The sequence below is a fragment of the Thermococcus nautili genome (assembly GCF_000585495.1).
Classification (GTDB): domain Archaea; phylum Methanobacteriota_B; class Thermococci; order Thermococcales; family Thermococcaceae; genus Thermococcus; species Thermococcus nautili.
Map to the genome: position 1 here is coordinate 1,795,978 of NZ_CP007264.1, position 180,379 is coordinate 1,976,356.

Consider the following 180,379-nt stretch of genomic DNA (forward strand, 5'->3'; position numbering starts at 1 on the left):
ACGCCCTCAGGAAGAACCCCGACGTCCACGCGGTCACGATAACCTACAACGAGACCTCGACCGGTGTCCTCAACCCGCTCCCCGAGTTGGCTAAGGTCGTTCACGAGCACGACAAGCTTCTCTTCGTTGACGCCGTCTCGGCAATGGGCGGAGCTGACATAAAGTTCGACGAGTGGGGCATCGACCTCGTCTTCGCGAGCAGTCAGAAAGCCTTCGGCGTTCCGCCGGGGCTCGCGGTTGCGGCCGTGAGCGAGCGCGTTTTCGAGATAGCCGAGAAGATGCCCGAGCGTGGTTGGTACTTCGACCTACCGCTCTACAAGAAGTTCAACGAGAAGAAGAAGGGAACGCCCTCAACGCCACCGCTCCCGCAGATATTCGGCCTCAACGTCGTTCTCAGGATAATCGAGAAGATGGGCGGAAAGAAAGAGTGGCTCGACATGTACAGGAAGAGGAGCGAGATGATACGCGAAGGCGTCAAGGAGATGGGTCTCGGAATCCTAGCCGAGCCCGGCTACGAGAGCCCGACCATCACTGCCGTCGTCGTTCCCGAGGGAATGAAGGGAGTTGACGTTTACAACGCCATGCGCGAGAGGGGCTTTGAGCTGGCCAAGGGCTACGGAAGCGTGGCGGAGAAGACCTTCAGGATTGGAAATATGGGCTACATGACCTTCGACGACATTCGCGAGATGCTCGACAACCTCAGGGAGGTCATAGAAAAGCTTAAGGCCTGATTCTCCCTTCTTTTTAACCATGCGGAGGAGAACTGTTCTACTGGTTCTGTGGCTCGTCGGAAACGTCCTCGTCTTCTGGGCAGTTGCCTTAACAGCGAGCGGTTACTCCCTGGAGGGCTATCTCCCCTGGGAGAGCTCCAAGGTCTTCGCCTACTCCCCGGTTCTCCACTCCAAGCCCGGCGACGAGCCGACCGAAATCCTCTACATGGTCGGGCGGAACGGCGAGCTGTACTACTACATCGTCTGGCGCGACGAGTACTTCAGCAACGCCCTCCTCGACAGGCTCTACCGCGTCATGAGGGGCCTAATCTACGGCACCACTGAGGACATAGAGGTCTTCGAGATAGACCCTGAAAACGGCTCCTTCTACTTCCAGACCTACGACCACTCGCCCGTTCACGGGGAAATATTTCCGGACGGCTCGTGCCTGTGGCTCGAACGCGGGCTGAGCGTTCCCAACTGCACCGTCAACGGGACTCACGTGAAGCTCTACGTGGTCACGTGGAACCACATGCTCTCACTCCTCCCAGAGAACGACACGGTTCGGGTCTCGCCCGAGATGAGACACATGACCCCCGAGGACTACGTGGCCCTCGGTATGGTGAAGCGGACGAAGTACAGCATCGCGGGCATAACCTTCGGCTCGCTAACGGCTTCCCTTGTCGTTACGGTTCTCCTGAACCTCATACTCTTCGCCCTCTGGAAGAGAAAGCTTCTCCTGAGGGGAGGAAGAAGAAACGTGAGAAACCGCTGGTGACTAAACTATCGGTTCGAGCTCCCCGTTCTTAATTCTGTAAATCCTGTTTATCTTCTTCATCCCGGTTCTCCAGTCCCTGCTCAGCTCGACGAGAATGTCAAAGCGGTCGAAGGTCTTCTCGCCTATTCCGAGCCAGTGCATGACTTCGGCCTTCAGGTCGTCGCTCATCGCCAGCGAGGTGACGATGAAGGCGTAGTCGTCGATTAACCTGTCCAGAATCCTCGGGACGCTGACGGTGTGGAGGGTGTCTATCACGACGTAGTCTGGATTGAGCCTTCTGAGTTTCTCGATGACCTCGTCGGTCCTCTCCTCCGTCGAGCGCTGGTCGAAGGCGGTATCAATGACCTCGATGTTCGGTTTGAAGGGCTTGAACTCGCCGTATGCAGTTACGACCGCTATCTTCCAGTCGTCGGGGACGTAGTGGAGTAGCGCTTCCACGAGCTTCGTCTTTCCGCTCCTGCTCGTTCCGACGATTAGTATGTCCTTCTTTCCAAGGACCTCTTCCTTCAGGAGCTCCATCTGCTCCGGCCGTGCCGAGCCGTAGCGTATCAAATCCTCGGGCTTGAAGATGTAGACGCCCATTCGGTTCACCGTAAGTATTTCTCGCCGGGGGTTATAACGGTATCCTTTGCTGGGTCTCAACATGGCGAGGGGAGAAAAAAACCTACTCTCAGTTTTCGACCGGTGAGCATTATCTTCTCCAAGATAATCTTTGGTGGGATACTAATCTCGGCGTCATCCCTTTAAAGTTAGTCGATGTTCTGCCAATAAATTTGACAAAACCTGTCTAATCTCCAAAATATCTCAAAAATTCATGTCAAAATTTGACTTTCGTCCCAAAATTTCTGCACAAAGGCAATAAACCCGAAGGCACTCTGACGAAAATTGGGTGATTGATATGAACGCTCTCCAAATCGTAAGCAGGAAAATTGACCCAATTGCCGAGGTTCAGACGAGAACTATAGCGTACCTCACGGGCGAGCTGTCCAAGAAGGGCTTCCGCTGGTTGCTCCCGATAGTGCTCAGCTCGATAACCGACCCCCTCTGGCCTGACCCAGCGGCGGAAGAGGCATTAAGGCCACCGGAGGTCGAGGTCTATGGAGAAAGGCTCAGGCTGACGCACAGCATGATACTCCACAAGCAGATGGCCGTTGCGATGGGAATAGATAAGCTCTTCGTCCTCTCGCCCAACGTAAGGCTCGAAGGTAAAGAGGCGGACGACGGAAGGCACGCCTACGAGTTCACCCAGCTCGACATGGAGATTGCCGGCGCGAGCATGGACGACGTTATGGGGCTGATAGAAGAGCTCATCGTTGGCCTGTTCCGCGAGTTGAGACCAGTAGTCTGGGAGTCCTTTGAGAGGGAGCTTCCAAAGCCGAGGAGGCCCTTCAAGCGGTTTACCATTGAGGAAATCCGCGAGGAGTTCGGGAGCGAGGAGGAAGCCAGCAGAGCCCTCGAGGAGCCCTTCTGGATAACGGGAATCCCGAGGGAGTTCTACGACAGGGAAGTTGACGGAACATGGAGGAACTACGACCTCTATCTCCCTGAGGGCTACGGCGAGGTCTCGAGCGGTGGGGAAAGGGAGTGGGAGTACGAGAAGATACTCGCTAAGATGCGCTCGGCCGGTCTGAGTGAGGAAGCCTTCAGGCCCTACCTTGAGGTGGCGAAAGCCGGCCTCCTGCGTCCGAGTGCAGGAGCTGGAATAGGAATCGAGAGGCTAATCCGCTACATCGTCGGGGCGGAGCACATAGCAGAGGTCCAGCCCTTCCCGAGGATTCCGGGCGTTCCGGCTGTTATCTGAACACTTCGAAATTAATTTAAGCTCTTTTCATATTATCCCTCCGGCGATGCCCATGATGCGGAACCTCTTTCCGGCCCTTGAGAAGTTCAAGGCCTACCTCAACACCGCGAGCACCGGGTTGATGCCCTCGACGGCCCTTCTTGAGGCCACGAAGCTCCTGAGCGACGTGATAGAGTTTAACGGGGAAGTGAACTCCGTTGACTACATGGACGAGCTTGTCTTAAAGCCCCTCCAGAGGGAAGCTGGAAGACTAATGAAGGTCAGGCCCGAGAACGTCGGCCTCTCGATTCAGACCACCGAGGGGCTGAGGAGAATCCTGCTGGCCCTCGAGCCGAAGAGGGGGCAGAACGTGGTTTCCCTCGACACCGAGTTCCCCACGATTCCAGCGCTTCTCAAGAGCTATGCCAAGCGCTTCGGCCTCGAGCTCCGCGTTGTTGAGAACAGGAACGGCCTCCACAGCCTTGAAGATATTGAAAGGGCCATAGACGACAACACCTTCGCGGTCGTCCTCAGCTCGGTGAACTGGGTCATCGGCGAGCGGATTGACCTGGGCGAGCTTTCAAGAATCGCCCACGAGCACGGCGCGTGGCTGATAGTTGATGCCGTCCAGCACCTCGGCTCGCTGAGGCTCTTTCCTGAGAAGGAAGGCGTGGATGCCCTCTCTGCCGGCTCGGAGAAGTGGCTCATCAGCCCTGACACCGGGGCGGGTCTAATCTACGCCTCAGACGAACTCCTTGAGGAGGCCAAGCCGATAGCGGGGTTGCTCAACAACGAACCGCCAACCGGAGACTGGGGCAGCTGGTGGGGACTGCCGGAGAAGGACCCCTGGAGCGGGCTGAGGCCGGCAAAGGGGATTAGGAAGCTCGACTTCGGTGGAGGGCCTCCGTACCTAATCGCCTCGGCACTTCTCGCGTCGCTCAGGCTGATTAACGGGCTGGGCATCGAGAGGATAGAGCGCCACAACATGAAGCTCGCAAAGATTGTTGTCGATGAGGTTAGGGCCCTTGGCCTCGACGTCTTCTCAGCGGACTCGCCGATAGTGACGATAAAGACAGGACTTGACTACAACACGGAAGAGGAGCTCTACCAGAGGCTCGTTGCCGAGGGAATTTCCGTCAGCCACCGCGGCGTTCTCGGCCACTACGGGATAAGGGTTTCCCCGCACCTCTACAACGAGAAGGAAGATGTGGAGCTGTTCCTCGAAGTTCTGACTTCTCACCTTTGACTCTCTTTTTGGAGCAGAAAAGTATTTTACCTCCGGGGTCGCAGATTCCGTAAGGGGGTCACAATGGAGGTTACAATCCCTGAACTCCTGGAACTGGTGAGGCCTGGGGAAACCGTTGTCGTCGAGTACGAGACGTCGTACGTCCCCGAGTTCGCCCTCAAGCTTCTCGCCGATTACACGAGGGAAAACAACGTTCCCTTCGTGATAGACGATAACTTTGATAGTCTCTATACCGTGCTCGTTCACTGTGATATGCTCGGTCTCAAGGTTGATATCGGTCACTCTCATGTCTTTAAGACCGGTGGCAGAAAGGATGTCGGTGGCACAATCAGGCGCGTTGAGTTCCATCCGGACCCGAGGGTTCTCCTCAGGAACTATGATGTGGCGTTCGCCGACACTGTTGGAACCCCTGAAAATCCTGCCATAAATCTCACCTTAGGAATCGAGAACCTCTTATACTTCGTCCGTGACGTCCGCGATTTCTACCGGTTCCTTCTTGGAATTCAGCGCTACGTTGGCGACAAACGCAGAAAGGCCTTTTACCTCGTTCACACTGGTCTGATACGGAGCCTTCCTCCCTACGTCCATCCCGAGCTCAGAAGAATAGCCACGAGCGTTTGGGTCTTCCACAGCTATCCGACTGGGGTTAAGCTGTCCATTCTTCGCAGTCCCGACCTCGACCTCGTCGGCAGGGAGTTCACCATAGACGTCGGGGGTGTTTTCCTTGGTGGGAGTTGAGCTTAGGGGACTCGCCTCAAAGGACGACGTAATCTCGATGTTTAACTCCGTTCGCTTTGGCGGTCTCACACTGATGGAAAACTACTCTACGATAGGCGCTGAGCTTGCCCTCTATGCCCTCCTTAACTATGCCTACGAGCGCGGTCTTCCTGTTCTCGTTGAGGACATCTTTGACGCGTTCGCTGGCTACGTTCGACACTTTGATGTCATGGGCCTCACCCCGCCGATGGAGCACGTTGGTGTCCTGAAAATCGGTGGCGTTGACGAGGTCGGCCACGTCGTGGACAAGATTCAGTTCGAGGCAGACCCCGCGCTTTACCTCCAGAAGAAGGAGAGGGCAATAGCAAAGGCGATGGGAGACGACCGATACGTTTACATCGTCACGGGTTTTGAGAGGCTCCTCGGCTTCCAGCGCGACGTCAAGGGGGTTTACGTCATCGTCAACCACCTGCGGGAGAACCTTGGGAACGACAGGAGGATGAGCTTCAACATAATCGAGGGCAACGTCATCAGGGGCTTCCCAACGAACCCGCTCCCGCTCCTTGAGGGCGTCGCCACTTCGGTCATCGAGCTTCACGACCATGGAGACATGCTCCGCCTCAGGTTCAGAAAATCAATATTCACCTTCCTGGAAGGAAGGAACGAGGTCTTTCTACAGCCCGCCGACGTCGTGGGATGGTGGTAAAAATCAGGAGAAAAGCCCCAGCGGGGAGTAGCCTTCCCCCACTTTCTCAACCTTCAGCTCCATTCCGAGGGCGTTGGTGACCGTTCCTCTTTTCTCGGCCCACCTTCCTGCCGGAATAACGAGGGTCTCGCCGGGCAACTCAACTGGTTCGTTCGAAACGACCACGTAGCGCTCGGCCTTCGGTATTCCTGTCACCCCTGCCCTTATCAGCCCCTCCGAGTTCGCTCCCTTCCTGAGTATCAGCGTCGGGGCGTTCAAGGCTTCGCCGTCCTCAATCACGGCCAGCTCGTAGTTCTCCTCAACGACTTCCTTGCCCCTCAGCAGTATCTTGAGGAGCGGAAACTTCTCGGAGTTGGCTCTGAACAGGACGCGTTTGGCTTTCTTGACGTCGTCGAGGGTCGCCGTCGATGGGCTTCCGCTCACGGTCGAGCCTATTGGAACGCCCTTACGCTCGGCGAAGGCCTTGAGGGCTTCTATCTCCTCGTTGGTCAGGTCTGGCGTTAGGATAAGGGCATAACTTCTGCTCTCGATGAACTTCTTCGCCTCTTCCCAGCTTACCGGCTTTCCGTTGAGGAGCGGTCCGCTGAGGGTCTTCTCCCAGGGCCTCTCGAAGCGACAGACGTCGCAGAGGTATCCGTTCCACGAGTCCTCGACGCTCGAAGCCCTCACGAGAGTTCCCGCGTAGACCTCAACCGCCATCTCGCAGGCGAGGGAACAGCCGTTGCAGACGGTTTTGATTTTCTCGGTCTTCCACGGGCCGGGCTTTGTGAGCGGTGGCCTCTCCACTATCGCGCCGACGGGACAGACGTCGGCCAGCTCGCCGATGAACTTCCCCTCAACGTCGGCTATGGTGTCGCCGAGCGGTGGCCCAATCCTCGTGTCGTAGCCCCTGAAGAGGTAGTCTATCACGCCCTCTCCGGCAATCTCGTGGGTGAAGCGGACGCACAGACCGCAGAGGACGCACTTGTTAGGGTCGAGCGTAATTCTCGGGTGGCTCTCGTCAATCTCAAAGCGCTTTTCGCCCCTTCCGAGTTCGGGCTTTACGCCGTACAGCGTCGCGTACTCCCTCAGCTTGCAGTCGAAGACAGCCAGACAGCCACAGCTCATGCACCGCGAAGCCTCGCTCCTCGCTTCGCCCTCGCTCAGCGTCTTCTCGACCTCCACAAAGCCCTTCGCCCTCTCCTTCGGGTCGAGGAGCTTCGGCCTGACCCTCGGCCTTCTCGGCGTCTCGCGGTAGTCCTCCTCCGTAACGTCCCTCCAGTGGTTGTAGGGTCTCAGGTCGAGCAGGAGTTCGTACAGCTCCCTATCTTCGGTCAGCTCCCTGATGTGCTTCTCGGGGTTTGCGAGAACCTCTCTGGCCTTTTCAAGCTTGCCCCTGAGGTAGAGGTCTATCATCACAGCGGCTCTCCTTCCGGTGGCTATGCTCTCTATTACCGTTGACGGCCCGAGAACGAGGTCTCCGCCCGCGAACACTCCCGGGAGGTTCGTCTGAAGTGTAATCTCGTCAACAACCGCCCTTCCACGCTTTGCCTCTATTCCAAGGCTCTTCAGGAACTCCTCGTCGCAGTACTGGCCTATAGCCAGAATCACGTTGTCGGCCTTAACCCTGAACTCCGAGCCTTCAACTGGCACAGGCCTCCTCCTTCCGCTTGAATCCGGCTCGCCGAGGCGCATTCTGACGAGTTTCACCTCCTCTACCCTGCCGTCGCCGATAATCCTGACCGGGTTGGCCAGGAAGAGGAACTCAACGCCTTCCTCGATTGCTTCTTCCACTTCGCGCTCGTTGGCGGGCATCTCGGCCTTCGAACGGCGGTAAACGACGGTGACCTTCGCGCCGAGCCTTAGAGCAGTCCTCGCGACGTCCATCGCCGTGTTCCCACCGCCGACAACTATAACGCGCTCGCCGAGCTTCACTTCCTCGCCAGTGTTCACCTTCCTCAGGAACTCTATGCCGTGCATCACTCCCTCCAAATCCTCCCCAGGAATCCCCATCTTCCTGCTCTTCCAGGCTCCAACTGCCAGGAAAACGGCGTCGTACTTCTCGCGCAGTTCCTCCAGAGTAATGTCCCTGCCGAGGGCCGTGTTGGTTCTCACCTCGATGCCCGTGTTTATCACGGTCGCTATGTCCTTATCCAAGACGTCCCTCGGAAGCCTGTATCCCGGAATGCCGTAGCGGGTCATTCCGCCGAGTTCGGGCATCGCCTCGAAGATGGTAACCTCGTGGCCCTTCAGCCTCAGGTAGTAGGCGCACGCCAGTCCTGCAGGCCCTCCTCCGACGACGGCAACGCGCTTCCCGGTCGACGGCGGTATCTCGGGCATCCACGGGCCGTTTTCGAGGTCGTAATCGGCAGCGAAGCGCTTCGCGAGCCTTATGCCGACGGGTTCATCAACGAGGTTTCTCCGGCAGGCCTCCTCACAGAAGGCCGGACAGACCCTTCCGAGAACCGCCGGCAGGATGTACTTCTCCTTCATCAGCTTGACGGCCTCGTGGTACTTGCCCATCGCTATCAGCGCGAGGTAGCCCTGTACGTCGGCGTGGGCGGGACAGGCGTCCTGGCACGGACCGATGCAGTCACCGTAGTGGCTCGAAAGGAGAAGCTCGAGGGCCGTTTTGCGCATCTCTATGACTCTATCGCTCAGGGTCTCGACTTTGAGGCCCTCCCTGGGCTTCAGCGTACAGGCCGTCGTTACTCCCCTCTCGGTCTCGACGAGGCAGAGCCTGCACGAGCCGTAGGGTTCGAGCTCTTCGGTATAGCAGAAGCCGGGAACGTGGCCAATCTCGCGCAGGAACTCTATGAGGGGCTTATCCGCCGGAGCATCAACTTCCTTTCCGTCAACGATGAGCCTGACCATCTCACTCACCCCCGGTAACGATTTCTATAGCGTTGAACCGGCACACCTCGTAGCAGGTTCCGCACTTGATGCACTTGTCTTGGTCAATCTCGTGGGGCTTGAGCTTCTCGCCGGTTATCGCGTTGGCCGGGCAGAAGATTGCGCATGCCGTACAGCCGGTGCACCTCTCTGGGATTATGACGTACCTTATGAGGGGCTTGCAGACCTTGGCCGGGCACTTCCCCTCGATATGGGCGAGGTATTCGTCCCTGAAGTAGCGGAGCGTTGTTAGGACGGGGTTCGGGGCGGTCTGCCCGAGACCGCAGAGCGAACCGCTCTTGACCTGGTGGGCGAGCTTCTCGAGCCTCTCAAGGTCTTCCTTCGTGGCCTTGCCCTCTGTGAACCGCTCGAGGATTTCGAGCATCCTCTTCGTTCCGACCCTGCAGAAGGTGCACTTACCGCAGGACTCCTTGACGGTGAAGTCGAGGAAGAACTTGGCGACATCGACCATACAGGTGTCCTCGTCCATGACGACCATTCCACCGCTCCCCATTATCGCGCCCGTCGCGTTCACGCTCTCGTAGTCAACGGGTGTGTCGAAAAGGTACTCCGGAATGCAACCTCCCGAGGGCCCGCCGAGCTGAACTGCTTTAATCCTCTTCCCGGTCTTCGTTCCACCGCCTATCTCGTAGAGTATCTCCCTCAGCGTCGTTCCCATCGGAACCTCGACGTTTCCGCCGTGCTTTATCTTGCCTGACAGCGCGAAAACCTTGGTGCCCTTGCTCTTCTCGGTTCCGAGCGAGGCAAAGGCCTTCCAGCCGTGCCTTATTATCCACGGCACGTTCGCCCACGTTTCGACGTTGTTTATGTTGGTCGGCTTTCCGAAGAGGCCCTTCTGGGCCGGGTAAGGCGGTCTCGGCCTCGGCATTCCGCGCTTGCCTTCAATTGAGGCTATCAAAGCGGTTTCCTCACCGCAGACGAACGCTCCTGCACCTTCCTTAATCTCGATGTCGAAGGAGAACCCGCTTCCAAGGATGTTCTCACCGAGGAAGCCCCTCTCCTTAGCTTGCTTCAGCGCTATCCTCAGCCTCCTTATGGCGAGCGGATACTCCGCCCTCACGTAGATGAAGCCCTTCGTCGCCCCAATCGCGTAAGCCCCTATTATCATGCCCTCGATGACGCGGTGGGGGTCGCCCTCGAGGACGTTCCTGTCCATAAACGCTCCGGGGTCGCCTTCGTCGGCGTTGCAGATGATGTACTTCTCGTCGCCCTCCGCTTCCCTCGTGAACTTCCACTTCAGGCCGGTCGGGAAGCCTGCCCCACCCCTTCCGCGAAGCCCGGATTTCATAATGATATCTATGATTTCCTCGGGCTCCATTCTGAGGGCCTTCCTTAGAGCCTCGTAACCACCGACGGCGATGTACTCGTCTATGTTCTCGGGGTCTATGTAGCCGGAATTTTCGAGGACTATCTTCACCTGCTTGGCGAAGTAGCCGTCAACGTCCCACGTCTTCCTCTCGCCGTTCTCCCACCAGTCGCGCTTGACTATCCACTCCTCTATGGGCTTCCCGTTTACCACGTGCTCCTCTATAATCCTCGGGACCTTCTTCGGGTCGACGTGGCCGTAGGTGATAATCTCGTCCTCGGTGATTATGTCAACGAGGGGTTCGCGGTAGCACATGCCGACGCAACCGACTATCTTGAGCTTCACGTCGAGGTTTCTCCTCTCAAGCTCGGCCTTTATTGCCTCGTAGGTTTCCCTCGCGCCTGCGGCAATCCCGCAGGAGTTCATGCCGACCGCTATGGCCTTTATCTCAGACATCGAGCTTCCCCTCCCTGAGCTTCTTCATGAGCTTCCTAACCTTGTCCGGCGTGAGCTTTCCAAACACCTTGTCGTTTATCATGACCACCGGTGCCAAACTGCAACAGCCGAGGCAGGCCACCCTTTCGAGGGTTATCAGCCCGTCCTCCGTCGTCTGGCCCTCCTCTATACCGAGCTCCTCCGTTATCGCCTGGGCAATGGTTACCGCTCCGTTCACGTGGCAGGCCGTCCCGTGGCAGATTTTGACGACGTACTTTCCGAGGGGCTCGAACCTGAACTGTGCGTAGAAGGTCGCGACGCCATAGACCCTGCTCAGGGGAATTCCGAGGTATTCCGCGATTCTCTCAAGGACTTCCCTTGGAAGATAGCCGAAGCGCTCTTGGGTTCTCTGCAGAAGGGGGATTAGCGAGCTCGGCTCGGGGGGATACGAGGTCAGGTAATCGACTTCCGCCTCCATGAGCACCACCACTTATGGGCGATAGTTGGTTTGCCGTGCTTATAAATGTGCATTGAAGCACAAGTTTGTAACAAAAGGTTCCCAACCTCCGGTTTGAAAAATCCTTAAGGGAATCTTTACAAACTTAAAATTATAGCCCGATAGGGGCGTGGTCGAGTTGAGATATGTAAAGCTACCCTCCGGAAACTTTGAGGACTTCTTCAATTCCCTCAGAGGGATAGGCCAAATCTACGGGCCGGTTAAAGAGGGGAAGACCCACCACTTCCGAAGGGTCGAGGAAGCCGGTGAAATGGACCTGAAATACACCAGAACGATGCTCCCGCCCAAGAAGTTCTTCGTCCGGCCGAGGGAGAGGCTCTTCAGCCTTGAGGACGGCTGGTGGAGGAAGGAAGGGGACGAGAATCCCTTCGTGCTCTTCGGCGTCCACTCATGCGACGTTCACGCCCTCAAAATCCTCGACAGGGTTTATCTCTCCGAGCCGGTTGACCCATACTACGCAGAAAGAAGGAAGAGCGCTTTCATCGTCGGCATAAGCTGTCTCCCCGATGAGCTGTGCTTCTGCAAGAGCCTCGGAACGCACTTCGCGATGGACGGTTTTGACCTATTCCTCCACGAGCTTCCAGATGGATGGCTCGTCAGGATAGGGAGCGTGAGGGGACACGAGGTGGTCTGGGAGAACGCGAGGCTATTCGACGAGGTGAGCGACGAGGACATAGCCAACTTCAAGGCCTTCGAGGAGAGGCGCGCTGAAGCCTTCAAGAGGGAGCTACGCTCGGAGGGTCTGGCAGACACGCTCGATTTGGCCTACAACAGCCCGGTCTGGAAGGAGTACGCCGAGAAGTGCCTCGCCTGCGGGAACTGCAACCTCGTCTGTCCGACGTGCCGTTGCTATGAAGTCTGCGACCGCTGGGTCGATGCCTACAGGGCCGTTCGCGAGAGGCGCTACGATTCCTGCTTCATGGAAAGCCACGGCCTCGTCGCGGGCGGTCATAACTTCAGGCCCACGAGGCTCGACCGCTTCAGGCACCGCTACTACTGCAAGAGCTACTTCGACCCCTCGGCGGGTTTCAATTGCGTCGGCTGTGGCCGGTGCGACGAGTTTTGTCCTGCAGGTATAGAGCACGTTAAGGTTCTCGACGAGATAAGGGGGTCGCTGGAATGAATCCCTACGAGAGCCATCCGGCGAGAATCCTTGAGGTTAAGGACCTGACCCCGAGGGAGAAGCTCTTTACGCTCCGCTTCCTCGACGAGAAGCTCAACGAGGAGTTCACCTTCAGGCCGGGGCAGTTCGTCATAGTGGACGTTCCCGGCTTCGGCGAGTTCCCGATAAGCCTCTGCTCGTCCCCGACGAGGAGTCCAATCCAGCTCTGCATAAGAAAGGCCGGCAGGATGACGAAGTTCATACACGGAATGAAGGAAGGCTCGGTCGTTGGAATCCGCGGGCCGTACGGCAACGGCTTCCCGATGGAGGACATGGAGGGCTCGAACCTAATCCTCGTGGCTGGCGGTCTTGGAATGGCGCCCCTGCGCTCGGTTCTCTGGTACGCCCTTGACACCGGCAGGTACGAGCACGTCTGGCTCTTCTACGGCACGAAGGCCTACGAGGATATACTCTTCCGCGACGAGGTTCTCCATCTCCTCAAGCACGGGAGTGCGATGAACTGCACCGTCAAGCTCGCCTACGAAATCGAGAGCCCCTCGTGCATCTACCTTGAGCAGGGCTTCTCCGACAGGGTCTGCAGGGGAGTGGTTACCGACCTCTTCAGGGGCGAGAACTTCGACATCGAGAACTCCTACGCCCTAATCTGTGGCCCGCCAATCATGTACCGCTTCGTCATAAGGGAGCTCCTCAACAGGAAGCTCTCACCGGGGAGAATCTACATGACCCTCGAGAGGCGCATGCGCTGTGGAGTCGGCAAGTGCGGTCACTGCGTCGTCGGAACGAGCGTCTCGATGAAGTACATCTGCCAGGACGGTCCGGTTTTCACTTACTGGGACGCCCTCTCGACGAGGGGGTTGATATGATGAAGCTCGGCGTGTTTGAGCTTACCGACTGCGGTGGTTGCGCCCTCAACTTCCTGTTCCTCTACGAGAGGCTCTTCGACGTTCTGGAGTTCTACGAGATAGAGGAGTTCCACATGACGACAAGTCTTGAGGGGAGGCACTTCGACGTCGGCCTCGTCACTGGAACGGTCTCAAGCCACCGCGACCTTGAGGTTCTTAGAGAGGCCAGAAACCGCTCCGACTACCTCATAGCCCTCGGAACCTGTGCCACCCACGGTTGCCTTCAGGCGAGCGTCGAGCTTCCGCTTAAGGAGAAGTTGAAGGCCGTTTACGGCGACGAGGGGAACCCGATGAGGGCGCTCGACCCAAAGCCCATCGTCGAGTACGTTACCGTTGACCTTGCCATACCCGGCTGTCCCTACGACAAGAACGAGCTCTTCCAGGCGCTTATTGACATAGCAAAGGGCATCGAGCCTGTAAGACCTGATTATCCAGTCTGCCTCGAGTGCAAGCTGAACGAGTACGAGTGCGTTCTGGTCAAGAAGGGCCTCCCCTGCCTCGGCCCGATAACGCTCGGAGGCTGTAACGCTGCCTGCCCGCGCTCCGGACTCGGCTGTATCGGCTGTCGCGGGCCCCTGCCAGGTGAGGTGAACCCGGCTGGAGAGTTCGAGGTTCTCAAGGGGCTCGGCTACGACGAGGAGTACATCATGAGGAAGTTCAAGACCTTCGCGAGGTGGGAGCCATGATAATCGAGACGAGGGAGTTCACCCGCGTCGAGGGGAACGGGAAGGCCGAGATAGTCATCGAGGGGAACGAGGTCAAGGACGTCAGGGTCAAAATCGTCGAGGGGCCGAGGTTCTTTGAGCTCCTCACCCTCGGAAGGGACTTCTGGGATGTTCCTGACCTCGAGGCAAGGATATGCGCCATCTGCTACCTCTCTCACAGCGTCGCTTCAGTTCTGGCCATAGAGCGGGCCCTCGGCGTTGAGGTTCCGGAGGAGACGAGGCTCCTAAGGGAGCTCGGCCTCATAGGGGAGCTCATCGAGAGCCACGCGCTCCACCTGTATCTCCTCGTCGCGCCAGACCTCTTCGGCTATCCCGACGCGATAAGGCTCGCGACGAAGCACGGCGAGCTCGTCAAGGAGGGCATAGCTCTCAAGGCCTTCGGGAACAGGATTAGAGACCTCATCGGCGGGAGGGAAATCCACGGCATAAACGTTAAACCCGGTGGCTTCGGAAGGTGGCCGGGGCGGGAAGAGCTTGAGGCGATAGAGCGGGAGGCAAAGGCCCTTCTAACGGTGGCGAAGCGTGCGGTGAGGCTCTTCTCGGGAATCGGGGAGTACGGCGGAAGGGCCGAGCTGTTCGTCGCCACCGACGGCTACCTCACCGGCGACTCGCTCGTGTCGAACGTCGAGCGGAACTTCCATTACTTCGAGCGCATCGAGGAGCGCCCCCTCGTCTACAGCTTCGCGAAGCAGAGCCTCTACAACGGAAAGCCCTTCCTCGTCGGCTCGCTGGCGAGGCTCCTGCTCAAGGCTGAATCGCTGACCCCCACGGCTAAGAGACTCTTCGAGGAGAACCGGGGGAGGCTTGAAGCCGGATGGGTGAGCTACAACAACCTCGCCCAGGCGATAGAGCTGGTTTACGCCCTCGAACGGGCGGGGGAAATAGCGAAAACCCTTCTCGACAAAGGCTTTGAGCCCGAGAACGTTCCGGTCGAGGCCGGGGACGGCGAGGGGATAGGCTACGTGGAGGCCCCGAGGGGAGTCCTCGTGCACCACTACAGAATAGCCGGCGGAAAAATCGAGTACTCCAACATAATAACGCCCACAGCCTTCAACCACGCCATGATGGAGGGCGCCCTCCTGTGGGAAGCGAGAAACCTCTACGGAAACGCGCCGGAGGATGAGCTCCTCAGAAGGCTTGAGGAAACCGTCCGGGCCTTCGACCCCTGCATCTCCTGCTCAGTGCACTTCGTCAGGGGATAAGCTTTTCTCCCCCTCTTTCCCACTCCCTTCGGTGGGAGCATGGGGCCCTTCGACTTTCTGAAAAGACGGAAGGGAGAAACCGGAGAGTTCATAGCGTCGAGGAAACCGGTCGCGAAGTTCAGGGTGGAACAGGTCCTTAACGTCCTCGGCAGGGAGACGCTGATTGGAACCGTTGAGGGGATAATCTACCCCGGCTACAAGGTCAAGGGAAAAAACATCGCCCTAATCCGGGAAATCCAGAGGGAGCGAAAGAGGGTTGACTTCGCGGTTGACGGCGACAGGGTCGCGCTCATCCTCGAGGGGAAGACAAACGCTAAAAAAGGCGACGTTCTCGAAATCTACCAGTCGTGAGGTGGGAGCAATGATAATCCTCGATAATCATTTCCACGTTGACCCCTTCAAGGGCCTCTTCCTCGAGGCGGTGAAGCAGTTCCACAGAGCGGGCGGAACGCACCTGATGGTCGTCTACAAGACGGCCCACGACTACGGCTTCCCGGGCCTGAAGGCTGAGGACTTCATAAAGGCCATGGACTTCCACATCGAGCTCGTCGAGAGGATAAACCGCGAGACGCCGGTTAAAGCCTTTGCTGTCGTTGGCGTCCACCCGGCGGAGTTCGTCTATTTAGCGGAGCAGAAGGGCCTTGAATACGCCAAAAACGAGGTCATGAAGGCCCTGGAATACGCGCAGAAGCTCTGCCTTGAGGGCAAGGCCGTTGCGATAGGCGAGATAGGCAGGCCACACTACGAGGTGAGCGAGGAGATATGGGAGGTGAGCATAGAGCTTATGAAGTACGGGATGAGCCTCGCCAAAGATGCCGACTGCGCGGTTCAGCTCCACACCGAGAGCTTCGACGAGGAGAAGTTCAGGGAGCTCGGGGAGTACGTGAAGGAAGTCGGTATAAAGCCCTACCGCGTTGTCAAGCACTTCTCGCCGCCGCTGGTGAAGGTTGCTGAAGAGGTCGGCGTCTTTCCGAGCATAATAGCGAGCAGGAAGAACATAGAGGAGGCAATAAAGCAGGGCAACCGCTTCATGATGGAGACCGACTACATAGACGACAAAAGACGGCCGGGGGCAGTTCTCGGTCCGAAAACAGTTCCCAGGAGAACGAAGGCCTTTCTCCAGAACGGCCTGTTCACGGAGGAGGACGTCTACAAAATCCACGTCGAGAACCCGGGGAAGGTCTACGGGGTGGAGATGGAGGAGTAGAGCACCTTTCCCTCGCTCAGGACGGTCCTTATGAAGCTGTCCCTCCTTTTTCTAAACTCTTCAGGCTTCAGAACTATCGGGCTTATCAGTTCCCCGTATTCGAGGAGGATATTTGTTACAACTTCCATCAGCCCGTCAAAATCCACGTCCCCAACGATGAGAAGGTCTATATCGCTCTCCTCGTCGTGGTTTCCCCTCGCGCGGGAGCCGAAGAGGATTATCTCTTCCACCGAATCTCCGAACCTCGCCTCAACCCTTCTGATGAACTCGTCAAGGGCCTGCGCTTTATTCCCCGTTGATTCCAGCGTGGTGGATTTGGGAGGACTCACGGAGTCGGCCTCCTCAAGACCCAGTAGCGCTCTTTCCGCAATTCCCTTCAAGCTCTTCCGGAATCACCACCCGTTTCACCTGCCTCCTCCAAAATTCCTCTGTAAAGCCCTTCGCTCAGCCAGAAACCGGTTTCCTTCAGCTTCTCAAGCTCTTCTTTGACACTCGGAATTATCCCCTGGAACTTTGCCCTCAGCAGAACGCCAATCGTTCCAGCAACCTTCAGCCCCAGTGCCCTCGCGACTTCCCTGCCGTCGTAGTCATCAATGAGCAGAAGCCCGGCGTTAGTTTCAAGCGCAAGAACAATCGCCTCGCTCTCCCCCTCGTCAAGCTCAAGCATAAGCGACTTCTTGAGGGTCTCGTCCTTTATTCCCACAACCTTTATCCAGTTGGCCTTTTCAATGAGCTCCGCGTCCTCTGAACCTCTCCCCTCAAGGACGCACTCCCTGTAAACAGCCTTTGGAATGATGACTTCACCAAAGAATTTCCTCAAAAGGTCGAGCCTGCCGATTTTGGCGAGATGAATGAGGGGAGTGGAGTTGCTAACCACGGGCAAAGTTCAAGTCCTCCTCCAGCTCTCTCTCCGTATAGTGCCTCGGGATTCTCCGCCTTGCAAGCTCCTCTAGGAATTCCCTCTTCGTAAGCCCGGCGAGTTTGGCGGCTTTTCCCAAGGATAATGCACCTCTGGAGTAGAGAATAAGGGCTAACTCAAGCTTCAGCTCCCTCTCAACTTCGCTCTTCGGGAGCTTGAGGGACACGAGAACGTCATCAGGAATGACTATCTCCATCTTTTCACCAGCGGGAGTTGGGTGCAATGCTATTTAACGCCTTCGCTCAGGGCGCGTTGAGCGATGAATAACAATACACTTAAACCTCCGCTTTCCTCACCACCCTCACAACCCCGGGCTCTCCGATTTCTCCCTCGACCTCGAAGGTTCTGCCAAGGAACTGCTCCACGACCCAGACGTTGGTGACGAGGTGGTTCGTGATTTCTGCAACGCCTATCTCTCCTCCCGTGAAGGCCATGAACGGTATCAGCTGGTCGCCTAGGAACCTGTCAACGGCCTTCCTTGGCGTTAGTTGCTCAATCAGCTCTTCGGCGGCTTCCCTGCCGACCACCTCAGCCGGCTTTCCGCGCTTTCCGAGGGCGTCTCCGGCTAACCTAAGCGAGTCCGTCTCGGCCCAAACCACTATCCCGCTTCCCGGCCCGAGGGAGCGCGAGACTTCCCTCTCAATCTCGACAGGGACGCTGTAGAGGCTCCTCAGCTTCTCTTCAGCTGACTTCGCCTGCCTTTCCGCGACGTGGGCGGGTAAATTCGTTGCGTGGCTTATTCCCGCGAAGCGCTCTATCTTACGCCACTCGAGGGCAACGAGGGGCTTTCTCTCCTCCCACCGCTCGACCCTTCCGAGGACGAGCCCACCGCCCTTTGGATAGTGGCCCCTCCTCCTGAGCTCAATCTCCGCCCTCAGCCCCATCTTTTCGAGCGCGAAGAGCGTAACGTGCCTCAGGTAGTCCACGGACGGGCTCCAGGGCACGTCGGTTCCGCCGGTTACCTCGAAGCTTCCTCCCACGAAGGCCATCGCTGGCAATAACGCCTGGAGGACGAGCGTTATGCTCCCAGCCGTTTTTATCGGGACTTTGATGTGCTTAGGCTCGGCCCTTCCGGGGACGAACTCAAGAACCGTAGAGCCGACTTTTGCTCCTTTAACCCTCGCGTTGCTCAGCTTCTTCAAAGCGAGAATACCGTGCAGGTGCTGGGGTCTTAGTCCGGGGTTCGGACGGTTTGCCCTTATCCTGTGAATCCTCACCGGCTTCCCGGTTATTACTGACAGGGCAACGGCCGTTCTGAGTATCTGCCCCCCTCCCTCGCCGTATGAGCCGTCTATCTCGACCCACTCCATTCTCCCACCGTAGTGGGATTCCCCGCGAAGCCTAAAAACCTGACGAAAGGCTTTTAGGCGGGCCGAACAAGGTGGCATGGTGAGAACATGGACGAGCTTGAGTTCTGCGTGAAGAGCCTTAGTTACCCCCTTGGAACTCTCCTCGAAACGCTGAAGCGAAAACCCGGTGAGAGGGTCGAGATTGATGGTGTGTATTTAACTCTCCCCGAGCTTCCCTTTGCTGTTAAGTGCTACCTGACCGCTAGGGCGCTCTTCGAGAGCCTCGACCTCGTTGACAGGAAGAGGCTCGGCGACGACATGGCGTACGTGGAGGAGTTCATTGCGAGGGTTCTATCTTCCCCGCTCGGAGAGAAAATCCGGCCGTACCTTGAGAAAGCGGGCGAGATTTCCATAATGGGCAGGCTCAACGTGAATTGGCTTGAGTTCGAGAGGCGGAGCGAGAAGCTGAGGCCCCTCTTGGAGCGGATTTTAGCGGGAGAAGAGCCTCCAGAAGTCTCTAACCTCTCGGTTGACGAGTGCCTTCTCCTGAGCTACCTCGCCGGCGAGCGGAAGAAGCGCGAGAGAGTCAACGCCGTCCTTGGGAAGCTCAACCCTGCCTTCAGGGAAGCTGTCAAGGCCTACTTTAAGGCCCTGAAGAGTTGAGCTCGACCGCTATTTTCAGGGCCTCTTCCCTTTCAAATCCTTTCCTCACGAGCGCCTCGACGAGTTTGGCCAGTTTTTCGACGTTGCGCAGGTTCAGCCTGTTCTCTGGAAGGGAAATCAGGCTCACCGGAACGTTGAAGCCGAGCCTCGCCGAGAGTTCGACCGCAAACTCCTCCCTGCTCAGAGGGGGAATCCTCACGAAGGCTGAGAAATCGAGGTTCCGATACCTGCCCGCGTCCTTCGTCTCGACGATTATCGGCCCGTCCCGCTCCCCGTTCAGGAGCTCCGCAACGGTCTCAACGCTCGGCTCGCGAAGGATTAGCGCGTTCGCAGGAACGAGCTCCGACAAGTCAACCCCCCTCAGGTTCTCAACGAGCGTATCGACGCCGAGCGAGAGAACTTCCCGCCAGTCGAGGGTTTTTTCCTCTTTTTCCCGCCTTTCCGAGGTAACCCTTTCGTAGAGGACCTCGCTGACGAGGGTTATCTGGTAGACCTCCTCGATGTCCTCGAGGGTCAGGATTCCGTTGGAGAGTAACTTAAGGCCGAGCCTCGCGAGGGAAGAGCTGAGCTCCTCCTCGCTCCTCGTCGTTATGGCCTTCTTTCCGGAAACGTCTTCCAGACCACGGCTCACGAGCCTGTAATCGGTGGGGAAGAGCCCCTTGGCGTTGAAGAACTCCTCCAGCGTTTCCTTGGCTTTTTCCTCGCTGACGGCGTAGACCTTCACGAACTCGACGTTTCCAGCCCTATCAACGCCGATGAAGACCACCGCGTCCCTCCTCTCGGCCGGCGTCAATATGTCCATCGGCTCACCTCATACGCTCATGGCCCCCAACAGCTCACCTGTCTCGATGTTGAAAATCTCCACAACCCTCTTCCTCGTGTCGAGTAAAGCGACGCTCTTGACGCCGGTTAAATAGCCGCAGACCTCGCCGGGGTTGACGAGTATCGTCCTGCCCACTTCCCTAATCTCGTAGCGGTGGGTGTGGCCGACTATAACCACGTCGTAGAGCTTGCTGTAGGCCAAAGCCTTAACGAGAACCTCGTTCGTCCCGTGAGTGACCGCTATCTTCATTCCGTCCGCCTCGACCTCGATGAGCTCGTCCTCTATCCCTAACGCTTTCCTCAGGCCGTCCCTCTCGCCGTCGTTGTTGCCGAAGACGCCTCTCAGCGGGGCCTTGAGCTTTCCGAGCTCCCTCGCGACGAAGGGGGCGATGTAGTCACCCGCGTGGATTACGAGGTCAACGTTCCTCTCGTTGAAGAACTCGACTGCCTTCCTTATGGCCGGGAGGTTATCGTGGGTGTCGCTCATTATTCCAATCAGCATTACGGCTCACCTTAAGGGGACTGCTCGTCCAAGTTTAAAGGGTTATCGAGGCTAAAAGCGTTCCCCTGCTCATCTGTGCTCATGAATGCATTCGAGTGGAAATCGAACTGGCATAATCCCGCGCAACACCGTTCTAAGCTGTTCCGACAAGGTTTATTAGCCGAAGACCTTAGGTCGTTCAAGGTGGTGGTATGTTCACCGGCAGGGCGCTCATCGCTGTGAAGGTGTTAAAACCCTTCTCGGACTGGAATCAGGGCGACATAGTCCTAATCGAGGACTGGAAGGCGAGGGAACTCTGGGAGGCCGGGGTAGTTGAGATTGTGGACGAGACCGACAAGGTAATCGGCGAGATAGACAAGGCCATAGCCGGGGAGCGCGAGAGCGAGCCGTTAACGGCACTCCCGGCCGGGCTCTACGAGAGGGCCGAGTTCTACCTGTATTACCTTGAAAACTACGTCCGCCTCAACCCGGGCGAGAGCGTCGAGACCATAAACGTCAAGCTCACCAAGCTTGCCAACCTCAAGAAAAAACTCCGCGATTTGAAGATGATACGCTTCAACAAAATCCTCAAAGCGGTCATGCTGAGGCCCAACAGCCTCGAACTGCTCTCGCGCCTCTCGCCGGAGGAAAGACGGCTCTACCTCCAGATGTCCAAGATAAGGAACGAGTGGCTCGGTGATGCCTGATGGACAGGGAGGAGATGATTTCGCGCTTCGCAAAGTTCCTCCGCGAGTACGTTGACGACGACGGCAACGAGGTCTACATCAACCGCCTCAAGGACCTCTTAACCGTAACGCCGAAGCGCTCCTTAGCTATAGACTGGGCGCACCTCAACTCCTTCGACCCCGAATTAGCGGAAGAGCTCCTCAACAACCCGGAAGAGGCGATAGCGAGCTGTGAGGACGCGATTCAGATTATCCTCCGCGAGCCCCCGCTCCTCGTTGAGAGGGAGCTGAAGGTTCACGCGCGCTTTTACAACCTGCCCCACACCTTACTCGTCAAGGAACTCGGGAGCGAGCACATAAACAGGCTTATCCAGGTCGAGGGAATAATCACGCGCGTCAGCGAGGTCAAACCGTTTGTTCAGAGGGCCGTTTTCGTCTGCAAGGACTGCGGAAACGAGATGATTCGCCTCCAGAGGCCCTACGAGAACCTCGTCAAGCCGGCCAAGTGCGACGCCTGTGGTTCAAGAAACGTCGAGCTCGACGTGGAAAAAAGTAGGTTCATCAACTTCCAGAGCTTCCGCCTTCAGGACAGGCCCGAGAGCCTCAAAGGCGGCCAGATGCCCCGCTTCGTTGACGCTATTCTACTTGACGATCTCGTAGATACCGCTCTGCCCGGCGACCGTGTTCTCGTGACCGGAATCCTGCGCGTCATCCTCGAGCAGAGGGACAAGAGGCCGATTTTCAAAAAGGTTCTGGAGGTCAACCACATCGAACAGCTCAGCAAGGAGATTGAGGAGCTTGAGATTTCGCCGGAGGACGAGCAGAAGATTCGCGAGCTGGCGAAGAGGAAGGACATCGTTGACGCGATAGTGGACTCGATAGCTCCGGCCATCTGGGGGCACAGGATAGTCAAGAAGGGAATCGCTTTGGCTCTCTTCGGCGGTGTGCAGAGGGTTTTGCCCGATGGAACGAAGCTGAGGGGAGAAAGCCACGTTTTATTGGTTGGTGACCCGGGTGTTGCTAAGTGCGTTGATTACCACACGAAGGTTCTCTTAGCCGATGGAAGCCTGAAGGAGATTGGCGAGATAGTTGACGAGGCCATCGAGAAGGCAAAAGCCGAAGGAAACCTCGGAAGGGTCGACGATGGCTTCTACGCGCCGATTGACCTCGAGCTATATGCTCTCGACGCGAAAACGCTGAGGGTCAGGAGAGTTAAGGCGAACATCGCCTGGAAGAGAACTGCTCCGGAAAAGATGTTCAGAATAAAGACAGCGAGCGGAAGGGAGATTCGCGTTACCCCAACCCACCCGTTCTTCACCTTCGAAAACGGCCAGTTCAGAACGAGGAAAGCCGAGGAGCTGAGGGTTGGGGACTTTATTGCAACTCCAAGGCGCGACAACGAGCCAAAGATAGTTCCTGAAACGGAAGATGAAGGACTTAGGAAGCTCCTCGAAGAGTCTGACATCTTCTGGGACAGGGTTGTCGAAATTGAAGAGTACAAGCCCGAGCATGCATGGGTCTACGACCTCCAGATTCCGGGGCACCACAACTTCATAGCCAACGACATCTTCGTCCACAACAGCCAGCTCCTCCGCTACGTTGCTAATTTAGCCCCAAGGGCAATTTATACGAGTGGTAAGAGTTCAAGCGCCGCCGGTTTGACCGCTGCAGCCGTGCGCGACGAGTTCACGGGCTCGTGGGTTCTGGAAGCGGGTGTTCTCGTGCTGGCAGATGGAGGGTTCGCGTTAATCGACGAGTTCGACAAGATGAGTGACCGTGACAGAAGCGCGATTCACGAAGCGCTGGAACAGCAGAGCTACCACCACGACTTTGAGCTTCTCTTAGCGGACGGCAGGAAGGTGAAGATAGGCGAGCTGGTGGATTCCCTAATCGAGGCCAACCGCGATAAGGTGATACTCGGCAGGGACACCGAGATACTGCCCGTTGATGACATAGAGCTTCTCGCGTACGACCTCGAGCGGAAGGAAATCGTGAAGGTCAAAGCGGACCGCGTGAGCAGGCACAAAGCACCTGACAGGTTCATACGGCTGAGGTTCTCGAACGGCAGGGAGATAACGGTAACCCCAGAGCACCCGATTATGGTGTGGGAGGACGGTGAAATAAGGGAGAAGCCGGCGGAGGAAATAAAACCCGATAATCTCGTCCTCGCGGTCAGGCGCTACCTTTCCCCCGAAGGGAACCACCTTGATGAGACCACGGCCAAACTCCTCGGCTTCCTCCTGTCGGAAGGCTTCAGCTACGCTAACCCCGGCAACGGCTACTATGAGGTAGGCTTCACGAATACCGACGAGAAGCTCGTTGAGGAGTTTAAAGGACTCCTTGAGGAGCTCGGCGTTAAGTACGGCGTTCAGATTCGCGAGAGGCCTGGCGAGAAGAGGCTTTACACGGTCCGCGTCATCTCTAAGGACTTCTATACCAAGCTTCTAAGCGAGTTCCCGGAGGCGTTTCCCGAGAAGGGTGACGAAAGACCCGCCCGCCGGAAGAGGGTTCCCGCCAGGGTTCTCGGTGCCGACGAAACCGCGAGAAGGGCCTTCCTCAACGCGTTCTTCAAGGGAGACGGCTTCGTGGACAAGTACCGCGTTGGATTCACAACGTCGTCGAGGGGCATGGCGGAAGACCTCCAGGACCTACTGCTGAGCCTTGGGATATACTCCTACATCTTCGAGGAGAAGCGGGGGGAGACGACCTACTACAAGGTCATCGTGAGCGGTACGGCCGACATGGAGCGCTTCGCTGAAATTGTCCGGGACGACCCGCGGATAGGGAAGATAGAGAAGCTCATCGAGGTCTCCAAGAGAAAGCGCAATTACCGCGACATCGTTCCGACTGAGGTGCTCGAATCCCTGAGGGAGGTTTTAAACGTCCTTCACGTGAACGACGGCGGTCTTACCAACAACATAACCGCCCGCCAGAACGCCAACAGAGAGCGCGTAATGGACTACCTTGCGAAGGCCGAAGGGAGAATCGCCGAACTTAAGAGCGCCCTTGAGAGGGGAGACGTTGAGGCGCTGAGGACCTTCGTTACTGTTAGAGAGCTATCGGAGAAGCTGGGCACTCCCTATTCGACGACCCTTTACCGGCTCAGGAGAGGACATAAAGAAACAACAAACGCTCTTCTCGAAATTGCAAGGGAAAGGCTTAGGGATGTTGAGAAAAAGCTCGATGACATAAAGGGACTTGTCGAGGGCAATCTCCGCTTCCTCAGGGTTACGAATGTTGAGGAAATCTCCAACGACCGCTGGGAGTGGGTCTACGACGTGACCGTTGAGCCGTACCACCTCTTCGTTTCCCACGGACTGGTTCTCCACAACACGATAAGCATCTCCAAGGCAGGAATTACAGCCACCCTCAACGCGAGGACGACCGTTATAGCCGCCGCCAACCCGAAGTTCGGTCGCTTTAACAGGCACAAGTCCCTCCCCGAACAGCTCGACCTTCCGCCGACCCTGTTGAGCCGTTTCGACCTGATATTCCTCCTCCTCGACGAGCCGGACGAGAAGGTCGACGCGAGCATCGCCGAGCACATACTCAAGGTCCGTAGGGGAGAGGCGGAAGTTGTTACGCCGAAGATACCCTACGACCTGCTTAAGAAGTACATAGCCTACGCGAGGAAGAACGTCCACCCGGTCCTGAGCAGGGAAGCGATGGAAGAGATAAAGCGCTACTACGTCAAGATGAGGAAGGGCCTTAAGAGGGGCGACGAGGAAGGCGTCCAGCCGATTCCGATAACCGCGAGACAGCTTGAGGCCCTCATACGTCTCAGCGAGGCCCACGCGAGGATGAGACTGAGTGAGACGGTGACGCGCGAAGATGCGAGAGCTGCCATAGAGCTCATCGAGGCCATGATGAGGACGATAGCCGTCGATGAGGAGGGCAACATAGACGTCTCAATCCTTGAGATAGGCAAGAGCTCCAAGAAGCTCAACAAGATAGAGAAACTGGTCGATATAATCAAGAACCTCGAAGGGGAAGGCGACTACGGAGCGCCGGCAGAGAAGGTAATCGAGGCCGCGAAGCAGGCCGGGGTCGGCAGTAAACGCGAGGTTGAGAAGCTCATCGAGGAGCTCAAGGCAGACGGCAGAATCTACGAGCCGAGGGCGGGCTTTTACAGGGTGCTCTAACAAAGGTTATAAAGCGAAGGGGAAACCTATGAGGGGGTGAGAAGATGAGCGAGAGCATTGACTTTTACGACTTTGAGAAGCTCCTCGATAAGGCTTACGAGGAGTTGCCCGAGAACGTGAAGTCCCACAAGTCCCGTTTCGAGGTCCCGCCGGCGGTCGTCACAATAGCCGGTAACAGGACGATAATCGAGAACTTCGTTGACATAGCAGAAGCGATGAACCGCGACCCGAACCATCTCCTGAAGTTCATCCTGCGCGAGGTAGCAACCGCTGGAACGCTCGAGGGCAGGCGCGTAATCCTGCAGGGACGCTTCACGCCGTACCTGATAGCCAACAAGATGAAGAAGTACCTCAAGGAGTACGTCATCTGTCCGGTCTGTGGAAGCCCCGATACCAAGATTATCAAGCGCGGACGCTTCCACTTCCTCAAGTGTGAGGCCTGTGGTGCCGAAACGCCAATCCAGCACCTCTGAGGTCTTCCTTCTTTTTTCCATGTCATTGGACAAATTATCCACTCTTGGATGAATTTCGCTCCTCAAAAACCCTTTTAAACTTTACAAACTACAAGCCCAAAGAAATCAAGGGGGTTACTCTTATGGGCATGGAGGAGAAGCTCAACGAGCTTTACGAGAGGAGGGAAAAGATTCTCGCCATGGGCGGGGAGAAGGCCGTCGAGAAACAACACGCCAAGGGCAAACTCACCGCCCGCGAGAGGATAGAAAAGCTCCTCGACCCCGGAAGCTTCGTGGAAATCGGCATGTTCGTCAAGCACAGGGGAACTGAGTTCGGCCTCGACAAGAAGGAACTGCCCGCTGACGGTGTCATCACCGGCTACGGAACCATCGACGGCAGGCTGGTCTTCGTCTACGCGCAGGACTTTACCGTCATGGGCGGTTCGCTCGGCGAGATGCACGCGATGAAGATAAAGCGCGTCATGGAGCTGGCTTTGGAGGCAGGTGCTCCGGTCATAGGCCTCAACGACTCAGGAGGAGCGAGGATTCAGGAGGGTGTTGACGCGCTCAAGGGCTACGGCGAGATTTTCAAGATGAACACGATTCTCAGCGGTGTCGTCCCGCAGATTACCGCGATAATGGGTCCCTGTGCCGGCGGAGCCGTTTACAGTCCTGCCATCGGAGACTTCATCCTCATGGTGGACAACCCCGCGAGCTTCATGTTCATCACCGGGCCTCAGGTCGTCAAAGCGGTTACCGGCGTTGAGGTTACTCCAGTTCAGCTCGGTGGAGCGATGGTTCACGCGCAGAGGGCCGGTCAGGCCCACCTCATAGGCAAGAGCGACGAGGAGGTTCTGGCTTTAATAAGGCGCCTCGTGAGCTACCTGCCGTCCAACAACATGGAGAAGCCACCTCGCGTCAAGACGAGCGATTTGCCCTTCAGGAAGAGCGAGAGGCTTTATGAGATTGTCCCGGACGACCCGAACAAGCCCTACGACGTCAGGGAGGTCATCTACGAGATAGTTGACCGCGACGAGAACGGCAACCCGGACTTCCTTGAAATCCTCCCCTACTTCGCCCCGAACGCCGTGGTTGGCTTCGGAAGGATGAACGGCCAGACCGTTGGTATAGTCGCCAACAACCCCAAGTACTTCGCTGGAGTTCTCGACATAGACAGCTCGGACAAGATTGCCAGGTTTGTTAGAACCTGCGACGCCTTCAACATACCGATAGTCACGCTCGTGGACGTCCCCGGTTACCTGCCCGGTGTTGACCAGGAGAGCAGGGGAATAATCAGGCACGGCGCGAAGGTCCTCTACGCCTACGCCGAGGCGACGGTTCCAATGGTGACCGTTATCCTCAGGAAGGCCTACGGTGGAGCCTACCTCGCGATGGGAAGCAAGCACCTTGGAGCCGACTTCGTCTTTGCTTGGCCGACAGCGGAGATAGCGGTCATGGGTCCGGAGGGAGCGGCGAACATCATATTCCGCAAGGAAATCGCCCAGGCTGAGAACCCGGAGGAAGTTAGACAGCAGAAGATAGCCGAGTACCGCGAGAAGTTCGCCAACCCGTACGTCGCCGCCGCGAGGGGCTACATAGACGACGTCATCGACCCGGCGGAGACGAGGGCGAAGGTGATTATGGCGCTCGAGGCCCTCGAGAGCAAGCGCGTCAAGCTCCCGCCGAAGAAGCACGGCAACATACCGCTGTGAGGTGAAAGCATGAGCCAGTTTGCCGAGGGAGGATGGATTACCGTCATAGGAATCACCGTCGTCTTCGCCATACTCACCATTTTGGCCATAGTGATGTACGCCATAGGTGCCTTCGAGCGCGGAATGACCGGAAGGGCCAAGAAGGCCGAGGAAAAGACCGTCGAGGAGACGAAGGAAGAGGTCGAGGCCCCGGAGGAAGGAATTCCCCCGAGGGATTTGGCAATCATCACCGCCTCAATCCTCGCCTACCTCGCGAAGAAGGCCGAGGTTGCCAGGCCGTTGCCCTTTAAGAGGAAGGTTTCCGACGCCTGGCGCCTCTACGGTTTACAGAGCGGTATGAATGAGGTTGAGAACTTCAACTACGAGATGAGGAAGTGGTGAAGATGAAGGTTAAGGTCATCATCGATGGAAGGGAGTACGAGGTTGAGGTTGAAGAGCTCGCCGGTGGAAAGTTCAGGGTCAGCTTCGAGGGCAAGAGCTACGAGGTCAAGGCTGAAGGCCTTGGAATGGCGCTTCCGAGCGTTCCCGAAACTGCCAGCACTCCGGTTCCTGCTCCAGCGCCCGCACAAGTTCCGGCCCCTGCCCCCGCTCCGGCGCCGGCTCCTTCGTCTGCTCCCGCGAGTGCTTCGCCCAACACAGTCACTGCCCCAATGCCTGGAAAAATCCTGAGGGTTCTCGTGAGCGAGGGTCAGGAGGTCAAAACCGGCCAAGGTTTGGTTGTGCTTGAGGCCATGAAGATGGAGAACGAAATCCCCGCTCCGAAAGACGGCGTTGTGAAGAAAATCTACGTGAAAGAAGGCGACACCGTCAACACCGGAGACCCACTGGTTGAGCTCGGGTGATGGAGCATGACGAGCTTCGTGGACTTCCTGAGCACAATGGGCCTGCTCCACCTCACGGTAGGGAACATCATCATGATTGCAGTGGGCCTGACGCTGGTCTACCTCGCGATACGCTACGAGATGGAACCGCTGTTGCTTTTGCCCATAGGCATCACGGCGGTTCTCGTTAACCTTCCCCTCAACGGAATCGCGAACTGTCCGACCGTCGGTGGGCTGTGCTCTCACCCCGGTCTTCTTGACATAGTCTACCACTACCTCATCAAGACGGAGATAGTGCCGCTCCTCATATTCTTCGGCCTCGGAGCGATGACGGACTTCGGACCGCTCATAGCTGACCCCAAGACGGCGCTCCTCGGTGCCGCGGCCCAGATAGGCGTCTTCGTGGCGATGCTTACGGCCCTCGCGCTGGGCTTCAACATACACGAGGCCGCTTCGATAGGAATAATCGGCGGTGCAGACGGCCCGACGACGATATACCTCACCACCAAGCTCGCGCCCCAGATACTCGCTGCAACGGCCGTTGCCGCCTACAGTTACATGAGCCTCGTCCCATTGATTCAGCCGCCCATCATAAAGGCGCTAACAACGCCGGAGGAAAGGCGCATAAGGATGGAGCAGTTGAGGCCGGTCTCAAAGCGCGAGAAAATCCTCTTCCCGATAGTCACGATGATAGTCATCGGCCTGCTCGTCCCCAGCGCGGCACCACTGATAGGAATGCTCATGATGGGCAACCTCTTCCGCGAGAGCGGCGTCGTTCCAAGGCTCACCAAGGCGGCACAGGAGGAGCTCATGAACATCGTGACGATATTCCTCGGCCTCGGCGTCGGCTCAACCATGCGCGCTGAGAGCTTCCTCACGCCCCAGACCCTCATGATTCTCGGTCTCGGAATAGTGGCCTTCGCCAGCGCAACTGCTGGGGGAGTGCTCTTCGGAAAGCTCATGATGAAGCTCTCGGGCGGAAGGATAAACCCGATGATAGGCGCCGCGGGAGTTTCGGCGGTGCCGATGAGCGCGCGCGTTGTGCAGAGACTGGCCAGCGAGGAGGACCCCGGCAACTTCATCCTCATGCACGCAATGGGTCCGAACGTCGCGGGAGTCATCGGAACGGCCGTCGTTGCCGGTGTTTTCCTCGCCCTCCTGGGCTGACGTTTCGCCCATTTCCTTTTCTAAAACCTTAAATAGGGGGACACCGTCTTAGGTTAAGCGGTGGTAGAACATGAGGGTAAAGACCCTGATGACAAAGGACCCAGTGGTAATACAGTTGCCGGCGACGAGGGATTACGCACTTGAGCTGTTCAAGAAGCACAACGTTCGTTCCTTCCCGGTCGTTAACAAGGAGGGAAAGCTCGTCGGGATAATAAGCATAAAAAACGTCCTCATACATCCTGACGAAGACCAGCTCGCCATGCTCGTCAGACGGGATGTTCCGACGGTCAAGGCGAACGACGACCTCAAGAAGGCCGTTAGGAGGATGCTCGAGACCGACTACCGGCGCGTTGTAGTTGTTGATGACGAGGACAGGCCGATAGGAATACTTACCGTTGGCGACATCGTTAGGCGCTACCTGGCCAAGAACGAGAAGCTCAAGGACATAACGATTGAGCCCTACTACCAGAGGAACGTTGGCGTCGTCTGGCGCGGAACTCCCCTCAAGGCCGCGCTCAAGGCCCTCCTCCTCTGCAACGCAATGGCGATTCCGGTCATAGACGACGACGGCAACCTCGTCGGTATGGTCGACGAAACCGACCTCCTTAAGGACGGGGAAGTAGTTAGAGTCATGAAGCAGACTGCGCTGGCCGCTTCAAGTGAGGAGGACTGGATTCTTGAGAGCAACCCGACGCTCCTCTTCGAGAAGGCCGAGCTCCAGCTCCCCAAGAAGCCGGTCGAGGAGATAATGAATCCGAACCTGGTCGTTGCCACGCCCCACATGAGCGTCTACGAGGTTGCGCAGAAGATGGTCCAGCACCACATCGAGCAGCTGCCCGTCATCAAGGGTGAGGGCGAGCTCGTCGGCATAGTCAGGGACATGGACATAATCAAGGTAATCCTCAACAAGTGATTTAAGCCCCTCCTCCTTTTCTATTCCGGTGGTTGGATGGAGGTAAAGGTTGGGCTCTTCGGCTTCGGCAACGTTGGCAAAGCCGTTGCTCGCGTTTTGATTGAGAAGGAGCGCTTCTTCCGAGAGAAATACGGCTTATCCTTCAGGGTCGTCAACATCTCCGACACGAGAGGAACCGTGTGGCTTCCCGAGGGCATCGATTTGAGCGAGGCTTTATTGGTCAAGGAGAACTTTGGAAAGCTCTCCGCGTGGACGAACGACTACGAGGTCTACAGCTTCTCGCCGGCTGAGGCGGTTAAGGAGATTGAGGCCGACGTGGTTATTGACGTGACCAACGATGGAAACGCCCACGAGTGGCATTTGGAGGCGCTGAGGGACGGGAAGGCTGTCGTTACGAGCAACAAGCCACCACTGGCGTTCCACTACGCGGAGCTTACTGGTGAAGCCGAGCGGAGAGGCCTGCCCTACCTCTTCGAGGCGACTGTTATGGCAGGGACGCCAATCATCGGGCTCCTCCGCGAGAACCTGCTCGGCGACACGGTAAGGAGAATAAAGGCCGTCCTGAACGCGACGACGACGTTCATACTCTCAAGGATGGAGCAAGGGATTGACTTCGAGAAGGCGGTAAAGCAGGCCCAGGAGCTTGGTATAGCCGAGAGGGACCCGAGCGGAGACGTCCTCGGAATTGACGCCGGCTACAAGGCGACTATACTCCACTGCGTTGCCTTCGGGCCGATTACCTTCGACGAGATTGCCGTCAAGGGCATCGCGGAGGTTACGGTTGACGAGGTTAAGAGGACCCTCGCAAAGGGAAAGAGGATTAGGCTCGTCGCGACAATCGAGGAGAAGAGCGTTAAAGTCGCTCCAGAAGAGGTCTCCGGTCCGCTCGCGGTTTCAAGCAACGAGAACGTTGCCCTAATCGAGACCGACCTTCTGGGAGAGCTTCTTGTTAAGGGGGCCGGCGCCGGATTGAAGGAGACGGCAAGCGGGGTAGTGAGCGACCTCGTGAAGGCATCGCTGAAACTCAGGGCAAGGTGATTTCTTTTCCTTCGGCCTTTATTCTGAGCTCCACTTTGCCAAAGCGATGTCTAATCGCGCGGATTTCCAGCGTTCCACAGGGAGTTTCGAGGGTTTTCTCCTCGAAGAGGGGGAAGAAGTCCCTTGCGAGAACCTTCCCCTCCGTGTCCTTGAGGGTTATGGTGGACGTCGCGTAATCAGGAACGATGAGGAGCGTTTTTCCGTTGCAATCCACTCTGAGGGCACGAAAGCGGTTTGCCAGGGCGAGGAAACCGAGGGCTATAAAAACGTTCATCAGCGGTAGGACTGGCCATTTCTCAATTAATCCAACCGCGAGGAGAAGGAGTGAGAGGGCAAGGTATGACAGACCAAACTTCCAGAGGCGCTGGTTTTTGACACGGGTCTTTTTCACGTTCACTTCACTGCCCCCTTAGGGCAGACGGTACCTCCTACCTTCCACCTCAACAATCAGGACGGTTCCGAACCAAGCGGGATTGTGGTAGAACTTAACAGGGACTCCGCACACGGTGGTCTCAACGGGTTCTTCCACCCAAATCTCCCGTGAGGTGTACTTATCCTCCAGAATTATGACCTTCTTCAGGCCATCGTGGGCCGAAATCTCGCAGACCCTTCCGTCATTCTCTATCCTTAAAACCGGTGTTCCCCATATTGCCCGCCCCAGGAGTGGTCCTATTACAAAGCTTCCTACGAGGATGTAGAAAGCAGTGGAAGGAATTTCGAGAAAGAGAAGGAATACTAAGAGTACAAGCCCTACCACGACTCCAAGGACTGACGCCCTAAGCTCCTTCCGCCGGGTCTTTTTAACGGTTACCATCCTAATCCCTACTAAAATTCAACCTTGGGAAGTTAAAAGCTTTGCCCAAACCTTTTTATTCCCTCCTTCGAGGGTTCGCCAGGTGAAAGCATGGAGCACGTCATAGCGCTCCACCAGGTTTACGCCGAGCTGATATTCAGGGGCCTCAAAACGGTCGAGGTCAGGAAGAGGAAGGCCTTCGACGAGGGTGACCTGGTGTTCCTCTACATAGCGCGCGGAAACCCCTACGAGCTGAGGGACACGCTGAGGAGGCTCAACCTTCACGAGGAGCAGACGCTAACCCGGAGGGGGACAATCGCTGGAGGCTTCGAGGTCGGCGAGGTGATAAAGGCTGACCTCGAGACCCTCTGGGAGATGGCGAAGGACACGAGCGGTTTAACCCTCGTTCACGGCGAGAACGGGAAGAACTGGCTGGCCAACTACATCAAGGACTACGGCTACGTTTTCACAATCGAAAGGCCGTTCCTCTTCAAGGAACCGATGAGCAGGGAGGAGATGAAGGAGCGCTACGGAATCCACGTCGAGGGCATAATTCACCTCTCAAGGAAGACGAGGAAGCCTTGGGTAAGGGCTTTAATCGAGGATTTGCTCGCGAGGGACTACTTCTACCCCTGATGATTTTAGGGCTTCCTAACGCGCCTGCAAACCTTTTTAAGCTCCTCTTCCCCAGTTCTCGACTACCAGCAAAGTGGATGTGTTCTGAATGAAGTTTGGGATTAGATACGTTCTGGCGTTTCTTCTCGTGGGACTTGTTCTCGCGGGAAGCGGGTGTATGAGCTCCGGGACGAGCAGTTCAACGCCGTCCGCGACCGATACCTTCTCCGAGAAAAGTTCCGAGAAAACTCCGACCGAGACAACCAAAGACGTCAAGCTCAACGCCGACCTGCCCGTCACGCTCAAGTTCGACACGATGAGGGCCGTTGTATCGGACGTTGACGAGCCCCTCATCGAGGTCATAACGAGCGAAACCGGGAGCACCGACGCGGTCGTGGTCGTCCCGGAGGACTCCTATAAGGTTCTTGAAACCGACGACGGCTACGTCGTTAAAATAGACTACTCAGACGGCTACTACGTCAACATTGACTACTCCTACAGCGACGATGAACCCCTCAAGACGTTCTATTACCTTGAAACCGACGATGACTACCTCGTCGTCAAATCGCGCGACTATTTTGGCGCGGTTGACGACACCGACCTGGGTGGCGACATCGAAAATGCGGTGGAGCTGGCCAAGAGCGCGGACAACCTTGGCGAGTACACCCTCATGGTGGCCGAGCCCAACGGTAAGCACATGACCTTCAACCCGAACAGCGATGACGTTGACATCCTCACGGGCAACATTTACATGGCCGATGAGGACGTTGCGAAGGTTGACAAGCCCTACGTTTTCATTCAAATCGTTGACAACGGCGATTCACTCGACGTGAGCGACGTCACCAAGGGCGTCGCCGGCGACATGGCCTTTGGAATACCCTTCATACTTGAATACTCCAACTACGTGAACGGCGACGACATCTTCAGCGTCATCGCGGTAAGCATGGACGACTATAAGAAACTTGCGAACGGGGAAGCTGAACTCAACTTCGACGGAAGAAACGTGGAGGTAAATGGAATCGAGGACAAGGTCTTCGTCCTCATTTCTCACTGAGCTCTTTCCCCTCTTTTTTGGTTTCTTCTGAGTTTTTACCGCCTTCCCCGGCTTCTTGCCCCTCAAGCTCCTCCGGGTTAACTATCTGGTACGGTCCGAGGCTCAGCTTCTGGATTTCCTCCTCGGTTAGGAGCCTGCTCCTGACCTTCTCGCCTATGAGCGCGCTGTTGCCAAGGGGGTCAGCTATCTTTACCGTCAGCGGCTTCTTCCCTTCCTTGACGTCCTCGATGTACTGCAGTATCTCGTCGGCCTTCTTTACCGCTTCCTCGTCACCTTCCTGCCTCCTGAACTCCCTCGCCATTAGCAGGGTTTCGCGAACGCGCTCAAGAACGCCCTCGACGTTCGTGATGAAGCCTTCTGCGGCCGGTCCCGGTTCAATCTTGACGCCTATCTCCTCCAGCTCTATCGTCCCGCTCTTGCTCCTGACGACGCGGGTGAAGAGGTCCTTCTCGTTCTCGACCTTAACCGTGTAGAGCTTCGGTGGCCTGTCCTCGAGTATCATGACGTCAGCGTTTCTGTAACCACACTTCTCGCAGATTATCGTGCTCTCCATGACCTTGCCGAAGTAGGGAATCTCGTGGATGTGCTGAATGGCCTTGAGCGTTCCCTTTCCACCGCAGATGGGGCAGTCACCGAGGCTTATGACCTGAACCTCGCCGAGTTCGGGATTAACCTCAACCTTCTCGCCTTTCTTCTCGCCCATGAGCATCACCGAGAAGAGAACCAGGGATGCCTTTATAAAGTCATGGTTTCGGTTGAAGTTTGAAAAAGGAAAACCTCATTTGGCAATCTTTATGTCCTCGGGAAGGAGGATGAGCTTAACCTCGGTCTTGCATATCTTCGCCGCCTGCCCGCCGAAGGCGTTGACCATGCCCTTAATCTGCTCGGCGACCTTTTCAAGGACGTCGGGCCTCTTCTCGAGCGGGGTCAGGTCAACTATGACTATGTTGCCCTCCTGAAGCTCGCTGGAAATCCTCTCAAGGTCGGAGTAGCTGGTCACGGTTATCTTCTTCAGGTAGCGAAGCTGGGGCTTAACGAGCTCCTTAGCAAGAACATCCTCCTCAATCGGTACGACATCGATGTCATGCCTGGGAGCGACTTCCTTCTTAACGCTCGCGGGAGGTTTCATTTTAGGCTTGTTCTCCTTCTTTTTGAGGCTGTCAAACAATCCCATGAGGGTTCCCCCCGGTTAATCGTAAAGCCGTTTAGTTTTATGCCTTTTCCTTTATAGCTCTTTCCCAAACTCCTTGGGGCTCTCCTCGCGAAGCTTGAAGAGCCCAAAGAAGGACAGGGAGAAAGCCACAACGCCCGAGAGCATCACAAGGGCGCTTGGAATGCCCCATCCCTTCTTTCCGGCGATGTAGAGACCCCACACGAAAAGTGCCAGGCCCCAGAGAGCCGTCGTGAGGAGCAGGTCTTTCTTCCTATCCTCCCGCAGAAGGAGGTAGACGGTTCTCACCGCGAAACCGGCGAAAATCACTGACGCAACGATGCTCATGAAGTCCATCGCCACCACCGGAAAAGAGGGAAAGGGTCAGGCCTTTCCAACGGCCTCAAGGACGATTTTCCTGAGTTCCTCGGCCTTCTTGAAGGCGGTATCCACTGCGTACATGACTTCCTCGAGCTTGAAGCTTCCGCCCTCGCCCTTCTGAACCGCTGAAATGTGGCCGTTCTCGTCGGTGGTTATCGTAATCCTGCCGTCCATGACGCGCTCCTCGTCTATGTTGGGGTCAACGACCATCGTGTTGCCGATTTTCGCGAAGGTGACCGGTATCGGGACGCTCTTAACCGGCAGGGGCTCGTACTCGTCGAGTATCTTTACCTCCCCGCTCTCTTCGTCGTACTCAATCTTCGGAATCTTGGTGCTCATCAGGGCCGCTATTGCACCTATTCCGCTCGCGTCGAGCAGGTTGCCGTCGTGGTCGAGAACGTGGACGTCGATGAAGATAACCCTGACGAGCTTGCCGGGGACGATGACGAGCTTCTCGAGCTCAACGGCCCCGCTCTCCCTTATTCCCCTGTCCACAACACGGGCGAGCTCGATGGCGTTCTCGTCCGGCGGACCGGGCTCGAAGGTCGGCGAGGCAAGGGGAACGAGCTCGACGTTGGTCGTCATGACGCCCTTCTCCGGCAAATCCGGAAACGGCTCGCCGAGGTCAACCTTTATTCCGACGAGGACCTGCGTGTTGCCGAGCCTGACCCAGGCAGAGCCCTCGGCCTTCTCTATGACGTTGACCTTGACCTCGAGGTCGCGGTAGTCCTCGAAGCCCCTTCCGTCAATCCTCTTGCCCTCCCTGAGGAGGTTTATGATGTGGTCGCGCATTATGCTGGCCATGACTTCCATCTCACTCATTGCCCGCCACCTCCTGGGCTATGCGGAGGTATTTTTCTTTGAGCGCTTCCCTCTGCTTCTGGTAAACTGCCTTGGCTCCCTTTATGGCGAGCTTCACTGCCTCAATGAACTCCTCCCTCGTCAGGTAGCCGTCCATCTGAAGGAGCGTTATGTCGTTCTTGAGGGGCATTATTGCAACGGGAACGTCTGCTTCACCGTAGTTGTCCTCGTCCTTGTTGAGGTCGAGGACTATCTCTCCGTCAATCTTTCCGGCGGCGCACGCTGCCACGAGGTCTTTCATCGGTATTCCAGCGTCCGCGAGGGCAAGCGAGGCCGCGGTTATTCCGGCAACCCTTGTCCCTGCGTCGGCCTGGAGAACCTCTATGAAAACGTCTATCGCCGTTCTCGGAAACATCTCGAGGATTAGGGCCGGCTCAAGCGCGCCCCTTATGACCTTGCTTATCTCGACGCTTCTCCTGTCCGGTCCGGGCTTTTTCCTTTCCTCAACGCTGAAGGGAGCCATGTTGTAACGGACGCGCAGAATTGCCCTGTCCGGCCTCTGGAGGTGCTTGGGATGAATCTCCCTTGGGCCGTAGACGGCGGCCATTATCTTGTTCTTGCCCCACTCGACGTAGGCCGAGCCGTCGGCGTTTTTGAGGACGCCAACCTCCATTTTAATGGGCCTAAGCTCGTACTTCTTTCTGCCGTCGATTCTCCTACCGTTCTCGTCGATGAGCTTTAAACCCTCAGGCCTGCCCATCATCATTCTCACCTTCCTTCTCCTCAAGCTGGGGGATTTCCTCAATAACTCCCTGCTCCTTGAGCTCCCTGAGCCTCGAAAGCAGGTACTCCTTGACCCTGTCGGTCAGCCCCTGCGTGTGGCTCTCGCGGTCAACCTTGAGTATCGCCTCTATCGCGAGCTTCTCGAGCTCGTCGTTCTTTCCGCTCACCCAGACCCAGCCGTTCTGGCCCACTATGATTCTCGTCCCGGTGAGCTTCTTAATCATGTTAATCATCGAACCGCCCTTGCCGATGAGCCTCGGCACCTTGGAAGGCGTTATCGTGACGAGCTGTCCGCCCCTGAGCGGGCCGCCCTTGAAGGGCATCCCCTTCGTTGTGAGGTCAATCTGGTTTATCTCGTTGAAGGCCTTCACCTTGGCGTAGATTATGTCGCCTATGTCGTAAATCTTCCTCAGGTCGGTCTTGAGCAGGTCTATGCGCTCCTCAACAGCGTCCTGAACGCGTAAATTGGCCTGGTACGGTGCCCCTATGTCAACGGTCCAGTTGGAGAACTTGACGTCCACTATCTTTCCGAGGACGTTGTCCCCGACCTCTGGGATGTAGGGCCCCTCGAGCGGAATGACCCTTATGAGGTCTCCCCTTATCTCGACGAGTCCTATCACCGTTGAGTAAATCCTGTTGCCTTCCCTGAAGGTTCCCCTTCCGTTCTTAAACGGCCCCTGGGCGAGCAACGTCCCAGGGACCACCAGTTCCCTTGGTTTTACAAAAATCCGCCTCATAGTCCCTTCCTCTCTACAAGTTTAGTAAGAGCGGTGCCCTTCGTCAGGGCGTTAAGCTTCTCATAAAACTCCTCCTCGATTCCTCCGGGAATCTCGATGAGGAACATCCACGAGCCGTCGCTGGCCCACTCCTCGCGCTTTATCGTTCCGAACTTTCTAACCTCGCCGTAGGCTTTCCCAACGTAGTCGCTCGGTATCTTCACCGCTATGACCTTGACCTCGAGCTTTATCGGGAGCAACGGTCTAATCGCCTTGATAACCTTCGGAACCTGAGCTTCGGCGTCCTTGAAGAGGTCAATGTGAACCCCTGCCTCTTCCATTGCCCTCAGGATTCTGTCCACCGGGTGCGGATAGCCGGTCCTCGGGTCAACCGCGTGCCTGTGGATTATCGTCGCTATGTAGCGCTTCTTCTCCTCGAGCATCTGCCTCCTCTGCTCCGCGGTGAGCTGAACCTCGCCCTTTTGGAGGATTATTTTTGCAACCTCGTAGGGGTCGCTGGTTCCGAAGATTTTCTCCATCTCGTGCTCGCTGGCCTTGTCGCCCTTGTGGGCATCTTTGAAAACGTAAGGAGTTGCGAGGATTTCTTCTATGGGAACCTCCTTGCCCTCCTTGAAGTCCCTCGCGAGGTAGGGGTCAACGAGTATCTCGAAGGTCTCGCCGTGCGTCTTCAGACGGGCGATTACCGCTTTGTCAACGCTAATCGGCATCGCCCGCCACCTCAGTAGTTCTGGTCGAGCTCGGAGTAGTCCTCGGCCTTCTCCTCAACCTCTTCCTCTTTAATCTCCTCAAGGACCTCGTTGAGGTACTTCTCAAGCTCCTCCCTCGGGAGCTTCTTCCAGCGCTTGTCCTCGGTGGTTATGTAGGCCACCTCTATCGAGTCGGCGGTTGGCTCCTCAAGCGTCTTAGACAGGGCGAGTATGGCGAGCTTTATGGCCCCGTCCCTGTCGAGGTTCTCGTCGTAGTGCTCCTCGAAGATGGCCATCGCCACGTTCCTTCCGCTTCCTATCGCTACCGCCTTCCACTCGAAGTAGGCACCGCTCGGGTCGGTCTCGTAGAGCTCGGGCTTGTCGTTAACGCCCGCCATGAGCAAAGCGGCACCGAAGGGCCTCACACCGCCGTACTGGGTGTGGGCCTGCTTGAGGTCGCAGATTTTCTTCACCAGAACGGTGAGCGGAACGGGTTCGCCGTAGGTGAGGCGGTAAATCTGGGCCTCCAGCCTGGCCCTGTCAACGAGAACCCTTGCATCAGCGATGATACCGCTCGGAGCGGCCGCTATGTGGTCGTCAATCTGGAAAATCTTCTCGTAGCTCCTCGGCTCAATGAGCCTGCTCGTGATTCTCTTCTCAACGGCCAAAACGACTCCGTCCTTCCACTTAACTCCTACAGCCGTTGCGCCTCTTTTTACAGCTTCCCTCGCATAGTTTACCTGAAACAGCCTTCCGTCCGGGCTGAAAACGGTTATCGCCCGGTCGTAGCCGGCCTGCGGTGGTACAAACGCCATTCTACATCACCCCTGTTTCTCACTCCTTTTCGATAGTTGCCGGGTTTTCTATTAAGCTTTTCTATCCTCCCCTGAAGGCTATAACCGCCATCCTCCTCGCGGTTCTCTTGGCGAGCTCAAGCGGTATGAAAGCCAGCGCGAAGACGACGAGACCGATGTAGAGGGACGCCTTTCCCAGAGGCTTGAATATCAACAGTGCAAAGCCGAGCAGGAGGGTGAGCAGTCCAGCCGAGAGCAACTTCTTATAGGTTCGCTCCATCTCCTTGAGCTCCTCCATGCCACCACCGGGAGCTTTTTTAGGCGGGAGGATTTTAAGCCTTTGGTGTTGCCGATGGAGTGCCCCTTCTGCAGACCGCCGAAGGAACAACTCCTCTACGAGGATAGCCTAATAAGAATCCTGCTCGACGCTTATCCGGCCAGCAGGGGACACCTCCTCGTCGTCCCGAGGAGGCACGTCGAGCGCTGGGAAGACCTTAGAGACGATGAGAAGCTCGCCCTGATAAGGGGCATGGAGCTGGCGATGGAAGTCCTGAGGGAGACTCTGAAGCCGGACGCCTTCAACGTCGGCATGAACCTCGGAAAGGAGGCAGGTCAAACGGTCCCGCACCTGCATCTCCACGTCATTCCACGCTGGAGGGGCGACAGCAGAAACCCGAGGGGAGGCGTCAGAAAGGCCGTCCTCGATTTGGAGGACGAAAACTTAAGTTTGAAGGAGCGGTGGGTGCGGAACCGACTCAAACCCGAAGAGGTTTCACGGTTGAGGGAGGCTTTTAACGGGATCTTGGGTAGTGGTTAGTCTGTTCCGCAATATTTTTAATTTTTGGAATATCAGTTTCACACCGGAACAACATTTGGTGGTGATAAAAGTGAGAAAGGCGGTTGTGGTGTTTCTCATTGTGCTAGTGGTTTTGAGCGGGATGGTGCATCCAACTGTGAAAGCACTGTCAAAAACCCAAACTGGGGAGAAGGGCGTAATTAACCCCTTCTTCGAGGGATACCTAAAATCCCTTCAGAACGCCACTCCTGATGAGCGGAAGGCGATTCTTGCCCTGATTGAGGTCCTCTTAAACGGGACTCTGAGCGGTGATGTCGTGGTTTCGGACTACATGAAAATCAAAAACGCCCACTGGAACGGGACTGACCTGATATTCCAATCTGGTGGTACAACGGAACCGAGCCGGCTTTAATCAAAACGTATCTGTGGCAGAACTCCTATTCTGCCCTCAGTGCAGTTGCAACGTCGGCCCGAGGGACCCTGACAAAGACCTCAAGGTTTACGTCAAATACGAAAGCATACTTGAAAAGGCCGGAATTGGGGGTGAAATCATCGGCATGAAAACGATTGAAGGCGTTAGCGACGTCACGGTGAAAGATGGAACTACAGCATTCTCAATAGCAAAACCGAAAAGCCTGAAGGTTGCACAGGTCAGGCTGGAGAACGGAACGGTAATCAACGTAACCCTCGTAAACACCTACGGGGCTAAGCTGACTTCTCCAGGAAATGACGTTGTCGCGATGGCAAGCTCTCCAAGTTCCGCTGAGATTTTGAGCAATGAGATTATAGGCAACGATGTAACGACACTTAAAGGTGATGTCAGAGTTGTAACTTCTTCCGGAGAAATGCCTCTGGAGTCAGGCCTTGTCGTCTCGTACTCTTCAGCTGACGACACTCCGGACGGCGAAATCTGGTTCGTTGTAACCACCAACGACGCCGACGGAATACCCTTCTACCGCGAAATCGAGCTGAACAGGGAGCTTGAGGCGAACGGATTTACCGTGCGCTTTGACCCAACGGACAAAAATAACGCCGACCTGAACGGTGACTACGACGGCGACGGCGTTCCCAACGCGGTGGAGCTTTTGATTGGGAAGGACCCGGCGAAGAGAGATATACTCGGCATTGAGCTGAACGTTTCCGTCGAGTGGAAGATGAGCGAGGAGGACAAGAAGAATCTGATTTACAGCATCAGGAAGGCGAGTGACTTCATCTACGACTACACGGATGGCTACGCGATGATAACCAGGGTTACAATCTGGGATGACAAGAGGAACTGGGACATGGCAGATGTTAGGGTTCACTACACTCACCCGTTACTACCCCAAACCCCCGCTCAGGTCTTTTACGATGGATGGCCACAGGCAATAGTGGGGGGATATTGGATGAAAAGAAGCAAGAATGTAACTCTCAAAGAAAAAGGATACATCCACATCATGATGTCAAAGGAGTTTGAGAGGTTCAGCTATCCTGGAGGCACTGCAAGCATTGGCAGTGTAAGGTGGGGTAGAACTTTAGCTCATGAGCTTGGGCACTATGTCTTCTGGTTTGGGGACGAGTATGAGGACTGGAAACACAATACATACCTCTGGGGTTACATGACGTGCGATGATTTTGCGTGTTATCCCAACTGGGAATTGTACAACATGGCCCCACATTCGGTCATGAAGCACGAGTGGAGCTGGAGCGAGTTGAGCACGCCAAAGGATTATGAAAGATTCCATGAATACCTCTCAGAGAAGTTTGGGGACTGGAAAGACCACACGACAGACCAGTGGGGAGATTCAAAAGATTCAGATGGGTGGCATTCCTCCGCCTGGGAAACACTGTACAAAATTCTCACAAGCAAGAATTTGAGAATAAAAGCATGCGTACCCCTTGAGGATCCTAGCACTAGCAAGGGAAGTTATTCGTGTAAAAAGGTGCCTATAATCATCTCTAACAAGATAGAAGTCCTCTTTGCTCCAAACTATAGTTTCATCCCCAAAACAGGCCCGTACACGGGTGTCAGCTATTTCATGGAGGTGATCTGGGGATGAGGTCTTTACTTGCTTTCCTCTTGATTCTGCTCCTCTTCTTTTTCGCCTACAACTTTTACACTTACCACAAGCTCTCCTCGGCAGAGGGAGCTTATAAATTGGCGGGGATTCCAAGCAGTGAAAGGCTCATTGCGGTCTACCATGATAGCAATTTCTGGCAGTTCGCAACGTACAACCCTAAAACTCAGGAACTCAAAGTTTATTACATTAACCAGAATTCTCCGCTATTCTTCAGAACCAAGAAGACAAAAACTGTAAGAACGCCCTTAAACTATTCTCCACTTGCCCTTCATCTAAAACTTCTTGAAAAAGCACCAAAAGAAACTCCAGCGTTACTCTTCGCTGGAAAATGGTACACCAAAGAAAACCCGCCAAAATTCCCAACGGTTGAGCAAATTCTCAAACAGTACGACAACAAAACAATTCGAAGGATTGCCGTTCTATATGCCAAAAAAGAACTCTGGATAGAAACATACCTCCAAGTGAACACAAGAGCCTATGAGGTAGGAACGAAGGATGTACTAGTAATTCCAAGTTTTGGAAATACTTCCGAGGGAATCTGGGTTGTTGAGACTCCACAAGGAATGAACTCTACCAAAACTGTGTACTATCCAGGCACTAAAATAGTAGGAAATGCTACGCCAGTGTACTTAGGTTCATTTGTTTTGAACAGAAAATCTATTGAGAGTGCATTTTATGAAGCACTCTCAAACCTCAGCGAAATTATCAGCTTCGCAAAGATCGAGGTTTACTGCCTCTCTCCAAGAGCCGATGTTGATACAGTGGCTATCAAAAGATATTACTGGGGAATCTCCATGAAAAAATACTTTCAATTCCACTACCTTCACAGAGACACAATTAAAGTTTTGCAGGGATGCAAGACTACTCGCTAATTCGGGTGGCTAATATTGAGATTTTAGAAATTAAACGGAGGATAACAAGAAGTAGTCACATGCTACTGTTGACGGTTAATAAATTGGGGATTATCCACCCCCGCAGAAGGTACTCCTCTCAATACCCCTTGACTTGGACAATAAATTCACACCCAAAACGGGCCCATACACTGGCGTTGGTTACTTCATGGAGGTGGTTTGGGGATGAGGGTTAAGGTTTTGCTTGTTTTTCTCATTATTTTCCTCCTGCTTGGCGGATTAGCTTATACAGAGCACGCAAGGAACGAAGAGTTAAAGGATCCGAAATTCGTTTGTGAGCATTATCTAAAAACCTATGAGGTGGAAAACTACACTCTCCCAGAGTTTACTTTGGAGCTTGATAGCGTCCTTAAATCAGTAGGCGTAGCTCTCGCTCTTCCTGAGGAGTTCGAGGGTCTTCAAGAGTCTCTCAACTTCTTCCCTCGGGTAATGCTCCTCGACGTCGCTCTCCGGGTCGAGCCTCCCAAGTTCTGCCCTGAGCTTTTCTAAATCTTCTAAATCCTCCTGAATCTCGACGGCCCTCTGGGCGAACTCGTAGCTTGTCATCGGGCTCTCAAAAATCCTCTGCTGATTGACGACGAGCGCTATTCTGAGGTGGCCTATCGTTTCCTCCAAAAGCTCAAGGAGTTCTTTGACCTTCATAAAACTTCCTCTACGTCACGGTATATAAGCCTTGGTTCGAAAATCTTTCGAAATCCGTGCGGAGCGGTTGAAGGCAGAGTTTTAACCTCCTGCGCCAATCCACTACGGTGGTGACATGGAGGCGGTTAAGGCTTACCCTTCTGATTCGGCCGAGGTGAAAGGTGAGAGGCGAGAGAAGAAGCTTCTCATGGGAAACGAGGCGATAGCCTACGGCGCCCTTGAGAGCGGCGTTGTTTTTGCCACCGGCTACCCCGGAACGCCTTCAACTGAAGTGATAGAGACGATAGCGAGGCTCAAGCCAGAGGTCTTCGCCGAGTGGGCGCCCAACGAGAAGGTTGCCCTTGAGGAAGCCGCAGGAGTTGCCTACACCGGCCTCAGGGCGCTCGTTACTATGAAGTGCGTCGGTTTGAACGTGGCAGCGGACCCGCTTATGAGCCTCGCTTATTCAGGTGTTGAAGGCGGTCTCGTAATCCTCGTGGCGGACGACCCTGGACCCCACACCTCCCAGACGGAGCAGGACGACCGCTATTATGGAAAGCTCTCCCTCCTGCCCGTTCTCGAGCCGGCCGACCCGCAGGAAGCTCACGACCTGATTAAGTACGCCTACGAGCTGAGCGAGAAGTACAAGGTCCCGGTCATCTTCAGGACAACGACCAGGGTTAACCACACAACCGCCGACGTGGAGGTCGGCGAGTTCATCGAACTCGACAGGAAGCCCGTCTTCAAGAAGGACATCGAGCGCTACGTGCGCGCGAGCATGGAGGGCAACAGGAAGAGGCACAGGTGGCTCAACGAGACCCTCGCCAAGATAGAGGAGGAGTTCAACTCGATGCCCTTTAACTGGGTCGAAGGGGATGGTAGAATCGGAATAATCGTCGAGGGCGCGCCCTACAACTACGTTAAGGAGGTTCTTCCGAAAATCGGGGAGGACTTCAAGGTCCTCAAGCTCTCAACGCCCCACCCGCTCCCGCGGAAGCTCGTCGTTGATTTCCTCAAAACCGTTGATTTCGCGATTGTAATCGAGGACGGCGCGCCGTTCCTCGAGGAGGAGGTCAAGATAGCCGCTTACGAGGCCGGCTTGAACGTTCCAATCTACGGCAAGAGAACCGGTCATCTACCCCTTGAGGGCGAACTAACCCCGAGCCTCGTCAGAAACGCCCTCCTCAGGCTAATCGGCGAGAGCGAGGAAACCTACGAGAAGCCGGAGGAGGTAAAGCTCGCCGAAAGCCTCGCCCCGAAGAGACCGCCGGTAATGTGCCCCGGCTGTCCGCACAGGGGAAGCTATAGGGCCGCTTTGGATGCCCTCCGCGACCTCAAGCTCGGCCGTTACTCCGTCCCCATTCATGGAGATATCGGCTGTTACGCCCTCTCGCTCCTGCCCCCGCTCGAGGCAATCTGGACCGAATACGTCATGGGCGCGAGCATCAGCTTAGCGAACGGCCAGAGCGTCGTTATGAACAAGAAGATAATCGCGACAATCGGTGACTCGACGTTCTTCCACAACGGAATTCAGCCCCTCGTTGATGCTGTCTACAAGAATCTGAACGTTCTGGTGATGATACTCGACAACAGAACCACCGCGATGACCGGCCATCAACCGCACCCGGGAACCGGCGGCAGCGAAACCGGCAGGAAGTTCAACGAGATTGACATCGAGGCCTTGGTCAAGGCCCTCGGAGTGAAGTACGTCAAGACCGTCGACCCATACGACCTCAAGGCCACGAGGGAGGCTATAAAGGAGGCCATGCAGGTGGAGGGGCCGGCTGTGATAATAGCGAAGCGCGAGTGCGTCATTCCAGTGATAAGGCGCGGTGAGATAGGCGAGATTCCGCTCGTCGTCGAGGACAAGTGTACTGGCTGTAAGGCGTGCATACTCCTGACCGGCTGTCCGGCGCTCGTTTACGACCCCGAGACGAACAAGGTGCGCATAGACAGCCTGCTCTGTACGGGCTGTGGCGTCTGCAACCAGACGTGCCCGTTCGACGCCATAAAGTTCCCGAGCGAGCTGGAGAAGGGGGCTTAGCCCCCTTACTCCCCCCAAACCTCCAGAACCATGAAGCGCCTCACGAGCGGATTCGGGTAGAGCTCCCAGCCGATTCCCTCTGTTTCGGCCTCGATTTCCCCGAAGAGACCGCCCTCGCGCGGGTCGAGGCTCTCACCGTAGATTTTTCCGGGCCTTATCTCGACCTTCATGTAGCGCGGGAGGCCGACTATAGCTTTCCCTTCCTTCCTCGCGTACTCGATGGCCCACTTCGCCGTGTACAGGCCAGCGTAGATTTCCGCTATCCTAACCGGGACACTCGACTTGCCGATGGCGATTATCTCTATCCCGGTCTCCTCCCAGAACTTCTTGGCTAGGGGCTGGAGGTCCTTCGCGAGGTCTTTCCATACCTCCTTTCCGCGGTCGGTTATCGTTAAGGCGTCAATGGTCGGCTCGTCGAGCTTTCTCACCTCTATCCCGCCGATGGTTGAGTCGAGGTGGACAACGTCCGGTTTGACCTCCCTCGCAAGCTCAACCGCGAGGAACGCCTCGTCCCTGATGGCCTGCCTTCCGCTCATGTCGTAGTCGAAGGGGTTGGCGTACTTCACCCTGCTGAGCGTCGCCGTTCTGTAGGGCTTCTCAACCAGTACTGCAGCAGTTGCAATGAGTCCTATCGGCTCGTAGTCCTCGGTTAGTAGGGCCCCACCAGTGTCGGCTGAAACAATCCTCATGGCAACCACCGTTAACGACCAATTACCGATATACTCTCAAGTTCAAATACGTATGGTGAGACCGATGGATAGGACAGTTTATGAAGCTTTGGGGAAGTACGTTGACAGCTTATCAAACTCCCTGTACCTGGGCACGAGCCGGGGGACGGTTTACCTCGAGGACGAGCCTGTAACCCCGGAGGATGTAAGGCTCTCGCTCTTCTTCTCGGGAAAATCAATAGAGATAAGCTCCCTGTGGGGCAGGGAAAATCATGGGGCGCTCTATTTAAGGGGCTCTCCCAAGGTTCGCTTCCGCTCCGGAAGGATTGAGTTGCTCTTCCTCACGAGAAAGGGTCATGTCCTCGTCCGGCTCAGGGCAGGCAGGGGCTTTGCCAAAGTCCTCGCGAACACTGCCTCCCAGTGTAGTGGGGGCGTTGGTTCGCTCTGGGTCAGAGGCTGAGTCTCGTCACCGCTCGGAACTCGGCAAACTCATCATCCCCTTCAGTTCTTCCAGCTCCTCCCTTAAAGCTCTTGCCGTTTCCTCGCTTCCCGTGAGGGATGAATACTTTCTCAGGGCTTCCTCGAGCTCAGGCCATTTTCCGAGGAAACCGCTGAGCCTCTGTGCCGGAACGAGCATTCCGGTTTCCCTGTAAACCACCAGCGCGCCGAGGGTTTTCAGGGCGTCGAGGAAGGCCTCAAAGGCCTCGCCGTATCGGCCCTCGTCCATCAGCCTCTCGCCTCTCTCAAGGTACGAGATGAACCTCTCAACCAGCGCCTCCTCCATACGACCACCGGCGGGTTTTTATAGTCGGGGCTAATAAACCCTTGGGATGAAGGCCGAGGAACTCGTCTGGGGCGCGGTCATAGCAATCATCCTCTACGTAACCTGGAGGGTAGTGCATCCCCTCGTGACTCCCATATTCTTCGGCCTTGTCTTGGCCTACGCTTCCTACCCGATTCAGCGCAGGCTCTCCGTGAGGCTCGGAAGGAAGCGCTCCGCCCTCGTGATAAGCCTTTCAATGCTCGTCTTTGGCGGAGCACTGACGCTGGAACTCCTCCTCGTCTCTGTTCAGGTTCTCATGTCCTTTTACGACAGCGTCGTGGACGTCTTCAACTGGCTTCTGACCCTTCCGCTACCCTCGGACGTCCTCAACTTCCTCCAGCACTTTCAGGACCAGGTTGTTCCCAGGATAGCTGATTACCTCTCAAGGCAGGCGTTCTCCCTGCCCTCCTACCTCCTCCAGCTCTTTGTGTTCTTCTTCACCTACTACTACGCCCTCGCCTACGGGGAGGAAATCCGGGCCCAGATATACGCCCTCCTGCCCGAGAAAAACCGCGAGCTCGGCGAGGAAATCTTATGGAGCGTGAACAAAACTCTCTCCGCCCTCGTTAGGGCATGGCTCCTCCTCAACGTGGCCAAGGGAATCCTGATGACAATCGGCTTCATAATCTTCCGCGTCTCAGACCTCTACACGGCCATAGTCGCCGGTTTCCTGACGTTCGCCTTTTCCTTCGTCCCCCTCTTCGAGGGCTGGATGATTTGGCTCGCGGCGGCGATATACTTTGCAGTCGAGGGCGCTTATCTCCATGCCCTTGGAATAGCGCTCTACGGCTTCTTCCTCGTCTCCCCGATGCCCGACTACACGATAAGGCCAATGCTCGTGGCGAGAGACACGGAGCTCGACGAGACCCTCGTGTTCATAGGAATGATTGGAGGAACCTGGGCGATGGGGCTGAAGGGCCTTATAATAGGACCAATCGTGTTAAACCTGCTCCTCGTCCTCCTAAAAGAATGGAAAAGGCTCACAGAATCTTCACGCCGGCCTTCTCAAGCTCCTCAAGAGCTTTCTTCTCGTCCTCCGGGTTGATGCCCTTTACCGCGTCGCTCAGGAGATAGACCTCGAAGCCGTGCTTCACGGCGTCTAAGGCCGTCGCCCTGACGCAGTACTCCGTCGCGACACCGCAGACGTAAACCCTCTTAACGCCCTTCTCCCTGAGTATTTCTGCCAAGTTCGTCCCCTCGAAGCCGGAGTAGGCTTCCTTATCCGGCTCGGTGGCCTTGGAGATTATCACCGCGTCCTCTGGCAACTCGACGACGAACTCCGCCCCCTCAGTTCCCTGAACGCAGTGCTTCGGCCAGGGGCCTCCCTGCTCTTTAAAGCTTATGTGGTTTTCCGGGTGCCAGTCGCGCGTCGCCACTATCAGCGCTCCCTTCTCCTTGAACTTCCTGATGTACTCGTTGACCTTCGGAATTATCTTGTCGCCGTCGGGAACCGGCAACGCTCCGCCGGGCATGAAATCCCTCTGCATGTCCACGACGATGAGAGCCTCCTCGGGCATGGGGGGGTCACCAATTACAGAATCGGGGTGGAGGTTAATAAGGGTTAATCAGACGTCAATCCTGTCCCTGAACTTCGACATATCAACGCCCTTCTCAAGGCCGAAGAGGTAAGCTAAAATCCGCTCGTCCAGGTCGCCGTAGCGCTCGCGCAGTGCCTTTATCCCCTCCATTACCTCAAGCTCCGTCCAGCCAAGGGCCCTCGCTATATGAACAACCATCTCCCCGAGCAGGTTTTCGGGCTTCTCGGCCTCTTCAAGGGCCTCAATCCTCGCGTGGAGCTTTCCCTCGCGCTCCTCCAGGAGACCTTCCTTAATCCACTCCTCTATCAGCTCCTTTGCCTTACTAACCGAGAAGCGCCGCAGGCGAAAGCTCAGGATTCCGACCAGCTCGCTCCTCGTGAACTCGGTTGAGCCCTTGACCCGGACTGCTTCCTCCAGCGGGTGCATAGGCATCAAGCTTTTTAGGGCTCTCGGATAGATAAACTTTTGGTGTGGGAAATGGAGCAGAGGACGCACAGGCTTACCTCTGAGAGGCTCGTCGGAAGGCCGCTGAAAATCGAGCCCGGGAAAGCTGAGGTCGAGCTTTTAACTACTGAGGAGATGGCGGTTGACGAGTACGGCCTCGTTCACGGCGGCTTTACCTTTGGACTGGCAGACTACGCGGCTATGCTCGCCGTGAACGAGCCCACCGTTGTCCTCGGAAAGGCCGAGGTTAAGTTCCTCAAGCCAGTTAAGGCCGGTGAGAGGCTGATGGCCAAGGCCAAGGTAATCGAAGACCTTGGACGTAAAAAGCTGGTCAAAGCAGAGGTCTCCAACGAGAAAAATGAGAAGGTCTTTGAGGGAACGTTCCACTGCTACGTCCTTGAAAGGCACGTGCTCGAATAGCCGTCCAGCTTCCTGAGGTAGTACTCCACGACCTCCCTCTGGATTACGGGGATGAAGGGTATCTTCACTAGGATGCCCCTGATTCCGCCTTCCTCGTAGACGAGGAGAGACTCCCGGGAGTCCCTGACGAAGAGGCCCTTCACGACGTAGCGCTCCCCTGTGGAGAAGAGGGCCCTCGCAACCGCCTCCATGAAGTCCCTCGGCTCACCTTCGAGGACCTTTGAAAGGGGGAGGTAGTAAACATCTCCCAGTTCCTCAAGTCTGCTCTCGCGGAAGGCCTTCCTCGTGAGTATGAGGATTTTTGGAGTTATTCCTTTCTCCTTCGCCCTCTCAAAGGCCCTCCTGAACTTCAGGACGAGAGCAGGTTCCATAAACGTCGCCACGAACTCTTCTCCGGTTTCTTCAGCGAGCTCTTCGGCGCGGCTCCTAACGCTCCACTCACCTTGGAGGTACCACACGGGGAGCCACTCCTCCTGCCTGTCCCTCTGGCGGCTCTTGAGCATTATTATCGCCTCCTCCGCTGAGCGAATGTAGTCGTCCCTGAGCGACGCTATCACCTTCTCGGGCTCAACCGCCCTGAAGTACGCCGGACTGCCCTCGCTGACCTCAACGAAGCCCCTCTCGTGGAGCCTCTTCAGGACGTCGTAGACCCTGGGCCTCGGGACGCCGCTCTCTCTGGCTATCTCGCTCGCCTTCGCGGGTCCGGTGATGACGAGGGCCGCGTAGACCCTCGCCTCGTACTCCTTCAGGCCAAGCCTCATCAGCCTCTCAACGAGCTCCTCCATGGGACCACCCTTTAAAATTTGTAACTCTTTCAGTTACAACATCCTTATATCCCTTTTCCCGGAGGTGAACCCGGTGGTGGTGATGCCCGCCCTCGTTGTTAAGGAGCTCAGAAAGAGCTACGGGGACTTTGAAGCCGTCAGGGGGCTCTCCTTCGAGGTTGAAAGGGGAGAGATATTCGGTCTCATCGGGCCGAACGGGGCAGGGAAGACGACAACGATAAAGACAATAGTCGGACTTCTGAAGCCGGATTCCGGCGAAATCGAACTTTTAGGCAGGAAAATGCCGGACAAGGGAGTTTTAGCCAGGGTCGGCTACATGCCGCAGGAGCTGGCCCTCTACCTGAACCTCACCGTCGAGGAGAACCTGTGGTTCTACTCCCGCCTCTACGGCCTCCCCCGAGAGGAGTTCGAGAGGAGGAAGGAGGAGGTGCTGAGGTTCGTGGGGCTTGAGAAGTTCCGGGACAGGCTTGTTGCTGAACTCAGCGGCGGGATGCAGAGGAGGGCCTCCCTCGCCTGCGCGCTGGTGCACGAACCCGAGTTTCTAATCCTCGATGAACCCACCGTGGGGGTTGACCCGGGGCTGAGGGCAAGCTTCTGGAGGTACTTCCGCGAGCTGACAGACGAGGGTGCTTCAATCCTTATAACGACGCACTACATGGACGAGGCCGTGAACTGCGACCGCGTTGCGATTGTGATTGCCGGAAGGGTCCTCGTCACGGCGACTCCTGAGGAGATTATGGCTGAGACCGGCTCGGCAACGCTCGAAGAGGCCGTTCTAAAGCTCACGGGGGTGAAAGGATGAACTCAGGAAGGGTTTTGGCCGTGGCGAGGAGGAGCCTGCTGGAGCTGAGGCACGATAAGAGGCTCCTGAGCTACGCCCTAATCACGCCGATTGTCCTCATGGTGCTCTTCGGCCTGGCCTTCGGCGGCCACGTCCACGACGTTAAGGTGGTCGTCGTCAACGACGACGGAAGCTTCGGCTCCGGGTTTATTGGGAACCTCAACGCGAGCACGTTCTCTGTTTCGAGGGCGGAAACCCTGGGGGATGCCTTGAAAGAGCTGAGGGACGGGAGGTGCTGGGCCGTCATCTACTTTCCGGAGAATCCCGGGGAAATCAGGGTCTACCTCGACAGGAGCAACACCTACATAGCCGACGCCGTCGTTTCGGGCATCAACGCTGCGCTCATGAGAACCCTCGAGGAGAACGGCCTCAGACTGCCGGTCAGGGTCAGCTACAACGCCGTGTACGGAAGGAACACCAAGTTCATGGACACGTTCCTGCCGGGCGTCATGTCGCTCGCGGTGTTCCTAATCTCGACGGTGCTCTCAATCCTGTCCTTCATAGGCGAGAGGAACCTCGGAACGCTCGACAGGGCCCTGGCGAGCCCATTGAGTGAGGGGGAGGTGGTCCTCGGCTACTCGATAGCTTCGGGTGTGATAGGGACAATCCAGGCGGCGATAATGCTCGCCATAGCGGTCTTCGGCTTCGGGGTGAACGTTGAGGGGAGCCTCCTCTTGGCATTCGCCCTCGTGGCGCTCCTGGCAATCGTCGGCGTCAACCTCGGGATACTCCTCTCCAACCTCGCCCGGAACGAGGCGCAGGCGGTCCAGTTCGTCCCGATGATAGTCGTCCCCACGTTTTTGCTGTCGGGCATCTTCTGGCCGGTGGAGGCCATACCAAAGTATCTCCGGCCGTTCTCCTATCTGCTCCCCCCGACGTACGCGGTGGATTCCCTCAGGTCGGTCATGATTCGCGGCTGGGGGCTTGATAAGATATGGGGTGACGTGGCCGTTCTTCTCGGCTTTGGGGTCCTCTTCCTCGGCCTGGCGGTGCTCAACATGAAGCGCCGCCGCTGAGCCAAAATTTTTATACCCAAATATCGCATTTCGATATCGGTGTTCGATATGAAGTACCGGGACTTCCTAACGCTCCACGTCCTCCACCACGCGAGGGACGGTGTCACAGGCAGTTTCATGATGGAAGAACTTAGGAGGCACGGCTACAAACTCAGTCCCGGCACGATTTACCCCCTCCTCCACGAGCTCGAGCGGAAGGGCCTTCTCACGAGCCGGGAAGAGGTTCGGAACGGGAGGAGGGTTAGGGTTTACACGATAACGAAAAGGGGCATTAAGGCCCTTGAAGAGGGAAAAGAGAAGCTGAGGGAGCTCTGTGAGGAACTCCTGGAGGAATGAAGGATGGACGAGAAAGAAAAGAGGGTCTTCGGAATCAGCTGGAACGTCTTTCTCCTCGGCATCGTCAGCTTCCTCAACGATATGAGCAGTGAGATGATAGCGCCGATAGTTCCTGCTTACCTGACCGAGGTTCTCAAAGTCGGGAAGCTCGCGGGCGGTTCGATAATGGGCCTCATCGAGAGCGCGAGTTCGCTCTTCAAGGTCCTCTTCGGCTACTTCAGTGACCGTTTCAGGAAGCGCAAGGCCTTCGTGTTCACAGGTTATGCTCTCTCGACGCTCTCCAAGGGTCTGCTTGCCTTTTCGCGCGGTCCGCTCGACTTCCTCGCGCTCAGGCTGCTCGATAGAACTGGGAAGGGAATACGAACGGCCCCTCGCGACGCTCTAATAGCTGAATCGAGCAACGGAAAAACCGGAAAGTCCTTCGGCTTCCACAGGATGATGGACACCCTTGGCGCGGTTGCTGGTCCCCTCGTGGTGGTTCTGCTAATCGGGCTCCTCTCATACCTGCCGAGGGAAACCCTCTACCGGAGGATTTTCCTTCTCTCCGCCGTTCCTGGACTGCTGTCGCTCCTCATAATAGCGCTCTTCGTTAGGGACAGGGGCGGGGAAGTTAAGAAAAAGATAGCGGGCGTCTCGTCGCTGAAGAGCCGTTCCCTTCAGCTCTTCCTTGCGGTTGTCGCCGTAGGAACCCTCGGCAGGTACAGCTACGCATTCACCCTCTGGAAGGCCGAGGAGCTCGGCTACACGGTTCTTCAGGGCTCTGCCTTCTACGCGCTCTTCAACCTCATCTACGCCCTCTCGGCATACCCGATAGGAGTTTACTCGGACAGGGTGAGCAAGAAGGCCTTAATCGGCGTTGGCTTCCTTCTCTCGGCCCTCGCAAGCCTGTGCTTTGCCTTCGCGAGGGACTTGACGGTTCTTCTCCTCGCCTTCGTCTTCTACGGCCTCCACATGGCGGTGATTGACACGGTTCCGAGGGCGTACATGGCTGAGCTGGCAGGGGAGGGCGAGAAGGGGACGGTTATAGGTGCCTATCACACTGTGGTTGGAGTGTTCGCCTTTCCTGCCTCGCTGATTGCCGGCTACCTCTGGAGCGCCTACTCATTAACCTACAGCTTCCTCTTAGCTTCCGCCATGGCCTTCCTGGCCTTCGTCCTGCTCCAGTTTGATTGACGTTCTGCCAATTTTTTCTGTTCTTTTTTGTTCATTCCCCGTCAAAAAGACTAAAAACTGTGGGGCATACTCGGCACGGTGGTGGGAGTGAGGATTCTAATAATCGGCACCGGCGGGACGATAGCGAGTGCGAAGACCGAGAAGGGTTACAAAGCCACGCTGAGCGTCGGCGAGATACTGGAGATGGCCGGAATAAAGGGCGACGGCGTTGAGATAGAGGCGAAGGACATACTCAACCTCGACAGCACGCTGATTCAGCCCGAGGACTGGATAACGATTGGAAAGGCCGTTTTTGAGAGCCTGAACGACTACGATGGAATCGTCATAACCCACGGAACGGATACCCTTGCATACACTTCTTCGGCCCTGAGCTTCATGCTGAGGAACGTTCCGATTCCGGTAGTTCTGACCGGCTCGATGCTCCCCATAACGGAACCCAACAGCGACGCACCGAGGAACCTGAAAACGGCCTTAACCTTCGCGATGAAGGGCTTTCCTGGGATATACGTCGCCTTCATGGACAAGATAATGCTCGGCACGCGCGTTTCAAAGGTGCACTCCCTCGGCCTCAACGCCTTCCAGAGCATAAACTATCCCGACATTGCTTACATCAAGGGTGAGGAGGTCGTTATACGGCACAGGCCCGAGCTTCCCGCTGGAGAGCCGTCCTTCGACCCGAGGATAGACCCGAACGTTGCTTACCTTCGCTTAACTCCAGGCCTTTCCCCGGAGGTCTTTCTCGCGGTTGCGGAGAGGGTTCACGGCATAGTTCTCGAAGGCTACGGCGCCGGGGGAATTCCCTACCGCGGGCGGAACCTCCTCGAGGCCGTCTCAAAGGTTGCGAGGGAGAAGCCGGTTGTTATGACGACGCAGGCCCTCTACGGTGGCGTTGACCTGACGCGCTACGAAGTTGGCAGGAGGGCCCTCGAGGCCGGCGTTATTCCCGCCGGAGACATGACGAAAGAAGCAACGCTCGTCAAGCTCATGTACGCCCTCGGCAGGACGGGGGAGGTTGAAGAAGTGAGAAGGATAATGGAGAAAAACCTTGCCGGGGAGCTCAGCTCAGCTTTTTGAGCTCCTCGTCGCCTATTATGAGGGGCCTCTCGGCCTCTATGACGTAGCTCAGCTTCCACTCAACCTCTCCCCTGTTCATGAGCTCGGCGTAGCGCTTTGCCTTCTCCTCAGCCTCCTCAAGTGAGGAAGCCTCAACGATTCTCCTCACGTACCACTTTCTGTCTCCAAATCTGAGCTTGAACTCGGCCATGAACATGGGCATCACCGTATGGATTTGGGAAAATGCCTTTTAAAACGTTGACCAAAGCAATTCGGTGGTGGGATGGGGCTTGGGACTGGCGTTGCCAAGGTGTTCGCGATTTTCCTCGTTACATTCCTTCTGCTGGCAAACTTGGTTGCCCCTCCAGAGGTTAAGCTGAACTCTCCCTCCGGCCCCGAACGCTTTCTCGTCGTTCCAATCAAGTTCATCCAGTACCGACTTGGTCACGGTGAGAACTACAGCGTGGAAAGTCCCTACTCCCCGTTCGACTTTAAGCTCGGCGAGCCCCGCGATAAAGTTCCGGTTTGGACGTTCAACGCGAGAGCCCTCCTCAGTGATGTTGATGGAGAGTACGTTGAAAACTACGTTGACGAAACTGTCGAAACTGCCAGGGGATGGGTTACACACGCGGGATATGCGCCAACACCGGAGCTCCTCAGGGGAACGGCCTTCATGGTGATGTGGTCCAGGGGCAGGCTCTATGAGAACATTGGGGGAACGCATCTCCCCTCCCGCACGATTTCCTCTGGTGGTGACTGTGACGACTGGACGATGGTTCGCTGGGCGATAATACGAAGGATAAACGAGGAAGCCGGTATAAGGGCGCTCTACTTCTTTGTGGAGGTTACCGGAGAAGTTTCATCCCACGCCTTTTTGGCCGTTTATTACCCCTCTACAGGGGATTGGGAGCTCTACGACTGGTTTGCCGTCAGAAAGCTCTTTGTGGTTCTTTATGGCTCATGTCCTCACTGCGTTGCCAGGCCAATCAAGTTCCCGGATTTGAAGACGGCCCTGACCGCCTACTATCTCGGTGCGAGGGGCACGATTTACTGGGGCGACGTTCTGGCGAAGTACGGCCGTGTGAACGCTTATCTCCTCCCCACCGAGCACGACCCCCACGTTTACCCCCTTGAGTTTGAGACCCTTTCGGGAATCCGGTACTTCTCCCCCACGAAAAGCGATTTGGAAAGGGCGAGGAGGATTGTTGAGCTCGCTTGGGCCAACGTTACTGCCGGTGGCTCCGGTGAAAACGGGACTTATGTGGTTAGCGTTCTCTTCAATGGTAGGGAAGTTTCATCACTTCGGCTCTCCCCACACAATGGCGGTCTCTGGGTTTCCCTGAACGTCGAGGGGCTCTCCGGTGAGGTCACGATAACGGCTTACGGCGGCTACTTCAGCTTGGTTAACTCAACGGAGGTCGTGCTCAGGGAGTGGGAGAAACCGGGAATGATAGGAGACTTCCTGGCCTTTGGAAGGGCAGGTGTTCTTCTAAAGTCCCCTAAGTTGACCCTTCTCGTTTCACCCAAGGACTTTTTGAGAATCGTGCTCGAAGATAAAAGGGGAAACCGGCTCTCAGTGTTCGTTTCCCGGGTTTAAGGCTCGGCCGCGAGGTATCTCCCGTCCCTCTCAAAGGCCTCGAAGACCTTTCCCCCTTCCTTCGTTTTCAGCTCGACGAGGACCTTCTTCGGGGGTTCCTCAACCTCGGCCTCAACCTTCTGATTGCTGAGAACCTGAATGAACGCATCGCCAAGCCTCTCGAACTCAAAAACGAGGTTTCCGTCCTCCCATCTCGTACCGCGGAAGTTCACTCCGCCCATCCTGAAAGTTACCTCAAGAACTACCTTCAAAGCTTTCACCGGGATAATTAGGAGGGGGAGGTTAAAAAGGTTGGCCTCAGACCCTCTTCAGCTTCACGACTTCCTTGGCGAACTCCTCAAGCACTTCCTTGCGCATGCCCTCAAAGAATTTGATTGACCCCGCGTAGCTGTGGCCTCCTCCTTCAATTCCAGCTGAAGGCAGCTTCTCCTGGAGCCTTGGGATTATGGCGTTGAGGTCGAAGTTGTAAGCCGCCATCCCGTCGCTCGCTCTAACCACGGCGAAGTCCGGTCCGTAGGCGAGGGTTAAGATTGGAGAATCCTCGCCGTACTTCTCCTTGAAGTGGTCGTGGATTAAACCGCTCAGCTTGCCCGGTGAAGGATAGCTGAACTTCGGTGCGAAGAGCTCGACATCGATGGTGTTGAACCTTATGCCGTTGGGCAGAACGACGCTCTTGACGTGGGGCAGGGAGGCCCTTAAAGCCTTCTCCTGCTTCTCCTTGACCTCTGGATAAATCGCGTTTATCAGCTCGCGGTGCCTCTGCAGGTTCCCGGTCAGGAGGAGAATCTCGTCTATTATCCCGTGCCCGTCCATGAACTTCCAGTAGAAGGCCTCGTGGTCTATGACCTCGGCAATCTTCTTCAGGTCTTCCTCGGTGAGGCCCTTCGCCTTCTTGGCAATCTCAAGGTACTGGTAGAACTCCGGCGCCTTGCTCCTGTCGCCGGTTCCAGCTATCGCTGGCAGGTGCTTTATCTTGTCCTCAACGTCGGGGTTGACGAAGCGGGCCACCTCGGTGGCAAGCATTCCGGCAGTTAGTTCGTAGTAACCGCGCTTGACGTGGTGCGGATTGACGTGAACATCGACGTACTCGTCAACCTTCGCCTTGTCCTCGCTTATCCACTCGCGCGGGTCGTGGTGGTCTATGACGACGATGGGAACCCCGTAGGCCTTTATCCTCTTGTAAGCTGGAATGTCCTCGCTCGTTCCGCCGTTGTCCACTATGACAACGAGCGGAAGCGGGTCGCCGAACTTCTCGTGGTCCTCGACCATGAAGATTATGTCCTTGAGCACATCTTCCAGCTCGTAGAAGGGAGCCCTGCTCGGTCTGCGCTTGAAGAGCTTCCACCTCGCCTGCGGGTCCGGCGAGATGCTCTCTATCAGCGGGACTATCGCGTATTCAAGGGCCAGGCCTGAGGTGTAGCCGTCGGTATCCGAATGGTGCCTCAGGAGAATCGGCCTGCCCTCGAAGATGGCCCTGCGTATCATAAAGGCAGCTTTCATAATCTTCGGTTTGAGCTTCTCCAAGACCTCGCTCTGGACGAGGAATCCCACGTCCTTCGGCTGGGCGCGCTTGTCGAGCTCGGCCTCTATCTGCTGCTTCACCCTCGCTGCATCGGGTCCCCAGAGCCTCGCCATGTCGCTGACTTCAATCTGAATCTCGCCCGAGTGGAAGGCTATCTTGCCTATGACCTCGACGATGTCGCCGACGTTTATGTTCGGGTAGGCCCTCACTCCCGGCGCCTCAAAGGCGGCCGCCCAGGTTATTCCCGTTCCGTCGGTTATCGTGAAGACCGTCGGCCCCCCGGTGACCTGTATCTGGGTGACCCTTCCCTGTATCCTCACGGTCTTTCCGGCCATGTCCTTGCTGAGCTCGGCTATCGGCGTTACGGGGAGTTCCTTCTTGACGACGACGGTCTTGTAGTGCCTCTGGGGTGACTCGATGAGGTCTATCTCCCTCTTGTCTGGCCTGACGTCGAGAACCTGAACTATTATCTCCTGTCCCGGCAGGTACTCCCTTCCGCCGAGGAGGTCCTTCCTCTTGATTAGACCAACGACGTGCGGGTTGAGCTTGACGAAAACTCCGAAGCGCTCGACCCTGTCGATTGTCCCCTTGTAGAGACTGCCGATTTCAACGTCCTCGTAGTCGCAGGTCTTGTCGAGTATGAAGACGACCTTGTACTTTCTGAGGCAGTCCGGGCAGACCCACGTCGTTTCCATTCCCGGCTCCCAGGGCTCCTTTATCTTGCCGCAGATGTCGCAGACAAGGACTTTGCCCGTTCCGCCACAGGTTGGGCAGGTGTCGTAAACCGGAACCGTTCCCTTGCCGTGACACTCTGGACAGGGGATTTCATCAACCTCGTCCTCGACGCCGAGGTGGTCAAGGTTCCGGTAACCTTTCAGCTTGTCGCCTATCTTGAAATCAGCCGGAACGTAGCCCCAGCCCTCGCAAACGGGGCACTCCTTCTCGCCTACCTTGACCTTTCCCGTTCCGTGACACTCGGGACAGTCCTTAACCGCCATCCTCTCACCCCGCTTAGGTTACGGCTTTGGCTTAAAAACGTTAGCAGGTTCTCGCTTCTCCTGCCTTCATTTCGTGGTTCGAACCTACATGATGTCCTACACAAATCGCTTAAAAGGGCCCAAGTGGAAGATTTTTCATGGTAGTAATGACGGAATGAACAAACGGAGGGAAGAGCTTTGAGATTCAGGCAGAAGCTTTACCTCGTCCTCGTTGGGACCGTCATCACAATAATGCTCATTATGGCCCTGGCTCAGGTCAGGGGTATCGAGCGAATGGGAAACTCTATGGAAAAGACTATGGGGCCCACGATAACGGACCAGGCGAAGAGAATTGCCCTCCTTGAAAGTGAGAAGTATGCGCTCATGATTGACGAGCGGCTTCATCCTCTCCAGCTTGTTGCCGATTCCTACGCCAAGTCCATAGCCAGTGAGTACGCTGTCAACGAATACCTGCCGGGATACACCCAGAGCCCGACTTTCTGGAACACCGTTGAGAAAAAGCTGACTGAACTGAAAAACTCTGAAGGAGACATAATCAACGCCTACTACGCCGACAGCACTGGGAAATTGAAGATAGTCCCTCCCGCCCAGCTTCCGCCCGATTTCAACGCCACTAAGTCCATCTGGTACCGCAGGGCCGCGGAAAACGGTTCGTTCTGGATGGAACCCTACACCGACATAATCACGAACAAGACCGTGATAAGCTACATAACCCCCGTCGTATACAACGGCGTCGTTGAGGGTGTCCTTGGTATAGACGTTGACTTCTCCGCCCTTTCGGAGGAGATAACATCCACCAGAATTGGGGAGACAGGTTACCTCTTCGTCCTCAGCCCAAACGGCACGATTGTAATCCACCCCAGAGGAGAGCTCATTGGCAGGGTGAACGTCTTCACGAACGAAAGCTACGTTCCCCTAGCCAGCGCTATGAAGGGGGAGGAGAAGGGCGTCGTCGAGGTCGAGCTCGATGGTAAAGTAATGGTAATGGCCTTCGCTAGGAGCCGCGTCACGAACTGGACGATAGTTGCTGTTGCCCCAAAGGACGAGCTTATCGGCGCACTCGTGAAGTCCCTCGACAGCGCGAAGTCAGAGGCCTCCAAAAACCTCATCTTCAGCCTTGGTCTTGCCTCGCTGATAGCATTGGGTCTCGTGCTCGCTGGCGTTCAGTACCTGAGAAAAGCGTTGAAGCCGATAGAGGAACTCACGAACGCGGCGGAGCTGATAGCCGAGGGCAGGCTTGAGGAGGCAAAGGAACTCGTTGGCTCAATAGACTACCCCTACCGCGACGACGAGATTGGAAAGCTCCTTACCGCCTTTGAGGCAATCTCGCGCGACGTTATTGGAACCCTCAACGGCGTCATCCAGAAGCTCGAGCGCCTCGCCGAGGGCGACCTGAGCAACGGTTTGAGCGTCGAGGCAAGGGGAGACCTGAAGAACATAATAAAGGCCCTCCGCGAAACGTCGGCCAAGATGAGGACGCTGATAGGCAACATCCGCCACATTGGTCTACTGCTCGACCAGCAGGCAAGCGAACTGGCGCAGATTGCTGAAAACGTTCGCGGTTCGATGGAGCAGGTCGGTGAAGCCATAGAGCAGGTCAGCGTCGAAGCCCAGAGACAGCAGGAGAGCATCAACGAGATTACCGAGGGAATGCGCCTCGTTGCCCAGGTCACCGAAGAAACCTCAAGCATAATGGAGGAGTTTGAGAGGGCCGTCGAGGAGGTTACGAGGACGGCATCCGAGGGCGGACGGAAGGGCGATGAGGCAATACGGGACGTTGAGAGCATCAAGCGCTCGATGGACTTCATTGACGAGGCGGTGAGGGCCGTAAGTGAGATGAGCAAGAGGATAGGTGAGATAACCCAAACGATAGGGAACATCGCCGAGCAGACGAATCTCCTGGCTTTGAACGCCGCGATAGAGGCGGCACGTGCCGGAGACGCAGGAAAGGGCTTCGCGGTGGTTGCCCAGGAAATCCGCGGTCTGGCCGAGGAGAGCAAGGAGGCCGCGGAAAAGATACGCGAAATCATAGCCGAGATGGACGAGAAGGTCAGGAGGGCCGTTGAGGAAACGAAGAAGGGCGTTGACACGGTTTCAAACTCGACCGAGACCCTCAAGGAGAGCCTTGGCTACCTCGGATATATAGCTGAGATGATTGGCTCGATAGGCGAAAGGGTATCCGAGGTGAAGGAGCAGGCCGAGAGGACGAAGGAAGAAGTTGAGAAGGCCCTTAGAGCCCTTGAGAACCTCGCCACGAGCGCCGAAGAGACAACCGCCTCTGCCGAGGAAGTCAGCTCGGCGATGCAGGAGCAGAGGGCTGAGATAGAGGCCCTAAGCGAAGAGGCCAGGAAGCTCAAAGAGATAGCGCGGGAGCTCCGCGAGAACGTGGAGCAGTTCCGCCTCTAATCCTCTTTTTTGAAGGTTTCCCAGAAGACCGCCATCGAGAGCGAGTAGAGTAGAGCCGTTATGAAGAAGGGCCATGTTAGTGAGACGTCGAAGATGAAACCTCCGATGAACTGGCCCACTCCAAAGGTGGCCGTCCAGGAGAGGTTGTTGAGCGCCATCGCGGTTGAGCGCTCTTCCTTGCTGAAGAAGCCCATCATGAAGGAGCTCCATATCGGGTTGACGATGTTCATCAGGATTGTCCTGACGGTGTACAGGAGCGCCGCGACCGGAAAGCTTGGGGAGAGGGGCATGAGGGCTATCAAAGCGCTCGCGCTCCCGTTGAAGGCCACGATGGTCTTCACACTGCCCATCCTGTCCGCGACGATTGGGAGGAGGAACGTGCCGAGACCCATTATGAACTGCTGAACCGCGAAGAGCCAGCCGATGCTCTCAAGGCTCGTCCCAAAGCGCTGATTGAACCACAGCCCAACGTAGGGTATCGCTATTCCGGCTCCAAGGCCTATTAACGCCTGTGGAACCGCGAACTTCGCGATTCTCCGGAGGATTTCTCCCCGGAGCTTTATCCTCCTTCCGCCGTTGAGTACTGGTCTCGTGGGAAGGATTACCAGAAAGCGGAGGGGAATGACAAGCAGGACAAGGGCGAACGTTTCCCTGTACGTCAGCCACCGGGGGAGAACTCCAGCGATGATTAGTCCAACCGCCGAGCCGATGGTTCCAAGTGCAGAGGACAGGCTGAACAGGTAGTGCCTCTTCTCGTCGCTCACCTCTCCGCTTAGGAGGGAAGTGAAGGACGGGCTCTCGAAGGCGAGACCGATTCCAACGAGGGCACCGCCGAGAGCCAGGGGCAGGAGGGAAGGAAATGCCACCTGGATGGCTCTCCCTGAGAACATCAGCCCCAGTCCGAGGAGGATGGAGCGCTTGTAGCCGAGCTTAGCGCTCAAAGGGCCTGAGAAGAGGAGCGCCAGTGCCTGTGCGAGTGTTGATGCCGAGAACACCACACCGACGTCGCCGTAGGTGTAGCCGAGGGACTTCATGTAGAAGGGCAGGATGAACCACGCTATGTTCCCGCCTAGCCAGGATATGAACGAGTAAACCACCAGCAACCAAGCGTCCCTGGAAAATCCCCTGTACTTCTGCAGAGACATGAACGTTTAGATGGCTGTCGAGTATATAAAACTTGTGAGAAGCGGGCGGGATTGGCAGGAGATGCTTGAAACCGAGAAAAAAGTGGAAGAAGGGGGATGTGGAAATCAGCCCGAAGATTTCATGAACTCCTCAACGGCCTTCGCGGTTTCACGGTAGGTCTTTCCTGCAAGGATTACCACGTAGTAGTTCGGATTGTACGGGTTCTTGAGCTTGGCCACAATGTAGCCCTTGCTCATAAGCTCGTTCTTGAGCTCGTTGACCTTGTCTGCGCCGTAGGCTTTCTCAAGGACCTCCCAGGCCCTGTTGCTCACCCACCCTCCGATTATCACGACGTTTTTGTCCTTCGGAAGGCCGTTGTCGAGGATGTATGTGTCGTTGACTATGAGGGAGTTTACATCGTTCGTCGCCGTTACGGCAGGCGCGGTAATCGAGACGCTCTTGGTGACGTACGTGCTCCTGACGAATCTGTACCCGAGGATTCCGGTTATTGCCCCGCCGTCTGCGGTTCTGTTGAAGACCGGGACGAGCTTTAGGTTCCATCCCTTGACCGGAATCTTAAGGGAGGAGCCCGAACCGATGAACACCGGTGGGTATTCCGTTCCGTTGACGTGGAGGTAGAGCACGTATATGTCGTTCTCCGGCTGAATGTCCCAGACCCACTGGCCGCTGTAAACGTCGCCATCGCTGTACTGTTTGGCTTTTTTGTAGAACCAGTAGTCGTAGGTCACCATCTTGGCCTGGTTTATTCCAACGAAAAAGTCTGTCGGGGTAAAGAGGAAGACCTCTTTTGCACCACTTTTGAGAAGGTCATCAATGACAGTAGTTGGGTTTGAGGAGTACTCTTTGACCTCAAAGGTTCCGTTTGCGAGGACGTACATTAGGTAGTATGTGTCCTTGAGGAGGCTCGTAAGTTTTACGGTTCCATCTGGATAGTAGAGCTCAACAAGTGTCTTTAACTGCTTGGTGTCTATGTCTATAAAGTGAATCTTCCAGCTTCCCATTTTCACCCAGTCGCCAAGCGAGCTCGTGTTGCCGGTTGAGTACCGGTAGTCATAGAAGTACATGACATCTCTGCCCTCAACGGTTGTATAGACAACTTTGTAGTTGCCCCCAATGTCGAGTGGAGTAGTGTTCTCGTTGAAAAGTATTTCAACGCTCCTATCAAGGAACTCGGCTGCGTGTTTGGTGGAATTGTAGAACACTTTTGAAAAGTTGACTCTAAGCACAACGGTCTTCCCAACGGGTTCAGTGCCAAGGTTCAGTCCCAGGTCGGGCATATCGTTGCTGGTCAGTATGTAAGTCTGATTTTCATCGGGTATGAGAATGCTGTGGTACTCAACAGGCACAGTAACGGTCTTTGTGTACGTCTTGGTTTCAATTCCATTGAGCACCAAAAATGCTCCGAGCTTTGCGCCTGCTATGGCGTCTTCATTTATATGGAGGGGCATGTTGTTAACAACTTTGGTGGTCGGGAGAACGACTATTGTGTTAACCGAGTTGAACCCGGCACTTACCAAAGGCACGGCCAGAAGAATCCCGACCAAAAACACCATCATCGCAGTTTCAAGTCGCCTCATGGGCATCACCGTTCTTCATAGTGAATGTTAACCTTTATAACCCTTCTCGGTGAAGCGTTTTCCGCGATGATGAGTGAATCCAATGCTGACGGGATGATGAACCCCGAACCTGAGCGCGAGGTGGTTGAACTGGAGAAACTCCGGAAGAGCGTTGAAGAGCTGACAAGACAGGTTGCCAGGCTGGAGGAGAGGAGAAAGCCCGACTCCCTTGGCTGGGACGATATAGCGCAGGAGATAGTTGGGGCGATAACCTTCGCGCTCCCCTTCATCTTCACGGGTGAGGTCTGGGACGTGGCAAAGGACATCTCGGTCGAGCGCTCGCTCGCCATCTTCCTCATGACGATTGGCCTCGCTTATCTCTTCCTCACCAAGGCCCAGCTCGGGAACCTGAAGCGCGAGGAAATCTTCCACGTTCCCAAGAGGCTTATAACCGTCGCCCTCATCTCCTACGCCGTTTCCGCGGTTCTAATCTACCTCTTCGGCATAGACTACATAGCTCACTTTGACGCGGTTCAGTACTTCAACGCGACGGTCATAATAAGCACCTTCGCGGTCATAGGCGCGATAGCGGTTGACATGGTGAGGTGAATGAAAGTAGTAACTGGAAAGCGCTGGGAGGCCTTTGCCGATAGTGCCGTTCTCTTCCCAGAGTACTCGAAGAACCGCGACGAGCTGATTAACTTCGTGAACTCGCTGAAGGGCGACGAGACCATCGTCACGGCCAGTTTAGAGCTGGTAGACCTGATAGCGAACCGCTTTAGGAAGGGCGAGGAGAACGTTCTAATCTACTCGGACACAGGGAGGAGCATAACGCTCAAGGAGACCTACGAGCTGAGGAAATACATCGAGTTCGACGTTCGCGGGGGCTTCTCGGGGGAAAATGCCAGGGCGAGCGTCCTCTTCGTCGAGGGGAAGACCGACGCCAAGTTCTTCAAGGCCGTCTTCAAGAAGCTCTTCGAGTTCAGGGAGAGCCGAAATGCCCCGTACCAGTTCAGGTTTATAGAGCGTGTCTTTGAGCGCGACAACTTCGACCTCCTCAGGCGGGAATCGGACGGGGCTTACCTCGCCGTTATCCCGAGCGAGGGCAACTCCGGGGTAATTAGAAACCTCGGAAACTTCCTAAAAGCCATGGAGGCCTTTGATTTCAGCGTTGACAGGCTCGGCGTTGCGGTTGACATAGACGAGAGCAGGGAAAGCGCCCTCGCCTCGATAGCGGGGAAGCTCTCTGGCTTTGAGCACGAAACGACCACGAGGGGCTACCTCGTCGGAAAAATCGAGGTGATTCCGCTCGTCATTGGACTGCCCTTCGAGGACGGGCTGATAGAGTGGAAGAAACCGACGGTCGAGGACCTGATGCTCCACCTCATCGAGCGCGAGGGACTGCTCGACAAGGTCAGGCCGGGCATTAAAGCCCTCAACGAGAGCCTCGGGAGAAAGCTCAAGCCCAAGGAGGTCATGTATCTGGCCTTATCGGCCTACGGCCACTGGGGCAACCTCGAGGGCTTCTACGAGCTGTTCGTCATGCGCTCCAGGTTCAGGAACCTCAAGGCGGTTCTGAGGGAAGCAGGGCTTATGGAGGGCCTCAGATACCTCGCATTCTCAGAGCGCTGAGCTTTTAAGTTCTCCCTCCAATCCCCTTCGGTGATAAAGGTGAAGCTCGTCTCATTCGACGTCTGGAACACCCTCCTCGACATAGAGGTCATGCTCGATGCCCTCACGGTGGAGCTGACGAAGCTTATGGGAGCATGCATACTCGACGTGGCCGAGGGAATAATGCTGACGCGCGAGAGGATAAAGGCCATGCGCGCCAGAGGTGAAGGCGACCCGAGGCGGGCCTTGGAGGAGAGCCAGGAGATGCTGGCAGATTTACTCGGAATAGACGTCGAGCTGGTGAAGCGGGCCGCGGCAAGGGCGGTCCTCAAGGTCGATGAGGAGATAGTGCTCCCCGGAGCCAAAAAGGCTCTTGAGGGCGTCAAGAGGAAGGGCCTGAAAGTTACCGTCACGGGCAACGTGATGTTCTGGCCGGGTTCATACACGAGGCTTCTGCTCGAGCGCTTCGGGCTCATGAACTACATCGACAAAACCTTCTTCGCCGACGAAGTCGGGGCCTTCAAACCCCTCCCCGAGATGTTCAGGAAACCCCTGGAGACCTTCAACGTGAAGCCTGAGGAGGCCATACACATCGGCGACACGAAGGCGGAGGACTTTGAAGGTGCATTAAGGGCCGGCCTCTGGGCGGTCTGGATTAATCCAGAGGCCGAAGGCGTGAGGAGAATCCACGAGAGGGGCTTCGAGGTGCCCAGTGTAGAGGGGATTTTAGAGGTTTTGGAGAGAATAGAAAACGGGGAATAACCCGTCTAATTACTTCTTCACCTTCAGCCACGCGCCCAAACCGACCTGCTTCGTCTTCTGGTAGCGTAAATCCTCCTTCCGGTAGCCGAAGGCCTTTAGAATCCTCTCCACCGCCGGGAGAACCTGGTTCTCGATGTAGTATTCCGCATCGTAGCGGTGCTTCGTCGGGTCGAACTCGTCGAAGGGAATCGCCCTGTCGCCTATCCTTCCCGAACCCTTTAGGACGATGTAGCTTATCACCGTGCCCGGCCGGATTTTCACTCCCCGCGCCGCGAGCCTCTTTGCAACGGCAACGTGCGGGCCCGTTGCCTTATAATCCCTCAAATCGCGCGTTATCTGCTCGTGGATTACCAGCTTCTCGGGCGGGACTTCATACTTGCTCAGCTTTTCCGTCACTTCCTTGACTATCCTGACGGCCTCTTCGACGTCACCGTGCTTGAGTATCGCCTCGAGAACCCTGGCCTGGGTCTCTTTCGCTATCTCGCTCCAGTCGCGCCTCACAATCTCAAGACCCCTCGTGGTTATCTTGCCCTCCTCGTCTATCACCGCGTACTTCTTCTTGGTCACGAAGAACCCTCTCACGTAGAAGCCCTCGTACTCGAGTTCGAGCAGGCCGGGCAGTTTCGCGTTGATGTACTTGAGGAACTCTTTGGCCTTCTTCTTCACGGTCTCGGCGTCGGCTCCGGGGATTGTCGCAAAGAAACCGTCCGTATTGTGGACAAGGATTCCGTTTGCGAAGAATCGGTGCGTCCCATCGACCTCGATGTCGTAGACGTAGCCTTCGTAGGAGATTTCTTCTATCCTCCGCGGATACACCAAGTCAAATCCGTAACTATAGGCCCGTTTCTTGTTTGTATAACCGCCCAAGTTTTCGGAGAGTTTTGATGTTTTTCTGTCCAAAACAAACCCTATTCCCTTAGCAAAGCGGTGTTTGTTCTTTATCCTGACATGGATTGAGTGAGTTCTGCTTTCTTTTCCAAGGTAGCGGTTTGGCGTGGTCTCTGTGAACATCGAATTGGAGACACCAACGAGCCACAGCAACTTTCTTACAGACTCGCTGAGTTCTGGATTAACGCTCGTCAGTCTCACCTCAGGGATTCCTCTGCGAAGGCTTACCGTTCCATCGGCTGAAAACAGCCCCCGCAGAAACGCTTCTATGTACTCCCTGGAAAGGCTGAACATGAATTTGGGGATTCTCTTGTTTCCGTTCTCGTCTTTGAAGTACCTGACCATAAAGCCCGCCAGCCACTTTGAGAGTATCGAAACGTCGCCAGGTTTGCCTTTGTTATAGTAGTTGGAGATTATGCCAGCCTCTTTAAGAGGCTTCAGGATTTTCTCTTCTATTTCTTCCTTGTCCATTCCTAGGGAAAGGCCAACGTAATATTTAGCCCAGTTTGAATGCCCTCCCCAGTTGCCATCGCCAACCAACAGCCCTATAAGTTCCCACAGCCTAACGGCGGTTTGAGTCGGCTTAATGCTCCTGGCAATCGGCTGGTTTGGTGTGATGAGTGATTTAACTTCTTTGCCGATTTCCTTGGGCTTTACCTCGACGAGGCGCTCTTTCAGCGGCTTTCCGGGCTTCACCCTGCTGGTGTTCAGGTAGCCTATTAACGAGTGGTCCTCTGTAACGTCGAGATACCACGAGTTCGTGAACCAGATGCGATAGATTCTCTTGTCCGTCCTGTGTCTCATTACATAGGGAACTTTTCTCCAAACAAGCCGGCCCCTATTGTCCAGCGTCAGTGCCTCAACGCCTTCAAGAACGCAGTATTCTTTCTCCCCAATCCTGTAATCAACGCGCTGGAAGAGTTCTTCAATCGGCACGAATTCAACCTTCCCGTTCCTTCTGATTACGATTTCGGTTTCGCCCGTAACGCTGTCCGCGTAGAGAACTTTAAAGCCGAACTTTTCCTCTATTTCGCGAATGGTGGTTTCTATGTACTCCCTTCCCCATGCCGTAACGCTCTCGGCGCACTCCTTGCAGTACCATCTCGCTTTTGCGTAGCCGTAGTAGCCGTAGAAGCTGTTGGCGAGGATTTTGATAGCGCGTTGCCTGTAGTCGAGGAGTTTCTTCTCCAGCGGGTCAACCGTTGCCTTCATCTTCCGCTTTATCTTCTGCCTCTCCTCGAGCAAATCTCCCAGGAGGCTCGGTATGAAGCCGGGGAAGTCCTTGCAGAACTTGTGCCCAACCTCGGGGGCGACGTCGTACTCCTTACAGCCCTCGCGGTTGAGAGTATCCGGTGAGACGTTGTGGGTTATGATGATTGAGGGGTACAGCGAGTTGTGTGTCAGTATGCCATTGGCGAAGTAGTAAGGTGTTCCCTCCAGGGTTAGGTCGTAGACTTTGCCCTTGTAATACTCTTTAGTTGCTTTGAACTCAGAGAGGCTGTAAAATGCGTTGTCTTCGAGGCGGTTCATCTCTCTGCCCCTGATTGCCTCGCTAAGAGCCTGGTTCTTTTCTGTGCTTATGAACCCCACTAGCGTTTGGAAGAGTATAAGACCATCCCTACCAGTGATTTCGATTATGTATCTTGTCAGATTCTTCCCCCTTTCGGTGTACTCGTAAGTGTACTTGCTGTGGGGGATTTCGAGTTTTTCTAAGAGCTTTGATACGATTTCGATTTTCCACTTGTTGTTGGTGCCCTGGTTTGCGACTATCGTCCTGCGAACCCTGTTGACCGTTCCGTCGCCTTCAAAGAAGCCTCTCAGAACGGAAGGAGCGTGAAGGTTCTCAACGTTGTCCATGAGTTCCTTGGCCTTGAGGTAGACCTCTTTCTTGGCGATTTTGAGAGTTACAGCCTTGGTGCCTTCTTTCCTGGTGATTCTGGGGGTTATACCAAAGAGTTTTTCGAAAATGTAGACTATTCTCCCTATGAACTCCTCCTCATGTTCTCCAACGGTTATCTCGACCCTGTACTGATGCGATATTCTCTTCTTGCCCCTTGATGAGTCAAAATACTCCACGTCTTTCCTTATGAGCGTGCCTTCTGCGAGGATTATTCCCGCAAGTTCTCCCTTAAGCACTTCCTCTTCGGGCACGTTCTGCTTAGTAATCTTCCCAATTTTCTCAAAGAGCGGTGTGGTTATTAACCTGCCTCTAACTTTCTTTGTGAGGAACGACTTGGCAAGGCTGTCCCTTATCCTGGTCTGTCTCTCGTTCTTCCCCACTACTGGTAGCTTATGGTTGGGAGTGCACTTTAGGCCGTTTATATTGATGAGTTCTCCCTCGTAGTCATACTCCCAGACCTTCTTGACCTTCTGCCAGCCATCTATTCCAAGGACATAGTCTCCCTCTCGTACTTCGCTTATGTTGATTATGCCCTTCCCCTTGACTACAACCTTTGTGTCGGCTGGGTGGCACCTAAAGTCTAAATACACAATATTGTCCCACAATCCCCGCTCTGGTTCTTTAACGTATCCACCTGCGTAGCCCCCGCGCCGTCTCGCGAGCTCCCTCTCGTCGGGCTTGTTTGGGGCGAGCTCGTTCCTCTTGTAGGCCTTCCGCAGGAGGAACCACTCCACCAAATTTCCGGTGCTCGAGCGCGAGACGTCCCAGAGGCTCTGGCCGATTAAACGGGAGAGCTGGGCCTCCATCGGGAAGAACTCCCTTCCCAGCTCGTAGGTCACCTTAGCGTCCTCCATCGAGTATCTTGCAACCCTTTCAAGGCCCTCCCCGCTCTCCCAGGCCTGCGCTATCTCCTCTGCGTAAACCTTCTCCTTGGGCTTTCCAAAGACGGCCTCGTAAACGGCCTCAAGGGTGTAGGTCGGGAGGTTTATCGTGCGCCTTATGACGGGGTAGAGGTCGAAGTGAATCCTGCCCTTCACCTCAACGGCAAAGCGGTCGCCCATTCGCTGTATCTTCGGCTCGCTCCCGTCCCTGCCGAGTGTGAACTTTATTCCGAGTTCCTCACAGCGCTTCTTCAGGTAGGCGAAGTCGAAGTTGTCGCCGTTGTAGGTGATGAGCACGTCGGGGTCCTTCTCCCTGACGACGCGGAGGAAGCGCTTAATCATCTCCTTCTCGGTCGAGACGACGTCCACATAAGGCAGGTCAATTTTCTTCCAGGTTATCACCCTCGCCTCGCTCCCGTCGGCGTAGCTTATCATGAGAATCGGCCCGGTTCCGAACTCCTCGCCCTCGTGATAGAGCGTTTCGATGTCGAAGGCGAGCATCGTAAGCTCCTCGTCGCCCTCCATCGGAATCAGGCCCTTGTCGATGAGGTAGCGCTTGGCGAAGGGTATGTCGTACTCGTAGATGTCAACGACAGCGGGGTGGGCGCGTATCCTGTCTCGAATCGCCGGGACGTCCTGAGGATGGTTGAAGTAGAGCTTCCAGACCTCTATCGGCCTGCCGAGGAACTTCTTCTGCACCTTCTCGGCGCGCTTCACCTTGACAACCGTTCCGTGCCTCTTTGCCGTTACCTTCTTGACGTCCTCTATCGCAGAATCGTCCTTCAGAAGGGCGTAGAAGTAGGGCTCGAAGGTTCTGTCGTACTCGATTTTAAACTCGCCGTTCTCCTTCTTGAAGACCCTTATCACGGGCTTCCCGTTCTCGGTGATGTAGTCGGTATCGAGAATCATGAGAACTCACCACCCATAACCTCGTAAAACAACTCTGGACGAATCCTAAAACCGATACGGTTCAGTTTACTCAGAAGCTCATCGGGTTTCTCTTCAATAAGCCCACCGTCAAGTAAAATTTTCAATATGCCCAACGTTCCAATGACACGTATTCCTTCAAGCCTTGCGGCTTTTCTGGCCTTTAAATCATCAAGAACGACGATTGAGTCAGTTTCCTTTGCGAGCGCTATTGCCTCGAGCTCTCCCCTGTGTAGGCCGGGATACACCGGAGTTGAACTGACCTCGTGGAGTTCTATGCGTTTTTCTTCAATGAGCCTAAGTACTGACGAACTGGCATCATCTTCTTTCGTCGTAATCTCCTCCAAAACTCCTCTAGGAATTATTGCTTTTTCAAAAAGACTAACCGCAACGTCTAGGTATCCCAACTTGGCTAGGGTTATTAGAGGCGAAGAGTTAAAGACGGCCCTCACGTTTCAGCTCCTCCAAAATTCTTTTTGCTTCTTCCTTTTCTAACCTCGCCTCCTCCTCATCGAGAAGGGAGTACTCAACACCTAACTTGTCGAGGAGAAACGCAAGTTCATCTAACCTCATATCGAGCAACTCTGCGGCTTTCTCAAACGTTATCTGGTGGCTTACGAGAAGTCCAACCACCTTTAGGAAGCGCTCTTTCTCACGGTAATCTTTGAACAGGGGAAAGTTGAAGACGAGCCTGTCAACCTCTTCCATGCTCCCACCGGTGGGAGATTGCATTCAATCCTAATAAACCTCACCGCCACCTTTTTAAAGCGTCCCGTAAAGCCCCGAGCATGGAGCTGTTTTACAGGGTGAGCTTTCAGGAGGTCGTTGTGGACGCTTTGAGCTTAGTTGAGGAGCGCGAGCTCTCCTCCAAGCACGCCCTTGAGCGGGTCTTCCGGAAGGTTGCCGGAAGGGACAGGGAGAAGGCTCGCGGATTGGCTCATGCCTACGTCTTTGAGATTGAGAAGTGGAGGGCCAAGATAGATTTCATCATAAACTCCGTGCTGAAGGGCTCGAAGGTTGAAGACCTCGACCCCTATCTCGCCAATCTCCTCCGCATCGGGACGTTTGAAATCCACTTCCGGAAGGTTCCGCCCGCCATAGCTACCGACTCCGTCGTGAGGGTCGTCAAGGAGCGCTTTGATTTCAGCCGGGCGAAGTTCGTCAACGCGCTGATGCACTCGATAGAGAAGTTCGACGTGGAGAGGGCCTTGAAACGGCTCAAGGAGAGGGATAGAATTGAGTGGCTTTCTGTTCGCTTCTCCCACCCGCGCTGGTACGTTGAGTACGTGATAGAGCTTCTGGGCTACGACGAAGCTGTAAGGCTTCTCCTCAGCAACAACAGGCCTCAGAGGTACTACGTCCGGGCCAACACCCTTAAGACGGACGTGGACTCCCTCCGCGATTACCTTGAGGAAAACGGCGTGAGGACTGCCCTAACGCCAGTTCCGGACGTTCTAAAGGTTCTCGACTACAAGACGCCGGTGACGAGGCTCGACTGGTATAAAGAGGGGAAGTTCGTCATTCAGGATTTAGCGAGCGCTTACGTCGCCCACGTTCTCAACCCAGAGCCGGGCGAGAGGGTTCTAGATTTGGCCGCCGCCCCCGGTTCAAAAACCTTCCACGCCGCCGCGTTAATGGAGAACAAAGGCGAGATAGTCGCGGTGGACTACTCCTACGACAGGCTGATGCGCATGAAGGAGAAGATGAAGCTCCTCGGAATCAAAAACGTCAAGCTGGTTCACGCGGACGGGCAGAGCTTTAGGGATAAGGCCAAGTTCGATAAGATAATCCTCGACGCGCCGTGCTCGAGCTCCGGAACCTACCGGCAGTTCCCCGAAGTTAAGTGGCGCTTTGACGAGAACAAGATTAAGCGCATAATAAGCGTTCAGAGGAACATGCTCCGCAACGCCTACGAGAACCTTCGTGTAGGCGGGGCGATGACCTACTCGACGTGCTCAATCAGGATTGATGAGGACGAGGAGAACGTCCTCTTCGCCGTCGAGAGGGTTGGACTGGAGCTTCTCCCCTACGATTTCAGCTGGGGCGATAGGGGCTTCCTCGAAATCGGCGACAAGGTGTTCCGCGCGTGGACGCACAAACACGACTGCAACAGCTTCTTCATAGCGAAGATGGGGAAGGGTTAAACCAACGGCTTCCTCCTCACCGGTCCCCTCGGCCACTCCTCCTCGAAAATCTCAGCGGTGAAGCGGTAGACCTTTGTATCCGGGTCGAGCCAGCAGTCCGGTGGAAGACCGGCCTTCCAGCAGGTTTGAGCTAAGAACTCCTCCTCGTCCCAGCCCCACTCTATTGGCACCTGCGGGAGCAGTAAGCCCGAGTAGATGCCCTTCTCGATTATCAGACCGTCTCTGCCGACCTTTATCTTCCTCGGTCTCTCCTCAGGCGGGCCCTCCACCGGCTCCGGCGGAGTTAGGACGCTGACCTCCACCGTTAGCTCGTCGAGCTCCTCTGGTCTAACGGGCGGGAAGCGCGGGTCTTCCACTGCCGCGTGGATTGCCGCCTTTATCGTCGCCTCGACCAGCGGGTAAATCGGCAGGGGGAAGCCTATGCACCCGCGAAGCGCCATCTGTGGCGGGACGTTGTGGCGGTTGAGGGTCACGAAGACACCCATCTTCTCCCAGAGCTCCGGCGGTGTGTCCTCTGGAGGCTCGATGACCCTCCCATTCCTCACGTACTCCTCGATGGCTTTCCTTGCGAGCCTGACGAGGAATTCGCCCCACTCATCCTTAATCCTGTACACTCTCTCACCCCCTTAAAATTACCTCTCGTTAGTTTATTAACCTATCGCAACCCTTAAATTACTGCCGAGAAAGATTAAAGCGGGTGTCGAAGGTGGTCATCGTCGAGTTCGTAATCGTTCCCCTCGGGGAGAAGAGCCTGAGCAGGTATGTCGCCGAGGTGATAAAGCTTTTAGAGAGGAAGGGCGTTAAATATCAGTTGACGCCGATGGCCACCATCATCGAGACAAAGACCGTTAGGGAGGCCTTTGATATAATCGAGGAGGCTCACGAGCTGATGTTCAAGCTTGGCGCCGAGAGGGTTTCCACAACGATAAGGATTGACGACAGGCGCGACAAGGATAGGCACATGGAGGACAAGGTCAAATCCGTCCTCGAAAAGGTTGGAGAGGTGCGGTGATGAGGGTTCTCGTTCTGGCAATTGACCGTGATGATGACTTTGGCAAGAAGGCGGGCGTTAAGGGTCCTATCATAGGGCGAGATGCCTGTATCGATGCCGCCCTGAAGCTCAGCCTCGCCGACCCGGAGGACAGTGACGCGAACGTCGTTTACGCGGCCGTTAAGCTGAGGGACGAACTTGAGGAGAAGGGTGAATTCGACGAGGTTGAGGTCGCGATAATAACCGGCCACCCGAAAGTTGGGCTAAAGAGCGATATGGAACTCGCGAGACAGCTTGAGGAGGTTCTCAAGGTCTTTCCGGCCGATGGAGTTATCCCCGTTACCGACGGGGCCGAGGACGAGCAGATTTTCCCGATTATCACCTCGAAGGTTCCAATCATAACCTCCCACCGCGTCGTCGTCAAGCAGAGCCCGAGCATCGAGACGACCTGGTATATCATCGTCAAGTACATGAAGGAAATCCTGAGCGACCCCGAGGTCGCGCGCGTCGTCTTTGGCATTCCGGGTCTGATGGCCTTACTCTACGGAATAGCCAAGCTCGTCGGTGTGTGGTATCCCGAGAGTGAGAAGATAGTTTCAACGGTGATTTGGGGGACTGTCCTTCTCATAATCGGCGGGATATTCTTCACCAAGGGCTTCAACTTCAGCATAGGTCACCTTTTGGCGTCCCTCAGGAAGGCAGTCGTTGAGCAGTTCGTCGTTGTCCTCTCCTTCGTTGCGGGAATACTCGTCATAGCGAGCGGTGCAATCAACGCCTACCTGAACCTTGAGAGCTATTCGCTCAAACTAATCGGCAGTTATCCGGGAACGTCGCTCCTGGCGACTCTGATTTACCTCAACGCCCTTGCGGGCTCGATTGCCCTGGGAATCGCGGTTATGATGGCCGGAAGGGTAATCCAGGCCTACCTCAAGAGGGACCACCACATCTGGTACTACGCGTCTGCCCTTCTCATGACGCCGGCCCTCTGGGTGACTATTGACCTCACCACCCGCTACGCCCTCGCGATACTGACGATTTCGGACATAGATGTCTTCCAGAAACTGCTCTTCGCGATTGCCGACGTTGCGCTCGCCGTCGTGGTTGGTGTTTACCTCCGTGGAAAAGTTAAAGGATGGATGAAGGTTGAGACTGGAGGAAGCGATACGGGAGTACGAGCTAAGGCGTGAAGAAGGCCTGAAAAAGGCCGAAAAACTCAGGAAGAAGTACAATAAGTGGCTTGGCAAGAAGAAAAAGGAACTTCTCAAGGCCGTTGGGAAGCTGGAAAAGGCCAAACCCCCAAAGAACGTGGATGAGAGGCTCCTCCAGATAGTTGAAGCCGACCGGAGGAACTACGTAAGTGCGATGAGACACGCCGTTGAGGGAATTCAGACCATCGATGACCTCGGAAAGCGTCTTCCAGACCTTGCGAAAGTCCACGTCGACTACGGGAAGCACGTTATGATTCTCTTCGAGAAAGAGGTCTACGCAGTCAATTCCCTTCTCAAAGAGCTCAGTGAAGGTTATACTGAGTTCAGAGCAGAACTTGAGGGAACTATTCCGCCCGAGATTGACGTCGTGGAGAAGCTTGAGGAGCTCAGAAAGGCTCAGCGTGAATTCCAGGCCAAGAGGGATGCGCTTTCAAGACTCGCCCACGAACTCGAAGAGGAGAGGAAAAAACTCGAGTCCCTTCTCTCATCGGAGGAGTTCACGAGAGTTGAGAAAGAGGCTCGTGAAGTTTCTTCTAAGATTCGTTCAATCGAGCTTGAGCTCCGTTCAAAGGTCTCAAAGCTCCAGAAACCGCTTAAGAGGATGCGCCTCGGCGGAATAGCCGATGAGGTTGCCCGGGACAGCGGAGTTGCCCTTGAGAGGCCCAAAGAGTTCCTGTCCCTCCTCGTCAACGTCTACCCGAGACTTGAGGGAAAGGCCAGGAAATCGGCGGAGTGGCTACTCGAAAACCTTGAGGGCAAGCTGTCCGAGCTGAGTGAACTTCGTAGGGAGCTGGAAGGTCTTGAGGCACAGCGGGAAGAGCTCCTGGGAAGCGTTAAGCCCGTTCAGGATGAACTCCTTGCCATAGAACGGGAGCTGTCCCTGCTGGCGGATGACGTTAAGAAACTTGAGAGAAAGCTTCTGAGAATCGAGGCCGAGCTCAGGGAGGAGCTGAGAAAACTTGAGGACTACCTTGGGGAGAAGGTGGAGGTAAGTTTTTAAGTTAGGCTTCCCTAATCAAACCGGTGGGAGAGATGTTCAAAGTAGACAGGTTGCGTTTCGGAACCGCTGGAATACCGCTCTCAACGCCTAAGCGCTCAACGATAGACGGCATAATCCACGTGAGGAACCTCGGGTTGGATGCGATGGAGCTGGAGTTCGTCAGGGGCGTCAACCTCAAGCCCGAACTCGCGAAGAAAATCAAGTACGTCGCCAAAAAGCACGACGTCCTGCTCACGGCGCACGCCCCTTACTACATCAACCTCAACGCGAGCGAGAAGGCAAAGGTCGAGGCAAGCAAGAGGAGGATAATCCAGAGCGCCGAGAGGCTTTACGACGCCGGTGGATGGAGCGTCGTCTTTCACGCCGGTTACTACCTCAAGCAGGACCCTGCGAAGGTCTACAACAGAATCAGGGACGCGCTGAAGGAGATTGAGAGGGAACTCCTGGACAGGGGCGTCAAGGTCTGGCTCAGGCCCGAGCTGACCGGAAAGCCGACCCAGTTCGGCGACCTTAAGGAGATAGTGAAGCTCAGCGAGGAGCTTGAGACGGTTCTTCCGACGATAGACTTCGCGCACGCCCACGCGAGGAACCGGGGCAAATGCAACTCCGTTGAGGAATGGCGTGAGATGCTGGCCTTTATCGAGGACAGGCTTGGCAGAGAGGCCTTAGACAACATGCACATTCACATGAGCGGTATCGAGTACACTGAGAAGGGGGAGAAGAGGCACCTCCCGCTCCAGGAGAGCGACATGAAGTGGGAGGACCTGCTCAGGGTTCTGAAGGAGTTCCGCGTTAAGGGCGTCGTCATAAGCGAGAGCCCCAACATCGAGGAGGACGCGCTTCTGATGAAGAAGAAATACGAGGAGATAAAGGTTTAGTAAGCCTCGGCGAAGCTTGGCTGGTCGTACCATCTGTGTTCATCCACATCCACGTGCAAATCGAGTGGCTCTAGGGGTTTAACTTCGTAGCCCCTCTTCTTACCCCATTTCTCTATCTGCCTGAGGACGGCTCTCACGCCAAGGCGTGCAAGGGGGTAGAAGGGAATCAGGAAAGGATTTCCGCGGAGCAACTCCGGCAGTCCCCTAACGACTTCCTTTCCGAGGTGCTTCCATGCGTAGTAGAGGTGCAGGAACTGGCCGTAGGTTATCATGTCCTCGATGCGGTAGAACTCTTGGTCCTTTAGGAGTCCCATTGGCACGAAGGCGAGGGGCGTGACGGTAAAGTGGGCCCTGTTGCCGAGTTTGGTCTCGAGCTCCCTCTCCATCGTGATTATTAGCCTGGCGGTTTCTATTTCATACTCGTCGGTGTCACCGGGCAGACCGAGTATCGTGGTGTACGCCGGGAACCAGTAGTTCTTGTTGAATACGTAAGTTCCGTTGAGCAGAACCCACGGCCACTCCTCCGGCGAGAACGGCTTCATCTTGTTGTTCATGTACTTTCCAATGAGCTCCGGCGCCGCGGTCTCGAAACCTACCTGTATTCCAATCCAGTGGTTTGGACCGGCGTCAACGATGCCCGAGATAACCTCTATCATACCGGGTGCGGCCAGCGCCGCCGCAACGGTTCCGTGGGTGGGGTTCACGTTCCCCGTGTACTTCCTGGCGGTCTCAAAGAGCTCAACGACCGCATCGACGTTGGGGTAGAAGGTTTTCCTGTCCTCGACCCTGTAGAGGAAAATATCCTCACTGTGGAGCCATGCGTGGTCTATCCCTGCCCTGACGTTGAGCTTTATTTCCTCCTCGATTCTCTCAAGCGGCATAAAGCGGGCGACCCTCAGGTTTGGCTCGCAAAAGCGGCAGCCCCTTCCACAGCCCCGCATGACCTCAACGAGCCCCTTATAGGAGGGGGCGACTATCGTTGGAATCTGCTCAACCCTCGGCCATCCCTTAACCATCACGGTCTCGTCAGCCGTTCCAGATTCTATCTCCCGAAAGAGCTCTCCGGCGATGTGGTCAACCTCTCCGATGACAACGTGGTCTATTCCGAGCCTCTCGCGCTCTTCCCTCCTGAACTCCAGCTGCCACGCCCCCGGGCCACCAACGACGAGCTTGAAATCGAGTTTCCTCCGTTCCCTAATCCCGTTTATCCTCTCCACGAGCTCCCTGAACTTGACGCTGGTGTAGTTCTTCCACTGTCCCCCGTTTGTGAACATCATGCTCACTGGACCGAGACCCAGGGGGTCCATCTCGTAGAGAGCCACTACGGTGGTATCCTCTCCTATAAACTTCTCGACCTTCCGCGGGTGGGCAACTACGACCTCACTCCGCTTAAACCCGTCCCGAAGGAGCGCTGCCTCAACCTTCCTGAGGCCGTAGGGGGCCTGCGTTAGAACGCCGTCCCTGTCAGGGAGCTGGGAGTCCATCACCCTGAAGACCCATTTGGGGAGTTTGTCGTAGGGAGCACAGCCCAGAAAGTCGAGCAGTGGGACGTCGTGGTATGTGCTCGTCAGAGTCTCGTCGGCCGTTAACACTATCCGCGTCAAGTTCATCACCCCCGATTATGAAGAAAAAATTGCATATTTAAGAATTTCTATCTTCCGTTGTTTTTATAGTGCCAACTTAAAATATTCCAATAAGTAACTACTAAAAAGTGTAAGAAAAACCACAAACTCACCGGGTGCGTCTCTCGAGTCTCCCGTACCTTTCCATTATCTCGAGCAGTTTCTCGACGGGCAGAGCGTACCTCACGTGGCCGTTGCCCTCGACGGTTTTCGCTTGGAGGAGGGCGTTGATTATGGCTTCTTCCGTCGCCTCAGCCGTTGCCTTGAAGAGTCTGCTGAGGGCATTGTCGGGCAGGAAGCTTATCGGGTGTGGTTCTTTGTCGAAGGGAACGGTTTGAGCGGTCGAGAAAGCTAAGACGACGTCGCCACTGCCGTGGTAGGCGTAGCCACCGGTTCTCGCGAGGCCAACAACTGCCCTCTTCGCGAGCCTCTTCAGTTGCCTCGCCGTTAGCGGAGCGTCCGTTGCAACGACCATCGAGATGCTACCCTTACCAGAGGTTCCCCTTCCAGGGTAGTCCTTCAGCTCGAGGCCGACCGGAACTCCAGCTATGGTCAGGTCCTCCCGTTTTCCGAAGTTCGCAAGGACGAGCGAGGCGACCGTATAACTCTCGCCACCTATCTCGACGACCCGTGAAGACGAGCCTATTCCGCCCTTGAACTCAAAGGCGCTCATTCCGGTTCCCGCTCCAACGGCACCTTCCTCGAAGTCCAGCGAGGCGTTTTTGAGGGCCTCGAAGTAGTGCTCCTCCCTAACCGCCATCTTCCTGACGTTGTTGAGGTAAGCATCGTTGCACTCCATGACGAGGGGAGAAACGCTCTTCAAATCGGGGTTCAGCTTAATCATGTGCTTCACCATCGCGCTCGCAACCGTGTAGACGCTCAGCGTGTTCGTTAGAGCTATCGGCGTCTCGATGTAGCCGAGCTCGTCAACCTGAACGAAGCCTATCGGCTTGGAGAAGCCGTTCATGACGAAGGTCGAGGCGAAGAGCCTCTCTTTGTAGGGGTTCTTGACCGGTGGCAGAAGAACCGTCACGCCAGTTCTCACGTCTTCTCCCTCAATGAGCGTCGCGTGGCCGACTTTAACGCCCAAATCCGCTATCGAGTTTCTCTTCCCGTGCTCGTAAACGCCGATTTTGATTCCCAGCTCTGGGGCCTTCATGGTATCACCGGTGATAGATATCACGCTGGATTTAACAAACTTGCCCAATCAAGACTTATAAACAGGCAAAACCGAGTTTTGGCCATGAGGTTCAAGGCCGGCTACGTTGTCCTTGTCATCCCGCTGGCGTTCCTGCTGGTCTTCTTCTACCTGCCTATGGTGGATATTCTAAGGCTGGGCCTCTGGGATAACGGCCCGACGCTGAAGTTCCTCTCGGCAGTCCTTGGCAACTCCTACCACCGGTGGGTTATACGCTTTACAATCGGCCAGGCGCTCGCCTCGACTGCTCTTACGCTCCTCATTGGCCTCCCCGGGGCGTACATATTCGCCAAGTACGACTTTCCGGGCAAGAGGGTAATCCGGGCCATCCTGACGGTTCCCTTCGTAATGCCCGGTATAATGGTTGCCCTCGGCTTCATCCTGCTCTTCGGAAAGGACGGTTTCATAGCCCACCTAATCGGACGCGACCCGGGGATAATCTATACATGGAAGGCCATACTCCTCGCCCACGCCTTTTACAACTTCCCGATAGTGGTTAGGATGGTCTCGTCGCTCTGGCAACGCGTTAATCCCCACTACGAGGAGATGGCCAAAACGCTCGGTGCGCGGGGCTTCAGGCTTTTCTGGAAGGTGACACTGCCCCTAATTTCGCCCGCAATCTTTGCCTCCGCAATGCTCACCTTCGTCTTCTGCTTTCTGAGCTTCTCAATCCCTCTAATCCTCGGTGGCTACCGCTACGTGACCATGGAGGTGGACATCTTCTCGACCGTCATGACCCTCCTTGACTTCCGGACCGGCTCCGCTCTGGCGGTGATTCAGATAACGCTGAGCGCCCTCTTCATGTACCTCTACCTCCGTTCCCTCGATGCCTACTCGAAAAGGGAGGAGCAGAGGGTTCTTCAAAGACCTCAGAAGCTTGGTCCGAGGGATTTCCTCAGCATCAAGGGGCTGGGCGTGGTCCTGTATTCGGTTCTCGTGTTCGTATTCATCGTCGCCCCCCTGCTGGCAATAGTTTACGACTCCCTTCTCTTCAACGGTCACCTAAGCCTTGAGAACTACCGCAGGGTCTTCTCGCCGGAGTACAACCCGATGTTCGGCGTCTCGACCCTCGGTGCGATAAAGAACTCCCTCCTCTTCGGCTTCACGACCGTTGTAATCTCGATTCTCGTCGCGCTCCCGCTCGCTTATCTCCTGAACCGCTGGGACTTCCGGGGAAAGCGCGTTCTCGACGTTCTCGTCATGCTACCCCTTGCGAGTTCCCCAGTAACGGTCGCGCTCGGCTACATAATGGTCTTCCAGTCAACACCCCTCTACTACACCTTCTGGATTGTGGCTATAGCCCACTCCATCATAGCCTACCCCTTCGTCTTCCGCTCCCTATCAACAGGACTTGCCAAGATAAAGCGGAACCTGCGCGAGGCCGCCTTGACGCTTGGGGCCAACGAGTGGAAGGCCTTCCTGAGGGTGGAACTGCCACTGGCCCTTGGAAGCCTCATCGTCGGGGCAATCTTCGCCTTCGCGATGAGCATAGCCGAGCTGGGAGCGACCTACATGCTCGCCCCGCCGGAGTACACCACGATGAGCCTCGCCGTTTACAAGTTCCTTGGCGCGAGGCACTTCGGGAGCGCTTCCGCACTCTCGGTCATCCTGATGGTGGTGTCGGCAATAGGATTCCTAATAATAGAAAAGGTCGGTGAGGAGGTATGGTGAGCGTTGAGCTCAGGAACGTAAGCAAGCGCTGGGACGGCTTTGAGCTTCGCGTTGACCTCTCGGTGAAGGATGGCGAGTTCCTGACGTTGCTCGGCCCGAGTGGCTGTGGGAAAACGACGACGCTGAGGATTATAGCGGGCCTTGAAAAGCCAGACTCGGGGAGGGTTCTCTTTGACGGTACCGACGTTACAGACCTTGAGCCCAACGAGAGGAACATCGGCATAGTCTTTCAGGACTACGCACTCTTTCCCCACATGACGGTCTTCAAGAACATCGCCTTTGGACTGGAGATGAGGAAGCTCCCGAGGGGAGAGATAGAGAGAAGAGTTAAGTGGGCACTCGAGCTCGTTGGCCTCTCCGGCCTCGAAAACCGCTATCCTGAGCAGTTGAGTGGAGGACAGCAACAGCGCGTTGCCCTCGCGAGAGCTCTTGTTATTGAGCCGGAAGTTCTGCTCCTGGACGAGCCCCTCAGCAACCTCGACGCGAAGATAAGGGAGCGCCTCCGCTCCGAGATAAGGCGGATTCAGCGCGAGCTCGGGATAACGACGGTCTACGTCACCCACGACCAGGAGGAAGCGATGGCGGTTAGCGATAGGATAGCGGTTATGAACGTCGGAAGAATCGAACAGATTGGGGAGCCACTTGAGCTCTACTACAAACCCAGGACGGAGTTCGTGGCGCGCTTCCTCGGAACGAGCAACATCCTTGAGCTCGAAGCTGAGAACGGCGTGGCGAGGCTTGGAAACCTTGAGTTCTCGGTTGGTGTTGATGGGAAAGTTAAGGTGTTCTTCAGGCCTGAAAGTGTGTTGATAACGGAGGGTGAAGATGCCACTGTTACAGGTTACGAGCTTCTTCCGGGGAGGATGAGGCTTTACCTTGACGTTGAGGGCCATACCATCATAGCGGAGCGCCCACTGCCGGATTTGCCCTTTGAGCCAAACCGCGTTCCTCCACGAGTGGGCATATTAGTAAGGTCTTTCTCCCTCCTCAGTTTATAACAGGTTTATGTCAAAAAAAGTTTTATAAATCCGTTTTATCGCCGTTTCTATGTCAACCAATGGAGGGACGCTTATGGAGTGGTTTGAGCGGTACTTTGAGTTTGACAAGTATGGAACCAATATGAAGACCGAAGTCCTCGCTGGAATAACGACGTTCCTCACGATGGCGTACATTCTCTTTGTCAACCCGCAGATACTCAGCGCGGCGATGGGAAAGGAGGCATTTGACTCGCTCGTTGCCGTTACTGCCCTTTCAGCGGGTTTCACAACGATTCTCATGGGCATCTACGCCAAGAAGCCATTCGCCCTCGCGCCGGGAATGGGTCTTAACGCCTACTTTGCCTACACGGTAGCCCCCAAATACGGCTGGAAGGTCGCCCTCGCAGCGGTCTTCGTTGAGGGTCTAATCTTCATCGCGCTCACCCTTACCAAGGTCAGGAGCGCGGTAATCCACGCCATCCCAAGGAGCCAGAAGTACGCCATCGGTGCTGGAATTGGTCTGTTCCTGACGCTCATTGGCCTGAACGACGTTGGCCTGCTCTCCGCACAGGTTGAGGGTGCCAAGGACGCCGTTATTCCCCTCGGAAAGACCGTTCTCCTGAGCGGAACCCTCAAATTCACAGGGTTGAATACGGATGTTCTGTTATCAAAACAGATACTGCTCTTCGTTTTTGGAGTCCTCCTCACTGGAATCCTCATCGCGAGGCGCGTGAAGGGGGCCCTTCTCATCTCGATACTCACCACAAGTGTCCTCGGTTGGATTACCGGCGCCGCTCCCTGGCCTGAGAAGCTGTTCTCTACACCAACGATAAGCTACACCTTTATGCAGATGGACCTTCACGGCCTCCTCAGCGCTGGTGCCCTTGGGGTTGTCTTCGCTTTCTTCATGGTTGACTTCTTCGACACCCTTGGAACCGTCACCGGTTTGAGCGCCAAGGCCGGCTTCCTGACTAGGGATGGAAGGGTTCCCGATGCCGAGAAGGTTCTCCTCACGGACGCGATAGGAACGACCTTAGGTGCCGTCCTCGGAACGTCAACGGTCACCACTTACATTGAGAGCGCCGCGGGAATCGAGGAGGGCGGAAGGACGGGAATGACTGCCCTCGTTACTGGATTCCTCTTCCTCGCAATCGGTCTTTTCATCGCTCCCCTCGCCGGTGCGATACCGGCCTTTGCAACCGCCCCAGCGCTCGTCATAGTCGGCTACTACATGCTCAGCGCCCTCAAGGAGGTTGACTTCAGCGACCACACCGAGGCCCTTCCGGCTTTCCTAGTGCTCATCACGATACCCTACACCTACTCCATAGCCGACGGAATCGGTGCTGGCTTCATAAGCTACACCGTCCTCAAGGTCTTCAGCGGCCGCTGGAAGGAAGTCCACCCGCTCATGTACGCCCTTGCGGCCGTCTTCGCGGTTTACTTCGCCTACCTTGGCGGTCTCTTCTGACTTCTTTCCTTTATCCTGCAGAACGAAACGAGGAACAGGAAGACGGAATCAGAAAGAACCTTATTCACTCCTCCAGTTTCTCCTTCAAGAACTGCTTGAGAACGTAGGGGCACTGCTCCTGGATGAACTTAGCAAACTCCTTCATCCTCTTGACGGTTACCTCGCTGACGTAGTGCTCGAACTGGCAGGCGTCGTGCTCCGCTATCTCCGGTGGGATGCCGAGTATGTCAACGAAGAACTTTGTCAGGAAGACGTGCTTCGAGTAAGTCTCTTCGGCTATCTTCCTTCCCGCGTCGGTTAGGAGAATCCTGTCGTACTTCTCGTACTCGACGAGACCCTTCTCGGCGAGCTTTTTGAGGGCATCAACGACGCTTGGGGGCTTGACGTTCATTATCTTGGCTATGTCCTTAACCCTGATTACACCCTTGTTCTTATGGAGAATGTACATAGCCTCCAGGTACTCCTCCTCCCTCTTGCTGACCTGCACGGCCCTCACCGGGTTAGGTTCGCCAAAAACCTTTAAGTAGTTTTCCCAAAACTTAAAAGTTTTAGGGAAATCCAGTATCGGTGGTGAGAATGGCGCTCTACTTCATAGGCCTCGGACTCTACGATGAGAAGGACATAACGCTCAAGGGTCTCGAAACGGCCAGGAAGTGCGAGAAGGTCTTCGCGGAGTTCTACACATCGCTCCTCGCGGGAACGACGATAGACAAAGTGGAAGAGCTCATAGGTAAGCCAATAGTCAGGCTGAGCAGGGAGGACGTTGAGCTCAACTTCGAGAAAATCGTCCTCCCGGAGGCAAAGGAGAAGGACGTCGCGTTTCTTACCGCCGGAGACCCGATGGTGGCGACGACGCACTCCGACCTGAGAATCCGGGCGAAGAAGGCCGGCGTTGAGAGCTACGTGATTCACGCCCCGAGCATCTACTCCGCGGTGGCCGTAACCGGACTCCAGATTTACAAGTTCGGGAAGAGCGCCACAGTTGCCTATCCTGAGAAGAACTGGTTCCCGACGAGCCACTACGACGTAATCAGGGAAAACCGGGAGCGCGGTCTGCACACGCTCCTCTTCCTCGACATAAAGGCCGAGCAGAACCGCTACATGACAGCGAACGAGGCGATGGAGATACTCTTACAGGTAGAGGAGATGAAGGGGGAAGGCGTTTTCACGCCCGAAACCCTCGTCGTGGTTCTGGCAAGGGCCGGTTCGCTGAATCCGACGATAAGGGCAGGCTACGTCAAGGACATGATTAACGAGGACTTTGGAAGGCAACCCCACGTTCTTATAGTTCCGGGAAGGCTCCACATCGTCGAGGCGGAGTACTTGGTCGAGTTCGCGGGTGCACCTGAGGAAATTTTGAAGGAAGTTTAGCGAAAGCTTTATATTTTTGCCCGCTCTCCATACTCCGGGCGGGCCCGTGGTCTAGTCTGGTTATGACGCCGCCCTCACGAGGCGGAGGTCCGGGGTTCGAAGCCCCGCGGGCCCACCAGTTACAAACTTCGCCTGCGCGAAGTTTGACCAAGGTTCGTGATTCCTCCTGAAAATGCTGTGTATTGATGTGGATTTCTTTTTGAGTTGCTCTTTTGGAGAGGTGAATTTCTCTGAAAGGCCCTTCTGATACGAGGTTCACGTCTTTAGCGCTCCAAAGGAGCGCGGTTTAAGTAGAACCCGTGTGAAAGAGGGTGTATTTTTAAAAAAATTCAACCTTTAAGGGCCAGTTTAGAGTTTAAAATCCCTTGATGAGGAGGCCTTAAAAAGGAATCACAAGCTTTTGGTGAAGCTTTTTCCAAAAGCTTCCTTCGCAAGCAAGGGCTGATTGCAAAAAAATTACACACATCCAACCACGAAAAAGGGTTGCAGGGTTCGAAAGTCTTTTAAATAGTCTCCATAAGCTCCCTTCAGCGCGTTGGGGTTAGGGAGGACAGTGGGGGCGAAATATGGCCTGGCACGTCTTCATTCCTGATTCCCTCCTTGAGGAAACCGACGATCCAAAAATCCGGACGTACAAGGTTGGGCAGGTTGCGAGGGCCTGCGCAATCTTCGGCGTCGAGCACATCTGGATTTACAGGGCAGGCGGAAGGGACGGGAAGTTCATAAAAACGGTCCTTGAGTACATGGAAACACCGCAGTACCTCAGAAAGAGGCTGTTTCCCCTGATGCCCGAGCTCAAGTACGTGGGCGTCGTCCCCCCGCTCAGGACACCGCATCACAAGCTCAAGGGAAAACCAAAGGTCGGAGAAATCCGCGAGGGCTATGCCTTCCGGAAGGGAAGGAGAATCTACGCGGACATCGGGCTCGACGAGCTGGCGCTCGTTGAGGGGAGCGTCGAAGGCAGGGCAACGTTTAGAATCGTGTCAACGAGGCCCCTCAAGGTCGTCCCGGCGAAGCCGGTTGAATACTGGGGGTACAAAGTTCACCTGAGCGGGAAGCCCCTGGCGAAAACACTTAAAAAGGCTCACCTGGATTTGGCAATCGCGACCTCGAGGAAGGGTCGCGACGTGAGAAAGGTCAACCTTCCCCCGCTCGAAGGGGAGGTTGGTATCGCCTTTGGCTCGCCGAGGAAGGGCGTCATGGAGCTCCTCGGCGGAGAGTACGAGTTCGATTTCGTGCTCAACACGATTCCGAATCAGAAAACTAAAACCGTCCGCACCGAGGAGGCGCTCCTCGCCACGCTGGCGATATTCAATCTCATGAGGAGGGATTGAGATGGGAAAGGTTCACAGACCAAGGAGAGGTTCACTCGCCTTCAGCCCAAGGAAAAGGGCTAGGAGTGTAGTCCCGAGAATCAAGAAGTGGCCAAAGGACAGTGAGGTCAGGATGCTGGGCTTTGCTGGCTACAAGGCCGGAATGACCCACATCCTCATGATAGACGACAGCCCCGGGCTCACCAAGGGCAAGGAGATATTCGTGCCCGTGACCATAGTTGAGGTTCCGCCTCTCTTCGTCTACGGAATCAGGGCCTACAAGCAGGGCTACCTTGGCCTTGAGACCGCCACCGAAGTTTGGTTCCACGAGCTCAACGACAACGTCAAGAGGCGCATAAAGACCCTGCCGAAGAACTACGACGAGGAGGCCTTCAAGGCCAAGCTCGGTCAGCTTGAGGACCTCGTCAACGACGGCGAGATTGTCGACGTCAGGCTTCTCGTCCACACCCAGCCCTGGCTCATCAAGCTCAAGAAGAAGCCGGAGGTTATGGAGTACGCCATCGGTGGCGACGACGTCAAGGCCAAGTTCGACTACGCCAAGGAGAAGATAGGCAAGGAGCTCCGCGCCAGTGAGGTTCTCCACGAGGGAGAGCTTCTCGACGTCATAGCGGTCACCAAGGGTAAGGGAACCCAGGGCCCGGTCAAGCGCTGGGGAATCAAGGTCCAGTTCCACAAGGCCCAGAGGGCTGGAAAGGGCAGGCACGTTGGAAACCTCGGTCCATGGCACCCGGCTCGCGTCATGTGGACCGTCCCGCAGGCCGGTCAGATGGGCTTCCACCACAGGACAGAGTTCAACAAGAGGCTCATCGCCATAGGCGAGAACGGAAAGCTCGTGCTCGACGGCAACGAGATTGAGATAACCCCGAAGGGTGGCTTCCCGCACTACGGAATCGTCAGGAGCGACTTCCTCATGATTGAGGGTAGCGTTCCGGGTTCGTTCAAGAGGATAATCAGGGTTAGGCCCGCTATAAGGCCGCCCAAGAAGAAGCCGCCCGTTGAGAGGCCCCAGATAACCTACGTCAGTAGGGAGTCCAAGCAGTGAGGTGAGATAAATGAAGGTTAAGGTCTTCAACCTCGAAGGCGAGCCCGTTGAGGAGATAGAGCTCCCCAAGGTGTTCAGCACTCCCTTCAGGCCCGACCTCATCAGGAGAGCTGTCATCGCTTCCTGGACCCACAGGATACAGCCCCAGGGAAGGGACCCGCTCGCTGGAAAGAGAAGGGTCACCGAGAACATCGGTAAGGGCCACGGTATGGCGAGGGTCGAGAGGATAAAGACCCCGCCGAGGTTCGCAGCTTTCGTCCCCTTCGCTCGCGGTGGAAGGAGAACCCACCCGCCGAAGGTCGAGAAGATAATCTGGGAGGATATCAACAAGAAGGAGCGCAGGCTTGCCATAATGAGCGCCATCGCTGCCACCGCCAGCCCTGACCTCGTGAAGGCGAGGGGACACGTCACCGACAACGTTCCGGCCTTCCCGCTCGTCGTCGTTGACGACCTTGAGAAGGTCTTCAAGACCGCCCAGACCAGGGAGATATTCAAGAAGCTCGGCGTCTGGGACGATATCGAGAGGGCCAAGAGGAACACCAAGATAAGGGCCGGTAAGGGTAAGATGCGCGGAAGGCGCTACAAGAAGGCCAAGGGCCCGCTCATCGTCGTGGCTAAGAACGAGGGAATCGTCCAGGGAGCGAGGAACCACCCGGGCGTTGACGTCGTTACCGTTGACAACCTCGGCGTTGAGCTTCTCGCGCCCGGAACTCACCCTGGAAGGCTTACCATCTGGACTAAGGGCGCTATAGAGAGGCTTAGGGAAATCTACGGGTGATGAGAGATGGACCCCTATAAGGTTATCATAAGGCCGCTCGTTACCGAAAAGGCCGTTTCGCTCATAGAGAGGGAGAACAAGCTCACCTTCATAGTGGACAGAAGAGCTACCAAGGCCGACATCAAGAGGGCCGTGGAAGAGATGTTCAACGTCAAGGTCGAGAAGGTCAACACCCTCATCACCATGAGGGGCGAGAAGAAGGCCTACGTCAAGCTCAAGCCCGAATACGACGCGAGTGAGATTGCCGCAAGGTTGGGATTGTTCTGAGGTGATGTGAGATGGGAAAGAGTCTCATACAGCAGAGGAGGGGTAAGGGAACCACAACCTTCCGCGCTCCTTCCCACAGGTACAGGGGCGCCGTTAAGTACGTTCCTCTCAACGTCGTGAAGGAGAAGACCCTCAGGGGAGTCGTTGAGGAAATCCTCCACGACCCCGGAAGGACTGCTCCCGTCGCTCGCGTTAAGTTCGAGGACGGAACCAAGAAGCTCATCCTCGCCCCCGAAGGCGTTCTCGTCGGCCAGGAGGTCTACATCGGACCCGAGGCTCCGATAGCGATAGGCAACACCCTCCCGCTCGCCAAGATACCGGAGGGAACCTACGTTTACAACATCGAGGGCGTTCCGGGCGACGGCGGAAAGTACGTCAGGGCTGGAGGAACCTACGCCCTCGTCGTCAGCAGGGAGAAGGACAAGGTCATCGTTCAGCTTCCGAGCGGTGAGCTCAAGCAGTTCAAGCCCGAGTGCAGGGCCACTATCGGTGTCGTTGCCGGCGGTGGAAGGCTTGAGAAGCCAATAGTCAAGGCTGGTAAGGCCTACTACATCGCCAAGGCCAGGAACAGGTTCTGGCCCAAGCCGAGGGGTGTCAAGATGAACGCCGTCAACCACCCGCACGGTGGTAAGGAGCACCACATCGGTAGGCCCTCGACCGTTTCGAGGCGCGCTCCGCCCGGAAGGAAGGTCGGTCACATAGCCGCGAGAAGAACCGGTAGGAGGAAGTGAAGATGGCGAGAAAGAAGGAGTTTAGGTATAGGGGTTACACGCTCGACGAACTGCTCAACATGTCCCTTGAGGAGTTCGCCAAGCTCCTCCCGGCCAGGCAGAGGAGGAGCCTCAAGAGGGGCCTCTCCCCGGAGCAGAAGAAGCTCCTCAGGAAGATTAGGCTTGCCAAGAAGGGCAAGTACAACAAGCCCATAAGGACCCACAGCAGGGACATGATAGTCCTCCCCGAGATGGTCGGCATTACGATTCACGTCTACAACGGCAAGGAGTTTGTCCCGATTGAGATAAAGGAGGAGATGATAGGCCACTACCTCGGTGAGTTCGCCCTCACGAGGAAGATAGTCCAGCACGGCTCACCGGGTGTCGGAGCTACCAGGTCCTCGATGTTCGTGGCAATCAAGTGAGGTGGTTTAGATGAGCAGGGGCAGGTTTTCCTACTCATTCCAAAATTTTGACCCTGAAAGAATGGCTCGCGCGAGCGGAAGGGACCTCAGGATTTCACCCAAGCACAGCGTCGAGCTCCTCAGGGAGATAAGGGGCATGATGCTCAACGACGCCCTCAAGTACCTCGACGACGTCATAAACCTCAGAAGGCCCGTTCCGATGAAGCGCCACAACGACAGCCAGGGCCACAAGCCTGGTAAGGGCTTCGGTCCCGGTCGCTATCCGGTCAAGGTCGCCAAGGCCGTCAAGAAGATACTCCTCAACGCCAAGAACAACGCCGAGCAGAAGGGCCTCGACGTCGACAGGCTCAAGATAATCCACGCGGCCGCTCACAGGGGGCCCGTCCTCAGGGGTTACATCCCGAGGGCCTTTGGAAGGGCCACCCCCTTCAACGAGCAGACCACGCACATAGAGATAGTCGTCGAGGAGATTAGGAGGTGAGACCTTTGGCCATCGAGAGGTACTTCATCAAGGAAGGCGTTAAGGAGATGCTCATCGACGAATACCTTGAGAAGGAGCTTCGCAGGGCGGGTTACGGTGGAATAGACATCAAGAAGACTCCCCTTGGAACCAAGGTTATAATCTTTGCAGCGAGCCCCGGTTACGTCATCGGAAGGGGTGGAAGGAGGATAAGGGAGCTCACCAGAATCCTTGAGAGGCAGTTCGGCCTCGAGAACCCGCAGATTGAGGTCGAGGAAATCAAGAACCCCTACCTCAACGCCAAGGTTCAGGCCGTAAGGCTCGCCCAGGCCCTTGAGAGGGGAATCCACTTCAGGAGGGCCGCTTACTCAGCAATCAGGGCCATCATGAGGAACGGTGCTCGCGGTGTTGAGATTAGGCTCAGCGGAAAGCTCACCGGTGAGAGGGCTAAAAGCGTCAGGTTCTACCAGGGCTACCTCGCCAAGGTTGGCAACCCGGCCGAGACCCTCGTCAGCAAGGGCTACGCTCAGGCACTCCTCAAGCTCGGTGTTATCGGCGTTAAGGTTGCCATCATGCCGCCCGACGCGAGGCTTCCGGATGAGATTGAGGTCAAAGACATAGTCGAGGAAGAGGTGAGCGGCAATGAAGCCCAGTGAGATTAGGGAGATGAGCATCGAGGAGATTGAGCAGAAGATAAGGGAGCTCAGGCTTGAGCTTGCCAAGGAGCGTGGCGTGCTCACCATGGGGGCTTCCCTCGAGAACCCCATGGTCATCCGCAACCTCAGGCGCGACATCGCGCGCCTGCTTACCATAAAGAAGGAGAAGCTTAGGGAGAAAAGGTGAGGTTAGGTGCCGAGGATTGTGAACCCTCTGGATGAGATGCTCTTTAAGGAGGTCCTGAAGGAGCAGCAGAGGATTAGGGTCTACATCGAGAGGGCCCGCTACGGAAAGCTTAAGACCATAATCGAGGGCATAGACGAGAAGGAGTTCGACCTCGAAGACATAGCAAAGAAGCTGAAGGCGAAGCTGGCATGTGGCGGAACCGTAAAGAAGGGAAGGATAGAGCTCCAGGGCGACCACAGGGACCGTATCAAGAAGCTGCTCGCAGACCTTGGATTTTCCGAGGAGCTCATAGAGGTCGAGTGACGCGGAAAAACATAGTCTGGCACGAGCTCATAGGCCTCAAAGCAAAGATTATAAGGGCATCTCATCCAGAGCTGGTCGGCATCGAGGGCTACGTCCTTGACGAGACGAGGAACACCCTCACCATAGGTGGGGAGAGGGTTTGGGTCGTTCCAAAGGACGTGGTCGAGATTGAGTTCGACCTCGGCGATGAGAAAATCCGAATCAACGGTCGTGATTTGATTGGAAGGCCCGAGATGAGACTCAAGAAGAGGTGGCGGAAATGAGAGAGATTGGATTGAGGGTTCAGCCTCCCGCTGAGGTGTGTAACGACCCCAAGTGCCCCTGGCACGGGAACCTCAAGATACACGGGAGATACGTTGAGGGTATAGTCGTCAGCGACAAGGGTAAGAAGACCGTCGTCGTCGAGAGGCAGTACTACCACTACCTCAAGAAATACGAGCGTTACGAGCTCAGGAGGAGCAAGGTTCACGCCCACAACCCCGAGTGCATCAACGCAAGGGTTGGAGACAAAGTCCTTATAGCCGAGACCAGGCCGATAAGCAAGACCAAGAGCTGGGTCGTCGTGGCCGTCCTTGAGAGGGCCGAGAGGAAGGAGGAGGTGTGAGGCAATGGCCAAGAAGGGTGCCGGTGCGACCAGGGGTATAAGCCCCGTCAGGCCAACTCGCGCTCTTCCGATTGGGGCCTACCTCAAGGTCGCCGACAACAGCGGTGCCAAGGTCATTCAGATAATCGGCGTCGTCGGCTACAAGGGAACCAGGAGGAGGCTCGCTTCAGCTGGCGTCGGCGACATGGTCGTTGCCACCGTCAAGAAGGGAAGGCCCGACATGAGGCACCAGGTCGTCAGGGCCGTCGTTGTCAGGCAGAGGAAAGAGTACAGGCGCCTTGACGGCATGCGCGTCAAGTTCGAGGACAACGCCGCTGCCATAGTCACTCCCGAAGGCGTTCCGAGGGGAACCGAAATCAGAGGTGCCATAGCCAGGGAGGCCGCCGAGAGGTGGGTCAGGCTCGGTAGCATAGCGAGCATAGTGCTGTGAGGTGAGAGTTATGAAGCTTGATATGAAGCAGCCGAGAAAGCAGAGGAAGTTCCTCTACAACGCTCCCCTTCACCTCAGGGGTAAGATAATGAGCGCGACCCTGAGCAAGGAGCTGAGGGAGAAGTACGGCATCAGGAACCTCCCGATTAGGGTTGGCGACAAGGTCAAGGTCATGCGCGGGGACTTCAAGGGCAAGGAAGGAAAGGTCGTTGAGGTCGACCTCAAGAGGTACAGGATTCACGTTGAGGGAGTCACCCAGAAGAGAACCGACGGAACCGAGGTTTACTACCCGCTCCACCCGTCGAACGTTATGATTGTCGAGCTCAACCTCGACGATGAGAGGAGAGAGAAGATAATTAAGAGGAGGGCTGAGTGATGGCGAGAAAGGGTCCGAAGAGGCACCTTAAGAGGCTTGCCGCTCCAACCGCTTGGTACATCCACAGGAAGGCCTACAAGTGGGCCGTTCGCCCGAGCCCGGGTCCGCACAGCATGAAGACTTCCATACCGCTCCTTTACATAGTCAGGGACTACCTTGGCTACGCGAGAACCGCGAGAGAGGCTAGGAAGATACTCAACGAGGGCAAGATACTCGTTGACGGCAGGGTTAGGAAGGACTACAAGTTCCCGGTTGGAATCATGGACGTCGTCTCGATTCCGGAAACTGGCGAGCACTACAGGGTCCTGCCCAACAGGATTGGCAAGCTCATCCTCCACCCGATAAGCGAGGAAGAGGCCAAGCTCAAGCCCTTCAGGATTGACAACAAGAGGATGGTCAAGGGCGCGAAGGTTCAGCTCAACCTCCACGACGGAAGCAACCACCTCGTCAGCCTCGCTGAGAAGGACGCCTACAAGACCTCCTACACCGTCATCATGAAGGTTCCGGAGAGGCAGATAGTCAAGATACTGCCCTTCGAGGTCGGTGCCTACGTCTTCGTTACCCAGGGTAAGAACGTCGCGAGGAAGGGTAAGATAGTCGAGGTCAGGCACTTCCCGATGGGCTGGCCCGACGTCGTCACCATCGAGGACGAGAACGGCGAGCTCTTCGACACCCTGAAGGAGTACGCCTTCGTCGTTGGTAAGGACAAGCCGGAGATTTCCCTTCCGTGAGGTGAGAGACGATGCAGATTAACAGGGAGGCTATCCTTGCAGACTGGGAAGCTCACCCGATGAGGAAGCCGAGGATTGCGAAGCTCACCATAAACATCGGTGTTGGCGAGAGCGGTGAGAGGCTTACCAAGGCCGAGAAGATGCTTGAGCAGCTCGTCGGCCAGAAGCCGATAAGGAGGCGCGCGAAGCAGACCAACAAGGACTTCGGAATAAGGCGCGGTGAGCCGATAGCGGTTAAGGTCACCCTCCGTGGAAAGAAGGCCTACGAGATGCTTGACAGGCTCCTTGAGGCCGTTGACAGGAAGCTCAGCGTCGGCAACTTCGACGAGCACGGGAACTTCTGCTTTGGAATCCAGGAGCACATCAACATACCGGGCGTCGAGTACGACCCCGAGATAGGTATCTTCGGTATGGACGTCTGCGTCACCCTTGAGAGGCCCGGCTTTAGGGTCGCCAAGAGGAAGAGGCAGAGGAGGAAGATACCGACCAGGCACAAGCTGACGAAGGAAGAGGGTATAGTCTTCGCTATTGAGGAGTTCAAGGTCAACGTGGAGGGATTGTGAGATGGCGAAGGCTGATTACAACAAGAGGAAGCCGAGGAAGTTTGGTAAGGGAGCGAGAAGGTGCATGCGTTGCGGCCAGTACGGCCCGATAATCAGGATACACGGCCTTATGCTCTGCAGGCACTGCTTCCGCGAGGTCGCTCCAAAACTCGGCTTCAAGAAGTATGAGTGAGGTGAGAAGCGATGACTCTGCTTGACCCGCTTGCGAACGCTCTCTCCCACATGACCAACAGCGAGAGGGTTGGAAAGAAGGAGGTCTACATAAAGCCCGCCTCGAAGCTCATCGGTGAGGTTCTCAGGGTTATGCAGGAGAACGGCTACATCGGCGAGTTCGAGTTCATAGACGATGGAAGGGCAGGCATCTACCGCGTTCAGCTCATCGGCAAGATAAACAAGGCAGGAGCGATTAAGCCGAGGTTCCCGGTCAAGGCCAGGGACTACGAGTACTGGGAGAAGAGGTTCCTTCCGGCCTTCGAGTTCGGAATCCTCATAGTGTCCACCTCCCAGGGCGTTATGACCCACAAGGAGGCCCGTGAGAAGGGCATCGGCGGAAGGCTGATAGCCTACGTCTACTGAGGTGAGAGCGATGCCGATAGACGCGTGGGTAAGGGAAGAGGTTGAGATTCCAGAGGGAGTCGAGGTCACCGTTGAGAACAACGTCGTCAAGGTCAAGGGTCCCAAGGGCGAGCTCCAGAGGGAGCTCAAGTACCCGGGCGTTAAGATATTCACCGAGGACGGAAAGGTCGTCATATACAAGGAGTTCCCGAGGAAGAAGGACATCGCCATCGCGAGGACGTTCAAGGCCCACATAGCCAACATGATTAAGGGCGTCACCGAGGGCTTCACCTACAAGCTCAAGGTCGTTTACAGCCACTTCCCGGTCACCGTCAAGGTTCAGGGCGACGAGGTCGTCATCGAGAACTTCCTCGGTGAGAAGGCTCCGAGGAGGGCCAAAATCCTCCCGGGCGTTACGGTAAAGGTTCGCGGTCAGGAGATACTCGTCGAGGGCATAGACAAGGAAGCCGTTGGCCAGACCGCGGCCAACATCGAGCAGGCCACGAGGATAACGAAGTGGGACAGGCGTGTCTTCCAGGATGGTATTTACATAGTTGAGAAGGCTGGCAAGCCGATAAAGTTCTGAGGTGTGAGAAATGGACGAGAAGGCGAGACTCCTTAGGGTGAGGGCCAGGCTCAAGAGGAAGAAGCCCAAGTTCCTCCGTCAGGAGTGGTGGAGGTATCCCAAGTTCAAGAACGACCCCAAGTGGCGCAGGCCCAAGGGAATCGACAGCAAGATGAGGCTCAAGAAGAAGGGCAAGCCCCGCTCACCTAGCATAGGCTGGAGCTCACCGAAGGCCGTTCGCGGGCTTCACCCGAGCGGTTACGAGGAGGTCCTTGTTCACAACGTCAAGGAGCTCGAGGCAATAGACCCGACCAGGCAGGCGGCGAGGATAGCTGGAACCGTCGGCGCGAGGAAGAGAGAACTGATAATCGCGAGGGCCAAGGAGCTCGGAATTAAGGTCCTCAACGCGAGGTGATGCTCATGCTTAAGATGCAGAGAAGGATTGCCGCTGACATTTTGAAGTGCGGTGAGAACAGGGTTTGGATTGACCCCGAGAGGATTGACGACGTTGCCGCGGCAATAACGAGGGAGGACATAAAGAGGCTCATCCACGACGGCGTCATCAAGAAGAAGCCCATCAAGGGCCAGAGCAGGGCCAGGGCAAGGGCCTTCCACGAGGCGAGGAAGAAGGGACGCCACAGGGGCCCCGGAAGCAGGAAGGGCAAGAAGACCGCCAGGATGGGCAAGAAGGAGCGCTGGATGATGACCATAAGGGCCCTCAGGAAAGAACTCAGGAAGCTCAAGGCTGAGGGCAAGATTGACGCCCACACCTACAGAAGGCTCTACATCAGGGCCAAGGGTGGCCAGTTCAAGAACAAGAGGCAGCTCTACCTGTTCATGCAGGAGCACGGCATCTTGAAGGAGTGAGGTGAGATAAATGGCGAGAGGACCAAGGTATAGGGTTCCCTTCAGGAGGAGGAGAGAGGGTAAGACCAACTACCACAAGAGGCTCAAGCTCCTCAAGAGCAAGAAGCCGAGGCTCGTCGTGAGGAAGAGCCTCAACCACCACATAGCGCAGATTATAGTCTACGACCCGAAGGGCGACAGGACTATAGTTTCCGCCCACACCAGGGAGCTCATAAGGGACTTCGGCTGGAAGGGCCACACCGGGAACACCCCGAGCGCGTACCTCCTCGGACTGCTCATCGGTTACAAGGCGAAGCAGGCCGGCGTTGAGGAGGCCATACTCGACATAGGCCTTCACCCGCCGACCAGGGGAAGCTCAATATTCGCCGTCCTCAAGGGAGCCGTTGATGCAGGCTTAAACGTCCCGCACAGCGAGGAGATATTCCCTGAGGACTACAGGATTAGGGGCGAGCACGTTGCAAACTACGCCAAGGCCCTCAAGGAGGAGGACGAGGCTGCCTATAGGAGGCAGTTTGGTGGCTACCTCGTCAAGGGCCTTGAGCCCGAGAAGCTCCCCGAGCACTTTGAAGAGGTTAAGGCCAAGATAATCGAGAAGTTTGAGGGGGCGAGAGAATGAGCGACCCGAGAGAGATTGCCCAGAGGGTTCTTGAGGAGTGGGAGCCGAAGACCAAGCTCGGCAGGCTCGTCAAGGAGGGTCAGATAACTGACATTCACGAGATATTCAGGAAGGGCTACCAGATAAAGGAGCCCGAGATAGTTGACGTTCTCCTTCCCGAAGTCAACCTGAGGGAGAACCAGGAAGTGCTTGACATAGCTCTCACCGTCAGAATGACCGACAGCGGTAGGAGGATTCGCTTCAGGGTTCTCGCAGCTGTTGGCAACAGGGACGGCTACGTCGGCCTCGGAATTGGCCACGGAAGGGAAGTCGGCATAGCCATCAGGAAGGCCATAAGCTACGCCAAGATGAACATCATCGAAATCAAGCGCGGTTGCGGTTCATGGGAGTGCAGGTGCAGGAGGCCTCACTCAATCCCGTTCGCCGTCGAGGGCAAGGAGGGTAGCGTCCGCGTCAAGCTCATGCCCGGACCGCGTGGTCTCGGACTCGTCATAGGTGACGTTGGCAAGAAGATACTCACCCTTGCCGGTGTCCAGGACGTCTGGTCCCAGACCCTCGGTGAGACGAGAACCACCGTCAACTTCGCCAAGGCAGTTTTCAACGCCCTCTACAACACCAACCGCGTCGCCATACAGCCCGGTATGGAGGAGAAGTACGGTATCGTCGTTGGCAGGGCGATGCCCCAGAGCTTCACCCTTGAGTGAGGTGAGAGAAGATGGCAAAGCTTGCACTCATAAGGCTTAGGAGCGGGATTAGGGCGAGGGGCGAGGTTAGAGACACCCTCGCCATGCTTCGCCTTCACAGGATTAACCACCTCGTCATAGTCGACGACACCCCGAGCTACCGCGGAATGATACAGAAGGTCAAGGACTACATCACCTGGGGCGAGATAGACAAAGAGACCCTCGTCAAGCTCCTCAGGAAGAGGGGCAGGCTCGTTGGCAACAAGCCGATTACCGATGAGTACGTCCAGGAGAAGCTCGGAATGAGCATCGAGGAGTTCGCCGAGAAGGTCATTAACGGCGAGATGAAGCTCAGGGACCTGCCGAACATCAAGCCCGTCTTCAGGCTCCACCCGCCGAGGGGAGGACTGAAGGGAAGCAAGAAGCGCTCCTTCAAGGAGGGCGGTGCCCTCGGCTACAGGGGCGAGAAGATTAACGAGCTCATAGAGAGAATGCTCTGAGGTGGCGAGAGATGATTAGGAGGAGGAAGAAGGTTAGAAAGCTTCGCGGAAGTCACACTCACGGATGGGGGTGCAAGAAGAAGCACCGCGGCGGCGGAAGCAAGGGTGGCCGCGGTATGGCCGGTACCGGTAAGAGGAAGGACCAGAAGTTCACCTGGACCATCAAGTACGCCCCCGACCACCTCGGCAAGCGCGGCTTCCACAGGCCCAAGGCCGTCCAGTACATCCCCAAGGTCATCAACCTGAGCGACATCGACGAGAACTTCGAGCTCTTCAAGGACATGGGCGTCATCTACGAGGAGGAAGGAAAGCTCGTCTTCGACGCCACCCAGCTCGGCGTTGACAAGGTTCTCGGTACAGGAAAGCTCACCCGCGCCATCGTCGTCAAGGCCTACTACGTTACCCCCAAGGCCGAGGAGAAGATTAAGGCCGCTGGTGGCGAGGTCATCCTCGCCTGATTTCTTTCAACTTTTGGCGGGTGTCGGCTATGGGAAAGGTAAGGGACATTGTATACGCCATAGAGCGCTACTTCCCCGAGGTTGAGAGGCCGAAGAGGCACGTTCCCCTCAAGGAGAAGTTCATGTGGACTGGAATAGTTCTGTTGCTCTACTTCATACTCGCTGAAATCCCCCTGTATGGAATCCCACCCAAGGTTCAGGATTACTTTGCAACGCTCCGTTTCGTGCTCGCCGGTAAGAGCGGTTCGCTTTTAACGCTGGGTATCGGTCCCATCGTTACCGCGAGTATAATCATGCAGCTTCTCGTTGGTTCCGAGATAGTTAAGCTCGACCTCTCAAATCCCGAGGATAGGAGGTTCTATCAGGCCGCTCAGAAGCTGTTTTCGGTATTCATGAGCTTCTTCGAGGCGGCCATCTACGTCTTCGCCGGAGCGTTTGGTAAGGTCAGCACCGGAATAGGGGCCTTCCAGACCGTTACGAGCCCTGATGGATTCGTTTACATAGGTCTTGGCCTCGCAATCCTGATAATCCTCCAGCTTGGATTTGCGTCCACGATGCTTATACTACTCGATGAACTCGTCAGCAAGTGGGGAATAGGCAGTGGTATCAGTCTCTTCATTGCCGCTGGAGTTTCACAGACGGTCATTTACAAAGCCCTCGCCCCGATACCAAGCAAGGAGTACATTGACCCCCTGACCGGAGAGCCTGCCATAGTCGGTGCCATCCCCGCCTTCATCCAGCACCTAATTCATGGCGACATAACGGGGGCTATCTACCGTGGTGGAACCCTGCCGGATATGGTTAAACTCCTTGGAACAATAGCGGTGTTCCTAATCGTCGTATATCTCGAGAGCATGCGCGTTGAGATTCCGCTCAGCTACGGCCGCGTGACCGTTCGCGGAAGGTACCCGATAAGGTTCATGTACGTCAGCAACATTCCGATAATCCTCACCATGGCCCTCTACGCCAACATCCAGCTCTGGGCCAGGCTTCTCAACAACTACGGCATAACCTGGCTCGGAACCTTTGGGGAGAACGGCTACCCAGTGAGCGGCTTCGTCACGTACCTCTATCCCCCAAGGGACATCTTCCACGTCATTAACGACCCCGTCAGGGCGCTGGTCTACGCCATAATGACGATATTCTGGTCGCTGATATTCGGTTTCCTCTGGGTTGAGCTGACAGGACTTGACGCGAGGAGCATAGCAAGACAGCTTCAGCAGGCGGGACTCCAGATTCCAGGATTCAGGCGCGACCCGAGAATCCTTGAGAGGGTCCTCCAGCGCTACATACCCTACGTTACCTTCTGGGGCTCCTTCACGCTGGCGCTGGTGGCAGTGCTCGCGGACTTCTTCGGCGCGCTGGGTACTGGAACTGGAATACTGCTGACGGTCGGCATCCTCTACAGGTTCTACGAAGAGATTGCCAGAGAGCAGGCAACGGAGATGTTCCCGGCCCTCAGAAGATTCTTCGCCAAGTGACCCTTTCCTTTTTGCAAAACCTTTTAAGGCCGTTTTTCCTTACCCAACCAGAACCCCCTGGGTGAGAGCTATGCCGTTTGTGGTCATGATTACAGGTATTCCAGGAGTTGGCAAGAGCACTATTACGAGACTTGCCCTTAAGAGAACCCGGGCTAAGTTCAGGCTCGTCAACTTCGGTGACTTAATGTTCGAGGAAGCCGTTAAGGCGGGTCTGGTTAAACACAGGGATGAGATGAGGAAGCTCGACCCGAAGACGCAGAGGGAGCTCCAGCTTAAAGCCGCCCAGAAGATAGTCGAGATAGCCCGGGAGGAGCCGGTATTGCTCGACACCCACGCGACCATTAGAACTCCGGTTGGCTACCTACTCGGCTTTCCCAGGGAGGTTATTGAGGTCATAAACCCCAACTTCATAGTGATAATCGAGGCGACGCCGAGCGAGATACTCGGAAGGCGCCTCCGCGACCTCAAGAGGGACAGGGACGTTGAGACCGAGGAGCAGATTGAGAGGCACCAGGACCTCAACAGGGCAGCTGCGATAAGCTACGCCATGCACTCAAACGCCCTCATAAAGATAATCGAGAACCACGAGGATAAGGGTCTCGAAGAGGCAGTTAACGAACTCGTTCAAGTGCTGGACTTGGCGGTGAGTGAGTATGATTGAGGGAATCTACCAGTTTCTTGACGATGTTTTCGGGCCGTTCATGATGAACTACCATCCCCTTTGGGTCATAACACTAATGGGCTTTATAATCGGTGGGTTCTACACGTTGCTCTATTACTTCTTCACGGACATTGAGAAGCAGAAGAAGCTCCAGAAGCTCGCCAAAGAAGTTCAGAAGGAAATGAGGGAAGCCCAGAAGAGCGGCGACGAGAAGAAGCTCAGAAAGGCTCAGCAGAAGCAGTTGGAGCTCATGAAAATGCAGAGCGAGCTCATGAAGCAGCAGATGGTTCCGATGTTCCTCACGATGCCAATATTCTGGATATTCTTCAGCTGGCTCAGAAGATGGTACACAGAGGTCGCGATAGCCAAGGCCCCGTTCAACTTCTTCCTCTTTGACTGGTTCCACAGTATGTATCACTCTGCCCTGTCCGGAAGTGAACTCGGCTACTTCGGCTGGTACATCCTTTCGAGCTACGTCATTGGTATGGTGCTCAGAAAGCTCCTTGACATGGGATAAATTTAAAAACGCTCCGCTGAAAGGGGTTGCGAGGTGAGAGTAATGAAGCCGATGTACCGCTCAAGGTCATGGAGGAGGAAGTACGTTAGGACTCCCGGAGGAAGGACCGTAATCCACTTTGAGAGGAGGAAGCCCAAGGTCGCCCACTGCGCCATGTGCGGAAGGCCCCTCAACGGCGTTCCGCGCGGAAGGCCGAGCGAGCTCAGGAAGCTCCCGAAGACCGCGAAGAGGCCCGAGAGGCCCTACCCGAACCTCTGCCCGAGCTGTATGAGGAAGGTTATGAAGGCCCAGGTTAGGGCCTCCCTCAGCTGAGGTGCGCCTATGCCGAAGGGCTGCCTCGTCATAACCGTCAGTGGCCTGGCCGGTTCCGGAACCACCACCCTCTGCCGGAACCTTGCCAAGCATTATGGCTTCAAGCACGTTTACGCCGGATTGATATTCCGGCAGATGGCTAAGGAAAGGGGAATGACTCTTGAGGAGTTTCAGAAGTACGTCGAACTCCACCCAGAGATAGACAGGGAAGTTGACCGGAGGCAGGTCGAGGCAGCCAAGGAATGTAATGTCGTCATTGAGGGCAGGCTTGCCGGATGGATGGTCAAGAACGCGGACCTTAAGATATGGCTCGACGCTCCAATAATGGAGCGGGCCAAGAGGGTTGCAAGAAGGGAAGGCGTCTCCGTCGAGGAGGCCTTCGTTCAGATTGCCGAGAGGGAGAAGGGGAACAGGAAAAGGTATTTAAACCTCTACGGTATCGACATCGAGGACAAATCAATTTACGATTTAATCATAAACACTGCCAAATGGGGTCCCGATGGGGTCTTCGCGATTGTGAAGGCCGCCATCGACCACCTTTACCCCGACGGCGACGCGGGGTCGGGTGAAAACCCGGAAAACAAAAAGAAGGAGGTGGGATGAATGCCAGCTATTGAGGTCGGAAGGATTGCCGTCGTTATTGCCGGAAGGAGGGCCGGACAGAAGGTCGTCGTTGCCGACATAATCGACAAGAACTTCGTCCTCGTCACCGGTGCTGGCCTCAACAAGGTCAAGCGCAGGAGGATGAACGTCAAGCACCTCGAGCCCCTTCCGGAGAAGGTCAACATCGAGCGCGGTGCCTCCGACGAGGAGATAAAGAAGGCCCTCGAAGAGGCCGGCATAAGCCTTGAGTGAGGGCTTTCCCTCACTCTTCTTCCAATAAGTTTCTTAACGCTTCTCGGTCCCTGATAGTTTCGCCATTCTGTGGGCAAATACCTTCCAAACTGGCCGGTTTTCACGTACCGCTTCAGGTATTAGGTGAGTTTATTAAGTCTGGCCTCAAACTCTATGGGGGGTGAGTGAGGTGCAACTCCATGCCGTCATCTGGGAGGAAGAGGGCATTTACGTCATTCGGGAGGTCTTTACAGGTGTTACGACTCAGGGGGAGACAATAGAGGAGGCAATTGAGAACCTCAAAGAGGCCGTTGAGCTGTACCTTGAGGAGTTTCCGGAGCTGAGGAATGAACTGAAGAGGGTAAAGTTCGTGGGCGATTTCCATGTCGAAGTTGCCAAGGCTCTCGGGTGAAGAAGTCGTTAAAGTGCTCACCAAAAAGTTCGGCTTCAAGGTGTCCCGCCAGAGGGGTAGCCACGTTGTCCTCGTTAAATACGTTGACGGCAGGAAAATAGGAACTGTGGTCCCGCTTCACAAAGAGTTAAAAGCTGGTACGTTGATGGGAGTCCTGAGACTTGCTCAAATAAGCAAGGAGGACTTTATCAAAGCGTTGGAAGACCCATAGGTGATGCTCATGGCGAGGGACGAAGTGAGGAGAATCCTTCCAGCGGATATAAAGCGAGAGGTACTGATTAAGGACGAGAAGGCCGAGACGAACCCGAAGTGGGGCTTTCCGCCCGAGAAGAGGCCGATGGAGATGCACATGCAGTTCGGCATAATCAACCTCGACAAGCCGCCGGGGCCGACGAGCCACGAAGTTGTCGCGTGGATTAAGAAGCTCTTCAACCTGAGCAAGGCAGGTCACGGCGGAACCCTCGACCCCAAGGTCAGCGGCGTTTTGCCGGTTGCCCTTGAGAGGGCCACGAGGGTCGTTCAGGCGCTCCTCCCTGCCGGTAAGGAGTACGTAGCTTTGATGCACCTTCACGGTGACGTTCCTGAGGACAGAATCCTCGCAGTTATGAAGGAGTTCCAGGGCGAGATAATCCAGAGGCCGCCGCTGAGGAGTGCCGTAAAGAGGCGCCTGAGGACGAGGAAGGTCTACTACATCGATGTGCTCGAGATAGACGGCAGGGACGTGCTCTTCCGCGTTGGCGTCGAGGCGGGAACGTACATACGTTCGCTGATTCACCACATGGGCCTGGCCTTGGGTGTTGGAGCGCACATGGCAGAGTTGCGCCGTACCAGAAGCGGTCCCTTCAAGGAGGACGAGACGCTGGTAACGCTTCACGACTTGGTGGACTACTACCACTTCTGGAAGGAGGACGGCATTGAGGAGTACTTCAGGAAGGCGATACAGCCGATGGAAAAGGCCGTTGAGCATCTGCCCAAGGTGTGGATAAGGGACTCTGCCGTTTCTGCCGTAACGCACGGCGCGGACCTGGCCGTTCCGGGAATAGTCAAGCTCCACAAGGGCATAAAGAAGGGCGACCTCGTTGCGATAATGACCCTCAAGGATGAGCTGGTGGCACTTGGAAAGGCCACGATGACGAGCGGTGAGATGCTCCAGAGGAGCAAGGGTATAGCGGTTGACGTTGACAAGGTCTTCATGCCTAGGGACTGGTATCCGAAGCTGTGGTAGAAACTTCGCCTGCGCGAAGTTTCATCAAGGTTGGTAGCTCCCTTCTAAAGTTCATTTTTTAAGGATTTTCTCAATTAACATGGCTCTTTTTGGATGGGATTATATTGAATGCCTTTTAGTGTGGGTTTAAATTTAAATTGACGCCCTTCGGGCGTCGGGAAGAGAGTAAACCCTTTTTGAGAGGAACAATTTGGATTCTTCCCCTTTGAGCATTATGCAATTTTGTGAACAAAATCCCTGGAATGGGTTTTTGGTAGTGAGCTACTAACTTTTGGTGAAGCTTTTTCCAAAAGCTTCCTGTACTCTCAAACCCCCGGAGTGGGGCTTCGCCCCACAACCCCGTTTTCTTCCAAACCTCCGGGGGGCTAACGCCCCCACACCCCCAAACTTTGCTTTGCAAAGTTTCATCAAAGTTGGTAGCTCCCTTCTAAAGGGCTAAGTTTCGAATTATTTTTCTCCTCAATGGGTCAATTTTGAAGGCGAGAAGATTGATTCCTTGACTGTGCTGGCCCTCCTGAACTTTTATTAAACGTTTTAGCGTATCGTAGCAAGGTGGCATGTATATGGGCTGGAATGACCCTCGTCTCCTCCTAAACTTTCTTCTTGGGACGGTTTTTCTGGCAGTCATGTTTCACTACTTCCTTTCGCTTCCATGGGAAGAAAGCTTCTTGTTTGGGGTCGTCTTGGCGCTTCTCTATACTCTGGCCCATGTTCTTCGGAAGGAACCGGATAAATGGAGAAAGTCTGGGCTCTTAAAATCCAAGGGCTTAAGGTATCTCGTCTTTTTCCTGGGCTCGTTTGGGTTCAGTGTGCTCTTATTCGGGCTTATGTATCTGGTCTTTGCAAAACCGGGAACTTCGTTCGTTTCCCTCGTCAAGGTGCTCGGAGCTCTCTTTGCAGTAGGCTCCTCCATGATGTTCCTAGCCTCGGTGTTTTATAGCAAGAATAAGACGCCTGAGAAAATCACTTACTCCTGGCAGAACTTTTTGAGTGAGCTTTCGGCGTCAATTCCCCTATTCATGATTTCATACTTCTCCGGTGTTAGCTTGGAAAAGAGTGTTTCAATGGCTCTTTATGTTTTTGTTGCGGCCGGCTGGTACTACTCCATGATGGCGCACAAATATGTGATATCTGACAGGGTACTCAAAATCCGGGCCGTTGTGAATTTTGTTGCCATTACTTCGGGGCTGTACCTATTTGTAATTGATAACGTAATCATCAGCGGGCTGGCGGGGATAGTTTTCGCGGTTGTCTCTGAAAAAGACTACAAGATAACACGGAAACTCATTGAGGTGGGACTGCTGGAGATAAAACACGCCGAAATTGGGGCTGGACGCTTGTTTTATGCCGTCTTTTATGGACTTGGGATGGTGGTTGCTTTGATGATAATAACGGGGAACTACAGTGCCTCGTTTATCCGGGAATCTTTGCTGACTATGTTTGGGCTCCTGTACATCTTTACAACGATGTTTTTGCCCTTCGGGACGCTAATCGGTTGGTTAAGGTTGAAAGCTCATGGTGTGGGAATCGATGAGCAATAGCGCTGGAGAAACTACCCGCCGGGGCATGAGTCCGCGTGCATCTTTATAAACCCCTCAACGAAGCACCGCACATGAGCCACTACTACTCCGAGGAGCCGAACGTTCCGCTGAGGACGAAGACGATAGAGGTCTGCCTTAGGGGCCACTGCTTCAAGTTCATCACTGCGAGCGGTGTCTTCTCCTTCGGGAAGCTCGACCGGGGGACGGAGTTGCTCATAGAGAACATGGTTCTCGATAGGAACTGGCGCGTTCTTGACCTGGGCTGTGGCTACGGGGCAATCGGGATAGTTGCATCGCGCTTCGTTGACTACGTCGTCATGACCGACGTGAACAGGAGAGCGATTAGCATAGCGAGGAAAAACTTAAAAATCAACGGCGTTAGAAACGCCGAGGTCAGGTGGGGAAGCCTCTACGAGCCCGTTAAGGGCGAAAAATTCGACTCAATCATCACCAATCCCCCCGTGCACGTGGGAAAGGAAGTCCTGAGGGAAATAGTTATAAACGCTCCCCGGCATCTCAACGATGGTGGCCTCCTGCAACTGGTGATTAAGACGAAGCAGGGGGCAAAGTATATTAAGGCCCTCATGGAGGAGACCTTCACCGAAGTGAGAGAGCTCGCGAAGGGGAGCGGTTACCGCGTGTACGCCGGGATTGCCTAGCCTGGGAAGGCGCGGGCCTTGAGAGCCCGTGGGCGTTTGCCCGCCGGGGTTCAAATCCCCGTCCCGGCGCCAAAATCCCTTTGATTCCCAAGAGGGATGGGAGGTGTATTCGTAATGACCGAGAACTTCAGGCACATAGTCCGCGTTGCGGGCGTTGATTTGGATGGACACAAGCAGTTGAGATGGGCACTGACAGGGATTAAGGGAATAGGAATAAACTTCGCCACGATGGTGCTCAGGGTTGCAGGGCTCGACCCCTACATGAAGGCCGGCTACCTCACCGACGAGCAGGTCAAGCTGATAGAGAAAATCCTCGAGGACCCCGTTGCCCACGGAATCCCGGCTTGGGCCGTCAACAGGCCGAAGGACTACGAGACTGGCAAGGACATGCACCTCATTACAGCTAAGCTCGTTATGGCCTGGCGTGAGGACATCAACAGGCTCAGGAGAATACGCGCCTACCGCGGTATAAGGCACGAGCTCGGCCTGCCGCTCCGCGGTCAGAGAACCAGGTCGAACTTCAGGCACGGAACCACTGTCGGCGTTAGCAGGAGGAAGAAGTGAGGTGGTGTAAATGGGAGACCCGAAGAGGCAGAGGAAGAAGTACGAAACTCCCTCTCACCCCTGGATTAAGGAGAGACTCGACCGCGAGAGGGTTCTGAAGAGGAAGTACGCCCTCAAGAACAAGAAGGAGCTCTGGCGCCACGAGACCCAGCTCAAGGAGTTCAGGCGTAGGGCGAGGCGCCTTCTCGCCGCCCGCGGTAAGCAGGCCGAAATCGAGAGGCAGCAGCTCCTCCAGAGGCTCCACAGGCTCGGCCTTCTCCCGGCCGACGCCGTTCTTGATGACGTCCTCTCGCTCACCGTTGAGGACGTCCTTGAGAGGCGCCTCCAGACTATCGTCTACAAGAAGGGACTCGCCAGGACCATCAAGCAGGCCAGGCAGCTCATAGTCCACGGCCACATCGAGGTCAACGGCCAGATAATCCGCTCACCCGGCTACCTCGTCCTCCGCGAGGAGGAGGACACGATAACCTACGCCAAGAACTCCCCCTTCGCGAAGGAGGGTCACCCCGAGAGGATGGTTATTGAACAGGCCAAGCAGGGTGGTGAGGCATGAGCGAGGAAACCCAGCAGCAGGTTAACCTTAAGAAGAAGGAGAAGTGGGGAGTTGCCCACATCTACTCCTCCTACAACAACACCATCATCCACATCACCGACCTCACCGGGGCCGAGACCGTCTCCAGGTGGAGCGGTGGTATGGTCGTCAAGGCCGACAGGGACGAGCCCTCTCCGTACGCGGCCATGATTGCCGCCAAGAGGGCCGCTGAAGAGGCCATGGAGAAGGGCTTCGTCGGTGTTCACATCAAGGTTCGCGCCCCCGGAGGAAGCAAGAGCAAGACCCCCGGACCCGGTGCTCAGGCGGCAATCAGGGCCCTCGCGAGGGCTGGCCTCAAGATAGGGCGCGTCGAGGACGTTACCCCGATACCGCACGACGGAACCAGGCCCAAGGGCGGTAGGCGCGGTAGGCGCGTCTGACCTTTACAACTTCTTTTTTGGTGATGCAAATGGAGCCGAAGTTTGAAATTCTTGAAAAGAGGGAGGACTCGATAAAGTTCATCGTTAGCGGCATAGACGTCGCCTTTGCCAACGCCCTTAGGAGGACGATTCTCGCTGAGGTTCCTACCTTCGCCGTTGACGAGGTAGAGTTTTTCGAGAACGACTCCGCTTTATTCGACGAGATAATCGCCCACCGATTGGCCATGATTCCCCTCACGACACCCGTTGAGAGGTTCTCGCTCGACGCACTTGAACTCGACGACTACACCGTTACCCTCTCACTTGAGGCAGAGGGGCCAGGTATGGTTTACTCCGGCGACCTCAGGAGCAGTGACGAGGGAATAAAGCCTGCCAACCCGAACATTCCGATAGTCAAGCTCGCCGAGGGGCAGAAACTCACGCTCAACGCTTACGCCAAGCTCGGACGCGGAAAGGACCACGCCAAGTGGCAGCCGGGCTTCGTCTACTACAAGTACCTGACGAAAATCCACGTGAGCAAGGACGTTCCCGAGTGGGAAGAGCTCAAGGAGCTCGCCGAGAGGCGTGGTTTGCCCGTTGAGGAGAAGAAGGATGAGATTGTCATAACTACCACCAAGGCCTTCTACCTGCCGAGGAAGTTCGAGGCCTACGAGGGCGAGAAGATTAGGGAAGAGGTAGTGCCTGGAACGTTCGTCTTTACAGTGGAAACAAACGGAGAGCTCCCCGTTGAGGAAATCGTGAGCATAGCGCTCAAGATACTCATGAGGAAGAGCGATAGATTTATAAACGAACTCCATAAATTAGCCGACTGACGCGGGGGTAGCCGAGCCTGGCCAAAGGCGCGGGATTCAGGGTCCCGTCCCGTAGGGGTTCCGGGGTTCAAATCCCCGCCCCCGCACCATAACGCTCACCCCGTCCACCTGTCGGTTTCCCTGCGAGAGCGTTGAGGAGGTATGTTCATGGTCAAGAGAACCGGTCCCACCGACATCAACCTGAGAAGGCTCATTCGGGCACTCAGGAAGAAGTCGAACGAAGAGGGAGTTAAGATTTGGAAGGACATCGCTTGGCGCCTTGAGAGGCCAAGGAGGCAGAGGGCTGAAGTCAACGTCAGCAAGATAAACCGCTACACCAAGGAGGGCGACACCGTCATCGTTCCGGGAAGCGTTCTCGGAGCCGGAAAGCTCGAGCACAAGGTCACCGTTGCCGCCTGGAAGTTCAGCGAGACCGCTAAGAAGAAGATTGTCGAGGCCGGTGGCGAGGCCATCACCATCGAGGAGCTTATGGAGAGAAACCCGAAGGGTAGTGGAGTAATCATAATGGAGTGATGGGCCATGAGGATTATTAACGCTGAAGGACTCATACTCGGAAGGCTCGCCTCGAAGGTTGCCAAGATGCTCCTCGAGGGCGAAGAGGTCGTCATAGTCAACGCCGAGAAGGCCATCATCACCGGAAACCGCGAGGACATCTTTGCCAAGTACAAGCAGAGGACCGAGCTCAGAACCAGAACCAACCCGAGGAGGGGTCCGTTCTACCCGAAGAGGAGCGACGAGATAGTCAGGAGAACCGTCAGGGGCATGCTCCCCTGGAAGACCGACCGCGGAAGGAAGGCCTTCAGGAGGCTCAAGGTCTACGTCGGCGTTCCCAAGGAGTTCGAGGGCAAGGAGCTTGAGACCATAAGCGAGGCCCACATGTCGAGGCTTGCCACGCCGAAGTACGTCACCGTTGGTGAAGTGGCGAAGTTCCTCGGTGGAAAGTTCTGAGGTGAGAAAGATGAGGGTCATCCAGACTGCTGGAAAGAGGAAAACCGCTATAGCGAGGGCCACCATAAGGGAAGGAAAGGGAAGGGTGAGAATCAACCACAAGCCCGTCGAGATAATCGAGCCCGAGATAGCGCGCTTCACCATCATGGAACCGCTCATCCTTGCCGGCGAGGAGATAGTCAGCAAGGTTGACATCGACGTCAAGGTCGAGGGCGGAGGCTTCATGGGTCAGGCCGAGGCCGCGCGCGTTGCCATAGCCAGGGCTCTCGTCGAGTGGACCAACGACATGAACCTCAAGGAAAAGTTTATGAAGTACGACAGGACTATGCTCGTTGGCGACAGCAGGAGGACCGAGCCCCACAAGCCCAACCGCTCGACCAAGGGTCCGAGGGCCAAGAGGCAGAAGTCCTACCGTTGATGCCTCCCCTTTAACAATTTGAGGTGTGGGAAATGATAGTCCCCGTCAGGTGCTTCACCTGCGGAAAGGTGCTGGCAGACAAGTACTACGAGTTCAAGAAGAGGGTTGAGGCCGGGGAAGACCCGGGTAAGGTCCTCGACGACCTCGGCGTCGAGAGGTACTGCTGCAGGAGAACGCTCCTCAGCCACGTGGAGCTCATCGACCAGGTAATGGTTTATAAAGTCTACTAAAAACCGCAATTCTGGGCGGGGCCGTGGGGTAGCTTGGTCTATCCTCCCGGCTTGGGGTGCCGGAGACCCGGGTTCAAATCCCGGCGGCCCCACCAACATTCCGTTCACTGAAAAAACCTCTCTTGAAGGTGTGGAAGGAAGGGGTGGTAAGTATGTTCAAGTACACCCGCTTTGAGAAGGCCCGCATCATCGGTGCGAGGGCTCTCCAGATAGCGATGGGCGCCCCCGTGCTGATAGACGTTCCCGAGGGAATAACTCCCCTTCAAGCTGCCTTGATGGAGTTCGAGAAGGGAATAATCCCGCTCACCGTAATAAGGCCGAGCTGATGAACGATGACGGTGATAGAGAACGTAATCGGCAGGGTTGCAGTGCTCAGGGGTGGGAAGTACTCCGTTGAGGTAGACGTCATAACCAGCTCGGGCTTTGGGCGGTTTGCCTCGCCGATAGACGAGAACCCGAGCCTCTACATAGCCGAGGCTCATCGCGCTGTGAGTGAGGTTGATGAGATAATCGGGCCCGAGCTGATAGGCTTTGACGCAACTGAGCAGGAACTCATAGACAGCTACCTCTGGGAGATAGACGGGACCGAGAACTTCGGACACATTGGAGCTAACACCGCGCTGGCGGTTTCGATAGCCACCGCAAAGGCAGCCGCGAGCGAGAAGAACCTTCCCCTCTACAGCTACCTTGGTGGAACCTTCACCACCGAGTTGCCCGTCCCAATCCTTGAGCTCGGTCGGGGTGAGGAGTTCGACTACTACGTCATGGTTCGCGATTTGATGGAGATTACCGACGTCGTTGACGCTTTCAACAGCGTCCTTGAGAACGTTGAGGGCAACACCGTTGAGGCCTACTCAAAGGCCACCGAAAAGGCCACCGACGAGCTCGGCCTTGAGGTTGCCCTCGGACTCGTCCAGAAGAAGGAGCTCGATATAGAGACCGTCCTCTCGACGGTTGAGGACAACAACGTTGCCTACATAAAGCCCATTGGCGGTGAGGAGCTCTTCCTTGAGCTCATAGCCGGAACCCACGGGGTCTTCGTTGACGGCGAGTACCTCTTCCGCGAGAAGGACATACTCGACAGGCGCTACTACAACGCGCTCTCCATAAAACCCATAAACCTGGGCACGCTCACCGACTTGTACAACCTCATAAACGACGCCAAGTCGGAGAGAATTGTTCCAATCCTCTCGGAGGCTCGCTATGAGTCCTCCGATGAGGCCCTCGCCCACCTCGCGGTGGGCTTCCGTTGCCCGGCGATGGTGCTCCACTCGAACTCCATCGCCAGGCTGAACGAGCTGATAAGAATAGCTGAGGATTTGGGTGAAAGGGGCAGGATAATAACCTTTGAAGGATGAGGAGGTGTGAAGGAAATGGAGGAGTATCTCGTTCCACTCGACCAGTATCTGGCAGCGGGTGTCCACATCGGCACCCAGCAGAAGACCCAGGACATGAAGAAGTTCATCTACCGCGTCAGGCAGGATGGCCTCTACGTCCTCGACGTTAGGAAGACCGACGAGAGGCTCAAGGTCGCTGGCAAGTTCCTGGCCAAGTTCGACCCGGAGAGCATCCTCGCTGTCAGCGTCAGGCTCTACGGCCAGAAGCCCGTCAAGAAGTTCGGCGAGGTCACCGGTGCCAGGGCCATTCCAGGCCGTTTCCTCCCGGGAACCATGACCAACCCGCAGGTCAAGAACTTCTTCGAGCCGGACGTCATCATCGTCACCGACCCGAGGGCCGACCACCAGGCCATGAAGGAGGCCGTTGAGATTGGAATACCGATAGTTGCCCTCGTTGACACTGAGAACTTCCTCAGCTACGTTGACCTCGCAATCCCGACCAACAACAAGGGTAGGAAGGCCCTCGCGCTCATCTACTGGATACTCGCAAGGGAGATACTCTACAACAGGAAGGAAATCGAGAGCAGGGAGGACTTCAAGGTTCCCGTTGAGGACTTCGAGATGAGGATTGTGAGGACCTGAGGGGAAGGTTTTTAACTTTCCCCCTGTATTTCCCCTCGCGCGGGGGTGCCCGAGCCTGGCCAAAGGGGCCGGACTTAAGATCCGGTGCCGCAGGGCTTCGCGGGTTCAAATCCCGTCCCCCGCACCAAACCTTTAAAAGTTCCCCGTTGAACGAAACCCGTCAAGGTCATTTGAGGTGGTTGAGATGGCGAGATTCCCCGAGGCTGAAGCAAGAATCTTCAGGAAGCTTATCTGCATGCGCTGTGGCGCCACCAACCCGTGGGGCGCAAAGAAGTGCAGAAAGTGTGGTTACAAGGGGCTTCGCCCCAAGGCCAGAGAACCGCGCGGTGGCGGACGCTGATTAGGTTTTCTTCAACTTTTTCAGCGTTTCTTCCAGAAACTCTATTCCCTCTTTTAGCAGTTCCTCGCCCTTCGGCGTGAGCTTGTAGTACTTTCTGGCCGGCTTTCCGGTTTCGCTCTCCTGCCACTCGGCGGTGACGTAGCCGTCCTTCTCAAGCTTGTACAGGACGACGTACGAGCTGACGGTGGCTGGCTCGAAGTCGAAGGCTTCCTTTATGCGCTCCTTGAGCTCGTAGGCGTACATCGGCCTCTCCTCGAGGAGCCGGAGTATGTAGAGCCAGAGCACCTCTTTCGTAACCTTATTCCTCAACCTCTCTATCGGCGTCGTCATGCTCCCACCTGTTTTACGTCTTGTAAATATTTTGGAGGCGTGTAATTTAAGCCTTTTGGGGATAAGGTTTTATACGTTCGCTTCCTAAGGAACCTCGGTGGTGATTATGGATTTCAACGTGAGTGGCATGTTTGGAGATATGGGCGTTGGAGCCCTCGTTGGATTCATCACCGGATACGCTCTCAAGAAACTCATGAAGCTGGCGATGGCTATAATCGGTGCCTACGTCCTGAGCCTGTTCTACCTCCAGCAGAAGGGCGTGATAACAATAAACACAGACAAGCTATTCAACCTGACAGGTAGCATCACCCAGCAGGTGGTCAGCCTCAGTCAGAAGGTCGTGGGAATCCTTCCTGGAACCAGCGCCTTCGTCGCGGGCTTCTACATTGGCTTCAAAAAAGGATGAGGAATCAGACCTTCCCGCGGTAGAGAATCTTGATTAGTTCCTCAGGAAGACCTTCCTTCTTGATTTTCTCCTCGATGAGCTTCTTTTCCTTCTCGTAGTCCACCTCGATGAACTTGGCGTGGAGCGTGTCAACGTCAACCAGCGCGAAGGTTGCCTTGTGGTTCTTGCCCGGCGGATAGCCTATGCTTCCTGGGCAGATTACCCTTCCATACCTCGTCATTGCGTTGACCGGGTACTTCGGCGACGCCACGAAGAGTATCTCGTAGTCTTTGACTGGCCTCATTATGGCCTCGTAGTAGCTGGTCGGCTGGTCCGGGAGAACCTGGCCCTCGAAGGGGTTGAGCGGGCTTCCATAGACGCCGAAGATGTCGTTCTTGCCTATCTTGTCCACGAGGTAAATCGGCAGGTCCCTGATGAACTCCCTGCCATCGTGACCAAGCTTCTCCCACGTGTACTTCAGGGCCTTCTTGATGTAGTCTGGGTAGTCCAGCCTGTCAATGTAGTCGGGCCCCTCCGCGTGCGGGTCGCTGGCCGCTATGACCTGGTCGAACTCACCGCGGATGACCTTGACGACGTTGTTCCTGATGAGGTCGTCGAGCGTGTCAAGAACTTCTTTCGGGTACGGGAAGAGGCCGACCACGTTTCCAAGGACGTAGTACTTCTCAATCTCATAACCTTCTTCCTTGAGGGCCTCAATCTTCTCGAGGGCCTTCGCCAGAGCGGGAAGGTTTCCGTTTATGTTCGCCAGAACCGCCACGTACACCATGGTATCACCCCCATTTTTTCTTACCTGAAGAAACTAAAAGCTTCAAGGTATTTAAACGTTTCGGGGCATTTGGGTTTCACAAAAGGGTATTGGGAGGGCTCGGGGCATCAGAAGGGAAGGCGTCCCTTCTTTTTCTTGACCCTCTTCTCCCTGTGCATGCTCTCAAGGTAGAGCAGGAGTGCGTCCTCTATCATCTCTATCACCTCCTTTGGTTTTGTTGGTGGGATTCTGCTTCTTCCATGCGGTCGGGAAGTTCCGCTGGTGGCCATTAGGGCATCGGTTTCCGAAGGTGCCGACAGAACTTTTTAACGGCCCTTGGAATTGAGTACGGCGGAACTCTAAGGGGCAAACAAGTCTGGAAAAGCCCACTCAAAGTTCGTGATTCTCTTAACAGGGACTTTTTGTGTGTTTGTGCTTTCAGAGAGCCTTTTGGCTTTGGAATTCTCTGGGTTGGGGCATTTTATTGTTTGGGTTTACACTTTTCCGCGCTCTGAAGGAGCGCCTTTCAGAGTAAACTTCCACTGTAAGGCCCCGGTGAAGCGAATTCCAGTGTAGATTACATTCAAGAGTGCACACTTTTGGGTTACACTTTGGAGGAGAACCACGAACTTTGATGAACTTTTGCCAAGCAAAAGTTTCTATGGCGGACCGGCGGGGCTTCGAACCCCGGACCTGCGGCTTAGGAGGCCGCCGCCCTATCCTGGCTAGGCTACCGGTCCACTGCCCGCTATTCCCTCCCGGAGAAGAGTATTTAAAGTTTACGGTTTACTTTTGGTGGTGAAGGGCATGGTTGACGAGCTGGACCTCAAGATAATCTCGCTCCTCCAGAAGAACGCCCGCCTCTCGTTTAGGGAGATAGCGAGGGAACTCGACGTTGCCGTTGGCACGGTCTACAACCGAATCAAAAAACTCGAAGAGGAGGGGGTTATCAAGGGCTACGCCCCCGTTCTCGACTACGAGAAGCTCGGCTTTGGCCTAACCGCGCTGATTGGAATCAAGGCGCAGGGAAGAAAGATAGCGGAGATAGAAAGGAAGATAGCCGAGAAAACCCGGGCGATGATGGTCTACGACATAACGGGCGAGTTTGACATCTTCGTCATAGCGAAGTTCAGGGACAGGGCGGACATGAACCGCTTCGTGAAGTGGCTTCTCTCCTTGGATGGGGTTGAGAAAACGAACACGAGCGTGGCCATGCAGGTGGTTAAGGAAGAACCAAGGTTAGCCCTTGAGGACTAACACCTCGTCAAGGAAGCGCTTTGCAAAGTCCTCGAAGCTCTCAACTGGAAGCTCCACTTCCTTTCCGTTGACCTTTCCCCTGAAAACGTAGCGTCTCGCCGTTATTTCCAGGATTTTTTTGAAGTCCGGGCTATCTTCGACTGTTCTTTCAAGAACCCTCGTGAACTCGTCGCTGTCGACCTTAACGACAACGCCCTCTATGACGACCCTCTTCCCACACTCCTCCTCACCGCACTCAAACTTGAAGGGAACGCCGGGGGCGAACTCTATCGGCAGGCTCAGCCCCTCGGCGTTGTAGATGAACCCCTTCATGTCAATCCAACCTTATGAGGCTTTCAACCGGGAACTCGTATTCTTCCTGGAGTTTCTCAACGATGTCGCCGACGCTCACGAGGAAGAACATTCCTATCGGCTTTGCTCCGGCCTGCCTCGTCATCTCCACAAGGGCCCTCTGGGTTTCTCCGCTCCTTATCACGTCGTCCACTATGAGAACGTTCTCGCCCTTCTTGAGTGCCCACTGGGGAAGGTACAGGGTCATAACGGTTCCGGAGGCACTGGGAACGTAGCTGACCTCGTAGAACTTCTCAACACCGACTTCCTTCTTCTTCTTGGCGTAGACTATGTCCGCACCAAGTTCCCTGGCTATGTGGACGCCGAGGGCAATACCGTCGGTTGCGGCAGTGAGCACTTTGTCGACGTCCTTGTCGAGGTACCTCCCGGCGACCTCTTCGGCTATGAGGCTCATCAGGGCCGTGTCGCTGAGCACCGGCATGTTGTCGAAGAAGCCCCTCTCGTCGAACTTTATCCTCTTCTTTACCTCCTCCTCGAGGTTTATGTAGGGCAGGAGGAGTTCTAGCAGTTCCCTCGTCCTCTCGGCGCTCGGCAGAACCTTCCCGCGAACGTACCTGTTCAGGACGGTTATGGGCAGTCCCGTTATCTTCGAGAGCTCCTCGTATGTGTAGCTTTTCTTGAGGAGCCTCAAAACCCTGATGAGTCTGAGCTTCTCCTGGACGGACTTCAGCTGGCTCATTCTCTCACCTCCGCGTGCCCGTTGTTTAACAAGAAAATGTATAAATACGTTTCGGTCACCCGAGAACCTTGCGCCGGTACTCCTCTATGACGTCACCGTATTCCCTCAGGAGAAACTCCTTCGTGATGGGCTCCCCCTCGGGATGGTTGATTCCAGGGCAGAACGAGTCCTCCTTTACGTAAATCTCCATCTTCTTTCCGTGTTTGACGAAGATGAAAGGATAAAGCCTGCACGCCAGGGGCCTGTGGTTGTAAATCCTGCACCTCTTCGTTTCTGGGTCAAGGAAAACGCACGCCCCGTCGAAGGGTCTCTTCTTCAGGGCGTAGCCGAGGAACTTATCCCCACGGTAGAAGAGCTTCTCGTAGTCCACGAACTCCCAGGCGTTATAGCCCAGCTCTTCAATCTTGGCGATGTCCTCATCCCGAAGGGGGATTTCAAGCTCCTCACAGCACTTCCCGCAGTTTTCAACGCACTTAAATTTGAAGGATGGGTCGGACTCGACCTCAAGGGTTTCGAGGTCAATAGTCGCGACCCACCGATTCACCCCTTCACCCCCGGTAGGTGCTCGCTATCAGCGTTTCGGTCATCTCTATCTCCGGAATTTTCCTGAGAACCTCATCGTGGAACTTGTCGAGGTCCTCTATCGTGGGCACCTCAACCCTAAGTATTATGTCGTATTCCCCATAGACCCTGTAATCTTCCTTAACGCGCGGGTCCTTCTTGAGCTCCTCGTAGACCTTCTCCTCGTTTCCGGGCTTCACAACCACCAGCACGAAGGCCTCAATCATACCCCGAACCCCCCGAGGTTGAACTTCTTGGCCATCTTAGCTAATTTCCTCTTGTTCATGCTCTTGAACATCTTTTTCATTTGGTTGTATTGGTTTAAAAGCTCTCTGACTTCAGACGTGCTTGTGCCCGAACCCCGGGCAATCCTCTTTATGCGGGAGTAGTTGATTATCTCCGGATGCTCAAGCTCTTCTTCCGTCATCGAGTCCATTATAACGCGGTACCTCTTGAGCTTCTCCTCCCCAACGCGAATTGCCTCGTCGGGGAGCGAATAGCCAAGGCCGGGAATCATCTGGAGTATCTGCTTGAGCGGGCCCATCTTCTGCATCGCCTCGAGCTGGGCGTACATGTCCTTGAGGTTGAACTTGCCCTTGAGGAACTTCTCAACGTCCTCTTCCTTGAATTCCTGCTGCTTCTGGAGCTCTTCAATCTTCTCAAGGAGTCCCTGGATGTCTCCAAGGCCGAGAAGCCTTGAAACGAAGCGCTTGGGGTCAAAGGGCTCCAAATCGTCTATCCTCTCGCCGACACCGATGAACTTAATCGGCGCCCCCGTTGCGGCAACGGCGGAAAGCGCTCCACCGCCCTTGGCCGAACCGTCGAGCTTCGTGACGATTATCGAGCCTATTGGAGTGGCTTCTTTGAAGGCCAGCGCCTGGTTGTAGGCCTGCTGGCCGATGGTCCCGTCTATGACGAGTATGACCTCGTGGGGCTTTATGGCCTCGCTTATCTGCTTCATCTCCTCGATGAGGCCCTTCTCCTCCTTGTGCCTTCCGGCGGAGTCCACGATTATGACGTCAACTCCTTTCTCGCGGAAGTGCTCAACCCCTTCCCTTGCGAGCTTGACCGCGTCCTTCTCGTTGGGGTCGCCGAAGACCTCTATCCCGTAGGAGTCGAGGAGCTGTCTGAGCTGGTGGTACGCTCCGGGACGCCAGGTATCGGAGCAGACGACGCCCACTTTATAGCCCCTCTTCTGAAGGTGCCTCGCCAGCTTTGCCACGCTCGTCGTCTTTCCAGAACCCTGAATACCAACGGTGAGCAAAACGGTCGGCTTCTCCTTTATCTCAAGGGGCTTCGCCTCGGTTCCGAGGAACTTCGTGAGCTCTTCGTAGACTATCTTGATTATGTGCTCCTTCCTGCTGACGCCCGCCGGCGGTTCCTCCTCGAGGGCCCTCTTCTGTATTGTTTTCGTGAGCTGAAGAACGAGCTTGACGTTGACGTCCGCCTGCAGGAGTGCCCTCTGGATGTCCCTAACTACCTCCTTTATCGTCGCCTCGTCAACTGTTCCGGAGCGCGCGAGCTTCCTGAGGGCGTTGTTAAGGGCCTTCCCAAGTTTTTCTAACGCCATCTTACCACCGTTACTATGAGGGCTGGGGAGTTTATAAACGGTTGGGTGGGAGAACCCTGTATAAATGCACGCATTTTTCAAAAACAGCGATGATATGTCTCTTTTCTTTGAACAAAAGTGTTCATTGGAGCTCAAAATCCGTCCTGGGGCATTTTTTGAGCGAGTGTAGAGCTGAAAGTGTCATTCTTGCCAGAAACGGCGCTGAAAACCTTTTTAAACTAAAAAAGACGTATAATAAACTGGAGAGAAAGAAAAGGGGGTGAGAGAGATGATGTGGCCAATGGCTATGTACGAGTACATGCTCATGCGTGAGAGGGAGAAGAAGAGAAGGAAGCCCATACCTGAGGAGCTCGAGTACGTTGAGATGCTCCAGTGAAGTATTTAAACGGTCCTTTCTATTTCTCCTGGTGGTGCTATGAGGATTCATCACGAGTGCATTGCCTGCGCGATAAACCAGTGCCAGAAAATCGTCGAGATGAGCTTAACCGATGAAAATTCCCGCAGGGACGCAATGCTGTTTTCGCTCAAGCGCGCTTCCGAGCTGTTCTCAAAGGACTCAATTCCCGCAGTCGTCGGTGGACTGCTCTTCCTTGACCTCTACGAGTTCATTGGGAACGACGACCCCTTCAGGGAATACAAGCGCCTTTCAAACGAGATGGCAGAGGGGCTCGTCGGTCACTTCGAGAACTCCGACCTTAAAACCGCACTAAAACTCGCAATAGCCGGGAACGTCGTGGACTTCTCGACGGGCTACAACCCCGAGAAGCTTGAGGAGGACATAAGAAGGGTTCTCGATGAGAGCCTTCTCATAGACCACAGCGATGAGCTCTTCGAGATGCTGAAGCGCGCTGGGACACTCCTCTACCTCGTTGACAACTGCGGGGAGATATACTTCGACAGGCTCTTCATCGAGAAGCTGAGGGAGGAGTTCCCCGACCTTAAAATAATCGTCGCGGGCAAGGCGGGCCCGATAATAAACGACGCGACCGTTGAAGACCTCCTCGAGGCCGGGTTTGGGGAAATCGCGGAGGTAATCTCGACGGGCTCAAGATTGCCCGGCACTCCGCTTGACTACGTTTCCGAGGAGTTCCTTGAGGTTTTCCGCTCGGCGGACGTCGTCATTGCGAAGGGACAGGCCAACTTCGAGACCCTCAGCGAGCTCAACGATTCCAGAATCTTCTTCCTGCTCAAGGCAAAGTGCCCTGCAATCGCGAGGGAAATAGGGGTTCCACTGGGTTCCCTCCTCTGCCTCAACCTTTATCTTCGCTGATTGTCGATATTATTTTTAACGAATGTCTATCAGAAAGCCTTTTATACTTTGAAGTTGTAGATAGTAGTGGTGATACCTATGACAACGGTGCTGAAGCGTGATGTTGGTAGGTTTTTGAAGGAGATGAAGGTTCATTACGGCGATGTCTGGAGGATGCCCTCAAGCAAATACCTTCTCCAGCCTGACTTCGTCGTCGTTGACCCCAAGACTGGAAAGAAAACGAAGGTCAGCTTTGTGTCGCTTGACGATGGTGAAGTCGTCGGCGTCGTTTACGACGAGATGGGATGATTTCGTCTTTTGCCTTATCTACTTCTGACTTTGGGCGGAAACCATAAATAGGGCTTTGTTTTACCTGACTTGGTGGGAGCATGGCGGTTGACCTTTACAATGAAGCCCTTTACTTAACGAGAAGTATTAAGGACCCTTACCTCAGGGCTATAACGTACGCGAGAATTGGCTACTACATGCACAGGGCTAAAAACCCCCGTTACGGCGAGGCGTTCACCAGAGCCCTGAAGGCCGTTGCTTCCATAGACAACCCCCTGCTCATCGTGAAGGCGCTCATTGAAGTTGCGACTTTCCTCGGCAAGACAGGCTCAAAAGGGGCCACAAAGACCTTTATCCAGGCATATGAGTCTATTAAAACGTTTCCCCAGCCGCTGAGGGATGAAATGCTTGAAGAGCTCGTCCACAGGCTTTTGGAGCTTGGACGGGTTGACGACGCTTTCTTCTACGCCAAGGAAATTGAGAACCGCGTTAAGCGCAACGACACACTTCTTCAGGTTCTCCACAACTACATTGAAAAGGGCAACCTGCGGAAGGCCCGGCTCATCCTTGAGCTCATCGAAGACGAACCCTGGCATTCCATCGCGGCGTACGAGGTTCTTAAAGAGCACCTTAAACGTGAGGAGTTCGGCAGTGCCATCAAGGTTCTCTCTGAGTTCCAGAGCGAGTACTGGCTCGGGGAGGCCATGAAGGCCGTCGCGGTTCATCTCAAGAAGGCCAACGTTCCGGAGGGCACCTACGAGAAGTTCGTTGATATAGCCCTCGGTATCTCCTCAAAGGTAGGTTTCGAAGTGCTCATATCGTTCCTCATAGGTGTTGCGGCCCAGGGTGAGATAGACTTCGTTATCGGAGTTCTCTCGAAGGTTCCCCGTGAGCTTCGCCCAGAGCTTCTAAAGTCAATAGTTCTAGCGGTTCTTGATAGACCCGAGCTTCTGGAGAGGCTTGTTGATAGACTCATCGGCGATGAGAAGGAGCTCGTTATGAGCGCAATCCTTGACGCCCTCCTTGAAAGGCAGCCCAACTACGAGTACTATGAGCTCGTGAAGAGAATCGGCTCTGAAACCGACAGCGAGAGAGTAATAGTCAAGGCAGTCCGCTACCTGTCGAAGCTCCACGCCTACGACGACGCCTGGGAGCTGGCTTCGAAAGTGACCAATCCGTACCTCCGCTCGCTGGCCTTCGGAAGCATCGCCGTCGAGAAGTTGAAGGAGAACGACGTTGACGGGGCGATAGATGCATCGCTCGAAGTGAAAGACCCGCGCTGGGGCTCGTGGCTCCTCAGCGAAATTCTCGCCAAAATCCTTGAGGTTCAAACCGGCGGCGAGTTAAAAGAGGACATCGAGGAGCGCGCCGAAGCACAGCGCAAACTCTGGGAAGGAAGCTAACGTTTTAAAGCCCTCCCCTCAATTCTCTTTTCAGGTGATACCATGCCGAGGATAGCCATTATTGGAGGCTCCGGAGTCTACGACCCGAAACTGCTTGAGAACGTAAGGGAGGAAACCGTTGAGACCCCCTACGGAACGGTAAGGGTCAAGATAGGGACCTACAAGGGCGAGGAGATAGCGTTCCTGCCAAGGCACGGGGAGAAGCACAGCGTTCCGCCCCACAAGATAAACTACCACGCCAACATCTGGGCGCTCCACGAGCTCGGTGTTGAAAGGATTCTGGCAACTTCGGCCGTCGGTTCGCTCAACCTCGACATGAAGCCCGGCGACTTCGTAATCCTTGACCAGCTCATGGACTTCACGAAGACGAGGCACTACACCTTCTACGACGGTGAGGACAGCCCCCACGACAGGAAGTTCGTCGCCCACGTGGATTTCACTGACCCATACTGCCCCGAGCTCAGGAAGGCCCTCATCACCGCCTCCAAGGAGCTCGGCTTCACCTACCACCCGACGGGAACCTACGCCTGCATGGAGGGACCGCGCTTTGAGACGAGGGCCGAGATAAGGGCGCTCAAGATACTCGGCGCCGACGTCGTTGGCATGACCCAGTGTCCGGAAGCTGTTCTCGCGAGGGAGCTTGAGATGTGCTACGCGAGCGTTGCCATAGTCACCAACTACGCCGCGGGAATCAGCAAGGAGAAACTCACCCACACCGAGGTCGTCGAGCTCATGGCAAAGAAGGGCGAGGAGATAAAGCTCCTCCTCATGAAGGCAGTGGAGCACATTCCCAAGGAGCGTCGCTGTCCGTGCAAGGATGCCCTCAAGGGCGCAACGGGCGAGTGATGTTCTCTTCCCTCCATTTCTCCCCCGAAAAGTGCTTACGTTGAGAACCGAAGGTTAAAGAAAGTGTTTAATAGTAGGGAGGCCTAATTCTCCTGGTGATGCGAATGAAGTACGACGTCGTGATTATCGGAGCCTCCGCGGGAGGTATCACAACGGCCATCTCGGCCAAGAAGTTCTACCCTGACAGGAGCGTCCTCGTCATCAAGAGGGAAAAGGTGGGCATGATTCCCTGTGGAATTCCCTACATCTTCGGAACCCTGAAGAGCGTTGACGACGACATACTGCCGGTTGAGAAGTTCCTTGAGCCCCTTGGCGTCGATATCCTGACGGACGAGGTTACTGACATCGACCCGAAGAGGAAGGTCGTCAGGACCAAGTCCGGAAAGGAGATAGCCTGGGAGAAGCTGGTTCTGGCGACGGGCTCGAAGCCTGCAAAGCCGAACTTCCCAGGGGTTGACCTCGATGGGATATATACCGTTCCCAAGGACTACGAGTACCTCAAGAGGCTCCGCGAAAGGGTTGAGGAAGCCGAGAAAATCGTCATCGTCGGCGGTGGTTTCATAGCCCTTGAAGTTGGCGACGAGATACGGAAGCTCGGCAAGGACGTGACTCTGGTCGTCAGGAGCAGACTGCTACGGAGTTCCTTTGACCCGGAGTTCAGCGAGATGGTCGAAGGGAGGCTGAAGGAAGCCGGAATAAACATTGCCTACGGGCAGGTTGAGGGCTTCGCCGGGAACGGGAAGGTGGAGAAGGTTAGGCTCCTTGACGGAAGAGAAATCCCTGCCGATTTGGTAATCCTCTCCACAGGTTACCGACCCAACGTCGAGCTGGCCGTTAAGGCCGGCCTCAAGGTTACTCGCTACGGAGTCTGGACCGACGAGTACATGAGGACGTCTCATCCCGACATCTTCGCGGTCGGCGACTGCGTGGAGCACAGGGACTTCTTCACGGGCAAGCCCTACCAGCTCATGCTCGCCTCTACGGCCACCTTCGAGGCGAGGATTGCAGGGGCAAATCTCTTCAAGCTCCAGATTGTCAGGGAAAACAGGAGGACTATAGGTGCCTACTCAACCCACATAGCTGGCCTCACCCTCGCGGCGGCCGGTTTGACGGAGGAGCAGGCAAAGAGGGAGGGCTTTGAGGTCATCGTGGGCTACGGCAAGGGGCCGGACAGGCACCCGGCGAAGTTCCCGGACACCTCAATGGTAACTGTCAAGCTCATCTTCTCCCGCGACAGGGGTGCGATACTTGGGGCCCAGATAGCGGGAGGTAAAAGCGTCGGCGAGATGATAAACATCCTTGCACTGGCCATACAGAAGAGGCTCACGGCGAGCGAGCTCTACACCCTCCAGATAGCGACCCACCCGCTTCTGACGGCCTCGCCCGTCGGCTATCAGATACTCCAGGCGGCCGAAGATGCACTGGCAAAGCTGAGGACACAATGAAAAAGGCAGAAATCAAAGTGAAACCCTTTCGTTTATTATCTCAACTATTTTGTTTCCCTCTTCGAGGTACTTCACGAGGTCGAAGACCCTCTCGGTGAAGCCGCCGATGTAGATGTTCCTGACGTCGTGCTCCTCAAGGTAGACCTGGCCGTAGCCGGCCAAATCCCACGTGATGAGCCTCATCTCCGGATTGACGTCCTTCCGGTATTGCCTCACGGCGCGCTGGAACGCGTCGTCGCCGTAGTTCTCGGAATAGACGACCATATCCGTGAGCACGAAAATCCTGTCGAAGTACTCTCCCTTCCGCAGGACTTCTCCCATAGGTTTGTAGGCGTAGGTGGCGTAGCCGACCCTACTCCTCAAGACGTCCTCCGCAGTTTCAAAGATGCTCTCTCCCTTTGGTATCCAGCGGTATTCGTCTGCGAATGCTACTATCGCCGTGTCGTACTTTTTGGCCAGTATCGCGCCGTAGAAGGCGGCGACCATCTTCAGGGTTACCCTGCTCCTCCTGCTGAGGGGGAAATCCATCGAGCCGCTGACGTCGACGAGGACAAGGTTACTCCCATTCAGCTCCGGGAGAGTCGCGGTACTCTGCTCTATGGCCTCTCTGAGGGCTTTAAGGGCGATATCCCTAAGCTCGGCCTGTGTGGGGGAGTCAATTTTCATCCCCTTTAGGGCGAAGTATGCGCTCAGGTAGCGGTATGGGTATACCTTCGCCCTGCGCATCTCCTTCGGGTCTGCAAGTATCTCCATGGCCCTCCTGAACTTCTCCCTGTCGACCTCATGCTCTATGAGGTTGCGGAGGTTCCTGAGGAGCGCGAAGACCTGCTTGTACCTGATGAACTCTTCGAGCACCTCGTCCCAGGTTTCCTTGGTGGGGCCCCGGGTGGAGACCTTGGCCTCCCACGTGCGGGTGTTCTTGAGCCTGCCCTCGATGAGCGCCTTGAAGGTCTCCTCCTGCTCCTTGTTCTTCGGCTTCGGGTGGGTGAGCAGGAGGGCGTCCTTGAGCTTAACCTGACAGCGGTCGCAACGGTACTTGGCGAGCTGGTAGCTGTCGAAGCGGGTGAAGCTGTTCCTTATAGCCTTCTTGAGGCTGTTGGGTATCGGCTTTCCGAAAAGGGCGAACTGGATGGCGAGGGCCTCGGTGAGCATATCCGGTCTCGTGAAGACCCTCTCGCCGACCTTCCGGGGTATGCCTGTGCCCTTGTACCTCTCGTGGTTGGCGAGGATGACAGTTCCGAGCGTTGGAAGGGAGCGGAGCAGGAGCTCCTCACGGGCGTAAACGATGAGTTTTGCCACAAACTCCGGGTTTGCCCTTATCGCTTTCTCAAACGCGTCCAAGAGCCCTTGAAAACCCTCTTCAGCCCCGGTGTAGAACCTCGGCTCCCTCACGAGGTTGCTCGCGGCCCTGAGAAAGAGCTCGAGCTCCGGGCTCGGGCGGTAGGTTCTCCCACCCTCGAAGTTGAGAAGCTCGGCCCTCCTGTTGAACTTCACCCTATCACCCCGGCGGAGAAAATCGGCGGGGGAGGGGGGCGAACCCCCACCGGCCCATGGCCGGCGCCACTGCGAGGCGAAGTATCCCCCGCCTGCACTCCCGCCATGGTGGGTTAAACTTTGGGCTTTATAAACTTTACTGTGTCGAAAAGTAATAAGACGATAGCCGAACAGCGTTTAAGCTTTGAAATCCCTGGTGTTAAAGGTTGGGGGCGCCTGGTTTTTGTCATCCGTTAAGATGTTCGTAACGCTGGTGAGAATGGTGCTGAAGCTTTTGGAAAAAGTTTCACCAAGGAAACTTTGCCCGGCAAAGTTTCATCAAAGTTTGTGATTCTTTTCTCAAGGGTTTCTTTTGGAGTGTTTGCGCTTTTAATGGCTTTTGTAGGTTGTGAATTCTCCGGATTTTGAGAGCTCTCTCACGCGGGTTTACATTTTCCCGCGCTCCGAAGGAGCGCCTCTTAGAGAAACCCCCCAAAGGACTCTCTTAAAGAGAATTCTGCAGAGAAGATGACCGTTTGAAAATGCGAACTCCTTAGAATTGCCTTTTAGACAAGAATCACGAACCTTGGTCAAACTTCGCGCAGGCGAAGTTTGTAACTGGCGCCCCGGCGGGGATTTGAACCCCGGACCTCGAGGTCCGCAGCCTCGCGCCCTATCCAGACTAGGCCACCGGGGCACTGCCCGCTAACCCTTCTCGGAAACGCTTTATAAATTTAACCTTTCCCAAAGACCGAAAAATTTATAAATGCTCTCCGGATGAGTTAGTATCGGGCCTGTGCGGTGGTAGTCTAGCCTGGCTAGGACAGCGGCCTGCCACGCCGCTGGCCCGGGTTCAAATCCCGGCCACCGCACCACAAACTTCTTCTGGGGCTTCATCTCAAAACGAGTTCTCTCGGTCTGCTTTCTTCCGATAATAAAAAGAACATTAGGTTTTAGCTCTCACTGGAGTTTTCAACGCTTTTTCCAAGCTCAAAGAGCTTCCTGGAAATCCCCCTCAGCCGTTCGTCGCCTTTTTTCTTGGCCTCCTCAAGCATCTCAAAGGCGAGGAACTTCAGAATCCTGCCCCTCTTCCATTCGTCAGTTGCCCATATCAGCGCGTTTCGTAGAAACTCTGTGTCAACTCCCCTCTCCTTGGTAACCTCGTAAGCCACCATCAGCCTCGTTGCCGGGTTGTGGGTCTTTTCGAGGTACTTCAAAACGAGCTCCGGCCGGTCGAGGTTTTTCCTGGCCAATAGTGACCCCAGGACATCCGAAACTTCGAGCTCCCGAAATATTTCCTCCGCCCTGGCCGTGTCTCCCGTTTCAATGAGCTTCACGCCGATTTCCTCCAGGTAAAAGCTCCTGAAGGGCTCGGGAAGTCCCTTTGCGAGCTTCTCGGCTTCTTCAAGCTCACCGTCCTCGATGAGCTTTCTGATGTACTCGAACACGTAGTCCTCGGGCTCTGATTCCTCGCTTTCAAAAACCGGCTTTGGCGGTTCCCTCTTTGGTCCCTCCGCCGACCTGTCCACTATCCCACTCATGACCTCTCCCTTAATCCGGTGGAGCACCGAGCCGGGCATCAGCTTACCGTCCTTGTAGACGATTCCGTATGGGAGGGGTTTGAGGTCCTCAAGGTCCCTCTCATCAAGTTTCAGGTCGCTCAATCGAATCTCAATACCTTTAGTCGCTATAGCCCTCGCCAGAAAATTGCTAACCGCCCGAAAGGCTTTCTTCCTCAGGAACGAGTTCCCAATCTTTCTCGCGGTTTCCAGGGCCTCTTTGAACTTCTCGTTCTTGGAAAAAATGTAGGCTAAGGAGCGAAGCGCCTCGTCCCTGACCGAGGGTTCCTCTATGGACAGTGCCACCTCAAGGGCCCTCTCCGGTTCATCCGCGAGGGCTTCTGCGACCCATCTCAGGGCGTAGGAGCGCCAGTAGGGGTCTTCTATCTTCCTTGCCTCTGCCTCTGCCCCTTCAACGTCCCCTTCACTGAGGAGTTGCCTGACGAGTAACAGCCTCTCGTCCATCTCAACCCCTCAGCCTGGGGAACCATACCTTCTTTCCTTTCTTTTCCTTCTCCTCGTCCCACTCGGCGAGTATCTTTACAGCCTCGCTCGCTACCAACGCCGCTTCCTTCTCTCCAGCCTTTCCGAACTCGTTCGTAACGCGGTTCGCAAAGACGGCGCACACGCAACCGGCCCTAAGCCCGTAGATGTTAGCCAGCGTGAACAGCGTGGCCGCTTCCATCTCGAAGTTCGTGACCCTCGCCTGCCTGAGGTCATCGAGGATGTTCCTCGCGAAGCTTGGGAAGTAGCCGTTCAGACCCGGCCTGCCCTGGCCAAGGTAGAAGCTGTCCGTCGAGGCCGTAATGCCGATGTGGTATCTAACGCCGAGGGTTTCGGCTGCCTCGATAAGAGCCAAAGTCACCTCAAGGTCCGCAACGGCCGGATACTCGACGCGGACGTACTGCTTTGAGGTTCCTTCAAGCCTCACGGCGGCCTTGGCTATAATCAGGTCGCCTATCTCCATCCCCGGCTGGATTGCGCCGGTCGAACCGACCCTTATGAAGGTGTCGGCGCCTATCGCCGCGAGCTCCTCGATGGCGATAGCGGTCGAAGGCCCGCCTATTCCCGTCGAGGTGACGCTTATCGGAACGCCCTTGTATTTGCCGGTGTGCGTCCTGTACTCCCTGTGGAAGGCTATCTCCCTCGCTTCGTCCCAGAGGGAGCTTATCTTCGGCACCCTCTCCGGGTCGCCCGGCAGGAGAACGTAGCGCGCAACGTCACCGGGCTTGCAGGCTATGTGGTACTGGTAGCCTTCCTCGGTCTGTGGCCTTTCGGCCGAAATGAACTTCTCACCCATGGCAACCACCTTTTTAAGTTTCGATGTCCTTTATTCCACACCATCCCTAAAAAAGGTGATGCTATGCTGCGCTGTTCCCGTTGCGGGAGAACTTATCCAGAAACCTTTCGCCTTACCTGCGACTGCGGGGGAACGCTTCTCGTCGAGCGGAACTCAGATGCATTCACACCGGAGCCGTTCCTTGATGTTAGGCGCTACCGCAGGTATCTGCCCGTTAACGGGGAAGTCGCCCCGGTTCCAGCGGTTACGCCTGTAAGCGGGCTCGAAATCAACGGCGTTAGGACCTTCTTTAAGCTCGACTACCTCCAGCCGAGCGGTTCATTCAAGGACAGGGGCACCTGGGTTACGGTTTCAAAGTTGCTCGACGAGGGCATCACAGAGGTCGTCCTCGATAGCTCCGGCAACGCCGCGCTGAGCTTCGCGCTCTACGGTCTTGCAAACGGAATCCGCGTTCATGCCTTCGTCTCCTATGATACGAGTCCCGGCAAGCTCTCGCTCCTCCAGGCGCTCGGTGCCGTGGTCCACTACGTTGACGGCGACAGAATGGCCGTCCACGAGCGCGCGGTCGAGTTCTCCGAGCGGAGCGGAGTTACCTACGTCTCCCACTGGCTCAACCCCTACTTCCTGGAGGGCACCAAGACAATCGCTTTTGAGCTTTACGAGCAACTCGGAGTTCCCGACTGGATTCTTGCCCCGACCGGAAGCGGAACCCTCTTTCTCGGCCTCTGGAAGGGTTTCTCCGAGCTAAAAGCAATGGGGGAGATTGATAGACTTCCAAGGCTCGTCGCGGTTCAGGCTTCCGGCTACGAGAGCCTCTGCGGGCGCTCGGCAGTGAAAAACACCCTCGCTGAAGGTATAACCATTCCCGAACCGCCGAGACTCGACGAGATGAGAAAGGCTCTGAAAGAAACCGGGGGGCTCTGCGTGAGCGTTGACGAGCTTGAAACGATGGGCGCGCTCAGCTGGCTTAAGAGACGTGGCTTCCTGGTCGAGCCAACGTCCGCCGTTGTCCTCTCCGCGCTGTGGAAGCTCATTGAAACGGGTCTGGTTGAAAAAGGCGAGCTCGTTGTTTTGCCTCTGACGGGGTCTGGACTTAAACTAACCCAAGGTATTTAAACTCTCGCGCCAACTAACTTCGGAGGTGATGGTGATGATAAGGTACCCTGCAGTCGCGGGAAGTTTCTATCCATCTGACGAGACGCTCATCGAGATGCTGGAGGAGTTCTTTAGCGACCTCGGCGAGGAGGGGAGAGAGAGGAGGATAACGGCAGGAGTTGCGCCCCACGCGGGCTACGTCTTTTCAGGCTACACAGCATCGAGAACTTACAAGGCCATCTTCGAGGACGGCCTGCCAGATACCTTCGTAATCCTCGGGCCGAACCACACAGGTCTCGGCTCGCCGATAGCGGTCTATCCCGAGGGAGAGTGGCTCACCCCGCTCGGGAGCATCGAGGTCGATGCCGAGATGGCCAAGGCGATAGCAAAGCTCTCGGGCATAGCGGATTTGGATGAATTGGCTCATAGGTACGAGCACTCGATAGAGGTTCAGGTGCCCTTCATTCAGTATCTGGCAGAGCTCGCCGGAAAGAAAGTGAGAATCGTCCCCATAACCCTCGGCATTCAGGACGAAGATGTCTCAAGGGCCCTCGGAAAGGCGATATTCGAGGCGAGCGAGGAACTCGGCAGGGACGTTGTGGTCATAGCGAGCACCGACTTCATGCACTACGGACCTATGTACGGCTACGTGCCCTTCAGAGCCAGGGCCGACGAGCTTCCGCACAGAATAAAGGAGTGGGACTTCAGGCTGATACGGAGAATCCTCGACTTTGACGTTGACGGTCTCTTCAGGGAGCTCCGCGAGATGAGGCACACGATGTGCGGGCCAGGGGCCGTTGGGACTGCCATAGTTTACTCTCGCTCTGCCGGGGCGCTTGAGGCGGAGCTTTTACACTACACGACGAGCTACGAGGTCAGCAGGAGCACAGAGGCGATAGTCGGCTACGCGAGCATCGTGATGAGGAGGTGAAGTTTTAAGAGTTGCTAGCTTATTTTCTACCATGAACCTCGACGATGCCGTGAGAAAAATCCTCCAGCTCGGCGGCGACCGGGTGAAGTTCATCATCCTCTTCGGCTCCCGCGCGAGAGGCGAGGCGAGGAAGGACAGCGACGTCGATTTGTGCGTCTACTACGAGGGCACTCCCAGGGAGGCCTTTGAGTTCAGGATGCGGGTTCTTGGAGTTCTCCCGGAGGAATACGACGTCCAGATTTTCCAGCTCCTCCCAGTCTATCTTAGGAAGGAGTGCCTCAGGGGGAAGGTTCTCTTCTGCAGGGACGAGACGTTCCTCTACGACCTCGCCTATGAGACGATAAAGGAGTGGGAGGACTTCAAGCGCTACTACTACGACTACCTCGGCCTGGAGGCGATAGAATGAGGGTTGAGCTGAGAGAGAAACTCCTGGAGGGTCAAAAATGAGGGTTTTAGCTTCTGCTCCGGCTAAAATTATCCTCTTCGGCGAGCACAGCGTCGTCTACGGCAAGCCAGCGATAGCGGCCGCGATAAACCTGAGAACCTACGTGTGGGCAGAGTTCAACGAGAGCGGGGCGATAAAGATAGAGGCCAAGGACATACGCGTTCCGGGGCTGACCGTTTCCTTCTCAGAGGACGAGATTTACTTTGAAAGCGACTACGGCAAAGCAGCAGAGGTCCTCAGCTACGTCCGCCAGGCGATAGAGCTCGTGAGGGAGGAAGCGGACAAAAACGGGAAAGGAATCACCGTTTCGATAACGTCTCAGATTCCCGTTGGAGCGGGTCTCGGCTCATCGGCCGCGGTAGCGGTTGCCACAATCGGCGCGGTTTCAAGGCTCCTCGGCCTCGAGCTGACCAACGAGGAAATCGGAAAGCTCGGCCACAGGGTTGAACTCCTCGTTCAGGGAGCATCGAGCGGCATTGACCCGACGGTCTCGGCGATAGGTGGCTTCATCCACTACGAGAAGGGCAAGTTCGAGCATCTGCCCTTTATGGAGCTCCCAATAGTTGTGGGCTACACGGGCTCGAGCGGTTCGACGAAAGAACTGGTGGCAATGGTGAGGAGAACGAGGGAGGAGATGCCCGAGATAATCGAACCAATACTCCTCTCGATGGGCAAGATTGTGGAGAGAGCGAGGGAAATCCTCCTCTCTGACCTTGACGAGAAAGTTCGCTTCGAGAGGCTTGGACGGCTTATGAACATCAACCACGGTCTCCTCGACGCCCTCGGCGTTTCGACCAAAAAGCTCAGCGAGCTGGTCTATGCGGCCAGAACTGCCGGGGCTTTGGGGGCCAAGATAACCGGTGCCGGTGGCGGCGGCTGTATGTACGCCCTTGCACCTGAGAAGCAGAGCGAGGTAGCCACTGCCATCACGATAGCTGGTGGAACTCCGATGATAACCGAGATAAGCAGGGAAGGCCTCAGGATAGAGGAGGTGATTCCGTGATAATCGTCAAACTCGGTGGAAGCGTCTTCAGCGACAAATCCGGCGAGCCCGAGAACTTCAGGGAAAACGTCGTCCGCTCAATAGCGGGGGAGATTAAGGATTTTTACCCTGAGGAGGACTTCATAGTAGTCCACGGAGGCGGTAGCTTTGGGCATCCCTACGCCAAGGAATACAGAATCAGGGAGGGTCTCCTTGGGCTTTCGGAGGATGCATTGTTCTGGCGCAAGAAGGGGTTCTCCCTCACGCATCACGCCATGCTGAGGGCGAACATGAAAATAGTTGAAGCTTTTATTGATGTCGGCATCCCAGCAGTCTCGGTTTCAAGCTCCTCCGTGTTCCTCATGGACTCCGACAGGGTTGTATACGGCGACGTTGAGCCCGTGAGGAAGCTGATTGAAACAGGGTTCGTCCCCGTCCTTTTCGGCGACGTGGCGGTTGACCTCGCTCGGGGCGTTGATATACTCTCCGGCGACCAGATAGTTACATACCTGACGAAGCTCTTCAGGCCAAGGAAGGTAATCTTCCTGATGAGCGTTGACGGAATCTACGACGGAAAACCGGGCGAGGGGACCCTGCTCTTTGAACTTTCCCCGGATGAAATAGACAACCTCATAAAGCGTCTCGCTGGGTCTGCAGGAACCGACGTAACAGGAGGAATAATAAACAAGCTGAGGGAAGCGAAGGAGATAGCGCGTTTCGCGGAGGTGTGGTTCGTTAACGGCCTCGTCCCCGGCAGGCTGAGCGGGGCCATCAGGGGAGACGGTTTCGGTACAAGGATTGTGCCTTAGCTGAGGCGAAATCTTTTTATTTTCCTTTAGTATTAATAACTTTGATGACCATGTTGCGTAAGATATTGGCCTTTGTGGTGCTCTTCATCATCGCCCTCTGGGGGCTTCAGAAGGTATCTTCCAGTGGTTACCTGAGCGCTTTTGATGCATCTCCTGGAGACCTGAACCTAAGTGTTAGGTCGGGGAACAACACCGTCACCGTTGAATGGGAGCTCCGGGGTGGGGGCATCGTTAGAGCTCTCGCCGGAGGAAGAGACGCGGTTATTCTGGTTTATCCCGGCTGGGTGGAGAACAACGATTCGTGGCTTGTGCTGGGCGATGTTAGAAACCTGTCCGTGACATTGGGCGGTGGAAACCCGAGGAACCTCACCGTCATCTACTATCCGTTCCAGGTCTCGGCTTCCAACGGGAGCGCTCAGGCCAAATTGAGGGTCTTTGCGGTTCCCATCGGCTTTCCATCAACGGTTCAGTCCGGAAAAATCGAACTTAAACTGGTAACCTACTACGGAACCTGCAACAACGTTACATTTTTCTTTTGAAAGCCTCTCCCTTTGGGGCGGGGATGCAGTAAACCGCCCAACGAGCTTTAAATCATCGAAACCCTTAAATATCCTCCCGTTTAATAAGGCCTCGAAAAGGCCACCGTAAAACAACCCCTCTCGAAGGGGTTTCAAGTTATCCTCGCCCTTGGAGTGTTGACGCCGTGAGGGCGTCTTTCAATGACTGCCCGTTGTGGCAGTTAAAAACTCTAAGTGGTGGCCTCCAAGCCATAACCCCAATCCGCTTTGCGGTGAGGGGTAACGGGCCGAAGACCCGGCCCGCGGGCTGAACTGAAACCGGCGACGGGAGTATGTGATGGGCCCGCAAACCGAACCGCCCGTTAGCGAGGGGTTAACTCGTTGGAACCCTCGCCCTTCAGGGAGGGGAGGAGGTCAGCTTGGCAACTGGATTGAGGACCCGAAGGGCTGGCTGGTCGTGAAAACCGTGAACGTCACCGTCTGCCCACCCAAAACCTCTTAACTTTTTCCGCCTTCTCTTCCCCGGTGGTCGTGATGGAGGCTTTTGATAAGGAAGAGCTCACTATCATCCGGAAGTTTGAGCACATAGAGCACTGCCTCAAAAGGAACGTTCAGGCCCACGTGAGCAATGGTTTTGAGGACGTGCACTTCGTCCACATGAGCCTGCCTGAGATTGACAAGGACGAGATTGACCTGAGCGTCGAGTTCCTCGGGAGGCGCTTTGACTACCCGATTTTCATAGCGGGAATGACCGGGGGAACCAAGGGCTCCCAGCTCGCCGGGAGGATAAACAAAACCCTCGCGAAGGCCGCGCAGGAGCTCAACATACCGATGGGCGTCGGCAGTCAGAGGGCGATGATAAGGAAGCCTGAAACCTGGGAGAGCTACTACGTCCGCGATGTCGCTCCAGACGTCTTCCTTGTCGGCAACCTCGGGGCACCTCAGTTCTCCGAAACCATTCCGGAGCGCTACGGCATAGAGGAGGCCCTGAAGGCGGTCGAGACGATTGGGGCGGACGCTCTGGCAATACACATGAACCCCCTGCAGGAGAGCGTCCAGCCCGAGGGGGACACGCAGTACAGGGGTGTTCTCAAAGCTCTGGCGGAGCTCAAGGCGGAGTTTCCATACCCGATAATAGCAAAGGAAACAGGAGCGGGGGTTTCCAAGGAGGTCGCGGTCAGGCTTGAGAGCATTGGGATTGACGCGATAGATGTCGGCGGCCTCGGCGGGACGAGCTGGAGCGGCGTCGAGTACTACCGCGCGAAGGACGAGCTTGGCAGGAACCTTGCCCTCAGGTTCTGGGATTGGGGAATTAAGACCGCGGTAAGCGTCGCAGAGGTTCGCTACTCCACAGACCTGCCGATTATAGCCACCGGCGGAATGCGCGACGGGATAACGATGGCCAAGGCTTTGGCGATGGGTGCGACCTTTGCTGGAGTGGCTTTGCCCCTTCTCAAGCCTGCGATGAAGGGCGACGTCGAGGGCGTCATCAAAATCCTGAGGCGCTACATCGAGGAGATAAGGAACGCGATGTTCCTCGTCGGTGCCAGAAACGTCGAAGAGCTGAGAAGGGTCCCGCTCGTTATCACGGGCTTCACGAGGGAGTGGCTGGAGCAGAGGATTGACCTTCCAGGCTATCTGCGCGCCCGGTGAGAAAGGTGAAGGGTCTCCTTTCCCGCACATTTTCCTTCATTGAGGGCGTTCTCATAGTGCTAACGCCCCTGACGGCGGTTGCCGGCATAATCCTTTCCTTTTTAGCCTCGCTGTTCACGGTCTGGAAACCAGGAGAGGACGGGCCGGCTTTTCTGCTCGGGGCCGTATCGGGCTCGACCGTTGCCATCTCGCTCTGGGGGAGGGGCTGGTTCTCACTCTGGGGTTCCCTGGGGCTGATTCCTCTGGCTTTCGTCCTGACGGTTTTTGCCGGGTCGTTGCTCTCGCTGAAGTCGCCAAGATGATGCACACCTTTTTAAACCCTCGTTCAGAGTAATGCCCAACGCAGCCCCGCGCCTCAGGAGGGGCCCGGGGCGGGAGGATGATTGAGATGATAAAGGTCTACACAATCAGCGGTTACGAGGAAGTCGGCAAGAACATGACGGCCGTTGGCTACTCCGACGGCAGAAGGGAAGAGGTAGTGATAATAGACATGGGCATCATGCTCGACAGGGTGATGATTCACGAGGACACGAGCATCCAGAAGTTCTCCGACAAGGAGCTCCAGAAGCTCGGCGCGATTCCCGACGACAGGATTCTCTGGAAGAGTCGGAACAAGAAGGTCGTCGCAATAGCCCTCACCCACGGCCACCTCGACCACATCGGCGCGATAGCCAAGCTCGCCCCGCACTACCCCGACACGCCCGTCTACGGGACGCCCTACACGATTAAGCTCGCCAAGGGCGAAGTCAAGAGCGAGGAGTACTTTGAGGTCAAGAACCCGATGTACGAGACCGAGTTCGGTGAAATAGTCCAGGTGAGCGAGAACATCGCGATAGAGTTCATCCGCATCACCCACTCGATTCCGCAGGCGGCCATGGTGGCCATCCACACCCCAGACGGGATAGTCCTTCACACCGGCGACTTCAAGTTCGACAACAACAACCCGCTCGGCGAGAGGCCCGACTACAAGCGCCTCAAGGAGCTCGGGAAGGAGGGCGTCAAGGTTCTCATTGCCGAATCCACGCGCGTCGCGGAGCCGACGAAGACGCCGAGCGAGGCAGTGGCTCAAATGCTCCTCGAGGACTTCTTCCTCTACGAGGGCATGGATGAGAAGGGATTGATAGCGACAACCTTCGCGAGCCACATCTTCCGCCTCCAGGAGCTAATTTGGATAGCCAACAAGATGGGCAGACAGGCCGTTTTGGTTGGCCGCTCCCTCGCGAAGTACACGGGCATAGCGAAACAGCTTGGGTTGATAAAGATGAAGGGAGCAAGAGCCGTCAGAAGTCCCAACGCCGTCAGGAAGGTCCTCAAAGAGGTATCGCAGGCGAGGGAGAACTACCTCCTCATCGTTACAGGCCATCAGGGCGAGCCCGGAGCGGTATTGACCAGAATGGCGGACGGCGAGCTCTACGACATCGGCAAGGACGACACCGTCGTCTTTTCAGCCGGAACGATACCGAACCCGCTCAACTACGCCCAGCGCTACAAGCTCGAAACGAAGCTCAGGATGAGGGGCGTCAGAATGATTAAAGACCTCCACGTTTCCGGCCACGCAAGCAGGGAGGACCACCGCTACCTGATAAGGCTCCTCAACCCCGAGAACATCGTCCCGGCCCACGGCGAGTTCAGAATGCTCACCCACTACGCAGAGCTGGCCGAGGAAGAGGGCTACATGATTGGAAAGGACGTCTTTGTGTCGAGGAACGGCTACATTGTCGAGATTCCGTGAGGGCAAAGCTGATAAAGACTTTCCACTTTTTCCCTTTGATTGCTTTCATCGCTCACGGGGTGGTAGCATGGGAAAGTATGATGAACTCTTCGGCAGGGTTAAAACCATGGCGAAGGCCGTTGACGAGAAAATCTTTGAGCTCATCCCTGAGAGGGAGCCCAAAAACCTCTACGACGCGGCAAGGCATTACCCGCTCGCCGGTGGCAAGAGGGTTCGCCCCTTCGTCGTTCTCCGGGCAACGGAGGCCGTTGGCGGCGACCCAGAGAAGGCGCTCTATCCAGCGGCCGCGGTTGAGTTCATTCACAACTACTCCCTCGTCCACGACGACATAATGGACATGGACGAGTTAAGGCGCGGGAGGCCGACAGTCCACAAGGTCTGGGGCGTCAACATGGCGATTTTGGCAGGCGATTTGCTCTTCAGCAAGGCCTTTGAGGCGATAGCCAGGGCTGAGGTAAGCCCAGAGAAGAAGGCGAGAATCCTTGAGGTTCTCGTGAAGACCTCAAACGAGCTCTGCGAGGGTCAGGCGCTCGACATAGAGTTCGAGACGAGGGAAGAAGTGACCGTTGACGAGTACCTCAAGATGATTAGCGGTAAGACCGGGGCGCTCTTCGACGGCTCGGCAACGATAGGCGCAATCGTCGGCACTGAGGACGAGGAGTACATAAAGGCCCTCTCAAAATGGGGAAGGAACGTGGGAATTGCCTTCCAGATATGGGACGACGTGCTCGATTTAATAGCCGACGAGGAGAAGCTTGGAAAGCCCGTCGGAAGCGACATAAGGAAGGGCAAAAAGACGCTCATAGTCAGCCACTTCTTCCAGCACGCGAGTGAAGAGGACAAGGCGGAGTTCATGAAGGTCTTCGGCAAGTACGCCGGCGACGCCAAGGGTGACGCCCTCATTCACGACGAGAAGGTGAAGGAGGAAGTTGCCAAGGCCATCGAGCTCCTCAAGAAGTACGGCAGCATCGACTACGCCGCTCAGTACGCCAAGAACCTTGTGAAGGAAGCCAACGAGGCGCTCAAGGTTCTCCCCGAGAGCGAGGCAAGGAAAGACCTTGAACTCCTCGCCGAGTTCCTGGTGGAGAGGGAGTTTTGATGGGAGAGTTCCGGCTCTCCGATTATTCCTCTGACTTCCTTACCCTCTCCCTTCTGCTCCTCATAGGTTCTGCCTTTACGGTTCCATGGGTTGAAGTTTCGGTAAGCTCGCTCCGGGATTTTGTCTACTACCTCATCCTTCCCTGGGTCGTCGTAATACCTTTCCACGAGGGCCTTCACGCGCTCGTTGCCAGACTTTTCGGTGCGAGGGTGAGGTTCGGCGTCACAACCTTTGGAAAGCTCGTCGTCGCGCCCTACACTGCAGTTGAAACACCCCTAACCGCGAGACGCTTTATCGCCGTTACCCTTGCGCCGCTTTCCTTATCTCTCATCGCGCTCGCCCTTGCATGGCTACTCCGCTCAGACTTCTGGGCGCTCGTTTACGTCTTCAACACCGCGGGAATGGCGGGGGACTTCATCGTTATCCTCGCGCTCCTCGGACTTTCCCCAGACACGGAAGTAGTTGACCGCGGCGAGGCGCTCGTTTCCAGCTCGGGCACGCTGGAGCCCTATCCCCTGTGGGTTTCAAAGGCCCTTAGGGTTGTCCTCCTCGCGGTTCTGCTCGCAATCATCGCCCGCGCCCGAGTCGAGGTCGTTGTGGAGAACAGTCCGTAGATACTTTTAAATAGGTGAACATTCATACTTTGCTTGGTGGGGAATATGCGCGACGTCCAGAAAGTTGCTGGATTGTCCCTTTTGATAGTGCTCTTGTCGTTTTTGGTAGGCTTCCTTCTCGGCATTGATGCTGGAGGGCTCCTTCCGCTTGCACTCTACTTAACAGGACTCCTGCTGGGCTCACTTTTTGTTGCATTCGTTGCCTTCAGGCTCGGCGTTGGGCCGAGAGAACTCACAAAAACGGCCTTGATAGCTGTTCCGGTCGTTCTCGCTGCTGTGTTGGCACTGATAAGGTTCGCGGCTTCCTTCGTTGAAGCGCCGGCGTCGGGCCCCACCGAGGGCGACGGTTTCATGATAGTGTTGCTCTTCCTCCTGCTCCCGGCCGTTCTGCTGGGCCTCCTGGGGAGTCTTTTTGAGCTTTCCTTGTGGAGGCGGAACGGCAACCTCTCGGCCTGATGTTTCTGGTTTTCTCTTTTCAGCGCTTTGCAATCAGCCACCCGACCGGAGGATGCTCCGCCCCGGCCTTCCAATTTTCATAGGCTCTCCCCCACCTTCTCAAAAGCTCGGCGCGCTTTTCATCGTCTTCTACTCTCTCCACGTACTCGCGGGGAATATAGGCGAGGTAGTGTGGCAACTCGGGCTCGAACGTCCCGCTCTTGATTACCCTCCCTCCTGCTCGCTCAACGAGTTCGATGAGCTTTTCAAGCGTCGGGTAGTGAAGGTCGTCCTTCTCGCCGAACAACGCCTCAAAGATTTCCTCGCGCAGGTTGTAGAGTTCGAGGTGCGCCCTCTGCCTCTCGTTGTTCGCCACTGGAAGGCTCTCCGCGATGAATACCCGCTCCGAGACACGGAGCATTTCAGAGATGACCTTAACCATCGTTTCTTCGTTTTTCAGGCTCCTGACTCCGTGGACAAGAACCGCCAAGTCAAAGGCTCTGAACGGGAACGGTAGCTCCCGCGCGTCGAGCTTGAGCGGTATTATCTTGTGCTTTACCCCTGCTGATGTGGCAACTTCCTCGAAGAAGCGCCAGCGGGAGCGGTCAACGGCAACAACACGGCCTGTCTCACCGACGAGATAAGCGAGGGGAACGGTGGTTAGTGCGTGCGCACCACAGCCGACGAAACTTTGCCTGCGCAAAGTTTCATCAAAATTGGCATTCCTATTCTGAAGAGGCGCTAATGTTGTGGGGTTCAAGTTTCAAAGGCCATAGAGCATGGTTTTTACTGCGAATACAACGCCCGAAGGGCGTTAAAAAGAGTTAAAACCTAATGAAATTTCGCTTTCTTCTTTAAACCCCCTCTTCTTGCCCGGTTTGTCAAGACATGCAAACTTTGTGGTGGCAGTTAGTGAGTTGAATACTTTTGGTCAAACTTTTCTCCAGAAAAGTTTGCTCGGTGTGCAACCAGTCGGGTGGCAAAGGTGGCTCGTTTCGGGGCGGGATTTTTAAAAGAACTTCTCCCTTAAACGTTTCCTCGCTAACCGGCATGGACAACACCGAAAAGGGCTAAAGACGTTCTCTTTAAGGCGTTTTCGGAGAAAAGGTTTTATAAGTTGGGGGTGAATTAATACACGGCGAAAAATTTGTAGAAAAAGACAAAACCCTCACTCCACAAACACAGCCGGCTTCAACGGCATCGCGGCTTTCTTCTTTCCTCCCTTGTCCTCCTCGGGGTTGATTATCAGCTCGACGCCGAGTTCCTTCTCTATGAAGTCTTTGGCTTCCCTCAGCGCCTTTTCCTCGTCTATTCTTTTGACCTCGAAGGCCCTCTCCTTGATGAGCCTCTGTATCAGCTTGCTTATCTCCTTGCCGTGCTTCCTCATCTCCGGGTCCTTCATGAGCTCTGCCATCGCCGACTTGAAGTCCCTCTTCTCGGCGACGACCTCAACGACCCTCCACTTCCACTCCGGGGCGGTGTAGACGTAAACCCTGCTCGGGTTCTCTATCTTCGCAACGCGGATTATCTCCTTGACGTCCTCGATGAAGGCCTTGACGAACTCCTCTTCCGCCTCTACCGTCTCGTCCCACCACTCGGGAACGGGCTCTGGCCAGGGAGCGAGGCTGACGAAGCCCTCTCCGCCCAGCTTCTCCCAGAGCTCCTCGCTGATGTGTGGCGTAAACGGCGCCATGAGCCTGACCCAGACGTCGGCGAGCTTTCTCAATACAAAGCGCTTGGCCTTGTCGTCCCTTCCCTCGGTCCTCCTCAAATACCAGCGCAGGTCGTTGAGGATCGTGTAGAACGCCCACTGGACGGCGGTTCTCGTCCTGAACTCCTCAAGGGCCTTGGTGGTTCCCTCGATGGCCTTGTTGAGCCTGTGGAGCATCCAGCGGTCGATGTTCTTGAGCTCGGCTTCCTCGGCCTCGTAGCTTGAGAACTCGCTTATCAGCTCGTAGAAGCGCTCGACCTGCCTGCGGAGCTTTCCAACCTCCTTCCTGCGCCAGTCGAAGTCGCTGTCGTGCTCGGCGAGACCCATTATGTAGAGCCTCACAACATCTGCCCCGTTCTCCTCGATTGCGTCAATGAAGTTCAGCACGTTGCCCTTGCTCTTGCTCATCTTCTGGCCCTCGAGCGTTCCGAAGCCGTTTACGGCGATTCCCTTCGGCCAGTGCTCGCGCCTGAATATAGCCGTGTGGTTGAATATGAAGAACGTCAGGTGGTTCGGTATCAGGTCTTTGGCAGAGCAGCGCCAGTCGAGCGGGTACCAGTACTCGAACTCCTCTTTCATCTCGTGGATTGTCTCTGCCGGGATTCCGGTCTTTTCTTCAAGCTCCTTCTCGCGCTCCTCGCTGAAGTCCTCGCGGAAGATGTAGTCAAAGAACTCCCTCGTGAGCTTCTCGGGGTCGAGCCTGCCCTCCTCGCGGAGCTTGTTTATGTGCCTGCTTATCGTGTAGTAGGCCATGTAGATTGTCGAGTCGCTCAGGCTCTCGATGACCCACTCCGGGTCCCAGGGCAGGGGCGTTCCGAGGCCGACCTTTCTGGCACAGGCCTTCTTGTCGAGCCAGTCTATAACCGCCTCGAACTGCGCGCGCCTGCTCTCCGGGTAAATCGTCATGTTTGCCAAAGCTTCTCTCGCTTTCTCCTTCCACTCGGGGTTTCCGTAGTCTATGAACCACTGGTCGTGGATTATCTTGATGACCGCCTGGTTGCCAAAGCGCGAGATGACAGGCTTCTCCGCGAACTCGTACATTATCTCGGCAATGCCCTTCTCCATGAGCTCCTTGGCTATGAGGTCTTTTACCTCCTGGACCGGCTTGCCCGCGTAGGGCTCAATCTTGAAGCGCCCCTTGTGGTACTCGGCCTTGTATATGTTCTTGGTTGCTTCCTCGAGCTTTTCTTTGTCCTTCTGGCTCTTCACGCCGAGCCTCTCAACTTCCTCAACGGCCGGGAACTCACCGTAGCCTTCGAGCTCTATCAGCGAGATGTAGGTGATGTCCTCCAAGACGCGCGGGTCGATGTCAAACTTGAGGAGCAGTTCAGTTTCCTTCTTCAGGTCTTCAAGGGCTATGTGGTCGAAGGGGGCGTGAGCGGGAACGCTCATGACTACTCCAGTCGCGTTGTCGGGGTCAACGAACTCCGCCGGCAGAATGATGACCTCGTCGCCCGTTACCGGGTTCTTCACATACTTGCCGATGAGCTTCTCGCCCTTGAACTCCTCGATGACCTCTATCTCTCTGTCCTGGAAGGAGAGCTTGTAGGCCGCTTCCTTGCTGATTATCCAGGTCTCTTCCCTATCACCGCGCCTGACTTTGGCTTTGACGTAGGTGGCGTTGGGGTTCAGCCACATGTTGGTTACTCCATAGACGGTCTCCGGTCTGAGCGTCGCGGCCGGAAGGTAGATTTTCTCCCCGTTCTCCTCCAGGATGAACTTGATTATCACGTATTCGAGAATCTGGACGTCTTCACCCTCCATTATGTCGTGGTCGCCGAGGGGAGTTCCAACCACTGGGTCCCATCTAACCCTGTGGGCGCCCTTAACGACCAGCCCCATGTCCTTGAGCGTCCAGAACTGCCACTCTATGAACTTGCTGAAGGGCGGGAAGAGACTGGTGGTGTGGAACTCGCGCGTCCAGTCCACGCTGAAGCCGGCCCTTATGAATGTCTCCTTAGCGGCCTTCATGAAGTACTTGACGATTTCCTTCGGGTCCTCGAACTTCCAGAGAATGTCCTCGGGCACCTTGTAGACGTCGCGGTAGATGTGTATGGTCTTCGGGTCGCGGTTCTTTATCCTCTCGGCGATTCCGACTATCGGCGCGCCGGTGATGTGCCACGCCATCGGGAAGAGCACGTTGTAGCCCTGCATCCTCTTGAAGCGCGCTATGACGTCGGGAATCGTGTAGGTCCTCGCGTGGCCGACGTGGAGGTGGCCGGAAAGGTAGGGAAAGGCGACGGTTATGTAGAACTTCTTCTCCTTGGGCTTCGCGTTTCTGTCGGGCTCAAAAACCCTCTCCTCAAGCCAGCGCTTCTGCCACTTCTCTTCAATGGCCTTGAAGTCAACTTTCATGTCCAAGACCTCCTCAAGGTTTTTCCAAAAGAGCGGGAGTCCAGAATAGGGGGGTTATCGATGAAATCAGGCACCGATGTGATTCCAGCGGAGAAGACACTCCCCCCTCATCGGCATCGGTGCGAGTAACGGCTTTGGGTATTTAAGGTTTTTGGGCCCTAAAACTCTTAAGGGGTAACGTTGAGTTTCAATCATGCCTCAGGTCGTGGAAATCGAGTCAGTAATGCTGGCAGTAAGCCTTGTAACGTTTGGTTACCTCTTCGCAAGAGCATTACGCGAGAGGTCACCTGCGCTTCTCTCCGCTTCCTTTGGATGGGCTTTCCTGAGTTTCCATGTGTTCTTGAGAGTATCTGGATACCCCTCCCTTGCTGAGGCGTTTTTGTACTTCTTTGCCCTTGGGGTTTCTCTCTATGTGGTTATTCTTGTCAGGGAGATGTACCCTTCGAAAACAGCCCTCTTTGCTTTGTATCTCTTGACTCCAGTATCCCACGTGGTTTACCGGCTGATGGAGGTTATGGGATACCCTATCCCAAAGGGTGTTGGTGGTATCGCCAGCGATTCTGGTGTCATGTTGCTGGTTACCGCGTACATCGCGTACAGAACGTTTAAACGGCCCCTACTGTCCCTCTCAGTCGTTCCCGTTGCGGTTGTGTTTCTCGCTTACAAGGCGTTGCGCGGAACTCTAATTGGTTTCGGGCTCATGACCCTTGGGGCGCTTGTGTTCTCGATAGCAACGATTCGTGTTACGAGTTCCGGCCTCTTCAAGGGTGGGAGTGTTCCTGATGTCGAGGTGACCGGTCTCGTACTCGTTGAGAGCAGAAAACTGAAATCCATTCTCGATAAGTATAGTGAGTCCCCAATTCTGCTCATAACCCGGAGTGAGGGCAGTTTTCCCGGGGGATGGTCAGTTTTCAGAGTATCAACGGTGCCCTTTGAGAACTCAATATCACCAACGGCCCTTGAACGGCTTAGACATATCATAGTTCAGTATCTGGTTGAGGCCAAGAAAAGCGGGTCCCGGGGACTCGTGGTGATTGACTGCCTCGACTTTCTGCTCCTATACAACGATAGACTCGCTGTTCTAAAGTTCCTTGGGGATGTAAGAGACCACGCGATAGTTAATGATGGCGTTGTCTTTGTGGCACTCGGTGAATCCATAGACGAGCACACGAGACGGCTCATTGAAAAGCTGAGCGATGGGAGGGTCTAACAGTTTCATTAAGCGAGGTTCTAAAATTCGGTTATTCAATAGAAATGCTTAAATAATTCAAAGCACATTTAATTCTTGGTTACCTTGTATTGTCTTCGGACTCTTGGGAGGTGTTCTCAAGTGAAAGAAAAGTTCTTCCTCGTTTTTCTGATTTTGGCTGTCTTTTTTTCTAATGTTGTAGTTGGTGCGAACTATGTCTTTCCGTGGGTTAAACCGGGTGTCTATTTTACGTATTCCGCGATTACGAACACAACCGTTAACTGGACTGCCCCCCATGCTCCTTCAGTTCTTGTCATAATATACAATGTGAGCGGTGAGCCCGTTGGAATTTATTACAGGGGTAACGTCACTATGGCTTTTCTGATTCTCGATGTTTCTAGTGACATGGCCACGATTAAGCTGACGGTTTCAGGAGACGGGGTGGTGGTTAGAACTCTCGGAAACGTTACCCCCATTTGGAACGAGAAAGATATTGTCAATGTTGACACCTTTGGAAACCAATCCCTGATTTACTTGAAACGCCTTGAACTGGAAAGCATGTACCTAATAAACCTAACCACTGGATACGTATATGACCTAAGAGGAAACAGATACGGCAGAACACTGCTCTGGTATAACCCATACCTTAAACTTGGGGATTACCTGTTCACGAGTCCTGGAGGGTTAAACGTTACAGTATCAAAAATTGAGACCTTAAATGAGACGTTTCTTACCTTCTACCGCCCGTTTAGACCCCCAACGATTATTATCATGACGAGTCCCTTCAACGTTAAGATGGGCAATGCCCTCCAAGTTGGAGGAAAAGTAATGGCGTTTTACGACCCATCAACAGGGTTTCTGCTATCTTTCTTGGGTGTTGGGTGGGCGGATTTCCAGGCCTGCGGTTTTCTGACATTTATGGGCTCTACTAAGGCATTTCCAGAGGGGGATGGCCTAAAGCTTGGAGGCCTGCTTCTCAGCGACACCAACGCTGAAGCCGTTGGGAATAAGGTTCCCTACGAAACCTCTACCTCGCCTCTCCTCTATGTATATTTGCTCTCCGTTGCCGGTGCGATTATGGTTTCAACTAGGAGGTGAACTGATGAGGGCTCTGATTTCATGGGAGCTCAACAGGCCGCTGGTTGTGATGACGTTCTTTGCCGGACTTGTGATGGGTTTCATCTCGGTTCACTCGGATTATTTGAGCCCTTACTCTACTGTGCACGTTATCTCCGCAACTGCATCAGTTGAGTTATCTTCCTTCTCTCTCAGCGGTAACGCGTTCTGGCACGTGCTTAAATCTCTTCCGAGGGCGGGCTTTTCGGTTTACTCATTCCTGGTAATCCTTCTCGGAACGTTGATTTTCAGGCACGACAGGGACACCGGTTACGCGCTAACCCTCTACACTCTCCCCTACAAGAAGTCCAAAATATTCCTCGCAAAGCTGGTCTCTCTCCTGTTTCTCATAGTTATGATGCTTTACTTCCCGTTGTTCCTTTCGGTCTTTCTATCAAGCGCGACCGTTGCTGGACATATTCCCTTTATTCTCGACGAAGCCTTTTTCAAAACCCTTCTTTTGATAACCCTTGCACTAGTTTATGTTGCCACACTGACGGCTTTTCTTTCTATGGTCCTTAGGGGCATGTTTCCAACGCTTATCGGGAGCTATCTCATCGTTCATATATCAACCTCTATCGGTGGGGGTAAATTGCCTCCTTTCAGCCTTTTCATTAGGGCTACGGAGATTAACCCCTCTCTATTGGATTCATCGGTTGTCCTTCACGGTATCTTCCTTCCGCTCCTACTTATAATTCTGGGTGTAATCGCTTCCGAGAGGAGGGATGTTCTGTGAGGCTCGCCCTGGTTATATCGCTCTTTCTAATGCTTCTTCCGGGCCTAGCTTACCTCAACTATCGGGAATTTTCGGAAGATGAACACTTTATTGGTCCCCATTCGCTAACGCCTTCCACCTCAGCGAGCCTGAACTACATTGACTTCTACTTCCCCTCAAAGGCTCTAGCAGAAATAACATGTACCTCAGGCTCAGGAGAAATTTACATCGCTGATTCCCTTAAAAAAGAACCCTTGGCCAACTTTTCCTTCATTGGTACCCTCTCGGCTGAGTTCGTGGTTCCTCACGAGGGCAACTATGTGGTGTTCTATAAAGGAAGCGGGGAGACTCAGTGCATTATTCGATTCAAAAGACCCTATCCTGCAAGAAAAGTTCAGGATGCATATCTTATAGCCGGAATCTTTGGTTCGTTTCTCTTTGCTATTCTCTGGAGGGGTAGGAGATGATTAGGACAGAGGGTCTTGTCAAGCGTTTCGGTAGCATCGTTGCCCTTGATGGCATTAACGTTGAGATAGACGAGGGGGTGACATTGATTTTAGGCCCCAACGGTGGTGGGAAAAGTACATTCCTCAAGATTGTTGCCGGTGTTTATAAGCCCACTTCCGGAACCGTCAGGGTTTTTGGTAGAGACCCTTGGAGCAACGAGGAGCTAAAGAGGGAAATCGGGGTCTCCTTCGACCCTCCCTCAGTGCCCTCCCTCATCACTGGAAGGGAGTGGCTCGAGTTTGTAGCCAGAGCAAAGGGTTACAAAAAAGACGAAGTTGAACATGTTGCCAATCTTTTTGAGATAGATTACTTGGATGAGACCATTCGAAACTACTCATCCGGAATGCGCAAAAGGTTGGCTATAGCACAGGCGTTCATTGGAAAGCCCAAGCTGGTAATCCTCGACGAACCTTTGGCTAATCTCGACTTCGACCAGATTAGAAAAGTTGTGAAAATCCTAAAGGAGCTCAGAGAGCGCACAAACTTTGTAATAGTAAGCCACATCTGGGAACCGGTCTACGGCTTGGCAGATGAAGTTCTTGTTATTGGGGGCGGGAAGGTTGTTATGAAGGGAAAAGCGGAGGAGCTTAGAGAAGATGTGAAAAAACTTTTCTCGTTCCGTTCAGAGAACGATTAGCTCTCTCTCAGCCTTCGTCAGCCTCCTCCCCCTTCCCTCCACGACAACGTCGTCCTCTATTCTCACCCCGCCGAGCCCCGGGACGTAGATTCCGGGCTCTATCGTAAAGGTCATTCCGTTCTCGAGGGCGACCTCTCCCTCGGGCCCGATGTAGGGCTCCTCGTGGACATCTAAGCCCAACCCGTGACCGGTTCTGTGGGTGAAGTACCTCCCGTAGCCGGCCTCCTCTATGGTTCTCCTCGCGGTTCCGTCGATGTCCTTCGCCTTCACGCCCTCCCTGACAGCCTGGAATGCCCTCTCCTGCGCCTCCCAAACGATTTCATAAATCTTCACGAGCCTCTCGTCGGGCTCGCCGAGGGCTATCGTTCTCGTTATGTCGGAGCAGTAGCCCTTCCACTTCGCCCCGTAGTCGAGTATCACCATGTCGCCCTTCCTCAGCTTCCTCTCGCCCGGCTCGTGGTGGGGATTGGCGCCGTTCTCGCCGGAAGCGACTATCGGCTCGAAGGAAATCCCATCCGAGCGCTCCCTTATCGCGAGCTCTATCTTTAAAGCCAGTTCTCTCTCGGTCATCCCAACCAAATCCCAGCCCAGGATTTCTTCAAAGACCTCATCAACGACCTTCGCCGCTTTCTCCATGAGCCTTATCTCCTCTGGGTCCTTCCTCATCCTGAGCTCCCTAATCACAACGCTCAGAGGATAGGGCCTCATCCGGACGGTTCTGTTAATCTCTATGAGCCAGTCGGCGCGCATCGTGTTCTCGATGAGGATTTTGCCGTCGCTTATGCCGAGCCCGTGCATAATCGTCGCGAGCTTCGCGTAGGGGTTCTCGCCGTCGCGCCAGAAGGTAACGGGCACGTCACCTATGACGTTCTCGTAGAGGCTCGGAACGAGGAGGTGAAACTCCCCGTCGGCGTTTAAAGCCAGAATCGTTGGCCTTTCACCGGCCTCGTGGATTCTGATTCCGGTCAGGTAGTAGAAGTTCGAGCCCGGACTGACGAGCGCTCCATCAAATCCCCTCTCCTTCATCAGCTTTGCGAGCTTTCCGATTCTCATACCACCACCGGGGTTTATTTTTCCTGCCCGCCTTAAACCCTTTTCTCAATTCTCACCGCGACGAGAGCCACGAGGAAGCCCGCTACCGCGTCCCAGACCCAGTGTTCACCGAGGAGAACCGTTGAGATTGGGACGAGCGCGAGGAAAACTGCGAGCGGGACTGTTTCCTTCTTCTTAACCTCCAGAACCGAGAGCAGGCCGATGAAGGCCAGTGTGCAGTGCGGGGAGGGGAGAACGAACTCGGGTCGAGCGGTCCAGTCGTTGGGCGCGTAGCGCTCCGGGAGAGTGTAAACGACGTGAGGCGCGTGGACGTGGAATACCAGAAAAGAGAGGGCCAGGATTCCGAAGCCGAGGGCGAACCTGAAGGCGAGCCTCTTCGCCCGCTTCGGGTCGGCGAATGTGAAGTAGAGGGCCGGGAGCCAGAAGCTACCCGCGAAGCCGGCCCTATAAACCGCCCTCATGAGCGCGTGGAGGTAATGATGGGAGACCGTCCAGCTCACGAGGGAGTACTCGAAGTGATATGATGTCATTGGCAGGTCGAGGAGGGAACGGGTAACGTCGGCGCTCCAGCGCCCGATGAATGGATAGACTAAGGCGTAGGCATCCCAGGAGAGGTAGACCGCGAGGAAGAGGAGGATGAGCCCCAACCGTTTTCCCGTCATCGACGTTAGTCCTCCGCAACCCTTAAAAACCAACCCTCGAAACTCGACCGACTAGGCGGGTTCGCCCGCGGGATGTTCCGCTCTGCGGAGAACCACAAACGTGGGAGGGAATTGAAATGGGAATGTACAAGTACATAAGGGAAGCCTGGAAGAGCCCCAAGAAGAGCTACGTGGGAGAGCTCCTCAAGAAGAGGATGGTTAAGTGGAGGAGAGAGCCGGTCGTCGTCCGCGTCGAGAGGCCCACGAGGCTTGACCGCGCTCGCTCGCTCGGCTACCAGGCCAAGCAGGGCTACGTCGTCGTTCGCGTTAGGGTCAGGCGTGGCGGCAGGAAGAGGCCCAGGTGGAAGGGCGGAAGGAAGCCGAGCAAGATGGGTATGGTCAAGTACTCGCCGAAGAAGAGCCTCCAGTGGATAGCCGAGGAGAAGGCCGCGAGAAAGTTCCCGAACCTTGAGGTCCTCAACTCCTACTGGGTCGGCGAGGACGGAATGTACAAGTGGTTCGAGGTCATAATGGTTGACCCGCACCACCCGGTCATAAAGAGCGACCCGAAGATAGCCTGGATTGCCCTCAAGCCCCACAAGGGTAGGGTCTTCCGCGGTCTCACCAGCGCTGGCAAGAAGGGTCGCGGCCTGAGGAACAAGGGTAAGGGCGCCGAGAAGGTCAGGCCCAGCGTGAGGGCCAACAAGGGCAAGACCAAGTGATTTCTCCTCTATTCTTCTTCCGGCTTTTCGAGCTTTATCCTCTTAATTCCGAGCTTGTCGAAGGCCTTATCCGAGCTGATTATCACCCCTCCGCACTTCGCCGCGTGAACTGCATCGAAGGGATTAAGATTGTGCTCCTTCATGTAGTATGCCGCCCGGAGGTAGTCCTCGTTTTCCCCCTCGATTATCGCCATCACGGCCGCTAAGAGTCTAACAGGGTCGAGGCCGAACTTCTTTGAGAGTATCAAAAGCTCGAGGAATGTTGCCTCCGAGGTCGTTATCTCCCCTTTATATTTTTTTGTAAAGCTTTCTGGCGTTCTCCTTCAGCCAGTCGTTGGGTTTGAGAAGTGCGAGGAAAAAATCCGTGTCCGCGTAGACCATCTCACCCACCCGCGAGCTTCTCTGCCTCTTTCAGGATTTCCCTCCTCAGCTCTTCGAGGGAAACGTCCGGGAGCTTCTTCCCGAGTTCCTCAAGCTCTCCCAGCGGGTCTTTCGGCTTGGGCACTATGAGAATACCCTCCGCTACTCTAACGAGGTAAACCTCGCCCGAGAGGTTCTTCCTGAGCTCCTTGGGTATGTAGAGCCTCCCCCTTGAGTCCACCCTGGCCAGCATTTTCCCACCATAGGGGTTTTGGGTGGGAACATACTTATGGTTTTCCCCCACTCATCTTTTTAAATCCCTCCTCCAAAGGAGTTCGGGTGGGAGAAGATGGCACTCAGGGCACACCACGTCAGGCTTACGACCTTCATTCACGCGACCGAGGACGAGGACAAGGTTCTCGAGGCGATAGGAACCTTCATTCCCGCGGAGATAGACGACGAGGACGTTCACTTTGATGTTGAGGAAACCACGGGCTTCTTTGGCAACCCGATTAAGGTCGTCAACGTCGAGATAAAAAGGAGCAAAGCGGTGAGGGCGTTCCTCAAGCACTTCAGAGAGCTCCTCGACGAGAGTGCGAGGCGCTACATCCTTGAGAACCTCGACGAGAAGGTCGACGAGGAGGGAACGCTCTACGTCCGCTTCAACAAGCAGAAGGCCTACCTCGGCGACGTTGAGGTTGACGAGGGAGCCGATGTGATACAGGTCAGAATTAAGGTCAAGGCCTTCCCGATGAGGAAAGAGGCCGTTGTGAAGGCCGTGAGGGAGTGGCTGGAGGAGAAGGAATGAGCGGGAGGGACTACTTCATCGAGATGGACGTCAGGAGCGCGGAGGCCTACGAGTTAGCTAAGGAGTGGTTCGACGAGGTAGTCTTCACCAAAAAGCTCGTCCTCGACAATGAGCCGGACTGGGACTCGCTGAAGGAAGAGGTTAGGGAGCTTCGAAAGACCTACGGAAAGGTTGCACTCCTGCTCGTAACTAAGAAGCCGAGCCTGATACGGGCCTTCAGGGCCAGGAACCTCAGGGCTCTGCTCTACGTTCAGGGAGGCGACATGAGGGTCAACAGAATGGCAATCGAGGCAAAGGTTGACGCCCTGATAAGCCCCTGGCTCGGGAGGAAGGACTACGGTTTCGACCACACCTTGGCGGGAATGGCCGGCAGGAGGGGCGTAGCAATTGGCTTCTCGCTCTCACCCCTTTTGAGGGCGAATCCCTACGAGAGGGCCCTAACGCTCCGCTTCATGGCCAAGGTCTGGGAGCTTGTCAGAAAGTACCGCGTCCCGCGCTTCATCACGAGCTCCGCCGAGAGCAGGTGGGAGGTTCGCGGGCCGAGGGACTTGATGAGCCTCGGGATAAACATCGGAATGGAGATTCCAGAGGCGAGGGCAAGCCTGAACTTCCACCCGAGGCGGATTCTCGGCAAACTCGAGTAGGTGTTGGCGGTGCTGAAGGTCGAGGTCACCTGCGGGCTCGACGAGCGGGAGAAGCTTGAAGAGGTTCTGAAAAAGTGGGGCGTTCCCTTCTACACCGAGGAAGTGAAGGCCAACGGGAAGGGCGCCCTCAAGGTCACGGCCTTCGCGCCGGACTTCGTGATAAACGACCTCGTTGACGAGCTCGTCAGAGCCGTTGACATGAGGAAGGGCCACGCCTCAATAACCTGGTCGCAGGTCAGCGGGAGGTCGGTGCGCTACTCCTCCGCCGTCAGGTCCCTTGAAAGGTTCCGGGGTAGGTGGAGTATTGCCGACATCGAGGGCCTCATCGAGAGCGCCAACTCCCAGGCAAGGGTTGACCCGATTCAGCTGACCCTCGGGGCCGTTGCCTCAATGGTTGCCCTCTTCGGCCTGATAGGCAACAACATCGTTATGATAATCTCGGCGATGCTCCTCTCGCCAATCCTCGGCCCCCTCTACGGCTTCTCGCTCAACGTCGTTATGGGGCGCGGAAGGGACGCCCTAACCGCCGTCTCCTCGATTCTCAAGCTCCTGACGGTTATATTCACCTCAGCCCTCGTCGTCTCCCTTCTCCTGAAGCTCTTTGGTCTCATGCCGGCTGAACCGACGAGAGAAATCCTCATCAGGGGAGATTCGGGGATTGTTTACATCCTCCTCGCGGTCCTCCTCGGCTACGCTGGCGTGGTGGCGATAGTGAGCAGAATTCCCGAGATTCTTGCCGGAGTTTCGATAGCGGCCGCCCTCGTGCCTCCGACAACCGTCGTGGGAATCTCGCTCGCGATGGGCTGGTGGGGCATCTTCTTTGGCTCGCTCCGCCTCACGGTTGAGAACGTCCTCGGCCTGCTCATAGGTTCCCTACTCGGCCTCTACATCCTCAACGTCTCGCCGAGGAGCTACTACGAGAAGCGGTCCGCGAAGCTCTACACGAAGAGGACGATGGCAGTCCTCGGCATTATGCTGCTCTTCCTAATCCTGCTGGAACTGGCAAAGTAAAAAAAGGTCTCAGGGCGTCTCCAGAGCCGGGAAGTAGTCCGGCTCGTAGTCCTCGAGCTTTCCATCCAGGTAATCCTCGTAGCCCTTCAGGTCGAGCAGGCCGTGGCCACTCAGGTTGAAGAGTATGACCTCCTCCTTTCCTTCTTCCTTCGCCTTTAACGCCCTGTCTATGACGCCCTTTATCGCGTGGGCGCTTTCGGGTGCTGGGATTATGCCCTCGGTCTTCGCGAACAGCTCCGCCGCCTGGAAGACCTCGTTCTGGTGGTAAGCTACTGGCCTGACTATTCCGTGGTTTATGAGGACGCTCAGCGTCGGAGCTAAGCCGTGGTAGCGCAGGCCGCCTGCGTGTATCGGCGGGACGTAGTAGGTGTGGCCGAGTGTGTGCATCTTCATCTTTGGGGTGTAGCCTCCGGAGTCGCCGAAGTCGTACTTGTAAACCCCGCGCGTCATGCTCGGGGCGGCTTTCGGCTCGACCGCTATGAACTCGTACTCTTTTTTACCGCTCAGAACGTCCCTCACGAAAGGATACGCCAGCCCGGCGAAGTTGCTTCCACCGCCGACGCATCCGACTATAACGTCCGGCTCCTCGAACTCCTTCATCTGCTCAATGGCCTCGAGGCCGATGACGGTCTGGTGCATGAGCACGTGGTTGAGAACGCTCCCGAGGGCGTAGCGGGCTTTTTCGTCCCTTAAAACGTCTTCAATCGCCTCGCTTATCGCTATTCCAAGGCCGCCGGGGTGGTTGGGGTCCTCGCTCAGGAACTTCCGACCTATCTCGGTTCTGTCGCTCGGACTCGGGTAGATTTCGGCCCCGTAGAGGCGCATTATCGTCTTTCTGTAGGGCTTCTGGAAGTAGCTGGCGCGCGCCATGTAAACGCGAACTTTTAACCCGAGAAGAGCACCGGCCAGGCTCAAAGCGGTTCCCCACTGGCCGGCTCCGGTCTCGGTAACGAGCCTCTCTATTCCCTGCTCCTTTGCGTAGTAGGCCTGAGCTAAAGCGGTGTTTATCTTGTGGCTTCCGGTTACGGTAGCCCCTTCATACTTGAAGTAGATTTTAGCGGACGTGCCGAGGGCCTTTTCGAGATTTGTGGCGCGGAAAAGTGGTGTTGGCCTGCCTATCTTGGCGTAGAGTTCACGGACCTTCTTTGGAATCTCGATGTACCTTTCCGTGCTCATCTCCTGCTTTACAAGCTCCTCAGCGAAAATCCTCAACAGCTTCTCCGGCCCCATCGGCTCGTCGGTTTCCGGGTCGAGGGGCGGAGCCAAGGGCTCCGGGAGGTCGGGCAGTATGTTGTACCATCTCTTTGGTATCTTCGAATCGGGCAGAACGGCTTTCATTCTAACACCTCCTCAAATTCCTTTAATCCGTTCGAGAAAGGTCCCAAAGGGTGAGGGAATAAGAGCGTGAGAACTAAACCGGAGCGTTTAAGTGACAGAACTGCGCGGCCAAAAGCACTCCCTCCTCAGCTCAGCGCCAAAAACAATCCCGCCTAACGGCTATGTCAGGGCTCGAGAAGCGACCTTTAAAGCCAAAAACAATCACTCCTGACCATCATGGCGCATCGAGGTAAGGAAACTGCGTTTCCTTAAGTTCTTTTCGGTTGCTTTATTGACGATAAGACGAATTGTACGTTTTTGGCTTCCCCTTTAACTGCCACAGCGACGAAGTATCCTCTGCGTTCGAGGCAAATGGAAGTCGTTTCCCCGTCGGAAGCGTCGAGCAGGTAGCGGGCGTAGTCGCACTGCCCGCGAATTCCGTACACGAGAAGGTTCACGCTGACGTTCTTCTCACCCACAGACGTCAAAAACTCTTTTCCAGCGAGGGACCAGAGGGCAGGTTCTCCGGCGGGTTTCAGGACGAGGCTTCCGTTGAGCTCCGCTATCACGGCGTTGAGCACTTCTTCGGGGGTTGTTCCCCTCACTTCCCGGCCGTTTCTCAGACCGCAGGGTGAGAGCTTCTCCGCCGAGTTTTTCACTTCTGTAGTTTTCCCGCTCAGAACGAGGATTTCCTTCCCCTTAAGGGCAACGTAGTGAGATTCCCCTCCCCTCGTCCAGAGAGACCACCTGCAGTCCCCGCTTTTTCCCTCCATCAGCTTGACGTATCCGGTTCCCTTGAGCTCTATTTCTATGGCTTTGTAGGTGTTCCTCACCCATTCCCCCGGCCAGTCCGATAGGTCGAGCTTTCCAACCCTGACGCTCCCGTTTGAGCTCCAGTTGAAGCGGTACCTTACGAAAGTCGGCGGCTCGCTCGCGTTCCAGAGGTAGTCGTCGTGCCAGCGGAGCGCAAACCCCTTGACGCCCCTGCAGGGGCCTCGCGCCGAGATAACGGCGAGGCCACCGCCGAGAATCCTTGTTTCGGCCAGATATACGCATTCCCCATCCCTAGCGAAGAGGGCATCTCTCATGATGTCGGAGTCGCTTACGTAGTTCTCCACAATCCCTAGGTAGCCCTCCGATTCAACGCGTTTTGCGGCCTCACTGTAGGCGTTATCGGCCTTCTCACGTGGTTCATAGAGGGTTACATAACGGCCGAGGACTGGAAGTCTGACCCCTGAGGACTTCCAGGCAACCCCGCTGACGAGAATCGTCGAGTACGCAACCGTTTTGTTGCAGGAGTAAGTGAGCTCCCCACCGCCCAGCGGCCAAGTATCGGCCTTTCTTCCCCAGCAACCTGTGGCAAAATAAAGGCCGAACTCGACGTTCGGGCCCGTGACCGGAGGGGGCATTAAGAGGAGCATCAGGATGAGCGAGATTATCAAAAACGGTGCCAGCCGGAGGGGCCTTTTGCTGTAGTAGTTCCTGAAAACCAGTGGGGGTACGATAACTGCGGAGATAAAGAGGAGGACTCCGAGGAGGTGGTTGAGCTGGAGGATTATCCATGCGAGGGATGAGAGCAACGCCGAAACGGCGACGGAAGCAATCAGTTTGCCCGTCATGGTCCTCGTTAGTTGTTACGTCTCGGAGGAATATAACCTTTGCCATGGTTTCAAATTGTTTTGAATCGTTCTTAAGAATCGTCTAGGGGTTATGAAAAAGGAAAAATGTTAGCTTTCCGGTTTCTGGATTATCTCAATGGCCTTGTCAACGTCCGCTTTCCTTCCCTTAAGGGCTATGAGGGCGTAGTAATCACCGCCGTCGTTTCTCAGGAACTTTATGCTCCTGTCTTCCTTTTTCATCACGTACTCAGCGTATTTCACCTGGTCATCGCTTGAGTACACGAGAATGAGGACTTCGACACCTTCTCCGACGTTTGCCTTGAAGGAGAACTTAGCGAGGTACCAGTCTGGCATGGGGCCGGTCCAGTTGGAAGGGGTTGTGGTAACGTTGTTCTTCATGAACTTGTTGCCGAGCGAGATTGCCATCGCCTCGGCTACCTTCCAGGGGCTTGGCGACGGCAGCGGGCTTGAGTCCAAGGGTCTCCCGCAGAGCCAGTGCTCATCGCTGGCGTTCAAAACCGCCCCCGTCTCCCCGCGTATAACCAGAAACCTCGTTCCGTTGTAGGCCAGGTAGTAGCTCTTTGTCCCCCTCGTCCAGTAGCTCCACTGGCACGTTTTACTGCTCCAGTTTCCAGATACCATTGAGTAGCCAATCTTTGAGAGTTCGGAGAGCACACTTCCGTAAAGTCCTCCCGCGTTCTCGATTGTCTTGTTCACTACCTCGACGGAGCCAATCTTTTTCCAGCTCATGTTTACGAGGCTTGGGGGGTCGGTGTAGCCCCAGATTTCGGGTTTCGGAACCGGCTCGATGTAGTAGTACTCCCAGTAAATTAATCCGACTAAAATCAGGATTGCAACGAGTGCCAGCACCTTCTTCATTTCCATCACCCGCAGGAAGCTCCTCTTGTATTGGCAACGCTCTCAATCGAATCGTAGGCCCTAGAGATATCCCCCGTGGGGCCGTCGAGTACCACAAGCGCACGATAGCTGAGGGCGGAGATGCAGAGCGTTTTCCCCTCCAGGAGCGACCTCGCGTACTCAAGCTGTTCGTCCGTTGCGTAGATTAGAATCAGGATTTTCACCTTTCCGGCCTCTAAGCTGTAGTTGGCGAGGTTCCAGGGGATTTTTCCGTTCCACTCTGAGGGAACGACGATTACGCCGTCTTTTTCCAGTGCGTCGCCTATAAGTGAGGCCGTGTAGGAGAGGGCTTTTTGGGGGCTCGGGCCGATGACGGTGGTCTTCCAACCTGGCTTTCCGCACTTCGACGTCTCGTTCACCCACTCAACGACTGCCTTCAGCTCTCCGCGTGCCACTAAAATGCCGCCTTCGGTCTCCCCAACGTAGTAGGCCCTCCTCCCGTCCCAGATTGTCCACCGGCAGTCGCTCCAGTTGGCGTAGACGGGGTAGTAGCCGAGGGCCCTGAGCTGCTCTTCCAGTTTCCCTGTGAGGTTCCTGGGAAGCGTCGTTACCTCGACGTTCCCGTTCCTTTCCCAGCTCACGTTTTCGAGAAGCGGCGGGTCGGTGAGGCCCCAGAGGGCGGGTTTTTCTACGGGTTTAACGCTTTCCTCCTCCTGCCCCATTTCCCCGCCCTTCGGCAGGTAGTTTACGACGCCAACCGCTATGAGTGCGATAACTATGATTGCCAAAATCCTGTACTTCCCTTTCATCCCAACACCTCACGCGACCTCGGTCTGCTCGTAGGGGCTCTTCCCCTGCCTGTGCTTCACGAGGAGCGAGTAGAAGAACTCCTTCATGTCTGGGGACATACCGTCGTCGAGGAGTATGTCGGCTTTTCCCGAGTAGTCCTTCTCCGCCTTCGTCACGAGCAGGGCAATCTTCGGGGTCAGGTGTTCGAGCAGGGCCTTTCCCACCTCTGCGTACTCCTCGTCGTCGAGCTCCTCATCGCTCTCGATGGCTATGTAGACGATGAACCCCTTCATCTGGACCGCGAGCACGGTTTCCGTCTCGGTCACCTCGAAGAACGAGAAGTTGTAGCCTTCCCTCTCGGCCCTCGCTATGAGCAGACCCTTTATCGAGAGCGTAACGGGCTTTCCCTCAATCTCGAAGATTAAATCCTCCGCGAACTCCCTTCGCGCTATTGAGTAGAGCTCATCCCTCATGCTCGAACCTACTCCGGTTCGGATAAAAGACTTTTGGAACAGGTTTATAACTTTCGTGTCATCACTTGGGTTGGTGGTGTTATGAAGGTGGTCCGTTTCGGCGTCTCCGTACCTGAGGAACTGCTTGAAAAGTTCGACAGGATAATCGAGGAAAAGGGCTACGTGAACAGGAGCGAGGCGATAAGGGATTTGATGAGGGACTTCATAATCAGGCACGAGTGGGAGACCGGCGATGCGGAAGTTGCCGGAACGATAACGATGCTCTACAACCACGATGAAGCGGACGTCGTTAAAGAGCTCCTCGACCTACAGCACGACTACCTTGATGAAATAGTTTCCAGCATTCACGTCCACATGGACGAGCACAACTGCCTCGAGGTCGTCATCGTCAAGGGGAAGGCGAGCAGGATAAAGGAGATAGCGGACAGGCTTTTGAGCCTCAAGGGAGTGAAGCACGGCAAGCTCGTCATGACGGGGACGGGGAAGGAGCTGGTTTAACCCACCACCTCCGCTATTTCTCCCCCTCCCGGCGGAAGAATCGCGTTCAAATCCTCCTCGCGCACCTTGTAGCCCCACTTCTCCAGGATTCCGCGTATCTTCTTGACGAGCTCTCCCTTCTTGAGTCTGCCTGGCCTTATGACGATGTACCTGTTCGTGTGGGCCTTAATCGCGTCAACCGGCGCGCAGACGACGTAGTCTTCCCCATCGTAGTTTATCACGCCAACCGCTAACTTCAGCGGAAGCCCGCGAAGCCAGTTCCTCTTTCCGTAGACCATGAAGGCGCCCTTACCGAGGTACTCACCGCTCGGGGCCTGCTTCGTCACCTGATTTGGATACGCCCAGTAGGCGTCCGCTCCATACAGCCCCTGACTCCAGGCGCGACTCATCGAGACTGCGAACTGGCAGGCCTCGAATATCGTCTTCTCCCCGGCCTTTTGCCCGTCCTTGATGACGACGTGGGGAGCGCCGTAAACGTCGGCGTGGCAGTAGAGGTCGTTCTCGGTCATGTGCTTCTTTATCAGGGTTTCGTTCGTTCCTGCATCTTTTCCCGCCAAGACAAGAAAGCCCTCGCTCGAAACGAACCAGCGGAACTTCTCGAACCACTTCTTCTTTCTCCTCTCGATTCTCTTGACGTTGAGCTCCTTCTTCATCTCCTCCTCGATGAGCTTCTCGACCTCGTCGAGCTTGCGCTTCGTGTCCTCGTAGGCCTTCAAGGCACCCTCGTACTTGTGCCTGAACTTCTTGGCCTTCTCGTAGTAGAGCTCGGCGTTCTCGCCTATGCTTTTGTTGAGGTAGAGTTTAACCTTCCTCCCCTCGAGCTCAATCGTTACGGCCTTCTCCTTCGGGTCGATGGCCTTCACCATGAGCGCAACTCTGTTACCCTCTTTTTTGCCCGCCTCTATGCGCTTCCTGAACTCCTCCCAGCCGAGCTTTTCTGTGGCCTTCCTGAACTCGTCCAAAAGCCTCTCTATGAGGGCGTAGTTCGCGTAGATTAAATCCCCTATCTCCTGGTTCTCGTTCATCGCTTTTTCAAAGCCCTTCAGCATCTCCTCCTGCTTTCTCAGCGTCGCCAGCAACTGCCTTTTCTTGTTTTCGAGCTTCCTCGTCCTCTCGATTTTGGCCTTCTCGATTGTGAGCTTACCGAAGTACTCGTCGAGGGCCTCGCTGAACGTTTTGAAATACTTCTTTTCAAGCCCCTCATAGATTCTCAGCTCGATTGGAACGACGTCGTGCATGTTGCCGTCCTTGTAGACGATGTTCGGCCTCGGCTCGTCGTTGAAGGTTCCCATCATCGCCTCGTAGACCTTCTTTAAATCCTCATCGCTCAGCTCCTTCACAGGGGTGGTTTTCTCGAAGCCGGCCCTTATGGAAATCTCCTCCGCGTACATTCCGCCCATGTTGAGCTTCCTCGCCAGAGCTCTGACGAGCTCAAGCTCCTCGTTCTCCCTCATCAGCTCAAGAAAGCGCTCGAAGCTGACCTCCAGAGGGTTTTCTCTCGCCGGCGGGAACTTGTATTCTGCCTTGGGCTTTATCGCCCTGTCCTTGTACTCCTCGTATCTCAAAGCGGCAACAATCCTGTTCTCGGAATCCACGAGGACGATGTTGCCCCTCCTGAAGAGCTCGCCGATGAGCGTGTAGTCACCGACACGAATCTTGACAATCCTGTCGAACTGGTGTTGCTCTATCGCGTCTATAAAGCCTCCGCTCAGGTGCTTTCTGAGGAGCATCGTGAAGCTCGAAGGCTGTTTCGGTGCCTCCTTGACGTAGCTCGTTAAATGAAACCTCTTTCCAGCCTGGAGGATTAAATCGGCCCTGCCTTCCTTCGTGCGGAGCTTAATCCTAATCTCGTCGCCGTCGTGATAGACCTTGTCAACGCGAGAGCCAACGAGCCACTGGAGTTCTCTCACGACGTAGCGTATATCAACTGAACTCATCTCTTCCTTCATTCTCTCACCCGAAAAGAGTAGAGGGCGGGGGTTAAAAGGTTAAAGCCTGAGCGCGAGCAGAACGAGCGCCCCCGCAATCGCGAGAGCCGCCCTGGTTGCGTCGCTTTTGTTCCCCTCAATGGCTTCGCTCAGCAGTCCGAAGGAGAGGCCGACGAGCCCCATGTCGTAGAGCACGTACGCGAGCTTCGTAAAGGCGTCCATAGGGGATGAGAGCACGCTCAGTATTGCACCCAGAAGAACGACCGCTAGGGCACCGGCTATGAACCCGCTCTCCGTTCCTGCTAGCTCCATCGCCCTCATGTTATCACCATACTCAGTTGGAACCGGAAGATAAAACGTTTTCCATGCACATTACTGGTCACGGTGACAGGTCTGTTCCGAATAAGGTTAAATACGATGAAGCTTAAACACCAACGGTGATACCATGAGAGGCTACCTAACCTTCGTCCTTCACACTCACCTTCCCTACGTCAGGAAACACGGCAAGTGGCCCTTCGGAGAGGAGTGGCTTTACGAGGCGATGAGCGAGAGCTACCTGCCCCTGCTCATGGAGTTCGAACGTTTGAGGGACTCGGGCGTTCGCTTCCAGCTCGTGGTGAACATAACGCCCGTCCTGATGGAACAGCTGGCCGACGACTACGTCAAGGCCGAGTTCGAGAAGTACCTCTTGAGGAAAATCGAAAGAACAAGGGAGGACCTCGAATCTGGCAAATATCCTGGGAAACCTGTTAAAGAGACCCTCCGCCACTTCGAGCGCGTTTACTCCTACTGGAAGGCCATAAACGGAGACGTAATCGGCAGGTTCCGGGAGCTCCAGGAGGGGGGCTACCTTGAAATAATAACCTCCCCCGCGACACACGCCTACCTTCCCCTCCTCTGGAGGGAGGAGTCGATACGCTCGCAGATAGCCAACGGAGTGGCGACCTACGAGAAGCACTTCGGAAGGAGACCGCGGGGAATGTGGGTTTCAGAGTGCGCCTACAGGCCGGGTGGAGAATGGCATCTCCCCGGCGGAAGAACCGTTGAGAGGAAGGGAATAGAGAAGTTCCTTGAGGAGTTTGGAATCGAGTACTTCTTCGTCGAGAGCAACCTCGTTGATAACGGGCCGGTGGGCGACTCCTACGGCGCCCCGGTTCCCACAGGCTCCCTCGCGACGCTCAGGCCATACTGGGTCAAGGGGTCAAACGTCGCAATCTTTGCCAGAAACCGCGAGACGGGCCATCAGGTCTGGAGCGCCCACTACGGCTACCCGGGCGACTTCCATTACCGGGAGTTCCACAGGAAGGCCGAGCGGAGCGGTAACCAGTACTGGCGCGTGACGGGCAAGGACGTTGATTTGGGCGAGAAAGACTTCTACGACCCCGAGAAGGCCCTTGAGCGGGTTGAAGAGCATGCGAGGCACTTCGTTTCCCTCGTCGAGGACCTGCTCGCGAGGTTCGAGGAGGAAACCGGCGAGAAGGGGATAATCGTTGCCCCCTACGACACAGAGCTGTTCGGCCACTGGTGGTACGAGGGAGTTAAGTGGCTTGGCAGGGTTCTTGAGCTTCTTGCCGGGAGGGGAATCAAAACGACGACGCTTTCGGCCTTCCTCTCGAACTACTCCGGGGAGAGGCTTGAGGTTGAACTTCCTGAGGGCTCGTGGGGCGCCAACGCGGACCACTCGACCTGGTGGAATCCGGAAACGGAGTGGACGTGGGAGGAAATCTACCGCGCGGAGGAGCGTATGGTCGCGCTGGCGAGCCGCTTTTACGGGAAGGACAAGCTCGGCGACAGGGCGATAGAACAGCTCGCGAGGGAGCTTCTAATCCTTGAGGCGAGCGACTGGCAGTTCCTCATAACGACGGGCCAGGCGAAGGCCTACGCCGAGAGGCGCGTTCTGCTTCACGCTAGGGACTTCCACAGGCTCGCCAACGAGGTTGTCAGGTACTTCAAGACCGGCGAGATGGACGTTTCGCTCCTTGAGGAGCTTGAGGAGCGCGACAACCCCTTCAGGCCGGTGATAGTTGCCCACTACGTCAGCGACAATCCACCTGGGCTTGAGGAGTACGTGGAGCCCCCCGAGGTGCCGCCCGAGGAGCGGGATAGGACGGAGGAAGTGGGGGGAACGTTCGTTGAGGCTGAGGTCGAGCTCGGTGAGAGCGTCTTCGAGGGTTCCGATGAGAGGTTCTACGCGAGTTCGCTCGCCTTCGTAAAGAGAAGGAAGCCGAGGGTTCCCCTCGCTAGGAGGACTGACACGAGGCTTGCCAAGAGGGTCGAGAGGATTGGAACGCCCAGGAAGCCGAAGGCCGAGAAGAAACGCCCGCGGTTGAAGCGCCTCATAGACGTCAAGGGCATTGGCCCCAAAACCCTTGCGAAGCTGAACAAGGCGGGAATAAACACACCCGAGGACCTTCTCCGTGCGAACCTTGAAGAGCTCGCGAGGAAGACTGGGATTTCAATAAAAAGGTTGAGAAGGTTCGTGGAGCAGCTTTAGAGGAAGGCGTGGCGGTGCTTGTAGAGGCCTATTATTGCGCTCACGATGAGGTAAAGCTCCACAGCCGCGAGGAGCATCAAGAATATCAGGTAGCCCTGGACGAAGCTGGGGCTCTTGCCGAATTTGCTCGCTATTTCCTGTATTTTTTCCGGTGTAATCAGATTGTATATGCTGTACCTCAGGGCCATCATACCAACGATAACAGGTATTGGTATCGCCGAGTAGGCCAGCAGAAGCCCGAGGTAGCCCCTCCTCTGGAGGGAGAGCATGGAGAGGATTATCGGAATCGCGAGGATTAGGGCAGTGATTGCGAGGAACTGGTTGAGATAGAAGCCAGTGAGCACGAAGAAAGCGGTCATTCCAAACAGATACCTCCGGTAGACCTTCTTCAGCTCCGCTAGCATCTCCGGCTTGAAGTCGTACTCTGCCGAGCGGGAGTACAGGAGTATCCTATCGGCGAGCTTCAGGTACTTCTTCTTGCCCTCCTTCTCTATGGCCTTGTCGGTGCTCATGAGCTTGAACTCCTTGGCCTTCTTGTAGAAGAACTCCGCGAGCTCCTCGTTGTCCTTCTCAACCTCCTCAGCGAGCCTCCTGAAGTTCTCGGCAGCTTCCTTAATCTTAGCCTTCACGCGTTCTTTCTCCTTCTCCGTGAGAACCGTGAGACGGTCTATTCTATCGAGGGTTGATTCAAGAACCTCGGCTGTGTCGAGCAGAATATCCTTGCTCTTCACGTTCACACCTCCAAAAGTTGAAAAGAAAGAAGGGCCTTAAGACCCTTGTGCCTTCTCGGCCTGGAGGAGCTTTCCAATGCTCCAGTACATGAGGGCAAAAATAACAAACCAGGCAAAGAGCATGTAGATTACCCAGCTTCCCATCGTCACCACCTCAGACCTTTATGATAACCTCGTTCTTCTCGAGCTCCTCGCCGTACTTCTTCTTGATGGAGTAGTAGCTCTCGATGAATCCAATGACCCACATGACTATTATTGCAATCCTGGCAGGCCATTCGAGGGTCGTGCCTATGAGGCTCTTGACCATTCCGAGGAGCGGTATCATGAGGAGCAGTGGCGCGATGTAGAGGATTATCGGCCTGTACCACTCGGGAACCTTCATCCAGGCCCCCTCGTGGAGCTCCTTCCAGAAGTTGTCGGGCTTGAAGAGGTACACTGCGACGATGATGTCGAAGAGCGCCAGCAGGGTCAGCTGGAAGCTCACCCATGCGTCAACCTGGTCCATGTAGCCGCTTATGTAGATGACCGGCAGTCCAGCAAGGAAGTATATCACCAGAACGACCCAAGTTCCAACGTTCCTCTTTATGCCGAGGTCCTCTTCGAGGAGGGCCACGACGTAGTTGTACATTGCAATCGCTGAGGTGAATCCTGCAAACCAGAGCAGGAGGAACCAGAGTGCACCGAAGAGCCTTCCCGCGTCTCCCATGCTGACGAAGGCGTTGGGCAGGCTGGTGTACGAGAAGCCGAGTCCGAAGGTGTTTCCAATTGCCTTGAGGCCTATGTCTTTGTGCTGGGTGAGGTACTGCATAATCTCGCCCCAGTGCTGGCTGAGGTAGCTGGAGATTGTGTCAACGTTTCCTGACTTGGCTATGTCTTGGGGAACTCCCATCTGTATGAGGAAGCTTGGAGCGTCCTTGAAGGCCTTGGCAACGAGGTCTGGAGAGACTATCTTGGTGAAGTAAGCGGTCGCGAGCGGTATTGCTATTGAACCACCGAGAACGACTTCCGCGAACTCGTTGAGCGAGACGGTGGCGATACCTGAGAGGGCAACGTCATCCTTGGGGCCGAGGTAGCTCGCGTAGTTCTGGATGATACCCATACCGAGAGAGAGTGTGAAGAATATCTGTCCCGTCGCCGCGAGCATGACCGCCGCGAAGTGCTCCTTCAGGTAGGTCCAGTTCGGGCTCCAGATGAACTTGAATCCGTCTATGGTGCTCCAGTTGGGGTCAACCGGCGAGCCAAGGACGAAGACGTAGCCGACCATTATGATGGCGAAGACGTAGAGGAGCGGCATCATGACCTTGACCCAGCGCTCGATACCCTTGCTGACACCCTGGCCGACCGCTATGGCCAGCAGTATAACGGTGATGCCCCAGAAGAGCATTACCTGCGTGTGGTTGGCTAGGTAGTTGCCGAAGAACTCACCGGTGTTCTTGCCGAAGTAGGCTCCGGTTATGCTGAACCAGGAGTACGCCGCCGACCAGCCGATGAGGTGCAGGTAGTAGCTGTTGAGGAGTATGGTCAGCGAGAACGCGAGCATACCGCTTATGACGCCCCACCAGAGGGCGCTTCTCGGCTTGAGACTCTCCCTGGCCATGAGGTAGTAGGTAGGTCCTAGGGTGCCGTGTCCATACTTGCCACCGTAGCGACCGGCGACCCACTCAATCCACATCACTGGGATACCGAGGAAGAACAGCGCTATGAAATACGGCACCATGAAGGCGCCGCCACCGTTCTGGGCGACCTGGGTTGGGAACCTCACGAAGTTACCAAGGCCAACGGCGTTTCCTGCCATGGCCAAAATTAAACCAATCTTGGTCGCCCATTGGTCCCTTCCCTGCTCCACTTTTAACCACCTCCAGTCGAGACTGTATTATACCAGGGGTAAATGCCCACCTCGGGGGCACTATGTATAAGAACCTTCATTGTATAAAAAGCTTTTTGAGGGCGTTTTTCGACGAAAGACGATTTACTCTTCCGTAAAATAACTCGAAATCGGCTCTTCGTCATTTTTTCAATTTTGCCGTTTCAAACAGGTATGTACTTGATTGATAGTCGAAGAACTTAAGACTTGTATTGTCATAGTGTCAACAATGTGGCCGGGGCAACTTTATATACTCCGGTCCTTACCCTCACCGCCCGATGATTGGAACGAGAGTGAGCTGACGGGATGATGACCGACTTCTCGCTGAGGGCTTTCGAACTTTTCTTCACCGTTGCACCTCAATGTTCACCAATGTTCATAAAATCTTGGATGCACATCCCTCTTTTTGGCTAAAAATTTCGGGAGCGCTTTTTATTTCTTCGAAAATTTGAGATGCTAACTTTTTGTTGCAAACTAAGCCTTCTCCTGCCTTCTTTGCCGAAAGGTTTATATATGCAAATGCCTAAGAGTACCTCGCAGATTACCGAAACTGAGGTGATAGAGATGGTCGAGATTGACCCGTTTGAGATGGCCGTTAAGCAGCTCGAAAGGGCTGCCCAGTTTATGGACATAAGTGAGGAGGCCCTTGAGTTCCTCAAGAAGCCCATGAGGATTCTGGAAGTTAGCATTCCCCTTGAGATGGACGACGGTTCTGTCAAGGTCTTCACCGGTTTCCGCGTTCAGTACAACTGGGCCCGCGGTCCGACCAAGGGTGGTATAAGGTGGCACCCGGCCGAGACCCTCAGCACCGTTAAGGCCCTCGCCGCCTGGATGACCTGGAAGACCGCCGTCGTTGACCTCCCGTACGGTGGCGGTAAGGGTGGTATCATCGTCAACCCGAAGGAGCTCTCCGACAGGGAGAAGGAGAGGCTCGCCCGCGGTTACATAAGGGCCATTTACGACATCATCAGCCCCTACACCGACATTCCGGCTCCTGACGTTTACACCAACCCGCAGATTATGGCCTGGATGATGGACGAGTACGAGGCCATCAGCAGGAGGAAGGTTCCGAGCTTCGGAATCATCACCGGTAAGCCACCCGGAGTCGGTGGTATCGTCGCGAGGATGGACGCCACCGCGAGGGGTGCCAGCTACACCGTCCGCGAGGCCGCGAAGGCCGTCGGATGGGACGACCTCAAGGGCAAGACCATCGCCATCCAGGGCTACGGTAACGCCGGCTACTACATGGCCAAGATAATGAGCGAGGAGTACGGCATGAAGGTCGTCGCCGTCAGCGACAGCAAGGGCGGTATCTACAACCCGGACGGACTCAACGCCGACGAGGTTCTCAAGTGGAAGAGGGAGCACGGCTCAGTTAAGGACTTCCCAGGAGCCCAGAACATCACCAACGAGGAGCTCCTTGAGCTCGAGGTCGACGTCCTCGCCCCGAGCGCCATCGAGGGAGTCATCACCAAGGACAACGCCGACAAGATTAAGGCCAAGATTGTCGCCGAGCTTGCCAACGGTCCGACCACCCCGGAGGCCGACGAGATACTCTACGAGAAGGGCGTCCTCGTCATACCGGACTTCCTCTGTAACGCCGGTGGTGTCACCGTCAGCTACTTCGAGTGGGTCCAGAACATAACCGGCGACTACTGGGACGTCGAGACCACCAGGGCCAAGCTCGACAAGAAGATGACCAAGGCCTTCTGGGACGTCTACAACACCCACAAGGAGAAGAACATCAACATGCGTGACGCCGCCTACGTCGTCGCCGTCCAGAGGGTCTACGACGCCATGAAGTGGCGCGGATGGGTCAAGAAGTGATTTCTTCTCCCTTCCTTTCCTTCTCAATTCTCCCGCCGGTTCTTGAAAGCAGGTTTGCTGGGATAAGAAGAGACTAAAAGAAGGTCAGCCTTTCGTCCAGTAGTCCTTCTCCTCGACCATCGCCCTTATCATCTCGTCCTCGTCCCTGAACATCGTCCGCCTCGATGGGTTCTGCATGCCGTAGAACTCCATGAACGGACTTGGACGCCTCTTGAAGGGGTAGTAGAGGTATATCGCCGCAAGCGTCCTGTATGCTTCTGCCATCTCGCTGACGACTCCCGCTGAAACGCCCTCGGCGTAGTGGTAGACCGCTATTGCTTTGCTGACATCGACAAGGTTGAAGTCCCTCTCAACGAGCTGTCTCCTCAGTATCTCCGTTGCCTGCTCTATGTCCTCCCTCTCAAGCTCGTCTACCTCGTTTCCATCGAGGAGGTGCTTTATCCTGATTTTCTTCACGTTCGGGTTCTTGGCGACCTGGTTGTCGTATTCAGCGACGACCCACCAGTCGTCCAGGGCACCGGGGTCGAGAACGGTAAAGTGCTCGCTCAGTTTGTCGTAGAAGCCCCTGACGCGGTGGTAGTACTCCTCCTCGTGGCCGGTCATCGGGTAGCTGAGGTAGACGAGGGGCTTCTCCTTCTCCCTGAACAGCAGGTCGAGGAAGACCTCCGGCGGGTGCCTTATGCCGAACTGGAGGACGTAGCGGACGTTTATTCCCTCCTTCTTGAGCTCGTGGACAAGGGTCTTCACGTGGTTTATGGCATCTTCACGCCACATGACGAGTGTGGTGAGCTTTATGTTGTTCGGGTCGTTGCCGAAGCGCTCGAACCACTCCGGGTCGTTGATTATCCTCCTCCTGACCGAGAGCACGTCGTCGAGGACGATGATGACCCTGTCAGGTTTGAGGAGCTTGAGGTTGCTGAGGGTAAATCCTATAACGCTCCCGCTCCCCCAGCGGAAGAGGCTCGGTGTCGAAACGAGGTGGAACCTTTTGTCGCTCTCGTCTATCTCCCGCCTTATTCTCTCGAAGGCCTCGTCGCGAATCTCGTTCATCAAGTCCTGGTGGTTTATTGCGAAGTCGAGGACGTTCTTGCGGGTTATCTTAACCCCCCTCTCCTTTCCGACCTCGCGGAGGTATTCGAAGACGTGGTAGTAGGCGTAGCTCTCCCCGTTGGCCTTTTCAAGGGCCTCGCTCAGGTATTCGTCGCGCCCGTTGAGGGGCGGGCCGGTTAGAAGGATTACCTCCTTTGCCATGACAACCACCCAAGGGAGTGGGGCGAAACCTTTAAATACTCTTTCTCTAAGCGGGGTTCAGAGGTTCTTCTATTCTAAAAACCAACTCCAGGGGTGTTGTAGTTGACTGAGAACCTAAAGGGAACCACTACCGTCGGCGTAGTTTGCAAGGACGGTGTAGTTTTAGCGGCAGACAGAAGGGCATCGCTCGGCAACATGGTGCTTTCTGAGGGCGTCACGAAGGTCTTCCAGATAGACGAGCACCTCGCCCTGGCAGGAGCTGGGAGCGTTGGCGATATACTGAGCCTCGTCAGACTTCTAAGAGCCGAGGCAAAGCTCTACCGCGCGAGGGTCGGCAGGGAGATGAGCGTCAGAGCCCTTGCAACCCTTACGTCGAACATCCTGCACGGAAACCGCTTCATGCCATACTTCGGCTGGTTTCTCATAGCCGGCTACGATGAGAAGCCGGGCCTCTACTCGATAGACATGGCCGGTGGCGTCACCGAGGATAAGTTCACCGCCGCCGGTTCCGGAATGGAGTTCGCCTTCTCAATCCTTGAGGAGAACTACCGCGATGACCTCTCACTGGAGGATGGAATAAGGCTCGCCCTGAAGGCGATAAAGGCTTCCACCCGCAGGGACGTTTTCACCGGGGGTGGGGTTACACTCGTGACGGTAACGGAGGACGGCTACCGCGAGTGGAGCGAGGAGGAGCTCAAAGCGCTGTTCTGAGGTGGTGGCGTTGATTCGGAGGGAAACCTACGTTGACGAGATACTCAAGGAGATTCGCGAGGTCATAGCCCAGATGGTTCCGCCGAACGCGAGGATAACCGACGTCGAGTTCGAGGGGCCGGAGCTCGTCATATACACCAAGAACCCGGAGGCGATAATGAAGGACGGCGACCTCATCAGGAACCTCGCGAAGGTTCTGAAGAAGAGGATAAGCGTCCGCCCCGACCCGGACATCCTGATTCCGCCCGAGAAGGCCGAGGAGATGATTAAGGAGCTCGTCCCGAAGGAGGCCGAGATAACGAACATAAGCTTCGACCCCTCCGTCGGCGAGGTTCTCATAGAGGCCAAGAAGCCCGGCCTCGTCATCGGAAAGAACGGCGAGACGCTTCGCCTGATTACTCAGAAAGTTCACTGGGCGCCGAGGGTTGTCAGGACTCCTCCGCTCCAGAGCCAGACGATTTACTCGATAAGGCAGATTCTCCAGACCGAGAGCAAGGACAGGAGGAAGTTCCTCAGGCAGGTCGGCAGGAACATCTACCGCAAGTCCGAGTACAAGAGCAGGTGGATTAGGATTACCGGCCTCGGAGGCTTCCGCGAGGTCGGAAGGAGCGCGCTCCTCGTCCAGACGGATGAGAGCTACGTCCTCGTTGACTTCGGCGTGAACATAGCCGCGATGAGGGACCCGCTCAAAGCGTTTCCGCACTTTGACGCCCCGGAGTTCCGCTACGTCCTCGACGAGGGCCTTCTCGATGCAATCATCATCACCCACGCCCACCTCGACCACAGCGGAATGTTGCCGTACCTCTTCCGCTACAAGCTCTTCGACGGGCCGATTTACACGACCCCGCCGACGAGGGACTTGATGACGCTCCTCCAGCAGGACTTCATCGAGATTCAGCACATGAACGGCGTCGAGCCCCTGTACAGGCCAAGGGACATAAAGGAGGTCATAAAGCACACCATAACCCTCGACTACGGCGAAGTCCGCGATATAGCCCCCGACATAAGGCTGACCCTCCACAACGCCGGTCACATACTCGGCTCGGCGATAGTTCACCTCCACATAGGCAACGGACTCCACAACATAGCCGTAACCGGAGACTTCAAGTTCATCCCGACCAGGCTCTTCGAGCCCGCTGTGAGCAGGTTCCCGCGCCTTGAGACCCTCGTCATGGAGTCCACCTACGGCGGAAGCAACGACTACCAGATGCCGAGGGAAGAGGCGGAGAAGAAGCTCATAGAGGTCATAAGAGAGACCATCAAGCGCGGTGGAAAAGTGCTCATTCCGGCGATGGCAGTCGGTAGGGCCCAGGAGATAATGATGGTTCTCGAGGAGTACGCGCGCGTCGGAGGGATAGAGGTTCCGATTTACCTCGACGGAATGATTTGGGAGGCAACGGCAATCCACACCGCCTATCCGGAGTACCTCAGCAAGAGCCTCCGCGAGCAGATATTCCACGAGGGATACAACCCGTTCCTCAACCCGATATTCAAGAGCGTCGCCAACTCGCGCGAGAGGCAGGACATCATAGACTCCGGAGAGCCGGCCATAATCATAGCCACCTCTGGCATGCTCGTCGGCGGACCGAGCGTCGAGTACTTCAAACAGCTCGCCCCAGACCCGAAGAACAGCATCATCTTCGTCAGCTACCAGGCCGAGGGAACCCTTGGAAGGCAGGTGCAGAGAGGTTTGCGCGAGATACCGCTCATCGGCGAGGACGGCAGGACAGAGGTCGTTCAGGTCAACATGGAGGTCCACACGATAGACGGCTTCTCCGGCCACGCGGACAGGAGGGAGCTCATAAGCTACGTCGCCCGCGTCAGGCCGAGGCCGGAAAGGATAATCACCGTCCACGGCGAGGCCCACAAGTGCCTCGACCTCAGCTCGAGCATCCACAGGAAGTTCGGCATCTCCACTAGGGCACCCAACAACCTCGACGCCATAAGGCTCAAGTGATGGGCTCGCTGAGCCCTTCCTCTTTTCGATAACGTTTTAAATCTCTCCCACAAGAGCCCCTTAGGTGGGAGGACGTGAAGATAGAGTACAAGTTCTCGTTCGCGGTTTACATATGGGGCATTATCACCGGGATAATCAGCGGACTGCTGGCTTACTACAACAGGAGCGCATGGATACTCGGCTTCCTGCTCTACTTCTTCGTGGACAAGTTCGTCATGGCGCTGATTAAGGAACTCCCGCCGGACGTTCCGGACGAGAGGGCGATACTCAGGAAGGCCTTCTGGGGCTGGCTGTTGTTCTGGCTCTACTTCACGATGCTCAGCTACTCGGTGGCCATCAACTTCCAGCCGGTCTGCTACTCCAACCAGAGCCTCCTCTATCAGGTCGTTCACAACGGAACGGCCGGGATTAAATGCGTGTTTAACGTGACCAACGTGACGGGGTGATTTCATGAACGTTGAGGAAATGAAAAAGGCCGTTGCCAAAGAGGCCCTCAACCTCATCGAGGACGAGATGGTCATTGGCCTCGGTACCGGCTCTACAACCGCCTACTTCATCCGCTACCTCGGGAAGCTCATCATGGAGGGTGAACTTGAGGAGGTCTACGGCGTCCCGACCTCATACCAGGCGAGGCTTTTGGCCCTTGAGGCAGGGGTTCCGGTTGTGAGCCTCGACGAAGTTGACGCGATAGACATAGCGGTTGACGGAGCGGACGAGGTTGACCCGCAGATGAACCTAATCAAGGGGCGCGGTGCCGCGTTGACCATGGAGAAAATCATCGAGTACAGGGCAGGAATGTTCGTCGTCCTCGTTGACGAGACCAAGCTCGTCGAGTGGCTCGGCCAGAAGATGCCCGTCCCAATAGAGGTTATCCCGGTCGCTTGGCGCGCAATCGCGGAGGAGATAGAGGTCTTCAACGCCACCGCCGAGCTGAGGATGGCCGAGAAGAAGGACGGGCCCGTCGTTACGGACAACGGCAACTTCATACTCGACGCCAAGTTCCACCGCATAGAGGACCCGCTTGACCTTGAGATAGAGCTCAACAACATTCCAGGCGTCGTCGAGAACGGAATCTTCGCGGACATAGCAGACCTCGTCCTCGTCGGCACGAAGGACGGGGTCAAGAGGATGGAGCGCTGAGAAAGAAGGATTCTTTACTTTTCAGCTCCATATTTCTCCCTAATGTGCTTCAGGAACTCTCCGGCGGTGAGGATGTAGAACCAATGCCTCTTGAGCTGGAACCTGAGCGTCTTTTCGTTCCTCAGCTTAACTAAGTGTGCTGTGTTCATGCTGATGAGGTAGCGAGCTTTGGAAGCGTAAACCACATTGAGGAACTTAACATCGTCGAGGTGACCTACGGCATTAACTATCCTGGGGTCACCTTCAAACTTCACGCGGGGAGAAACCTTCTTGGTGTGGTTTTGAACGAGGTTGTAAATGGCCCTGGCCTTCTCCGGCTTCCCAATAAGGAGTCCAATGACTGCAAGGGTTTCCTTCATCTCCTGCAGGGTCTCCTTGGAACCATAGTTCTGGAGTGTTGATTCCTTGAGAAGCTCAAGAATCCTAATGGCAGGACTTCGAGAAGGGTCTTTGGTCTTAAGAGCGCTGATTAGAATTGATGTGTCGAGGACAACCTTGAGCCGAGCCATTCAAATCACTCCGAGCTTTTTCAGCTTCCCCTCGATGCGGTGAAACTTCTTAAGCTCCTCTCTCGCGAGTTCAAGAAGCTCCATGGTGCTTAAGTTTGCGGTTCTCTTGTCTTTCAAGATTATTTCCCAGGCCTTTTCGTCGCTCATGGGTTTGTCCATCTCGTTCATTAACTCTCTCACCTGGAAGAACCAGACAATATCCTCTGGCTTTTCTTTTGTGGCCTTGGCGAGGCCGTCAATTACCGACTCGAAGACTCGCCTATCAACGGCTTTTACCGCCATGCTCTCACCGTTTTATGGTTTGTGGGAAGATAGATTAACTTTGTGGTGGTTTCTCCAGACTTCTCCAGGGTGTTGAGGATGGAGCGCTGAAGCAAGGTTTATAAACTCAGCCCTTTTTCACTTCTTCGGGAGTCCCGCGAGCGCGGGGGTTGCCGAGCCTGGTCAAAGGCGGTGGACTCAAGATGCTCTTTTTTCCCCGAATGAAGGCCTCTCCCGTCAGAACGACAACAAAGAAGAGCCGAGCGCCGATAACGTTTTTACAGGAAAGGCTTTGATAGACTCAACGGCCAAAATCCACTATGGTCGTGATAGACAGAAATACATCGAATGGGTGAAACGGCGCACGCCAAGCATGGCCGACAAATACATTTCTCTGCTTGACAAGTACCTCTGGGGAAAGAAAGCCAATACTCCAGAGGACCTCCGGCGCATTGTAGAAGCTATCCCTCCCACCAGGGGAGGCTTTCCCAATAGGCATGCCTACATGGCGTTGAGGAGCTACATTAACTTCCTTGTGGATACCGGAAAGCTGAGGAAGAGTGAGGCCATTGACTTCAAGGCCGTGATTCCGAACGTTAAGACCAACGCTCGCGCTGAATCCGCGAAGGTCATAACGGTTGAGGACATTCGTGAGATGTTCAACCAGCTCAAGGGGAAGAACGAGACGATTCTCAGAGCGCGCAAGCTTTACCTCAAGCTTCTCGCCTTTACAGGTCTCAGGGGAGACGAGGTCCGCGAGCTGATGAACCAGTTCGACCCGAGGGTTATTGACGAGACATTCAAGGCCTTTGGCCTTCCTGAGGAATACAAGGAGAAGATAGCGGTCTATGATATGGAGCGGGTGAAGATTAAGACGAGGAGGAGTCAGACGAAGCGTGGCTATGTCGCGGTCTTTCCCGCTGAGCTCGTTCCCGAGCTGGAGTGGTTCAGGAGCACTGGGTACAAACTCACTGCGGACAACTCTGATAAGCATAAGCTGTTCAGGGATTCCAAGGAGGTTAAGGACCTGGCCTTGCTGAGAAAGTTCTGGCAGAACTTCATGAACGACAATGTGATGAGCACGGTTCCAAACCCTCCTGCTGATACCTGGCACCTCATTGAGTTCCTCCAGGGACGCGCTCCCAAAAACGTGGGTGGCAGGAACTACCGCTGGAACGTCAAAAACGCCGTGAGAATCTATTATTACATGGTGGACAAATTGAAAGAGGAGCTGGGGATTCTGGAGCTTTAGGTTTTCTCTTTTCACTGTTTTGTTGCGAAGATAATTTCGTCAACAGCTGTTTTTATGTACATTACTGAACTATAGTCAAGTTTCTCTTCAAACTCGATTTTGATTGTGATATCCTGTCCAGCATACGGGGTTAAGTCAATTCCAACTTGGTTCCATCCAATGTACTTGTGGGTTGGGTCGTAATCAACTTTGGCATCGATGTGGTCCTCGTACACTTTTACTCCATTAATGTAAACTCTCACGTAATTCAATCTCGCATAGTGGCCATTCCATCCAGAGAACAGGTGCGCTCCGTAGTAAAAGATTAGAGTCGCTTTTGAGACTCCGGATGGGACGCTGATGCTTTTTGAGATGTACGGGAGCTTAGTTGCAGTTGTCCCCGATAGATAATAATACATTGAATATCCATTTGATTTAACGCTTGCAGTATTGCTAACGCTGAAGTCTCCGCTCCATCCTCCATCCTTTCCATCATCAAAATCATTGATTGATACAGTCCATCCTGATGGTGAAGCATGGAAGTCGATAATATTGGTCTTGATGGTCTTGCTGATTTGGTCAACTTTCTGAGAGTAGGAACTGTCTTTGTAGAACTCAAAAGTTATTGTGAACTGTTCGTCCTCAATGTCCGAGCTTGGAACAGCTCTTTTGAGTGTCGCCTTGAAGTTGGCATAATCAAACCCTCTGACTTCCCCTAACTGTTTTGCGGTTGTGCCGTCATCGAATTTCCAGTTCCCATTTGAATCATTAATCACGGCTTTCACATAGATTGGCTGAGGGGACTGATTCCACACCTGGATGTTCACAGTCGTTGTGAAGTCAGATAGCGTTGAAATTCCCCACCTGTCAACATACAGCACGTCATTCACAGCGACCGTAAAATCTGAGGTTGAACTCGGCATTCACACCACCTCCTCACGCACTAAAGCTTATTCCAGTTTGGACGCGGAAAGCATGCGGAATCATCTTCTGACTATGAATATCTGCATTTACCCTGAGAGCTCTGAGAACACGCTGGCTCTGAACGTCAGCATTTATGTGGAATGCTCTCAAGACCTTCTGGGACTGCACGTCAGAGTGAAACCTGTTCCCAATGAATCGCACTTTAAATGGGGAAATTACTCCTCCCCCAACCCCTTTCAACAGCACGCTCTCACCCCTGGATGTAGCTTATATTCACGAGAACACTGTCAGATATAGAAGTCAGCGAGCCTCCCGGCTCGACCTCGACCACGACCTTCCGAACCGGGTTCCTGGGAATCGGCTGGATAAATACCTGGCCGTTCAGACCCTTGTAGAACTTCGCGCTCCAGAAGGGTTTGGTGTCATCGAACTTCCTCACCTTGACTATGACGTAATCGTCGTTTCCGTGGCTGACGCTTATGGCCGTGATGTGGCTTGGACTGCCAAAATCAACGGTCTGGTTCCTCTCGCTGTCGGTCAGCTCGATGACGGTGTTATCAGCTGGCTCGAAATAGGCATTAACCTTCATCTCGCTCACTTTCCATACCTCCTCATGTACCAGGTCGCAATCTTAAACAGCATCACCCACGCGAACAGAAGGAGGAGTATAAGTTTCCAGTTCACCTTCTTCTTAGCCTCCTCAGCCGGCTTCTTCTCTTCTGCCTCCGCCTTCTTTGGTAGAATGAGCCTCATTCCACCCACGTTTCTGACTCCCCCACCAGCCGAAGCCGGCACGGCCGATGGCATGGTGAAGTCGATGAGGTTCACGCCGGTCATTTCCTCATCCCCCTCAGCTTCTCCTCATACTTCCTCACAATCGCGTAGGCCTTCCTCTTCTTTCCGACCAGCTTCTCGCTCCGCTTGATGACGGTCGTGCGGAGGAAGACCAGGCGCCTCATCGCTGTTCTGTAGGGAATTCTCCCGCGCTTGAAGTCAGCGAGAATGGCCTTGCAGATGTCTCGAACCTCGCGGAGGTTATCAAGGCCTTTCTTCCCCGTGTCCTTCACGCGCCTGCCGAGGTAGATGTTACTCCTGCTCATGCTCCTGCCTCCCTTCCTTCAAGCCTCGCGATTCTCTTCTCGTGGTTGAAGATGCGGTTCTCAAGCTCATCCACACGGTCCATAATGTTCCTCAGAACCCGCTCGTTTGCCTTTGCCGTGGCGTAGGATGTAAGGAACGCGGTGACGACGGGAGTAACTATGGCACTAAACACGGCGAGCTCTTCGGGAGTCATCTCACCTCACCCGCTCAATGAACTTCTTGAACTCAATCTGGAAAGCCATCCAAAGGAGGAAAAGAATAAGGCCTTGGAAAATGGTCTCGCGGTCAAGCTTCATGTTCTCACCTCACAGCATTATAATACGACGTGGCATCGGAACAGGTAGTATATGCTTCTCGGGTGGGAGTTTTGGTTTGGGTAGTAGTATGTACCTCGGGTTAGGTACTGGAGGACATGGTACGAGTTTACCTCCGTGCTTTATGTCAATACACATGCCATTATCTACCGGGAGAAGACCCCTCGCAGGTAGGGAGCCTCCAATCACTGGAGTGAACTTGCGCTGATGGTCAGGGAACAGAATCCTGTTTAATCTATCAGCTTCTGGAAGAGGTAGTGGCTTTGCTCCTGGGGGAGCGCCTGAATTGTAAGCATCAAGAACTGGCGTTGCCTTGTCCGGGTTTTGCTTCTTCCACTCCTCTTTCTTCTTCTCGAGCTCCCTGCCGTACTTCACAATCTGGTCGAGGCTCATCCTGCTCGGGTCCTTTCCCTCGGCCTTGAGCGCCGACTTTATCCCCTCCAGCCAGGCGTTGAACTGTGCGTAGGTCATGAAACCGTACTTTCTCGCGAGACAGTCTTCCTTCGTGAGAACCTCCCCGCCAGCGTACTGGCACTTGACCATATTGTTCACTACCGTTTCGGTGTAGGTTCCACCGTGGAAGACTTTCGTTTTGCCTGGCTTGACTACGTGGCCGTACTTGTGTATGTTACCCGCCTTGTCAACTTTGCCACTTCCAGGCTCCCACTCGTGGCCACCGTAGTGGAGGTGCGCCATTGCGTCGTTATACTCCGGTGTGTTCTGCTTGCCGGTGAGAGTTCCAGTTATTATGGTCACTATGTCCTTCCCTGTTTCTTTGAACTTCTCCGGTGCATCGGATGGATTGAGGTCGAGGTTTCCGAGTGTGTTCTTCAGCTCGTTTAGTTTCTTCTCAATGTTCCCTCCAAAGTCTTTGAAGAGTCCGAAGAGCTTGTAGAGTGCGTAGATTATCGTGATGAAGGCAATGAAGTACAGCGCTATTTCGGCCAGCCTGCCATAGTCCTTTGAAACAACTACGTTCATCTCACCGCCTCCTGCCGATTATGTAGAGTCCCACAAGAACTCCAACTGGGATTACCCAGCTCGGGAGGGTCTTTTTCTGTTCAGGCTGGCTCTGCTGCTCAACCATCGCGTGAACGGTCGTGGGAACAGAAGAGGACCTCAGCACAGGCTTCGACTGTACCTTCTTAGCAACCGGTTTCATCACAACAGAAGGCTTAGGCTGTGACCTCGGGACGGTTTTCACTCCCGTGTTCTTCTCTACCTCGACCTTGACGACCTGGTTGTATTTAGCGAGGTGAGCGGTCCTGCTCTGCACCTTTCTCTTAACCTCCTCGTAGTGCCTTTGGTAAACGCTTCCAAAGCGAGCCAGGTCTCTTTTTGCAGAGCGAAGCGATTCGCCTGCTCTCGCAATCATTAGCTCATTGTACAGCATGCAAAGCGCCTTGTTCGTTATAGGGTCCTTGTTCCAGAAAAAGCTGGACGGATTGCATCCGCTCATGCTCATATCCCAGCCAATACTCCTGAAGTAGCGGTCAACTTTCATCATATCATTGTGGCTCCACTTCTTAGGGTCAGAAGGCACACCAAGCCGTTTCTTTATCTCTTCCTTCTTCTTCACAGCCTCCAAGTCACTCGGTCTGTAAATCCGAGTCACGACCAATTTAACCACCCCTGAGAACTGATTTTAGCCTCTGATTTCACCAGCTGATTCAAGGAAAGGAAAAGAGGTCAGACTCTGATGGCCTGAGGAACGACCTCGTGGCTTATGTAGCGAAGCTTACCGCTGTTGGTCGTCTTAAGCGCAATCTTGAAGGTTCCAGAGGCTTCCTCGCGGAGGTCAAGGCCTCCGAACACGACCTCCTTGTCGTAGTCGAACATAGTCATGCCAGTCGGAACGCTCGGAAGCTTGTACTGAACCTTGTCAAGCTCACGGCTGGTCTCGTAGTCAATCTTGTAAAGCTGTATGCGTGCCGGCCTGGTCCTAACGAGCGCGTACTTGTCAACTATATCAGCACGTGCGCCGGTGTCGTCATAGAACACGAGGAGTGCACGCTTGAGGACCGAGCCGACTGGAAGCTCGAAGACCTCAGTCAGCTCGCCGAGCGCGTTGAAGCTCTTCTCAATTGCATAGACCTTCGGCTCCTCAATGAAGACCTCGCCATATTCGCCTGCTGAATAGGTCATGACGTACTCTTCAGCGCTTTCATAAACCTCCTTATCGAGGGTGACCTTTATCGAGGCGTCGTTCACTGAAACGTTCTCGGCCACGTTCGTGTTCCAATCAACCCTTATCTGAAGCTGGTCCTTGATAAGCGCGTGAATCTGGCCGGCGTCAAGCATGATGAGGAATCTGACGTCCTTCGTCTCGTTCGCCGGGACGGTGACCGTGTCGTCGAGGCTGAGCGCCTTCCCGTGCGTGTCGTAGATGTTGAGATAAGCGATGTCAGTTCCCCTAAGCGCGTAGTGAACGACGTTTCCGTTAGAGACAACCCTTATCTCGTTGATGGCCTTGAGAACATCCTCCATCTTCACGGTCGCGTCAGAACTGCCGGAATTGCTGAGGGTGATTTTAGCTAGAAGCGCTATCGAGTCGATGACTCCGTTGCGCGGAAGGTCAATGGACTTCACCTGAAGGGTAAGAACATCATCCAGGGTCTCCTTCACCTTATACACTCGTCTCACCTCCTGATTTTACTGCCTCGCCTTCAGACCCTCTTCTTAATGAATTTCTCCCAGACGTACAGCGCCACGAGGACGCTCAGCATGTTCACGAGGAAGTCGCCGGTAAAGATTTCCTTCCAATCCATCTCGCCTCACCTCTCAAGCTCTCGCTTTGAGGCCGTAAGGCCTCGGCATAGAATAGAACAAACCCCTATTTAAGCACTGAACCAGAAAAGAGGAGAAAACGGCAGAAATCTGGAGAAAACTCCCGCAATCGCAACTTTTATAACGAACCTCCGCCAACAACAGAATGAGGCCTGTTGCAATAAGACTCTAAGAGAATTGAAACAAGGTCGCTCGGCGTTTATGTTCATATATCCACAACCGTTGCAATAAGACTCTAAAGAGAATTAAAAAGGACTACTGCTGGCGTTGCAATGAGGCCTGAGAGTTGAAAGGCTTGCTCAGGTGGTAGAGGTATTTGACCGCCATGCTCCGCGAGATTCTCTCCTTTCTCACTCCCAGCTGTCTCGCCAGGCTTTCTCTCACTTCGTCCAAAATCTCCAGCGCCTCACGGTCGAGGTAAACACCCACCGGCCTCACCTCTTCCGGGGTTTGTACAATTTCACCCCAAAGTCCCGCATTCTCTCAAAATGGTCAGTGTTCGTGGTCCACACGGTATAGCCTTTAACTATCGCTGTGGCACCGATGAGTATATCAGCGTCATCGATTAGCTCTCCTTTTCTCTTCAGGTACCTGTATATTTTCGAGGCCGTGAGGATTATCACGTTGTCCAAGGGTTCAACCTTGAACAGCTTCTCCAGCCTCTTCAGAACTGCCACTCTTTTCCTCTCAGTGCGGATTCCTCTAACGAACTCAAAGAGAGTAACTATCGAGATTGCCGAGCCTGCGTATTCTTCAAGCTTTTTGGCCTTGTAGAGGTCAATCAGAACGCTCGTATCAATCAATATCCCCGAAGTCCCTGAACGAGACCCTCTTCTTCGAGACTTCCCTTTTGATTTCATCGAGCTCCTCCTCCGATAGAAGTTCATACAACTCGCTCGCCGTCTTCTTAATCTCAAGCGCACGCTTCAATTCTCTCGCAAGAACCCGCTCCGGAATCGAGCCACCATACACCCTGACCCTGACCCTCACTTCTCAAGCACCTCCACCCTAACCCTCACCTTTTTCAGCTCCTCCTCGCTCGCACCCTTCTCGCGAAGGTACCTGAGGACAATCTCCCTCACCATCTTCCGAATCTCGCTAACGCTCATTCCCTTAGGAACTTCAATTACAATCTCGCTCTTAGTCGCTCCCATCAAGCTCCCTCGCTTCTTGTTCTCACCTAAGTATAAAACCCTAACGCCAGCCAGAGGAGGACCGCCAGGCCGGCCACGTAGCCGATGATGAACTCAACCACGTCCCCAATTGTGGAGATAGGTGCTTCCTTCTCGCGGACCTCATAGACCAGGTAGCTGATGAACACCACCAGGCCATAGATGAGAAGGAAGGCCGAGGCGAAGCCGAGGACCGTGTGAAAGACTGACCGCTTATCATCGTAGAGGTAAAGCCTTGCCAAGGTCATCACCCAAAATGCCTCGTCCTCCTCACAACGAGTTCTCTCTTTATAATGCGGGTCCTGTTCGGCGGGATAAACTCAATCAGGTCATGCTCCCTCAGCTGGTCATTCAGCTCCGAAAAGCCAGGAATCATTCTGTTCAGGTAGATGACATCGTTCGGGACGTAGTGCTGGAAGATGAAATGCCTCTGCGCCTGGCGGAAGAGAAGCTTCGGGAAGTCCGCGATTGACTGAGTTATAGCGACCGTGTAAAGCTTCCCGTCCCTTCCCTCCCTGAACAACTGCTCCAGCTCCTTCCCCGGCCTCCTTGAGGACGGGTTATAGCGATGAGCCTCTTCCACCACAATGATACGGTCCCTATCCCGCCTGAAAATCTCATCAAGAAGAGGCTTGTAGTACTGCTCCACCAGACCTTCCACGCCAATCCTGTTGATGGTTCCCCTGGTTGGAACCACCAGCACCTGGTCAAACTCAAGGAGCTTCCGCCAGTTGTACCTCGTGCCGACCTTAATCTTGAGGAGCCTGACACCCTTCAACTGCACCAGGCCGAGATGGTTTCTCACCTTGGTATCGAGAATGAGGAACCTCCTCCCCTTCTCCCACGCCTGCTCAACAAGCCACCCCGCGAAGTAGCTCTTCCCCGAGCCAGTGTTCCCGTAGATGAGGTCAATACTCCACGCAGGAATGTCAATGTCCAGAATCCCCAACGCTCTCACCTCCAAAAAG

General features: G+C 55.3%; 217 protein-coding genes and 8 tRNA genes (1 of these 225 cut by a window edge). 141 read left to right on the forward strand and 84 right to left on the reverse strand.

The features are described from left to right. Positions 1-731: the 3' portion of a pyridoxal-phosphate-dependent aminotransferase family protein gene (locus BD01_RS09905; RefSeq protein ID WP_042692597.1), read on the forward strand. The gene continues 424 nt to the left of window position 1, outside the view; 731 of the gene's 1,155 nt are visible here — the last part of the coding sequence; the start codon falls outside the window, past its left edge; it ends in the stop codon at positions 729-731. Between the two features lie 19 nt (positions 732-750). After that, a complete protein-coding gene (locus BD01_RS09910) occupies positions 751-1,488 on the forward strand; it encodes a hypothetical protein (protein WP_042692600.1) in 738 nt (245 codons plus the stop codon). Here the strand turns inward: BD01_RS09910 and BD01_RS09915 are convergent, their stop codons facing one another. Next, the gene (locus BD01_RS09915) at positions 1,489-2,070 is read right to left on the reverse strand and encodes a P-loop NTPase family protein (protein ID WP_042692603.1); all 582 of its coding nucleotides are present in this window, start codon (positions 2,068-2,070) and stop codon (positions 1,489-1,491) included. A 316-nt stretch (positions 2,071-2,386) separates the two neighbouring features. Here BD01_RS09915 and BD01_RS09920 point away from each other — a divergent pair, with 316 nt between their 5' ends. The 4 genes from BD01_RS09920 to BD01_RS09935 all read left to right on the forward strand — a co-directional run bounded on the left by BD01_RS09920 (position 2,387) and on the right by BD01_RS09935 (position 5,937). Continuing rightward, positions 2,387-3,289 carry an asparagine synthetase A gene (locus BD01_RS09920; RefSeq protein WP_042692605.1) on the forward strand — a complete coding sequence of 301 codons (903 nt, stop codon included), beginning with the start codon at positions 2,387-2,389 and terminating at the stop codon, positions 3,287-3,289. A gap of 52 nt (positions 3,290-3,341) precedes the next feature. Further along, positions 3,342-4,514 (forward strand): aminotransferase class V-fold PLP-dependent enzyme, encoded by a 1,173-nt coding sequence (locus BD01_RS09925; protein WP_042692608.1) that lies wholly within the window; start codon positions 3,342-3,344, stop codon positions 4,512-4,514. A gap of 63 nt (positions 4,515-4,577) precedes the next feature. Continuing rightward, positions 4,578-5,252, forward strand: a complete 675-nt coding sequence (locus BD01_RS09930) for a DUF257 family protein (protein ID WP_042692611.1) — start codon at positions 4,578-4,580, stop codon at positions 5,250-5,252. Beyond that, a complete protein-coding gene (locus BD01_RS09935; protein ID WP_042692612.1) occupies positions 5,242-5,937 on the forward strand; it encodes a DUF257 family protein in 696 nt (231 codons plus the stop codon). Before BD01_RS09930 ends, BD01_RS09935 begins: the two co-directional genes overlap by 11 nt. Positions 5,938-5,940: 3 nt before the next feature. Here the strand turns inward: BD01_RS09935 and BD01_RS09940 are convergent, their stop codons facing one another. Genes BD01_RS09940 through nuoE form a run of 3 tightly spaced genes read right to left on the reverse strand, consistent with a single transcriptional unit; the run spans position 5,941 to position 11,048 of the window. Further along, the gene (locus BD01_RS09940; RefSeq protein ID WP_042692615.1) at positions 5,941-8,790 is read right to left on the reverse strand and encodes an NAD(P)-binding protein; all 2,850 of its coding nucleotides are present in this window, start codon (positions 8,788-8,790) and stop codon (positions 5,941-5,943) included. A 1-nt stretch (position 8,791) separates the two neighbouring features. Then, complete coding sequence (gene nuoF, locus BD01_RS09945; protein ID WP_042692617.1) at positions 8,792-10,591, reverse strand: NADH-quinone oxidoreductase subunit NuoF; 1,800 nt, start codon at positions 10,589-10,591, stop codon at positions 8,792-8,794. Further along, positions 10,584-11,048: an NADH-quinone oxidoreductase subunit NuoE gene (gene nuoE, locus BD01_RS09950; RefSeq protein ID WP_042692619.1), complete on the reverse strand. Its 465-nt coding sequence runs from the start codon at positions 11,046-11,048 to the stop codon at positions 10,584-10,586. The genes nuoF and nuoE overlap by 8 nt, the downstream gene beginning before the upstream one ends. 157 nt (positions 11,049-11,205) lie before the next feature. On the opposite strand from nuoE, the gene BD01_RS09955 reads away from it, so the two are divergent. From BD01_RS09955 to BD01_RS09980, 6 genes are read left to right on the forward strand one after another with little or no spacing between them, the layout of a single operon-like run. Next, entirely contained in the window at positions 11,206-12,210 is a 1,005-nt protein-coding gene (locus BD01_RS09955) for a 4Fe-4S dicluster domain-containing protein (RefSeq protein ID WP_042692622.1), read from the forward strand. Further along, positions 12,207-13,073 carry an NAD(P)-dependent hydrogenase/sulfhydrogenase 2 subunit gamma gene (gene shyC, locus BD01_RS09960; protein ID WP_042692625.1) on the forward strand — a complete coding sequence of 289 codons (867 nt, stop codon included), beginning with the start codon at positions 12,207-12,209 and terminating at the stop codon, positions 13,071-13,073. The genes BD01_RS09955 and shyC overlap by 4 nt, the downstream gene beginning before the upstream one ends. Further along, the gene (shyD, locus tag BD01_RS09965; protein ID WP_042693342.1) at positions 13,073-13,798 is read left to right on the forward strand and encodes an NAD(P)-dependent hydrogenase/sulfhydrogenase 2 subunit delta; all 726 of its coding nucleotides are present in this window, start codon (positions 13,073-13,075) and stop codon (positions 13,796-13,798) included. Before shyC ends, shyD begins: the two co-directional genes overlap by 1 nt. Then, complete coding sequence (gene shyA / locus BD01_RS09970) at positions 13,795-15,039, forward strand: NAD(P)-dependent hydrogenase/sulfhydrogenase 2 subunit alpha (protein ID WP_042692627.1); 1,245 nt, start codon at positions 13,795-13,797, stop codon at positions 15,037-15,039. Before shyD ends, shyA begins: the two co-directional genes overlap by 4 nt. Positions 15,040-15,078: 39 nt before the next feature. Next, positions 15,079-15,390, forward strand: a complete 312-nt coding sequence (gene pbp11, locus BD01_RS09975; RefSeq protein WP_042692629.1) for a tRNA-binding protein Pbp11 — start codon at positions 15,079-15,081, stop codon at positions 15,388-15,390. Positions 15,391-15,400: 10 nt separating this feature from the next. After that, a complete protein-coding gene (locus BD01_RS09980) occupies positions 15,401-16,246 on the forward strand; it encodes a TatD family hydrolase (protein WP_042692632.1) in 846 nt (281 codons plus the stop codon). On the opposite strand, the gene BD01_RS09985 is transcribed toward BD01_RS09980, so the two are convergent. The 4 genes from BD01_RS09985 to rtcA form a co-directional block, all read right to left on the reverse strand. Then, positions 16,222-16,626, reverse strand: a complete 405-nt coding sequence (locus BD01_RS09985) for a nucleotidyltransferase domain-containing protein (RefSeq protein ID WP_245599235.1) — start codon at positions 16,624-16,626, stop codon at positions 16,222-16,224. The genes BD01_RS09980 and BD01_RS09985 overlap by 25 nt on opposite strands. Next, a complete protein-coding gene (locus tag BD01_RS09990; RefSeq protein WP_245599281.1) occupies positions 16,623-17,123 on the reverse strand; it encodes a DUF3368 domain-containing protein in 501 nt (166 codons plus the stop codon). Before BD01_RS09990 ends, BD01_RS09985 begins: the two co-directional genes overlap by 4 nt. After that, positions 17,116-17,361, reverse strand: a complete 246-nt coding sequence (locus BD01_RS09995) for a UPF0175 family protein (protein WP_042692636.1) — start codon at positions 17,359-17,361, stop codon at positions 17,116-17,118. The genes BD01_RS09990 and BD01_RS09995 overlap by 8 nt, the downstream gene beginning before the upstream one ends. 79 nt (positions 17,362-17,440) lie before the next feature. Further along, positions 17,441-18,475 (reverse strand): RNA 3'-terminal phosphate cyclase, encoded by a 1,035-nt coding sequence (rtcA, locus tag BD01_RS10000; protein ID WP_042692639.1) that lies wholly within the window; start codon positions 18,473-18,475, stop codon positions 17,441-17,443. Between the two features lie 87 nt (positions 18,476-18,562). On the opposite strand from rtcA, the gene BD01_RS10005 reads away from it, so the two are divergent. Further along, entirely contained in the window at positions 18,563-19,117 is a 555-nt protein-coding gene (locus BD01_RS10005; RefSeq protein ID WP_042692642.1) for a hypothetical protein, read from the forward strand. On the opposite strand, the gene BD01_RS10010 is transcribed toward BD01_RS10005, so the two are convergent. Both BD01_RS10010 and BD01_RS10015 read right to left on the reverse strand, forming a co-directional pair. Next, on the reverse strand, positions 19,098-19,919 hold the full coding sequence (locus BD01_RS10010; RefSeq protein ID WP_042692644.1) for a hypothetical protein: 822 nt from the start codon (positions 19,917-19,919) through the stop codon (positions 19,098-19,100). The two genes, BD01_RS10005 and BD01_RS10010, sit on opposite strands and share 20 nt — an antisense overlap. A 9-nt stretch (positions 19,920-19,928) precedes the next feature. Beyond that, entirely contained in the window at positions 19,929-20,441 is a 513-nt protein-coding gene (locus tag BD01_RS10015; protein ID WP_042692647.1) for a metallophosphoesterase, read from the reverse strand. 191 nt (positions 20,442-20,632) lie between these two features. On the opposite strand from BD01_RS10015, the gene BD01_RS10020 reads away from it, so the two are divergent. The 9 genes from BD01_RS10020 (at position 20,633) to BD01_RS10060 (ending at position 31,351) form a co-directional block, all read left to right on the forward strand. Next, positions 20,633-21,127 (forward strand): Gins 23 protein, encoded by a 495-nt coding sequence (locus BD01_RS10020; RefSeq protein ID WP_042692650.1) that lies wholly within the window; start codon positions 20,633-20,635, stop codon positions 21,125-21,127. Beyond that, the gene (locus BD01_RS10025) at positions 21,127-25,248 is read left to right on the forward strand and encodes an intein-containing Cdc46/Mcm family DNA replicative helicase (protein ID WP_042692652.1); all 4,122 of its coding nucleotides are present in this window, start codon (positions 21,127-21,129) and stop codon (positions 25,246-25,248) included. The genes BD01_RS10020 and BD01_RS10025 overlap by 1 nt, the downstream gene beginning before the upstream one ends. 44 nt (positions 25,249-25,292) lie before the next feature. Next, complete coding sequence (locus BD01_RS10030) at positions 25,293-25,721, forward strand: translation initiation factor IF-2 subunit beta (protein ID WP_042692655.1); 429 nt, start codon at positions 25,293-25,295, stop codon at positions 25,719-25,721. A 122-nt stretch (positions 25,722-25,843) separates the two neighbouring features. Then, the gene (locus tag BD01_RS10035) at positions 25,844-27,412 is read left to right on the forward strand and encodes a carboxyl transferase domain-containing protein (protein WP_042692657.1); all 1,569 of its coding nucleotides are present in this window, start codon (positions 25,844-25,846) and stop codon (positions 27,410-27,412) included. Between the two features lie 9 nt (positions 27,413-27,421). Then, positions 27,422-27,793: an OadG family protein gene (locus tag BD01_RS10040; protein ID WP_042692661.1), complete on the forward strand. Its 372-nt coding sequence runs from the start codon at positions 27,422-27,424 to the stop codon at positions 27,791-27,793. Between the two features lie 2 nt (positions 27,794-27,795). Further along, positions 27,796-28,254 (forward strand): acetyl-CoA carboxylase biotin carboxyl carrier protein subunit, encoded by a 459-nt coding sequence (locus BD01_RS10045; protein ID WP_042692664.1) that lies wholly within the window; start codon positions 27,796-27,798, stop codon positions 28,252-28,254. Positions 28,255-28,260: 6 nt separating this feature from the next. Beyond that, complete coding sequence (locus BD01_RS10050; protein ID WP_042692667.1) at positions 28,261-29,400, forward strand: sodium ion-translocating decarboxylase subunit beta; 1,140 nt, start codon at positions 28,261-28,263, stop codon at positions 29,398-29,400. A gap of 70 nt (positions 29,401-29,470) precedes the next feature. Then, positions 29,471-30,313: a CBS domain-containing protein gene (locus BD01_RS10055; protein ID WP_042692669.1), complete on the forward strand. Its 843-nt coding sequence runs from the start codon at positions 29,471-29,473 to the stop codon at positions 30,311-30,313. A gap of 36 nt (positions 30,314-30,349) precedes the next feature. Beyond that, positions 30,350-31,351 carry a homoserine dehydrogenase gene (locus BD01_RS10060; RefSeq protein WP_042692672.1) on the forward strand — a complete coding sequence of 334 codons (1,002 nt, stop codon included), beginning with the start codon at positions 30,350-30,352 and terminating at the stop codon, positions 31,349-31,351. On the opposite strand, the gene BD01_RS10065 is transcribed toward BD01_RS10060, so the two are convergent. Together BD01_RS10065 and BD01_RS10070 are read right to left on the reverse strand one after the other, a co-directional pair. Beyond that, positions 31,338-31,748, reverse strand: coding sequence for a hypothetical protein (locus tag BD01_RS10065; protein ID WP_042692674.1), 411 nt, complete (start codon positions 31,746-31,748; stop codon positions 31,338-31,340). The genes BD01_RS10060 and BD01_RS10065 overlap by 14 nt on opposite strands. A gap of 12 nt (positions 31,749-31,760) precedes the next feature. Continuing rightward, positions 31,761-32,165, reverse strand: coding sequence for a hypothetical protein (locus tag BD01_RS10070; protein WP_042692675.1), 405 nt, complete (start codon positions 32,163-32,165; stop codon positions 31,761-31,763). Positions 32,166-32,255: 90 nt separating this feature from the next. On the opposite strand from BD01_RS10070, the gene BD01_RS10075 reads away from it, so the two are divergent. Together BD01_RS10075 and BD01_RS10080 are read left to right on the forward strand one after the other, a co-directional pair. Then, positions 32,256-32,780, forward strand: coding sequence for an ASCH domain-containing protein (locus tag BD01_RS10075; protein WP_042692677.1), 525 nt, complete (start codon positions 32,256-32,258; stop codon positions 32,778-32,780). A gap of 88 nt (positions 32,781-32,868) precedes the next feature. Next, a complete protein-coding gene (locus BD01_RS10080; protein ID WP_042692680.1) occupies positions 32,869-33,813 on the forward strand; it encodes a hypothetical protein in 945 nt (314 codons plus the stop codon). Here the strand turns inward: BD01_RS10080 and BD01_RS10085 are convergent. The 9 genes from BD01_RS10085 to BD01_RS10125 all read right to left on the reverse strand — a co-directional run bounded on the left by BD01_RS10085 (position 33,800) and on the right by BD01_RS10125 (position 39,443). Beyond that, entirely contained in the window at positions 33,800-34,516 is a 717-nt protein-coding gene (locus tag BD01_RS10085) for a ZPR1 zinc finger domain-containing protein (protein WP_042692682.1), read from the reverse strand. The genes BD01_RS10080 and BD01_RS10085 overlap by 14 nt on opposite strands. Positions 34,517-34,591: 75 nt before the next feature. Then, entirely contained in the window at positions 34,592-34,987 is a 396-nt protein-coding gene (locus BD01_RS10090; protein ID WP_042692686.1) for a cell division protein SepF, read from the reverse strand. 51 nt (positions 34,988-35,038) lie between these two features. After that, positions 35,039-35,320: a hypothetical protein gene (locus BD01_RS10095; protein WP_042692689.1), complete on the reverse strand. Its 282-nt coding sequence runs from the start codon at positions 35,318-35,320 to the stop codon at positions 35,039-35,041. 27 nt (positions 35,321-35,347) lie between these two features. Beyond that, a complete protein-coding gene (rrp42, locus tag BD01_RS10100; protein ID WP_206203807.1) occupies positions 35,348-36,166 on the reverse strand; it encodes an exosome complex protein Rrp42 in 819 nt (272 codons plus the stop codon). Next, entirely contained in the window at positions 36,159-36,908 is a 750-nt protein-coding gene (gene rrp41, locus BD01_RS10105; RefSeq protein WP_042692692.1) for an exosome complex exonuclease Rrp41, read from the reverse strand. The genes rrp42 and rrp41 overlap by 8 nt, the downstream gene beginning before the upstream one ends. Continuing rightward, positions 36,892-37,665 (reverse strand): exosome complex RNA-binding protein Rrp4, encoded by a 774-nt coding sequence (gene rrp4, locus BD01_RS10110; RefSeq protein WP_042692694.1) that lies wholly within the window; start codon positions 37,663-37,665, stop codon positions 36,892-36,894. Before rrp4 ends, rrp41 begins: the two co-directional genes overlap by 17 nt. Continuing rightward, entirely contained in the window at positions 37,662-38,372 is a 711-nt protein-coding gene (locus BD01_RS10115) for a ribosome assembly factor SBDS (protein ID WP_042692697.1), read from the reverse strand. Before BD01_RS10115 ends, rrp4 begins: the two co-directional genes overlap by 4 nt. Positions 38,373-38,383: 11 nt before the next feature. Beyond that, on the reverse strand, positions 38,384-39,166 hold the full coding sequence (gene psmA / locus BD01_RS10120) for an archaeal proteasome endopeptidase complex subunit alpha (RefSeq protein ID WP_042692700.1): 783 nt from the start codon (positions 39,164-39,166) through the stop codon (positions 38,384-38,386). Positions 39,167-39,227: 61 nt separating this feature from the next. After that, positions 39,228-39,443 (reverse strand): hypothetical protein, encoded by a 216-nt coding sequence (locus tag BD01_RS10125; protein ID WP_042692701.1) that lies wholly within the window; start codon positions 39,441-39,443, stop codon positions 39,228-39,230. A gap of 54 nt (positions 39,444-39,497) precedes the next feature. On the opposite strand from BD01_RS10125, the gene BD01_RS10130 reads away from it, so the two are divergent. From BD01_RS10130 to BD01_RS11415, 4 genes are all read left to right on the forward strand, one after another. Then, positions 39,498-39,962 carry an HIT family protein gene (locus BD01_RS10130; RefSeq protein WP_042692704.1) on the forward strand — a complete coding sequence of 155 codons (465 nt, stop codon included), beginning with the start codon at positions 39,498-39,500 and terminating at the stop codon, positions 39,960-39,962. Positions 39,963-40,032: 70 nt separating this feature from the next. After that, on the forward strand, positions 40,033-40,353 hold the full coding sequence (locus BD01_RS10135) for a hypothetical protein (RefSeq protein ID WP_042692706.1): 321 nt from the start codon (positions 40,033-40,035) through the stop codon (positions 40,351-40,353). A 13-nt stretch (positions 40,354-40,366) separates the two neighbouring features. Continuing rightward, positions 40,367-41,980, forward strand: coding sequence for a hypothetical protein (locus tag BD01_RS10140; RefSeq protein WP_156927408.1), 1,614 nt, complete (start codon positions 40,367-40,369; stop codon positions 41,978-41,980). After that, complete coding sequence (locus BD01_RS11415; RefSeq protein WP_084606339.1) at positions 41,977-42,873, forward strand: hypothetical protein; 897 nt, start codon at positions 41,977-41,979, stop codon at positions 42,871-42,873. Before BD01_RS10140 ends, BD01_RS11415 begins: the two co-directional genes overlap by 4 nt. A 393-nt stretch (positions 42,874-43,266) precedes the next feature. On the opposite strand, the gene BD01_RS10150 is transcribed toward BD01_RS11415, so the two are convergent. Then, positions 43,267-43,554 (reverse strand): hypothetical protein, encoded by a 288-nt coding sequence (locus BD01_RS10150; protein WP_042692708.1) that lies wholly within the window; start codon positions 43,552-43,554, stop codon positions 43,267-43,269. Between the two features lie 115 nt (positions 43,555-43,669). On the opposite strand from BD01_RS10150, the gene iorA reads away from it, so the two are divergent. Then, on the forward strand, positions 43,670-45,577 hold the full coding sequence (iorA, locus tag BD01_RS10155) for an indolepyruvate ferredoxin oxidoreductase subunit alpha (protein ID WP_042692709.1): 1,908 nt from the start codon (positions 43,670-43,672) through the stop codon (positions 45,575-45,577). A 5-nt stretch (positions 45,578-45,582) separates the two neighbouring features. On the opposite strand, the gene BD01_RS10160 is transcribed toward iorA, so the two are convergent. Continuing rightward, positions 45,583-46,266, reverse strand: coding sequence for a DUF4152 family protein (locus BD01_RS10160; RefSeq protein ID WP_042692711.1), 684 nt, complete (start codon positions 46,264-46,266; stop codon positions 45,583-45,585). 64 nt (positions 46,267-46,330) lie between these two features. Here BD01_RS10160 and BD01_RS10165 point away from each other — a divergent pair, with 64 nt between their 5' ends. Continuing rightward, positions 46,331-46,705 (forward strand): hypothetical protein, encoded by a 375-nt coding sequence (locus BD01_RS10165; protein WP_042692713.1) that lies wholly within the window; start codon positions 46,331-46,333, stop codon positions 46,703-46,705. Positions 46,706-46,711: 6 nt separating this feature from the next. Here BD01_RS10165 and BD01_RS10170 read toward each other — a convergent pair whose 3' ends face one another. Then, on the reverse strand, positions 46,712-47,029 hold the full coding sequence (locus BD01_RS10170) for a hypothetical protein (RefSeq protein WP_042692716.1): 318 nt from the start codon (positions 47,027-47,029) through the stop codon (positions 46,712-46,714). A gap of 46 nt (positions 47,030-47,075) precedes the next feature. Between BD01_RS10170 and BD01_RS10175 the strand changes: the two genes are divergently transcribed. Next, positions 47,076-48,113 carry an AI-2E family transporter gene (locus tag BD01_RS10175; protein ID WP_042692718.1) on the forward strand — a complete coding sequence of 346 codons (1,038 nt, stop codon included), beginning with the start codon at positions 47,076-47,078 and terminating at the stop codon, positions 48,111-48,113. Here BD01_RS10175 and BD01_RS10180 read toward each other — a convergent pair. Together BD01_RS10180 and BD01_RS10185 are read right to left on the reverse strand one after the other, a co-directional pair. Beyond that, positions 48,049-48,585: a nicotinamidase gene (locus BD01_RS10180; protein ID WP_042692721.1), complete on the reverse strand. Its 537-nt coding sequence runs from the start codon at positions 48,583-48,585 to the stop codon at positions 48,049-48,051. The two genes, BD01_RS10175 and BD01_RS10180, sit on opposite strands and share 65 nt — an antisense overlap. A gap of 48 nt (positions 48,586-48,633) precedes the next feature. After that, positions 48,634-49,032 carry a DUF2240 family protein gene (locus BD01_RS10185; RefSeq protein WP_042692723.1) on the reverse strand — a complete coding sequence of 133 codons (399 nt, stop codon included), beginning with the start codon at positions 49,030-49,032 and terminating at the stop codon, positions 48,634-48,636. A gap of 51 nt (positions 49,033-49,083) precedes the next feature. Between BD01_RS10185 and BD01_RS10190 the strand changes: the two genes are divergently transcribed. Next, a complete protein-coding gene (locus BD01_RS10190) occupies positions 49,084-49,470 on the forward strand; it encodes a PaaI family thioesterase (protein ID WP_042692724.1) in 387 nt (128 codons plus the stop codon). Here BD01_RS10190 and BD01_RS11100 read toward each other — a convergent pair. Further along, positions 49,440-50,255: a TrmB family transcriptional regulator gene (locus tag BD01_RS11100; protein ID WP_051482210.1), complete on the reverse strand. Its 816-nt coding sequence runs from the start codon at positions 50,253-50,255 to the stop codon at positions 49,440-49,442. The genes BD01_RS10190 and BD01_RS11100 overlap by 31 nt on opposite strands. 82 nt (positions 50,256-50,337) lie before the next feature. On the opposite strand from BD01_RS11100, the gene BD01_RS10200 reads away from it, so the two are divergent. From BD01_RS10200 to BD01_RS10220, 5 genes are all read left to right on the forward strand, one after another. Continuing rightward, a complete protein-coding gene (locus BD01_RS10200; protein ID WP_042692726.1) occupies positions 50,338-51,057 on the forward strand; it encodes an ABC transporter ATP-binding protein in 720 nt (239 codons plus the stop codon). Further along, positions 51,054-52,112, forward strand: a complete 1,059-nt coding sequence (locus BD01_RS10205) for an ABC transporter permease (RefSeq protein ID WP_042692728.1) — start codon at positions 51,054-51,056, stop codon at positions 52,110-52,112. Before BD01_RS10200 ends, BD01_RS10205 begins: the two co-directional genes overlap by 4 nt. A 48-nt stretch (positions 52,113-52,160) precedes the next feature. Continuing rightward, the gene (locus BD01_RS10210; RefSeq protein WP_042692730.1) at positions 52,161-52,448 is read left to right on the forward strand and encodes a PadR family transcriptional regulator; all 288 of its coding nucleotides are present in this window, start codon (positions 52,161-52,163) and stop codon (positions 52,446-52,448) included. Between the two features lie 3 nt (positions 52,449-52,451). Continuing rightward, positions 52,452-53,621 carry an MFS transporter gene (locus tag BD01_RS10215; protein WP_042692733.1) on the forward strand — a complete coding sequence of 390 codons (1,170 nt, stop codon included), beginning with the start codon at positions 52,452-52,454 and terminating at the stop codon, positions 53,619-53,621. 87 nt (positions 53,622-53,708) lie between these two features. After that, positions 53,709-54,695 (forward strand): asparaginase, encoded by a 987-nt coding sequence (locus BD01_RS10220; protein ID WP_042692736.1) that lies wholly within the window; start codon positions 53,709-53,711, stop codon positions 54,693-54,695. Here the strand turns inward: BD01_RS10220 and BD01_RS10225 are convergent. Then, complete coding sequence (locus BD01_RS10225; RefSeq protein WP_042692738.1) at positions 54,679-54,891, reverse strand: hypothetical protein; 213 nt, start codon at positions 54,889-54,891, stop codon at positions 54,679-54,681. The genes BD01_RS10220 and BD01_RS10225 overlap by 17 nt on opposite strands. 66 nt (positions 54,892-54,957) lie before the next feature. Here BD01_RS10225 and BD01_RS11105 point away from each other — a divergent pair, with 66 nt between their 5' ends. Then, positions 54,958-56,271 (forward strand): hypothetical protein, encoded by a 1,314-nt coding sequence (locus tag BD01_RS11105; RefSeq protein WP_051482211.1) that lies wholly within the window; start codon positions 54,958-54,960, stop codon positions 56,269-56,271. Here the strand turns inward: BD01_RS11105 and BD01_RS10235 are convergent. Together BD01_RS10235 and BD01_RS10240 are read right to left on the reverse strand one after the other, a co-directional pair. Continuing rightward, positions 56,268-56,522: a hypothetical protein gene (locus BD01_RS10235; RefSeq protein ID WP_042692740.1), complete on the reverse strand. Its 255-nt coding sequence runs from the start codon at positions 56,520-56,522 to the stop codon at positions 56,268-56,270. The genes BD01_RS11105 and BD01_RS10235 overlap by 4 nt on opposite strands. Positions 56,523-56,568: 46 nt before the next feature. Continuing rightward, on the reverse strand, positions 56,569-58,791 hold the full coding sequence (locus BD01_RS10240; RefSeq protein ID WP_042692743.1) for a DHH family phosphoesterase: 2,223 nt from the start codon (positions 58,789-58,791) through the stop codon (positions 56,569-56,571). A 177-nt stretch (positions 58,792-58,968) separates the two neighbouring features. Here BD01_RS10240 and BD01_RS10245 point away from each other — a divergent pair, with 177 nt between their 5' ends. Further along, positions 58,969-61,197 carry a methyl-accepting chemotaxis protein gene (locus BD01_RS10245; protein ID WP_042692745.1) on the forward strand — a complete coding sequence of 743 codons (2,229 nt, stop codon included), beginning with the start codon at positions 58,969-58,971 and terminating at the stop codon, positions 61,195-61,197. On the opposite strand, the gene BD01_RS10250 is transcribed toward BD01_RS10245, so the two are convergent. Both BD01_RS10250 and BD01_RS10255 read right to left on the reverse strand, forming a co-directional pair. Further along, positions 61,194-62,342, reverse strand: a complete 1,149-nt coding sequence (locus tag BD01_RS10250; RefSeq protein ID WP_042692746.1) for an MFS transporter — start codon at positions 62,340-62,342, stop codon at positions 61,194-61,196. The two genes, BD01_RS10245 and BD01_RS10250, sit on opposite strands and share 4 nt — an antisense overlap. A gap of 105 nt (positions 62,343-62,447) precedes the next feature. Beyond that, complete coding sequence (locus tag BD01_RS10255; protein WP_245599236.1) at positions 62,448-63,926, reverse strand: S-layer protein; 1,479 nt, start codon at positions 63,924-63,926, stop codon at positions 62,448-62,450. 63 nt (positions 63,927-63,989) lie between these two features. On the opposite strand from BD01_RS10255, the gene BD01_RS10260 reads away from it, so the two are divergent. From BD01_RS10260 to BD01_RS10270, 3 genes are read left to right on the forward strand one after another with little or no spacing between them, the layout of a single operon-like run. Then, entirely contained in the window at positions 63,990-64,508 is a 519-nt protein-coding gene (locus BD01_RS10260; RefSeq protein WP_245599237.1) for a DUF2391 family protein, read from the forward strand. Beyond that, positions 64,509-65,531 carry a DUF3226 domain-containing protein gene (locus tag BD01_RS10265; RefSeq protein WP_042692751.1) on the forward strand — a complete coding sequence of 341 codons (1,023 nt, stop codon included), beginning with the start codon at positions 64,509-64,511 and terminating at the stop codon, positions 65,529-65,531. Positions 65,532-65,570: 39 nt separating this feature from the next. Beyond that, positions 65,571-66,272, forward strand: a complete 702-nt coding sequence (locus BD01_RS10270; RefSeq protein WP_042692753.1) for an HAD family hydrolase — start codon at positions 65,571-65,573, stop codon at positions 66,270-66,272. Between the two features lie 9 nt (positions 66,273-66,281). Here the strand turns inward: BD01_RS10270 and BD01_RS11110 are convergent, their stop codons facing one another. Genes BD01_RS11110 through BD01_RS10290 form a run of 3 tightly spaced genes read right to left on the reverse strand, consistent with a single transcriptional unit; the run spans position 66,282 to position 71,576 of the window. Next, the gene (locus tag BD01_RS11110) at positions 66,282-70,850 is read right to left on the reverse strand and encodes a DNA polymerase domain-containing protein (protein WP_051482213.1); all 4,569 of its coding nucleotides are present in this window, start codon (positions 70,848-70,850) and stop codon (positions 66,282-66,284) included. Then, a complete protein-coding gene (locus BD01_RS10285) occupies positions 70,847-71,320 on the reverse strand; it encodes a DUF3368 domain-containing protein (protein ID WP_042692756.1) in 474 nt (157 codons plus the stop codon). Before BD01_RS10285 ends, BD01_RS11110 begins: the two co-directional genes overlap by 4 nt. Beyond that, positions 71,304-71,576 carry a hypothetical protein gene (locus tag BD01_RS10290; RefSeq protein ID WP_042692757.1) on the reverse strand — a complete coding sequence of 91 codons (273 nt, stop codon included), beginning with the start codon at positions 71,574-71,576 and terminating at the stop codon, positions 71,304-71,306. Before BD01_RS10290 ends, BD01_RS10285 begins: the two co-directional genes overlap by 17 nt. 80 nt (positions 71,577-71,656) lie before the next feature. Here BD01_RS10290 and BD01_RS10295 point away from each other — a divergent pair, with 80 nt between their 5' ends. Further along, positions 71,657-73,012 carry an RsmB/NOP family class I SAM-dependent RNA methyltransferase gene (locus tag BD01_RS10295; protein ID WP_042692760.1) on the forward strand — a complete coding sequence of 452 codons (1,356 nt, stop codon included), beginning with the start codon at positions 71,657-71,659 and terminating at the stop codon, positions 73,010-73,012. Here BD01_RS10295 and BD01_RS10300 read toward each other — a convergent pair. Then, entirely contained in the window at positions 73,009-73,626 is a 618-nt protein-coding gene (locus tag BD01_RS10300) for a TIGR00296 family protein (protein ID WP_042692763.1), read from the reverse strand. The genes BD01_RS10295 and BD01_RS10300 overlap by 4 nt on opposite strands. Positions 73,627-73,718: 92 nt before the next feature. Between BD01_RS10300 and BD01_RS10305 the strand changes: the two genes are divergently transcribed. Genes BD01_RS10305 through BD01_RS10320 form a run of 4 tightly spaced genes read left to right on the forward strand, consistent with a single transcriptional unit; the run spans position 73,719 to position 77,089 of the window. Continuing rightward, a complete protein-coding gene (locus tag BD01_RS10305; RefSeq protein WP_042692766.1) occupies positions 73,719-74,024 on the forward strand; it encodes an MTH1187 family thiamine-binding protein in 306 nt (101 codons plus the stop codon). Next, on the forward strand, positions 74,024-75,190 hold the full coding sequence (locus BD01_RS10310; protein ID WP_042692768.1) for a DUF373 family protein: 1,167 nt from the start codon (positions 74,024-74,026) through the stop codon (positions 75,188-75,190). Before BD01_RS10305 ends, BD01_RS10310 begins: the two co-directional genes overlap by 1 nt. Then, positions 75,147-76,211 carry a V-type ATP synthase subunit I domain-containing protein gene (locus tag BD01_RS10315; protein WP_042692771.1) on the forward strand — a complete coding sequence of 355 codons (1,065 nt, stop codon included), beginning with the start codon at positions 75,147-75,149 and terminating at the stop codon, positions 76,209-76,211. The genes BD01_RS10310 and BD01_RS10315 overlap by 44 nt, the downstream gene beginning before the upstream one ends. Positions 76,212-76,243: 32 nt before the next feature. Then, a complete protein-coding gene (locus BD01_RS10320) occupies positions 76,244-77,089 on the forward strand; it encodes a deoxyribonuclease IV (protein ID WP_042692773.1) in 846 nt (281 codons plus the stop codon). Here BD01_RS10320 and BD01_RS10325 read toward each other — a convergent pair. Next, positions 77,086-78,699 carry a B12-binding domain-containing radical SAM protein gene (locus BD01_RS10325; protein WP_245599238.1) on the reverse strand — a complete coding sequence of 538 codons (1,614 nt, stop codon included), beginning with the start codon at positions 78,697-78,699 and terminating at the stop codon, positions 77,086-77,088. The two genes, BD01_RS10320 and BD01_RS10325, sit on opposite strands and share 4 nt — an antisense overlap. 121 nt (positions 78,700-78,820) lie before the next feature. Further along, a complete protein-coding gene (locus BD01_RS10330) occupies positions 78,821-79,870 on the reverse strand; it encodes a DmpA family aminopeptidase (protein ID WP_042692779.1) in 1,050 nt (349 codons plus the stop codon). Positions 79,871-79,954: 84 nt separating this feature from the next. Between BD01_RS10330 and BD01_RS10335 the strand changes: the two genes are divergently transcribed. The 3 genes from BD01_RS10335 (at position 79,955) to BD01_RS10345 (ending at position 84,025) form a co-directional block, all read left to right on the forward strand. Continuing rightward, on the forward strand, positions 79,955-81,580 hold the full coding sequence (locus BD01_RS10335) for an ABC transporter permease (protein WP_042692781.1): 1,626 nt from the start codon (positions 79,955-79,957) through the stop codon (positions 81,578-81,580). Next, positions 81,574-82,578 (forward strand): ABC transporter ATP-binding protein, encoded by a 1,005-nt coding sequence (locus BD01_RS10340; protein ID WP_042692783.1) that lies wholly within the window; start codon positions 81,574-81,576, stop codon positions 82,576-82,578. Before BD01_RS10335 ends, BD01_RS10340 begins: the two co-directional genes overlap by 7 nt. Positions 82,579-82,651: 73 nt before the next feature. Further along, entirely contained in the window at positions 82,652-84,025 is a 1,374-nt protein-coding gene (locus BD01_RS10345; protein WP_042692786.1) for an NCS2 family permease, read from the forward strand. 64 nt (positions 84,026-84,089) lie between these two features. On the opposite strand, the gene BD01_RS10350 is transcribed toward BD01_RS10345, so the two are convergent. Continuing rightward, on the reverse strand, positions 84,090-84,512 hold the full coding sequence (locus tag BD01_RS10350; protein WP_042692788.1) for a metal-dependent transcriptional regulator: 423 nt from the start codon (positions 84,510-84,512) through the stop codon (positions 84,090-84,092). 89 nt (positions 84,513-84,601) lie between these two features. Here BD01_RS10350 and dph5 point away from each other — a divergent pair, with 89 nt between their 5' ends. The 54 genes from dph5 (at position 84,602) to BD01_RS10620 (ending at position 112,411) form a co-directional block, all read left to right on the forward strand. Continuing rightward, positions 84,602-85,396 carry a diphthine synthase gene (gene dph5 / locus BD01_RS10355; protein ID WP_042692791.1) on the forward strand — a complete coding sequence of 265 codons (795 nt, stop codon included), beginning with the start codon at positions 84,602-84,604 and terminating at the stop codon, positions 85,394-85,396. Between the two features lie 40 nt (positions 85,397-85,436). Continuing rightward, positions 85,437-85,514, forward strand: a tRNA-Val gene (locus BD01_RS10360). Positions 85,515-85,962: 448 nt separating this feature from the next. Further along, complete coding sequence (locus BD01_RS10365; RefSeq protein ID WP_042692794.1) at positions 85,963-86,730, forward strand: putative RNA uridine N3 methyltransferase; 768 nt, start codon at positions 85,963-85,965, stop codon at positions 86,728-86,730. A gap of 1 nt (position 86,731) precedes the next feature. After that, entirely contained in the window at positions 86,732-87,772 is a 1,041-nt protein-coding gene (locus BD01_RS10370) for a 50S ribosomal protein L3 (protein ID WP_042692796.1), read from the forward strand. A gap of 10 nt (positions 87,773-87,782) precedes the next feature. Beyond that, positions 87,783-88,550 carry a 50S ribosomal protein L4 gene (rpl4p, locus tag BD01_RS10375; protein ID WP_042692799.1) on the forward strand — a complete coding sequence of 256 codons (768 nt, stop codon included), beginning with the start codon at positions 87,783-87,785 and terminating at the stop codon, positions 88,548-88,550. A gap of 6 nt (positions 88,551-88,556) precedes the next feature. Beyond that, entirely contained in the window at positions 88,557-88,817 is a 261-nt protein-coding gene (locus BD01_RS10380; RefSeq protein ID WP_042692801.1) for a 50S ribosomal protein L23, read from the forward strand. A gap of 11 nt (positions 88,818-88,828) precedes the next feature. Continuing rightward, positions 88,829-89,548: a 50S ribosomal protein L2 gene (locus BD01_RS10385; RefSeq protein ID WP_042692804.1), complete on the forward strand. Its 720-nt coding sequence runs from the start codon at positions 88,829-88,831 to the stop codon at positions 89,546-89,548. Positions 89,549-89,550: 2 nt separating this feature from the next. After that, complete coding sequence (locus BD01_RS10390) at positions 89,551-89,952, forward strand: 30S ribosomal protein S19 (RefSeq protein ID WP_042692807.1); 402 nt, start codon at positions 89,551-89,553, stop codon at positions 89,950-89,952. Positions 89,953-89,962: 10 nt separating this feature from the next. Beyond that, complete coding sequence (gene rplV / locus BD01_RS10395; RefSeq protein WP_042692810.1) at positions 89,963-90,433, forward strand: 50S ribosomal protein L22; 471 nt, start codon at positions 89,963-89,965, stop codon at positions 90,431-90,433. Positions 90,434-90,438: 5 nt separating this feature from the next. Continuing rightward, a complete protein-coding gene (gene rpsC / locus BD01_RS10400) occupies positions 90,439-91,068 on the forward strand; it encodes a 30S ribosomal protein S3 (protein WP_042692812.1) in 630 nt (209 codons plus the stop codon). Then, the gene (rpmC, locus tag BD01_RS10405; protein WP_042692814.1) at positions 91,055-91,255 is read left to right on the forward strand and encodes a 50S ribosomal protein L29; all 201 of its coding nucleotides are present in this window, start codon (positions 91,055-91,057) and stop codon (positions 91,253-91,255) included. The genes rpsC and rpmC overlap by 14 nt, the downstream gene beginning before the upstream one ends. 36 nt (positions 91,256-91,291) lie before the next feature. Next, complete coding sequence (gene yciH, locus BD01_RS10410; protein WP_206205113.1) at positions 91,292-91,558, forward strand: stress response translation initiation inhibitor YciH; 267 nt, start codon at positions 91,292-91,294, stop codon at positions 91,556-91,558. Next, entirely contained in the window at positions 91,444-91,821 is a 378-nt protein-coding gene (locus BD01_RS10415) for a ribonuclease P protein component 1 (protein WP_084606340.1), read from the forward strand. The genes yciH and BD01_RS10415 overlap by 115 nt, the downstream gene beginning before the upstream one ends. Further along, a complete protein-coding gene (locus BD01_RS10420; RefSeq protein ID WP_042692819.1) occupies positions 91,818-92,162 on the forward strand; it encodes a 30S ribosomal protein S17 in 345 nt (114 codons plus the stop codon). Before BD01_RS10415 ends, BD01_RS10420 begins: the two co-directional genes overlap by 4 nt. A gap of 4 nt (positions 92,163-92,166) precedes the next feature. Beyond that, positions 92,167-92,592, forward strand: coding sequence for a 50S ribosomal protein L14 (locus tag BD01_RS10425; protein WP_042692821.1), 426 nt, complete (start codon positions 92,167-92,169; stop codon positions 92,590-92,592). A gap of 10 nt (positions 92,593-92,602) precedes the next feature. Beyond that, positions 92,603-92,968 (forward strand): 50S ribosomal protein L24, encoded by a 366-nt coding sequence (rplX, locus tag BD01_RS10430; protein ID WP_042692823.1) that lies wholly within the window; start codon positions 92,603-92,605, stop codon positions 92,966-92,968. Further along, on the forward strand, positions 92,968-93,699 hold the full coding sequence (locus tag BD01_RS10435) for a 30S ribosomal protein S4e (protein ID WP_042692825.1): 732 nt from the start codon (positions 92,968-92,970) through the stop codon (positions 93,697-93,699). Before rplX ends, BD01_RS10435 begins: the two co-directional genes overlap by 1 nt. Before the next feature lie 11 nt (positions 93,700-93,710). Next, a complete protein-coding gene (locus BD01_RS10440) occupies positions 93,711-94,262 on the forward strand; it encodes a 50S ribosomal protein L5 (protein WP_042692828.1) in 552 nt (183 codons plus the stop codon). Between the two features lies 1 nt (position 94,263). Next, on the forward strand, positions 94,264-94,434 hold the full coding sequence (locus tag BD01_RS10445) for a 30S ribosomal protein S14 (protein ID WP_011250478.1): 171 nt from the start codon (positions 94,264-94,266) through the stop codon (positions 94,432-94,434). Between the two features lie 11 nt (positions 94,435-94,445). Further along, the gene (locus tag BD01_RS10450) at positions 94,446-94,838 is read left to right on the forward strand and encodes a 30S ribosomal protein S8 (protein ID WP_042692830.1); all 393 of its coding nucleotides are present in this window, start codon (positions 94,446-94,448) and stop codon (positions 94,836-94,838) included. Between the two features lie 10 nt (positions 94,839-94,848). Continuing rightward, a complete protein-coding gene (locus tag BD01_RS10455) occupies positions 94,849-95,403 on the forward strand; it encodes a 50S ribosomal protein L6 (RefSeq protein WP_042692833.1) in 555 nt (184 codons plus the stop codon). Between the two features lie 10 nt (positions 95,404-95,413). Further along, entirely contained in the window at positions 95,414-95,797 is a 384-nt protein-coding gene (locus tag BD01_RS10460) for a 50S ribosomal protein L32e (RefSeq protein WP_042692834.1), read from the forward strand. Continuing rightward, positions 95,797-96,249 carry a 50S ribosomal protein L19e gene (locus BD01_RS10465; RefSeq protein ID WP_206203809.1) on the forward strand — a complete coding sequence of 151 codons (453 nt, stop codon included), beginning with the start codon at positions 95,797-95,799 and terminating at the stop codon, positions 96,247-96,249. Before BD01_RS10460 ends, BD01_RS10465 begins: the two co-directional genes overlap by 1 nt. Before the next feature lie 10 nt (positions 96,250-96,259). Then, on the forward strand, positions 96,260-96,865 hold the full coding sequence (locus tag BD01_RS10470) for a 50S ribosomal protein L18 (RefSeq protein ID WP_042692838.1): 606 nt from the start codon (positions 96,260-96,262) through the stop codon (positions 96,863-96,865). Then, positions 96,862-97,569, forward strand: a complete 708-nt coding sequence (rpsE, locus tag BD01_RS10475; protein ID WP_042692841.1) for a 30S ribosomal protein S5 — start codon at positions 96,862-96,864, stop codon at positions 97,567-97,569. Before BD01_RS10470 ends, rpsE begins: the two co-directional genes overlap by 4 nt. Before the next feature lie 11 nt (positions 97,570-97,580). After that, positions 97,581-98,048 carry a 50S ribosomal protein L30 gene (locus tag BD01_RS10480; protein ID WP_042692844.1) on the forward strand — a complete coding sequence of 156 codons (468 nt, stop codon included), beginning with the start codon at positions 97,581-97,583 and terminating at the stop codon, positions 98,046-98,048. Between the two features lie 11 nt (positions 98,049-98,059). Beyond that, the gene (locus BD01_RS10485) at positions 98,060-98,506 is read left to right on the forward strand and encodes an uL15m family ribosomal protein (RefSeq protein WP_042692846.1); all 447 of its coding nucleotides are present in this window, start codon (positions 98,060-98,062) and stop codon (positions 98,504-98,506) included. Positions 98,507-98,535: 29 nt separating this feature from the next. After that, positions 98,536-99,987, forward strand: coding sequence for a preprotein translocase subunit SecY (gene secY, locus BD01_RS10490; protein ID WP_042692848.1), 1,452 nt, complete (start codon positions 98,536-98,538; stop codon positions 99,985-99,987). Positions 99,988-100,057: 70 nt separating this feature from the next. Next, positions 100,058-100,648: an adenylate kinase gene (locus tag BD01_RS10495; protein ID WP_042692850.1), complete on the forward strand. Its 591-nt coding sequence runs from the start codon at positions 100,058-100,060 to the stop codon at positions 100,646-100,648. Then, positions 100,641-101,165, forward strand: a complete 525-nt coding sequence (locus BD01_RS10500) for an EMC3/TMCO1 family protein (protein ID WP_042692852.1) — start codon at positions 100,641-100,643, stop codon at positions 101,163-101,165. Before BD01_RS10495 ends, BD01_RS10500 begins: the two co-directional genes overlap by 8 nt. A 42-nt stretch (positions 101,166-101,207) precedes the next feature. After that, entirely contained in the window at positions 101,208-101,477 is a 270-nt protein-coding gene (locus tag BD01_RS10505) for a 50S ribosomal protein L34e (protein ID WP_042692855.1), read from the forward strand. A gap of 9 nt (positions 101,478-101,486) precedes the next feature. Continuing rightward, entirely contained in the window at positions 101,487-102,080 is a 594-nt protein-coding gene (gene cmk / locus BD01_RS10510) for a (d)CMP kinase (RefSeq protein WP_042692858.1), read from the forward strand. After that, positions 102,081-102,332 (forward strand): 50S ribosomal protein L14e, encoded by a 252-nt coding sequence (locus tag BD01_RS10515; RefSeq protein WP_042692860.1) that lies wholly within the window; start codon positions 102,081-102,083, stop codon positions 102,330-102,332. Between the two features lie 169 nt (positions 102,333-102,501). After that, positions 102,502-102,723 (forward strand): type II toxin-antitoxin system HicB family antitoxin, encoded by a 222-nt coding sequence (locus BD01_RS10520; protein ID WP_042692863.1) that lies wholly within the window; start codon positions 102,502-102,504, stop codon positions 102,721-102,723. Next, positions 102,695-102,934: a type II toxin-antitoxin system HicA family toxin gene (locus BD01_RS10525; RefSeq protein WP_042692866.1), complete on the forward strand. Its 240-nt coding sequence runs from the start codon at positions 102,695-102,697 to the stop codon at positions 102,932-102,934. The genes BD01_RS10520 and BD01_RS10525 overlap by 29 nt, the downstream gene beginning before the upstream one ends. A 9-nt stretch (positions 102,935-102,943) precedes the next feature. Beyond that, positions 102,944-103,948 (forward strand): RNA-guided pseudouridylation complex pseudouridine synthase subunit Cbf5, encoded by a 1,005-nt coding sequence (locus BD01_RS10530; protein ID WP_042692869.1) that lies wholly within the window; start codon positions 102,944-102,946, stop codon positions 103,946-103,948. Positions 103,949-104,511: 563 nt separating this feature from the next. Next, positions 104,512-105,489: a hypothetical protein gene (locus tag BD01_RS10535; protein ID WP_042692872.1), complete on the forward strand. Its 978-nt coding sequence runs from the start codon at positions 104,512-104,514 to the stop codon at positions 105,487-105,489. Between the two features lie 71 nt (positions 105,490-105,560). Then, complete coding sequence (locus BD01_RS11200; RefSeq protein WP_084606355.1) at positions 105,561-106,148, forward strand: class I SAM-dependent methyltransferase; 588 nt, start codon at positions 105,561-105,563, stop codon at positions 106,146-106,148. Next, positions 106,134-106,220 (forward strand) — tRNA-Ser (locus BD01_RS10545). The genes BD01_RS11200 and BD01_RS10545 overlap by 15 nt, the downstream gene beginning before the upstream one ends. A gap of 42 nt (positions 106,221-106,262) precedes the next feature. Then, positions 106,263-106,712, forward strand: a complete 450-nt coding sequence (locus BD01_RS10550; RefSeq protein WP_015859575.1) for a 30S ribosomal protein S13 — start codon at positions 106,263-106,265, stop codon at positions 106,710-106,712. Between the two features lie 10 nt (positions 106,713-106,722). Beyond that, positions 106,723-107,265 carry a 30S ribosomal protein S4 gene (locus tag BD01_RS10555; RefSeq protein WP_042692877.1) on the forward strand — a complete coding sequence of 181 codons (543 nt, stop codon included), beginning with the start codon at positions 106,723-106,725 and terminating at the stop codon, positions 107,263-107,265. After that, complete coding sequence (locus BD01_RS10560) at positions 107,262-107,684, forward strand: 30S ribosomal protein S11 (protein WP_042692880.1); 423 nt, start codon at positions 107,262-107,264, stop codon at positions 107,682-107,684. Before BD01_RS10555 ends, BD01_RS10560 begins: the two co-directional genes overlap by 4 nt. Before the next feature lie 29 nt (positions 107,685-107,713). After that, the gene (locus tag BD01_RS10565) at positions 107,714-108,496 is read left to right on the forward strand and encodes a DNA-directed RNA polymerase subunit D (RefSeq protein WP_042692882.1); all 783 of its coding nucleotides are present in this window, start codon (positions 107,714-107,716) and stop codon (positions 108,494-108,496) included. Position 108,497: 1 nt separating this feature from the next. After that, positions 108,498-108,585, forward strand: a tRNA-Leu gene (locus BD01_RS10570). Positions 108,586-108,643: 58 nt separating this feature from the next. Beyond that, entirely contained in the window at positions 108,644-109,009 is a 366-nt protein-coding gene (locus BD01_RS10575) for a 50S ribosomal protein L18e (protein WP_042692884.1), read from the forward strand. A 6-nt stretch (positions 109,010-109,015) separates the two neighbouring features. Beyond that, positions 109,016-109,444: a 50S ribosomal protein L13 gene (gene rplM, locus BD01_RS10580; RefSeq protein WP_014122445.1), complete on the forward strand. Its 429-nt coding sequence runs from the start codon at positions 109,016-109,018 to the stop codon at positions 109,442-109,444. Positions 109,445-109,454: 10 nt separating this feature from the next. After that, positions 109,455-109,862 (forward strand): 30S ribosomal protein S9, encoded by a 408-nt coding sequence (locus tag BD01_RS10585; protein WP_015859569.1) that lies wholly within the window; start codon positions 109,455-109,457, stop codon positions 109,860-109,862. A gap of 32 nt (positions 109,863-109,894) precedes the next feature. Then, the gene (locus BD01_RS10590) at positions 109,895-110,092 is read left to right on the forward strand and encodes a DNA-directed RNA polymerase subunit N (protein ID WP_011250450.1); all 198 of its coding nucleotides are present in this window, start codon (positions 109,895-109,897) and stop codon (positions 110,090-110,092) included. A 17-nt stretch (positions 110,093-110,109) separates the two neighbouring features. Further along, positions 110,110-110,187: transfer RNA gene (locus BD01_RS10595), tRNA-Pro, on the forward strand. Between the two features lie 57 nt (positions 110,188-110,244). Continuing rightward, the gene (locus BD01_RS10600; protein ID WP_042692889.1) at positions 110,245-110,418 is read left to right on the forward strand and encodes a DNA-directed RNA polymerase subunit K; all 174 of its coding nucleotides are present in this window, start codon (positions 110,245-110,247) and stop codon (positions 110,416-110,418) included. 6 nt (positions 110,419-110,424) lie between these two features. Beyond that, entirely contained in the window at positions 110,425-111,450 is a 1,026-nt protein-coding gene (locus BD01_RS10605; RefSeq protein WP_042692892.1) for a hypothetical protein, read from the forward strand. 15 nt (positions 111,451-111,465) lie between these two features. Further along, complete coding sequence (gene rpsB / locus BD01_RS10610) at positions 111,466-112,071, forward strand: 30S ribosomal protein S2 (RefSeq protein WP_042692893.1); 606 nt, start codon at positions 111,466-111,468, stop codon at positions 112,069-112,071. A 39-nt stretch (positions 112,072-112,110) separates the two neighbouring features. Beyond that, a tRNA-Leu gene (locus BD01_RS10615) sits at positions 112,111-112,198 on the forward strand. A 57-nt stretch (positions 112,199-112,255) separates the two neighbouring features. Beyond that, positions 112,256-112,411 carry a 50S ribosomal protein L40e gene (locus BD01_RS10620; RefSeq protein ID WP_014122450.1) on the forward strand — a complete coding sequence of 52 codons (156 nt, stop codon included), beginning with the start codon at positions 112,256-112,258 and terminating at the stop codon, positions 112,409-112,411. On the opposite strand, the gene BD01_RS10625 is transcribed toward BD01_RS10620, so the two are convergent. Then, complete coding sequence (locus BD01_RS10625; RefSeq protein ID WP_042692896.1) at positions 112,412-112,741, reverse strand: PadR family transcriptional regulator; 330 nt, start codon at positions 112,739-112,741, stop codon at positions 112,412-112,414. It abuts the gene before it with no gap. A gap of 106 nt (positions 112,742-112,847) precedes the next feature. Between BD01_RS10625 and BD01_RS10630 the strand changes: the two genes are divergently transcribed. Continuing rightward, entirely contained in the window at positions 112,848-113,147 is a 300-nt protein-coding gene (locus BD01_RS10630; protein WP_042692899.1) for an FUN14 domain-containing protein, read from the forward strand. A gap of 4 nt (positions 113,148-113,151) precedes the next feature. Here BD01_RS10630 and BD01_RS10635 read toward each other — a convergent pair whose 3' ends face one another. Together BD01_RS10635 and BD01_RS10640 are read right to left on the reverse strand one after the other, a co-directional pair. Continuing rightward, positions 113,152-113,913: a metallophosphoesterase family protein gene (locus BD01_RS10635; RefSeq protein WP_042692901.1), complete on the reverse strand. Its 762-nt coding sequence runs from the start codon at positions 113,911-113,913 to the stop codon at positions 113,152-113,154. Between the two features lie 641 nt (positions 113,914-114,554). Next, positions 114,555-114,632, reverse strand: a tRNA-Arg gene (locus BD01_RS10640). Between the two features lie 67 nt (positions 114,633-114,699). Here BD01_RS10640 and BD01_RS10645 point away from each other — a divergent pair. Further along, on the forward strand, positions 114,700-115,149 hold the full coding sequence (locus tag BD01_RS10645) for an Lrp/AsnC family transcriptional regulator (protein WP_042692902.1): 450 nt from the start codon (positions 114,700-114,702) through the stop codon (positions 115,147-115,149). Here the strand turns inward: BD01_RS10645 and BD01_RS10650 are convergent. The 5 genes from BD01_RS10650 to BD01_RS10670 are packed head-to-tail and all read right to left on the reverse strand — an operon-like array spanning position 115,132 to position 118,310. Further along, complete coding sequence (locus BD01_RS10650; protein ID WP_042692905.1) at positions 115,132-115,461, reverse strand: hypothetical protein; 330 nt, start codon at positions 115,459-115,461, stop codon at positions 115,132-115,134. The genes BD01_RS10645 and BD01_RS10650 overlap by 18 nt on opposite strands. Before the next feature lies 1 nt (position 115,462). Next, on the reverse strand, positions 115,463-116,179 hold the full coding sequence (locus tag BD01_RS10655) for a phosphoribosyltransferase family protein (RefSeq protein ID WP_042692907.1): 717 nt from the start codon (positions 116,177-116,179) through the stop codon (positions 115,463-115,465). Positions 116,180-116,234: 55 nt separating this feature from the next. Further along, positions 116,235-116,723 (reverse strand): YkgJ family cysteine cluster protein, encoded by a 489-nt coding sequence (locus BD01_RS10660; protein ID WP_042692909.1) that lies wholly within the window; start codon positions 116,721-116,723, stop codon positions 116,235-116,237. Positions 116,724-116,727: 4 nt separating this feature from the next. Beyond that, positions 116,728-116,967: an Lrp/AsnC family transcriptional regulator gene (locus BD01_RS10665; RefSeq protein ID WP_042692912.1), complete on the reverse strand. Its 240-nt coding sequence runs from the start codon at positions 116,965-116,967 to the stop codon at positions 116,728-116,730. Then, positions 116,964-118,310: a signal recognition particle protein Srp54 gene (locus tag BD01_RS10670; RefSeq protein WP_042692915.1), complete on the reverse strand. Its 1,347-nt coding sequence runs from the start codon at positions 118,308-118,310 to the stop codon at positions 116,964-116,966. The genes BD01_RS10665 and BD01_RS10670 overlap by 4 nt, the downstream gene beginning before the upstream one ends. Positions 118,311-118,725: 415 nt before the next feature. On the opposite strand from BD01_RS10670, the gene BD01_RS10675 reads away from it, so the two are divergent. From BD01_RS10675 to BD01_RS10695, 5 genes are all read left to right on the forward strand, one after another. Beyond that, positions 118,726-119,580 carry a damage-control phosphatase gene (locus tag BD01_RS10675; RefSeq protein ID WP_042692917.1) on the forward strand — a complete coding sequence of 285 codons (855 nt, stop codon included), beginning with the start codon at positions 118,726-118,728 and terminating at the stop codon, positions 119,578-119,580. A gap of 78 nt (positions 119,581-119,658) precedes the next feature. After that, positions 119,659-119,868: a hypothetical protein gene (locus BD01_RS10680; RefSeq protein ID WP_042692919.1), complete on the forward strand. Its 210-nt coding sequence runs from the start codon at positions 119,659-119,661 to the stop codon at positions 119,866-119,868. An 80-nt stretch (positions 119,869-119,948) separates the two neighbouring features. Next, the gene (locus BD01_RS10685) at positions 119,949-121,250 is read left to right on the forward strand and encodes a hypothetical protein (protein WP_042692921.1); all 1,302 of its coding nucleotides are present in this window, start codon (positions 119,949-119,951) and stop codon (positions 121,248-121,250) included. Positions 121,251-121,292: 42 nt separating this feature from the next. Next, a complete protein-coding gene (gene mtnP, locus BD01_RS10690; RefSeq protein WP_042692923.1) occupies positions 121,293-122,096 on the forward strand; it encodes an S-methyl-5'-thioadenosine phosphorylase in 804 nt (267 codons plus the stop codon). Positions 122,097-122,194: 98 nt separating this feature from the next. After that, positions 122,195-123,541: an NAD(P)/FAD-dependent oxidoreductase gene (locus BD01_RS10695; RefSeq protein ID WP_245599240.1), complete on the forward strand. Its 1,347-nt coding sequence runs from the start codon at positions 122,195-122,197 to the stop codon at positions 123,539-123,541. Between the two features lie 12 nt (positions 123,542-123,553). Here the strand turns inward: BD01_RS10695 and BD01_RS10700 are convergent, their stop codons facing one another. Together BD01_RS10700 and BD01_RS10705 are read right to left on the reverse strand one after the other, a co-directional pair. Further along, a complete protein-coding gene (locus BD01_RS10700) occupies positions 123,554-125,035 on the reverse strand; it encodes a TROVE domain-containing protein (protein WP_042692926.1) in 1,482 nt (493 codons plus the stop codon). Between the two features lie 598 nt (positions 125,036-125,633). Further along, positions 125,634-125,711 (reverse strand) — tRNA-Arg (locus tag BD01_RS10705). A 101-nt stretch (positions 125,712-125,812) separates the two neighbouring features. On the opposite strand from BD01_RS10705, the gene BD01_RS10710 reads away from it, so the two are divergent. Continuing rightward, positions 125,813-125,889 (forward strand) — tRNA-Gly (locus BD01_RS10710). Between the two features lie 78 nt (positions 125,890-125,967). Here the strand turns inward: BD01_RS10710 and BD01_RS10715 are convergent. Beyond that, complete coding sequence (locus BD01_RS10715) at positions 125,968-127,038, reverse strand: hypothetical protein (protein ID WP_042692928.1); 1,071 nt, start codon at positions 127,036-127,038, stop codon at positions 125,968-125,970. Position 127,039: 1 nt separating this feature from the next. Next, the gene (udp, locus tag BD01_RS10720; protein WP_042692932.1) at positions 127,040-127,873 is read right to left on the reverse strand and encodes a uridine phosphorylase; all 834 of its coding nucleotides are present in this window, start codon (positions 127,871-127,873) and stop codon (positions 127,040-127,042) included. A 63-nt stretch (positions 127,874-127,936) separates the two neighbouring features. On the opposite strand from udp, the gene BD01_RS10725 reads away from it, so the two are divergent. From BD01_RS10725 to BD01_RS10780, 12 genes are all read left to right on the forward strand, one after another. Further along, entirely contained in the window at positions 127,937-128,989 is a 1,053-nt protein-coding gene (locus BD01_RS10725) for a pyridoxal-phosphate dependent enzyme (RefSeq protein ID WP_042692935.1), read from the forward strand. Positions 128,990-129,023: 34 nt separating this feature from the next. Next, positions 129,024-129,899 (forward strand): MEMO1 family protein, encoded by an 876-nt coding sequence (locus BD01_RS10730; protein ID WP_042692937.1) that lies wholly within the window; start codon positions 129,024-129,026, stop codon positions 129,897-129,899. 31 nt (positions 129,900-129,930) lie between these two features. Continuing rightward, complete coding sequence (gene mntA, locus BD01_RS10735) at positions 129,931-130,305, forward strand: type VII toxin-antitoxin system MntA family adenylyltransferase antitoxin (protein ID WP_042692940.1); 375 nt, start codon at positions 129,931-129,933, stop codon at positions 130,303-130,305. A gap of 37 nt (positions 130,306-130,342) precedes the next feature. Beyond that, positions 130,343-131,347 (forward strand): mevalonate kinase, encoded by a 1,005-nt coding sequence (locus tag BD01_RS10740; RefSeq protein WP_042692942.1) that lies wholly within the window; start codon positions 130,343-130,345, stop codon positions 131,345-131,347. Further along, positions 131,344-132,135, forward strand: coding sequence for an isopentenyl phosphate kinase (locus BD01_RS10745; protein ID WP_042692945.1), 792 nt, complete (start codon positions 131,344-131,346; stop codon positions 132,133-132,135). Before BD01_RS10740 ends, BD01_RS10745 begins: the two co-directional genes overlap by 4 nt. Positions 132,136-132,188: 53 nt before the next feature. Further along, on the forward strand, positions 132,189-132,674 hold the full coding sequence (locus BD01_RS10750) for a hypothetical protein (protein ID WP_211233895.1): 486 nt from the start codon (positions 132,189-132,191) through the stop codon (positions 132,672-132,674). A 513-nt stretch (positions 132,675-133,187) separates the two neighbouring features. Continuing rightward, positions 133,188-134,306 carry a type 2 isopentenyl-diphosphate Delta-isomerase gene (gene fni / locus BD01_RS10755; protein ID WP_042692949.1) on the forward strand — a complete coding sequence of 373 codons (1,119 nt, stop codon included), beginning with the start codon at positions 133,188-133,190 and terminating at the stop codon, positions 134,304-134,306. Between the two features lie 5 nt (positions 134,307-134,311). After that, on the forward strand, positions 134,312-134,608 hold the full coding sequence (locus tag BD01_RS10760) for a hypothetical protein (protein WP_042692952.1): 297 nt from the start codon (positions 134,312-134,314) through the stop codon (positions 134,606-134,608). 86 nt (positions 134,609-134,694) lie between these two features. Then, positions 134,695-136,038, forward strand: coding sequence for an RNase J family beta-CASP ribonuclease (locus BD01_RS10765; protein WP_042693360.1), 1,344 nt, complete (start codon positions 134,695-134,697; stop codon positions 136,036-136,038). A gap of 67 nt (positions 136,039-136,105) precedes the next feature. Next, positions 136,106-137,137 (forward strand): polyprenyl synthetase family protein, encoded by a 1,032-nt coding sequence (locus BD01_RS10770; RefSeq protein WP_042692955.1) that lies wholly within the window; start codon positions 136,106-136,108, stop codon positions 137,135-137,137. Further along, complete coding sequence (locus BD01_RS10775; RefSeq protein WP_042692957.1) at positions 137,137-137,751, forward strand: DUF3267 domain-containing protein; 615 nt, start codon at positions 137,137-137,139, stop codon at positions 137,749-137,751. The genes BD01_RS10770 and BD01_RS10775 overlap by 1 nt, the downstream gene beginning before the upstream one ends. 45 nt (positions 137,752-137,796) lie before the next feature. Continuing rightward, positions 137,797-138,207 carry a hypothetical protein gene (locus BD01_RS10780; protein WP_042692960.1) on the forward strand — a complete coding sequence of 137 codons (411 nt, stop codon included), beginning with the start codon at positions 137,797-137,799 and terminating at the stop codon, positions 138,205-138,207. A 19-nt stretch (positions 138,208-138,226) separates the two neighbouring features. Here the strand turns inward: BD01_RS10780 and BD01_RS10785 are convergent, their stop codons facing one another. Beyond that, positions 138,227-138,889: a class I SAM-dependent methyltransferase gene (locus BD01_RS10785; protein WP_245599242.1), complete on the reverse strand. Its 663-nt coding sequence runs from the start codon at positions 138,887-138,889 to the stop codon at positions 138,227-138,229. Between the two features lie 465 nt (positions 138,890-139,354). Beyond that, positions 139,355-142,252, reverse strand: coding sequence for a leucine--tRNA ligase (gene leuS, locus BD01_RS10790; protein WP_042692962.1), 2,898 nt, complete (start codon positions 142,250-142,252; stop codon positions 139,355-139,357). Positions 142,253-142,445: 193 nt separating this feature from the next. On the opposite strand from leuS, the gene BD01_RS10795 reads away from it, so the two are divergent. The 5 genes from BD01_RS10795 to BD01_RS10815 all read left to right on the forward strand — a co-directional run bounded on the left by BD01_RS10795 (position 142,446) and on the right by BD01_RS10815 (position 146,416). Further along, a complete protein-coding gene (locus BD01_RS10795; RefSeq protein WP_051482214.1) occupies positions 142,446-143,462 on the forward strand; it encodes a DUF7504 family protein in 1,017 nt (338 codons plus the stop codon). A gap of 120 nt (positions 143,463-143,582) precedes the next feature. Further along, positions 143,583-144,539, forward strand: a complete 957-nt coding sequence (locus BD01_RS10800) for a hypothetical protein (RefSeq protein ID WP_042692965.1) — start codon at positions 143,583-143,585, stop codon at positions 144,537-144,539. A 4-nt stretch (positions 144,540-144,543) separates the two neighbouring features. Beyond that, positions 144,544-145,293, forward strand: a complete 750-nt coding sequence (locus tag BD01_RS10805; protein WP_042692967.1) for an ABC-2 family transporter permease — start codon at positions 144,544-144,546, stop codon at positions 145,291-145,293. Beyond that, positions 145,290-145,739 carry a hypothetical protein gene (locus tag BD01_RS10810; RefSeq protein ID WP_042692969.1) on the forward strand — a complete coding sequence of 150 codons (450 nt, stop codon included), beginning with the start codon at positions 145,290-145,292 and terminating at the stop codon, positions 145,737-145,739. The genes BD01_RS10805 and BD01_RS10810 overlap by 4 nt, the downstream gene beginning before the upstream one ends. After that, positions 145,736-146,416, forward strand: a complete 681-nt coding sequence (locus BD01_RS10815; protein ID WP_042692972.1) for an ABC transporter ATP-binding protein — start codon at positions 145,736-145,738, stop codon at positions 146,414-146,416. The genes BD01_RS10810 and BD01_RS10815 overlap by 4 nt, the downstream gene beginning before the upstream one ends. Here the strand turns inward: BD01_RS10815 and BD01_RS10820 are convergent. After that, positions 146,402-147,469 carry a M24 family metallopeptidase gene (locus tag BD01_RS10820; RefSeq protein WP_042692974.1) on the reverse strand — a complete coding sequence of 356 codons (1,068 nt, stop codon included), beginning with the start codon at positions 147,467-147,469 and terminating at the stop codon, positions 146,402-146,404. The two genes, BD01_RS10815 and BD01_RS10820, sit on opposite strands and share 15 nt — an antisense overlap. A gap of 32 nt (positions 147,470-147,501) precedes the next feature. Then, entirely contained in the window at positions 147,502-148,131 is a 630-nt protein-coding gene (locus tag BD01_RS10825; RefSeq protein WP_042692977.1) for a phosphatase PAP2 family protein, read from the reverse strand. 116 nt (positions 148,132-148,247) lie between these two features. Between BD01_RS10825 and BD01_RS10830 the strand changes: the two genes are divergently transcribed. Then, positions 148,248-148,832, forward strand: a complete 585-nt coding sequence (locus tag BD01_RS10830) for a 50S ribosomal protein L15e (RefSeq protein ID WP_042692979.1) — start codon at positions 148,248-148,250, stop codon at positions 148,830-148,832. A gap of 8 nt (positions 148,833-148,840) precedes the next feature. Here the strand turns inward: BD01_RS10830 and BD01_RS11420 are convergent, their stop codons facing one another. Together BD01_RS11420 and BD01_RS10840 are read right to left on the reverse strand one after the other, a co-directional pair. Next, positions 148,841-149,080 carry a type II toxin-antitoxin system VapC family toxin gene (locus BD01_RS11420; RefSeq protein WP_245599244.1) on the reverse strand — a complete coding sequence of 80 codons (240 nt, stop codon included), beginning with the start codon at positions 149,078-149,080 and terminating at the stop codon, positions 148,841-148,843. A 134-nt stretch (positions 149,081-149,214) separates the two neighbouring features. Next, positions 149,215-149,445 carry an AbrB/MazE/SpoVT family DNA-binding domain-containing protein gene (locus tag BD01_RS10840; protein ID WP_042692982.1) on the reverse strand — a complete coding sequence of 77 codons (231 nt, stop codon included), beginning with the start codon at positions 149,443-149,445 and terminating at the stop codon, positions 149,215-149,217. Positions 149,446-149,541: 96 nt separating this feature from the next. Here BD01_RS10840 and BD01_RS10845 point away from each other — a divergent pair, with 96 nt between their 5' ends. The 3 genes from BD01_RS10845 to BD01_RS10855 are packed head-to-tail and all read left to right on the forward strand — an operon-like array spanning position 149,542 to position 151,655. Continuing rightward, the gene (locus tag BD01_RS10845) at positions 149,542-150,000 is read left to right on the forward strand and encodes an RNA-binding protein (protein WP_042692984.1); all 459 of its coding nucleotides are present in this window, start codon (positions 149,542-149,544) and stop codon (positions 149,998-150,000) included. After that, on the forward strand, positions 149,997-150,644 hold the full coding sequence (locus BD01_RS10850; protein WP_042692987.1) for a Ribonuclease P protein component 3: 648 nt from the start codon (positions 149,997-149,999) through the stop codon (positions 150,642-150,644). Before BD01_RS10845 ends, BD01_RS10850 begins: the two co-directional genes overlap by 4 nt. Before the next feature lie 9 nt (positions 150,645-150,653). Then, positions 150,654-151,655, forward strand: coding sequence for a TIGR00341 family protein (locus tag BD01_RS10855; protein WP_042692989.1), 1,002 nt, complete (start codon positions 150,654-150,656; stop codon positions 151,653-151,655). A gap of 9 nt (positions 151,656-151,664) precedes the next feature. Here BD01_RS10855 and BD01_RS10860 read toward each other — a convergent pair whose 3' ends face one another. The 5 genes from BD01_RS10860 to BD01_RS10880 form a co-directional block, all read right to left on the reverse strand. After that, a complete protein-coding gene (locus BD01_RS10860; protein WP_042692992.1) occupies positions 151,665-152,993 on the reverse strand; it encodes a TrpB-like pyridoxal phosphate-dependent enzyme in 1,329 nt (442 codons plus the stop codon). Positions 152,994-153,241: 248 nt separating this feature from the next. Further along, positions 153,242-154,591 (reverse strand): hypothetical protein, encoded by a 1,350-nt coding sequence (locus BD01_RS10865; protein WP_042692995.1) that lies wholly within the window; start codon positions 154,589-154,591, stop codon positions 153,242-153,244. 108 nt (positions 154,592-154,699) lie between these two features. Beyond that, positions 154,700-155,476, reverse strand: a complete 777-nt coding sequence (locus BD01_RS10870) for a hypothetical protein (RefSeq protein ID WP_156927410.1) — start codon at positions 155,474-155,476, stop codon at positions 154,700-154,702. Next, positions 155,476-156,258 carry a hypothetical protein gene (locus BD01_RS10875; protein ID WP_042693000.1) on the reverse strand — a complete coding sequence of 261 codons (783 nt, stop codon included), beginning with the start codon at positions 156,256-156,258 and terminating at the stop codon, positions 155,476-155,478. Before BD01_RS10875 ends, BD01_RS10870 begins: the two co-directional genes overlap by 1 nt. A 9-nt stretch (positions 156,259-156,267) precedes the next feature. Next, complete coding sequence (locus BD01_RS10880) at positions 156,268-156,711, reverse strand: hypothetical protein (protein WP_042693002.1); 444 nt, start codon at positions 156,709-156,711, stop codon at positions 156,268-156,270. Positions 156,712-156,792: 81 nt separating this feature from the next. On the opposite strand from BD01_RS10880, the gene nikR reads away from it, so the two are divergent. Continuing rightward, positions 156,793-157,209, forward strand: coding sequence for a nickel-responsive transcriptional regulator NikR (gene nikR, locus BD01_RS10885; RefSeq protein WP_042693005.1), 417 nt, complete (start codon positions 156,793-156,795; stop codon positions 157,207-157,209). Here nikR and rqcH read toward each other — a convergent pair. Together rqcH and BD01_RS10895 are read right to left on the reverse strand one after the other, a co-directional pair. Next, positions 157,206-159,158, reverse strand: coding sequence for a ribosome rescue protein RqcH (rqcH, locus tag BD01_RS10890; RefSeq protein ID WP_042693007.1), 1,953 nt, complete (start codon positions 159,156-159,158; stop codon positions 157,206-157,208). The genes nikR and rqcH overlap by 4 nt on opposite strands. A 39-nt stretch (positions 159,159-159,197) precedes the next feature. Continuing rightward, entirely contained in the window at positions 159,198-159,449 is a 252-nt protein-coding gene (locus BD01_RS10895) for a hypothetical protein (RefSeq protein ID WP_245599246.1), read from the reverse strand. Positions 159,450-159,582: 133 nt separating this feature from the next. On the opposite strand from BD01_RS10895, the gene BD01_RS10900 reads away from it, so the two are divergent. Beyond that, positions 159,583-161,631, forward strand: a complete 2,049-nt coding sequence (locus BD01_RS10900) for a 1,4-alpha-glucan branching protein (protein WP_042693010.1) — start codon at positions 159,583-159,585, stop codon at positions 161,629-161,631. Here the strand turns inward: BD01_RS10900 and BD01_RS10905 are convergent. Both BD01_RS10905 and BD01_RS10910 read right to left on the reverse strand, forming a co-directional pair. Then, complete coding sequence (locus BD01_RS10905; RefSeq protein WP_042693011.1) at positions 161,628-162,362, reverse strand: hypothetical protein; 735 nt, start codon at positions 162,360-162,362, stop codon at positions 161,628-161,630. The genes BD01_RS10900 and BD01_RS10905 overlap by 4 nt on opposite strands. 154 nt (positions 162,363-162,516) lie before the next feature. Next, a complete protein-coding gene (locus BD01_RS10910) occupies positions 162,517-164,208 on the reverse strand; it encodes an SLC5/6 family protein (RefSeq protein WP_042693013.1) in 1,692 nt (563 codons plus the stop codon). A 582-nt stretch (positions 164,209-164,790) separates the two neighbouring features. Between BD01_RS10910 and gdhA the strand changes: the two genes are divergently transcribed. Then, positions 164,791-166,053 carry a glutamate dehydrogenase gene (gene gdhA, locus BD01_RS10915; RefSeq protein ID WP_042693015.1) on the forward strand — a complete coding sequence of 421 codons (1,263 nt, stop codon included), beginning with the start codon at positions 164,791-164,793 and terminating at the stop codon, positions 166,051-166,053. An 84-nt stretch (positions 166,054-166,137) separates the two neighbouring features. Here gdhA and BD01_RS10920 read toward each other — a convergent pair whose 3' ends face one another. Next, entirely contained in the window at positions 166,138-167,304 is a 1,167-nt protein-coding gene (locus tag BD01_RS10920; protein WP_042693017.1) for a P-loop NTPase family protein, read from the reverse strand. Positions 167,305-167,406: 102 nt separating this feature from the next. Here BD01_RS10920 and psmB point away from each other — a divergent pair, with 102 nt between their 5' ends. The 4 genes from psmB (at position 167,407) to rpiA (ending at position 171,112) form a co-directional block, all read left to right on the forward strand. Further along, positions 167,407-168,015, forward strand: a complete 609-nt coding sequence (gene psmB / locus BD01_RS10925) for an archaeal proteasome endopeptidase complex subunit beta (protein ID WP_042693020.1) — start codon at positions 167,407-167,409, stop codon at positions 168,013-168,015. A gap of 10 nt (positions 168,016-168,025) precedes the next feature. Beyond that, the gene (locus tag BD01_RS10930; protein ID WP_042693022.1) at positions 168,026-169,972 is read left to right on the forward strand and encodes a beta-CASP ribonuclease aCPSF1; all 1,947 of its coding nucleotides are present in this window, start codon (positions 168,026-168,028) and stop codon (positions 169,970-169,972) included. Between the two features lie 74 nt (positions 169,973-170,046). Continuing rightward, the gene (locus BD01_RS10935) at positions 170,047-170,418 is read left to right on the forward strand and encodes a hypothetical protein (protein WP_042693023.1); all 372 of its coding nucleotides are present in this window, start codon (positions 170,047-170,049) and stop codon (positions 170,416-170,418) included. Between the two features lie 4 nt (positions 170,419-170,422). Beyond that, positions 170,423-171,112 (forward strand): ribose-5-phosphate isomerase RpiA, encoded by a 690-nt coding sequence (gene rpiA, locus BD01_RS10940; protein ID WP_042693025.1) that lies wholly within the window; start codon positions 170,423-170,425, stop codon positions 171,110-171,112. Between the two features lie 14 nt (positions 171,113-171,126). On the opposite strand, the gene BD01_RS10945 is transcribed toward rpiA, so the two are convergent. Further along, on the reverse strand, positions 171,127-171,621 hold the full coding sequence (locus BD01_RS10945; protein WP_042693026.1) for a putative toxin-antitoxin system toxin component, PIN family: 495 nt from the start codon (positions 171,619-171,621) through the stop codon (positions 171,127-171,129). Then, positions 171,622-171,903, reverse strand: a complete 282-nt coding sequence (locus BD01_RS10950) for a hypothetical protein (protein WP_042693030.1) — start codon at positions 171,901-171,903, stop codon at positions 171,622-171,624. It abuts the gene before it with no gap. Between the two features lie 352 nt (positions 171,904-172,255). Here BD01_RS10950 and BD01_RS10955 point away from each other — a divergent pair, with 352 nt between their 5' ends. Next, positions 172,256-173,134: an integrase gene (locus tag BD01_RS10955; protein WP_042693032.1), complete on the forward strand. Its 879-nt coding sequence runs from the start codon at positions 172,256-172,258 to the stop codon at positions 173,132-173,134. Between the two features lie 11 nt (positions 173,135-173,145). On the opposite strand, the gene BD01_RS10960 is transcribed toward BD01_RS10955, so the two are convergent. The 15 genes from BD01_RS10960 to BD01_RS11025 all read right to left on the reverse strand — a co-directional run bounded on the left by BD01_RS10960 (position 173,146) and on the right by BD01_RS11025 (position 180,360). Further along, positions 173,146-174,036, reverse strand: a complete 891-nt coding sequence (locus BD01_RS10960; RefSeq protein WP_022547008.1) for a hypothetical protein — start codon at positions 174,034-174,036, stop codon at positions 173,146-173,148. A 13-nt stretch (positions 174,037-174,049) separates the two neighbouring features. Further along, positions 174,050-174,283, reverse strand: a complete 234-nt coding sequence (locus BD01_RS10965) for a hypothetical protein (RefSeq protein ID WP_022547009.1) — start codon at positions 174,281-174,283, stop codon at positions 174,050-174,052. 4 nt (positions 174,284-174,287) lie between these two features. Next, positions 174,288-174,626, reverse strand: coding sequence for a hypothetical protein (locus BD01_RS10970; protein WP_245599283.1), 339 nt, complete (start codon positions 174,624-174,626; stop codon positions 174,288-174,290). Between the two features lie 5 nt (positions 174,627-174,631). Then, positions 174,632-174,874: a hypothetical protein gene (locus BD01_RS10975; RefSeq protein WP_022547011.1), complete on the reverse strand. Its 243-nt coding sequence runs from the start codon at positions 174,872-174,874 to the stop codon at positions 174,632-174,634. Continuing rightward, a complete protein-coding gene (locus tag BD01_RS10980; protein WP_022547012.1) occupies positions 174,871-175,137 on the reverse strand; it encodes a hypothetical protein in 267 nt (88 codons plus the stop codon). Before BD01_RS10980 ends, BD01_RS10975 begins: the two co-directional genes overlap by 4 nt. Then, positions 175,134-175,331, reverse strand: a complete 198-nt coding sequence (locus BD01_RS10985) for a hypothetical protein (RefSeq protein ID WP_022547013.1) — start codon at positions 175,329-175,331, stop codon at positions 175,134-175,136. The genes BD01_RS10980 and BD01_RS10985 overlap by 4 nt, the downstream gene beginning before the upstream one ends. Positions 175,332-175,443: 112 nt before the next feature. Continuing rightward, positions 175,444-176,433: a hypothetical protein gene (locus BD01_RS10990; protein WP_022547015.1), complete on the reverse strand. Its 990-nt coding sequence runs from the start codon at positions 176,431-176,433 to the stop codon at positions 175,444-175,446. Position 176,434: 1 nt separating this feature from the next. Beyond that, positions 176,435-177,073, reverse strand: coding sequence for a hypothetical protein (locus BD01_RS10995; protein WP_042693037.1), 639 nt, complete (start codon positions 177,071-177,073; stop codon positions 176,435-176,437). A gap of 68 nt (positions 177,074-177,141) precedes the next feature. Next, a complete protein-coding gene (locus BD01_RS11000; RefSeq protein ID WP_042693039.1) occupies positions 177,142-178,086 on the reverse strand; it encodes a hypothetical protein in 945 nt (314 codons plus the stop codon). A gap of 408 nt (positions 178,087-178,494) precedes the next feature. After that, the gene (locus BD01_RS11490; protein ID WP_022547019.1) at positions 178,495-178,668 is read right to left on the reverse strand and encodes a hypothetical protein; all 174 of its coding nucleotides are present in this window, start codon (positions 178,666-178,668) and stop codon (positions 178,495-178,497) included. 5 nt (positions 178,669-178,673) lie between these two features. Beyond that, positions 178,674-179,042 (reverse strand): type II toxin-antitoxin system VapC family toxin, encoded by a 369-nt coding sequence (locus BD01_RS11010; protein ID WP_042693044.1) that lies wholly within the window; start codon positions 179,040-179,042, stop codon positions 178,674-178,676. After that, positions 179,035-179,229 carry a hypothetical protein gene (locus BD01_RS11015; RefSeq protein ID WP_022547021.1) on the reverse strand — a complete coding sequence of 65 codons (195 nt, stop codon included), beginning with the start codon at positions 179,227-179,229 and terminating at the stop codon, positions 179,035-179,037. Before BD01_RS11015 ends, BD01_RS11010 begins: the two co-directional genes overlap by 8 nt. Then, on the reverse strand, positions 179,226-179,393 hold the full coding sequence (locus tag BD01_RS11345; protein WP_022547022.1) for a hypothetical protein: 168 nt from the start codon (positions 179,391-179,393) through the stop codon (positions 179,226-179,228). Before BD01_RS11345 ends, BD01_RS11015 begins: the two co-directional genes overlap by 4 nt. Before the next feature lie 26 nt (positions 179,394-179,419). Continuing rightward, positions 179,420-179,659, reverse strand: coding sequence for a hypothetical protein (locus tag BD01_RS11020; protein ID WP_042693047.1), 240 nt, complete (start codon positions 179,657-179,659; stop codon positions 179,420-179,422). Then, the gene (locus tag BD01_RS11025; protein ID WP_042693049.1) at positions 179,659-180,360 is read right to left on the reverse strand and encodes a helicase HerA domain-containing protein; all 702 of its coding nucleotides are present in this window, start codon (positions 180,358-180,360) and stop codon (positions 179,659-179,661) included. Before BD01_RS11025 ends, BD01_RS11020 begins: the two co-directional genes overlap by 1 nt. Positions 180,361-180,379: the final 19 nt, after the last annotated feature.

Excerpts from the sequence above, each read along its gene's own strand:
- BD01_RS09910 (WP_042692600.1), top strand. The coding sequence starts at position 751 with ATGCGGAGGAGAACTGTTCTACTGGTTCTGTGGCTCGTCGGAAACGTC.
- BD01_RS09915 (WP_042692603.1), bottom strand. The coding sequence starts at position 2,070 with ATGGGCGTCTACATCTTCAAGCCCGAGGATTTGATACGCTACGGCTCG.
- BD01_RS09920 (WP_042692605.1), top strand. The coding sequence starts at position 2,387 with ATGAACGCTCTCCAAATCGTAAGCAGGAAAATTGACCCAATTGCCGAG.
- BD01_RS09925 (WP_042692608.1), top strand. The coding sequence starts at position 3,342 with ATGATGCGGAACCTCTTTCCGGCCCTTGAGAAGTTCAAGGCCTACCTC.
- BD01_RS09930 (WP_042692611.1), top strand. The coding sequence starts at position 4,578 with ATGGAGGTTACAATCCCTGAACTCCTGGAACTGGTGAGGCCTGGGGAA.
- BD01_RS09940 (WP_042692615.1), bottom strand. The coding sequence starts at position 8,790 with ATGGTCAGGCTCATCGTTGACGGAAAGGAAGTTGATGCTCCGGCGGAT.
- nuoF (WP_042692617.1), bottom strand. The coding sequence starts at position 10,591 with ATGTCTGAGATAAAGGCCATAGCGGTCGGCATGAACTCCTGCGGGATT.
- nuoE (WP_042692619.1), bottom strand. The coding sequence starts at position 11,048 with ATGGAGGCGGAAGTCGATTACCTGACCTCGTATCCCCCCGAGCCGAGC.
- shyC (WP_042692625.1), top strand. The coding sequence starts at position 12,207 with ATGAATCCCTACGAGAGCCATCCGGCGAGAATCCTTGAGGTTAAGGAC.
- shyD (WP_042693342.1), top strand. The coding sequence starts at position 13,073 with ATGAAGCTCGGCGTGTTTGAGCTTACCGACTGCGGTGGTTGCGCCCTC.
- shyA (WP_042692627.1), top strand. The coding sequence starts at position 13,795 with ATGATAATCGAGACGAGGGAGTTCACCCGCGTCGAGGGGAACGGGAAG.
- pbp11 (WP_042692629.1), top strand. The coding sequence starts at position 15,079 with ATGGGGCCCTTCGACTTTCTGAAAAGACGGAAGGGAGAAACCGGAGAG.
- BD01_RS09980 (WP_042692632.1), top strand. The coding sequence starts at position 15,401 with ATGATAATCCTCGATAATCATTTCCACGTTGACCCCTTCAAGGGCCTC.
- BD01_RS09995 (WP_042692636.1), bottom strand. The coding sequence starts at position 17,361 with ATGGAGATAGTCATTCCTGATGACGTTCTCGTGTCCCTCAAGCTCCCG.
- rtcA (WP_042692639.1), bottom strand. The coding sequence starts at position 18,475 with ATGGAGTGGGTCGAGATAGACGGCTCATACGGCGAGGGAGGGGGGCAG.
- BD01_RS10005 (WP_042692642.1), top strand. The coding sequence starts at position 18,563 with ATGGACGAGCTTGAGTTCTGCGTGAAGAGCCTTAGTTACCCCCTTGGA.
- BD01_RS10010 (WP_042692644.1), bottom strand. The coding sequence starts at position 19,919 with ATGGACATATTGACGCCGGCCGAGAGGAGGGACGCGGTGGTCTTCATC.
- BD01_RS10015 (WP_042692647.1), bottom strand. The coding sequence starts at position 20,441 with ATGCTGATTGGAATAATGAGCGACACCCACGATAACCTCCCGGCCATA.
- BD01_RS10020 (WP_042692650.1), top strand. The coding sequence starts at position 20,633 with ATGTTCACCGGCAGGGCGCTCATCGCTGTGAAGGTGTTAAAACCCTTC.
- BD01_RS10025 (WP_042692652.1), top strand. The coding sequence starts at position 21,127 with ATGGACAGGGAGGAGATGATTTCGCGCTTCGCAAAGTTCCTCCGCGAG.
- BD01_RS10030 (WP_042692655.1), top strand. The coding sequence starts at position 25,293 with ATGAGCGAGAGCATTGACTTTTACGACTTTGAGAAGCTCCTCGATAAG.
- BD01_RS10035 (WP_042692657.1), top strand. The coding sequence starts at position 25,844 with ATGGGCATGGAGGAGAAGCTCAACGAGCTTTACGAGAGGAGGGAAAAG.
- BD01_RS10040 (WP_042692661.1), top strand. The coding sequence starts at position 27,422 with ATGAGCCAGTTTGCCGAGGGAGGATGGATTACCGTCATAGGAATCACC.
- BD01_RS10045 (WP_042692664.1), top strand. The coding sequence starts at position 27,796 with ATGAAGGTTAAGGTCATCATCGATGGAAGGGAGTACGAGGTTGAGGTT.
- BD01_RS10050 (WP_042692667.1), top strand. The coding sequence starts at position 28,261 with ATGACGAGCTTCGTGGACTTCCTGAGCACAATGGGCCTGCTCCACCTC.
- BD01_RS10055 (WP_042692669.1), top strand. The coding sequence starts at position 29,471 with ATGAGGGTAAAGACCCTGATGACAAAGGACCCAGTGGTAATACAGTTG.
- BD01_RS10060 (WP_042692672.1), top strand. The coding sequence starts at position 30,350 with ATGGAGGTAAAGGTTGGGCTCTTCGGCTTCGGCAACGTTGGCAAAGCC.
- BD01_RS10070 (WP_042692675.1), bottom strand. The coding sequence starts at position 32,165 with ATGGTAACCGTTAAAAAGACCCGGCGGAAGGAGCTTAGGGCGTCAGTC.
- BD01_RS10075 (WP_042692677.1), top strand. The coding sequence starts at position 32,256 with ATGGAGCACGTCATAGCGCTCCACCAGGTTTACGCCGAGCTGATATTC.
- BD01_RS10080 (WP_042692680.1), top strand. The coding sequence starts at position 32,869 with ATGAAGTTTGGGATTAGATACGTTCTGGCGTTTCTTCTCGTGGGACTT.
- BD01_RS10085 (WP_042692682.1), bottom strand. The coding sequence starts at position 34,516 with ATGGGCGAGAAGAAAGGCGAGAAGGTTGAGGTTAATCCCGAACTCGGC.
- BD01_RS10090 (WP_042692686.1), bottom strand. The coding sequence starts at position 34,987 with ATGGGATTGTTTGACAGCCTCAAAAAGAAGGAGAACAAGCCTAAAATG.
- BD01_RS10095 (WP_042692689.1), bottom strand. The coding sequence starts at position 35,320 with ATGGACTTCATGAGCATCGTTGCGTCAGTGATTTTCGCCGGTTTCGCG.
- rrp42 (WP_206203807.1), bottom strand. The coding sequence starts at position 36,166 with ATGAGTGAGATGGAAGTCATGGCCAGCATAATGCGCGACCACATCATA.
- rrp41 (WP_042692692.1), bottom strand. The coding sequence starts at position 36,908 with ATGATGGGCAGGCCTGAGGGTTTAAAGCTCATCGACGAGAACGGTAGG.
- rrp4 (WP_042692694.1), bottom strand. The coding sequence starts at position 37,665 with ATGAGGCGGATTTTTGTAAAACCAAGGGAACTGGTGGTCCCTGGGACG.
- BD01_RS10115 (WP_042692697.1), bottom strand. The coding sequence starts at position 38,372 with ATGCCGATTAGCGTTGACAAAGCGGTAATCGCCCGTCTGAAGACGCAC.
- psmA (WP_042692700.1), bottom strand. The coding sequence starts at position 39,166 with ATGGCGTTTGTACCACCGCAGGCCGGCTACGACCGGGCGATAACCGTT.
- BD01_RS10125 (WP_042692701.1), bottom strand. The coding sequence starts at position 39,443 with ATGGAGGAGCTCAAGGAGATGGAGCGAACCTATAAGAAGTTGCTCTCG.
- BD01_RS10130 (WP_042692704.1), top strand. The coding sequence starts at position 39,498 with ATGGAGTGCCCCTTCTGCAGACCGCCGAAGGAACAACTCCTCTACGAG.
- BD01_RS11415 (WP_084606339.1), top strand. The coding sequence starts at position 41,977 with ATGAGGTCTTTACTTGCTTTCCTCTTGATTCTGCTCCTCTTCTTTTTC.
- BD01_RS10150 (WP_042692708.1), bottom strand. The coding sequence starts at position 43,554 with ATGAAGGTCAAAGAACTCCTTGAGCTTTTGGAGGAAACGATAGGCCAC.
- iorA (WP_042692709.1), top strand. The coding sequence starts at position 43,670 with ATGGAGGCGGTTAAGGCTTACCCTTCTGATTCGGCCGAGGTGAAAGGT.
- BD01_RS10160 (WP_042692711.1), bottom strand. The coding sequence starts at position 46,266 with ATGAGGATTGTTTCAGCCGACACTGGTGGGGCCCTACTAACCGAGGAC.
- BD01_RS10165 (WP_042692713.1), top strand. The coding sequence starts at position 46,331 with ATGGATAGGACAGTTTATGAAGCTTTGGGGAAGTACGTTGACAGCTTA.
- BD01_RS10170 (WP_042692716.1), bottom strand. The coding sequence starts at position 47,029 with ATGGAGGAGGCGCTGGTTGAGAGGTTCATCTCGTACCTTGAGAGAGGC.
- BD01_RS10175 (WP_042692718.1), top strand. The coding sequence starts at position 47,076 with ATGAAGGCCGAGGAACTCGTCTGGGGCGCGGTCATAGCAATCATCCTC.
- BD01_RS10180 (WP_042692721.1), bottom strand. The coding sequence starts at position 48,585 with ATGCCCGAGGAGGCTCTCATCGTCGTGGACATGCAGAGGGATTTCATG.
- BD01_RS10185 (WP_042692723.1), bottom strand. The coding sequence starts at position 49,032 with ATGCACCCGCTGGAGGAAGCAGTCCGGGTCAAGGGCTCAACCGAGTTC.
- BD01_RS10190 (WP_042692724.1), top strand. The coding sequence starts at position 49,084 with ATGGAGCAGAGGACGCACAGGCTTACCTCTGAGAGGCTCGTCGGAAGG.
- BD01_RS11100 (WP_051482210.1), bottom strand. The coding sequence starts at position 50,255 with ATGGAGGAGCTCGTTGAGAGGCTGATGAGGCTTGGCCTGAAGGAGTAC.
- BD01_RS10200 (WP_042692726.1), top strand. The coding sequence starts at position 50,338 with ATGCCCGCCCTCGTTGTTAAGGAGCTCAGAAAGAGCTACGGGGACTTT.
- BD01_RS10205 (WP_042692728.1), top strand. The coding sequence starts at position 51,054 with ATGAACTCAGGAAGGGTTTTGGCCGTGGCGAGGAGGAGCCTGCTGGAG.
- BD01_RS10210 (WP_042692730.1), top strand. The coding sequence starts at position 52,161 with ATGAAGTACCGGGACTTCCTAACGCTCCACGTCCTCCACCACGCGAGG.
- BD01_RS10215 (WP_042692733.1), top strand. The coding sequence starts at position 52,452 with ATGGACGAGAAAGAAAAGAGGGTCTTCGGAATCAGCTGGAACGTCTTT.
- BD01_RS10225 (WP_042692738.1), bottom strand. The coding sequence starts at position 54,891 with ATGTTCATGGCCGAGTTCAAGCTCAGATTTGGAGACAGAAAGTGGTAC.
- BD01_RS11105 (WP_051482211.1), top strand. The coding sequence starts at position 54,958 with ATGGGGCTTGGGACTGGCGTTGCCAAGGTGTTCGCGATTTTCCTCGTT.
- BD01_RS10240 (WP_042692743.1), bottom strand. The coding sequence starts at position 58,791 with ATGGCGGTTAAGGACTGTCCCGAGTGTCACGGAACGGGAAAGGTCAAG.
- BD01_RS10250 (WP_042692746.1), bottom strand. The coding sequence starts at position 62,342 with ATGTCTCTGCAGAAGTACAGGGGATTTTCCAGGGACGCTTGGTTGCTG.
- BD01_RS10255 (WP_245599236.1), bottom strand. The coding sequence starts at position 63,926 with ATGCCCATGAGGCGACTTGAAACTGCGATGATGGTGTTTTTGGTCGGG.
- BD01_RS10260 (WP_245599237.1), top strand. The coding sequence starts at position 63,990 with ATGAGTGAATCCAATGCTGACGGGATGATGAACCCCGAACCTGAGCGC.
- BD01_RS10265 (WP_042692751.1), top strand. The coding sequence starts at position 64,509 with ATGAAAGTAGTAACTGGAAAGCGCTGGGAGGCCTTTGCCGATAGTGCC.
- BD01_RS11110 (WP_051482213.1), bottom strand. The coding sequence starts at position 70,850 with ATGATTCTCGATACCGACTACATCACCGAGAACGGGAAGCCCGTGATA.
- BD01_RS10290 (WP_042692757.1), bottom strand. The coding sequence starts at position 71,576 with ATGGAAGAGGTTGACAGGCTCGTCTTCAACTTTCCCCTGTTCAAAGAT.
- BD01_RS10295 (WP_042692760.1), top strand. The coding sequence starts at position 71,657 with ATGGAGCTGTTTTACAGGGTGAGCTTTCAGGAGGTCGTTGTGGACGCT.
- BD01_RS10310 (WP_042692768.1), top strand. The coding sequence starts at position 74,024 with ATGAGGGTTCTCGTTCTGGCAATTGACCGTGATGATGACTTTGGCAAG.
- BD01_RS10320 (WP_042692773.1), top strand. The coding sequence starts at position 76,244 with ATGTTCAAAGTAGACAGGTTGCGTTTCGGAACCGCTGGAATACCGCTC.
- BD01_RS10325 (WP_245599238.1), bottom strand. The coding sequence starts at position 78,699 with ATGAACTTGACGCGGATAGTGTTAACGGCCGACGAGACTCTGACGAGC.
- BD01_RS10330 (WP_042692779.1), bottom strand. The coding sequence starts at position 79,870 with ATGAAGGCCCCAGAGCTGGGAATCAAAATCGGCGTTTACGAGCACGGG.
- BD01_RS10335 (WP_042692781.1), top strand. The coding sequence starts at position 79,955 with ATGAGGTTCAAGGCCGGCTACGTTGTCCTTGTCATCCCGCTGGCGTTC.
- BD01_RS10340 (WP_042692783.1), top strand. The coding sequence starts at position 81,574 with ATGGTGAGCGTTGAGCTCAGGAACGTAAGCAAGCGCTGGGACGGCTTT.
- BD01_RS10345 (WP_042692786.1), top strand. The coding sequence starts at position 82,652 with ATGGAGTGGTTTGAGCGGTACTTTGAGTTTGACAAGTATGGAACCAAT.
- dph5 (WP_042692791.1), top strand. The coding sequence starts at position 84,602 with ATGGCGCTCTACTTCATAGGCCTCGGACTCTACGATGAGAAGGACATA.
- BD01_RS10365 (WP_042692794.1), top strand. The coding sequence starts at position 85,963 with ATGGCCTGGCACGTCTTCATTCCTGATTCCCTCCTTGAGGAAACCGAC.
- BD01_RS10370 (WP_042692796.1), top strand. The coding sequence starts at position 86,732 with ATGGGAAAGGTTCACAGACCAAGGAGAGGTTCACTCGCCTTCAGCCCA.
- rpl4p (WP_042692799.1), top strand. The coding sequence starts at position 87,783 with ATGAAGGTTAAGGTCTTCAACCTCGAAGGCGAGCCCGTTGAGGAGATA.
- BD01_RS10380 (WP_042692801.1), top strand. The coding sequence starts at position 88,557 with ATGGACCCCTATAAGGTTATCATAAGGCCGCTCGTTACCGAAAAGGCC.
- BD01_RS10385 (WP_042692804.1), top strand. The coding sequence starts at position 88,829 with ATGGGAAAGAGTCTCATACAGCAGAGGAGGGGTAAGGGAACCACAACC.
- BD01_RS10390 (WP_042692807.1), top strand. The coding sequence starts at position 89,551 with ATGGCGAGAAAGAAGGAGTTTAGGTATAGGGGTTACACGCTCGACGAA.
- rplV (WP_042692810.1), top strand. The coding sequence starts at position 89,963 with ATGAGCAGGGGCAGGTTTTCCTACTCATTCCAAAATTTTGACCCTGAA.
- rpmC (WP_042692814.1), top strand. The coding sequence starts at position 91,055 with ATGAAGCCCAGTGAGATTAGGGAGATGAGCATCGAGGAGATTGAGCAG.
- yciH (WP_206205113.1), top strand. The coding sequence starts at position 91,292 with ATGCTCTTTAAGGAGGTCCTGAAGGAGCAGCAGAGGATTAGGGTCTAC.
- BD01_RS10415 (WP_084606340.1), top strand. The coding sequence starts at position 91,444 with ATGTGGCGGAACCGTAAAGAAGGGAAGGATAGAGCTCCAGGGCGACCA.
- BD01_RS10420 (WP_042692819.1), top strand. The coding sequence starts at position 91,818 with ATGAGAGAGATTGGATTGAGGGTTCAGCCTCCCGCTGAGGTGTGTAAC.
- BD01_RS10425 (WP_042692821.1), top strand. The coding sequence starts at position 92,167 with ATGGCCAAGAAGGGTGCCGGTGCGACCAGGGGTATAAGCCCCGTCAGG.
- rplX (WP_042692823.1), top strand. The coding sequence starts at position 92,603 with ATGAAGCTTGATATGAAGCAGCCGAGAAAGCAGAGGAAGTTCCTCTAC.
- BD01_RS10435 (WP_042692825.1), top strand. The coding sequence starts at position 92,968 with ATGGCGAGAAAGGGTCCGAAGAGGCACCTTAAGAGGCTTGCCGCTCCA.
- BD01_RS10440 (WP_042692828.1), top strand. The coding sequence starts at position 93,711 with ATGCAGATTAACAGGGAGGCTATCCTTGCAGACTGGGAAGCTCACCCG.
- BD01_RS10445 (WP_011250478.1), top strand. The coding sequence starts at position 94,264 with ATGGCGAAGGCTGATTACAACAAGAGGAAGCCGAGGAAGTTTGGTAAG.
- BD01_RS10450 (WP_042692830.1), top strand. The coding sequence starts at position 94,446 with ATGACTCTGCTTGACCCGCTTGCGAACGCTCTCTCCCACATGACCAAC.
- BD01_RS10455 (WP_042692833.1), top strand. The coding sequence starts at position 94,849 with ATGCCGATAGACGCGTGGGTAAGGGAAGAGGTTGAGATTCCAGAGGGA.
- BD01_RS10460 (WP_042692834.1), top strand. The coding sequence starts at position 95,414 with ATGGACGAGAAGGCGAGACTCCTTAGGGTGAGGGCCAGGCTCAAGAGG.
- BD01_RS10465 (WP_206203809.1), top strand. The coding sequence starts at position 95,797 with ATGCTCATGCTTAAGATGCAGAGAAGGATTGCCGCTGACATTTTGAAG.
- BD01_RS10470 (WP_042692838.1), top strand. The coding sequence starts at position 96,260 with ATGGCGAGAGGACCAAGGTATAGGGTTCCCTTCAGGAGGAGGAGAGAG.
- rpsE (WP_042692841.1), top strand. The coding sequence starts at position 96,862 with ATGAGCGACCCGAGAGAGATTGCCCAGAGGGTTCTTGAGGAGTGGGAG.
- BD01_RS10480 (WP_042692844.1), top strand. The coding sequence starts at position 97,581 with ATGGCAAAGCTTGCACTCATAAGGCTTAGGAGCGGGATTAGGGCGAGG.
- BD01_RS10485 (WP_042692846.1), top strand. The coding sequence starts at position 98,060 with ATGATTAGGAGGAGGAAGAAGGTTAGAAAGCTTCGCGGAAGTCACACT.
- secY (WP_042692848.1), top strand. The coding sequence starts at position 98,536 with ATGGGAAAGGTAAGGGACATTGTATACGCCATAGAGCGCTACTTCCCC.
- BD01_RS10495 (WP_042692850.1), top strand. The coding sequence starts at position 100,058 with ATGCCGTTTGTGGTCATGATTACAGGTATTCCAGGAGTTGGCAAGAGC.
- BD01_RS10500 (WP_042692852.1), top strand. The coding sequence starts at position 100,641 with ATGATTGAGGGAATCTACCAGTTTCTTGACGATGTTTTCGGGCCGTTC.
- BD01_RS10505 (WP_042692855.1), top strand. The coding sequence starts at position 101,208 with ATGAAGCCGATGTACCGCTCAAGGTCATGGAGGAGGAAGTACGTTAGG.
- cmk (WP_042692858.1), top strand. The coding sequence starts at position 101,487 with ATGCCGAAGGGCTGCCTCGTCATAACCGTCAGTGGCCTGGCCGGTTCC.
- BD01_RS10515 (WP_042692860.1), top strand. The coding sequence starts at position 102,081 with ATGCCAGCTATTGAGGTCGGAAGGATTGCCGTCGTTATTGCCGGAAGG.
- BD01_RS10525 (WP_042692866.1), top strand. The coding sequence starts at position 102,695 with ATGTCGAAGTTGCCAAGGCTCTCGGGTGAAGAAGTCGTTAAAGTGCTC.
- BD01_RS10530 (WP_042692869.1), top strand. The coding sequence starts at position 102,944 with ATGGCGAGGGACGAAGTGAGGAGAATCCTTCCAGCGGATATAAAGCGA.
- BD01_RS10535 (WP_042692872.1), top strand. The coding sequence starts at position 104,512 with ATGGGCTGGAATGACCCTCGTCTCCTCCTAAACTTTCTTCTTGGGACG.
- BD01_RS11200 (WP_084606355.1), top strand. The coding sequence starts at position 105,561 with ATGAGCCACTACTACTCCGAGGAGCCGAACGTTCCGCTGAGGACGAAG.
- BD01_RS10550 (WP_015859575.1), top strand. The coding sequence starts at position 106,263 with ATGACCGAGAACTTCAGGCACATAGTCCGCGTTGCGGGCGTTGATTTG.
- BD01_RS10555 (WP_042692877.1), top strand. The coding sequence starts at position 106,723 with ATGGGAGACCCGAAGAGGCAGAGGAAGAAGTACGAAACTCCCTCTCAC.
- BD01_RS10560 (WP_042692880.1), top strand. The coding sequence starts at position 107,262 with ATGAGCGAGGAAACCCAGCAGCAGGTTAACCTTAAGAAGAAGGAGAAG.
- BD01_RS10565 (WP_042692882.1), top strand. The coding sequence starts at position 107,714 with ATGGAGCCGAAGTTTGAAATTCTTGAAAAGAGGGAGGACTCGATAAAG.
- BD01_RS10575 (WP_042692884.1), top strand. The coding sequence starts at position 108,644 with ATGGTCAAGAGAACCGGTCCCACCGACATCAACCTGAGAAGGCTCATT.
- rplM (WP_014122445.1), top strand. The coding sequence starts at position 109,016 with ATGAGGATTATTAACGCTGAAGGACTCATACTCGGAAGGCTCGCCTCG.
- BD01_RS10585 (WP_015859569.1), top strand. The coding sequence starts at position 109,455 with ATGAGGGTCATCCAGACTGCTGGAAAGAGGAAAACCGCTATAGCGAGG.
- BD01_RS10590 (WP_011250450.1), top strand. The coding sequence starts at position 109,895 with ATGATAGTCCCCGTCAGGTGCTTCACCTGCGGAAAGGTGCTGGCAGAC.
- BD01_RS10600 (WP_042692889.1), top strand. The coding sequence starts at position 110,245 with ATGTTCAAGTACACCCGCTTTGAGAAGGCCCGCATCATCGGTGCGAGG.
- BD01_RS10605 (WP_042692892.1), top strand. The coding sequence starts at position 110,425 with ATGACGGTGATAGAGAACGTAATCGGCAGGGTTGCAGTGCTCAGGGGT.
- rpsB (WP_042692893.1), top strand. The coding sequence starts at position 111,466 with ATGGAGGAGTATCTCGTTCCACTCGACCAGTATCTGGCAGCGGGTGTC.
- BD01_RS10620 (WP_014122450.1), top strand. The coding sequence starts at position 112,256 with ATGGCGAGATTCCCCGAGGCTGAAGCAAGAATCTTCAGGAAGCTTATC.
- BD01_RS10625 (WP_042692896.1), bottom strand. The coding sequence starts at position 112,741 with ATGACGACGCCGATAGAGAGGTTGAGGAATAAGGTTACGAAAGAGGTG.
- BD01_RS10630 (WP_042692899.1), top strand. The coding sequence starts at position 112,848 with ATGGATTTCAACGTGAGTGGCATGTTTGGAGATATGGGCGTTGGAGCC.
- BD01_RS10635 (WP_042692901.1), bottom strand. The coding sequence starts at position 113,913 with ATGGTGTACGTGGCGGTTCTGGCGAACATAAACGGAAACCTTCCCGCT.
- BD01_RS10645 (WP_042692902.1), top strand. The coding sequence starts at position 114,700 with ATGGTTGACGAGCTGGACCTCAAGATAATCTCGCTCCTCCAGAAGAAC.
- BD01_RS10650 (WP_042692905.1), bottom strand. The coding sequence starts at position 115,461 with ATGAAGGGGTTCATCTACAACGCCGAGGGGCTGAGCCTGCCGATAGAG.
- BD01_RS10655 (WP_042692907.1), bottom strand. The coding sequence starts at position 116,179 with ATGAGCCAGCTGAAGTCCGTCCAGGAGAAGCTCAGACTCATCAGGGTT.
- BD01_RS10665 (WP_042692912.1), bottom strand. The coding sequence starts at position 116,967 with ATGATTGAGGCCTTCGTGCTGGTGGTTGTGAAGCCCGGAAACGAGGAG.
- BD01_RS10670 (WP_042692915.1), bottom strand. The coding sequence starts at position 118,310 with ATGGCGTTAGAAAAACTTGGGAAGGCCCTTAACAACGCCCTCAGGAAG.
- BD01_RS10675 (WP_042692917.1), top strand. The coding sequence starts at position 118,726 with ATGAGGATTCATCACGAGTGCATTGCCTGCGCGATAAACCAGTGCCAG.
- BD01_RS10680 (WP_042692919.1), top strand. The coding sequence starts at position 119,659 with ATGACAACGGTGCTGAAGCGTGATGTTGGTAGGTTTTTGAAGGAGATG.
- BD01_RS10685 (WP_042692921.1), top strand. The coding sequence starts at position 119,949 with ATGGCGGTTGACCTTTACAATGAAGCCCTTTACTTAACGAGAAGTATT.
- mtnP (WP_042692923.1), top strand. The coding sequence starts at position 121,293 with ATGCCGAGGATAGCCATTATTGGAGGCTCCGGAGTCTACGACCCGAAA.
- BD01_RS10695 (WP_245599240.1), top strand. The coding sequence starts at position 122,195 with ATGCGAATGAAGTACGACGTCGTGATTATCGGAGCCTCCGCGGGAGGT.
- BD01_RS10715 (WP_042692928.1), bottom strand. The coding sequence starts at position 127,038 with ATGGACGAGAGGCTGTTACTCGTCAGGCAACTCCTCAGTGAAGGGGAC.
- udp (WP_042692932.1), bottom strand. The coding sequence starts at position 127,873 with ATGGGTGAGAAGTTCATTTCGGCCGAAAGGCCACAGACCGAGGAAGGC.
- BD01_RS10725 (WP_042692935.1), top strand. The coding sequence starts at position 127,937 with ATGCTGCGCTGTTCCCGTTGCGGGAGAACTTATCCAGAAACCTTTCGC.
- BD01_RS10730 (WP_042692937.1), top strand. The coding sequence starts at position 129,024 with ATGATAAGGTACCCTGCAGTCGCGGGAAGTTTCTATCCATCTGACGAG.
- mntA (WP_042692940.1), top strand. The coding sequence starts at position 129,931 with ATGAACCTCGACGATGCCGTGAGAAAAATCCTCCAGCTCGGCGGCGAC.
- BD01_RS10740 (WP_042692942.1), top strand. The coding sequence starts at position 130,343 with ATGAGGGTTTTAGCTTCTGCTCCGGCTAAAATTATCCTCTTCGGCGAG.
- fni (WP_042692949.1), top strand. The coding sequence starts at position 133,188 with ATGGAGGCTTTTGATAAGGAAGAGCTCACTATCATCCGGAAGTTTGAG.
- BD01_RS10765 (WP_042693360.1), top strand. The coding sequence starts at position 134,695 with ATGATAAAGGTCTACACAATCAGCGGTTACGAGGAAGTCGGCAAGAAC.
- BD01_RS10770 (WP_042692955.1), top strand. The coding sequence starts at position 136,106 with ATGGGAAAGTATGATGAACTCTTCGGCAGGGTTAAAACCATGGCGAAG.
- BD01_RS10775 (WP_042692957.1), top strand. The coding sequence starts at position 137,137 with ATGGGAGAGTTCCGGCTCTCCGATTATTCCTCTGACTTCCTTACCCTC.
- BD01_RS10780 (WP_042692960.1), top strand. The coding sequence starts at position 137,797 with ATGCGCGACGTCCAGAAAGTTGCTGGATTGTCCCTTTTGATAGTGCTC.
- leuS (WP_042692962.1), bottom strand. The coding sequence starts at position 142,252 with ATGAAAGTTGACTTCAAGGCCATTGAAGAGAAGTGGCAGAAGCGCTGG.
- BD01_RS10795 (WP_051482214.1), top strand. The coding sequence starts at position 142,446 with ATGCCTCAGGTCGTGGAAATCGAGTCAGTAATGCTGGCAGTAAGCCTT.
- BD01_RS10805 (WP_042692967.1), top strand. The coding sequence starts at position 144,544 with ATGAGGGCTCTGATTTCATGGGAGCTCAACAGGCCGCTGGTTGTGATG.
- BD01_RS10815 (WP_042692972.1), top strand. The coding sequence starts at position 145,736 with ATGATTAGGACAGAGGGTCTTGTCAAGCGTTTCGGTAGCATCGTTGCC.
- BD01_RS10820 (WP_042692974.1), bottom strand. The coding sequence starts at position 147,469 with ATGAGAATCGGAAAGCTCGCAAAGCTGATGAAGGAGAGGGGATTTGAT.
- BD01_RS10825 (WP_042692977.1), bottom strand. The coding sequence starts at position 148,131 with ATGACGGGAAAACGGTTGGGGCTCATCCTCCTCTTCCTCGCGGTCTAC.
- BD01_RS10830 (WP_042692979.1), top strand. The coding sequence starts at position 148,248 with ATGGGAATGTACAAGTACATAAGGGAAGCCTGGAAGAGCCCCAAGAAG.
- BD01_RS10840 (WP_042692982.1), bottom strand. The coding sequence starts at position 149,445 with ATGCTGGCCAGGGTGGACTCAAGGGGGAGGCTCTACATACCCAAGGAG.
- BD01_RS10845 (WP_042692984.1), top strand. The coding sequence starts at position 149,542 with ATGGCACTCAGGGCACACCACGTCAGGCTTACGACCTTCATTCACGCG.
- BD01_RS10850 (WP_042692987.1), top strand. The coding sequence starts at position 149,997 with ATGAGCGGGAGGGACTACTTCATCGAGATGGACGTCAGGAGCGCGGAG.
- BD01_RS10860 (WP_042692992.1), bottom strand. The coding sequence starts at position 152,993 with ATGAAAGCCGTTCTGCCCGATTCGAAGATACCAAAGAGATGGTACAAC.
- BD01_RS10865 (WP_042692995.1), bottom strand. The coding sequence starts at position 154,591 with ATGACGGGCAAACTGATTGCTTCCGTCGCCGTTTCGGCGTTGCTCTCA.
- BD01_RS10870 (WP_156927410.1), bottom strand. The coding sequence starts at position 155,476 with ATGGAAATGAAGAAGGTGCTGGCACTCGTTGCAATCCTGATTTTAGTC.
- BD01_RS10875 (WP_042693000.1), bottom strand. The coding sequence starts at position 156,258 with ATGAAAGGGAAGTACAGGATTTTGGCAATCATAGTTATCGCACTCATA.
- BD01_RS10880 (WP_042693002.1), bottom strand. The coding sequence starts at position 156,711 with ATGAGGGATGAGCTCTACTCAATAGCGCGAAGGGAGTTCGCGGAGGAT.
- nikR (WP_042693005.1), top strand. The coding sequence starts at position 156,793 with ATGAAGGTGGTCCGTTTCGGCGTCTCCGTACCTGAGGAACTGCTTGAA.
- rqcH (WP_042693007.1), bottom strand. The coding sequence starts at position 159,158 with ATGAAGGAAGAGATGAGTTCAGTTGATATACGCTACGTCGTGAGAGAA.
- BD01_RS10895 (WP_245599246.1), bottom strand. The coding sequence starts at position 159,449 with ATGGAGCTAGCAGGAACGGAGAGCGGGTTCATAGCCGGTGCCCTAGCG.
- BD01_RS10900 (WP_042693010.1), top strand. The coding sequence starts at position 159,583 with ATGAGAGGCTACCTAACCTTCGTCCTTCACACTCACCTTCCCTACGTC.
- gdhA (WP_042693015.1), top strand. The coding sequence starts at position 164,791 with ATGGTCGAGATTGACCCGTTTGAGATGGCCGTTAAGCAGCTCGAAAGG.
- BD01_RS10920 (WP_042693017.1), bottom strand. The coding sequence starts at position 167,304 with ATGGCAAAGGAGGTAATCCTTCTAACCGGCCCGCCCCTCAACGGGCGC.
- rpiA (WP_042693025.1), top strand. The coding sequence starts at position 170,423 with ATGAACGTTGAGGAAATGAAAAAGGCCGTTGCCAAAGAGGCCCTCAAC.
- BD01_RS10945 (WP_042693026.1), bottom strand. The coding sequence starts at position 171,621 with ATGGCTCGGCTCAAGGTTGTCCTCGACACATCAATTCTAATCAGCGCT.
- BD01_RS10950 (WP_042693030.1), bottom strand. The coding sequence starts at position 171,903 with ATGGCGGTAAAAGCCGTTGATAGGCGAGTCTTCGAGTCGGTAATTGAC.
- BD01_RS10955 (WP_042693032.1), top strand. The coding sequence starts at position 172,256 with ATGGCCGACAAATACATTTCTCTGCTTGACAAGTACCTCTGGGGAAAG.
- BD01_RS10960 (WP_022547008.1), bottom strand. The coding sequence starts at position 174,036 with ATGCCGAGTTCAACCTCAGATTTTACGGTCGCTGTGAATGACGTGCTG.
- BD01_RS10970 (WP_245599283.1), bottom strand. The coding sequence starts at position 174,626 with ATGAAGGTTAATGCCTATTTCGAGCCAGCTGATAACACCGTCATCGAG.
- BD01_RS10975 (WP_022547011.1), bottom strand. The coding sequence starts at position 174,874 with ATGACCGGCGTGAACCTCATCGACTTCACCATGCCATCGGCCGTGCCG.
- BD01_RS10980 (WP_022547012.1), bottom strand. The coding sequence starts at position 175,137 with ATGAGCAGGAGTAACATCTACCTCGGCAGGCGCGTGAAGGACACGGGG.
- BD01_RS10985 (WP_022547013.1), bottom strand. The coding sequence starts at position 175,331 with ATGACTCCCGAAGAGCTCGCCGTGTTTAGTGCCATAGTTACTCCCGTC.
- BD01_RS10990 (WP_022547015.1), bottom strand. The coding sequence starts at position 176,433 with ATGAACGTAGTTGTTTCAAAGGACTATGGCAGGCTGGCCGAAATAGCG.
- BD01_RS11345 (WP_022547022.1), bottom strand. The coding sequence starts at position 179,393 with ATGGGAGCGACTAAGAGCGAGATTGTAATTGAAGTTCCTAAGGGAATG.
- BD01_RS11020 (WP_042693047.1), bottom strand. The coding sequence starts at position 179,659 with ATGACCTTGGCAAGGCTTTACCTCTACGATGATAAGCGGTCAGTCTTT.